Below are 211,366 nucleotides of genomic sequence, written 5' to 3' on the forward strand. Positions count from 1 at the left end.
GGAGAATATGGCAAATTGATTTTGACGAGTTTTAGGCTTGTGGCTATGGTGGCAATTGGTTGGTATCTCAACCATCAGGCACAAAAAACACCTGACAATGGCCTCCTGTGGGCCATTGGAGCCATTTTGGCTGGAGCTATCGGCAATTTGATTGATAGTATTTTTTATGGTGTTTTGTTAATAGGTAACGCGGCAGAAAGTGCCTCAACACCCTGGTTCCATGGCCAGGTAATTGATATGTTTTATTTTAATTTTCTGGATGGTATTTGGCCAGAATGGGTTCCCGTGGTAGGTGGAAATTACCACTTAACTCCCATCTTTAATTTTGCCGATGCATGCATTTTTTGTGGAGTTGCGGCAATCTTAATATTTCAGAAGAGATTCTTAGATATGAAACCTTTAGACGACGAATTTGTAAAACATTTGACAGAAGAAGAGACACCTAACAATATTGATAACAACCCTAAATCAGAAGAAATATGAATTTTACAACTCAAAATACCTTGAAATACCTTAAAATAGGCGTGGCTTTGTCTATTCTTACGGCTTTGTTTATGTCTTACCAAATACCTCAAAGTTTTTATAAAACCTTCAAGTTAATCTTTTTGATATTATCATTGTTAGGCATGTTCTTGATTATGAACTACAAAACTGAAAGGCCGAAGAGGATTTGGAATATAGTTTTGAGTTTATTTGTCTTGACTTTAGTTATTTTAACTTTCTTGGAAAAGTCTTAATTTGGACAGTGGGTAAATAGAAAAAGCCTGATAATTTCGAAATTATCAGGCTTTTTCTATTGTAAAATTTACTACTCTTTTACTTTCCTTGGGATTACTAATTTTTCTCCTCTTTCTGCAAAGTTCTTTGTTTTTCCGTTGGCTGCCATTAAAGCTTCAACCGTTACGTCATATTTTTTGGCTACGACTTTTAATATATCTCCTGGACCCACAATGTGGTATCCTTGAATAGGCACAATCAATTTGGTAACGCCAACTTTTATTCCGTTTGCTTCAATACCTGGGTTTAGCTTTTTCAAAGTATTGGCCGAAACATTGAATTTATTGGCAATTCCGTAAAAAGTCTCGCCATCTTTTACTGTATGAGATAACTTTTCTCCAGTGATGTTTACAGGTTTAGTTTCAACTTTCTTTTCTGTAACCGCTTCTTTAGTCTCAGTTTTTGGCTGTTCTTCTGGGAGAGAGGCTGACTCAAGGACCATTGTGGTATCAGTATCTACAACCACAGAGTCTTGCATTTTTTCCACAACTACTGGTTCTTGGTTTAGGTCGGCCACTTTTGAAGCGTCATCTGACATCAAGTGCCATCCTGCGTATAGCAATAAACAAATTATTCCTACAAGTACTAGCAACACAGCCATTGGCAGTCCGCTATTTGGGGTTTCTGGTTTGGGGTTTCTGTCTTCAAATTCCATTATTTTGCACTATTTAATTCAACATTCATTTGATTTACCTTCTCTTTTAATTCCTCTTTATAATCGTGTAGCTTTTTTCTTAAATCGGTATCAGCGGTACTCATAATTTGAATGGCTAGCAAACCGGCATTCATTGAGGCATTCAGAGCTACCGTGGCTACGGGTACACCGTTGGGCATTTGAAGTATGGACAATACAGAATCCCAACCATCTATGGAGTTACTTGATTTTACAGGCACTCCAATTACTGGTAAAATGGTGCACGATGCTACCATTCCAGGTAAATGTGCGGCTCCACCAGCCCCAGCTATAATGGCTTTTAATCCTCTTCCTTCAGCCTCTGAGGCATAAGCAACCATTTTTTCGGGCGTTCTGTGGGCAGATACAATTTCTATTTCATATTTTACCTGAAACTTCTCTAAAATATCAACTGCTCCTTGCATCACTTTAAGGTCTGAAATGCTACCCATTATTATACCTACCATATATCTACTTTTTTGAAATAACCCTCAAGTTTTGCTGTACAAAAATGACCTTTTCTTTTAGTTTTTCAAAGTCATCTGCCAAAATACTCACATGACCCATCTTTCTGAAAGGCTTTGTTTTTTTCTTTCCATAAAAAAACGGAAAGACGTTTTCTTGCTTCAATATTTCTTCTAAACCCACAATTTCAGCTTGACCTTCATGGTTTTCCGCCCCAAGAATATTTACCATTGCTGCCATGGAAATGTCCTTGGTATCTCCAAGCGGCAGATTAAGAATTGCTCTCCAATGCTGATCATACTGAGAAACAAGGTTGGCCTTCTGCGTGTGATGGCCACTGTTGTGTGGCCGAGGAGCAACTTCGTTTACCAATATTTCGCCGTCTTTGGTTAAGAACATTTCCACTGCCAATAAACCCACCAAACCATAAGCTTCAATGGTTTTAATTGCTATATTATTCGCTTTTTCTGTAATTTCGTTAGATATAGCGGCAGGAGAGAATAAATACTCTACCAAGTTTGCCACAGGATGAAAAACCATCTCAACAACTGGAAAAGTCTTGATTTCGCCGTCTGAATTTCTTGAAACTATTACGGCCAATTCTTTTTCAAAATCAACAAATTTTTCAAGAATGCCCTCTGTATCAAAGCCTTTATCTATTTCTTGTTCGGATTTAATCGTCTGCACACCTCTACCATCATAACCACCCACTCCAATTTTATTTACAGCCGGTAAGAAATCGATGTTTGATCTAATTTCTGACAATCCATTTACCAAAATAAATTCAGAAGTTGGAATTTTATTATCCTTGAAAAACTGTTTTTGCGAACATTTATTCTTGATATTTTCGACTATGTGTGGTTGTGGAAAAACCTTTTTGCCTTCTGCTTCAAGCTTTTTTAAAGCTTCAATATTGACATTTTCTATTTCGATGGTAATTAAATCCAAGTCCTTACCAAATTCGTAGACCGTGTCATAATCTGCAATATCTCCATGAAAAAATCTAGTAGAGATAGATTTACAAGGACAATCGCTGTCGTTATCTAGTACGCTAATATCAAGATCAAGGTCCAATGCTGTCTGAATGAGCATTTTACCTAGTTGTCCGCCACCAAGAATCCCTATCTTTTGGGAATTATTAAAACTCATTTTATCTCGAAATCTTTAGCCTTAAGTCCTTTATTTACCTTTATCGACTGTAGTTCATTGCTTATTTCTCCCATTTGCGTCGTTTGTTTTTTTACACCAGGGAAGAGAATTTCACTGCCTTTGAAAGCCTTGTAGTTTTCGATAATAACAGTGGTTTCAAAAGAGCCCCTTGGAGATTCCATTTTTACCCAAGACTTGTCTTTAAATCCAGTTTTTGAGTTATAGTAATCTTTCCAAGTTTTTCCCTCATAATCTTTGAATTCTACTACATAAAAGTCACCATCTTTAGACAATAAATTTGCTGAGAATCCTTGATTTTTATAATCTAATTCAAAAAACGGGTTTGATTTTTGAGCTTCTGCTTTTGCTGCATTGCCCGTTTTGGGCTCTTGTGGGGCATTATTCCCAAAACTACTCTTTCTGGCTAATTTCTCACCATCATAAACGGTAGACATCAGTTCCATGCCATTTGAAAAAATACTCATGTTGTATTTCAAAGGAAACTGATACTTAATTTCAGTTTCGGCAACTCCTCTTGGCGATTCTGAGGTGTAATTCATCACCAAATCGGTAATAGATGCAGCATTTGCCTTTATTTTGGTAACTTCAAGGTATTTATCAATAACTTGGTCTGCCGATGTGAAATCTTGTGCATTTGCACTGATAAAACAAAAACTGAGGATTGCGAAAACAATAGCTTTCATAATTGAGTTTGATTTTGTTTAAACATTGTTTATGGCTTCAAAGTTACTTCAAATAATGTAATATATGAAACAAGAAATAGCTATATTTTGGTTTAGAAGAGATTTGAGGTTGGATGATAATGCAGGTTTGTACAGAGCCCTGAAATCTGGTCTAAAAGTTCTACCAATTTTCATTTTTGATAAAAACATACTTGATAAGTTAGAAGAAAAAAAAGACAGAAGGGTAGATTTTATACATCAAGCTGTATTTGCTATAAAGGAACAATTAAATTTATTTGGTTCGGATTTATGTATCAGGTACGGTCAGCCAGAAGGAATTTGGCAAAGTTTGTTCACTGAGTTCTCGATAAAAAAAGTTTTTTGTAATCATGATTACGAAAAATACGCTACTGATAGAGACCTATCCATAAGCAATTTATGTAAGGAAAACCAAGCCGAATTTTATAGTTTTAAAGACCAATGTGTTTTCGAAAAATCTGAAATACTTTCTGCTACAGGAACACCTTACACCGTTTTTACACCCTACATGCGTAAATGGAAGGATAAAATGAATGGTTTTTACAAGAAGAGCTACCCAAATGAAAATTATTTTGACAAATTTTTAAAGATTGAAAAATCCAATTGTCCAAGCTTGACCGATATCGGATTTGAAAAAACTGAAATTGTTTTCAATAAACCCACGCTTTCAAAATCAATTCTTATCGGATACAAAGAAAAGCGAGATTTTCCTGCTATAAATGCTACGAGCAGGTTGAGTATTCATTTAAGATTTGGAACCATCAGCGTTCGAAAATGCGTGCAGTATGCAGAAATGTTTAGCGAAACATGGCTCAATGAACTTATCTGGAGAGATTTTTATATGAATATTTTGGCCAATTTTCCACAAATCAACGCACGATTGGCTTTTAAAAAAGCTTATGATAAAATTCCTTGGAGAAATAACGAAGCAGAGTTTAAAGCTTGGTGCGAAGGAAAAACGGGTTATTGGTTGGTAGATGCTGGCATGCGAGAACTAAACAACACAGGTTTCATGCACAACAGAGTCAGGATGGTAGTGGCTAGTTTTCTTTGTAAGCATTTGTTGATTGATTGGCGGTGGGGAGAGGCGTATTTTGCCCAAAAATTAAATGATTTCGATTTTTCGGCTAATAATGGGGGATGGCAATGGGCTTCTAGCAGTGGATGTGATGCGGCTCCTTATTTTAGAATTTTTAATCCTGAGTCACAAACACTTAAATTCGATAAAGAGATGGCCTATATCAAAAAATGGGTTCCAGAATATCTAAGTTCAAGCTATCCTAGACCCATTGTAGATCATAAAATGGCCAGAGAAAGAGCTTTAAAAGTTTATAAAGAGGCTTTGAATGAAGCTGAATAAGTCTGATATTGCACAAAAATCATGAAATGCAGTCTTTTTTAGAATTAGCGGCTAAAACTATTTTTGAAGGTCACAACAAAAATGACCTACAAAATCTTCAGGTTATTTTACCGAGTAGGAGGGCTGTTTTTTTCTTTAAAAAGGCACTTTCAGATTTGTCTGATTCTCCTTTTTTTGCTCCAAAAATTGAATCCATAGATGATTTTATTCTTAGAACAGCCGATTTTACAACGTTGGACAATGTTGATTTATATTTTGAGATATATGCTATTCTGTCAGAATTAGATCCAAGCCAGAGTTTTGAGAAATTCATGTCTTGGGTTCCTACTTTATTGAAGGATTTTGAAAATATTGATTTTTCTTTGGTAGAAAACCCTCATTTATTGTTCAAATATATGAGCGAAGCCGATGCTCTGAGTAGGTGGGAACTCGACAACGATTATGTTTTTACTGCCACAGCTCAAAGCTACTTTAGTTTTTTTGATCGAATATCCCAAGTATATGAAAAACTAAACCAAAAGCTACTCCTTGAGAAAAAGTGCTACAGAGGTATGGTTTACAGGAAAGTCGCCGAGAATCCCGATTGGCTTCTTTCAAATGAGATCAAGAAATACTACTTCGTGGGATTAAATGCTCTAAGTAAATCAGAGGAAAAAATCATTGAAAGTCTCGAAAAGGCAAAAAAGTCTGAGTGTATTTGGGATACCGATGATTTCTATATGAATTCTCAAAATAAAGCGGGGAAAAAGTTAAGAGTTTATAAAAAATCTGGAAAGTTTGGTAAGTGGAATTTTCAAAATAGCCACTTAAAAGACTCAGAGAAAAACATACGAATTTTTGAGCTTAACAACGACAGTTTACAGTCCAAATTGGTCTCCAACCTTGCAAAAGAAGCTCATAATCAAAGGCATGTGATAGTTGTATTGGATGAAAATCAGTTTTTGCCACTCTTACTTAACGTGCCGTCTCTACAGCTTCCATTTAATATTTCTATCGGTTTACCCATTTCAAGTAGCCATTTTTCGGAAGTTTTGAGGCTTTTGATAGGCTGCTATCAAAACCATGAACACAACGATGAGCTAAAAATTCACAATTCGGTTTTAAGTAAAATTTTCGATAATCAGATTTTTAAGAGCTTAATAGTTAATGAAATATCTCTTAGTAGATTTGAAATACTACAAACAAAAATCAGAGGTAGCAAAAAACTATTTTATGACTATTACTGGTTTGTAAATCAAGGTTTGACGGTCGGCTTGTTGCAAAATTTCTTTAGAAAAGGTTCTGCTTTGGATTGCATTGAGTCATTAGAATTTATTCTAGGAAAGTTTTTTGAAATCCAAGATGCCGATTTTAGAGATTTAGAGTATGTTTTTGCCAATGTACTCAAGAACAAATTAAATCTAATCAAAGAGAAATTAAGGTCAGGGGTAGCTTTAAATCTAAAATCTTTTAGTGCTTTGATAGAAGATTTGCTGAAAAATGAACGCATACCTTTTGAAGGCGACTCTGACACACCATTGCAAATTATGAGTATGCTCGAAACCCGATGTCTTGATTTTGAGTGTGTTACGATAATGACTTTCAATGAGGGAAATTTGCCGTCTACCAAGAAAACAAATTCTTTTTTCCCTTTTGATGCCTGTAAAATTTTTGGATTACCGCTTTATTCCGATCAAGATGCCATCATGGCATATCATTTTTTTAGATTAATGCAAAGAGCCCAAACACTCAATTTCATATATCTAAACGGTGCCTCGGAGGCTTTGGGAAACAAAGAAAAAAGTAGATTTATCCGACAAGTTGAAGAGGAACTTCGTATTTACAATCCAAATATAAAAGTAAGCTACCCTTCAATAAATTTTAACCAGACAGATGACCTTAAATCAGGTTCTGAGATAATTGTGGAGAAGGAAAGTTTAACTCAAATTACTGATTTTTTGATGAACAAGGGTCTAAGTGCGAGCTCCATCAACGATTATTTATCTTGCAGTCTGAGGTTTTATTGGAAATACATTCTTAAAATCAAAAACGAGGATGAACTCAAAAGTCAGATTGGAACAGATGTTTTTGGGACAATTGTGCATAAGGTTTTAGAAAACCTGGATAAACCTTATTTTGAGTCGAAGAATCCAGTCAATAAAGAAGTACTACGAAATCAAAAAGATGAAGTTGAAAGTCAACTTTCATTAATTATAAAAGAGGAGCAGAAAGCTTTTGACTTTGATTCAGGAATGAATCTGATTCTTATTTCTGTAGTCAAGAAAATTATTGAGAGATATTTTGATAAAAGAGAATCTGAGTTTGGAGGAAATTTTACAATATTGGGTATTGAAAAGGAATTGACTTCTATTCAGGCAATCAACAATGTAGAATTAAAGTTGAAAGGCGTTATTGACAAAATAGAATTACATCCGTTTGGGCTTCGAATTATTGACTATAAAACTGGAAAAGTTGAGTTGAAGGATTTGTATTTGGACAAAGATGTTGATTTGGCAGAAACTTTATTGAATCCAGAAAAAAGTAAACTGAGACAATTGATCATTTATTACTTTTTGATTTTCAGCAACAAGACTGGTTTGGAGAAAGATTTTGGGTTGAAAATAATTCTGGAAGATTTGCAGTTGATGATTTATTCCTTTAGAAATCTAGGGGCCGACATATCTTTTAACAAAAACATATTTACCCACGATGAAATTATAGAAGCAGTAAATCTATTACTGACTAAAATACTTTCTGAGTTGCTATCAATGGAAACTTCCTTTATTCAAACTTCAGAAAAGAATCATTGTAAATATTGTGATTTTATAAATGTGTGTCAAAGAAATTAAGCTAGCGGATTTATTCTATGGGCTTCTCAATATCTAAATTCTTTTAAAAATCGGGTATTCATAATTTACAACAAATATTTTTCAAAAAAATATTTGTTCAGAAATAGTTGACAATTAAATACTTCTAATCTTTTTGATTTTAATTTCAGAAAAAATCTAAAATACGATTTGACAAGTTGGAAAAAACTACTATCTTTGCATCCGATTTAAGAACGACCAGTCAATTAGAGAGATGGCAGAGCGGTCGAATGCGGCGGTCTTGAAAACCGTTGACTGTCAAAGGTCCGGGGGTTCGAATCCCTCTCTCTCTGCAAAAACCCAGCCTTTGGCTGGGTTTTTTTATGAGCTTTTTCTTAATAAATAGGTAAAATATTGATTATTAGAGTGTTGAAATGTTTATTAAATGTAAATATCTAACAATCAGCAATTGTACTACTTTGGGATATAATCGTCCCGTTTTTGTACTTTTCTAGGCAGTATTGACAAATATTTTGACCAGCTATTTATTTTGAAAAAAATAATGTGTATAACTATTTGTAAATCAATAATTTGCGGATTTGGGCCTGCTTTTGAGAGAAGATAAATACTCTTTTGGAAAACTATTAGACTTTTTTTGTTTCAATTTTGTGTAAATTGTAACAAATAGCCCCACAATTAGGGAGAATAATAAAAGAATCATTGTTTTAGGTTTAATGGTTATATGCATAATTATCTAATTTTTAGGTATTTAAGAAATTAACTAATACTTTTTTGCCATTTATTTTTAAACACAAGCCATTTTAGGAACTATGTCTCTTGTTTTAGTGCCAACACCCATCGGTAATTTGAAGGATATCACACTCAGAGCATTAGATGAGCTGAAAAATGCTGATATAATTCTTGCTGAAGATACCCGTACATCTGGCGTTTTGCTCAAACATTTTGAAATATCTAAGCCACTTCAGAGTTATCATATTTTTAACGAACACAAGACCGTTCAGAAAATAATTGATATTATGAAATCTGGTAAAAGAATAGCTTTGATATCAGATGCTGGAACACCGGGCATTTCTGATCCAGGCTTTTTGCTGGTGAGGGCATGCGTTCAGAATGAGATTGAGGTTATTTGTTTGCCTGGTGCTACAGCCTTAATCCCGGCTTTGGTCGTATCAGGATTTCCTACTGATAGTTTTGCTTTTGAAGGATTTTTACCTGTAAAAAAAGGAAGGCAGACCAAGTTGACTGAACTCAAAGATGAAAAAAGGACAATGGTGTTTTATGAATCTCCACACAGGCTGGTTAAAACACTCGAAAACTTTATAGCGTATTTTGGTGGAGAACGAACAGCCTCTGTGAGTAGAGAAATTTCTAAACTGCATGAGGAAACCGTCAGAGGTACTTTATCAGAAATTCTTGCTATTTTTGCAACTCGAACCGTAAAGGGCGAGATAGTAATGATCGTTGAAGGTAATAATTCAAAAAAAACTAAACATGAAAGTTGAAAACAAAACCGTTTTAATAACAGGTGCTTCGAGAGGTATTGGTAAGTCTATCGCTGAAGAATTTGCAAAAAATGGAGCCAATGTGGCTTTTACGTATTTGTCGTCTGTAGAGAAAGGTCAAGCCCTTGAGGTAGAATTGAGTCAATATGGAACAAAAATTAAAGGATATCGATCAGATGCCTCAGATTATACCTCAGCGGAGCAATTAGTGACCGACGTAGTAGCTGATTTTGGCAATTTAGATATTTTGATAAACAATGCTGGCGTAACCCGCGACACTTTGCTAATGCGTATGTCAGAAGATCAATGGGATGATGTTTTAAGGATAAATTTGAAATCTGTTTTTAATCTTACCAAAGCGGCCACCAAACCAATGATGAGAGCCAAAGCAGGATCAATCATAAATATCACTTCAGTAGTTGGCCTAATGGGTAACGCCGGTCAGGCAAATTATTCGGCTTCTAAGGCTGGTATTTTAGGCTTTACTAAATCTGTTGCAAAAGAATTAGGCTCGCGTAATATCAGAAGCAATGCCGTGGCTCCGGGTTTTATTGAAACAGAAATGACAGGTGAGTTGAATGAAGAGCAATTGAAAGAATGGACGAAGTCTATTCCGCTTAAAAGAGCTGGCCAAGGAAAAGATATTGCAAATGCATGCCTTTTCTTGGGGTCTGACGCTTCGTCATATATTACTGGACAAGTTTTGGTTGTTGATGGTGGTATGTTAATGTAATTTTGACTCAAAATCCTCGAATAATAGAAAAGAGCTAAATAATGAAACCCGAAATAGTATCACAAACTCCATTATGGTATGTTTTTTTATGCCTTGGTTTGGGTTTGTTATTCGCTCTTTTTACTTACTACAGGATAAAAGGTTTTAACAAGAATCAAAAACTGATTTTAGCTGCCTTAAGAGGAATTTTGACCTTTTTGGTAGCTTATCTTTTGTTAAATCCACTCATCAAAACCATATCTAATAATGTGATTAAGCCGAAAGTTGTCCTTGTTTTGGATAATTCAAGGTCTATGACAAATGGAGGCAAAAAAGCTATTGATGAGGTGTTTGAAGGAATTTTGGCTTTAAAAGAAAGTCTCATCGAAAAAGGCTTCGATTTAGAGTTGAAGTCGCTGGGAGAAGATAAAATAGATGACATTAAGTCAACAAAGTTCAATGTTAAAAAGTCAAATCTTTCAAGCGTTCTATTTGATTTAAAGAACAATTACGAAGGCCAGAATTTAAGTGATGTAATAATTGTATCTGATGGAATTATTAATGACGGCGTTTCTCCTACATTTCAAAAGTATCCGTACAATATTCATACTGTCGGTTTTGGCGACACCACCCTCAAAAAAGACCTTTTGATTTCAGGTATTGCAGCAAATAAACTGGCTTATTTGGGCAACAAGTTCACGGTAAATGTTGATATATCGGCCTATCTATTGCCTGGAAAACTCACCTCGGTTTCTATCAAAGACGGCACAGGAAAGGTTCTTTCTCAAAAACAGATTAGTATTTCTAAAAAGGAAGATTTTCAGAGTCTGTCCTTTGAACTTTCAGCCGACAGGGTAGGTAAACAAAGATATATTGCTGATGTAAAGGTTGTTGAAGGTGAATATTCAGTCAAAAATAACGTTAAAGAGTTTATAGTAGACGTTGTGAATGGAAAAGAAAAGATACTTTTCTTGGCATTTGCTCCTCATCCTGACATAAAAGCTTTTAAAAACATCATTGAGAAAAATGATCTTTTTGAGCTGCAGGTTCAAATTATACAGTCTACCGAGCCAAGTCAAATTGGCAAAGATCCCTTTGATATTTTGATTTTGCATCAAGTACCCGATGCTTATGGTTCTTCTACAGGAATAGTTAGTACGCTTTTATCCAAGAAAAAACCGACATTTTTTGTGGTGGGGAGTAAAACCAATATTCAGGCATTCAACGGTATGCAGAATGTGGTTGGGATAAATTCTCAGATAAACAGATTGGACAAAACAACAGGGCAAATTAATAACCTGTTTCAAAGATTCAATATTTCATCTAACACTGAAAATTTGTTAGAAAAACTGCCACCAGTTTCTGTTCCATTTGGCGAATACAAGCCATTTCCAGGCACAGAAGTTCTTCTTTTTCAGAAGATTGGAAACATCAATACCGGAAGACCATTACTTGCAATGAATTTGAGTGGCGAAGTAAACAATGCAGTGTTTTTGGGAGAAGGAATATGGCAATGGAGATTAGAGGAGTTTTCTTTGAATGAACGTCAGACAGAGATAGACGAACTGATAATCAAAACATTACAGTTGTTATCTATTAAAGAAGATAAAAGCAAGTTGCGGGTTTATCCTACTTTAGAAATTTTTAATATTGATCAAAAGATTGGTTTTGAAGCTGAGGCTTACAACAATATATTTGAAAGGATATATGATCAGAGTGTCTCAATGAAAATAAGGACCGAAAATGGTCAAGATAAGACTTATAACTTTAAAATAACCAAAGAATCTTCGAGGTTTGAACTCTCCAATTTACCAGCGGGTCTCTATACTTTTACTGCAGAGGCAGTTATTCTAGGAAAAAAAGAAGCCACCACGGGTCAGTTTTTAGTAACCCAATCTGACTTAGAATTGGAAAACCTTGTTGCCGACCATAATGTTCTGAGGACCTTATCCAATGAAAACAATGGCGATTTTGTCAATTACAAAAATATCATTGAACTTCGCAAAAGCTTAGAAAATAAAGGATTGGTCAATAAAGTTGTCAGCAATGAAGAACTTAAGGATTTTATAAACCTCCGTTGGATTCTGGCTTTATTGATAGCTTTTGCTGCCATCGAATGGGCACTTAGAAAATACTTTGGAGGTTATTGATTCTGCTCATGACAGAATCAATTCTTTGCTAGACTTCTCAGTAAACCTGCGTTTTACCAGCTCTCTGTCCATTTTACCCATTTTTTCAAGTTGCATATAGATGTGGTTTATCATTTGAAGTAGATTATCTATATCAGATAAAGTAATATATCTAGAAAGAGTAATTCTAATTCCTGTTTTGTTTTTAGGTACACTTGGAAATGTGCAAGGTGAAACAAAAAATCCACTATCTAAAAGTGCTTTAGCAGTGAATGCCGTATTTTCTGTGCTTCCAGATCCTATAAAGAAAATGGGTGTTGCATGATTTCCACTTAACGGAAGATTCAATTGGTTTGCCTTTTTCCAGAAGTATTCAATTTTTCGCTTTAAATCCAGCTGTAAATCAGCAAATTCGGGTCTCATATGTATTTCTGCAGACTTTATAGCAGCGGCAGCAGCGGCAGGATGGGGCGGGCCAGAGAAAATCATCGTCTTTCCAAGATTTTTTACCAGTTCTTTTGAAGCTTTGTCTGGGTATACCATCAGTCCTCCGCCAGTCCCAAATCCCTTCGACATTGACATTCCAATAAAAAGTTTTTCATGGAAAGGTATTTCATTTAGTACATAGCCAATCCCTTTTTTTCCAGTCCAACTAGTTCCATGGGCGTCATCTGCATATACATAAAACTGCTCATATTTATTCATCAAAAACTCGAGTTCCTTCATAGGTGCCCCGTCTCCCATCATGGAATAAATTCCATCAATCATATACCAAACGTTGTCGTATTTGGCACTGAGTATTTTTATTCTTTCTTCTAATAAATCCAGTCTGCTGTGTCTGAGTATTTCTATATGATCTCCATTGTTTCTCATCATGTTTACTGCAGTTTGCATACTGCTATGAACATAATTGTCTAGAATGATAGCATCATTTCTTCCAACAAGTATCGGTAAATTAGATATATGAGCAAATGTTGTTGAGGTTGTTACATTTACTGGTTTTTCAAACATTTCCTCTAATTTTTCTTCCATTTGCTCGAATAGCTCTAGCCCAACAAAAGTCCTAGATGAAGAAAAGTACATCCCATATTTGTCAATCGCATTTTTTGCAGCTTCTTTTATTTCTTCGTTTTGGTCAAGTCCCATATAGCTGCAGTTGCCAAAAAAAACAGTTTCTTTGCCACTCAACATTAAACTTCTGCCATCATAATCATCGTTTTTGGCAACTGCTCTTACTATCCCTAAACTTCTTCCGTATTCAAATGTGGAATTTATCAGTTCAAGTTCTTTGGTCATTTTTTTCATTAAATAATAGTTATTTTTAATATTATTAAGACAATGACTATACCAAAAAACTAATTTTTTAGTCAAATTGACGTAAGTCAATAAGAATACTTCTTTATTTCTTTCTTTGTATAATATTGATTTTTTTTACGAACTATAATTTTGTAGAAATGAAAAAAATGTTTGTAGGCTAAATTTTATGGTGTTTTAAAACGTTTTGTATTTTTGCATTAAATAATAAGATTCAATTGAATAAAGTATTAAGTATTTTTCTGCTTCTGTGTTTTAAAAGTGTATTTTCTCAAACCAACCTTCCACAGCCGACCATTCCTGAGAAACCAGTGGTTTTTGAGAAAAAGCCATCCATCATAAGTATTCCTATTGACATTTCGATAGAAGATTTGCAGAGTAAAATCAATTCAGGAATGCCGAATCTGATTTACGAAGACAATAGTTTTGAGGATAATCAAAATGATGAACTTAAAGCCAAGGTGTGGCGAAAAGGGAATTTGATATTTACGAGTGTGGTCAATGATGTACTAACCTACGAAGTGCCTTTGAAAGTTTGGGCACAAAAAAGAATTTCGGTTTTAGGTGTATCTCAGGCTCCAGCTACTGAGTTTGAACTCAAGCTCAAATTCTCCTCAAAATTTGGAATTACATCAGACTACAGTATTCAAACCATCACCAATGGTCTTGGTTATGAATGGATTACGAAGCCAGTTTTGAAGTATTCTTATGTAGAAATACCGATTGGGCCAGTAATTGGCAAACTCATCAGTAATAATTTGGCCACTTTTGCAAAGCAAATAGACCAAACGATTAAAGATAATTACTCGTTGAAACCTTATGTGATAGAAGCGTGGAATACTGCTCAAAAACCTTTTTTGGCATCCGAAGAATACAATACTTGGGTTAAATTAGAGCCTTTGGATGTCTATTTTACGCCTTTAAAAGCAGTGGGCAAAAGCTTGAAATCTACCTTTGGTCTAAAAATATTTGTGGAAACTTTAGTTGGAACGCCAATCTACACGCCCAAGCAAATTCTTACGATTCCCAATCTTAAGTCCGTATCATCTATTTCGGATGTATTTGAAGTTCAACTTTTCAACGTGATTTCCTTTGAAGAAGCCACCAAAATAAGTAGGAATATGTTTTTGGGACAAGTGTACGACTTCAAAAATGGCAAATACAAAATAGAAGTTACAGATCTGGAAATAAAACCTGATGGAGAATATCTTTCGTTGGTCACCACCACCAAAGGAAGCTTCAAGGGGCAAATATTCTTGAAAGGTATACCTGTTTATGACCCATTGAAGAAATTGGTGGTTTTGACTAAAACTGAATTAGACATAAAGACCAAAAATGTTTTGCACAAAGCAGGTGCCTGGCTTTTGGAAGGTACTCTAGAAAAGAAAATTGAAAGTGAGTTTGGTCTACCAGTAACTGACATTATCGAATTTGGCAAACAATCAGTTTTACAAACCATAAACTCGGAGATTTCGAAAGGCATAAAAATGAAGGGAGAAATATTTTCCGTAGTTCCTGATCAAGTCAAAGTTGCTGAAAATGGAATTCTTGCAACTGTCATTGCAAAAGCAAAGGTAGAATTAGTTGTAAAAGGAATGTAAAAGCCCTAAATTGCAGTCGAAATAAGCTGACCTATCGCCAGATTATTTATAATTTGGAGGAAAGTCCGAACAACACAGAGCATCATGCTACTTAACGGGTAGGGGAGAATTCGTTCTCTACAGATAGTGCCACAGAAAATTACCGCCATATTTCGGTGTGGTAAGGGTGAAAAGGCGGTGTAAGAGACCACCGGTAGACTTGTAAAACGATACGCATAGGTAAACCTCATGAGTTGAAAGACCAAATAAACCGACGTTAAAGGGTAGCTCGCTCAAGTCGGAGGGTAGGTTGATAGAGGTTTTGAGTAATCAATTCCCTAGATAAATGATAGGATAGAACAGAATTCGGCTTATTAGCTTATTTCATTTTGTATTTTAAAAAATAATAACTAATTTTGCACTCCAAATTTAAAATAGGGACGGGTTCCCATTAATAAAATAACAAGCAAATGGCAGTTAAAATTAGATTAGCAAGAAGAGGTCGTAACAAAATGCCTATTTACGACATCGTTGTTGCAGATGCTCGTGCACCACGTGATGGTAGATTTATCGAGAAATTGGGTCAATACAACCCACATGCTACACCAGCAATCGTTACATTGAAAAATGACAGAGCATTGTACTGGTTACAAGTAGGAGCTCAACCAACAGATACTACAAGAAAAATCTTGAGTGTTAATGGTGTGATGTTCAAAAAACACCTTCAGATTGGTGTTGACAAAGGTGCGATCACGCAAGAGCAAGCAGACGCTAAGTTTGAGACTTGGTCTAAAGCGAAAGAAGAAATTAGATCGCAAAAAATTGCGAAATTGAACTCTTCAAAAGAGGCTACTAGGTCAGCAGCATTTGATGCAGAACGTAAGAAAAAAGAAGACAAAGTGGCTGCAATTGCAAAAGCAGAGGCGGACTTAATCGCTGCTTCGGCTCCAGTAGTGGAAGAAGAAGTGGTTGAAGCTGTAGCTGAAGAAACAGCAGTTGAAGAAGTTGTAGTTGAGACTCCTGCAGTTGAAGAAGCTCCAGCAGCAGAAGTTGCTCCTGAGGCAGCGGCAGAAGAAACTCCAGCAGCAGAATAATTGCCTTAAAAGCATTCAATAATAATCCTCGCTCAAACGGCGGGGATTTTTTTTAGTTAAAATATGCAGAAATCAGAGTGTTTTTCTTTAGGTAAAATTACCAAACCTCACGGATTGAAGGGAGAGGTTACGATATGGCTAGACGTGGACGTTCCAGAAAATTATATTGGACTGGATGCCCTTTTTTTAGAAATAAAAGGGCAGTTGGTGCCGTTTATTATTGAGGAATTGCAGGTTAGAGGCAAAAAATCTATTGTCAAGTTTGAAGATATCAATACCATTGAGGCTACTGAAATGATCATTGATGCAGAGGCTTATTTACCTGTAAAAAAATTACCAAAACTCAAGGGTAAGCAGTTTTACTATCACGAGGTCATTGGGTACAAAATATTTGATAATACTACCCAGAAAGATTTAGGAGAACTCAAGGCTATATACGAAAGCACCGGACAGGATCTTTTTGCAGTAGATATCAATGAGTCTGAGGTTTTGATTCCTATTGTCGATGATTTTTTAGACTTGGTAGATCATGCCACTAAACAAATAAATGTATCACTTCCTGATGGCTTATTAGATATTTATTTAAATCAATAAGATTTATGAAAATCGATATTATATCTTGTCAGCCAGGTTTAATTGATGGCTTTTTTTCTCAATCAATAGTAAAAAACGCAATCCAGAACAATTTTGTAGAAATAAACACACACGACCTCAGGCCATTTGGTAATGGCAATTATCGACAAATAGATGATTATCAGTATGGAGGCGGAGCTGGGATGGTTTTAATGATAGAACCACTTGCAAAACTCATAAGACAACTTCAAGAAAAAACAACATACGATCAAGTAATTTATCTAACTCCCGACGGAAAAACGCTAAATCAAAAGTCAGTCAATAAGCTATCTTTATCAAAGAATTTATTGATGATTTGTGGGCATTATAAGGGAATAGATGAAAGAGTTAGAGAGCTTTTTGTAACTCAAGAAATCTCCATTGGTGATTATGTACTTTCTGGTGGAGAAATTGCTGCAGCAGTGCTTACGGATGCTATTGTTAGGTTGATTCCTGGAGTTATAAACGACGAAACATCCGCACTAACAGATTCATTTCAAGATGATTTACTCGCACCACCCGTTTATACCCGCCCAGCAGACTTTGAAGGCACGAAAGTACCTGAGATTTTGATGTCAGGTAACGAGAAGTTAATCAACGATTGGCGACTCGAAAAATCTATCGAAAGAACCACCCAAAGGAGGCCCGATTTATTGACAAAATGATTGCATATTTTGAGAGAAATTTGTATTTTTGAAAGAAATTAAAAGAATCTTAATTACTAAATATTTTTAGAATCCTTCACCCCAATTTATGGCAGAAGAAAGCGAAAATCAAGAGTCAGGTGCCGGAATCCACGGTACAATTATCCCAATCAATATAGAGGATGAAATGAGGGGAGCATACATTGATTATTCAATGTCAGTAATTGTTTCCCGTGCATTGCCAGACGTAAGAGATGGTTTCAAGCCCGTGCACAGAAGAGTCCTTTACGGAATGTCAGAGTTAGGCGTTTTTCACAATAGACCTTATAAAAAATCAGCCCGTATTGTAGGAGAAGTTTTGGGTAAATATCACCCGCATGGCGACTCGTCCGTTTATGATACCATGGTAAGAATGGCCCAGCCGTGGTCTTTGAGGTATCCATTGGTCGATGGCCAAGGAAACTTCGGTTCTGTGGATGGTGACTCACCAGCAGCCATGCGTTACACAGAAGCACGTTTGCGTAGAATAGCAGAAGAAATGCTGGCCGATATCAACAAAGAAACGGTTGATTTCCAACCCAACTTTGATGATTCACTTACTGAACCATCGGTACTTCCAGCTAGAATTCCAAATTTGTTGCTCAACGGTACATCAGGTATTGCTGTAGGTATGGCCACAAACATGGCTCCACATTGCCTCAACGAAGTGGTCGATGGTATAACGGCCTACATAGAGAATCCAGAAATTGAGATTGAAGAATTGATGCACCATATCAAAGCCCCTGATTTCCCAACTGGCGGTATTATCTATGGTTATAGTGGTGTAAAATCAGCCTTCGAAACAGGAAGAGGAAGAATCGTTATCAGGTCTGTTGCTAACTTTGAAGTTTCCAAAACAGGAAAAGAGCAAATCGTTGTGACAGAAATCCCATATATGGTCAATAAGGCCAATATGATAGAGAAAACTGCTCAACTTATCAACGAGAAAAAAATAGAAGGGATCTCAGACCTTAGAGATGAGTCGGATAGAGAGGGTTTAAGAATAGTTTATGACCTCAAGCGTGACGCTGTACCAAATGTAGTGCTCAACAACCTCTACAAATATACCCAGCTTCAGTCTTCATTTAGTATTAACAACGTGGCCTTGGTTAAAGGCAGGCCTGTTACATTAAATCTCAAAGATTTAATAAAATACTATGTGGAACACCGAATGGAAGTGATAACGCGTAAAACGCAGTTTGAACTTAAAGAGGCAGAGAAAAGAGCCCACATTTTAGAAGGTTTATTGATTGCACTGGATCATTTAGACCAGGTAATTGCCTTAATCAGAGGTTCAAAAGACCCAGACGAAGCAAGAGCAGGATTGATGTCAAACTTCAGTTTGTCTGAAATTCAAGCCAGAGCAATTCTCGACATGAGATTGCAAAGATTGACAGGACTTGAGCGTGACAAAATCACTGAAGAGTACAAGCAAATCAAAGAATTAATAGACGAATTGAACTCAATCTTGGCTTCTGAAGAGAAGAAAAAAGAAATCATTAAGACTGACCTTCAAGACCTTAAGGCCAAGTTTGGCGATCCTCGTAGATCAAAGATTGAAATGGTAGGAGGGGAGTTTAATATCGAAGATATGATTCCTGACGATGAAATGTTGGTGACAGTTTCGAGTCAAGGATATATCAAAAGAACCAATCTCGCTGAATATAAAACACAAGGTAGGGGTGGTACCGGTTCTAGAGGTGTAAAAACCAAAGACGAAGATTATACTGAGCATTTGTTTATGGCCACAAACCACAATTATTTACTATTTTTCACAGAAAAAGGTAAGTTGTTCTGGCTGAGGGTATTTGAAACTCCTGAAGGAAACAAAACTTCGAAAGGAAGAGCTATTCAGAACCTCATAAACATTGAGTCGGACGATAAAATCAAGGCAGTTTTAAATGTTAAAACATTGACTGACGAGGATTATATCAAAAACAACTATATCGTGATGTGTACCCAAAAAGGCACTGTCAAGAAAACATTGCTGGAATTGTACTCACGTCCACGTCAAAATGGTATCATAGCTATCAACATCAACGACGGTGACACATTGATAGACGTTGCTTTGACAAACGGAAGTGATTACATCATAATAGCCGCAAGCCAAGGTAAGGCAGTTCGTTTCCATGAAGCAGGTATCAGACCAATGGGACGAGGTGCCACAGGCGTAAGAGGTATTTCTCTTGCTGAAAATGATTATGCCATAGGTATGATATGTGTAGGTAGAGAAGATGCCCAGCTTCTAGTCGTTTCAGAGAATGGTTTTGGAAAACGTTCAGATATAGAAGATTACCGAATCACCTCAAGAGGAGCAAAGGGTGTTAAAACTCTTAATATCACAGATAAAGTGGGTAACTTGGTAGCCATCAAAGAGGTGACAGATGAAGATGACTTGATGATAATTACCAATAGAGGAATTGCAATTAGAATTCACGTTTCAGATCTCCGGATTATGGGCAGAAATACGCAAGGTGTAAAACTTATCAAACTAAGTGATAAAGACGGTATTGCCTCTGTAACCAGAATTGTAAGAGAAGAAGATGAAGAAGAGATTGTAGAAGGTGAGGCGACTGTGGTAGAAGAGGGCACAGAAACAATTATTACAGACACTGTTGCTCCTGAAAACAATGCCGACGAATCATCCGAAGAAGAATCTTCAGAGGAGACTGAAAATTAATGAATTGTTAAATTAAAGAATAAAATAAACTTAGTTGTATTTATAAGTCTAATGATAAACAAAACTCGATATCAAAAAATGAAAAAACTTATTTTAGCCTCAATTGTAGGGTTTGCTTCCCTCAATGCTTCTGCTCAGGCAGATCCTATGAAAGAACTTATGTGTAAAGGGTATACAGATGCCATAGATAAGGGTATAAAGAATACGCAAAACCCGAAGCAGAGTGGGAAAAGTGCTACTTGGGTAAAGCTGGGTGATGCTTATCTAGACCTTGGATTGAGCTGTGGCACTGACTCTTCAGCAACTCAAAAAGCCTATGATACTTACCTGAAAGCTTTAGAAGTAGAGAAAGCTGCAGGTGGCAAAAAAGCTAAAGAGATTGAAGAAATTTTAAAGTCAAAAAGACTTGGTGATGGATTCTTGCAACAAGGTGCTGCATATTACAATTCTAAAAACATGGTAATGGCAGGCAAATTCTTTGGACAAAGTTCAAAAATTAATGACAAAGATTCTACTTCAGCTTTGTATGCTGGTATTGTTGATCAATCATTGGGCAACAACGCAGCAGCAATTCAAAGCTTCAAGACCTATTTTGCCAATGGAGGAAAAGATCCTGCTGTATTTTATAGCTTGGCTCAAATCTATAAAATAGAGAAGAAGTTTCCTGAGGCGGTAGAAATACTGAAGAAAGGAGCGGAGATACATCCAAATGATAAAGATTTGAAAAATGAAATTATCAACACTTACATATCTTCCAATAACATCGAAGGAGCCATTAATGATTTGGAGAAAATGGTTGCCGCCGATGGAGGAAAGAATAGTATGAATATGTCCAACTTGGCTTTATTGTATGATAGTAAATCTCAAGAGATAAATAATGATATACAAAAGATAAAAGACAAACTTTCAAAAGGAAGTACAGACGACTTAGAAAAGAAACTTTTGTCAGAGAAAGACAAACTTTCTATTTACGAAGGGGAAATTGTAACCCTTACAGCTAAAATGAAGAAAGAGCCAAAAACTGCTGCTGCTACCAAGAAAAGAATTGCGGAAGTAACTAGTCAAAAAGTAGCAATTGAGGAGGGTATAGCCAAAATTAATGGCGAAATTGAAAGCAAAAAAGCAAGTATGTCGGGTAATTCTGACGCGGCAAAACTTCCAGCTCTTGAGGCTAAGTTTAAAGAACTGAAAGAAAAAGCTCTTTCATATTATAAGAGAACTTTGGAAATTGATCCAAATAATTATGATGCAAACTTCAATTTAGCGGTTTTGTATTTCAACGAAGCTGTAGAAACCAAAAGAGCCGTAGATGCTATGGATATGAAAACTTTTCAAGCCGAAGGTAAAGCGATAGAAACAAAAGCTTGTGAGCAATTCAATACCTCAAAGCCATATTTTGACAAATGTAAATCTCTGAAATCAGATGATGAGGCAGTTTCGGAGAATTTAAAAAATCTAGAAAGAATATTGGAGCAGTGTAAAAAGTAAAAATAAAGCCACTCTAGAAGGGTGGCTTTATTTTTAGAATATCTATTTAACATAATATAAATTATACAACAAATATAAATACACATTTCATAGTCTCATATACCGATTTCAAGAAAATATGAAAATAGTGAAATAATTTGAGACAGCTTCTTCAGTCAGATTTGACAATCAGAAAAAAGTAAAAGGAATTTTATTGCACAAGAAAATAGTTAAGACTATACACTTTAAAGCATATCGCTTTAGCTTCTAAAATTTTTTGCGACGAATGCACAAATACTTTTTCGAATGATTTTTTTTATTTCGTGGCAATTCTCAATTAATGGACTTCAAGTCCGTAAGGTTAATTTTTAGCATTGTGAAAAAAATTAGGATGGATCGAAAGTGCTGAAAGTATTGTCAGAATAAAACACGACTATTTTTTGAATACTTTTATTGCCATTTTTAAAGGCTTGAGAATTCAATATTTCTGCGTCATTGTCAGGGGATTTATTTTCATTCGATTCTCGTGAAGAATAAAAACCACTAAAAAGTGCGTTAAAGTCTTTATTTTTAACAATTTGAGCCACAATATCCATGTCTAAATCTTCGTCATCAGAAATCCAATTAAAGCCCAATTCAGGAAACTTAGAGACAATCTTCTGGATTATCTCCAAACTAGCCTTATTTCTGCCAGAAAGTATGTGACTTATGATTGGCCGATTCACGCCGATGTAATCAGCAAACCTTGTTGAGGTCAATCCTAGGCCAATTATTAATGCCTCTATTTTATCTCTTAAGCTCATATTTACAAAAGTAAACTAAAAAATATATTACAATTCTAAACCATTTTTACAAATGTAAATCATTAAGTTTACATTTGCAAATAATCAACAATTAACATTTGTAATTTATAACTTATTTATTATTAGTTAGATATAAATATTCTAAGAGTAAGGTTTTTGAATAAAAGGGAGCCAAAAAAATATTTAGGAAAAAGTTTGGATTCTAATTAAGAAAGAATTTACATTTGTATAGACTTATATGCTTTCACTCATAAAAACGTGCTACATAATCTACTCAATGATTAACAAAAAAGGGCTATCAATCCAATGATGCCCTTTTTTTGTGCCTAAAATAGAGTTCTTATAGCTTATACAGTAACATTATTTTCTCTCAAAGCCTCATTAAGCGAAGTTTTAAGGTCTGTACTTTCCTTTCTTTTGCCGATAATTAAAGCACAAGGTACGCCGTAATCGCCCGCAGGGAACGATTTAGTGATGGTTCCTGGTATAACAACAGAGTTTTCAGGAACAAATCCAATGTATTGAACTGGCTCTGGACCAGTTACATCTATTATTTTTGAACTGCCTGTAATGGTTACACCCGCACCAAGCACAGCTCTTTTAGATATATGAGCTCCTTCAACCACAATACACCTAGAACCGATAAATGCACCATCTTCAATAATTACAGGCGAGGCTTGAGCAGGTTCTAATACACCTCCTATACCCACACCGCCACTTAAATGCACATCTTTGCCAATTTGAGCACAGCTGCCTACAGTAGCCCAAGTATCCACCATAGTGCCGCTATCCACATAAGCACCGATGTTCACATAGCTCGGCATCAAGATTACTCCAGGTGCTATATATGATCCATAACGTGCAACGGCTGGCGGAACTACACGCACACCCAATGCTTTGTAATTATTTTTTAATTGCATTTTATCGTGAAATTCAAAAATACCAACTTCTTGAACTTCCATCTGTCTCAAAGGAAAATACAAAATAATTGCCTTCTTAACCCATTCGTTAGTAACCCACTTGTCTTCACTATTTTTATTAGCAACTCTTAGTTCCCCATCATTTACTAATTTTACTACTTCGTTTATTGCATTTACTACAGCAGCATCCTTTAATTGCTCGCGATTTTCCCAAGCCGCCAAAATGATCTTTTCCAATTCTTTCATTTGTAAAAATTATAGAAATTAATTATTGATTAATACTCAGCCAAAAATGACATAAAACACTGATTTAGTTTCGTTAATGCCTTGAAAAATAGCAAAATGCTGCATTTTAGAAATTATAGATTACTAAGCCAAATTTTATTCTGTTTTAGACTATTAGAATACAAATATAAAAAAAGAGCATTAGTAAATATCATTAGTATTTAAGTAATTTTGACACTATTTTTATTAGCAATATCTCCCCTGCTTAGTAATTGTACTTATCTAGATTTTAATTGTAAAATTTTGTACTACATTGAAGTCTTTCTTTAAAATATTAGGTCTTAAATTGTTATTGGTATATATTATTTATAATTTTGCATATCTTTTTTTTACAAAAAAATTATAACGAATGAAGAACGTCAAAGTAGCAATTAATGGTTTTGGTCGCATTGGTAAACTAGTTTATCGTCAGATATACAACATGGAAGGCATCGATGTGGTAGCCATTAACGATTTAACTAGCCCTAAAACATTGGCTCATTTACTAAAATACGATACAGCCCAAGGTCGTTTCGACGAGAAAGTTGAAGCAACTGACAGTGCAATTATCGTAAACGGTGAGACAATTAATATTTATGCACAAAGAGATCCTTCGTTGATTCCTTGGGGTGAGCATGATGTAGATGTAGTATTAGAATGTACAGGTTTCTTTACAAGCGTAGAGTCTGCTTCGGCACACTTAAAGGCTGGTGCTAAGAAAGTTGTGATTTCTGCTCCAGCAACAGGCGACTTGAAAACGATTGTTTTCAATGTAAACCATGATGTTTTGGACGGTTCGGAGACCATAATTAGTGGTGCATCTTGTACAACTAACTGCTTGGCACCTATGGCACAAGTTTTAGAGAAAGAATATGGTATTATAAATGGTTTGATGACTACGGTTCACGCCTACACCAACGACCAAAATACACAAGATTCTCCTCACGCCAAAGGAGATTTGAGAAGAGGTAGAGCTGCTGCACATAACATAGTACCTAACAGTACTGGGGCGGCAAAAGCAATCGGTTTGGTATTACCTAGCTTGAAAGGTAAATTGGACGGATCTGCTCAGAGAGTTCCTACACTTACAGGTTCATTGACAGAATTGACTGCCATAGTAGGAAAAAATACTACAGTTGCCGAAATTAATGCTGCTATGAAAGCTGCTGCCAACGAAAGTTTTGGATACACTGAAGATGAAATAGTAAGTAGCGACATCATCGGAATCAGCTATGGTTCATTGTTTGATGCTACTCAAACTAAAGTTTCAGCTGTTGGTGATACACAATTGGTAAGAGTTGTTAGCTGGTATGACAACGAAATGTCTTACGTTTCACAGTTGGTTCGTACAGTTAAATACTTTGCAGGATTGATTAAATAATCACTTTTTCGAAGAAAAATATAGTTCATAAAAAAAGCCTCTTTACGAGGCTTTTTTTATGAGTTTTGCTTTTAGATAATGGATTGTAGCTCCTTTTTCGTTAAATAATTTTTCGTAATGTGTGACAATATCAAAGTGACCTTCTCTCAAATCGGAGTTGTATAAATCGTCAGTATAATCCAGCAGTTCAAATTCTGGATCTGCCTTGATGACTTCTAAAGAATAATCAAAAAGAAACTCGCTATCGGTCTTTAAATGGAAAATTCCTTCGTTTTTTAAGTAGATTTTATATATATCTAAAAACTTTTGATTAGTAAGCCTTCTTTTTTCTTCCTTGTCTCTTGGCTGCGGATCTGGGTGAACTAGCCAGATTTCATCTATCTCTTCAGGTTCAAAAAACTCGTCTAAGTATTGAATGCCGGTTCTAAGAAAAGCCACATTGGACAAATTCAAATCCATTGCCTTTTTACTTCCTCTGGCTATTCTATCTCCTTTTATATCAACTCCAATAAAATTGACATCTGGAAATTGTTTGCTTAAACCCACGGTATATTCTCCTTTTCCACAGGCCAATTCAACGGTAATGGGATTCGAATTTTTAAAAAAAACTTCATTCCATTTACCTTTTATGGAAGTATAAAGTTCTTTACCTCTTTCTATTACATTATCTGCAATGATATTATGCTCAAATCGATGTTGTTTCTTCCTTGACAAATCTATAAATTATTTAATTCTGCTACTAAATAGGTACTTCCGCCCACAAATATAATATCTTTTGGCTCAGCGATTGTTTTTACGTGTTCTAAAGCTTCATTGACATCAGAATAAATATTTGACATCAACCCATATTTTGAAGCTTCAGATTGCAATTCTAAAGGTTTTAAGGCTCTAAAAGAATCAAATGTCGTAAAATGATATTCTGCATCTTTTGGAAATAAGCTCAAAACTTTTTCAAGATCCTTGTCTTTTACAAATCCCAAAATAAAATGAATTTTAGTTTTTCTGAAAGCCATTAACTTTCCAATCGTAATCTTCAAAGCATGATCATTGTGCCCTGTATCACAGATTGTCAAAGGATTTTCATCTAAAATCTGCCATCTGCCTTTCAATTGTGTATTTATTACGACATTTTCTAATCCAGCAGAAATATTAGCAAAAGAAATACCTAATCCTAATTTAGTTAGTAATTTAATTGCTTGTATTACTCCCAGAATGTTCTGCTTTTGGTACTCTCCTACTAAGCCCGAGGTAACTTTGTACTTTTCTTGATTTTCGGTATCCAAAATCTCTAATTCCAATGAAAGTAAAGTACTTTTTTCGGACGTTATTTGAAGCTTTTCTTCTGCTAAGTATAGCGGAGCATTCTTTGAAAGTGCCTCATTCTGGAATACCGAAAAGGTTTCTGAGTGGTATTCTGAAATAACCACCGGTATTTGTTGCTTTATAATACCAGCTTTTTCAAATGCTATTTTAGACAAAGTATCTCCTAAAATATCCATGTGGTCATATCCTATATTAGTAATTAGAGAGAGTAAAACATTACTAATTATGTTAGTAGAGTCGTATCGCCCTCCTAGCCCAACCTCAACGACTGCTATATCTACTTTTTCAATACTAAAAAGTTTGAATGCTATTGCTACTGAGAGTTCAAAAAATGAAGGATTAATTTTTTGAATTAATTCTGAGTGATTCTCAACGAAATCAACTATGAAGCTTTCGTCGGCCATTTTGCCGTTTATTCTGAATCTCTCTCTGTAGTCTTTAAGGTGTGGTGAAGTGTACAATCCAACCTTGTATCCGCTTTCTATTAATATAGAGGCCAAAAAATGAGAACTGCTACCCTTTCCATTTGTCCCAGCTATGTGGATACTTTTGAAATCGTTTTGTGGATTTCCTAAAGCTTCTAGTAGGCTTATTATATTGGTGAGTTTAGGCTTTAAAGCTTTTTTTCCAATTTTTTGAAATACCGGCAGTTGCGAATATAAATAATCTATAGTTTCAGAATACGTCATGGTATGTTATGCCCCTCTCGTAATATTGATGGTAATAGTACCATTAGAGTTTCCGTTTGGATTGCCCTCAGGAATGAGGTTTGCTTTAAGTTTTCTTTTTATCTGATCTTTGTAATAGTTTGTAATAGAGGGGCTTAAAGAACTTTCCAATACAGAAATTGCAATCACTTCACCAGTTTCGTCAATTACTACTTTAAATCGGATTCTACCTGTTTCACTAGAATTGTCTTTTGGAATATTCAGAGGACCTTTGTTTTTCCATCCAGAAATACTCACTGAAGCTCCGCTACTTCCGCCACCTTTTCCTGGGTTACCGTATAAACTTTTACCATCTAAAGTGCCCCTAGGATCACCTTTATCACCTACTTCTCCAGGTTTTCCGTCTCCATTGTTATTACCACCAACGCCTGATTTTGTGCCCGTAGTTCCGTTTGAGCCACTTGTTCCTGTGGTTGGTTTCTTGAATAGTGAACCATTGTCAACAGTTCTTTGTGGTTGAGGTGGCGTAGGATTTGCCACAGGTTTTGTAGTAGTTTTTGTCGAATTATCCAATGATGGTTTAGCACTTGGCTTCGCAGTTTCGGAAGGTTTCTTCACCGTTACTTTTGAATCTTCTTCTGCCGTTAGGATTTTCGAAGGTGCAGAAACTGCTTTTACGGGCGGCGTAACAGGTTTGGGTTCGACAGCTTTGATAGGTTTTGACTTACTGACTACCTTATTCTCCTCAGGTTTAACATCATAATTATTTTTAGAAGGATTTGCCTTGTTGGTTGTTTGAATGTCTCCAGAGCCAACCAAATCCACACCATAGTTGAGATCAACTCCCATAGCAATAGGTTCAGCAACCGGCTCGTAGGCTATTTTGATTAAATAAAGTGAAAGTAAAATAAACGAATAAAGTACCACACTAATACCAGCAGCTTTGGCTTGGTATTTATCTTTGTCAATATCTTGTAATGTTTCCACAATCAAATCGATTTAATTATTTTCATAAACGGCTTTTTCTCCCGTTAATTGTTCTATTTTTTGAACAAAATCGTTGGCTTGTTCCTCAGAGTTGGCCGTAACAAACAGTTTATATCTATCTCCAGATTTTCTTACCCTAGCCGGGATTCCGTTTTCAGCCAAATAGGCGGCTAGCTTATCTACATTTTCTTTCACCTTAAAAATACCGATTCCAACAATATGACTGTTACTCGAACTGTCTCTTGAACTTTGATTTTTGATAGTGTCTTTACGCTCATTCTTAGTGTCAGAGTTTCGCTTTTCAACGTCTTCTACTTGTAAATTGGAACCATTGAGTACTTCATTCTGTAAATCTGCTAAAGAATCAATTTCTTCAACCATATTCTTTTTCTCCGACTTATTCTTAAGTGGTTTTATAAATATTGTATAAGCCAAAGTGGTGGTTATTAGAAAAACAGGAACTAAATATAGTAAAATTTTAAAGTAGCTTTTGGTTCTTTTGGGATTTGAGGCTATTTCAGGCTCTTCATTGTCATTTTCTAAAACCTCTATAGGCTTTGCAGAAATCGGTTTTAGAGCTTTAACAAAAACCTCTTCTGGCTTATTAGAAACTACCTTCTGGCTTTGGTTACTTTTTTCTGGGTAAAATACGAGTTCGTGATTTTCATTTTTGAAAAACAGACCTAAGTTTTCGATTTCATATTTTTGCTGTAAAACAATACTAGACCTAAACTTATTCAAGAATTCGTTGTAGTCAGTTTTTAGAAGCTCTTTGGGAAGGTTAACTTTCAAAGAGATTAAACTAAGGAGCTTATTGTCTAAATCTCGGTCAATGAGGTGATTGAATTCTATTTTCTTTTCGGGAAGAACAATTTCACCATTTTTATCGAAATAAGGTTTAGAATATTCAGTCAAAAAAGCACCAATGCCAGGCAAAACAACAAAGTCTTGTTCTAGCACGATATTTACTATTTCTTGCTGAATATTAAACATTATTAGGAATTGTTATAAAGCTACGTTTATGCCAGCAACAAAGTTAAGCCCCAATTGCGGATAATTGTAATATCTCTGATAATTTTGACCTACAATATTATTCAATTTTACGAAAGCTGAAAACTGTTTGCTGAATAAATAGGTAAATTCCGCATTAACATCAATAATATCTTTTAGTTTCACTGGTTGACCAAGCTCAATGTCTTTAGCATAAATGCCTGATATATAGTATAAATCGATGGATGACACTATCTTGTTTGTCAAGGTAAAGGTATTGCCCCAACGGCTCGTAAAGGCTGGTCTGTGATAAGGTTTAGTAAACTTTACGGTTTCATAATAATTGTAATCCAACTTCAGATTTGATTTCCAATTTTCAAAATTAGAATAACCAATCTCTGCAGACACATTTACGAAATCAGTAATAGCGTCTTCGTACTCGGCTTGAAATTTCGTAACATTCACAGGTTGGCCACTTGGTGAATCGGTGAGGCCATCATATTTATTGAAAAAATAGAGGTTTTCATATTTTCCATAAGATATTTTGGTATTAAAGCTTATGCCACTATAAAGTTCACCTCTACTACCAATATAGAAATCTTGATTTTTGTAAGTATTTTTCAAAACTGCTTGCTCCACCAAGAAAGGGTTTTCATTCAAAAATGAGTGCAATGTATTTCGGATAATATCACCGTCAAAACCTATGAAAAAGTAAGTCAAAGATGGCGTTTTGTATGAAATTGACGCTGTTGGATAACCTTTGGTTACATTTATTTTTTCTATTTGCTCAAACTCATTTACAGCTTTGAATCCAATTTTGGCTGAGATTCTCCCAAAGTCAAACCTGAATGCAGGTTCTACACGGTAGAGGTTTCTTTTTCTTACCGGATTGACCTCATAACTATCTGATCGTTGTGTTAAATAAGCTTCTGCGGCCAATAAAGCAGTGATTTTGTCTTCTTTTAATGGAAAATAGGCTTTAAATTGTGTCCCCCAGTCAATTTCCGAAGCTTTGTAATAATCTGAAAGAGATTTTATTCCTGTTGTCAACGAATAGTCAACTTTGGGTTTTGGGTTTGTATTTTCAAAGGTCGCCGAAAAATTATAAAGGTTGATTCTTTGCTTTATATCTGGCTGGGTATAGTCTCTGTGAACCAGTGTATCGTATCCATAGAAATAATAGCCTCGATTTTCGTAGCCCATTTCCATTTTTAGCTCATAATTATTCTGATGATATTTTCCGTCCAATCCAATTTTACTATTGGATGTACCAGAATTCTCTGCCGCAATTGGACCTCTTTTAGTGGAGTTATGAAATCCAGAAATACCGTAAACAAATTTCTTATTTTGGTCAGAGTTGATATAAGTTTCTCCAAAGATTCTTCCGAAGTTTCCTAAGCCAACTTTAAAGTAATTTTTGTAGCCTACCACATCTTCATTATTGTTTTTCTTTGTCACAGGACTTACCACATTTGGAACAAACTTAGTTTCTTCCACAGCCGTTGGTTTTCTGTCAAAAAACGCATATGTCATTTTTTTCTCCTTCTTATCAGTAGTGACAGGAGGAATTTTATCAATTATTCGGTTGGCTTTCGGCAAAACCACTTCTCTATCTTTGGTTATATTTATTTCCTCATTAACTACTGTTTTTTGAGCAAGGAGAGTACCGCTGAGCAAAGAGAAAAATATTACCGAACTTAAATTCTTTACTTTCATTATTTAATGGCTTTTAATTTTTGTTTAGCTGTCTCTATGGTCTCTTTATTTTCAGAATTCTCAATTATTGAATTCAAAGTAGCTTTGGCCATAAAACTGTCATCTTTGGCCAAATAGTTGTCGGCAATCAGCAAGAAGGCTCTTTCGTACCAATATACAAAGTCGGAGAAATCGTTGGCCAGTTCTTGAAGAGACTTTATTGAAGCGTCATATTGTTTTTGTTTGTTAAGCATATCACCCAAAAAATACTTGGCTTCGGCACCTGAAACATCTTTTGCCAAAGCTATCACTGCCTCAAATTCTGTTTTAGCCTGTGCGTTCTCTTTCTTTTGCATGTGGGCCTTAGCTTTGAATAGCATCGCTCTGTTTTTGGCTCCCAGTACCGTATTTCCACCCTCTTGAATGACTTTAGTACTAAATTCAATTACTTTATCGTAATTTCCTTTGAAATAATACGACTTTATCAAACCTTCTTGTGCCAACACAACCTCTCTTTGGTTTGAAGTAGAGCCAGCTACTTGGAGGTAGTTTTGTATGGCATCGTCGTAGTTTTGATTGTCATAATTGATAGAACCAGATCTCATAGCCGACTTTGTCAGAAATTCAACTTGATTGCTTACAATGATCTCGTTGTAATATTTAAGAGCTTCTTTTTTATTTCCCAATAAATAATAAGATTCGGCTAAAAGATAATTTGCTTCACTTGCTGAGGTACTTGTTGGATAGGCTTTCAAGTAACTTTGAAAAGATTGAATCGCCTTATCGTATTTTTCGGCATAGAATAAATCTTTGGCGGAGTCAAATTGTAGGTTTTGTACTGAATTTCCTCCTGGATTGCTCGTTTTAAACTGCTCAGCTATTTCAAAAAACTCCTCACTCCTATTGGTGGCGTTGAGTGACTCCCTGATTCCTAAAAGTGCTTCTTCGGCAAATTCCGTTTTACCAAATTTGTTGATAATCACTTTGTAATCAGAAATTGCTTTGTCATGATTTTGAATATTTGAAAAAGAAAGTGCCCTTTTTAGCAAAACTTGCGGGACTAATACACTGTTTGGCTTCTTTCTTAATAAATCTGTAAAAATAGATACTGCAGAAGCGTAATTGCTCTTGTCCATTTCTAAGACCGCATTTTGAAACAATGCATCGTCTATCAATCTTGACGAACTATATGTTTTTGTGAATTTCTCAAAAACCTCTTTTGATTCACTATCTCTTCCTAAAAACTTCAAAGTAAGGCCTTTTTGATACATGGCATAATCCTTATCTGTTTTATTGATTTGCAAAGCTGTATCATAGCTTTTCAGAGCCTGAGCATAATCTTTGTTAGCTAAGAAACAGTCTCCGAGTCTAACCAATGCATCTTCGTAGTTTTGGCTTAATTCAACTTCGTTTTTAGCTTTTGTTCTGAACTCTTCAAAATAACCTTGTGCTTTCTTGTAGTTTTTCTGGTTGTAAAACAAATATCCGAGACTGTATAAGCTTTTGAGCCTTAATATATTATCGGAAGAATTGATCAGTTCACGATATAATTCTTCAGTACCGGGCTTTTCAAGTTGATAATTTGACTCTGCTTTCCAAAATTTTGCCTGTAAAGCGAGTTTATTGTTAATCGGTTTTGTCAGCGATTTATTAAAATATCCAATAGCACTTTCAAACTTCTCTACATTAAAGTCCAGAACACCTTGATTATAAGTAAGTTTTTGATAAGCCTCGTCTATTTTGGGCGTTCTCCTTGTCAAACCTTCAATGTATGTAATGGCAGATACATAATTGCTGGTTTCAAACAATATCTCGCTTAAAAGCTCATTGGTTTCGTCTATGTACTTTCCTGTTGGATAGGTTTTAATATAGGTTTGTAGATCTGCTGTTGCTTGTTGATTATTTCCTTTTTCTACTAGAACCTTTATATGGTTATAACTGGCCTCTTCTTGAATACTTTTATCGAAATTATTTTTTCTCGCAGCATCAAAAGCTGCCATGGCTGAATTCAAATCACCGCCTCTCAATGAGGCTATTCCTAAATAATATGCAGATTGTTGTCCTAATTCGGTATTTGCAGCAGCAAGACTTTTAAACAAAAGAGCAGCTTTTTCGTAATTTTCTACTTTATAAAGGCTGTAGGCATGTCTGAAAGTAACTTGATCTGATATTGTGCCTCTTCTAAAACCTTTGAATTTTTCATAATATGCCGCAGCTTTTTCAAAGTTATTTTCAAAGAAATGTACTTCTGCTGTCAACAGGCACAACTCATCTATTTTTCTTCCATTCGGATTGGCAATGATTGGTTCTGCATAAGCCAATAATTCATCGTATTTCTTTTGACGATACAAAATTTGAGCAATCCAATTGGGTACTTCAGTTTTGTAAGGATTTACGTTTTCAACTCTTTTTAAATCAATTATTGCTAAATCATAATTCTCATTTTGAAAGTTGATTACTGCAGAATAGTAAGCCGCATTTAATGCATTTGGAGCTACTGTACCTTTTACATAATCAAATTGCTTCAGTGCATTTTTAAAGTCTTTTAATTGATAATGAGCCAAAGCTAGCTGATAGCGAATTTCATAAGTATCCAGATTATCTTGGCGATTGTCAAGTGCTTTTTCGAAATATTTTATAGCACCAGCATAATCACCTTTGTTAAAAAAGCTTTTGGCCAAATCATTGAAAATAAGCTTAGCTTTCGGATGTTCGTGATTTTTTACGACAAATCTCTCCACTTCTATGTCCGCATCTTTGGCTTGAGAATACAACGATGACAAAGCGGAATAATATTCTGCATTGGCGATATTGAATTTATTGGGATTGAGAGATTTTTCTGAGAGCGATACATAAGTATGTAATTCCTTTCTTGCTGCTGCGTATGCTTTTTTCTCAAACAACTCTATACCATTGTTGTAATGAGCCTCTAGCTGCGTGTAGCTTAAGGTATTTTGAGCCGAAATTTGTTGAGCAATTAATCCGAAGAATATTATCAGGAATTTGATTTTCATAAGGGATTTTTCTAGTAAAATTTGTCAAATTTAGGAAATTGTTGGCTTTTTTTCTTAAAAAGCTATTCCTAAATGTCTCAAAAACATTTTTTTGGAACAAAACGTCTAAAAAAATTAAAAATTGTAGATTTGTATAAAATCAAAACTTTTCATCAATGAAATCCAAGAATCTCGCTTTTTTGCTCCTTTTATCCCTTTTTGGAGCTAGAAACACAGTTGCCGCTAATAAAAATGAACCTTTAAAAAATTACAGCATGACTTATGAACTGTCGATGCCCCAACCTAATACCCATTATTTTGAAGTTAAAATAGCTTTGGATTTGTCTGAAAAAAACAAATCTGCGGATTTTGTCGATTTTAAAATGGCCGCTTGGACTCCGGGATCGTATCTAATTAGAGAATATGCCAAAAACGTAGAAGGATTTGAGGCCAATTCATCAAAAAAGAATCTTAAATATCAAAAGACCTCCAAAAATACTTGGCGGGTGTTTTTGGGAGATTCAAAAAAAGTTGAAGTCAAATATAGAGTTTATGCCAACGAATTGAGCGTAAGGAATGCCCATTTGGACGCTTCGCATGGTTATGCCAATGGTGCGGCGGTATTTATGTTTGTGCCAGAATTGATGAATGAAAAGTCCATTTTGGAAGTGGTGCCACATAAATCATTTTCCAAAGTTTCGGTTGCTTTACCTGAAATTTCAAAAAACATTTTCGAAGTTCAGGACTTTGATACTTTGGTAGATAGCCCAATTGAGATTGGAAATCAGGATATTATTGAGTTTGAGAGTATGGGTGTAAAGCATACAATTGCCAATTATTCTTTACAGCCGCTCAACTACGATAAAAAACAAGTGGCCGCTGACTATAAAAAAGTCGTGGAAGCCGCTGCAACAGTGATTGGAGGGCCACATCCTTGTAAAAATTACTTGTTTATTATACATCATTTGCCAGGAATTGGGGGCGGATTAGAACATTTGAATTCTACTACCTGCCAAACCAGTCCCGAAGCTTACGAAAACCGAGATAAATATATTGGTTTTTTAGGATTGATTGCTCATGAGTATTTTCACCTTTGGAATGTAAAAAGACTTCGCCCGGTGGCATTAGGGCCATTTGATTATGAAAGCGAGAATTACACAAACATGCTCTGGGTGTCTGAAGGTTTTACTTCCTACTATCAGCACGATATTTTAAGAAGGGCGGGTTTGATAGATGAAAACAAAATGTTGAGCCAAGTTGCTTATGGTATCAACGCCATTGAGAGTACTTATGGAAATAAAGTACAATCGGTGGCTGAAGCGTCGTGGGATGCTTGGATAAAATATTACAGACCTAACGAAAATTCGAATAATTCAACAGTGTCCTACTACACAAAAGGTGGTGTTATTGCCAATGTTTTGAACATGCTCATTATAGGAGAAACCCATGCTGAAAAATCATTAGATGATGTTTTGAGGCTTCTTTACAAAGATAATTACCTGGCTAAAAATGTGGGTTTTACAGATGCTGAGTTTAAAAAGGCATGTGAAACTGTTTCAGGCAAAGATTTGACTAAGTTTTTTGAAAACTGCATTTATGGAACACAAACCATAGATTATGCGAAGTTTTTTGAAAATGTGGATATTGACGCTACTTTCACGCAAACGCAAAAAGATAAACCTTGGCTGGGTTTGACAATGAGAAATAATACAGTGACAAGAATAGAGCGAGAATCAGGAGCCTATACAAATGGAATTTATGTGAATGATGAAATAGTTCGTGTAGATCAAAAAGCTTTTAGTACTTTGGATGATGCTCTCAGAAATAAGAAAGTTGGCGAGAATATAATGATTGAAGTATTGAGAAGTGGAAATATTTTCGAATACGAAATACCTTTGATTGAAAATCCAAATAAGGGAATTAGGCTTGTTCACAAGAAAACACCAGAAGAACAAGCCAAAAAGAATTACAAAAAATGGCTTCACCTGTAAAGAAAAATGGCCAGAATCAATTTCTGGCCATTTTTTATAAACTCAATAGGTCGTTCATTCCGTAAACACCTTCTTTGTCTTTGAGCCACTCGGCTGCTACAACTGCCCCCAGAGCAAAGCCCAATCGGGTGTAAGCCACGTGTTTTATTTCTATTTCGTCTATTTCAGAAATGTACTTTACAGTGTGCGTACCAGGCACTTTCCCTTCTCTTGATGACCAAATGGCCAGTTCTTCTTTTGCCGCGATTTGATTATTAACCCAAGATTTTTTCGTGGCATTATTGTTCATAATTCCTTCAGCTAGAGTAATTGCTGTTCCACTTGGGGCATCAAGTTTTTCTGTATGATGAATTTCACTGGTAAATATTTCATATTGCTCGTGCGGAGCCATAAGCTTGGCTAAGAGTTCGTTTATTTTAAAGAATAAGTTTACACCTATGCTGTAGTTGCTAGCATAGAAAAACGCAGCCTTTTTTTCAACACAAAGTTGCTCTATTTCTTTTCTGGATTCTAACCAACCAGTTGTGCCACAAACGGCTTTAAGGCCTTTAGACATACAAAATTCCAAATTGGCATAGGCTGAATGTGGTGAACTAAATTCTATGACCACATCAACACTGTCTTTATCAATAAGCTGTTTTTCTGCAGAATTGTTAAGATCAATTTTAAAAACTACTTCATGGCCTCTTTCCAAAGCCACTTTTTCGATAGCCTTTCCCATTTTACCATACCCCAAAAGTGCAATTCTCATTATTATTTAAAATTAAAGGCCATTTTAAAGCCCAATGTTTGATTATTTTCTAAAATACTTGGCGAGATTTTCATGGAAATATCCCTAGAAACATCAAAAGTTTTTAAATGTGCCGATACGTTCGCTTCGATGGCGAAAAGTAGCCATCCAAGGCCTAAACCAACAAAACTCAACTGTTTGTATCGTCTGTATTGGTTGGCAGCGGTTGTGATTAATGTGATAGAATAGGGCCCTGCACCATCAATTTCTCTTTCACTCAATCCTGCGGCCTTCATTTCTACCACATATCCTTTGTATTTTTGGTAAAGCTGATTATTTCTCACAATAAAATAGCCTCCAACTCCTGCTGCTCCATATATTAGTGGCAATTTAAGATAATTTTTATTGGTCATTTGTCCCCAACCAGGCAAAATCATAGACCTAACAAAAGCTATTTTAGGGACATCTTTGGCTGTCAATGAGTCTATTCCAAAGGTCTTTCGAAAGGTATATTTACTATTTTTTCTAAAACTTCTTAATTTCGCACCTCTGGTTGTATCAAATGGCACTACTTTCTTGTTCAAACTGTCAATTTTGGCTTTCGGAATTAGTGTTTTACCAGAAAGGCTGTCATTTTGGGCAAAAGAGTAGTTAGTTCTCAAAAAGAAAACCGTGAGGGTTAAAGCAAGAAATTGTATAGTTTGCTTTATCAAAATCAGGTTTATTTTTTTAGTTTAGCTATTATATCCTCTAGTTCTTCTTTTGACCCAAAAGGAATTTTAATTTCCCCTTTAGATTTAGAATCCGCCACCACAGCTACTTTTTTGCTAAAAAGTTGAGATAGTTTTATTTGTAAATCCTCCAAAACAATCTTTGAAGGTTTATTGGAAGGCTCAGTACTGGGCTTTTTAACTTTTAGACCCGAATTAATTTCTCTCACTAAATCCTCAACCTTTCTTACCGAGAACTCTTTACTTAGAATTTCCTGATAGGTATTTAAAAGCAAATCTTCATTCTCAATTCCCAAAAGTGCTCTTGCATGGCCCATGCTAAGTTTTTTTTCAGCTAGACCAGTTTGTATAATCTTCGGAAGATTCAACAATCGTAAGTAATTATTAACAGTAGTTCTATCTTTACCTACTCTCGAACCGAGTTCATCCTGCTTTATATTACACTCTTTCAACAATCTTGAATAAGCCAGTGCAACCTCCATAGGATTAAGATTTTCCCGTTGAATGTTCTCAATTAATCCCATTTCGAGCATTTGCTGATCTGTAGCTTCTCTTATATAAGCAGGTATTTTGGTAAGCCCGGCTAATCTTGAAGCCTGAAGTCTCCTTTCTCCAGAGATTAATTGATATGCACTACCGATTCTACGAACAGTAATAGGCTGGATTATACCTTGTACTTGAATAGATTCCTTAAGTTCAATCAGTGCATCTGAATCAAAATGTGTTCTAGGTTGGTAAGGGTTTGTTTCGATGCTATCTACGCTTATTTCATAAGTTTCAATACTTTGAGCATCATTTTCCTCCATTTGTTTTTCGGGTAATAAAGCACCTAAACCTCGCCCCAAGCCCATTCTTTTCTTATTTATCATTTTGTATTTCGTTGGCTAGTTTTAGATAATCCGCAAAACCCACATTTGGAACATATTTGTTGAGATTTTCAATCGTTAAACGTTCTAATCCTAGGTAATAGTTTCTTGAAATGATTGTATCGTACATCAAATCCGAAAAATTCTCTTTTATGAATTTTATGAACTTAGGCATGATTTGATTGTGTTCGTCGTACTTTGTTAGCAATATTCCTCCAATTTTTAGTCCTTCAATACCCAATATTTTTTCAATGGTTATGTTTAGATGGTCTAGCCCATAAAACTCACATTCGATAGGTATAATTACCGAGTTAAGAATTTTTAAGATTTCGGTATTACTGTCAGATTCAAAAGATGGAAAATCGAAAATTATATAATCATATTCTTCATCATATTCTTCAATATGACTTAAAAGTGACGCTATGTCTTGACCTACTTTTAAATATTTCCAAGCGGATTGACCTATTTTGACCTGTTGAAGTTGCCCTTGGTCTGACACTTTGAGGTTTAATCCTAAAAGCTTCGAAAAATTGTTTCTCGAATCCAAATCTATTACCAGCACATTGGTACTCAAAGTAGCGAAACTTTCAGCCAAAAAACCTGCCGTAGTGGTTTTACCGCAGTTTTTTTCAATATTATAAATCCCTATTTTATCCGCCATTCTTGAAAATAATCACAAAGTTGGTTCAAATCTTTTCAAACAACAAATCTCGACTCGATGTTTTACTAAAAAAAAGAGGTTCAAACTTGAACCTCTTAATTTTATTATCCTAAATATGCTTTTAGAGCTTTACTTCTAGAGGTTTGTCTGAGCCTTCGGATGGCCTTCTCTTTTATCTGTCTCACTCTTTCTCTTGTCAAGTTAAATTTCTCACCTATCTCTTCAAGCGTCATTGCTTGCTCGCCATTTAAACCAAAATAGAACATGATAACCTCTGCTTCTCTTTGTGTAAGCGTAGAAAGTGCTCTCAAAACTTCTCTTCTCAATGAGTCGTTCATTAGCTCTTGGTCTGGTCTGATTTCGGTATCATTTTCCAATACGTCCAAAAGGCTGTTTTCTTCACCTTGAACAAACGGAGCATCCACAGATACGTGTCTACCTGAGATTTTCATGGTATCCACAACCTCATTTGCCGATATTTCAAGAACCTCAGCCAATTCCTCAGGTGATGGCTCTCTTTCAAACTTCTGCTCCAATTCTGAGAAAGTCTTCGAGATTTTGTTCAACGAACCTACCCTGTTAAGGGGCAATCTTACGATTCTAGATTGTTCTGCCAAAGCTTGCAAAATACTTTGACGAATCCACCAAACTGCATAAGATATAAATTTAAAACCTCTCGTCTCGTCAAATCTTTGAGCAGCTTTGATAAGACCTAAGTTTCCTTCGTTTATAAGGTCACCTAGTGAAAGACCCTGATTCTGATATTGTTTTGCTACCGAAACAACAAATCTTAAGTTGGCTTTTGTCAATCTTTCCAAAGACAATTGGTCTCCATCTCTGATTTTCTGAGCCAAAATAACTTCTTCATCGGGAGTTAAAAGATCCACTTTACCGATTTCCTGAAGGTATTTATCAAGAGATTGACTCTCTCTGTTGGTGATTTGTTTACTTATTTTGAGCTGTCTCATTTTATGAAATCAAGTTATTTTTTAATGAAAGTCTAAGTTTTAGACATTATTTCCGGACTAATCTAACAACAAACAAAAGTTTATTATTGTTCAGTCTGTGGTTTTTCTTCTCTTGGAGGCCTTGGCAATAATATTTTTCTAGACAATCTGTATTTTCCAGTTTTCTTATCCACTTCAGTTAATTTAACTTGAAGCTGATCTCCTTCTTTTAATACACCGTCCATACTTGGCAAACGCTCCCAGCTTATTTCTGAAATGTGAAGAAGGCCTTCTTTTCCTGGTAAAAACTCACAGAAAGCACCAAATGGCTGAATAGATTTCACTACTGATTCATAAACTTCTCCTACTTCTGGCATTTTCACGATGCCTTCGATTCTCTTACGAGCTGCATTCATGCTTTCGCCGTTGGTAGCAAAAATAGAGATATAACCTTTGTTGTCTTTTTCTTCTATGTTTACTGTTGCTCCAGACTCTCTTTGGATTTCCTGAACAACTTTACCGCCTGGTCCTATAACCGCACCAATCAATTCTCTCTCGATAATAATGGTATGGGCTCTTGGAGCATGTGGTTTCAAGTCCTCATTTGGTTTAGCAATAACCTCTGTCATTTTACCCAATATATGCAAACGACCAGCTTTGGCTTGGTTAAGTGCTTTTTCGATGATATCGAAAGATAAACCACCAATTTTAATGTCCATTTGGCATGCTACGATACCTTTTGTAGTACCAGTAACCTTAAAGTCCATGTCTCCCAAATGATCTTCGTCTCCTAATATATCAGACAAAACAGCCCATTTACCGCTTTCTTGGTCAGTAATCAATCCCATTGCAATACCTGAAACGGGAGCTTTGATAGGCACACCGGCATCCATCAAAGATAAACAACCAGCACATACTGTAGCCATTGACGAAGAACCATTAGATTCTAAAATATCACTGATGATTCTTATCGTGTAAGGGTTTTGATCATCTGGCGGCAAAACTTTTTTCAAAGATCTCTGAGCCAAGTTTCCATGACCTATCTCTCTTCTACCCACACCTCTGTTTGGTCTTACTTCACCTGTTGAAAATCCAGGGAAATTGTAATGCAAATAGAATCTTGAATATCCTTTTACCATTGCTTGATCAACTATTTGCTCGTCAAGTTTGGTACCCAAGGTTGTGGTTGACAATGATTGCGTTTCGCCTCTAGTAAACAAAGCCGAACCGTGTGCAGAAGGTAAATAATCCACTTCACAAACGATTGGTCTGATTTCATCAAGTTTACGTCCATCCAAACGTTTACCTTCGTCCAAAACCATTTTTCTTGAAGCATCATAAGTGATGTCGCCAAAATATACTTTGTGTAACGAATTACTTCTTTCTTCTTCTGGAAGGCTTTCTTTGAATTCTTTCAAAATACTGGCAAAGCCTTCGCTCCTGTTGCTTTTACCGCCACCAATAGTACATACTGCATAAACTTTGTCAAAAAGTTCATCGTACATTTTCTTTTTGAGTTCTTCGTCGTGTGTCTCGTGACAATATACACGTTTTGTGGTATTTCCAACTTTCGCCTCAAGCTCTTTTTGGGCAGTAACTTGTAGTTTTATGGCATCGTGAGCAACTTTCATCGCTTCTACCATTTCGGTTTCAGAAATTTCATTTCCTTCACCTTCTACCATCAATATACTGTCTATTGTTCCTGCAACTATAAGGTCTAAATCCGCCTTTTCAATTTCAGAAACTGGTGGATTGACTCTATACTCGCCGTTTATTTTACATACTCTAACTTCAGATATGGGTCCGTTAAAAGGAATATCTGAAACCATAATGGCAGCAGAAGCTGCCAAAGCTGCTAATGCATCTGGCTGAATACTTGCGTCTGATGAGTGTAAAGTCACCATTACTTGTACTTCAGCATGAAAATCTTCAGGGAAGATAGGTCTAAGGGCACGGTCAATTAATCTTGAGATTAAAACCTCGTTGTCAGACAATTTACCTTCTCTTCTTTGAAAGCTACCAGGAATTTTACCTGCCGAAGCAAATTTTTCTTGGTAATCAACTGATAATGGTAGGAAATCGGTACCTTCTTTGTGTTCTTTGTTGGCACAGACAGTAGCCAACATCACTAAATTACCGCTTTTTAAGACTACAGAACCGTCAGCTTGACGAGCTAACTTTCCAGTTTCTAGGGTAATGGTTTGTCCATCCGGCATTTGGATGGTTTGAGAAAAAACGTTGAACATTTAGTTAATTTTTGTGTTGTATTTCCGCTTTTGATACAACTATTTAATCCTTTATTCCGCGGGGATGATAATTCTAGTTTTAAAGAAAAAAAGGGGAATCTCGTGAAAGATTCCCTCATTTTTATTTACGTATGCCTAATTCAGCAATAATTGCTCTGTAGCGACCGATTTCTATCTTTTGAAGATAATCCAACAATCTACGACGCTTACCAACTAATTTTAATAGTCCTGCACGAGTTGAATAGTCATGTTTGTGAACTTTCAAGTGCTCGGTAAGGTGAGCTATTCTAAATGTAAATAATGCTATCTGTGATTCAGCAGAACCAGTGTCAGATGCTTTTCTGATGAGACCTTTCGATTCGAAAATCTCTTCTTTCTTTTCCGGAGTTAAATACATTGATTTTAACCTAGATTAAATGATAAATAAATAAAAACAGCTGCAAAGATAACACTTAATTAGAAATATTTAAGTATCAAACAATTAAAATATTTCAGGAAACAATGGTGTCTTTTCTTTTGGTGATTTTTTGAATCAAAGACGATATTTTGTTGAAAAGTGCATTATAAGTGTCATTTTCAAATAGTCTGGCATCGTTTGACGCTTTACGCATTAGAAATATGCCAATAACGAGCAGTATGAAATTGGGGATCCATACGCCTACAATCACGGGGATGAGACCTTCTTTGGCGTATTTGTCGCCTAGCTGCATCAATACATAATAAAATATAAAGAAACTGATAGACACCAAAACGGGCATTCCGAAGCCACCTTTTTTGATAATAGAACCCAGCGATGAACCTACTAAAAAGAAAACCAAGCATGAAAAAGCCATGGTAAGTTTGTGCCAACGCTCCACATCTGATCTCCAGACATCTTTCTGTTTACTTGTGAGAATATTTAGGTCAGTTTCTACTTGTGACTTTAGATTTTGAATATGCGAAAGTGCATATTCTTCGGTTTCTTTTGACCGATATCCAGTTTTAAGTTCAACAAGTTTTTTCTCAATCCATGGCCCTGGTTTTATTTCTGCAATTTTTGAAGTGTCCTTGTCCAATATTTTTTTGAAAAGGAAAGAATTTTGGGCTTTTAATTGTTCAGTTTGGTCGTCTATGCTTTTGCTTATTTCTATTCTTGTAGAATCTATTTTTTTTGTGAGCTCACCAATATTTTTCATGTACTCATGGTACTTAAACTGGTCTTCGTTGGTGCGTTTAATACCGAAACTTTCTAAGGAAAATACAATTTTATTCTTCCTAAAGTTGTTTTTTGTAAATTGTGTTTCGTCATAATTATTAAAGCTATTTTGGTGCTCTATGTAGTTTCTGCCATTGAAAAGCTCAAAAATTAAATAATTGTCGTTGTACATAGTGTACATTTTGCCTGAGTCTGCAATGGTTATGTTTTTGTTTCCGTTGTTGCTTGTGTGATCATAAACAATTACATTTCTCATGGTTCTGCCATCTGGGAGCTTTTTCTGCACTTTTATTCTATACCCTGGTATTTCTTTGTAAAAAACACCTTCCTGTATATTCAAGGTCATTTTGGTGGTTTTTACATCCCATAATAGTGAATAGCCTTTTAAGTTTGCCCAAGGATTTACATAATTATTATAAAAAAATGAGCCAATCGCTACCAAAAAGGATAATATGAAAGTTGGTAGAATGAGTCTTGAGAGAGGAATGCCGGCAGATTTCATAGCAGTGAGTTCTGTATGTTCACCCAGATTTCCGAAGCACATTAAAGTAGCTAAAAGTGTGGCCAATGGCAAAGCAGTTGGAACTGTAATGAGAGAAAAGTACATAAAAAGCTTTCCAAAAACCGATAAACCGAGATCTTTACCAATAAAATCGGTAAAGTACATCATCAAGAATCTCATTAGAAAAATAAACACTACCACAGCCGTAGTAAGTATAAATGGTCCAATGTACGCCCTAACAAATAGCTTGTCGATTTTTTTCATAGAAGCAGATTTCGATGCAAAAATCGTCATCTTTTGCTCCAAAACAAAATAATTAAGTTTTATTAAGACTTATCCTCCTACTATCTCTTTGAGTTCTGCAATAAGCCCTTTCCAAACAGTTTCGAGATCATTATGGTCATCATTGTCCGAGCAATCTGTTACTTTCAGAAATATAGAATTGTCTATTTCGCTAGTAACTAACTTAAACTCTAGGAAGTTTCCCTCATCCGACCCTATGAAATCAAAACGAGTGGATTTGTTGAGCCTTGTAGAGGTAAGTTCGGCTATATGTACCTCTGTATCCCATGTAAAATGAAATAAATGATTGCTGTCCATAGTGACTTTGTCAGCAAACCATTGCTGCAAACCACCTGCGGTACTGATATAATTGTATAAAACCTTTGGAGAAGTTTTAAATGGGAACTCTTGGGTAAATTTGAATTTCGACATAGGAGTAACTTTTTGTTCCGATTTAAATGATTTGCTTTATTAATGCAAGAAAAAATAAGAAATAATTAATTTTTTGAATAAGTTTTGAAAAAGGTTTTGGAAGTAATATAAAGTTTTATACTTTTGCACCTCGATTCAACGGCGGGGTAGCTCAGATGGTTAGAGCGTCGGATTCATAACCCGGAGGTCAGGGGTTCGATTCCCCTTCCCGCTACTTTTTCTTCTCAGAAAAAGATTTCTCAAATCATAGTTTTATTTTAGAGATGAGGCAATATCACATTGAAATTGCTCCCTTGTCCTAGTTCACTTTTGAGTATTATTCTTCCCCCATGTATATCTACTATGCGTTTACAAATAGACAAACCAATGCCGTGACCTTTGTAGTTTGATGCGTTTTTGGTTCTAAAAAACGGTTCGAATATTTTTTCGTGGTCGTCTTTCGATATTCCTATGCCTGTGTCTGCCACGTTGATGATGCAATTGCTCTTGTTGAACCTAATATTGATCACCGCCATGTTATTTTCAGAGTATTTACAAGCATTATCTATGAGATTATTAAAAAGTGTTCTTAGCAGTGATTTGTTGCCGTTTATAGTAACAGACTCATCATCATCGGGTATTTCCTCGAAGTCGATAGAAATACGATAGTTTTGATGTTGATGCTGGAGTTCGTCTTGAACTTCGAACAAAATCTCGTCGATTCTTATCGGAACCATTTGTAATGACTTATCACCTTTTTCGGATTTTGCCAATTGCAAAAGTCCGTTTATGAGTTGAATAAGTCTTTGATTATCAATATTTAAAGATTTAAGAATTTCTTTATATTGCTCAGGTGTTCTGTCTTTTTCTAATGCGACTTGAATTTCTGACTTTATAGCTGCAAGTGGTGTTCGAAGTTCATGAGATGCGTTACTTACAAAGCTTTTCTGAAGTTCAAATGATTTTTCAATTCTAGAAAGCATCTCGTTAAAGTTTCTAGCAAGTTGGGCTATTTCATCCTTATTATTGCCTGTGCTTAGTTTTTTTGTGAGGTCACGAGCTGTAATTTTAGATACTTCTTGGTTTATTCTAGAAATAGGCTTAAGTGATTGACCAGCAAATACAAAGCCAAAAATAATTGTGAGGAAAATAGAAGAAACTAAGCCAATAGTCATGGCCTCTTTTATCCTTTCGAGTTTTTGTTCTCCGTATGTATCTTCAGCTTGGGCGAGGATCAAATAGTCTTTTTTTAGCTCCTCGTCGGTATACATTAGCCCAACTACTTTCTTGTTTTGGTAGTTTGCTTCATGGTATTTAAACTTTCTGATTTTCTCTAAAATTTCAGGGCTGTAAGGGAACTTGTTGACAGAGTCAATATTACTGTAGGTTACAAGATTTTCGTCGTTGAATACTAAAACTTCTGCCGCATAGAGGCTCGACAACGTATTTCTATCAACAATTTTCAGAAAGCGTTTGTCGAGATTTTTTTTGTTTATGAGAAGTTTTGCAGTTGTTTGTGCCCTGTCTTTAAGGTAATTATTGAATTCATCTTTGGTATAACCTTCTAGCAAATAATAAAGTGAGACCGAAAAAACCACTAAGATGAGAGCTACTATCAGTGTAAATTGAAAAGCTATTTTTGTCCTTATTTTCATTTCTCAATCTCTTCTTTCAAAATATATCCCATTCCGGTTTTTGTATGTATGAGTTTGGGTGTAAAGTCTTTATCAATTTTTTTTCTAAGAAAATTGATATATACCTCGATGACATTAAGACTCTGTTGGTTGTTTTGTTCCCAAAGATTTTCGGCAATATCGGTTTTTGAGACTACTTTTCCTTTGTTTTTGATTAAATATTCTAATAAAGAAAATTCTTTGGGAGTAAGTTCTATATTTTGGCCATCTCTCATCACAATTTTCGACTCAGAATCTAATTCTAAATTGGCAATTTTTAATGTATCTTGTTGGTCGCTTTCAGAGTTGTGATTTCTTTTAATGAAGACGTTGATCCTGGCCAAAAGCTCTCTAAAATCAAAAGGTTTTACTAGATAATCGTCCGCACCTTTTTCAAAACCTTCTATTTTGTCTTCGGTTTCTCCTAAAGCTGTTAGCATTATAATTGGAATTGACGGCTTTTTTTTACGAACCTCTGAACAAACTTCGTATCCATTTAACCCTGGAAGATTCAAATCCAATAGAATTAGGTCGAAATCATTATGAAGGGCTAATTTTAAGCCAATTTTTCCGTCAAAAGCTATTTCTGTCTCAAAGCCCTTTTCTTGAAGCCCCTTGCTGATGTTCTGAGCAATTCTTAGGTCGTCTTCTACTATTAATATTTTTTTTGACCCACTCATTTTTTTAAACTTTTAACTTTTGGAATATCCAACTAAAACCCACCACCAGCAAAACGCCAATAGGATTTAGCCATAAAAATGCTACAAGTTCGTATTTCCAAATCAAAATTACTAATATTTGACCCAAAATAGCCGCCCAAAATATAGGTTTGGCTTTTATTGACTTTAGATAAAAGGCCACGAGGAAAATTCCCAATATGATACCGTAAAACCATGAACCCAAGATATTTACGAGTTCAATCATACTGTTACCAAGTTTTTGGGCAAAAGATGCCACCACAATACAAAAGATACCCCAAAAAATAGTAAGGGCTTTAGAATATTTTAACTCCAATTGTTCTCCTTGGGGCTTGTATTTGGTTTTGTAAATAACATCTACTAGGCTTGTTGCGGCCAATGAGTGATACGCCGAAGCCACTGAGCCCATAGAGGCAGAAAATATAATAGCCACGAGAAGTCCAATAAATCCATGCGGCAAGAAATCCATGATAAATCTCAGAAAGATATAATTCACGTCGTTCGGGTCACCAGACGGATTGTTTTTCTTAACGATTTCTGAAACTTCCGATTTTAGTCTTTTTTGTTCTTCTATAATCTCGTTAAGATGGGAGCTGCTGGTGTTAACAATAACATCATTGTCAGATTTAAGGGCGTCTTTCAGATCTCTCACAACTTGCTTTTTATCAGCAATTAAGGCAGTATTTTTTAGTTCTAATTTTTTATACTGTGCTGCATACTGGCTGTTTTCTATTTTAGCTACTTCTACCTTATTATAAAACACTGGGGAGTCATTGAATAGATAAAATACAAACACCAAAACACCAATTAAAAGAATACCGAATTGCATTGGGATTTTAATGAATCCGTTCATTATCAAACCCATACGACTTTCTTTGATTGATTTTCCAGTGAGATATCTTCCTACCTGTGATTGATCTGTTCCGAAATAAGATAATTGTAGAAAAAAACCACCAATCAAGCCAGACCAAAGATTATACCTTTCGGTAGGGTTAAATTTCAAATCTATGACATTCATTCTACCAGTTTTGCCTGCAATTTGTATAGCATCGAAGGTACTCACATCTGCAGGCAAGAGTTTCACCACGCAATAGCCAGCAAAAAACAATGCAAAAGTTACAAAAAACATTTGTTGTAAATGTGTGTATGAGATGGCTTTAGTACCTCCTATAACGGTGTAAATCAGCACAATACCACCCATAATGATATTGGTAACGGTAATGTCCCAGCCAAATATTGTAGACAAAATTATAGAAGGGGCATAAATAGAAATACCTGTAGCTAGTCCCCTACTGACCAGAAACAAAATAGCTGTGAAAATTCTGACTCTGGCATCGAAGCGGTTTTCGAGGTACTCATAGGCCGTGTAAACTTTTAACCGATGAAAAATAGGCACAAACGTAATACTGAGTACAATCATGGCCAGTGGTAGCCCAAAATAAAACTGTACGAAACGCATCCCATCGGTAAAGCCTTGGCCAGGAGCTGACAAAAACGTAATGGCACTCGCCTGTGTAGCCATCAAGGAAAAACCAACATGATACCATGGTAAAGATTGATTTCCAAGAAGATAACCATCAATGTTGCTGTCTTTTCTGTTTTTGTATATTCCGTAAAATATAATAGAAGATAGCGTAAGTACAAGAAATAGCCAATCGATGTTGGTCATGAAAAATAATGGGTTAGTAATAAATATAAGATTATTTGTATCAGCAAAAAGCCTGTTAGAATCCAATACACGGTTTTCCAAGATTTAAAAAATGGCGGTTTCTCTGTCATTCTGTAATTTAATTTAAAACTGCCAATAGTTCTTTTGCCTTTAGTACCAAGTCAGAACTTGGATAACTTCTCATAAAATCATTTAGAGAAATCACATATTGGTCTTTATTACCGATTTTTTTCAGAACCATAATTCTTAACATGGCCATTTTGTCTTCTATTTGACTACCCACGTATTCGTTTAGACCTTGATCTATGAGTGTAATGGCTTCGTTGAAATTATTACTTTCGTAAATTGCAAAAGTTTTGGCATAAAAGGACTGAGCTTCTGTTTCTTTGTCTTTACTCAGTTTAATTGAGCCTTTTTTCAGTTGTCTTGAAAATGAAGATGCGGGGTAATCCTTTAGCAATCTAGCTGAAAAAGCGTTGTTTTGAGCATCCTTTTCCATTATTGACAAGTAATAAAGGGCTTCAGGTTCGTAAACAGACCTTGGAAAGTTTGTTATAAGATTATTGAAAGTGGTCTTTGCTTTTTCTTCATCGATGAATTTCAACTTATAGATTTTACCAATTTGAAATAAGGCCTCTTCTTGTTTTCTTTTCGAAGCCATTTTCTGAATGTTACTGCCAGGTATTTTTTTTAGAAGTTCTTTTTTTTCTTCTTCAATTTCTTTTTTGGCAAGAAGCTCTTTCATTTCAGTCTCAGAGTTGGCCATGGTTTTTACACCAGCTTTTGCGGTGTCGAGGGTCTGTTTCTCAATTTTTATGCTAAACGAACCCATCGTTTTTTCAGACCGTCTCCAGTTATCTTCCAGTGGCCTATTGCCCCAGCTTCTTACGAAATCGTTTTTAGCCTTAATCGACTCAACTTGATCATATAGCAACCATCTTTTAAAATCTTTGGGCAAGTTGCTCGTAGTGGAAGTTTTGAGAACAGAATTTGTGAGCGTATTTTCTTCTGCTTTTTTCTTGGCTTCTTTTCTTTCAATTACCATTTGCTCAAGCTTGTAGTCGAGTTCTTTGGGATTCATTGCGGCCAACATTTGTAGACTATCTTCTAGGTCATAAGCTTTCTTGTATTTGATAAAATCGTTCAAAAACATTGCTTTTTGTCCTATCTGAGAATTACTTTGCTCGTTTTTCGGCAAGGTAATCAACGTGCTATCATAATAAACCCCAGCCATTTCGTAGTCCAGCATTTTTTCGAAATACATATCGCCGAGTGCTTTGTAGGCTGATGCTTTTTCCAAAGGATTATCTACTGATTCAGCTATAGCCTTATTGAAGTTCAAAATAGCAGCTTCGAAATTATTCTTTTTGGCCTCAGTTTCCCCCATTTTAAAGAATATCTTGCTTCTCAAATCTTGATTTTTTCTATCTTCCAGCATCTTCTCAAACGTAATGTTTGTATTCTTGGCCAAAGACTGACTCGTAATAAGCCCCAAATTGGCATGAAATTCTAAATCGTAATTGGGTTTGTTTTTGAGTACTTGATTATAGTTTTTTCTTGAAAGGGCAAGTTGGTTCAGCTCTGCGTATAACTGAGCAGCAATAAAATGCAAACGTGCCTTTTCATTGCCCTTTTTCATTGTTTTTAAGGCTTCGTCTAAGAAAACAACTGCAAGTGCGGGCTCATTTTGAAGCTGGTGATAATAGGCTTTAGTGGCAAGAAATTGCGATTTGTTTTTACCACTCAGTTTTTGGTTTTTCAACAAGTCAGAAACCTGATTTGCACTCACCAAGTCCTCATTTTCAATATAAGACCTCATCAACCATATCAAAGCTTCGGTTTTGGCAGAAGCAGATTTGGAGGCGGTATTTACATATTTGAAGGTTTCGAGGGCATTAAAAATCTCTTGTTTTTCTAATCTTGCTTTTCCAAGTAATAAATAAGCCTCATCTAGGTGTCTACTATTTGAATGTCTTTCAGCTATTATGGATGATTTTTTTATGGCATCTGTCAAATAAAGTTTTGCAGAATCGAGCCTTGTAGAGTCTATTTTTCTAAATATCGGAAGCGTTTCTTCGTAAGTTTCTTTGTTGTTTGCCAAAATGATTTCATTTGCAATTTTGTAGTCTTCGCGGGCAATAAGGAGTGCGTTATATTTTGCGTTTGTATTATGCCATGTTTTGCTGAGCGGTCCATTTTTATATTGGCTGCAGGATAAAGAGAAGATTACAAAAAAAAACAATAAATATATTTTTCTCACTGTTTAAATAGGTTCTGTTGAAAGTCTTAACGAACATTTTTACTAATAATTATCCAATTTAATGCCAAAATAAGCACCGATTACGATTTTTGAGCATTTTAAGTTTTATAAAAACATTTCTGCCGACTTTTGTAATTGTTGAATGGCCGTATTGTAACCCAAATCAAACATTTCTTTGGCATTTTTTAGGCTTAAGCCATTAAAGTGTACGATGTTTTTAGGTTCAATCAAAATATCAAATTTGTGGTTTTTCCTCGCACTTTGTTCACCTATCGACATCAAAAGCGATTTCATGATGATATCTTTTGCCGAACTTACTGGCATTTTCCTTTCTATGGGCATTACATTAACCCCAATCTTTAAATCTACCTCGTCTTCTATGGGCTCAATAGGCATATTGTTTAGAACACCTCCATCAATGTATGATTTACCTTCTATTATAACTGGTGAAAATATGCCTGGAATTGCACATGATGCCGTAACCACTTTTGCCAAGTTATTACCTGACCTAAAGTAAACAATCTCCCCTCTCCGTATCTCTGTAGTGGCTATAACCAAAGGAATCTTAAGTGATTCAAAGCTGTTTTCTGGCAAATATTCTTTTACTAACTTTTCGACTTTTTCGAGCGAAAATATTCCCATTTTATTGAAAGCCAGCTTGATATTGCCAGAAATGCCCTTTTTTAAGATAATTTCTGATATTTCATCGGCGGTATACCCATAAGCATAAAATGCTCCTATCAGGCTGCCTACACTTGCTCCAGAAATTATATCAGGTCTAATTTTTAGCTCATCAAGGGCTTTTAAAACACCCAAATGTCCAAATCCTCTTGATCCACCTCCAGATAATACTAAGCCTATTTTCATGTTGTTAGATTTTATTTATTTCAAATAAACTCATAAAGCTTCCCAAGGTTTTTGGCTTTATACCCTCGATCGGTGATTTCAATTTCAGCCACTTCGTTTACAACATCATGATCGAAGAATAAAAGAATGTTTTCTTTAACAATCCTATCAAGAAGCAATGACTTTTCTTCCATGGTTTGCAATGGTCTTACATCGTAGGACATGCAATAAGGCACATGAATATGGGCAAAAGATGGAATGGTGTCCGCCGCAAAAATAATTTTCTGATGGTTGTAGTTTATGATTGGCATAATCATTTTCTCCGTATGGCCATCTGCATAAATGAATTCAAATTTGTCGCCCAATGGATTTTGAGAATGATCAACAAAATTTAGTTGCCCACTTTCTAAGATGGTTTGGAGGTTTTCAGTTAAAAAAGTAGCTTTTTCTCTTTGGTTGGGTTGCATCGCCGATTCCCAATGAAGGCTATGCGTCCAATATTTCGCGTTTGGAAATGTTAGTCTAAATGCATCTTTGGTAGAATTCCAACAAACAGCACCGCCGCAATGATCAAAATGTAAATGGGAAAGTAAAACATCCGTTACTTCACTTTCATGGTATCCGGCATCTCGAATAGATTTAATTAATTCTCCATCACCATGTCTAAAATAGAAATTCTGCCATTTTTGGGCTTGTTTGTCGCCCATTCCTGTGTCAATCAGCACCAATCGGTTGTTATCCTCAACCAATAGACACCTCATTTTCCAACTGCAAAGGTTGTTGTCATCAGCAGGAACCATCTTTTGCCAAATTGTTTTTGGAACAACACCAAACATTGCCCCACCATCCAACTTGAAATTGCCAGCATCGATTACAGAAATCTTCATTTTAAGAGTAAAATTTCCTAAAATTAAGATTTTAAAACTAAACTCGCTACATTTTCTACATGGAAAGTATGCGGAAACATATCAACTGGGTTGATTTTTTCGACCTCATATTTTGCTGACAAAATTTCAATATCTCGGGCTTGAGTCGCTGGGTTACAACTGACGTATACTATTCTTTTCGGTGATATTTTAAGTAGAAGCTCACTAACAGGGCGATCCATTCCGGCTCTTGGCGGATCTACAATTACTATATCAGGCATGCCTTTTTGTGCTATAAAGTCGTCGGTGAATATTTTTGCCATATCTCCAGCAAAAAAACTGGTGTTATGAATACCGTTGATTTCAGAGTTTATTTTGGCGTCGTCCACAGCAGCATCTATGTATTCAATTCCGACTACTTTCTTTGCCTTTTTTGCAACAAAATTGGCGATTGTTCCTGTGCCGGTGTACAAATCATACACTAGGTCGTTTTCTGAAATTTGTGCAAAATCACGCACAATTTTATAAAGATTGTAAGCTTGGTCAGAATTCGTTTGATAGAATGATTTTACCCCAATTCTAAACTTGAGACCTTCCATCTCTTCGGTAATATAGGGCAGTCCATAATAATTGACAGGTTCCAGATCAAAATAAGAATCGTTGCGTTTTTGGTTAATAAAATAATTCAGTGAAGTTGTTTGTGGGAATTTCTCAATGAATTTGTCTAAAACCGTTTCTATTTTATCTTTAGAATCATTTGCAACTTGGAGCACCACCATCACTTCTCCTGTAGATGTTGTACGTATCATCACATTTCTGAAAAAACCTTTGTGCACTACATGGTCATAAAAAGGTAAGCCACTTTGGTGAGCATAATCACTGAAGAAATCTCTAATGGCATTAGATGGGTCGCCCTGAAGAAAGCATTTTTTGATAGGCAAAACCTTCTCAAATCTCTTGGGAATATGAAAACCCAAGGCATCTTTAGATATTTCTTCTCCCGAAGCCACCTCATCGTTCGTGAGCCATCTAGAATTAGAAAATGTATATTCGAGTTTGTTTCTATAAAACGTTGTATGAGCAGAGCCTAAAATAGGCGTAAACTCAGGAAGTTTTACTTTTCCTATTCTTGTTAATTGATCGTAAACCTGTTTCTGTTTTTGTTCTATTTGTTTTTCGTATGGAATATGTTGCCATTTGCACCCACCACAAACGCCAAAATGTTCACAAAAAGGCTCAATTCTATCTGCGGAGTATTTATTTATAGCCAGTATTCTACCTTCGGAGAAATTTTTCTTGGTTTTTGATACAAGTAATTTTACTTCATCTCCTGGGCAAACATTGCTACCTTCAACAAAAATAACTTCACCGTCGTCTTTTACAATGCATTTTCCTTCAGCCGCAAAATCCAAGATTTGGATATTTTCAATGACTCTTTTCTTACTTTTTTTCATTTGGTGTTTTTTAAGGCTTTTTTTAGATTAAAACGGAATTCTCAAAAAGACTAAAAATAATAAAATCTCGATTCAAACCATTTCTATTTATCAAATAATTAATTTTGCCTTTGAAAAAACAAGGAAGATTTGATGAACGAGAAAATGAGTTTTGGACAAATAAAAAAAGCGATGAATTTTTCATCGCTTTGTGATCCCGCTGGGATTCGAACCCAGGACCCATACATTAAAAGTGTATTGCTCTACCAGCTGAGCTACGGAATCGAAAATGATTCTAAAAATATTTCTGAAAACTTAAGTGATCCCGCTGGGATTCGAACCCAGGACCCATACATTAAAAGTGTATTGCTCTACCAGCTGAGCTACGGAATCAAGACCTTGTCTCAAATGAGGATGCAAAATTATGAAATTAACCCAACAATGCCAAGACTCTTTTTAAAATTATTATTACTATTCTTTCTGTTTTTCTTTCAATTCGCTGATTCTAAGGCACAAAATGATGTAGCCAAAAAAGCAGATTCTTTATTTAATGCAAAAAAATATTCGGAAGCTGCAAATATTTATGAGCTCATTTTTAGAGATAATCAAGTAAATAAGCCAAATATCACTCTGAAGCTAGCCTACATTTACGAAAGTTTGGGAGATTTTCCGAAAGCTATCTTTTATTTGAACAACTATTATAATCTCAATCCAGATGATGAGGTATTTGAAAAAATGAATAAGATGGCATTAGAGAATAAGTTTACTGGTTTTGAGAGAAGTGATTTAAACTTTATTTTGGTTTTGTATCAACAGTTCTATATTTATATCCTTTATTCGGTTATTTTAATAGGTATATTTATTTTAGTAATACTCTTTAGAAAGAAAATATACAATAAGAAAATACTTCGGAGACATCTTCTACTCGTAGGGCTTTTTATAATCTTTCTTTTAGTTTTTATAAATGTGCCCAATTCGTATCAATCAGCTATTGTCAATAAAAAAACTTTCTTTAGAGAATTTCCTTCTTCTGGTTCATCAATAATTGGCACAATAGATAAAGGAAACAAAATCAATATTTTTGGAGAAGAAGATATTTGGCTTAAAGTCTTGTGGAACAGAAAGATAGTTTATATCCACAAAAACGATACTTGGATATTAAACGGGTAAGCATTTAAAAAGTTTAATTTTTTGGGTTTCTAGTTTTTTAATTAGTTATAAATACATAATTTTGCTTCTGCATTGGCGAGGTGGTGGAATTGGTAGACACGCTACTTTGAGGTGGTAGTGAGCGAAAGCTTGTGAGAGTTCGAATCTCTTCTTCGTCACAATAATACATTGATTAGCAGGCAATTACAGTTGCCTGCTTTTTTTTACCTTCTAAATTTTTTCTTGCGATACGATTGCGGATTGGCAACTACAAAACACTTTAATGGACTGCCTGGAAGTCTGTGATAAATAGGAATAAAAGCCCCTGCGTAAACCGAAACACCCCTAGGGTTGAAGGTATTAATCCAGCCAGTGATGTTGTCTGACCCCAAAAAGAATCCATAATATCTAACAGCCACTCCAATATTGAGGTTTTTGTAATTATTTTCTAAACCAATAGGCAATGCTATTTCTAAGTCTTTTTTCTCATATCTAGGAATAATAGCAACACCTGAATAATTAAGAATTCCTCTCCTACTTGAACTCAGAAGGGATTGTCTCCAATTTAAGTTAACATAAATATTTTCTTTAAGAAGATAATCAAATGTGAAGATGCTCGTGGCGGGCATTAAAATAATAAACGAATTGTTGTTTGCACTTGCATTTCCAAATATAGAGTTTGTGGTGGCTATTACTTGCTCAAAACCGTTAAACTTTTGGTATGTTTGCGGAAGAATGATGTCATTTGAGCTAAACAAAGCATTTGTTTCTACATTGCTATTGAATTTAATAAATCCTACATCAATGAGAGAAAATCCTATTTTATAAAGATACTTGTTCTTTGAAGGATTTGTAAATTGCTTCCTATTGTTACTTCTTGTATATGCTTGAAAATCAGGTCTATATTCATAAATAATCCCTATATCACCTCCGAAACCCTTTCCAATTCCTGTAAGTTCAGTCATTTGACTTGTGAAATTTGAACTTTGAAGCGAACTAAAAGTTGAAGCATCAGTAAGTGTAGCTTGTACATTTTTTATATCAATATCTTGCCTTGTGTTATCGTTTAGATTTCGCATTATTGTGAAATCAAAGTTTTTAGAGCCGATATGATTATAATTGTTTGAAGCAAAATATTTCCCAGAGGCTCCGATTTTTAAGAACATGGATTCTTCCTCAATTAAGACTTTCCCGATTGTACCATAAAATTCGTTTATAAAACTAGAATTGAGGTAGCCGTGTTCATTTTGATAAGTGTTTCCAATCAGATCTTCTGACTTTGTTCCTTTAATTATGGTTTTACCAATTTCATCTGAAGCTTTAGTTAAAGAATTCATGAATCGGTATCTGACTCCAATACCTATACCCAATCCTATTTTTTTGATATCAAGACCAATAGCTGGGCCTTTGGCTTCTCCATTTGCAAATATTGACAGGTCCTTTCCTGTTGAAGAGACTTTCAAATAACTAGGTTTCCAAATAACTTTTGAACCATCTGCATTCCTGTATTTGTTTGGTGTAGTTTGTGTGGAAAAGCTTAATAAAGAAAAAGGAGCATTCCATCTCACATAATTATTTTGGAAATCTATACCCACAGTAGCCAAATTGATAAATACATTCTGCCTTGTATCTACTACATTTGAAGGGTTTGTGGCTAAGCTATTGGTCCCCGAATAGTTGCTTCCTGTTATCCCCAAAAAATTTTGAGAAAAAACGCTATTGCTTAACAAAACGAAAACGTAAATTTTGTACTTTGAGGGCATGAATACTAATAAGACGATTTTTGTTGCAAAAATATCACTATTTGTATAGTTTATTACCATATTTTACCAAAGAAAAAAATGAACAGTAATTTTAGCAACTACCAAACGAATCAATTTTATGATGAGTTGATTGGCTCAAATAACCTTCCGCATAAAGGGATAGAAATGGTATATGACTATTTCAATGATTTGAGTATAGATGAGCTGAAGTCAAGACAAAAGAATCTTGAGACAGCCATGATAAACATGGGTATAACTTTTAACGTGTACTCAGAAGAAGGCGGAACAGAGAGGATTATTCCCATAGACATTATACCCAGAATAATCAAAGCCAAAGAATGGAGTAGGCTCGAAAAAGGACTAAAACAAAGAATTTTTGCTCTGAACGAATTCTTGAAAGATATTTATTCTGATCAAAAAATATTAAAAGACAAAGTAATTCCTTCAGATGTAATTTTCAGCAGCAAAGGCTTTATCAAGGAATGCATGGATATAAAGCCGCTGAAAGACATCTTCATACATATAACAGGCACAGACTTGATTCGAAATCATAAGGGTGAATTTGTGATATTAGAAGATAATTTGAGGTGTCCGTCGGGCGTATCATATATGCTGCAAGGCCGTGAATTGTCTAAACAAGGGCTTTCAAAACTGATTTCCAAGGCTAAAGTAAGGTCAATAAGTGAATATACTGAGAAACTTTTTGAGGTAATGAAATATGTTTCTGGTAAATCAGACCCTACAATTGCTGTTCTAACACCAGGCATTTACAATTCGGCTTATTACGAACATTCATATTTGGCACAGCAAATGGGTGTAGAATTGGTGGATTATAGAGATTTAGTGGTAGAAAATGATGTGCTAAAAATGAGAACCACAAAAGGCCTGAAGACCGTAGATATGCTCTACCGAAGGCTTGATGATGTCTTTATAGATCCAAAAGCATTTAATCCTACATCTTTAATTGGTATTCCGAATTTATTTAAGGCTTATAAAAAAGGAAACTTGGGCTTGGCGAATGCATTGGGAACAGGTGTGGCAGATGATAAAGTGGTATATGCCTATGTTCCAAAAATAATTAAATACTATCTGAACGAGGAGCCAATATTGTCAAATGTAGAAACATTTCTTTGCGAAGACCCCAAAAGCATGAAGTATGTATTGGAAAACATAGACCAATTGGTGGTAAAAGAAGCCAACGAAGCGGGAGGTTATGGTATGCTCATCGGGCCTAAATCGACAAGAGAAGAACAAGATATGTTTAGAGAAAGGATAAAATCTAATCCAAGAAACTATATAGCTCAGCCTACGATCTCATTATCTACTGCTCCTTGTTTGGTAGATGAAACCATTGAAGGCCGTCATGTGGATCTCCGCCCTTATATCCTTTTTGGAGAGGAGATTTATGTAACACCGGGTGGTTTAACGCGTGTGGCTTTGAAAAAAGGATCGCTTGTTGTGAATTCATCGCAAGGTGGCGGAAGCAAAGACACTTGGGTGTTGAAGGAATAGAAAACTTTTTTATTGATAGGCTTTTTTTGTAATTTTGTCAAAAAATAATTGAAATGTTGAAATCAGAGATAAAAACGGGTCTTATAATAGGTACATTGATAATTTTAGCCGCTCTTTCTAGGTTGGTCGATCATCCTATGAATTTTACGCCGATGACAGCTATTTTGTTGTTTAGTACTGCATATATTACCAACAAATGGTTAAAGCTGATTTTTCCTTTTGCGACCATATTGTTTACAGACATGGTTTTAGAGGCTGTAACGGGTTATGGCTTTCATTCAGGTTCTTCTTTGGTGTATCTGGGCTATGCTCTCATTTTTGGGATAGGCTATTTGTTACTTCAAAAGGTTAATTTGGGTAGAACCATCACTGCGGTTGTATTATCTTCAACAGTTTTTTATTTATTGACCAATTTTGCATTTTTCTATCCTGAAAGTGTAGTTCCAAATCCAGCAATTGGAGCTTATCCGCATAATTTTTCTGGAGTTATTGCTTCCTATCAAGCTGGTTTGCCATTTTTTAGAAATATGCTTGTTGGAGATTTGACATTTACTTCAATCGTGTTTGGAAGTTATTATCTGATCAGAAACTTTGGTCTTAAAACTATCAATAACTGATTTTAAAATATTTTATAACGAGGGTATTTATTTCGATAAATACCCTTTTTTATTTGCGAAATACTATGTTTTTAGAAAATATAACCTTCTCGATCTCAAAAAACAGAAGCGAGGACTTCGAAAGATGGATAAAGCCTGAATTGCAAGATATTGAAATTTGGGTAGAAGACATTCATACCTATAAACTTTTGACTGAAATAGACCCTCAAAGCTGCAATTATTCCGTTCAGTTTTCTTTTGTTTCAAAAGAGCAACACGAGGTTTTTAAACAATTGCATTTTGATACTTTATTGGCAAAGATTCAGAATAATTTTGAGGGGGAAGTCTTGTATTTCAATACATTGCTGCAAAAGTTTTAATCAAAAATTGGCCAATCTACTTTAAACAAGAAAGCCCGAGGAGTGGCCAAATAGTACGGGGATGTATAAAAACCCTGGTACCGCAATCCTTGGTTGGCATGGCCTAGTTTGAAGGCCAACCGAACTTTATTTACCTGAAAAGACATGTAAGGGTCTATGGTAGCAACTCCCCAAACCTGAAAATCGTCTTGCAAGTAAAATTGATTTAAGAGCGGAGAATAAGCGTCAGCTGTATATTTAGACTTAAAAAAGACATCAGATCCCACAAAAATCTTCAATACTTTAGCATAAGTGAAGTTGAACTCAATGTTTGTGAAATTTATCAAAGTGGGCAATTTATAAATGTCTTTTGCATTTTGAATATTTAAAATAAACTGATTACTCGCTTTAAATTTTGGCCTGTTGATGCCCACATTCAAGATGAGATTCGTAATATTTATAATGGTATCGGTTTGTATTGGTTTCAGTTTTTGATTTAAATATACATAGTTGCCGAGTAAGGTATTGGCCAACTCAGGTTTAAAGCTCAAGGATTTGTACTTCAAACCATATCCAGCTTTTAGGTGTGTTGTAGATAATCCCTTAAATGAATTATTCCAGCCTATTACTCCGTTGTCAAAATTATCATAAAACAAGCCTACTGGAATAACAGATTGATAAAATGTACCTTCTAAACCTTTGAATGACAATTTCGAATTCAGTAAAAAGTTTTTTAGGCTGGCAGAAAACTCTGCATCAGCATTAAGGAAATTTGAGGAGTCTTTGAAATAATATCCTAACGAACCACCAAGGAATGTTTCGCTTTTTAGGTTGGTTTTAAACTTTTCAGAAAACTTATTGTCTAATCTATAAAAACGTTGTCTGGCATGGAGTAAATAATTGAATCCTTTATAACGCCCTTTGAATCCTACTTTATTTGACAGTACATTAAAGGAAAAATTCTGAATGAGCGAATCATTTTCTAAAACAGTAGGTTCAATGTTATAACTAAGTTGGGTAGAATTGGTCGAAAATTGTGGATCTACAAAGATGTGTTTTTGATGTTCGTAATCTAACACATGAAAAACTTGAAAACCGTTTTTCAATACAAATTGTTGATAGGTATGCAGGTTGTTCCATCTTTCGGTGTTGTAAACACCATTTGTAAATTGAGAATCGTAAAATCTTCTGTAATTACTCTTCAAATCTTTGATATCTATCGACAGATTCTCTTTTATTAGTATACCTCCTTGTTCTTTCTGATTGTGATTTAAATGATAAAATGTGCCTAAAAACGTGTATTTCTTGTTTTTTGAACTGTAGTTTGTCGAAATATCATAATTCCAGTGGTCTATTAATTTTTCCTCTGCATTGGTTGCGTCTATTTGTTTTGAAGAATTATATTTTGAAACATTCAATGTAAAGTTCAGCCTCGGGCTTATGTTTTGGCTATGCGTGAAATCTAGTCTAATGTGCCCATTAGAGCCTTGCATGTAAAACAAATTGGTATAAGGCGATCTCGTATTATAGTACCTGAAATTAGCCACATTAGGAGTGTACAAACTAAAAGCATTTAGCCCAAGTTTGGTGGATGGGTCAGAAAGTTCCTCAAAAAGTATCGATTTGGATGCTGTACCAATATTTCCTAAGTCTTGGTATAGCCAATTTCGTTCAACCAAAATGTCAGATTTATAGAAATTTTCGAGTGTTGTATCAGGATTGTATTCGGTATTGAAGTTTTTCAAAATGTTCTTTTCCAATCTGAATTTCACACTTTTTGGGCCATAAACCTGTTTCGTAGAATCGTCGAGGATTTGTGCAAAGGTCAGATTGATGAAAAAAGAAAAGAAGACCGCAAATGTGAAAAACCGCATATTGTATTAGAAACAGATTCAAAATACAAATAACGTCATTTTATAATTAATAGATAAATCCAAGTCGTTCAAAAATCTCTTTTTTAAGCTCTATTTCGTTAAAAATTCTTACTTTCTGAGTAGAAATGTAGAAAAATGGCAAGATTTCAGGATTTAGCAAAGGTTTAATTTTAACAAAATCTTTTTCTGTACAAACAAAATTAGAGTTGGGAAAAAGTCTCAAAATATCTGCAATTTCTTCTTTTGAAAAGTCGTGATGGTCTTTGTATTCAAAATGCTTTTCTATTTCAAAATTCTGTTCAAGACCGGTTTTAAATCCTTTATTATTGGCAAGTCCAGATATTAATACAACTTTAGAATTATTTGATAAAAGAGCGTTTTCGGTGTTTGAGGGTGCTAAAGATTGAAAGACAGCAAAATAAATTGGCGTATCATTTTTTGCATATTTTCTAATATTGTCAGCCAATAAACCTCTCTCAGTTTCTGAAATGTACTCTGGGCATTTCGTCACGATGATTATATCTGCTCTTTTTGCCCCACTTTTTGATTCCCTCAGGAGGCCAGTAGGCAAAAGAAAATCATCGAAAAATGGCCTTGAATAATCACATAAAAGAATATTTACTTTGGTTTTTAAGTATCTATGCTGAAAAACATCATCAAATAAAATAATATCCAAATTAGGTTGGATGGACAATGCTTTTTTTAAACCTTCTACCCTATCTTCTGAAACAAAAAAACTTTTGTCTTGATTTTTTGTAAATAACATAAATGGTTCATCACCAACCTCTTTAGGGGTAGATTTTGAGCCTATTTGCAAAAAACCTTTGGTTTTTCTACCATATCCTCTGCTGATAATTCCTATTTTATAATTTGGAAAAACTGAAATCAAATAATCAATAATCGGTGTTTTTCCAGTGCCACCAACTATGAGATTGCCCACTCCAATGGTCGCAATATTAGGCTCAAAAGTCGGTAAAACCTTAAGTTCAAACAAAAGATTCCTTAAACTTGTAATACCTTTGTAGATAAGCGAAAAAGGGAACAATAAATACTTTAAAAACTGTATCATAAATGGCTTTGAAGGCTCAATATTACAAACATACATTAAATTTTAGATTTGAAGCCGGTACTTCTCGTGGAGTTTTGAAAAAAAAAGATTCGTATTTTTTGAAACTTTTTTATGAATCACAACCAGAAATTTTCGGATTAGGCGAAGCTGGACCTTTGGAAGGTTTAAGTTTGGATTTTGGCACTTTGGCAGAGAATAAATTACAAGAAATTGTAAATGCCATAAATTCAGGAAATTATGGTTCAATAGAAGATTTAAAATCTAATCTAAATGTCTATTCAAGTGTATTGTTTGCATTAGAGACAGCCTTATTAGACATAGAAGATGGAGGAAAACGTCAGATTTTTAATAATTCATTTTTTAATGATTCTGACAAAATAAAAATCAATGGGCTGGTTTGGATGGGCAACAAGGATTTTATGAAATCTCAGATTATTGAAAAACTGGAATCTGGCCATGATACAATAAAACTAAAAATTGGTGCTATTGATTTTGATGAAGAAATTGAACTACTGAAATTCATAAGAAAACAATTTTCTTCTGAAGAAATTTGTTTGAGAGTTGATGCCAACGGGGCTTTCTCTTGTCAAGACGCTTTGGACAAACTGAAGATTCTATCAGAATTTGACATTCACAGTATCGAACAACCCATAAAAGTAGATCAATGGGACGAAATGGCAGATTTATGCCAAAAAACGCCCGTTCCTATAGCTTTAGATGAAGAATTAATTCCAAATTCAGCAAATAAAGAGAAATTATTAAAGCATATTCAGCCGCAATTTATCATTCTAAAACCAAGTTTAATGGGCGGTCTTGTAGGTTCTCGGGATTGGATAAGCAATGCTGAAAGCTTGGGAATCAAATGGTGGATGACTTCGGCCCTTGAATCGAACGTTGGTCTTAATGCAATTTGCCAGTTTGCCAAGGAATTTGATAACCCTTTGCCACAAGGTTTGGGAACAGGCAAGTTGTACGATAATAATTTCCAATCACCGCTCACAATAACCTCTGGCAAGATATTTTACAAAAAGAATCAAGAATGGGATCTAAGTTTCTTTAAATCCAATTAGTCCCTTTTACAAGTAGATTTTGCGTTTCAGCCTCTTTCGTGCCGGCTTTCACGTCAAAATTATAATCCCAGTCTGCATGAGGAGGTAGACTCATTAGTATTGATTCTGTGCGGCCGTTGGTTTCTAATCCAAATTTGGTTCCTCTGTCCCAAACCAAGTTAAACTCGGCGTAACGACCCCTTCTAATGAGTTGCCATTTTTTTTCTTCGGAGGTATAAGCTTTGGAGTAATTTGCGTGCATCAAATCGGTATAAATCGGTGCAAAAGACTCTCCAATAGATTTGGTAAACGAAAAAAGTTCGTTTTTACTATGGATAGTGTTTGTTTGAGGAATTAATACATCAGGTTTTAAATAATCATAAAAAATGCCCCCAATACCTCTGGTTTCTTTTCTGTGTTGAATAAAAAAATAATCATCTGCCCAATTCTTGAAATTCGGATAGAATTTTTCATCATGTTTGTCACAGGCAGCCTTTAATTTTTCATGAAAACCTTTGGCTTGTTTTAAGTCAATATAATGAGGAGTAAGGTCAATACCACCACCAAACCAAGATTGGCCATCTGAAAGCTCAAAATACCTCACATTCATGTGGATGATAGGCACAAAAGGATTTTCAGGATGCATCACAATAGAAACGCCCGTAGCAAAGAAATTAAGATTTTCTTTTATTTTCAACATCGTTTTTAAAGATGATGAAAGCTCCCCCTCGACGGCAGAAAAATTAACACCGCCCTTTTCAATAATTCTTCCTTTATTTAACACCCTAGTTCTACCGCCACCACCGGTTTGATGCTGCCAATTGTCTTCCTTGAAGCGGCCTTTATCATCCGTGATTTCAATACTTTTACAAATATTGTCTTGTAGGTTTTTAAGGTATTCGGTTATTTCGTCTCTCATAAATTTATTGTTGGGGAAGTAAAAATATATCATTCCGTCTATATTCCTATGGGTTTTCATTAAATTTGCGACTCAATTTTTATATTTATATGGATTTCAATCAGTTAATACGACCACATATTTTAAAACTTCAACCTTACGCCTCTGCCAGAGACGAATATTCGGGTAAAGAGGGTACTTTTTTGGATGCAAATGAAAATCCATTTTCTTCTGTAAGTGGTGAGAATTTCAACCGATACCCAGATCCTTATCAGTGGGAATTGAAGCATAAATTGTCGCTTTTGAAAGGGGTTTCTCCAGAGTCTATTTTTCTCGGAAATGGCTCTGATGAACCGATAGATTTATTGATAAAGGCAGTTTGCGAACCTTTGCAAAATAACATTGTGATAATGCCCCCAACTTATGGCATGTACAAGGTTTGTGCAGATATTCAGCAAGTGCAGGTTCAGCAGGCTCCGCTTTCCGAAGATTTTGATATCGATTTAGACAATGTTTTTGATTCGGTAAATGCCGCAACTAAAATGATTTGGGTATGTTCTCCCAACAATCCAAGTGGTAATTTGCTAAACAGAGATTCTATTTTTCAGATTTTAAAGGCATTTCCAGAAAAATTGGTTGTGGTAGATGAGGCCTATGTTGATTTTGCAGATAGTATTTCGTTCATATCTGAACTTGGAAATTTTGAAAATCTTATTGTTTTACAAACATTTTCAAAAGCTTGGGGAATGGCTGGTCTAAGATTAGGTGTTGCCTATTGCAATCCATTCATTATCAAAATATTGAATAAAATAAAGTATCCGTATAATTTGAATATTCTTAGCCAGCAAAAACTTTCAGAGGCTTTAGATAAAGTGAAGGAAAAGAATGAATTTGTTAAAGAAATAAATGGACTGAAAGAGAAATTGGCTGATGATTTGAAACAAATTCCTTCAGTAATTAAGATATTTCCTTCAGATTCAAATATGCTTTTGGTGAAGTTTACTGAAGCCAAAAAACTCTTTAATTTTTTATTAGACCATAAAGTGATTGTAAGAGATAGATCTAATGTGGTTTTATGTGAAGATTGCTTGCGATTGTCAATTGGAACAGAAGCCGAAAATGAAATTTTATTGAAGGCAATCAAAAGGTTTGTCTAGAAGCTGCAAACGGCATAAAAAAATAAAACCTTGGAGGATTTCCCTTCAAGGTTTTTTTGTGGAGAAGATGGGGCTCGAACCCACGACCTCTTGACTGCCAGTCAAGCACTCTAGCCAACTGAGCTACATCCCCGTTTCAGTCACAAATATATATGCTAGTATGCAAACTACAAAACTTTTACCAGCCAGGAACCATAAAATTAAATCCTGTTATTACAAGTTGCTTTTGCCCATTGTATATCGGAACTGCCAAGTAAGGCTCTACTATCAAATAGCCTAATACATTGACTCTTAGGCTTAAGCCTGTTGTAAATATAGGTGAAGTCTTGAAAGTAATCGTATTGTTTCCAAAGGATTCATAAGGATAAGATTGTCCAATCTTTTTTTGTTTTGACCAAACAAGACCAGCATCAAAAAAAATGTTTAGGTCAGACGGAATATAGTCAAAAGGTATTAATGCCAATTTTTTAGGCCCCGTAAAAGGAATTCTCACCTCAAAGTTGGCTACAGCCATTTGTTCGCCTTGAAGATTTTCTTGGGTAATGTAGCCCTGTTGTTTTGTTAGAGCTCTTCCGTAAAAACCGTGCATATACCATGGATATCCGAGATACAAAGGGTTAATTTGATTCAGAAAATCAATATTTTTGGTATTTAACCTTCCTTCATACAAAAACCTTGTTGCTAAAGTAAATGGCTTTATGTAGTTATACTTTCTAAAATCTGCCAATACGGAATTGTAGCTGGTTGTTCCAAAATATTTGGCTAATTCTAACCTGTATCTATAGCCATTAAGCGGGGCCACAGTTCCAAATGTGGTATTATCACCTACTAAAGCCGTATAAATTTGAGCCAAAGTAAAATTATTGTAGCCAAATTCTTTAGCATCGAGTTTAACTGGTTTTCCACTTTGATAGGCGTTAAAATCATAAATGTTTCCATCAGAGCCTACACCAATTTCTCCATATTGAGGATATTCTCTCAAATTAAATGAATACCAATTGCTAGAAACACCAAACTCCAAACGGGTACTTTTACTAAATGGTTTTAAAACAAAACCTGAAATTTGATCTATAAATATTCTAGCAATTCTTTGATTAACGTCTGCTGTATAGTAGTTTAAACCATTAGCGGTTCCCAAAGTATCTTTGATTTTAAAATTGGTGTCGCCATAAAAACTATAAGGGATATGTGAAGCAGAAATGCCAAATTGAATGGGTCTTTTTTGATTCATGTAAAACAACTGCCCACCAAAATCTTGAATTTCCCCATTCAAAGCTACCGTTCCCATCAGTTGATTATTATTGAGCATATCGCCGAATAATGCGGTTATTCCCCCTCCCATTCCAGTTCCAAATCTACTCGTACTGACTCCTAAGCCCGAATTTGCCAGATAGTCTAGCTTGAAATTGGGCTTATATTTTTTTTCTTCAAACTTTAAATTGTCAAGGTTTTTTGGGAAAGCTCTATTTTGTAAGTTATTATTGACAATATCAGCTCCAATCAATATTTTACCTGGAACCAAATAACTGGCATCTGTATTGTGTTTTAAATCAACTTCTTGATTGAGAAAGTGAGTTTCGTTGGCAATTATTATGTTGTAATCTCCTTTGTTGAAATAATTGTAAGCAATTTCTCCACTTTTTGACGCAACGGAAATCGCGGGTGAATACATCGTAATTCCGCTGATTCCAGTATAATAATTGGTTAATTTAATCAGTGAATTATTGGTCAGATTAATTTTGTACAAATCCTTAAAACCGTCTGGAGAGCTAATGAAATACAGACTATTACCATCTGCTGAAATCTGAGGATTCATGTTGTCTGTATTCTCAAACAATGCTAAAGTGCTGATTTTCTTTGAATTAAGATCTAAATTAGAAATCCTAAAGTTCTCTTTCTCCAATTTTTGACTATTCCCACCCCTATCACTCACAAAATAGACTTTTGAGCCATCCGCCGACCAAATAGGCTGAATGTCGGAATAATCATCTTGAGTAAGATTGAGAGTTTCTTTTGTTCGGAAATTAAAACTGTAAATATCGGAAATCCCTTCTTTTAGACCTGAAAACAAGATTTGAGTACCATCAGGCGACCAAGCAGGATTTGAAAATGCATCTACTGAAGTGGGCTGATATTCTCTTTTTTCACCATTTATAATATCAATCACCAAAAGTTTGTTCTTCCCTTTCGATTGAATTACAATGGCAAATTTTCTACTATCGGGCGACCAAGTTCCTGAAGTTTCAATAAAACTATAAGAGTCCACATGAGCCCCAAAAGATGTACTTTCTATCTTTCTAATGGTTTTTCCATTTGAGGCATCTGCAATAAAAATATCCAGAGAAATTACATTTTTCGATGAAATGTACGCCAAGTATTTTCCATCTGGACTGATGGCGGGAGAAATATTCATGTCTTCGCCTTTTTTGGAAGCTCCCAATACTTTTCCCCTTATTTCAGTTTCCTTTCCTTCTTTTTGGCGATTATAATATAGTAGAATGTCATTCCTGAATTTTGTGGAGAAAGTCTCTGAATCCATTTTAAATGACCTAATAAAAGCCTTTTCCAAGCCATAAATAGCTGTTTCTTTGAACAATGGGCGAATAATATCGTCACCATAATTTGCCGTAACATAAGCCCAGAAAACTTGTCCCCAGCGGTAGGGAAAATACTTATATTGCTTGCTGACTAAATCCTTAATTCTAGGAATATCGTCATTCAAGACTGCGTCACGCATCCACATACTTGTGTGAGGGTCTTTTCGGCCAATAGACATATACTCAGCAAGACCTTCCACCATAAATAAAGGAAGATTTTGAATATTGGCCAATGTAGTAGAATCGCTGCCATAGGTCATGGTTTGATATTGAAAAGCATGAACCAATTCGTGTCCCAATACATGATCTGTTTGGCGTTTGGTAAACATGAGCGGCATAACTACCCGAGTTCTTAGTCCTTCTGTAACTCCTCCGGTTCCCTCACCTATGTCTCCTCCGATGGTGGTCGTTTCCTGAAAATCAGGGTGGGTGTTATAAAGAATTATTGGATTTGGTTTTATAAAAGCAAGCTTAAATACTTCTTGGTGAAGTTTATACCAATATTCGCTGCTTCTGACAAATTCTTTGGCTTTTTCGGTGTCATCCAAATAATTGTAGAGCTGAAAGTGTGTGCTTTGTAAAACTTTAAAATTATTACTTTTATTTCGAGGCTTATTTTGCCCAAAATACTGAGATTGGCCAGATATTTCTAAACAATATAAAAAAATGATACCTAAAGTGAGATATTTAAGCATACGCCAAACAAGATTTACTTTTATAACGCAGAAATTAAATCTGTGGTCTAGTGACCTTCACAAATTTAGACTTCCAATATTTAGAAAGCAAATTGTCTTCTCTGACCCCGCTAGATGTAGAAGCGTGTAAGAAAAATATTTCTTCGCGATTTTCAATGCGAGTTATGATACCTGTGTGGTTAATTCTTTCGCTATTTACCTTGAAATAGACCAAATCTCCAATTTTAATTTCATCTTTGGGAATCTCCTCAAAATGATCAGCTTGTTTGTAAGAAACGCGTGGAATGTCTTCTCCAAGTTCTTTAAATGCGACAAAGATCAATCCTGAGCAGTCCATACCTTCTTTTGTAGTGCCGCCAAATTTGTAGGGTGTACCCAAATAATCTTGGCATTTGTTTACCAATATCTTGTTGATGTGGTTGCTAGAATATGTATTTCTTTTTTTACACGAAATAAAAAATAAGCACATTACTAAAACACAAAGCAGGTTTTTCATTTGATTAACCGTTCAATTTGCTGAATTAAGGCTCTGCCTTCGTCACTTGAAGGCTCTTCTACTTTATCAGAAATAATTGTGCCAGTTTTATCAATTAATATATAATTTGGTAATAATTCAGTATTGTACTCTTTCCTAAGCTCAGGATTATCAATTCCGTTTAAGTGTTTTCCCAGTGGTTTCTTCTCAATTAATAATTTTTTAAAGTCTCCATAGTTATCCATATTTATGAAAACAAATACAAGATTATTTTGCTCTTTGAAGAAATTCTCAACAATACTCAGATTTTTGAAATCTTCTAGACATGGACCACACCAGCTTGCATAAAAGCCCAAAAGGACATTTTTTCCACGGAAATCTTTCAGAGAAATCAAGTTACCTTTTTCGTCTGGTAAAATAAAAGATTTTGCCTCTCTACCATTTTGGAGATTCTGCAGTTTACTCAGTTTTTCTATTAAAACAGCCGTGTAAACTTTGTTTTTAGAGAATTCTCTGAAAGAGGCCACCAAAAGTTTTGTTTCTTCGCTCGCTCCAAAATTGTCCAAATAGTTAAGAATTTTTATTGCCAATATTCTCTCTATCAATTGCTTATCTACCAAATCTTTCTCAGTAAAATAGCTTTTGACAGATTCATATTCTAACATTATCGACTGACTATATTTTTGACCAATTTTATTGTGGTTTTCAATAAGAGCCTCTACAAAATGCCCATATTCATAGGATTTGTTTTGGGTTTTGGCTTGAAAGGTTTTTAAATCAAATCGAGCGAACTCGGCTTCATTAAAAATTTTGTGAAAATTCAAAAAACTGAGTTCATGAAAACTGTATTTTCCGTAGATATCAGCCCTTTGTAAAGAATAAAAGTCTTCTGAAATTCTTGACTTGTAGGTATTTAACAAATTGATTTGCTCATCATATAGGTATTTTGTCAAGTCAAAAAAGCCTTTTCTCGATATTTTCTTCAGCTTTTCCAGTTCATAATCCCAATCTTTCTCCTCTTCAAATTTCTTTTTCTGTTCAATTAAATAGGCCCATTTGTCGGAGCCAATGCCTTCAAACTTCAAAGTATTCTCAAAATCCTGAAAATCAGCGGTCAAAATGATGTTATCGTTGGGTTCTATTTTCCAAAGAAAATAACCAACATCCCCGATGTTGATGTCACAATAGGCAATTTCGTCGAGAGCGATTTCGGCATAAAAACTGCCTTTTTTGTCGACTTTCAGTTCTAATTCAAGCGGATTTTCTACCCAGTTTCTATAAACCGTGAAAGATATGGTCGGTTCGGTGTAATTTTTGATATTTCCCGAAAACTTAAAGAAGGTTTGACCAATCAAAGGGCCAACCGCAAAGAATAGGGCTGAAAAAAGAAAAAATGGCAAGGTTTTTTTCATCTTAAGATTTTAAGTTCTGGTAAACTTCCAGCATTATTCCGTCTTTCAGGCCCAAATCAGGCACAAACATTTTTGTTGATTTGGCCCATTTCATGGCTGAAAAATAAATTTCACTTGCATATTCGATTACATCAGCCCGGTCTGGATTCATTTTAAGCTTATTTATTTTTTCTTCCATAGTAAACTGGCTTAAATACTTTTGAGCTTCTTCCAATCTTTGAATATCAGCAAGGCCGTTTTCGTCCTTTTCCAAGAACTCAAACAGTTTAGAAATATTGCCTCCAGTTCCTATAGAAATTATCTCGGGGCGATTGTGGACATGCTCTTGAATCCAATTGTGCATCTTTTTCCAAACATCTTTGGTCACTTTTCCCTCCATTAATCTTACCGAACCAATTTTAAATGACTGAGAGGTTTCTTTTACCTTTCCGTTGTAAAGATTAAGCTCGGTACTGCCACCGCCCACGTCTATATGAAGATAAGTTTTGTTGTCCTCGAGTTCATGTACGATGACATTATTAATCATTTCAGCTTCTTTTTCTCCTGAAATAAGGTTTATCGTCATTCCCAACTCTAACTTTACCCTTTCGCAGATATTTAGCCCATTTTCGGCTTCTCTAAGTGCCGACGTTGCACATATCAAATAGGCATCTACCTCGTGCAGTTCCATCAAAAGCTTGTAGACTGTCAAGAGTTTTTTAATTCGGGCTTCACTTTCGTAGTGTATTTTTCCTGATGAAAAAACATCATGACCTAACCTCAAAGCAAACCTCACATATTCTATTTTCTTGAATGAAATCCTACCTTCATCATTCAAAACAGATGAAATTTGCATTCTGGCTGCATTAGAACCAATATCAATGGCTGCTATCTTCATTTAAAACTTTTTTATTTCAATTGCAAAAATATGTATATTTTTGGACAACATTACCTTAAAGAAAATTTTGAAGAGACTCGCAAAGATTATTTCTACCGTTGGCAATCCGCTTTCAATTGCTTTATTTTTTGGTTTATACCTCTATTTCTTTGAAAAAAATAACCAAAGTCAAAGAAACCTTCCATTGATATTTGTGCTTTCTGTGGTGGTTCCAATGGCAATTTATATCGGCTACAATGTTAGAAGAAAGCGTTTTGCCGATTATGATGTTTCAGATCGAACCAAAAGAGACGGTGTTTACAAAGTCTTGATTAGTGTTTTTCTAATCTTGAACTTGGTATTTTACATTTTCAATTTTGATTTGAAAGGCAAACTTTTAGTAACCGCTTTTTTGTTACATTCGCTTAGTAGCTTTTTGATCAACAAAAGAATCAAAGTTTCTATGCATACGAGTTATAATTTTTTGTTTTCTCTTATATTTTTTCCAATTAATCCACAAATAAGTTTGTTTCTTTTTGGATTTGGATTTGTCAATGCATGGTCCAGACTGGCTTTGTCGAGGCATAAAACTATTGAGGTTATTTTGGGGTTCTTAACTGGAGTTAGTATCGGGGGACTTTATTTATACGTTTTTAAGCTTTATATATGATCAATTTTAATATTGAGTTAGATGGATTTAAGTTATCTGATATTAGAAAAAGGAAATCTTGGTTGAAAGAGCTTGTAAAAGATCAAGGCTTTAAATTGGGCGAACTGAATTACATTTTTTTGGATGATGAAGGTCTCCATAAAATAAATTTGGAGTATCTCAATCATGACACTTACACCGATATTATAACTTTTGACAATTCAGAAGATGAAAACCACATAGAAGGTGATATTTTCGTAAGTGTCGAAAGAATTACTGAAAATGCGAAGAAATTTGAAGTGGATTTTGAAACCGAACTAACTAGGGTTATGGCTCATGGAGTATTACACCTATGTGGTTTTTTAGACAAAAAGCCCAAAGATGTAAAACTCATGAGAGAAATGGAGGAAAAATATATCAAAAAATACTACGAACTTTAATAGTTTTGGCAAATCACCAATATAGAATTTTATTATGGTTTATTTTGGGTTTTGCAATGACCTTGAATTCCTGTTTCAAAAAATACATTGTTACAGAAAAAGAGATCAAAAAGCATTACGACACCTTGAGTTTTAAGCCCAATTATAAAATTCAAAAAAGCTCAGATTATAAGCTTTTTACAGCCACATTTGGCCAAGATACGCTACAACCTATCATTTTTATTCATGGTGCTCCTGGTCGTTGGGAAGGATTTAGAAAACAGCTAGATGACACTTCTTATCATTCTAAATACCACTTGTTGGCCTCAGATAGGCCTGGATATGGTTTTTCCTACTACAAGAAAAAGCATAAGAAAGTGTCTATAGAAAAGCAGGCCGAATTGTTGGAGAAGACTTTGGAGCTTAATAAATCTAATAAAAAGCCTATAATTGTCAGTCGAAGCTATGGAGCTCCAATAGGAGCTTTTATGGTTGCCAAAAATCCTGAAAAATACGCCAAACTCATCATGATGGCTCCGGCTATAGACCCAGAATCTGAGAAGTTCTTTAAGTTTTCAAAATATGGCAAATGGCCAGTTTTGAGATGGTTTATTCCAAATAGATTTGTGACTGCAACTGATGAAAAATATGATCATATCAAAGAGTTGAGAGGTATTGAGTCCATTTGGGCTAATATACCAATTCCTACAATTGTTATGTATGGTGGAAAGGATTGGGTGGTTTCTCCTGAAAATTTTGAATATGCCAAACGCAAATTAGGTGAGAATTCTAGTAGAAAGTACATTTTTATTCCTGAGGCTGGTCACAGAATCAGCAGGTCTCATTCAGAGCTTCTGAAGAACGAGATTGTAAATTGAATACTGCTTTGCTTTTTACAAGTAAATGAAAATCAATAAAATATATATAGTATTTATTTCTTTTTGTTAAATTTGGTAAAACGATTGGTAAATGAAAACTTTCTTGGTATTTCTGATTTTTTCATGGAGCAGCTCTTTCAGCCAAGAAATGAAGGAGATAGTTAAAAGTATCTATTTTGGTGGTGGAAGTTACATGATAGACAGAAATCAAGCTCAGCAGTTGTCAGATTTGGTAAAAAGTATTAAAAATCTCGAATATTATGAGATAAATATCATGAGCCATACCGATCCCATTGGAGGAAGAGAGTTTAACGAATATCTCAGCCGTATGCGTAGTCAATCCGCCATAGATTTGCTTAAAGGTTTTGACATACCACAAGAAAAAATCAGATTCAAAGATTTCGCATTTGATGCTCCTTCTTATGACAACAGTACATGGGAAGGTCGAGCCAGAAATCGAAGAGTAGATATTCAGTTTAAGCCAATAGTTTTTTAGTCAAATCTTAATATGATTAGGTCCCGACGATTGAAATAAGTTTTTTTTGATTCAGTTTTTAACAAATTTTTTCGTCGATATTTTTCCAGAATTATTCAAAACAACTTCATACAACCCTCCACTAAGTTGATTGATAGGTATTTGCAAGAAAGAATCATTATTTGAAAGGCTAGTTTCCCAAACCGTTTGTCCTTGGTTATTTACCAACAACAGCCGATCCTTTTCTGTTTTCTTTTCTAAATTCCTGAAGTTTATTTTAAGGAAATCTTTTGCAGGATTAGGGTAAACGGACATTTCTAGTTGATTTTCTTCTATTTCAGTTTGATTAGAATAGTTAAGCCTTGCCCCTGGATTATTTATTCCTAAAGAAATGATTTCGATGGCAGAAATTAATGGATTATCTAGCTGGCGTTGAAGCTGTAAGTTTAAATTGGCATCAGATACATAAACATTGTAGGTTTTTTTCAGAGCATTTTTAGCACCAGCTTCCGCCAAAATGTTGAAATTTGTAGCTACGGTATTGCCTTCAATATTAATATTAAATACTCTATTGGCCGAACTTACAGTTTCAATGAAATACAAATTTACTTTATACCAGCTTGGGTCATAGAAAACTGGAAAACTCCAACGCATATCGTCTCCAGACTGGCTATCGCGTCTGAAATTTTGAAAAATTTGATTTGGTAAACCTGTCTGATTCGTTATTAAGACACTTGTGCCAGTTACACTTGCGGCTGCAACTACATTTGAGAAGGTTGATGGATTGGTAGAGGTGTCCTCCATAAAATCGCCGTTTGCAGTACTCACAGTTTCACCGCCAGCATTAATTCTAAATAGACTTTGTTGGTTAGTTGGAACGGAGGCATAAAGAATAATTTGAATGGTCTTGGAACTCACGCCTCCTGAAGTGTCAGAAGCTACAAAAGTTACTTCAAATGTTTGATTTTGAGGCTGTGGAATTGCTAAAAAAGTGGCTGTACCGTTTCCATTGTCTATTAAATTGGCAAATGAGGGTAGATTCAATACACTAAATGTTGGAATATCCCCATCGGGATCTGTAGCTGAAATATCAAAACTAAGTGTACTCCCCGCTGACAATATTTTATTGGAAAGAGCGTCTAAGACAGGAGGATTTACGAGAGATTCATAAGCTCCGATATCATATCGACCACCATTTGGCCGAAGATTACCCTCTAAATCCTTTGAAATATTTAAGGACGAAATGTCGTAGCCAGCATTTATAGCAGGAGAATTGATAGTAGAATGAAAATCGGAAGAACTCTTAAAAAAAGCACCTCCTGTGGTAGATATTTTTAAGTTATTTTTTTCATCTCCTTGTGCACTTGTACCATAAGCTATGTAGTTTCCACTGGTAAAAGGTTCAACCAAAATATTATTATAAATGCTTTTGGTACTTGTATTTCCATATAGTTTTATATTTTCTTGCCCCGACTTTATGAAAGTATTATTTGCAATCAAAAAGTTTATATTTGTTGTTGTACGGTCGTCACCAAATAAGCTATTTTTACCTGAATTAACCACCAAATTATTATAAATAGATACATTATCAGTAGGTTGAGTAATTATTATGCCATTTCCTGAGCCATTAGTAATTTTATTTCCATAGCATTTGCCGCCGCTTGCTCCAGCTTGTATGCCATTATTTTGATAAACTTCAAAAGGCGAAATTCCATAGGAATTTACTACGTTGTTATAAACCTCAGCTTGGGGTGAACAAGAATATTGTATCCCATCCGCACCAGTATTTTCTATGATGTTGTCATATATTTTTAATTCTTCTATCAAATGCGGAAATACAGTCATGTTTTGACCATCACAAGAGATCGTTTTTCCATTAAAAAAACTGCTACCTACATACATGCCTTCGCCTCCCGTATTATGAATGTAGTTGTGATGAATAAAAACCTTTCTCATGGTAAAATTGGTCCGCCAAGTATTTGAATCGCAGTTAGGATCGGTTTTAATGAGCATACCAGCAAAGCCCGTATTTTGTATTTCTAAATGATCAATTTCACAATTACTGCTTAATCCCGCCACCGAAAGTCCACTGGCATTTTGGCCAGTGGAGGAGATGAAAATGCCATATTGAAAGTCAGGGCTGCCAGTACCTGTGATTTTAAAGTATTTTGAGCTTAAAAAATCTAATGCACCATAATATTGATTATGCGAAATGGTCACTTTTCCACCGCAATTTTTAAATATAATTGGTTGATTCTCCGTGCCAACAAAATTTATGAATCTGAGAAGCGAATAGTCACCAGCTTGAATACAAATAACCTCACCGGGTTGAACATTCATTGCTACACCATTATAAATCCCACTTGTGGTAATGGTTCTACTACAATTGCAAGTTTGGGCGTTTACAAAATAGTTTGATAAGAAATAAACGCACATAGTAAAAGTAATTATTCTTTTCATAAGTTATCTGTGCTCTAAGAGCCAATAATTTTTGTAATGAAATAAATTTTACTTTTGGGGATCTGGAAATTCCAAATTTTGGAAAAAAAATCAAAATATTTCTCTTTCGAGTTTCAATATTAGTAGTATTACTCGGTCTTTCAAGGCCTTTTTGCTGAAATCTTACTTAGAAAGCTATTAAAATTATTATATGGTATAGTTTTTGTCGAGAACGTCTTTCTTTTTTTAATGCAGGTTAGAAATAGTAGTAAGTTTAATTCTGGTAATCAGAAATAAGGGGAAATAGCTGCATTTTTAAAGGAGAATCAAATACGCAGCGAAATTCGAAGAATTTGATAAAGGTTTATCGAATATATTATACGTTTTATTTCTCCATGTGCAAAGACTTATCATACATTTTTCGGTATGGCTTTAATGATAGAAGCATAAATATTAGAGCCAAACCGATTCCGATGAGCATTACGATCAATATCGAGTAGCGAATCATACTTGTATCATTAAAGTATTTGTCTGTCAATAGGGCTACCGATAGTGGACCAAATACCAGACCTATCATATTGACCATAAACAGATAAAGTGCCGATGTCATGGCTCGCATTCTGTTTGGTGTTATACCCGAAATAGCCGCAGTACCTGCTCCAAGTGGGGAGGCAGAGAAGAAGGCCACTGGAATAATGGCCAAAGCTGCCAAGGTTCCGTTTGGCATAATCGGAAATATCCAACTTGTTACTAAAAGTCCTGCAATAAGATAAACACAAGCTCTCAAACGTCCGTCTGTATACCCTTTTTTTGTTAAACTATCGGCCAATTTACCACCAAACCACAATCCAGAGGTACAAAAAATAACGACAATTAAACCATAAATTGCCCCAGCTTTTGAGGCTGACCAACCATAAGTTCTTACGAAAAACGAAGGAATCCAAGCCGCATTGGCGTAATTTACCAAGGTAAGAAAACCAAGGCCAAGATTTATGTTGATATAGGTTTTGGCATTTTTTAAAATAAACGTCCACGTCTGAGCCAGGCTTGCTTTTTCTATCTCCTCCCCTTTTCGTATTGGTTCTTTTATTCTTGAAATCAAAAACACTATCAAAAGCCCTGGTAGTCCTACAAAAAAGAAAACTACTTGCCAAGGAAAAAGTTCTCCAACAATAGGAATATGCCATAGTTCCTGCACTTTTACCATGTTTACCACAAATCCGCCAATCAAAAATGCCAAACCCGAACCTATAAAAATTCCCATATTGTAAACGCTGTTGGCCATCGCCAATTTGCTTTTTGGAAAAAGATCAGCAATCATAGAATATGCTGCTGGCGAGAGGGCTGCTTCGCCCACTCCCACGCCCATTCTAGCCAAAAATAGTTGTGTGAAATTACCCACCATACCACAAACTGTCGTCATAAGCGACCAAAGGCCAATTCCCCAAGCCACAATATGTTTTCTACTTTTTAGATCAGCTAATCTCGCAATGGGTATGCCCAATAGCGTATAAAATATCCCAAACGACAAGCCCATTAAAAGACTGATTTGTGTATCAGAAATTTGTAAATCTCGCTTGATAGGCTCTACTAAAAGGGAAAGAATTTGTCTATCAATAAATGAGGACACATACGCCAAGGTCAATATGCCCACCACATACCAAGACTTTCGAACGTCAGTTTCGGGTTCCATTTTTATTTAAGATTAATAGGTTTTGTTTAGCCAAACTACCAATTCATTCCAACTTTCCACTGGTATTTTAGCATGCGTGGTGTTTTTCATCACTAAAAATTCTTTTTTGTTGCCTGGCACAAGGTCATAGAATTCTTTTACCTTATCTATAGTAAACAATTCATCTTCATCACCAATGCCCACCAATACAGGAATATTCAAGGTCTTTGGCAATCGTAATTCTTTGACATTCAGCATGGTTAAGAAGCGAAGAGTGTATCTCATGTTAAATAAGGAATCTTTAGTTACAGTCATTCCTTTTCTATAATACTCCACTGCTTGGTAGTCTGGACGGAAAACAGAACTTGCCAAAGCCTTAGATTTTTCTAACAAGGTTGGAGGTGTGGATACGCCTTTTCGGCCTTCATAAGCACCCGAGAGTAAAATAAGTCCTGCAATTTCATTTGGAACGGCATTGGCGACACAGATAGCTGACGCAACTCCTAAGCTATGACCCAAAACAACAACTTTGGAGTATCCGAGAGTTTTGATATATCTAACGGATTCCGCCATATCTTCAATCCATCTATCTTTTCCTGGGCTGTCGCCTCTGTTTCCTCCCGAAAGACCATGACCTCGATAATCCAAGCCAAATGTGGTATAACCACCTGCTGAAATAGGCCTACCGCCCATGTCATAAGCTCCACTGTGGGCGGTTATTCCATGCAAAATCAATACGGCCACGTCTTTTTTTATTTCAACCGAAGAGTCGGGATTCCATCTTCTTAAAAATAGTGTTTCACCATCTGAAGTAGTTATTAGATGATGGCTGTCTCTATAATTTGACCGCATAAGTGCGGCTCGCTCTTGCGAAATTCCAATGTGGTTGGTTTTTGACTTGGAAGGAAGGTAGGCAAGTAGTAGTCCAAAAATCAGGATAGCGGCAAAAAAAATAATAAAAATAACTAGTATTTTTTTTAAAATCTTGTTCATTTGTAGGGTCAGGTTGAATATAGAAAAAATCGAAATGCTTGGTAACTGAAGGTTAACCCTTCAAAAACACTGGCAAATCTCACAAAAAATCCTTCTAAAGATAAAGCATTTTATTTCATAATTGACAAAAGAGTAGAGAAAGTGTGAATAATCAGCCTTTTACATAGGCTAGCTTTTCAGCTACTTTTCCGTCGCGTACTTTAAAAACGTCCACTCCCCTCAAATGCCAAGGTTTTCCATCTTTAGTTTTGCGGTAAATCCACCTCACCACACAGCGGTCGCCACTTGCAAATGTATCTTCAGCCTCAAAAAAAGCATCTGGGTTAGACGTAAAGAACTTTTTCCAATACGCCCCTACCGCTTCAGCCCCCACCAATCTGGTTCCATCGGGTTGCGGATTTGTATTTTCAAAGATGCAATCGGATGTCATGGCATCCATCACGGCATCAACATCGTGGCGGTTAAAAGCCACATTGAACCTTTCCACCGCAGCAAGTGTAAGACTCTCCTCACTATTTTTTGTTTCTTTATTCATGTTGTTTTCTTTTTTACTAAAACCAGTTTTACAAGATGGCAAAAAGAAGGTTACCAAAATTAGAACTACCCAAATTCGATTCATCGGATATATTGTTTAAAAGTGCAACAATCATCTGTTTTATACTGAAATGTTTAATAAACTCCCACGAATATTTTTACGATAATGATTTTAAAGTAAAAACGATAATCTTTGAAGTTCTCCCTGTGTAGACTTAAAATTGAATATTTTTATATCCTTAAATTCAGGATATTCGGAGATAGAGCTAAACAAAACTAGTAAATATTAGGAATAAAGCAAGAGTTTTTTAAGATTTATTTTTTGTAACTAATTGTTTTCGTGTCGGTTATAAACAAAAGCGGACAGGGAACTCTAGTTCTCTGTCCGCTTTTTCAACACTTTATATTCATTTAGATAATTTCAGGAATCTCAATCAATTCCAATTCCTCACTTCCAAGTTGAATATCCTCTTTGATTTCCCACAAATATTTGAAAACGGTAACTGCTTGGTCAATTCTCTTAATTTTTTCTTCAGTACGAAAGTCTGGATTATTAGAAATCTTATCTTTCATCTCAGCAGCTGCTGATAAAAAAGCGGCTTGCTCGGCTTCTGATTTATACATAAAATCTACGTTGGAAGTTTTGTAAGTATAAACTACCTCTTTGAAGACCTCCCATGGGTTTTCTGAAATTGATGTGTTTGAAGCTTTTTCTCCTTCAGCTGCGAAAGAACCCAAACTGATAAAACTTAAACCTAAAGCGATAACGAATGATGTTGCTAACTTTTTCATGATGTAATTGTTTTTAATTGATTATTTGCTTCTTTGACCATAGGAATATCCAAAGGTTTAGTACTTGATAATCAACATTCTACCAATCATATCATTTAATCTACCAATGGCTGGATATTTTCTATGGATATGGTGTACGAGAATTCTTGGGTTTTAAAAAGAATCTCCTCAAACTTTTGAAATAAATGGTTGTGATTGGAAAAGGTTCATGAAACTCTTATCATGGTTGTCTTTTTGTGTAATTCTTCAGGGTTAAGATGTTTGTTTGGATTTAAATTCTCTTTATCTAGCTTCGAGATTGTCTTGCGGAACAACTCGAAGAGCGGATCAATTAAGGATTTAATAAATTGCTAATAAATATAATTATATACTACAATTAAATTCAGTTCTTTGGAAATCTATAATTACAATCGATTAATGATTTTATTTCACTCTTTGGGATAACCGTATTGGTATTATCACTGTTATTATGAATAATTATTATTGAAGGAGAATTATAAATTATATATTTTCCATAACCTGTTACAATTTCTTCTTTCTCCAATTTTATAATATATTGTTCTTTTTTTGATTGTTCTATTTTTAAAATATTAGAAAATACTAAAACCAAAAACAATAACAAAATCCATGTGAAATATCTAAATATTGTATTTGAGATATTAAAAATCATAGAAGAATCTATAAAAGAAAGAAAAAATATAACAAGGATTATAAGTACCAAAGTATCGAATTCTCTAATAAAAACTTTAAAAAGATAAACATCAACACTTTGGTAGATTCCTGAAACTATTATATAAAATAGATATATTATAGCTAAAAAAATTTGAACTTTCGTTGCTCTATTTCTTTGTATTTTTTGAGTATTAAAAAAAAAATAGAAAGTAATAAATGCTATCAATGTCAAAAAACCAATATCTAAAAAACTTCTAAAAAAATAGATCAAAGCCTCTTGAAGATTGATGTAAGGTAGAATTGATATTTTGTAAAAACCATAGGAACTTTCAAAGCTTGCCAAAGAGAAAACAAAAAATAAACTCAAAAAAATTGCCCAGTTCTCTCTAATCCATATTAAATCCTTCATAATGAGATGTATATTTTCAGAAATATACATCGCCTATTTCAAATATCAAATTTTTCTTCCAAGACAACCCATTCAAAAATCAATACAATGCTTCCAATGCATTAACTTTCTCCAATTCTTCCTAATTTACGGGGTTGGAGTTTTCTAATATGCATCCTTCCCCAATAAAGCGAGGAAGTAATTAAGTAAAAGAATTTGTTAATAGAGGTGAAATTTGAGCAAATACAACGCTAATCTATTGTAGGATATGACTGTACTTTTGATTTTTGATGAGAATTTACCTTTGAAAACATCGTTTTTGTCCAGTCGACCGAGCCTTTGAGTTAAAAACTGCAAAGCTATTTTCGTAGCATACATTATTCTTTCACTTTATTCTAAGCGTATTTTTAGGAATTTCTAAATACCCTCCTGCACTGATAACCTTTGGTAAATGATTATTTAAGTACAAGAATAAAGTAGTATCATTTTGTGCAAATATTATATTCGATTCATTCATATATTGCACATAGTGCAAAAGTGACTCTTTGATTTCATTAATCCCATAATCATTTATGAATTTTTTAATTTCAAGTTTGATGTTTGAATAATAAAATATGTCGGATATTTTTAATTCTTTTTCTGGTAAATATTGAAAATTTAAATTGTAATAGTAAAGATTTGGATATGGTCCTCCTAAATAATGATAAACTTCGATAATCATACTTAAATACTGACGATTAATACCAACTATTTGATAACTAATTTCAAAACCTATATGTCTTTTCTGCTTATCTTTTACCATTTGTAAATAAACCTCTGAAATATCATTTCTAATTTCATTGATAATTTTTAAAGCAGAGCTTTGGATCTTATCATTAATACTTCTTTTATCAAAGAACAAACTTTCTGTAAATAATGGTAGAGTACACTTATACTCAAATTTTATCGGAAGATTTATATTAATATCTAATGAATAATTCTCAACGATGTAGTCTGATGCTTTAAGATTTACTTGTTTTAAATTAAAAATGAAACTTCCTCCTTCATGTCCACAATTTGGGATTGTTCCAAATGAGGGTGTTTGAATTCCTTTATCGTCAAATTTTAAAATTACTAGGTTTGAGATTTCAAAAAATGGAAGAGATAGCTTTTGGTTGTCTTCTAACTCTTTAATTAAAATATCAGCAAATGGGCTTCTACCGTCTTTAGGTCCATCGCTTACCTTTTCAATGCTTCCAGAAGTAAGGGCTAATCTTGACCTTTTTTTATTAAAAGCAATGAATCCACCACCTCGAGTTTTTTCTTTCATTAGATCCCCAGAAAAACAAGAGTCCGAAATTACAGCAATATGGAAAGCCTTAGATGATCTTATAAAATTTATTACTTCATTTGTACCAAGCCATGTTGACGAATCTGAATGATCAGCATCAGATGGTAACCAATAAGATGTTTGTATAAATTCATCAAATTCTCCGTGTCCTGCGAAAACTAAAACTATATTATCTTCAGGGATGGCGTTAATAAAAATGTCTTTTAATTTATTGAAAAGGTTTTTTCTTGTTGTTTGTTCTTCTCCTGAGATTAGTAAAGTATCATCAAATTGGTATCTACTTTTCAAAAGTGACATCAATGTATTAACGTCATTAAAGCAATTATTTAGATTTTCAATATTGACATCATTATATTTATCAATTGCTATACAAACTAAAGTATTCAAAGTTTTGTGTATTTTAAAATTTTTCCAACGCTCGCAAGCAAGATGATTTTGGAGCGAGTGTTGAGTTAATTAGTTGATTATCAAACTTTTACTTGCTTGCTTACGTTTGAGACAAAGGACTGTGAATGCCAACGCTAATCAAATGTCCCCAACCAAATGAGCGACCCAAAGATATAAAAAAAGTAGCCACTATGGAATAGTATAAACCTCAAAGTTTTCGAGAAAAATGCTTTAAGATTATTTTCTTTATCAAACGTTCCAAAAAACTTGAAGGAAAGTAACCTTTGAACGATGAAGTAATTTGAGAACTAACATTTGAAACTTCGTTAGCTTTCTGTCGTAAGTGTTTATGAAATTGAAAATAGACTAAATAAAATTTTTGTACTTAGCTCCACTGCACTCGAAACATACCCCATTTTGAACATGATTATATTCTGGAAAATAACCTGCTCCAAAACATCTTGAGCAAGGGGTTAAAGTTCCGATTATTTTACCATTTATATCTAAATGAGGAATTTTTTCATTTTTGTGTAGGTCTTCATGACAATCCCAGCATAGTGTTGTCAATGCTTCATTTGGATACTCCCAAGGCTGTTTACCAGTTTGATAATATTTATGATGTATATGAAGGTTTTTACAAACTAACCATTTTATTTCTATTTCGTCACATGCTTTTACAAACTCTACTTCATACTTATTTTGTGCGATTCTAAATTCATCGTTTATGACCGAAAAAGGCATTTTATTCCTTAATAGCTCAATATCCTCAGAGTTTTGAAATTTTGGAACATCTAAAAAAGCTATTAAATTTTGGTATTTATTTTCTGGACTGAAGGAGAATAATGCCAAAGTTCTATGATTCTTGTTGGTTGAAATTAATTGAATGAAATCTTTGAAATTAAGTTCATTTGAAAAATGCCGTAAATCTTGTTTCAACAAATATGAGTATCCTGTAATAATAATTTTTTCTTTGTAAAATGACAATCCAATAGATGATAAATAAAATTGATTTAGGTGTTTTTGATTTTTACAATTTTGACATACCATTTTATCTCTTGCTAAAATCTCTTGTCTTTTGAAAGACCATTCTTTGCTTTGCAATAATTCAGAATAGGTCATAGCTATATTTTGTTAGTTATAAAATAGTTCCAACATTTAAAATACGCATCAAGGAGTCGATAAATATTCTAGATAATGAATACTCTATGTGCTAATTTTGTCTTTAATTTTTTTTCAGAAAGCCAAAAATACCAATTTTTTTTTAATATTTAAATCACAAAAAAGGGCGACTTGAAAAGTCGCCCCACACACAAAATATCTATAAAAAATCTTACGCCAACACCTTAGTAATCAATTCAGCAGCGTCTTTAAGCAATACGGCTGAGTACACTTTTAGGCCTGAGTCGTTTATTATTTTGGCTCCTTCTTCAGCGTTGGTACCTTGTAGTCTTACGATAATCGGCACCGGAATATCTCCGATAGACTTGTAGGCTTCTACAATACCTGCAGCCACCCTATCGCAACGTACAATTCCTCCGAAAATGTTCACGAAGATTGCTTTAACGTTAGGGTCTTTCAATATCAATCTGAAACCAGCTTCTACTGTTACGGCATTTGCACCACCACCTACGTCTAAGAAGTTAGCCGGATCACCACCTTTAAGTTTGATGATATCCATAGTCGCCATGGCCAAACCAGCTCCGTTCACCATACAACCCACGTTTCCGTCTAGTTTTACATAGTTCAAGTCGCTTTCAGAAGCTTCTACTTCCATAGGATCTTCCTCGGCTTTGTCTCTCAAGGCTGCCAAGTCTTTGTGACGAAACAGGGCGTTGTCGTCCAAACTTACTTTGGCATCTACGGCCAATATTTTATCGTCAGAAGTTTTCAAAACTGGGTTAATCTCAAACATAGCCGAGTCAGTTTCTTCGTAAGCTTTGTAAAGGCTCATCAAGAAAGCAACCATTTCTTTGTTGGCATTGCCTGTCATACCTAGTTTATAGGCCACCTTACGAGCCTGAAAGCCCTGTAAACCTACTCTTGGGTCTATCCACTCTTTGATGATTTTCTCTGGTGTGTGCTCAGCCACTTCTTCAATGTCCATTCCACCTTCGGTAGAGGCCATGATTACGTTACAAGCTCTGCCTCTATCCAAAAGAATAGAAACGTACAATTCTTTAGGCTCAGAATCACCAGGATAATATACGTCTTCGGCAACCAAAATTTTGTTTACCACCTTTCCTTCAGCACCTGTCTGAATGGTCACGAGTGTATTTCCAAGCAAATTCGTAGCGATGGTTTGCACGTCATCAGCAGATTTGGCCAATTGCACACCTCTTTGCTCAGTTCCAACAATTTTCCCTTTTCCTCTACCACCTGCATGTATCTGAGATTTTACAACCGCAAACTTCGAATTTGTTCTTTCGGCTATTTGCTGATAAGCAGCTATGGCCTCTTCTGGCGTAGAAGCAACAATTCCTTGTTGAACTCTTACACCATATTTCGATAAAATTTCTTTACCTTGGTACTCGTGAATATTCATAATTTATTAAATAAAAATTGAACTTTTCTAATTTTTTGCCAAATTAGCAAATTATTATACTTTTTAAAAATTTATTTCGAAAAAATACACAAAGAATTACAGAAAAATATATGTTGGAAGGATCAAACATTTACAAAAAATACGGCTCAATTGAGGTTTTAAAGGATATTTCATTGCAAATACAGCCTTCGGAGATAGTTTCCATAGTCGGAGCATCAGGAGCTGGTAAGAGCACGCTTTTGCATATATTAGGTACGCTAGACAAGGCCGATCTGGGAAAAATATATTTGGATAAAATAGAGTTGAGCCAATTGGATAACAAGGCTTTGGCCAAAGTAAGAAACGAGAAAATTGGCTTTATTTTCCAGTTTCACAATCTTATGGCAGAGCTTACGGCTAAAGAAAATATCTGTTTGCCAGCTTGGGTAGGGAAAAAAAGCAAAGAAGAAACCGAAAAGCGGGCCGAAATTTTATTGGATGCCTTGAAAATTTCGCACCGAGCCGATCATTTACCATCCGAACTGTCGGGTGGCGAACAACAGCGTGTGGCGGTTGCTAGAGCTTTGATAAACTCGCCAAAATTTGTATTTGCCGACGAGCCCAGTGGAAACCTAGACACCAAAAACGCTGAAGAGCTTCATGCATTATTTTTTGAGTTAAGAAACAATTTCGGATGTTCTTTTGTCATAGTAACTCATAATCCATCCCTTGCCGAACGCTCAGACCGCACTATTGAACTGAAAGATGGGAGGATTTTGTGAGAAGTAAAAATTAAATCTAATGGTTCTTATAAATCACAAAAATGTCCGTTTGCAAAATTTGATAGCACTGTGATTTCTAGTTAGGGGGATTTTTAATCAAATTTTTCATGAGGACTCATTTTTTGTGAGTGTTTTTTTGCTTACTTTTTTTCAAAAAAAAGTAAGTCCCCGCTGGAAAGGCGACGAAAGTGAATTAAATTTCAGTATTTAAGAAATTAGTATATTCATTTACTTAGTATTTTGCGACGTATCATAGTGATTAATGAATTCAGATTGCTATTCTCTTCGCTAATCACTAATTATTAATTCAAATTTTATGATTGGATCAAAAAAACAACTCTTATTCATCATTCTCTGCGGCATCTTCATCACCAATGCCCTAGTTGCAGAGATAATCGGAGCTAAAATCTTCTCATTGGAAGGAGTTTTTGGACTAAAACCTGCTCAAATTGACTTTTTGGGCTACAAATTAGACTTTAACCTCACAGCGGGAGTTCTGAACTGGCCAATCGTATTCATTATTTCGGATATCATCAATGAATATTTTGGAGTGAAAGGCGTAAAAATCATCTCTTATTTAACAGCGGCCTTGATTGCTTATGCTTTTCTGATACTTTATGGAGCAACCAACCTGCCTCCAGCTCAGTTTTGGCTAGATATCAACAGTGTAGATGCTCAGGGCAAATCCTTGAATATAAACAACGCCTACAGTTTGATTTTACGTCAAGGTATGGGAATAATGCTGGGTAGTATCATTGCTTTTTTGTTTGGACAAATATTAGATGCTTTGATATTCAGAAAGTTAAGACAGATGACCACCAATAAGTTTCTATGGATTAGAGCCACGGGATCCACATTGGTTTCGCAGTTGATAGATAGTTTTGTGGTGTTATTTATTGCGTTTTTCTTGTTTGGAAATTGGCCTTTTAGCCAAATAATAGCTGTGGCGTCCGTAAATTATATCTACAAATTCATTGTAGCCGTTTTAATGACACCTATTATTTACCTAATTCATTATGCCATAGACAAATATCTAGGTAAAAATGAATCCGATGATATGATAGAAAAAGCTACTTATCAGTAATTTTTTGAGCGGTCGGACAAGTAGAGCAAGCACCTGAACTGCAAGAACTACATGCCCCCGCTTCTCCTTTGGCTTGTTTCATAAATAAGCTCACAATGTATTTGATAGCAATACCAAATACAACAATGATGAAGATGTTTTCGAGTAACTGTATCATTTTGTTGTTATTTAAAAATCAATTTCGTGGCTTCGGCTCCGCTCAGCCACCTAGGTCTGAGCGGAGCTCAAAAGTTTTGAGTGGAACTCACTTAGAGATATAGCTAAGCGGAGCATAAGCCAAGCGGTAGCTGAGCGGAGTCGAAGCTAGTTCATCGCCAACTTGATATGCTCCAAATGATGTTCTGAATGCCACTTGTACAAGGCAATAACATTTCTCAAAATATAAGTTCTTTGATATCCATTGTGATAAAAAGTTTTCTCAAAATCCTCTTGCTTTAGATCTCTAAACAAGAAAACTAACCTCTCGTGTAATCCTTCTATAATTTTCAGCGAACTTTCAATTGGCAATTTAGAATCTGGCAAATTTGCCCAATCACCCTCGCTATAGCCTTTTATAGTCGGATTTTCTTCCGTTAATGCACATTTTACACGTATATACATGTTAGAATGCGAATCTGCAAGGTGATGAACCACTTGTCTAACTGTCCAGCCTTCAGGTCTGTAGGGTGTATCTAAAATAGCATCTGGCAACCCTGTGACTAAATCTCTCAAGATTTTGGGGAAATCTTCCAAATAGTTTATTGCACCGCTTAGCGATTCGTAAGGGTAATCTTTTGTGTTATCAAATTTGCCGATGGGGTATTTTAGATTTTCCATATTATTTTATTTTTTGAATTAGAATTTTTACCACAGAGTCACACTGAGTTTTTTATATTTTTTAGACAGATTTTTTGTGTTTCGCGGAGTTTTCGCTTTGCCCAATTCTTAGCGTTTTTCCGTCTTAGCGGTGAACTCCTGTTATTCCCAAAAACGCTTTATTTCTGCTAAAAGTTCTGTTTGGACGGCACTTCCTGCTATGATATCTCCTCCAAAAAGATAATTATCACCTCCAGAGAAATCAGTGACCTTCCCTCCTGCTTCGGTGACTAAAAGCACACCCGCTGCCATGTCCCATGAGTTGAGATTGTATTCGAAAAAGCCGTCGTACATACCCGCTGCCACATAAGCCAAGTCTAAGGCCGCAGAACCAAATCTACGTAAGCCGTGTGTTTTTTGCATCAATGATTCGAGAATTTGGATGTATTTTTCCATTTCTTCGAATTTATAATATGGAAAGCCCGTAGCAAACAAACTTTGTCCAAATGTTTGATTATCAGATACTTTTATTGCAGAATCGTTTCTAAAAGCACCACCGCCTTTCGTTGCCCAAAACATATCTTGGGTACAAATGTTATAGACCACACCAATTAGAACATCCTTTCCTTCAGCCAGTGCCAAACTTACCGAATAATGAGGTAAACCATGCACGAAATTAGCTGTTCCATCCAAAGGGTCTATAATCCAATTTAATCCATTTTGATCTCCTGTGGCCACTGTTCCCTCTTCTGTGATGAAACTAATATCGGGATTAATAGCTTTTAGTCTGTTAACTATCAGATTTTCAGCTTCTTTGTCCACATAAGACACTACATTGTTTATGTCTTTGTATTCAATAGAATTGGTTTTAAACTTCAGAGCTTCACCAGCAATAAATCCTCCAGCCTCTTTGGCTACTTCTTTAACTTGTTCAACTATTGGTTTTAAATCCATGGTTATTTTTTAGAATGAAAGCTACCCTGATTAATGCTGCGAGAATAATTGGTATTACTGCTAATGGAATTCCTTGGGGTTTAAAATTCCAAACCAGCAACAATCCAATGTTTAATAACGCGTAAATCCAGAGCAGAGGTTTTGTAATAGAAGGTTTTTTTACAAAAAATATGAAGGGGAATAAAATTGGGAAAGCCCAAATCACATTCATGTTTTTTTCTGTTACTCCATGATCGGTCAAAAACCAAAGTCCTAGAAAAAACCAGCCAGCTATTCCCAAAATTGAAAAGAATATTTTATCAAAAAATAGTTTTTTATTTCCTGATTTTATTTGCCCAAAAGTATAGATGGCCACTAGTCCAAACAGCATTGAGAAAACAACAAAAGGCGAAAATATGGAAGAAGAAACACTTGGTGGCTCTACCAAAGTATGTTGTATTTTACCCAAAACAAAAGGTTCTTTTAATCCACCATGAACGATTGTAGCAGAATCAAAACCCACTGAAAGATTATCGGGAAGAAACATTGCCCCAGATTCTTTCGTTTTTTCGTCAGATGGTAAGCCTATAGCGAGACTCATGCCAAAATTCATCCAAGGCTTCTTTTTGCTTGCATATTTGTCTATCCATTGGCGATAAGTGGAGTCGGCATGCAGGGTTGGCGAAAACTGAAGGGAATCTTTACAAACTTGTTGGAGAATATCCCGGATTCTACTGGCACAGTTATAGTAGAAAAAACGGTATTTGTATTCTCTATTTTCAGGCAAATAATTGTTTGTCAAAAACTGATGAAGGTCTTCTTTTTGTTTGTTAGAAAGATTCAGGATTTGCTCAGAAGCTGAACGATTTTCTTTGTATTTGTAATGGTCTATAAATGGCTGGAAATCGTATTTTGCCATTTTGTAAGGTAGTGTGCCTCTCAGGAATTTTACCACAAAGCCTGGCTGGTCAAAACTGAACGAGCCGTAATCGTAGCATTCGTTTATTCCATTTACGGGGTCCATGAGGTGCAAAACTGTGTGTCCCCAAATTTGGTATATGGCATCATCAGACGAGCCACTGGAAACAGTAACCAAACCGAATTTTGCTTCCTTCGAAAGTTGCTGAGCTATACTTTCAAAAGCTGCAAATAATAAAATTAATAAGAGTAGTTTTTTCATAAAACAAAAATAGCACGAGAATTCTTTCTCGTGCTATTGAATTATATTATTTCAAAATTATTGTTCAATCGTTTCTTCTTTAGGTTTTTTGCTAAATTTCAACAATTCATTGTTTTCCTCATGATCCACCAATATCACATCACCCTCACTCATGGTGCCTTTCAATATTTCTTCGGCCAAAGGGTCTTCCACATATTTCTGAATTGCTCTGTTCAATGGCCTTGCCCCATACTGTTGGTCATAACCTTTTTCAGCTAAGAAATCTTTGGCTTTATCGGTTAATTCCATTGAATAACCAATGCTAGTAATTCTTGAGAATAATTTCTTGAGAGAAATATCAATGATTTTATGGATATCTTCTCTAGCTAGAGAATTAAACACAATAACATCATCCAATCTGTTCAAGAATTCCGGAGAGAATGTCTTTTTTAAAGCATTCTGGATGGTAGATTTTATCATATCATCCTGATTTTCAACTCTTGACTTAGTCGCAAAACCAATTCCCGAGCCAAAATCTTTCAAATCTCTAACTCCAATATTGGAAGTCATGATGATGATTGTATTTCTAAAATCAACTCTTCTTCCCAAGCTATCCGTAAGAATACCATCATCCAATACTTGTAACAAAATATTGAAAATATCTGGGTGAGCTTTCTCGATTTCATCCAAAAGAACAACCGAATAAGGCTTTCTACGTACTTTCTCCGTTAACTGGCCACCTTCTTCATAACCTACATATCCTGGAGGAGCCCCAACCAAACGCGAGATACTGAATTTCTCCATGTACTCACTCATGTCTATGCGTATCAATGCATCTTCTTTGTCAAAAAGATATTCTGTCAACGTTTTGGCCAATTCTGTTTTACCAACACCTGTAGGTCCTAAGAAAATGAACGTTCCAATTGGCTTTTTAGGATCTTTCAATCCTACCCTAGTTCTTTGTATGGCTTTGGTAAGTTTTTCAACAGCAGCGTCTTGACCAACAATTCGTCCACGAAGCGAGTCACCCATTTTCAGGATTTTATCGCCTTCGTTCATGTTGACTTTTTTCACTGGGATACCTGTCATCATTGCTATAACCTCGCCTACGTGGTCCTCAGTTACGATATGACGCAAGGTTTTAGATTCTTCTTCCCAAGCTTGCTTGGCATTTTCGAGTTGTTCCAAAAGCTTTTTCTCACGGTCTCTCAGCTGAGCTGCTTCTTCATAGCGTTGGCTTTTGACAACTCTGTTTTTTTCTAATTTAATTTCTTCTACAGCTTCTTCTAAATCTACTACCTCTTGCGGCACATTTATGTTTTTGATGTGAACTCTCGCTCCTACTTCATCTATAACATCTATGGCTTTGTCAGGTAAAAATCTATCCGTAATGTATCTTTCTGAATATTTCACTGCCGAAACAATGGCTTCATCAGAATACGTAACATTGTGGTGGTCTTCGTATTTGCTCTTGATATTGTTGAGAATCTCGATGGTTTCGTCGATAGATGTTGCATCCACCATCACCATTTGGAATCTTCTGGCCAAAGCACCGTCTTTTTCGATGTATTGGCGATATTCATCTAAAGTAGTAGCACCAACGCATTGTATATCTCCTCTTGCCAAAGCAGGTTTGAACATATTTGAGGCGTCTAAAGAGCCGCTCGCTCCGCCTGCACCCACAATGGTGTGAATCTCATCAATGAAAAGAACGATTTGCGGATTTTTCTCAATTTCTAGCATTACCGCCTTCATTCTTTCCTCAAACTGGCCACGGTATTTTGTTCCAGCAACCAAAGAAGCCAAATCAAGCGTAACCACTCTTTTACCGAAAAGAACACGAGAAACTTTCTTTTGAACAATTCTAAGTGCTAAACCTTCGGCAATGGCTGTTTTACCCACACCCGGCTCACCAATTAGTATCGGATTATTTTTCTTTCTTCTCGAAAGAATTTGAGCAACTCTTTCTATTTCTTTTTCACGACCAACTATCGGATCTAATTTGCCGATTTCAGCCATCTTGGTCAAATCTCTACCAAAATTGTCCAATATTGGCGTCCTAGATTTTTCTCCTGTTTTGGGGTCGGCTTTCTGGCTTCCATACGATCCGCCGCCACCACCAAATGATTTGTCGTCATCGTCGGTATCTGGTCTTTCCATGGTAGGTTCTTGACCAGTCAGTTGATATTCCAACATTTCTTTGATCAACTTATAGTTGATTCTGTAGCGATTCAATATTTGGCAGCCCAAATTGTCGTCGTCTCTCAGCACAGCTAACAACAAATGTTCAGTTCCGATTACATCAGACTTGAAAATTTTTGCTTCTAAATGGGTGATTTTAAGTACTTTCTCTGATTGTCTAGTCAGGGGAATGTTAGAAAGGTTTTTGATGGTATTGGTTGCTGTTCCTCTTGTAGAGTTCTCGATAGAGGTTCTTAACTCTTCTGGATTTAAACCAGCCTTCTGAATTAGTTCTAAGCCAAGTCCTTCACCTTCACGAATCATTCCTAAGATAAGATGCTCAGTTCCGATATAATCGTGCCCCAATCTCAATGCCTCTTCACGGGCAAGAGATATAACTTCTTTTACTCTTTGTGAAAACTTGGGTTCCATTTAATCTCCTTTTTTATCGAATTAACATTATTTTTTAAAACATTGTTCAAATGACCAATTTCTTTGAACTTTTAAGAATTTGCACGCTCTCGGGTCCTTTCGAAAAAAGAAGGTCTATGACACTTAAATTTGGCTCAAACTTATTGCCAAAATTCTGAAAATATTCTTTTGACATATAAAAATCTGGAAAATCCACTCTACTCTTAGCATTAAAGCTAATAAATTCGTTTTTATTCTCAAAATACGAAAATTCGGCTTGACAAATTGTCTTGTTTATTTTTAATATTTCAAGACATATTGTCAGTGATTTGTGGTTTAGGTCTATCAAGTAGTTGTAATGTTTATTAAATAGGGGCTGAAATAAATATTCATAGTATTCGAAATAGGGACTTTTTTTGTAAGAATTTTCAATAGTCTTGAAGATTGGCTTTTGCCAATTTGTTCGATTATCTATTTTTATTTCTTTTATGATTTCGTTGTTTGGAGCCTTTTGGATAGGTACTGTCAACGTCTCTACCTGATGTGGCCCTAAAATATTTGCCCGAGTTCGGTACGATTGCTTCCTGTATTGCTCCCCAACATTGATTTTTATTTCAGATTCTTCTAAAATTGCGGTCATATAAGCCAAACATGGCAAAAAATTTGATGAGAATATCATCGTAGGATAATTTTTAAGTTTTTTAGAAGTTTAAAGAACAAAGATAATAAGGCATTTTGATGGTAAGAGGTTTTGTTTTTATAGTTTTCTGTTTATTTACTTCAGTAAATATATCAAAGGCTTTTGTGCCTGAAAATATAAAGTTGAAGGTAGTGGTCATTAATAGTTTCGATGGAAATCAGTTGCAGTCTAATTTTTCGGTAAAAGTCACACAAGAACCTAGTGGACAAGAGATAAAACTTACCAACAATAAGAAAGAGACATTTTATGATATTCCAAGAGGTAAAGTACTGAAGATTTCAGTGACAGCCGTTGGTTTCTATAATGAGGTAAAGTCTTTCGAAACGGAAAATTTGAATGATGGTGATATTTTAGAAATTCAACTAAACCCTAAGCCTTCAGGAAAATTGCAATTAACCACCATAGATGCTGAGTCTAAAGATCCAGTCGCCTCTGATATAGAAATTGTTTTTTTTTCAAGAACAAATAAAGAAAAAATAAATGAACAGAATCCGCAGATTCTATATTATTATGAAATAAAAGGAAAATATAAAATCACAACAAATGCAAAAGGATACTTAAAGGATTTCAGAGAAATTGAGCTTGATATTTCGGCTGAGCAGAAGACCGAATCGGTAGTAATTGAATTGGTCAAAAACCGCATGAAACAAGAGATTAATCTATTTGATGTATCAACAAACTTAAAAATATCTTCTGGTACGGCCGCAGTTGTACATTTGGAAACAGGACAGAAAATATTTGATGGTAAAATAGAAAACGGGAAAATACTGTTTGACGGGAATAGAAACGATAATTATACTCTGATTACCAACGCTAATGGATTTATTGAGTTTAAGTCGCCATTTGTATTAGATGGCAAACCACAAAAGTATGGCTTAACCCCTAGCTCTTCACTACAAATAGATATATTTGATGAAGAAACAAACGAAAGACTTGCCGCCGAGCTAGAAATAACCAGTCCTTCTGGTAAAAAATATAAAGTAACTACAACGAGCAAACAGTCCTATGCTTACATACCAAACGAGTCCGGAGTTTATACCATAGAACCTAAGGCAAATGGCTATATTAATCGTTCTGGTAGTTTTAATGTAAAATCTTTGGCTGCCGGAAATACTTTTTTTTCCATGAGGCTAAAAAAGGGAACCAATGAATATGTAATAAGTGTGTTTGATTTCGAAACTAAGAATCCTATTAATAATGCAATTACTAAGGTATTTAGTGAACAGTCGAGGGAAATTTCAGGGAAAGTGACGAAGCACCAAAAAACATTAAACCTAGATTCCGAGAAGAAACATTTTTTTGAGGTATCGGCAAATGGATATAATGACTACACTGCTAATGTTGAGTTGGATAAATCAATTGAAGTTTTTTTAAAAAAGAAAGTTGCTGATAAATTAGAGACATTTGAAATAAAAGTAGTTGATGAGCAAACTAAACTTTCTATTAAAGACGCGAGACTAAGAGTCTTTGAAAACGACAGTAAAGCCGTTGCCTTAAGTTTTGATCCAATTAGGTCTGTTTTTATATCTAACAAGATTAACCCCAAACTAAGTTATAGTTATGAAGTTTCTGCGAAGGGTTATAACAACCTTAAACAACAGTTAAATCTGAACGAAAGCAATGTTCAATTGGTTATGACAGCTTTTGAGATTAGCAATTTTTATTTTTCATCGATTGACGCTTTTACAAAAGAAAAAATTGATGCCAATTTTAAAGTCAAAGTAGATCAAGTTGAAATTAAACAAGACCAAGATGGAGGCAGAAAAAAAGTAAGCCTCTCTGCAACAAACAATTATCTTCTTGAAGTAAATAAAGAGAATTACAAAAGTATCAGTAAAGTTTTGGATAAGAGAGAAGCAATTAATTCAGAGTTTACTATTTCACTCTTTAGAGATTCTTATGATATCCTTTTTAAATTGACAAATAAAATAGATGCTGATAAAATTGCTGCAGTGAAAGCGTTCATAAAGAACAGAAATGACAATAAGTCCAAAGAATTAATTTTTGATATTGATAAAAATGGATTCATAGGGAATATTTCAGAAGAAGGAAATTATTATATCGAAATTCGAATGCCAGATTTTGAAGATTATTCAACAGCCTTTATGTTAAAACAAGCTAGTCCAGAAAGATTAGAGTATTTATTAACGCTAAAGCCAAAAAATAAGGCTGTTTTAAAAGTTGATAAACCAACGCTCGACCTGCCGAGAGAAGAAAAAATACCATCAATTCAAGTTTTAACACCTTCTGTTGCCAAATTAGATATCAAAAAAGGAGTCAAATATCCTCTAGAGGGTGTAAATTTTGAAAAAAGTAAGACTATACTGGTTAAAGGGGCAGAGACCAAACTCGACGGAGTGGCTGAATATTTAAAACAAAACCCCAAAGCCCAAATTGAGATTGCAGGGCATACCGATAACGAAGGCTCTGATCAAAGATTAAATCAACGTTTATCGGAGTTTCGTGCTAAAGTCATTGCCAATTATTTGTTTAACAAAGGCATTTCTCCAGATAGAATTATTACCATTGGAAAAGGATCTTCAGAACCACTTGTACCCAACGATTCAGACGAAAATAAATCTAAAAATAGACGTATTGAAATTATGATTTTGGAAGACTAAGATTTGGCTGCTGCCCTTCTTAGTCTGTCGTTTATAGCTATTCCAAGGCCTTTTTCAGGAACCAACTCGATAAATACCTTTTGAATATCCATCTTATCAAATTGTCTTAGAGCATCAAAAAGTCGAAATGCAGCCTCGTTTAGGTCTGATTTTTCAGATAAAATTATCTGATTTCCAAATCCATCTATTCGGGAATTAAACCTCAAAAAGCCAGTAGATTTTATTTCAATTAAATCTATTTTTGTGGTTGATTCCAATATCTCGATTCTCTTTTTGGGAGAATAATGCTTGCTTAGCATTCCAGGTGCTTGCGGATTTGAGCTCGAATGGTCTTTTATAAGAATTTCGCCTAGAAAAACTTTACGAATCTCGTCCAAATCAAGGCCACCTTTGCGGTAAATAATCAAGTTTTCGTTCTCACAACCCACAATGGTAGATTCCAACCCAACATTGCAAGGGCCTCCGTCAAGAATATAAGGAATTCTTTCACCCAATTGTTCATAAACATGGCTTGCTGTAGTGGGTGAGACATACCCAAACGGATTAGCACTCGGAGCAGCCAAAGGGAAATCGAGTTTATTTAAAAGTTCAAGTGTCAATGGGTGTTTTGGAATTCTTATTGCTACTTTTTCGAGTCCAGAAGTAGTTATTTCGGGAATAATTTCGCTTTTTTTAACTAAAAAGGTAATTGGTCCAGGACAAAATTTATGGGCAAGTTCTAATAATTGGGCAGGAAAATCAACCGTGTATTTTTGAAAATCTTCAATATTTCCAACATGAATGATTAATGGATCAAAGCTTGGGCGATTTTTGGCAGCATATATTTTGCTCACCGCCAAAGGGTCTAAAGCATTTGCAGCTAAACCATAGACCGTTTCGGTTGGAATAGCCACCAAATCTCCATTTTCAAGTATATTTTTGGCTTTTATTAAATCAATTCCTATTTCTGCGGTCATAATTTTTTTTCAAAATAAAGAATATCTTCTTCAGGATTTATATTGTAAGGATTAGTCTGCTCAAAACCAAGTTTTTGATACAAAGCGACCGCAGATTCCAAGCGACCCAAGGTATCTAATTTCATAATTTTAAACTTTAGGTCTTTGGCTTTATGTAAAAGACTTTCTGTTAGCGTTTTTCCAATTCCATATCCTTGATAATCAGGCAAAACAAACAACCTTTTCATTTCGCAAACTTCCTCTTCTAACTGCTTTAAAGCAACTATTCCAACTACTTTTTCACCTTCTTTTGCCAAAAGAATAGTTCCACTGGGTTCTGAATATTTGCCTGGCAGATTCTCAATTTCTTTCTGAAAACCCTGAAAACATAGCGAAATACCCAAATGAGCCTGATATTTTATAAAAAGTTCTTTCACAATCTCCATTTCGTTCATTTCAGCCTCAGAAATCTCAATTTTTCGATTAAAATATCCTTCAGGATAATTCACCTCTTCTAAAGTTAAGCCTTCTGCTTTTGCTGCAATGCCAGCTTTTGTTCTATCTTTTTCTAAAATTATCTTTTCAAAATCTTCAACCGCAATTTTCCCTGTGCCCACATTCAACAAGGTGCCAACAATGGCTCTTACCATGCCCCTCAAGAACCTATTGGCTCTTATATGAAACTCCAGCGTACCGCCGTTTTGAATCCAAAATGCTTCCTCAATTACACATTCAAAGGTGTTTACGTTGGTTTTTACCTTACTAAAACTCTTAAAATCAATATGGTTTAACAAAATTTCAGAGGCTTTGTTGAGTTTTACTAAATCAAGCTCTTTAAAATAAACCGTTGCCAAATCCTTCTTAAAAGGGTCTTTGCTATTGATTATTCTATAAATATATTTTCTATTGAGAGCGTCAAATCGTGTATGGTCATTCGGGAACATCGAAAATATCCGTATTACCGCAATTTCGCTTTTCAAAAAACCATTCAATCTATTTTTGAGAGCATCTAATTCCCTCAGCTTTTTCGAAGTTTTGAAGTGGGCATATTGTTGCCGAGCATGTACGCCGGTATCTGTGCGGCTACTGCCCATAATCGAAATTTTCTCTCCCAAAATCTTACTTAAAGCAAATTCTAGCTCTCCCTGAATGCTCAAATCATTCGGTTGTATTTGCCAACCATGAAAATTTGTTCCGAGGTATGATACCTCTATAAAGTATTTCATGTCGCAAAATTATGGATTTTTTCAGCAACTTATTTGATAAATGATTTTTTTAGGCCTTAAAAAATGCTTTAGTTTGTGGAATAAACGAAATAGTAAAACCCTAAATATATTATGAAATTGACCGTAAGGATTCAGTTGAGTGTAATGATGTTCCTAATGTTTTTTACCTGGGGCTCTTGGTATGGCCAGATGGGTAAATATATGTTTACCACATTAAATGCAAACGGTGATCAGATTGGAAACGCATACGCTACCTTTTCTATAGCTTCCATAATTGCACCATTTTTTATCGGAATGATTGCCGACAGATATTTTTCTGCACAAAAGGTAATGGGTGTTTTGAATCTTTTGGGTGCAGCAATTCTCTATTTTTTGATTCAAAATCAATCTGCCGACAACTTCTTTTGGTATATTTTGGCTTATACACTCACTTTTGCCCCAAATCTTGCTTTGTCGAGTTCTATTGCTATGAACCAAATGAAAGATCCTGGAAAGGAATTTCCGGTGATCAGGGTTTTGGGTACGATTGCTTGGATTGTCGTGACTAACATTATAGGTTTTTATGAGGTGGGCGACAAGGTTATGATATTCCAAATCGCCATGTTTACGTCTTTGGCTTGGGCTATTTTTGCATTTACTTTGCCCAAGACTCCACCGAAAGCAACAGGAAATGCCACTATTGGTCAAATATTAGGTACAGATGCATTCGTGCTATTTAAGGATCGTTCTTTCTTGATTTTCTTTATTTCTTCTGTTTTGGTATGTATTCCTTTGGCGTTTTATTATGCTCACGGAAACTTATCGCTTACCGAATCCAACATGACCAACGTAGAGAATAAAATGTCACTCGGTCAGGTTTCAGAAGTTGGGTTTATGTTACTTATTCCTTTTGCATTGCAAAAATTTGGTATAAAAAAGATGCTAATTGTGGGTCTAATTGCCTGGATAACGCGTTTTGTGTGCTTTGGCTACGGCGACGGAATTTCGTCTGAGTGGGTTTTGTACATTGCTATATTGCTTCATGGCGTATGTTATGACTTCTTTTTTGTGACAGGACAAATTTACACCGATAACAAATCAGGAGAAAAAATCAAGAATTCTGCCCAAGGCCTAATCACATTTGCTACCTATGGTGTTGGCATGGGCATCGGGTCGTTTTTATCAGGTAAAGTGCTTACCAAATACACCACAGTGGTTGATGGAGTTACAAAACACGATTGGTCTGGAGTTTGGATGGTTCCTGCTTATATAGCAGGCGGGGTTTTGATTTTATTTATTTTGTTTTTCAAGGATAATACCAGAAATTCAGCCAAATAAATTGTATAATTCTAAGTTTGATATTATTCAAAACGATACTAAATTTGTAAAAAAATAAAAAATAAAATGGACTATAGGATAGAAAAAGATACGATGGGCGAAGTTCAGGTACCCTCACATGTTTATTGGGGTGCTCAAACACAACGTTCGATTGAAAATTTTCAGATTGCTCAGGACATCAACAAGATGCCGAAAGAGATCATCAAGGCATTTGCATATCTTAAACATGGGGCTGCTTTGGCAAACTTTGAGGCCGGAGTTTTGGATGAAGAAAAAGCAAAGCTTATTGGCGTAGTTTGTGACGAAATATTAGAAGGAAAGTTAGACGATCAGTTTCCATTGGTGGTTTGGCAAACTGGTTCTGGCACACAGTCAAACATGAATTGTAATGAAGTTATTGCTTACAGAGCTCATGTCTTAAAAGGTGGCGAATTGAACGATAAAACGAAGTTTTTACATCCAAATGACGATGTAAACAAGTCACAATCATCAAATGACACCTTCCCTACCGCTATGCACATTGCAGCATACAAGATGCTCATTGAGAAAACAATACCAGGTATTGAAAAACTTAGAGACACGCTTTCGGCTAAGTCAAAAGAGTTTATGAACGTAGTGAAAATAGGACGTACGCATTTTATGGACGCTACTCCGCTTACACTTGGACAAGAGTTTTCTGGTTATGTTTCACAGTTAAACCACGGTTTGAAGGCTATTAATAATACTTTGGATCATCTTGGTGAGCTTGCACTTGGCGGAACTGCTGTAGGTACAGGAATTAACACCCCTGATGGATATTCCGAGAATGTGGCGGGTCAAATAGCTAAGTTAACAGGTCTTCCTTTCAGAACGGCCGAAAATAAATTTGAGGCTCTAGCGGCTCATGATGCCATAGTAGAAGCCCACGGGGCTTTGAAAACTGTGGCGGTTAGTCTGATGAAAATTGGAAATGATGTAAGAATGCTTTCATCCGGTCCAAGGTCAGGTATAGGCGAAATTTACATTCCTGACAATGAGCCAGGGTCGTCAATAATGCCGGGCAAAGTGAATCCTACACAATGCGAGGCTATGACTATGGCGGCAGCTCAAATTCTTGGCAACGACGTAGCCATCAATATTGGAGGTTCAAATGGCCATTTTGAGTTGAATGTGTTCAAGCCGATGATGATTTTTAATTTCCTGCATTCTGCTAGACTTATTGCGGATGTTTGTGTGTCTTTTAATGATAAATGTGCCATAGGTATTCAGCCTTTGCACGAAAACATAAAGAAACATGTAAACAACTCTTTGATGTTGGTGACGGCATTGAATACCAAAATAGGTTATTACAAAGCTGCTGAAATAGCTCAAACGGCTCACAAAAACGGTAGCACCCTAAAAGAAACGGCAATAGCTTTGGGATATTTAACGGCTGATGAGTTTGACGAATGGGTAAAGCCTGAAGAAATGGTCGGAAAAATTTCCTAGTATTTTGTTGGAAATATCCATCTGTATATTATTTTTGACAAAAAAATATCACTAATGAAAAAATTAGTTCTTTTTATTTTGTTGCTTTCTGCTACTTTTTCGTTGTCAAGTTTCGGAATAGTGAGTAATCCAAGAATATCGGCTCATCAGACTAAAGCTGGTAAAACCATTGCTATTAGTTCAAAATCCGAAGTAAAGTCTGAGCTTACAACGATTAATCCTTTAGTTCCTAGAGAAAACAACGACCAAGAGGTTTCTAAAGAGCAATCTTATAAAAGTTTCCTGAAAACTATATTCGGTTTCATAATTAGTGCCTTGACCGAAATTGTAATGACTTTGATTTCTAAATAATCAATTTTGATAAATTTTTTGTTCGAAAAAACGTTGTCTTTCAAAAGGCAGCGTTTTTTTATGAGATATATTTTATTGGCATTAATATTTTTTTCTTGTTCAAAAAAGAAAGATGAAATTTCTGATCTAAATTTTGAAAAGGATTCTGCATTTGTTATTAATGGTGGCGACAACAGTATTTCTATCATTGATACCAAAAGCTTTGACCAAAAAGGGCGATATTATTTCAAAAATGCCGGAAATTCTTTCGCCCATCACATTTATATTTCAAAAGATTTTTCAAGACTTTCGGTGGCTTTCCCCGAATATGACTTTTCAAATGGGCATGTTGGTTTACATGGTGCTTTGGTAAAAGGTAATGTTGGAGTTTTGAATTTATTAGACAAATCAGAAAAAGTTTTTCCGATTTCTTTTACTAATCACAATGTAGTTTTCTCAAACAATCAGTCAGAAATTTGGACGAGTTTAGTATCGCACTCAGGAAAAATCCAGGTCTTTGATGCCAATACTTATGCTTCCATCAAGGAAATTGTGGTTGGGCCTGATCCTACTGAGGTTATTTTTGCTAAAAATGGTGATTTAGCACTTGTTGCATGCGGAGAAACTTCATTTTTGACTGTAATTGACACAAAAAAGAAAGCGATTATTAAAGAAATAAAAGTAGATCCATTTCCTACGAATGTTTGGCCAGGATGGGACGAATCTACTGTTTTTGTTGAAAACGCCAATGCTAAGACTCTAAATATTGTGAATCTTAACGATTTTAAAGTAATAGATTTTATTGATTTTGACTTCATTCCTGGATTCTCCAAGTTTAATACTTCCACTAACGAACTTTGGATTTGTGCACCCAAATCGGATAAGGTTTATATTTATCAGCAATTACAGACCGAGTGGATAAAAAAAGGTGAAATTCTCACAGACGTTGAACCGCATCAATTGACTTTCCTGAAAGATGGTAAAACTGCCATTGTTGTTAATCAGAAAGGAAATTCGGTGCAGGTGGTAGATGTCGTTTCTAAAAAAATAATTAAAAAAATAGATGTTGGTCTTAAACCAAATGGCATAGCCATTTGGGAGTAATTATAAAAAATGAAAGAAATTCTAGATTTATTACTGGCGTACGATTGTGCTTTTGATTCTGAAATTTTAATTAAAAATAGATTCGTGGACTTTGTGCGAAATCACGAAGATTGTTTCGAGCGGCACTTAGAAATTGGCCACATTACAGCTTCAGCATTTATTTTTGATCCTCAAAATAGGAAAACACTCCTTCTACATCATAAAAAACTCAATAAATGGCTTCAACCCGGTGGCCATTGCGATGGCGACAGAGATACCCTTTCGGTTGCGATTAAGGAAGTTTTTGAAGAAACTGGACTTTTGATAGAGAACATTGGTCAAAAAGCGTTTGATTTGGATATTCACACGATTCCTGAAAACAAAGGAGTACCTGAGCATGAACATTTTGATGTCAGATACTTATTAATTGCCGATTCAACGATTCCTTTGGTTCAAAACCATGAAACTAATGGTTTGAAATGGGTTGATGTGTCAGATATGGAAAACTACACTACTGAAGAGTCTTTGATAAGAATGAAAATCAAGCTAGCGTTAATTTAGAATGCTAAAAATCAAATCTTTGTAAATATCTCCCTCAGAGATAGAGCCTGACCCTACACCTTTTGATTTTTGATCGGCGATACTCAAAGAATGAATGACTTTCATTAACTGCCCTATTGGATATAGCGAGGCTGCTTTTTTATAATCTTTTAAGAAATATGCGTTCACTCCCATGTTTTTGGCCAAATCGGCATCTGACTGATTTTTAAGGCCGTGAAGTAAAAGTACCTTGGAGAAAAAATTATAAAGAATAATGATGTTGGGCGTAATTGGATGGTCTTTAGTGTTGTCCCCAAAGTATTTCACTATTTGAAAACTCTTTTTTACATTTTTCTCTGTCAAGGCTTTTTGCAACTCAAAAACATTGTAATCTTTAGAGATTCCTACGTATTTTTCAATAGTTGTTGCGTCTATTGCTTCATCGGGCTTGAGGTTTACCTTTAGTTTGTCTATCTCATTGTGTATGGCTTGTAGGTTATTTCCTATGTGTTCAGAAAGTAACTGTACCGCCTTTGGACTTATTTTAAGATTCAAAGATGCACAATGTGAAATTATGAAATCGGGAATTTCATAATCATACATTTTCTTGAAGTTCAGATTTTGACCATGTTTTGCAAAAGATTTAACCCATGTTTTGCGTTCATCCTGTGCTTTGCCAAAACTTAAAACCAGTATAGTTGAGCTCAGCGGATTATTTGCATAGTTTTCAATCAATGTTTGATTATCCTTATTGCTCAAATCAGCAATCATGTGAGCCTCCTTTACCAGCACCAACTGTCTCTCGGCCATCATTGGAAACTTTCTGGCGTAGTTTATAATATCGCCAGTGCTTATATCCTTCCCATAGAGTACATATTCGTTGAAACCTTTTTCGAAATCTGGAATGGCTATTTCTAATACTTTTTGGACAAACTGATCCACATAAAAAGACTCTGTGCCGTGTAGTAAATACACGGGTTTAAGCGATTTTCCGTCCAATTTGTTTATTATTTGCTGATAATTATTAGACATCTAGTTTTTGTTCTTTCAAAAAATTATCACAATGTTTTTTAAGATCTTCGAAAAAATCCAGGAATTTCTCATTTATGAAATAGTAGTTTTCCTCAAATTCTTTTAGAGATAAACGCAAATCTACCTCTGGTTTGTTTATGCGTTTGTTGAGATTCAAAAATGCCCTTTCAAGCCCCCAATTTTCTTTGTAATTCTTGAGCCAGTCGTGTTCTATCATGGAGTTTATCATTCCCTGAAGATGTTCTGGTTGAATATTCAAGTAGTTTTTGAGCGATTTGTACACCCTCGGTCTGAAACTATCAAATGGCTCTTCGGTGAAAATCTCCCAATTTTTTACTAAAAAATGGTCAAACAAAACATCAATTATTATGGGCGAGTATTTGCCAAAGTTTGGATAAAAGAGCTCCTTACATTCTTTTACGACAGGATGCGAATCCGTCATGGTGTCTATTTGGCGATGCATCAGAAGCCCAAGTTTGACATCTTTGGGCAATTTACTGTTTGTTTCGTTCTCTATAGGACCAGTTACGAAATCTTCCAAAAGATTTCCCAAAATGATTCCGTCATTCTGACCTGCCAAAAAAAGGTGAGCTAAATAATTCATGACACCTCATATTTAACAACCTCTACGCCAAATTTTCTCAGAAAATCCACTCCTTCGTCGCTAGGAATACCTTTGTATTGTGCATACGAATTCAGATAAAATACTTTTTTTATTTTCATAGAATAAATGACTCTGGCACAAGCAATACAAGGCGATAATGTCACATAAAGCGTTGAACCCTCTACTTTTGCACCGTTTTTTGATGCGTATAGTATGGCGTTTTGCTCAGCGTGTAATGCCAAAGAACAACTGCCTTTTGAGTCTCTGGGACAGCCAACTTCGCCAAAATCCTCATCGCAGTTGTGTGTGCCTGATGGTGGTCCATTGTAACCAATAGACGTTATTCTGGTTTCATTTACTAAAACCGCACCTACCTGAGCTTTAATGCAATGAGATCTTTTGGCTAAATTAATCGCCAAATCCATGAAAATGTCATCAAATTTAGGCTTTTCAGATTTTTTTAATTCCATAGAATGATTTTGTAGGTCTTTAACATTTGTTAGTGTTTCAAAATTAAACAAAAACAAATCTTAAAGGAAATGAAATTTGTATGAACCTATGGTTTATTGCGAAATCAATCTTTTATACACTATTTCCTCGCCCGCTTTTACCCTAAGATTAAAAATACCTTTTCCAAGCTCCATTTTTGTAACTTGAATAAGTCTGCTTGGAGAATCCTCAAAATTTCCTTTTATTATTTGTCTGCCTGAAGCGTCAAATATTTCAAAATTGAAATTTGAAAAGGCATTTAGAAGAATCTGAAATTGTAAATAATCTGTTGTAGATGGGTTTTCTAGAACTTTTACGATTAATTTTTCAGTTTGAGGTAGGTTAAATTCTGAGTTCGTAACCAGTCGCTTACGTCTTTTACTTATTTCTAAAACTGCACGTACCCGGGCTTTCTGATCTGCTGTGAAAATATTCATGCAGCTATCAGCTGTGTAGTCCATGTAGTTTTCTATCATGTTTAATGTTCGAGGTCCTCGGCAGTTCGAGTATTTTGGAGTACACTTTATGGTTAAGTTACCGCTTTCGGTGGGTGGAGTGTCACCGCAAAAATCATCCCCACAGTACTCGTCGCCCCATATATGTATCAAACCTAACCAGTGACCGACTTCATGGGTTAGGGTTCTGCCGTAGGTGTATACTCCCGAGGTTGTAGTGCCGGTTCGCCGCCCAAACGCCCGGTGGTCTATCATTATACCATCTATCTTTTCATCGGCATCTTCTAATTCAAGTCCATCATACTCGCCAGTTGGAAATTCGGCGTAACCCAAAAAATCGTCTTTCAGTGTAGTTACCCAAATGTTTAGATATCTGTTAGAATCCCAATAAGACAGGCTTGACAGAAGGGTATTTTCGTCAAAAACGTCGAAATTAGCTTTCGGAGAATAGACTCTATTGACTCCAAGACTTGTTTTGCCGTCGGGGTCTTTGTCGGCCAAGTAAAATTCAATATTCATATCGGTTCCCACCGGAGAATTGTTGAAACCTGGTGTAGAGACTTTTCTTCTGTAGTCTTCGTTTAATACTTTAATTTGCGAAAATACTTGTTCATCAGAAATATTTCCGTTGTTTTCGCCCCCAATTTTACCAGCTGCATTGTTGTGGATGATGTGAACCACAACCGGAATTCTGATAAGGTTATTTGCAAAAGCATCTTCTTTGTCGTATTTGCTGTAAAAATCCTGAAGTTTTAAATTCAAAGCCTCGTGTCTTCGTCTTAATCTTTCGTCAGCAACATCACCCACAGCACACTTTTTTTGAGCGTTTAAGTGTAAAATAGTCGTTAACAGAACGAAAAGACTAAGAATCTGCTTTTTCATAGGCTTCTAATATTTTTACAACCAATGGATGTCTTACAACGTCTTTTCCGTCTAATTCTATAAATTCTATTCCATTTATTTTTTGAAGCTTTTTCTCGGCATCTTCCAAACCCGACTTTTGGTTCTTTGGCAAATCTATCTGAGTTTTGTCTCCAGTTACAATTATCTTGGAGGCAGGGCCCATACGCGTCAAAAACATTTTGAGTTGCATAGGCGTTGTGTTTTGGGCTTCATCCAATAGTATAAAGGCATTGTCAAGTGTTCGACCCCTCATATAGGCCAAAGGAGCAATTTCTATGGTGTTCTTTTCAAGGAATGCTTTCAGTTTTTCTCCTGAAACCATATCTTCTAATGCGTCATAAATGGGTCTTAGATACGGATCTATCTTTTCTTTGAGGTCACCTGGCAAGAAACCAAGATTCTCTCCTGCTTCAACAGCCGGGCGAGTAATTATAATTTTCTTGACTTTTTTATCCTTTAAAGCCCTTACTGCCAAAGCTACGGCTGTGTAAGTTTTACCCGTCCCAGCTGGTCCAATTGCAAAGACTATATCTGATTTTTCTGATGCTTCAACGAGTCTTTTTTGGTTTAATGTTTTAGCTTTAACAATTAAACCTCTGTTTCCATGTACTATTATATCTTTTTGGTTGAGTATTTCGTCTATGTGCTGGGTTTCTCCTTCTAAATAATTTTTAATATTTTCGAGTGAAAGATGGCCTGTCTTCTCAAAATGGGCTAAAAGTTTCTCAAACAAACTATTTAGTTGGTTTACGTCTTTTTCTGGACCTTTTAAGAAAATCTCATCTCCACGGGAGATAATTTTGCTCTGAGGGTATGTTTTGGCTATTTCTTTAATGTTTTCGTTCTGAAATCCGAAGAATTCATTCAATGACGACGATTCTAGTTTGAGTGTTTTTTCAGTCAATTGTTAACCTATTTTTAATTTTCATCAAATTTGGAAAAATTATTAACAATTTCATCGATTTTTCCACAAAAAATTATTGTTACTTAATTAAAATACTGATAAATAATCCTTTCTAAAATCATTCATTTTGGTCGAGTTTATTATCATTTTTTTTTAGTGTAATATTGTATTCCGTTAACCCAATTGAAAAAAACAGGCTTTGAGTGAATTTATAAATACATCGATTGTCAGTGAGAATTTATCTTTGCAAAGAGGTAAAGTGGCTCCCCAAACCCCCGAAATGGAAGAAGCGGTTTTGGGAGCTATTCTCATCGATAAAGATGCCTTTGGGCTTGTTTATGAGCTACTTAACATAGAAAGTTTTTATTCTGAAGCTCACCAACTTATTTTTTCCACTATTACGGAGCTTTTTAAAAGCTCTGAACCCATCGATTCCTTAAATGTAATAAGAAATCTCAGAAAAAATGGCCTCATTCAGAAAGCTGGGGGAGCCAAATACATTGCCACACTAAGTAGTAAAATCAACTCCGCCGCCAATATTGAGTACCACGCTATGGCCATTTCTCAGTCTGCCATCAAAAGAGAAATGATAAGAGTTGCAGGAGAGATTTTAGAAGATGGTTTTTCTGAGAATTTTGATGTTTTTGATCTTTTGAACAAAACAGAACAATCATTCTTTGGAATTTCTGAAAAAAATATCAGGAAAAATTACTTGGACGCCAACACCATCATGCGTAATACAATTGATGAGTTAGAGCACAAAAAACAGACAAATGTTGATGGTTTAACGGGTATAGCGAGTGGTTTTAATGACCTGGATAATCTTACAGGCGGCTGGCAAAAAACGGAGTTAACGATTATTGCCGCAAGACCTGGTATGGGTAAAACTGCATTTGTGGTTTCTTCAATGAGAAATGCTGCTGTGGATCATGATATCCCAATCGCCATATTTTCTTTAGAAATGTCAGCTACGCAACTTATGCTCAGGATGATATCAGCTGAGGCAGAGATTGACAGTGAAAAACTGAGAAAAGGTACTTTGCAAGGGCATGAATGGGAACAACTGCATCACCGAATAGAAAAACTTTCAAAGGCAAATATATTTATTGATGATACTCCTGCCCTCTCTATTCTTGAATTGAGGGCAAAATGTCGGAGATTAAAAGCTCAGCACAATATTCAAATGGTTATTATTGACTATTTGCAATTGATGACTGGTGACGACGGATCTGGTGTTTCTAGCAGCCGTGAGCAAGAAATTGCAGCTATTTCGAGGTCATTGAAAAACCTTGCTAAAGAACTTGAAGTACCTGTTTTGGCACTTTCTCAGTTGAGTAGAGCCGTTGAAACCAGAGGAGGAGATAAACGCCCACAATTATCAGATTTGAGAGAATCCGGATCAATTGAGCAAGATGCCGACATGGTAATGTTTTTGTATCGACCTGAATATTATAAAATTACCGAAGACGAACAAGGAAACTCTACCGAAGGAATCGGTGAGTTGATTATTGCCAAGAATCGAGCGGGAACTATCGAGAATATTAGGCTTCAGTTCATTGGTAAATTTACTAAGTTCGCCAATATTGGAGAATATTCTGGTGCTTCATCTATTCCAAATTCTTTTAGTCAGCATTCGGGCATTAGCCAATTCGAATCTCAAGCTGTTGATCCTGGATTTCAAACCTTTAAAAGCAAAATGAATTTGGATCAGGAAGCTCCCAAACCAAATCCAGATGAAGAATATCCGTTTTAGCCTTTAAACTCGGAAGTTTTTAAGAATCCAACCACCTCCTATCACATCATCGCCCTCATAAAATACTGCAGCTTGCCCTGGGGCTATTGCGGCCACTGATTCTTGGAAATGAGCTTCTATTTTATCAGACTCAATTTGCTTAATGAATGCTGATTGGCCTTTATCCTTATATCTAATTTTCGTGATGGTTTCTAAGCCTCCTTCAGGTAGAGCAGCATATTTCTGAAGGTTGAGTTTACCCACAGTCATGGCATTTTTCAAAAGATATTCTTCTGTGCCAAGGACCACTTCATTGGTTTCTTTCCTAATCTCAGTAACAAAAACTGGATAACCCATCGCTATCTTTAAACCTTTTCTCTGTCCAATTGTATAAAATGGATAACCTTCGTGTTTTCCAACTATTTCACCAGTTTCAAGAACAAAATTACCTCCATTTACTCTTTCTTCCAAGCCATCAACGCGTCTTTTTAAGAATCCACGATAGTCATTATCCGGTACAAAGCAGATTTCATAAGACTCGGATTTGTTTACCAAATCATAGAATCCTTTTTGCTTGGCCATGGTCCTTATTTCATCTTTTGTATATCCTCCTAGGGGCAATATTGTGCGAGAGAGACTTTCTTGTGAAACTCCCCAGAGCACATAACTTTGGTCTTTTGTACTATCCACACCTTTCGAAATCACATAGCGACCACCTTCTTCTCTGATTTTGGCGTAATGTCCAGTGGCTATAAATTCACAGTCAAGATTGTCCGCTCTTCTCAATAAAGCATCCCATTTGATATGCGTATTGCATAAAACGCATGGGTTGGGAGTTCTTCCTTCGAGATACTCACCAGTGAAATGATCTATAACAAAATCGCCGAATTCAGACCGAATGTCTAATATATAATGAGGGAATCCCAAATCTACTGCAATAGCTCTTGCGTCGTTGATGGAATCAAGGCTACAACAGCCCGTTTCTTTTTTTGTACCACCTGAGGATGCATAATCCCAGGTTTTCATGGTCATGCCAATAACTTCGTAACCTTGCTCATGTAACAGCACCGCTGCTAATGAACTGTCTATACCGCCACTCATGGCTACTAAAACTCGTCCTTTCTTACTCATAATCTCACTGCGAGGATTCAAAGTCCTCCGTTTTGTTTAAAAATTAAAATACAAAAATAGGTAACATTAAACCCATTTGATTGGTTCTTGCGTAATTTTGCAAAAAAAACATTTTGAAGATGCCCAAAACTATTTTGGTAAAGAACATAACAAGTTTGTCAGAAGCTAGGTATTGCTCAGGTATGATGGTAGATTTTATTTCTTTTGATTTAAGTCCTGAAAGTGCTGATTTTGTTGATTTGAAAGAATTTGAAGAAATAAAAAACTGGTTAAGTGGTGTAAAGATTTTGGGTTCTTATAATACAGATGATATTTTCAAAATTATTGAAGCACTTAACCTTTACAAGCTAGATGGTTTTATTTTTGAAGAAAACCAAAAAAGTATGCTGGAAGATATTGATTCCGCTACAAAATTTTTGGAAATCGATAATGTTGAGAATTTTGAATCAAATTTGAATGCGGATTTTATTATTCTAAAGGATATCAAGCAAAAAGAAAGTATACAAGAATGGTCAAAGGAATACAATGTTTTGTTGGGCTATGAATTTGAAAACATAAATAGCCATCACGAAGAAATAGCAGGTTATGCATTCAAAGGTAGCAAAGAATTGCGTCCAGGTATCAATAATTACGATAGCCTAATGGAGGCTCTTGAAAAGCTAGAAGACCTCAACTAATTTTTCAAATAGCATATTTTCGGTTTATCAAGCATTTATACCACTTATGTAGTTTGCAATACATAGTACCGATGTACACGCTAAGTTTGTTTCATAATTAATGAAAAAGCTATAATGTATGTACAGAATTAAAAACCAAAACAGTATTTTAGGTGGAGTTTGCCAGGGATTGGCAAGTTACTTGAAAACAGACCTTACATTGGTACGAATTGTATTTGTTGTCTTGTTTTTTACACCTTTTCCGATCGTTATTTCGTACCTGATAATGTGGGCAGTTTTGCCCAAACACCAATTTGAGATGGTGACGAATAGTGAAAATTATGATAGTAGTACAATTTTAAAACCAATAGCAGACATGAGCAATCAATCAAGAAACGGAAATATGGTAGGAGGTTTAATCCTTATCATTTTGGGTGCAGTTTTTTCTTTCAAAACATTCTTTGACATAAACCTTTTTTCATATTTGAAAAATATGTGGCCATTAATTCTAATTGGCTTGGGTGTATGGATCATAGTTAAAGACAAAGATGATAATAACGGAGATGTAAATAATACCAACCCAACCGGTACCGGTTATTAATCCTAAATATCTATGAAAAATAACGGTAATATTTTTTTAGGAGCCATTTTGGTAGCCTTTGGAGTTTTAATGCTCGGCGTCGTAAATGATTGGTTTCAGTTTGAAGTTTCTATGCGAGAGTTGGCTAAATATTGGCCAGTGCTAATAATATTGGGTGGTATTGCGGTATTTTTCACTCCAAAAAGAACTGTTTTTAATCCTACTACTGCTCTTTTAGTAGCATTTGCGATTCCTTTAGCTATTTATAATGCGTCTACTTCAGCAATTGATAAAGTGAGGTCAGAAATCAACGATGATTTTGATTTCGATGTAGAAATGGATGACAATGATAACGATTTTAGTTTTGATGAGGATAGTTCTTCAAGTTCAAAAACTTCACAAAATTTTAGTGTTCCTTTTGATAAGTCTATTCAAGAAGTTAATTTGGAAATTGGAGGAGGAGCTGCGGAATTCTTTTTGGGTGAGGCTTCTGGTAACGATTTGTTTTCAGCAGAAACTAAACTTTATGAAAACAAATTTAATCTTGAAGACGAGAAAAAGGGCACAACGCATGAAATTTCTTTTAAGATGAGTTCTAAAAATGGCTCTGACAATATTAGAATTGGCAAAGGAATGAACAACGATGTCAATCTGAAACTAAACAAAACGCCTATTTGGAATTTAGATTTAGGAGTTGGAGCAGGTGAGCTTAAATTCGATTTGTCTGATTATAAAATAAAGGACATCAAAATGGAAACTGGAGCTGCTGATATAAGCCTGAAGCTCGGAGATAAACTAAAAGAATCAAAAGTAAGAGTAGAAAGTGGTGTTGCTAAGGTAAAAATTATGGTTCCAAAAGGTGTTGCATGCCAAATCAAGATGGACGGAGCTTTAAATGCCAAGGACTTTGACGGATTTTCAAAATCAAGTTCAGGAACGTGGAAAACTGATAATTTTGAAACGGCCACTAATAAAATATACTTAGAAATCAAAAGTGGTCTTTCTGCTGTTTCTGTAGATAGATATTAAAAAAATAAAGATTTGTATGGAAGATTGAGTTACCACAAGTAGCTCAATCTTTGTATTTTAAGGCCTCTACTGGACTAATTTTCTTTATAATAAGTGACGGTAAATAGGTTACCAGTAACACCACCACAAAAACGGAAAGATTGACGATCAATACAATCCACCAATTCCAATCGATGGGTACATAATTCATGTAATAATTCGTAGCATCCAATTTAACAAGCTTATATTGTGATTGTAAATAGGCTATTCCAATTCCCAGAAAATTTCCCCAAATCAACCCCCAAAGAATTATTTTCGAGCCGTTTATCAAAAAAATATTCCTTATTTGACTATTCTGTGTTCCTACGGCCTTTAAAAGGCCTATCATAGGAGTTCTTTCCATGATCATTATCAACAGCACAGATATCATGTTGAAAGCTGCCACTATGGTAATGAGTGCAATGACCATAATAATGTTCCTGTCCAACAATTTGAACCAATCGAAAAACTGTGGCAAAATCTCAGGAACTTTCAAAACTTCATATTCTTGAGGAAAAATCTTCAACAATTTTTTCTTTGCCTCATCAATTGTAGCAATATCTTTTATGAAAATCTCATAATGACCAAATTCTCCTTTTTCCCAATTGTTGATTTTCTGAATCAATTTTAAATTAGTTAATACATAAACCTGATCCAATTCCTCTACATTAGAATCATAAATCCCAACAATTTTGAGCTTTCTTGCTCTTGGTGGATTTTGAATAAAGTAGACCAATAAGTCATCATTGAGTTTTAGTTGTAACTCCTTGGCTATTTTTTTACTTATAAGAATTTCATTCTCTGCTAAAAATGACAACTTCCTGCCTTCTATTATATTTTGGTCAAACTCAGTCCAATCGTATTTAGAATCTATACCTTTGAGTACTACACCAGATATTTCTTCTTCAGATTTTAGAATTACAGACTTTAGAGCGACTTTATTTACAGACTTTACTTCTGGCAATTTTATGGATTTATTAAAAAATTCCAAATTATTTGCCATCGTCGCTTCTTCAAACGAGCGATTAAGTGTAATTTTGTTAACTTGAATGTGGGAGGTTTGGCTAAATAGCTTCTTTTTGATGGTATTTTTGAAACCCACAAGAATAAAAAAGGAAAGTATAAGTACTGAAACCGCAATAGCAATACTTGCAATTCCAACTTTAATTATAATAGAAGAAAAGGTTTGATTTTTGGTATGTTGGATTTTTTTAGCCAAATAAAATGCAATATTCATCTAATGCTCTTTTTCGGTTTAAATAAATAAGAGTATGGTTACAAAAGTAATGTTAGAATTTGAGAACTAAGTTAAATAACCAAAGGAGTTTGAATAATTAATAAGTAATTCATGACAGAACAAGAAATTTTGATAATAGATTTTGGGTCGCAATATACCCAGTTAATAGCCCGAAGAGTTAGAGAATTGAATGTATATTGTGAAATTCACCCTTTTCATAATTTACCAGAAATTACCAATAATATTAAAGGAATAATTCTGTCAGGAAGCCCTTGTTCGGTAAGAGATGAAGACTCACCATCTATATCTATAGAGAATTGGAGAGGCAAGTTGCCCATTTTGGGTGTTTGTTATGGTGCACAGTTGATGGCTAATAACTTCGGCGGGAGCGTAGAGGCTTCCAATACACGTGAGTATGGTAGGGCATTTGTTGACGAGTTTGACTCACAAAATGAATTATTCACTGGGGTTTCGAAAAATTCGCAGGTTTGGATGTCGCATGGCGACACCATCACAAAACTTCCATTGGGTGCTAAGTTGATAGCATCAACCTCAGCTGTAAAAAATGCAGGTTTTGTATTTGATAACGAAAAAACATTTGGCATTCAGTTTCACCCAGAGGTTACCCATTCTGCAGATGGCGTGAAAATACTAGAAAATTTTGTAGTAAAAATATGTGGATGCGACCAAAGTTATACACCAAATTCGTTCGTTGAAACTTCTGTGGCTGAATTAAAAGAGCAACTGGGAGATGATAAAGTAGTATTGGGACTTTCTGGTGGTGTTGATTCCTCAGTAGCTGCTATGTTGATACACAAAGCTATAGGTAAAAATCTTTATTGCATTTTCGTGGACAATGGCTTGTTGAGGAAAAATGAATATCAGCAAGTATTGGAGTCTTACAAAGGATTAGGTTTGAACGTAATAGGTGTAGATGCTTCACAAAGATTCTATGCTGCCTTAAAAGGTCTGACAGATCCAGAGGCAAAAAGAAAGGCTATTGGCAAAACTTTTATTGAGGTTTTTGACGATGAGGCACATAAAATTTCAGATGTAAAATGGCTGGGACAAGGAACTATTTATCCTGATATTATAGAGTCGGTTTCAGTAAAAGGCCCCTCAGTTACCATAAAATCACATCATAATGTAGGAGGTTTACCAGACTATATGAAACTTAAGATTGTTGAGCCTCTTAAAACACTTTTCAAAGATGGTGTAAGGCTTGTAGGTAAGTCTATGGATATGCCACAGCATATTTTGGGTAGACACCCATTTCCTGGACCTGGCCTTGGTATAAGAATTTTAGGAGAAGTTACTGCCGAAAAGGTTGAAATTCTTCAAAATGTTGATGATGTATTCATTTCCGGTTTAAAAGAAAAAGAATTGTATGATAGCATTTGGCAAGCAGGGGCTATGCTTTTGCCTGTACAAAGTGTGGGGGTGATGGGTGATGAACGAACCTATGAGAGTGTTGTTGCTTTAAGAGCAGTAACTAGTGTGGATGGTATGACAGCGGACTGGGCTCATTTACCTTATGAATTTTTAGGTGAGGTATCTAATAGTATTATAAATAAAGTAAGAGGTGTAAATAGGGTAGTTTATGATATTAGCTCAAAACCTCCTGCAACCATTGAATGGGAATAAAAAAAAGCCAGACTTAAAAGGTCTGGCTTTTTTTATCAATTTGGATTAATACTCCTCTCAAATTTCAGTGAAGGCTTCCTGAGCGACTTTAAACTCTTTTCTGCTTCTTTATTAGATATTTTCTGTTTGTAGAATTTTAACCTTCTAACTTCCAATTGTCTAGCTACTAAAAGATAGGCTACAAACAATACCAATAAAGATATTGAAAGCTGCGTATTTGTAAAAAAAGTTCTTAAAACATATGTAAAAGTAGTCAATGAGATAGTAGCAAAATACAGAATAAACGAAGTAGCAATATGTGATAAACCGTTATCAACCATTAAATGATGAAGATGAAGTCTATCTGCTTTAAAAGGCGACTTCCCCTTTAATATTCGTAAACCAAAAACCCGCAAAGTATCAAAAATTGGAACAGATAATAGTACAATTGCAATAACAGGAGCATTCCTATAAACAGAGTTAGGATTGGTATTGAATACATTGTGCTGAACAAATTTGATTGAAAGCACTGCAACTACAAACCCAACGATTAAAGAACCAGTATCTCCCATGAATATTTTGTTAGTAGGAGAAAAGTTGTATCTGAGAAATCCTAATAATGAAGCGGCCATTGAAAAACCCAAACAAGCTAAAGACCATTCATTGTTAAGTGCAAACCAAAGAGCAAACCCAGCACTTGCTATCATCGCTATTCCACCAGAAAGACCGTCTACCCCATCTATTAAGTTGAATGAATTAATAAGAGCAACAATCAAAAAAATCGTAAAAAGGGCACTAACTATGTAGGGAAGTTCATAGACTCCGAATATTCCAAAAAAACTAGTAATTCTTAAATCACTTCCAACAACCACCAAAATGGCAACCAATACTTGAGATCCAAGCTTTTTCAATGCGTCCAAAGCAAAAAGATCATCTTTGATTCCAAGAAAAAACAAAATAACCAAGCCTGCGAAAACTTTATGCAACAAAAAACCTTCATCATTGAAATTCCAAAGCATATACCCAATCAAGGTACTTGCAAATATAGCCACTCCTCCAAAAGTGGGTGTGGGAGTTTCATGAGAACTTCTCTTAATAGGGTCCACCATTAGTCCCTTTAGGTTACAAATGTTTATTATTACTGGTATTGACCTCCAAGTAATAGCAAATGATAACACCATCGAAATGACCAGTTGGTAGGTTTTTTCGATAAACAGATTTTCGAATATAAAATTCATTTTTTATAAAATTTCTTCATCAGAACAAATCAAATATAGTCACAAAAGCAATTTCCTTACAAAAAAATAGATGAATATTGCTCTATTTTCTTATTTAAAGGAAAGATTAGTCTAAAATTTTACGCTCTCTAACAAAAATCGCAGGATTTCCATGGAAAACTGAGTAAGCGGATAAGTTTTTGGTAGCAACCGATCCCACTGTCAAAACAGCATGATTTTCCAATGTTACTCCAGGACAAACCACCGTCTTTGCTCCCACCCATGCACCTTTTTCAATAGTGATTTTTCCTGGTTTCAGGTCGAAAGTTTGTTTTGAATAATCATGGTTTCCTGTGAGCAATAATGCTCCTTGAGAAATACATACATTTTCACAAATCACAACATCGACAAAATTATCAATCCAAACATTTTCACCAATCCAAACATTGTCTTTAATTGTCAAGAACCATGGATATTTAATGTTTACGCTTGGTTTAATTGTAACATTATGACCGATATTGGCTCCAAAAAGTCTCAAAATTAGAATTTTAATTTTTAATGGAAATGGTAATGTGCTGTTGATAAATATGTTACTAATAACATGCCAAAAAAATCTTTTGAGAAAACTTCCTGGTTTGTACCAAGAATTATCAAATTTGCTTAAGTCAACTTCCTTCATTTATTTATTCTTGAAATTAGTTCGTTGCTTTTTCTTCTTCCCTCTTCCAATCTGGGTGCTAAAAACTTCTTGGTGGCATCAAAATGTTGTTCATAAGCCTTTTTGTCACCTAATTCAAGGATGTTTGTCCATTCATGAACTGCCGTGTGAAAAGCCAAATCATCGATTATGTTGGTCTTATCTTTTAAAGCAGTTTCAATGGTTTCTTCTAACAAATCATCATTCAAAAATAAATACTCGGCCAATCCCACTCTTAACTTAAACGGTGGTGTCTGGCACACAAGGTTCTTGTAAGGATTTATACCTAATTCGGCCCAGGTGCAAACCATGCTTAATAAACTTAAATGAGAATTTGCTTTGTGATTTTCGCCAGGATTGAGGGTATATTCCTGCATAATTTCGTCATTAAGCATCATCTTGGAATCATGCAGCCCAAAAACAGTTTCCTTGGCTTTCAATATTTTATTTCTAAATTTTTGTTTGTTTTCGGATATCATCATACCGAAAAGCTCATTTTCAGTAGTCGCAAACTTTCTCACATCTTTAATGGCATAAGGATTGTGAAATGCTAAACCCGAATAAACATGTGATTTGTATGAAAAGATTCTCAAAGTGAGCAGAATCTTCATATTGTCGATACCGTTAATAGTATTTTTATCTTCCCAAGGAAAAGATTTTCTGTGCATAAATGCTGTACCTATGCTCTCAAATCCAACATGCGTAATAACTTGAATATCAGCCATCATTTTGTCATGGGCATGAAAGTCATCTAGAACTTCGACTTTTGCTCCTGTTTGAGAAAAGAGTTCTTGTGATAACGCAAACGCTTCATTTGAGGCTCTGTGCTGAAAAATGGCAATTGTCTGTCCTTTGGGATTGATGGCTGGCCCAAACAATGCATGAGAGCCCACAATTTGCGTATCTTTTGGTAAATATTTTTCAAAAGCGGCAATTTCAGGAGCTTTTACGGAGGTTTGACCTGTTACTATTGCACCGTATTTTGTGGATGGACCAGCAAATTTTACTACCTCTGCAATGTTTTCTGCCTCTACACAATACATAATAAAATCACAGATTCTAGAAACCGAAACTGCGTCGTGAAGAACTTTTATATTGGTATCAGAAAGTTCTTTTACCAAGTCGTCATATTTATTGGGTAGGTCACAGCCGTATACTTCCATGGAAAGGGAATCCCAAGTTTTGGCAAAAAGCTTGCCCATATCACCCAAACCAATAATCCCGATTTTCATTAAAACAGCGAATTTTTACAAATTTAGGATAAAAGTACGGTTATAAAAAAGGGTTTGGCGTAAAACACCAAACCCTCAACATGAAAGAGAAACTTAATTATTACTTTATTCCATACTTCGAATTATACTTTTCCGCCAATCTTTTTTGCTTATCGTCAAGCGAAACTTCAGCCCCTCTTATAAATGCCTGGGTCACTTTGGCAGTTCTCATGTCCAAAATATCACCTTCAGAAATAATAAAAGTAGCATGTTTACCAATTTCAAGTGTTCCTACTTCTTTGTCAATTCCGAGTATTTTGGCATTGTTTAAAGTGATCATAGACAAGGCTTGAGCTTTGGTTAGGCCATGACCTACTGCATTTCCCGCAACAAAAGGCAAATTCCTTGTTCTCCAATAAGAATCATTGTAATGCATACCAACTAATATGCCTTTGCTGAACAATTTGAAAGGAAGTTTATATGCTTCCCATACGTCAGCATCAGTTTTGGCGGGTAATCTATGGGTACTAGGAATGATGATTGGTACATTGTTTTCCTTCAGAGCATTTATGGCTGTTTCAGAATAAACTGCACCTACTATTACTGGTAACTTTATTTGATTTGCTAAACAAAACGAGATGGCATCAAGTGCCTCTTTGTCATTTCCGATTTGAATGTATAACCTATCGTTTCCTTTCAATACGCCATTCATTGCTGAAAGTTTCAGATTGTCATATAAATTATTTTCTGAGGCCATTAACTTGGCTTGAGCAAAAAACTTATTCAGTTCGTCAATGGTTGTTTGATAATTTTCATTTTTCTTGGACTCTCTTGTGCCAGTAGCAAAATCAAACGAATTGGTCATTTTCGACGGCCAATTTAACCAAACGCCATCATCTGCTTTCAAAAGAGCGTCTTCCCAGTTCCATCCATCTAGATACATTACAGAGGATCTACCTGAAATCAAGCCACCTTCAGGTGTTGCTTGTGTGATTAAAACACCGTTACTTCTTACTGTTGGAATTACCTCAGAATCCGTATTGTAAGCTATCAAAGCTCTCACATTAGAGTTTAACTGCCCCACTTCCTGAAAATCAGAAGTGGTTCTTACGGCTTCTATTTCGGTTAAACCAAGAGAATTCACCGGAGAGATGATGCCAGGATAAATGTGTTTCCCTCCAACATTCACTTTCTTGGCAGACGCATAACTTGCTGAAAGGTCTCCCTCAGCCACTGCCGTTATCTTACCATTTTCGATAACCAACGAACCGTTGTTTATTTCTTTGCCATTTCCAACATAGATTTTGGCATTACTAAAAACTGTAACGCCCGCCACAGATTTGCCAGCGGCTGGGTTTTGAGCCATTACGCACTGACTAATCAAAATGAAATGTATTGCTATGATTATTTTTTTCATCATTCTTAGTTTTGATTGTTCATTTTTTCTAAATATTCATCCAAATTTTCAACCGATACTCCATCATATTCTAAAATGGCATCGCAATGTATGTCTGATGGTCTTGTTCTGGTTGTAGGTCTAACTGTTGGAGTTCCTTTGCTCTTCTCGAGTAAAAGTTTCTGAATAATTCTGTTTTTCTCAGTTTCTACACTTTTGAATTTAGACGATTCATTTTCAAGATCGAAATAGATAGTACCGTCGATAATGGTCTTCTCTGGCTTGGCATATACCGAAAGTGGGTTGTCAGTCCAGAGAACCAAATCCGCATCTTTACCTTTTTTGATCGAACCAAGTCTGTCGTCTAAGTGAAGCATTTTGGCTGGATTGAGTGTAACTGTTTTCCAAGCTTGTTCTTCTGTTAAACCACCATACAAGATGGTTTTAGCAGCTTCTTGGTTCAGTCTTCTTGCCATTTCAGCATCATCAGAGTTTATGGCCGTGTTTACACCAACCTTTGTCATAATGGCAGCATTGTAAGGAATTGCTTCTTTCACTTCCATTTTATATGCCCACCAGTCTGAGAAAGTCGAGGCATTGATATTTCTTGCCTTCATTTTGTCGGCAACTTTGTATCCTTCCAAAATGTGTGTCAAAGTATTCACTTTAAAACCTAAAGAGTCAGCCAATTTCATTAACATGTTGATTTCTGACTGTACATAAGAGTGACAAGTGATGTTTCTTTTGCCATCGAGGATTTCAACCAAAGCATCTAATTCTAGGTCTCTTCTTGGTGCAATAAGACCAGTTTTTACCTTCTGATTGTTATAGTTTGTCCATTCTTTCTTGTAGGCAATGGCTCGTGTAAATGCGTCATTAAAAACTTGTTCCACACCCATTCTTGTACTAGGGTAGCGATTGGGAGCCTGAGGAGCATTTCCTCTTTTAACGTTTTCTCCCAAAGCAAACTTGATGAATTTAGGAGAGTTCGGAATAATTAGATTTTCAGCCGTTTCACCCCATTTAAGTTTAATGATGGCTGATTGTCCACCAATACAGTCAGCAGAACCATGCAAAAGTTGAGATGTCGTAACACCTCCAGCTAACTGTCGGTAAATATTTATATCCTCAGAGTTAACTACGTCTTCTTGTCTTACTTCTGATGAAACCGTTTCTACTTCGTTGATTGAGAATAGAGCTATATGACTGTGTTCATCGATAATTCCGTTAGTAAGGTGCTTTCCTGTTCCATCTACCACTTTGGCTCCTGGTGCAGATAGGTTTTTACCAACAGTTTCTATTTTACCATTTTTTACCAAAACATCACCTGTGATGTTTCCGTCGCTTTCGTTGGTCCAGATAGTTGCATTTTTAATCAATAAATCTTGCTTTGCAGGAATTGAAGGATTACCGAATGCTACAAAAGGATAAACCAAGTCTCCTACTTTAGGCAATTCCGCTTTTTTTGTAGTATCCGTTTTAGCTTTTTCAGCGGTTGCTTCCTCTAACGTTGCTGACCATATAAAAGTTTGTCCATTAGGATCTTTACCTTCTCCGGATATCTTTTTATCAGCTATAAAGCCAGAAAGTCTGTAAGAACCAGCTTCTTTTTTCTTGTAACTTATGGTTAGGAAATTTCTATCTCTTACTGTGGTAGCTTTAATTTTGGTAGTATCATTTTCGAAAAACTCAAGTGCTGGTTTATCGTTTTCACCGGTTATTTCCAATTTGGTAAAACCTGGAATGTTGACTTTGTATTTGCCATTTATTGCCGAAAGGCTTAAATCTGTGATAACAAACTTTTGACCTTGTACCCAGTTTTCTAATAATTTGGCTTTTGCATCAAAAATATCCTCGTTAGAAATCAAGAAATTGGCAATAAGACCAGTTTTTATCGATCCAACTAAGTTATCAATTTTGAAGGCTTTAGCAGGTTGATTGGTGAGTGCATCTAATGCAGCACCTTTGTCTAAACCATGTGCAACAGCCTTTTGCAAATTTCCAAAAAAATGTGATTTGTCTACAAGATCAGAGGATGTAATAGAGAAGCTGATTTGATTCGAAGCCAATTTCCCTAAATTGGTAGGTGCCAATTCCCAATGCTTAAGATCAGTTAATGAAACAGATTCAGCATCAAGAGGATCTTCAACATCCAAAGCTTTAGGGAAATTAATAGGTGCAATGATATGCGTATTGAGTTTTTTAATTTCATCAATTCTTTGATAATCGTCTCCACCAGATTTTAGAATATATTTCTGACCGAACTCTTTACCAATTTTATCGGCTCTAAGGGCGTCCAGAATGCTTTTTCCATGAAAAACAGCTGGTAAAGTCATGCTGCCTGACAAAGCTTCTAAAGATAGGTTTCTTTCCGAACTACTTCCGCCGTTTTTAAGCCAAGTGGCATCGTAATATGCCTGACGTAGTAAAGCAACAGAACCCATAAGTGAAACGGGGTAGGTCTGTGTGCTCGAACCTTTTTCAAAAGAAAAATGGGCTGAAACGTCAGATTTTAGCAATACTTCGTTTTCTTTTCCATTGGCCAATGAAACCAAAGCAGAGTTTCCACGAGCTATGCCGTCTTTTGAATGAGAAACAACAGCTCCAAAACCAATTTTTCTTAAATCTTCTGCTCCTTTTGGATTTGCTTTGAAAATTTCGGCTGCCTTTGTTTCTGGTTTAATCGCCTGATTCCAGTAGTAAGCACCATCTTTTTGTGAATTGAATTGCGTTTCATAGAAATTTCCACCTCTAGTTCTTTTGATTTCGGGCATTCCGTAGTCTGAATAAACGTCTACGAAGCCAGGATAAATGTGTTTTCCAGCTAAATCATAAACCTGAGCGGATTTTGGAAATTCGAAATCTTTACCAACTTTCTCTATCCTATCACCTTTGATAAGTAGCCAACCGTTAGAAATGGTGGTTTTGCCGTCAACATGTATAGTGGCATTTTTAAACAAACTGTATTCTGGGCGTTTGTCTCTCACCCCGTTTTCATGGAAAGTTGGCTGTGCATATGCTGCCAATCCCAGACCAAATAGATTTAATAAAAAGAGAAATAGTCTTTTCATAAAGATTAGTTTAAATGATGATTAATAATTGTTAAAGATAATATAATCGCAGTTTTGTTTTTTGAAATTGGTGTTTTTTTGCTGGTTTTATAGACTAAAGTGTGAATTTTGTTGATTTAGTGGAAATAGTTTTTTTCGTTGAAAATTGAATAAAATATAAATGTCCCATTGGAAGATTCCAATGAGACATTTATTCTTAAGTATAAGTATTAGCTTAAATTACTTCACTCTCAAAGTGCCTTGCATAAGTGTATAATGACCTGGGAAAGTACAAACAAAAGTATAATTTCCAGCTTTAGATGGTGCCACAAAATAGATTGTTTCCGACGATTCTGGTTCTAATATACCTGTATGGTAAATCACCTCTTCCAAATTCGGGATATAGTTTTGTTGTGCTCCTTCTAAGCCAAGTTCTAGTGCGGCTTTTCCAACTTTATCTACTGTATTTGGCTTTACAATCAATAAGTTATGGAGCATATCGTCGTTGTTTTCAAAGACCAATTTGATTTTTGAACCTGCTTTTACTCGAACATTACTGATGTCGAACTTTAACCCGGGTTTCGTGCCAATGGTGATGGTTTGGTCAACAGTGTTGTTCCAACTTTCAGGCATTTTGCTTATTCTTTTGGCTGATACAGGCAAAGAGGCCACTTTCATATCCTCCATGTTGTGATTTTCATGGGTCATAGCTTTTTCTTTTACTCCAAAAAACGACAAATCAATCTTGACATCGGCCGAATTTATCTGATTCAAAGTGTAATAGCCTACATTGTGCAACAAGGGTTTATTTTGACTATTCAATATGCCTTCCATTTTCACTTCATGTATGTAGCCAAGGCGTAAAGTGTCCAATACAATTCTTACACTCATGTTGTCATCCGCTAATTTGATACCTTTGATTTTGAGTTTTAAATTATTGATAACAGGACTACCATAGAAATGATGATATTTATAATTGAAACTGCTAAAGCTATAATTATCAGCATCAAGTGCAGTCTTTTTGTCAACTTCTTGGGTAAATTCTATCTTGAAACCATCTGGCATTGATTTGATAGTTTTCATTTCGAAAGGCATATTCCCTGTCCAAACCATGCGTTGTAAACCAAACTTTTCTTTACCTGTTGAGGCCCAACCTCGGCTGGTCATACCTACAAACATAGACCCATCAAGGCCCCATTTCATTCGTAAAATACCCGAGCTAAAGCCTTCTCTAAATGGAAAACAAGCTCCTTGATAAACACCATTCACTTTTTCGAGGTACATTCTCATAATTTTGCTATGGCCTTGATCACCTACAAACATTTGACCTTCAAAAGGCCCAAAGTTTTTCGGAGAGTCCAATTCTAGAATATCAGAAGTAGAAATACCCATTAAAGTATGCGGAAACCAAACAGCAGGTGGTTTTATACCCGGTACCCTTTTGGCCACATCGTACAAAGGCTCTCCAGTATCAGGTATATCTTTAAATGTCAGCTTTACAGGAGAATCTTTCTCCCCTGACCAAATTAAGCCAGCCGCATTTCCTGCAAAATCTCCTTTTTCTAAGTGCGTTACCCTTCCTGAACCCACCCAGTCTCCTTGGTTTTCGGTGTAAAAAATATCTCCGGCCTTATTGATATTAAAACCTGATGGTGAACGAAGTCCCGTAGCCCAAGGTGTCATTTTACCATCTGGGCTGATTTTTAACATCCAACCACGCCATTTTGAAAGACTCGCTCCTCTTCCAATCCAATCCAGATTAAGTGTGAAAAGCATGTCTTTATTGGGTAGCAATATCGGACCGTATGAATATTGGTGATAATTGCCCGAAAGTGGCCATTTGTAGAAAGTCTTATAAGAATCTATTATTTCATCCCCATTTTTGTCTTCCAAAGTGGTAACTTCTCCCCTTTGTGTAGCGAAAAACTTATTATCGATAAAATTTAGACCCAAAACTTCATGCATTCCTTCAGCTATTTTTTTATAAATAGGTGGAGTGTTATCAATCATGTACGGGTTTTTGATTAGAAAAATCTCACCTCTTCTTGTTGAAGTTGCAATATTTCCGTCATTCAGTATTGTGAGCCCTCCTACTTCCATTTCAACGCCTTCTGGAGTTGGCAGGGTAATAATTTTATAGAAATCGTCTTCCGTTTGTGGTTTCTGTTGTGCCTCAATATTTTGGCACAAAAACAAAAATGAAATACCTGTTAATATTATATGTTTCATGATTTACCAAGTTAAAGTATAAGCAATTTTTCCTGTCAAATTAGTCCTCAAATAGTATTTTCCACTATTTTCTTTGATATAAAACTTCGCTTTTTCGTTAATTTCAACATAAAAGTTGTCAACTTTGTACAGTTGGTCGCTAAGCTTAGTTATTTCGTTGCCAATGGCCAATGTATATCCAAATTTGGCCGTTTCGCTGCTCGTTACCTCGCATAGGAGTCCATCATTGCTAGGCGAAAACTTTTGTGTGAAGCTAGCGTTTTTCCAATTGTAAGTATAAGTTGGAACACCGTTTTCATCCAAATCATAACCTACATTCACGAATTCTGTGTAAATATCTGGCTTGGTTTGAGCTTCGTTGTTGAGTTCAAAAAATGGAATTTCATCGTTTAGAACCGTAATCAATCCAGACGGATAAAATAATTGGGGTTCACCTCTTTCATGCCACATTTGCGTAACATCGGCAAATTTTCCTTTCCATACTTGTAACAAAGAGCCATTGTCTAGATCAAACGAGTAATGTATTTTTTCTGGCGTACCCACTGAAATCACTTTTGTGAGTTTAGTTTCTTTGAAATTTAGAAATGACCTGATGGTTTTTGCCTTATTTTCTACATTCTCAATAAATATTCCTCCATCCAATTGGCGTGTAGGTAGCATTTTTGGGTCGTTTAAGCCATAAGGTCTAAAATCGGCCCCAGAAACTTCAACACCGAAAACGGGTCTCCAATAAATAGGATGGTAAATATATTCAAAACTGTGTTTCCCAGCCTTTATTTCTTTTAAACCCGAGATAGGGTTTCTGTACAAATATTCGCCTGAACCTACTACTTGTTCACCATCTATCAAAAGTTTAGCAGTTCCTTGATGTTCGAGGGTAAATCCGTATAAAGCATCTTTTTCTACATTCATATCTCCCTTATAATGAAGGATATATTTATTGAAATTATTCGGAATGTCAGAAGTCAAAGAAGAACTTTTGCCACTTACTTTTTCTTGTTTTTTTGATTCAAAAGAGCGGTCAGAGTTGTAGGTTTCTTCTAACGTATAAGATAAGTTACTGATTGAAATAGGTTGCTTTTTCTCAAATCCTATGTATTCAAAATCTTTGAAAGCCAATAGACCAGTCTGATTAGTGAATGATAGACTTCCATTTGTACTTTTTAGATTGGGCAAAAGTACATTTGAATGAATTAGCAAATCGTTCAAAATTACCTTTTCAATCACTGGAATGCTGTTCAATCCAGTTAGAGACAGCACCAATTCCACTTTCTGCCACAGACCTTCCTTTCTTTTAGCTTCTGCCAAAGGTTTAATGATTGTTTCGTTGTTTTTTAAAATGGCTCCAAATGTGGCATTTGAATTCATATCAAAAATTAAACTCAAATTATCGCCAAGATTCAGTTTTGCATTGCCTGATTTTGACTGCAGAATGTAAAATTTCAGTTTTAAATCCTGTAAGTTTATCCCCGAGGCAATACTGCTGTTTGGAGTTTTGGAGTATATAATCGACTTTCCATCAATTATTTGGGTTTTCTTTTCATTGATTGGATTCAATGTAATCTTACTTGCACTTTGCCAAGGACTAGAAATACTCCAAGTGGCCGTATTGAGCGGGAAATCTTTCTGTGCAAACACCAAAAATGTTTGCAACAATAAGAGTTTTAGAAATACTATTTTCTTCATTTAAAGTTAATTATTTAGAATTAACCACAAATTTATTAATAAATGTTAATATTACACTTAAAGAATTTCTTTAGAAATATTTAAATATAACTATTTTTGCAAAAAAAAGATAAATGAAACCTACACTATTGATTTTAGCGGCTGGAATGGGAAGCCGTTACGGAGGCATAAAGCAGATTGACCCTTTTGGCCCAAACGGAGAAACTATAATTGATTATTCACTTTATGATGCTATACGTTCAGGATTTGGCAAAGTCGTATTTATTATTCGTGAAGAGCTTAAGGAAGATTTTATCAGGCTTTTTGGCCCGAAACTAGAGGGTAAAATAGAATACGACTTTGCGATTCAGGGTTTTCAAAGTTATGTGCCGGCTGATTTGTCAGGTGTAAAACGTGAAAAGCCTTGGGGAACTGGGCATGCGGTTTTGTGTGCTTGGGATCAAACAGAAACACCTTTTGCTGTAATAAATGCAGATGATTTCTATGGCTTTGAAGCTTTCAAGACTATGGCAGATTTTTTAAGTAGCAATACTGACGATGCTATGCATGCCATGATTGGCTATCAGATAAAAAATACACTCTCTGAAAATGGTACGGTTTCAAGAGGAGTTTGCGTGACTACACCAGAAGGTCTTTTGATAAATGTGACCGAAAGGACTAAAATAATTAAGCAAGAAAATGGTGAAATTGCATTTCTTGACGAGGGAGATCCAGTAGTTTTGGGAGAAAATACACCAGTTTCTATGAATTTCTGGGGTTTTATGCCGAGTGTTTTTCCTGAAATAAAAGATTTGTTTGAGACTTATGCAAGAGAAAATTTTGATGCTCCAAAGGCAGAATTTTATATTCCCAAAGTGATGAGTTATTTGATTGACTCTAAAAAAGGCAATTGCAAAGTATTTGAAAGTGCTTCTGATTGGTTTGGAGTAACTTATCCAGAAGATAAAGAAATGGTTATCAGTCAATTGGGCAGACTAATTGGCGAAGGAAAATATCCCAACAAATTGTGGTAAGCCGAGATTAATTCTCGGCTTTTTTTATCTTTTCGATTATATTTATTTGTTCTAATATCTGCTCTGGCTTTATAATGGGTTCAGCATTTTTTGTAATTACTGCGGCCAAATTATCAAACAAAAGTCCCCAATTTCCTCCTTTGGTTTCCACTTTTCCTGTTATTTCTACGCCATTGATGTTGGTTTTGATAGAACCATCCATGTTTTTTTGTTCAAATCCAAATCCTAGTTGATTGGGCCAAAGGCCAGCTACCAGGTGATCTTCTTGAATATCCAAACCATACTTTGTGTAAGTACCCAATGTACCGTTTACAACATATTTAGGGCCTTGATCTTTAACCATTAGACTCGATTTCAACGTTACCCTGAGCTTTCCATAATCCAAAATTATGTCAAAGGCGTCGTCAATTTCAGAGCCTGCTCTTTGGGTAAACACTTCGCCAAAAACTTTTTTTGGTTTGCCAAAAAGGTAAATAGATTGGTCAATTAAATGAGAGCCCAAATCATAAAGTATTCCGTTTGCAGGAGCTACAACCTCCTTCCATTTTTTTGCATTCAAAATAGGCTTATATCTGTCAAAATGAGCCTCATACGAAATTATTTCACCCAACACTCCTGATTCTATAACGCTTTTAACGGTCATAAAATCAGAATCAAATCTTCGGTTTTGGAATACACAAATTTTTAGTTTTAAGACCTCGGCTAATCTAAAAAGTTCTTCAGCCTCATGAAGATGAGCGGTAATGGGTTTCTCTATCAGAATATTTTTACCTGCTTCCAAACATTTTTTGGCGTATTCAAAGTGCGTATTGCTCGGCGAACAAATTGAAATTAACTGAATAGTTTCGTCTTCTAACAAAGTTTCATAAGAGTCCGCTCTTTGTGTCTCAGGAAATAAGTGTTTCGGTATTTCTTGAGAAGTTACAATACTTTTTAGGTTGAAATTTGGATTGGTTTGGAAAAAAGGAGCTTGCAGGTATTTACCAGAAAGTCCGAAACCAATGAGGCCTACATTTATCATATTTTTATTTAAAAGATTGAATACCAGTTATTTCGTTGCCTAAAATCAAGAGGTGAATGTCATGCGTACCTTCATAAGTAACTACAGACTCCAAGTTCATCATGTGTCGCATCACGGAGAATTCTCCAGTAATACCGTTTCCACCCAATATTTGCCTTGCTTCTCTGCCTATTTCTAAGGCCATTTGCACATTATTTCGTTTAGCCAATGAGATTTGAGCGGTCGTTGCCTTTCCCTGCGTTTTGTTTTGACCCAGTTTCCAAACCAACAATTGTGCTTTGGTAATTTCAGTCAACATTTCAGCCAATTTCTTTTGAATCAACTGAAATGATGCTATCGGTTTTCCAAATTGAATTCTTTCTGCCGCATATTTTCTCGCAGTTTCATAGCAGTCCATGGCAGCACCTAATGCCCCCCATGCAATGCCAAATCTTGCGTTATCCAAACAAGCCAAAGGAGCTTTTAATCCATCTGCTTCAGGCAAAATATTCGATTTGGGAACTCTTACATCGTTAAAAACCAATTCGCCAGTCGCACTCGCTCTCAAAGACCACTTATTATGGATTTCAGGTGCTGAAAAACCCGGCATACCTTTTTCTACAATCAAACCTTTAATTCTGCCCGCTTCATTTTTTGCCCAAACTACGGCAATATCGGCAAAAGGAGCATTTGAAATCCACATTTTGGAGCCATTCAAAATGACATCTTCGCCATCTTCTTTAAAATTGGTCACCATTCCACTCGGATTTGAACCATGGTCGGGTTCAGTCAGCCCAAAGCAACCCAAAAACTCTCCTGAAGCGAGTTTTGGTAAGAATTTCATTTTTTGTTCCTCAGAGCCAAATTTGAAAATTGGAAACATGACCAAAGAACCTTGTACTGATGCAGTCGATCGAATTCCCGAATCACAACGTTCCAATTCCTGCATCATGAGTCCATATGAAGTATAATCTGTTCCCATACCACCATATTTCTCGGGAATAGTTGGGCCAAAAACACCCATTTCGCCCATTTTTTTTACCAAATAATAAGGAAACTTAGCACTTTGGGCGGCATCCTCAATTATGGGCGAAATATCTTTTTTTACAAAATCTCGGACAGATGAGCGGATCATTTTTTGTTCATCTGTCAACAAATCATCTACACCATAAAAATCAGGCGACTCGAATTCGTCTTTTTTATGAGAAATTTTAAAATTGTAATCCATTTTTTAGAAGTCCACAAGGACTTGGTTTGTTAATATATCTTGAAGTGTTTCTCTTTTTCTGACCAAATGTGCCTTGTTTTCATAAATCAAAACTTCGGCTGGCCTAAAACGTGCGTTGTAATTAGAGGCCATGGTGAATCCATAAGCTCCTGCATTTTTTATGGCTAATATGTCTCCCTCTGCTGCCTCTGGTAGCTCTCTTCCTTTTGCAATATCGTCAGTTTCACAGATATATCCCACCACGTCGTACATTTTTTTTGGAGATTCTGTATGTTGAGAAACGTTGACAATATCATGAAAAGCGTCGTACATCATAGGCCTAATGAGGTGATTTAGACCCGTATTCAGCCCCAAAAGTGTTTTTGTTGGATTTTCTTTTACGACATTAACTTGTGCAAACAAATACCCGCTTTCGCTTACCAAATATTTACCTGGCTCAAACCACAACTCCAAATTTCTTCCATATTTTTGACAAAACTCCTTGAAAGAAGCACTTATTTTTTCTCCCAAATCTTTCATGTCTGTCTCTATGTCTCCTTTTTTGTAGGCGACTTTAAATCCACCTCCAAAATCTAGATATTTTAGGTTTGGAAAATCCATGGCAAACTCGAAAATTACTTTGGCCACATTTACAAAAGTTTTTCCATCTTTTATGTCTGAACCGGTGTGTTGGTGTATACCGACAATGTTCAGGTCATATTTTTGAATCAAATCTAGAATAGCGGGCTTTTGTTCAATTGCAATTCCAAATTTGGATTCCTTATGGCCAGTGCTAATTTTTAAATTTCCACCTCCTTCAATATTCGGTCTGATTCTTATCAAAACTGGAACCGAATTTCCATATTTTTGACCAAATTTTTCTAAAGAAGAAAGATTATCGATATTGATAAGCACATTTTCGGCCACACATTCTTCTATTTCGTCAAAAGAAACACCGCTAGAGGTATAAGTGATTTGATTTGGCGAAAATCCAGCTTTCAAGGCTATGGCCATTTCTTGTGGAGACACTACATCTATATCTACGCCCAATTTGTTCATCAATTTCAGAACAGAAATATTGGTATTGGCTTTACAAGCGTATTTTATTTTCATTTTTACACCACTAAAGGCGTCTTTCAAGGCATTTACTTTTTCTTCTATTTTAGCTCCATCATATACATAAAGTGGCGTGCCGTAATTCTGACAAAGTTCTAACACATCTTGATTTTGAATAAAATACCTATCTTCTCTAACAGTCATCAATAATTTTTTTCTGCAAAAATAAGTTTTAAAACCTAAATAGAATAAGTATAATCTAACATATTTCGATACGATATGATATTTATTGAATTCTTAATTTTAGGATATTGAAGATTAGAAAAGGAATGTATAAATTGCAGTTGTATTAAAATCAACAAATGAAAAAACAAACTACAATTCTCCTACTCGTATTCATTGGATTTATTTCCAGTATTCAAGCACAAATTAAATCTGGGCCGATGTTGGGATATTCCGAAATGAGGGAGGTTTTGCTATGGGTTCAGACTGAAAAGGCTGATTTCGTAAAGTTTTCTTATTGGGACAAAGAGGCTCCTACTATAAAGTATTTTACTGACGAGATTCAAACCAACAAAGACAATGCTTATGTGGCAAAATTAATTGCAGACCAAGTTTTACCAGGAAAAAAATATGGATATGAAGTTTGGATAAACAAAAAGCCTGTTAAGTCTGTAAATGTGCAAGAATTTCAAACACAAACACTTTGGCAATATCGATTTGATCCTCCAGCTTTCAAATTTGCACTCGGGAGTTGCACTTACACCAATGAAGAGCGTTTTGATAGACCGGGCGTTCCTTATGGAAAAAGCACCCCAATTTTTGCCAAAATTTATGACCAAAAGCCGAATTTTATGGTTTGGGGCGGTGATAACATCTATTTGAGAGAGGTAGATTGGAATACCAAAACGGGTGTGCATCATCGTTATTCAGAGTTCAAAAAAGTTAAGGAACTTCAACCTCTTTGGGCAAATGTTCACCATTACGCCATCTGGGATGACCATGATTTTGGGCCTAATGATGCCGATAGAAGCTTTTTTGGGAAAAATACCACATTGGGAGCTTTCAAGAATTTCTGGGGAAATCCGAATTATATCTTTGAAAATGAAGGAATCACAGGTTCTTTTTTATGGGAAGATTGTCAGTTTTTCTTGATGGATGATCGGTATTTTAGAGCTCCAAACGATTTGGCAGATTCTACTAAAGACTATTTTGGCGAAAAACAATTAAATTGGTTAATCGACGCTTTGAGTGCTTCGGCAGCTCCATTTAAATTTGTCATAACTGGCGGACAAGTTGTAAATGAAGCTGCAGTTTCTGAAAATATGGCCACATACCCTGTCGAAAGAAAGAAACTTTTTGATAAACTGATTGAAAACAAAATTTCAGGAGTGATTTTCGTTTCTGGAGATAGACACCACACTAACCTTCAAAAATTGGAGAGAAACGGCACTTATCCTTTGTATGACTTGACAATTTCTCCGCTAACTTCGAGTGCGGGCAAGCCAGCAGATATTGAACTTAAAGGTAATACCATTATCAAAGGAACAGAGTTGTACAATTCGCAAGCTTTCAGTATCATGGAAGTTTCCGGAAAAAGAACTGATAGAGTATTGAAAATCAATGTTTTCGATGCAAATGGAGATAAAAAATGGGATTACGTTATCAACGCCAAAGACTTAAGGGCTAAATAATATATTTATGGACAAGCAGATTTTTGTAGATTCGGAAATTTCAACTTTACAACGTTTAATAATTCATAGCCCAGACAGTGGTTTGGGAAAAGTAGTGCCTTCCAAAGCCCAAGATTGGTTGTTTGAAGACATTATTCATCTCGATACCATGCGTAGAAAGGAGTATGATTATTATGTAAAGCTTCTTTTGTTTTTTCTAGATCCTGAAAAAATAGTCAATCAAGACTTATCCGATCCAAAGCGTGAGTTTTTCAAACCGAACTCAAAGGGTTATTTTAATTCAGAAAAAGTAATTGATTTTGAAAAACTTTTGGCTGATGTTTTAAATATTGAAGAGGTAAAAGTGCAGTTGGTGGCGGCAGTAAGTGCCATAGAAGAATGTTCATATCTCGAAATGAAGCGTTTTTTGACTTTTGGCAGTGTAGAGTTGTCAAAAGTTTTGATTACGGGCATTACGGATTCTGGAGAAATGTTCTTCCCTCCCATCCCGAATTTGATTTTCACAAGAGATATTGGAATTGTTATCAATGACCATATTTTGTTGAATAAACCTGCAAGAAGGGCGAGGTCTAGAGAATCTTTATTGGCCAAATATATTTTCTTTAATCATCCTTTATTTACGGCATTAACTGGCAAAATAATAGAAATAGAAGAGGACGAAGAGCATTTCCTTTTGCCAGAAGACCAAGGAAAGCGAATTGACACCCTTGAAGGAGGAGATGTGATGATGGTAGCTCCCAATCATTTGTTGATAGGCATAAGTGAACGAACAACTGTAGAAGCAGCCAGACAGGTGATTGATAAGCTTTTTGCCAAAAATATTGTCAAAAAAATATCGCTGATAAAAATTCCAGCCAAGCGGGATTATATGCACATTGATACCATTTTTACCCAAATCAAACGAAACGTTTGGGTTTTATTGGGTTCCCTAGCTCGAACCAAAGAAACAGCTGAAAATGAGAAAGTTTGGGACGAATTGGGCCAAAGAGTAACACATGAGGACATTGTGATCAAGCAGTTTTATAAAGAGGGAGAAAAGGTACTGAGCAGAGATTTTGATAATTTAGAAGAGCTTCTGAAATACATTTCAGAAATTGATTTGAAATGCACGGAACCCGTAAATTTTATATATTCAGGCAACAATGTTTTTCCATTTGGAGCTAGAGAACAATGGACAGATTCATGCAATCTATTGGTGCTAAAAGAAGGCGTAGCTGTGGGCTATGACCGAAACGATAAAACGAGTGAGGCTTTTAGAGAGTACGGTTTCAAAACCATTCATGCTGTGGAACTTGTAGAGCAACTTGAGCAAGGCAAAGTAAAAGTTGAAGATATTAAAGACACCATCATTTTACTTCCTTCTTCTGAACTTTCAAGGGCAAGAGGCGGGTCGCATTGTATGAGTATGCCGCTTCAAAGAATTGCTTATCAACCTAAAAATTAAAATCATGCAAGAACAAATCACCTCCAATGTATTAATGATTAGGCCAGTTAATTTTAATTTTAATGAGCAAACGGCCGAATCTAACAAGTTCCAAAATAAAGGAACTGACGAAAATATTAATTTTTCGGCACAAGTGGCGTTCGACCAATTTGTGGAACAACTGGAACTCAGAGGTATAAATGTAATGGTGATTGAAGATACTCCAGAGCCATTTACGCCTGATAGTATTTTCCCGAACAATTGGATTTCGATGCACCACTCTGGAAAGGTTGTACTTTATCCAATGGAAGCTCCAAACCGCAGAGCCGAAAGAAGACGAGATATTCTTGACAAAATAAAGCAGAAATATGACCTGAATGTGGTTCTAGATTTCACTCATTTTGAGGAAGAAAATAAGTTTTTGGAAGGTACAGGCAGCTTAGTTTTAGACAGAATGCATCGTGTTGCTTTTGCGTGTATTTCCTCAAGAACAAACCCTGAGGTTTTGGCAGCTTGGAAAAAACAAATGAACTATGATTTGGTGGCTTTCAACGCTTTTGACCAAAACCAACATCCTATTTATCATACCAATGTGGTGATGTGTATGGGCGATACTTTTTGTGTAATTTGTCTAGAATCCATTTCTGATTTGGATGAAAGGTTAATGATAAAGCAAAAATTGGAAAGTTTGGGTAAAGAAGTTATTGAAATAAGTCTTGGCCAAATGAATGAATTTGCAGGAAACATGCTTCTAGTTAAAAACAAATTGGGAAAGAAATTCTTAGTAATGTCAGACCGAGCTTATAGGTCATTATCGAAACATAAAGTGGAACTCTTAGAGGATTATGCGGAGATTATTCACCCAGATTTGGGCGTAATAGAGACTTACGGCGGTGGCTCTGCACGTTGTATGATTGCAGAAATTCATTTACCAGAAATTTAAAAAATACAATTGGTGATAAATGCAAAAAGCCCTTTCAAATAATATAGAAAGGGCTTTTTTATAAAGATTATTATCTTATTGAAACTTAAAATTGTACGACAAAGAAACGATGGGAGCTCCAAAAACGGTTAATTTGTTCGCTTTTACAATTGTTCCTTGATTTTTTAAGAAAACAGAATATGCATTCTTTCTTCCATATAGGTTATACAACGTAAAGGTCCAGTTTCCTTTCCAACGCTTTGCCTCATCCATACTCGGATTGTAGATATTCCAAGAAAAATCCAAACGATGGTAATCAGGAATTCTTGCGTTGTTTCTCAAAGAATAGAATGGGTAGGTTCTTTCCTGATACAAAATAAAACCTTGTGGCATAGTAAAAGGGCGTCCGGTGCTGTAAGTAAAATTAAATGAAAAATCGTGGTGTTTACCCTGATTGATGACCATGGTTGCATTAGCCGAATGAGGCCTATCATAGTTTGCAGTATACCAGTTTCCTTGGTTGATTTGGAGTGATGGGCCAAAACCTTCGTCTACTTTATTGAAACTTCTGGAGTAGGTATAATTTAGCCATCCGGTCAGTTCTCCTTTTTTCTTCGAAATCATGAATTCTAAACCATAGGACTTGTTTTTGCCTTGCAGTAATTGACTTTCGGGATATTCTTGCAAAAGGAAATCGGCACCTGGTTTATAGTCAACAATATTGTTTGTTTGTCTCCAGTAAGCTTCTATTGAATACTCGTAAATATTGTCTGTAAGTTCCTGGAAATACCCAAGAGTGTAAAGACTACTGATTTGTGGTTTTATATACAAATCTGACGTTTTCCATCTTGAAGTCGGTAGTGGTGTCGTTGTATTGGTTATCACCTGCAAATATTGACGCATTAAATTATATCCAAATTTCAAGGATTTTTGCTTGTCTAACTGATATCGCATGCCCACCCGAGGCTCAAAACCACCAAAAGCCTGCTGAACCACACCCTTGTTAATAAAAACGGTATCTAAAAGAGCGATTTCTTCTCTTGGAAACCCCTCTTGGTAGGTTCTATATGAACCGGGTCCCATATTAAAAAACTGTGAATATCTTACTCCAGCGGTCATAACAAATCTCTTGCTGAATTCTATCTCATCCTCAATATAAGCACCTAATTCATAAGCGTTTTCTTGCTGAGTAATAACCCTTCTAATGTTCTGGTTGCTACCTGGATCCAATTCTCCAGGGTTAATGTTATACTTTATTCCATCCAAACCTACTTCCAATTTGTGTTTACCTTTGAAATAATTCAGGTTGGTTTTTACTTGTCTATAACTTATGCCTGATCTTATTTTTACTTTATTATCAGAATTCAATTCCGGCAAAATGGTAGTTGGAGCATAATCAGAGCTTATAAATTTGGTTTGGAAATTCAAATTGCTGTTTATCGCATAAAACCAATTAAGTGTATTATTAATGGTCTGGTATTCGTATTGTGTATTGGTAGAATTTATCTCGTTGATAGATCCCAATATTTCTGTTTGAAAAAAGTCTTTGCTAAAGTAAGTAGTGAGTGTAAAAGTATTTTTGGTGTTTGGTCTAAAAAATATTTTTGAAGAACCATCGCCAAATTTTGCTTTAATATTATCAAGTTTTTTTGAGGCTAATGGAAGTAAAAAATCGTTGAATGCTCCTCTTCCTGAAATAGAAATTCCCAATTTATCTTTGATGATTGGCACATCTAATTTTATTCGATTGGATACCAAACTAATTCCACCAGACATTTTGAATTTGTCAAGGCTTGGATTAGCTAATGTAACATCTAAAACTGCCGCTGCTCTACCTCCAAATCTGGTCGGTACGTTACCTTTGTATAAATCAAAGCTCGAAACTGCTTCTGAAGGAAAAGCAGAAAATAATCCAAACATGTGTGTAGGGTTGAAGATTGGAGCATCATCTAACAAAATAAGATTTTGATCTGTTGCTCCTCCCCTTATGTTTACACCATTGGCTGCTTCACCTACACTTGTTACGCCAGGTAACATCTGCAATCCACGTAAAATGTCGATTTCCCCCAAAGCCGATGGTATTTTAGTTAAAGTTTTTATGCTTAAGGAGTTAACACCCAGTATTGGCCTTTTTATATTGGTTTCTTGGTTTTTACTACTCACAATCACCTCTTCTAAATCATTCGAAACAAGCAAAAGTTTGATATTAAGTGTAATGTCTTTATTGCTTGAGAGGGTAATTCTCCAAGGTTTGTATCCAACAAACTTTACCGTTATTACACTTTCTTTTTTGGTAGCTACCAAGCTAAACTTTCCATTTTTGTCTGTTATTGCATTATTATCACCATAATTGAGGTTAACATTTGCACCAACAAGCGGTTCATTTGTGAGGGAGTCTAACACCTGACCCGAAACGGTGAAAAAACCTTGTGCAGCAGTTTCTTTTACTGCAAATATTAAGGTAAAGACGAACAACAACGTAAATATTTTTTTCATATAATTTTATAAAGGCCAGCCTTCAGGTTTTAATGGGGTTCTAGTGTTGGTAAGTACGCAAGGAGCAAAAGGTGGCCTTGAGCTATCGTCCCCAGAAGGTTCAAAATTCTCATTTCTTCCAAGCATATTGTACGGTTGTGAGCCCTTTGCCTCCAATCTATCCACCCAGATTTTTTGAACTTTAGAGTTTCCAACCATAAAATAGCCCCCAACAGTTTCTTTAATATTATTTGTATTTCTTATATTTCCGATTAATGCAGCTGGTGGCGAATCTACCAAGGTCCCATTATTTTGAGACTGATTGGTAAGTATTTTTAGATATTGAAATGCCGACGGAGAAACCGTTTGTTGTTTGATCTCAATCAAAAATCCATTGTCCTGATAATATGGAATACTTGCAACCAGCCTATTTTTTATCTCATTGCCTTTAGAAAATGCATCGCTCATGACGTTGAGATCTTGCGAGTAAAGTATCTCCCAACAATTCCCCTCGCATTTGTAGTCATATTCAACTCCTGCCTCAGCTAAAGCCCTGATGGGATTACATTTTCCTAACGGAGCTGGAGATGTTATAAAAATTCCACCAGTACATGTTTTACAAACAATTTGTTTTTCATAAGCCCTCCAGCTCCACAAAAAATTGTCACCAGACTGAGCTGGGTCTTTTGTATCTATGTAGATTAAATGGCCAGGAATTGAGTTTTCTCCAAGCTTGATACCTTTTGGGTCAAATTTTACAGTGTAGCCAGTAATATCCGGAGTCGTTCGCATCAATTCCTCTGACGATTCATAGCTTTTTCCATCAGCTAATTTAATTTTAAGTTGATATTTACTACCTACCATTGCTCTAAAGCCCAATGGTAGGTAGTAATAACCATCATTTCTTGAAAAACAATTGATTTGCTCTTTTTTGTCTTTAATTATACTCACTTCGGCTCCTACTTCAGCCGCATAGCTTATACTTCCCGAAGAAGATGGAATAAATCTTTTTATGGCAATGAATTGGTCGTTACTGGCGTCGTCAATGGAGCCATCAACAATCAAAAAAGACTCCGTGGTGGAAACCGTAAGTTCAAAAGGCTCTACACAAGCTATAAAAATAGCAATCGGAAGAATAAAAAGTATTTTGGACTTATTTTTTTTCAATTCTCTAAAGATTTAGTCAATCCAACCGTTTGGCTTTATTTTCGTGCGGGTCTTGTCCTCTACACATGGGGCAAAAGGTGGCCTAGAGGTGTCATTTCCTGCAGGTTCTGGACTTGCTTGTCTGCCTTTAAAAAGCCCATAAGCTGCCGCACCTGGGAAATCACCAATTCTCGGAATTATAAACGTTTTTGTGGTTTTAGAACTAACCATAAATATCCCACCTATTGTTTCGGTCTTATCCGACATGTTGATAATATTTCCAACTAAACCCGCAGGAGGAGTATCTGCTAGTGTTCCGTTTCTCTCTGTCTGATTGACCATTATGTTGAAGTAATCAAAGGCAGACTTAGAAATCGAATATTGTTGAATCTCAATCAGTGCATTTTTAAACTGAAAGAAAGGTATTTTAGCTACTAATCGACCTTTAATCTTCTGACCGTTTGCATAATTATCTGTCATGATGTTCACCTCATCATTATAGAATATTTCCCAGCACTCAGACCTACACAAATAGTCATATACAACACCTCTACGTTTCAGATTGGCGTCATCCACACATCTTCCTAATGGAGCGGGCGTAGTAAAATATCTGCCGCCGTCACATGTTGCACAATAGTTTTGCTTTTCAAAAAGTCGCCATTGCCACATATAGTTTTGACCCTTAATTTCTGAGTCCTTGGTGTCGATGTAAACTTCATGGCCATCAAGTTCGTTCGACAAATATTTAATGCCTTTGGGTTTATAAGTAGCATAAACTGTTTCTATGGGTTCGTTCTTAGAAGCCATTTCTACAGACGATAGATATGTTGCCCCTCCAATGTTAAATTTCAGTTGATAAGAAACACCAACCTTAGCTCTAAATCCCTGTGGCAGCACATACTTGCCATTTGAAGTATAGGTGCAATTTAAAAAAACGGTGCCGTTTTCAATAATTTCTACTTTGGCATTATCAATATCAACATAAATGATATTATTGGGTTCGGGGATGTTTTTCTTGAGAATTACATACTGTAGTGAGTCATAGTCGTTAATGTCGGCTTCTACAAATAAAATCTCTTTTTGACTTCCAAAGTTTAAATCGTAGGGCTCCACACAAGCAAAAACCACCAATCCTATCGCCGCTAATAATAATTTAATCCTATGTTTCATCAAAATGTTTAAAGTTCTCAAATCTACTGAATTTGAGGCATATTTAAGAAGTTAATTTCAAAAAGAAGAGCTATTTGCATATAAAAGATGGTATTGTGTAGATAAATGGCATAGATTATTTTAAGGTAAAATTCTGTTTGATTACACCAGGCTTAAAAAAAACGATACCTAAATAAAAAAGATCTATACAAACGGTGGCTTCAGGGTGGGCTTTGATGTGCTCCCAGGCTTCTTTCATTTCTTCAGACCAATAAATATCATCGAAAACGAAACAGGCATTTTCATTTTTGCGGGCAAGACAAGTTTCGAAATACGCAAGCGTTGGTGCTTTTTGGTGATTAGCATCGAAAAAAACAAAATCTATTAAAGGATGATTCTTTACTGTTTCTATTAACGTAAGATCAATATTCCCACAAATAGAACTGATATTACTAATTTCAAGATTATTAAAAGTATTCTTAGCTATTTTAAGGGTTTCGGGACATCCCTCGAATGTGTGAATTTTAGCATTGTGATTTGCCTTTGCTATGTAAGAGGTTGTTATTCCAAAAGACGTTCCGAGGTCAAGTATATTTTTATAATTGTAAAATTTGACCAAACGAAATATAAATTGACCCCAACTTTTGGGTTTTAATGAAGTTCTAGCAACAGTAGCTATGGTTTCCTGAAAATCTTTCTTTTTTCCAGCTCCGAAATCTCTTCGTTTTATGGTTTGCTTATTTGCGAGAAGAAGTTCCCTTTGATGTTCAATTGCCGCAAAGTCAGAGCAGTTTTCTCTGTCTTTTAAAACTCTGTTGTAAAATTCAAAAACAAATGGGGAATGAATGCCGTGGGCATTTCCTGCCCGAAAATAGTACTTTAGGAAATCCAAATACATCAAATTAATTGAGCTTGTAGGGTACCATCATTATAAATTCTGGTATTACGATGAGGAAAGTTTTTCCATCTAAGACACGTTCCATAGTGTAGAACCCGTACATTTTGCCGGTATCTGATTTGAAATTGCAACCAGAAACGTATTCATGATAGCTCCCCGGTTCGATAATTGGTTGAAATCCAACTACTCCATCGCCAATAACTTCGTCAGAAACACCAATTGAATCCCAAATATACCAGTGTCTTTTGAGCAATTTCATGGTTGAGTCGGAGTGATTCTCGATTCGAATTCTATATGAAAAAGCAAAATGATTTCTTTCAGGGTCTGAATAAAACGGTTGGAACTCTGCAACCACACTCACTTTTATACCTTTCGTGACAGCTATTTCCATATCAATTAGATTTTTAGTCTCTAAACGAAACTTTTATATTTTACTTTGTAAATAAAACAATAATTTTGAATTGAATCAAAAGAAATCGATAAAATTCTCTTAAATGAATATAAAAATAGAAGAATCGTGGAAAGAGCACTTGTACGAAGAGTTTGAGAAAGTTTATTTTAAAGACCTTATAAATTTTGTAAGAACCGAGTACACTTCAACTATATGTTATCCACCCGGTAAGTTAATTTTTAATGCTTTTGACAAATGTCCTTTTGAAAACACAAAGGTGGTAGTTTTAGGCCAAGATCCTTACCATGGTATAAATCAAGCAAACGGGCTTTGTTTTTCGGTAAGTGATGGAGTGCCTCTTCCACCTTCATTGATCAATATTTTCAAAGAAATTAAGAAAGACCTGAATATAGATATTCCACCGTCGGGTAATCTCGAAAGATGGGCAGAACAAGGAGTGCTACTTTTAAATGCCACCTTGACAGTCCGCGATAGTCAGGCCGGCTCGCACCAAAAACAAGGCTGGGAAACGTTCACTGACGCTGTAATAACGAAACTTAATCAAGAGCGAGAAAACTTGGTTTTCTTGCTGTGGGGAGCATTTGCACAAAATAAAGGGAAGTTTATTGACACCTCAAAACATTTGGTCTTAAAGTCAAAACATCCTTCGCCACTTTCTGCAAATCAAGGTGGTTGGTTTGACCAACATCATTTTTCTAAAACCAATGAGTTTCTGAAAAGTAAAGGATTAGAGGAGATAAACTGGTAATTCCTTTCTATTTCAGGACTAGATTCAGATTTTCGATTATTATGCTTTAGCTTTGTACCATGCAAAAATACGAAATAGTAGCCACTACTTTGATGGGACTCGAAAACCTCCTGATAGAAGAACTGAGAGGCTTTGGTGCTGAGAATATTGAAAAATTAAGGCGTGCAATACGTTTTGTGGGCGATGATGAGTTGCTTTATAAAGCCAATATGTCGTCCAGAATAGCCGTTCGGTTTCTTGTTCCTATCGATGACTTTGTGGCTGAAAACGAAACCGAGCTATATAACAATGCAAAGTCATTTCCTTGGGAGAAAGTACTGCATTTAAATCAGACTTTTTCTATTGATGCCACCATTAGTGGTAATCATTTTAGCAATTCGCATTATGTGGCTTTGAAAGTCAAAGATGCCATAGCAGATAGATTTAGAGAAAAAAAAGGCAAAAGACCTGACGTGGGTAAAGATAACCCAGATATCGTAATTAATATACATGTAACTGGTAGTGAAGTAGTTATATCTTTAGATTCCACAGGAGTAAGTTTGGATAGACGTGGCTACAGAATAAAATCAAACGAAGCTCCTATAAACGAGATATTGGCAGCTGGAATAATTTTAATCAGTGGCTGGCATGCAGATTTGCCGTTTTATGACCCTATGGCTGGCTCAGGTACTTTTAGCATCGAAGCCGCACTTATTGGCACTAAAACACCCCCAAATCTCAACAGATCTTTTTGTTTACAAAACTGGCGAGATTTTGATTCTGCACTTTTTAACAAAGTAAAATCAGAGTTGAAATCACAGATTATTGATCCAGATCTAAAGATTTTCGCAAGAGATATTATTCCAAAAAATCTGGAAGTCATTGCTGAAAATGCAGAATTGGCAGGTATGGACGAATATATAAACTTGAAAAAAGCGGACTTTTTTGAAACTGAACCAACCACCGAAAACGGGATAGTTTTCCTTAATCCTCCTTATGGCGAAAGAATGAAAATAGACGATGTTTTTGACTTTTACAGTAAAATTGGCGATACGCTCAAACAAAAATATGCTGGCTTTGAAGCTTGGATGATAAGTTCAGACAAAGAAGCGATAAAGAAAGTTGGACTTAGAGGTGAGCAAAAAATAGACTTGCTTAATGGTGGTTTGGATGCTCGTTTACTAAAATATGAGTTGTATAAGGGCAAAAAATAAGGCTACTTCGATTAAAAGTAGCCTTAAAACATATTTTGGAATTTCTAGTCTTACTTTATCAAGCTAAACAATCTGCTCCATCTGATTTTGTTTAACAAACTTCCGTTTGCATCGATGGACATCCAGATGAACACTGCTTTACCCACTATGTGGTCAGCAGGAACAAATCCCCAAAATCTTGAATCATCTGACTCGTAACGGTTGTCTCCCATCATGAAGTAATAATCCTGATTGAAAGTATATTCGTTTACTTGTTTACCATCTATAAATATCTTCCCGTTTTTGTATTCAGCGTTTTTGTTTAAGTCAAAAACAGTAATTACTGACTTGTACATTGCTATGTTTTTGTCTGTCAACTGAATTTTCATCCCTTTCTTTGGAACCGTGAATGGCTCAAAATTGTCTCTGTTGTTTGAAAACAAAGTCGTTTGATGCGGAAATGCATTATAATTTTGATCCGTAGTGTCACCCTTAGCAATTATGTCAGGAAAAATATTCGTCACAAAATCATATTTCTTCAATTCTGCTAAAGCCGATTCTGTGGAATTGATAGAATAATAGATTTTCCCATTTTCTGAACGCTCGCCTTTGTTTTCGATACCCAGTTTCTCAAACAATTTCTCATTTACATTGGTATTCGTTTCGATGCTGTAATACTTTTGAGTATTGGCAGCATTATCAAATTTCTTGTTGTTTACATAAACCTCCGAATTTCTGATATCTACCACGTCTCCGCCAATACCTATACATCTTTTGATATAATTGGTTCTCAAATCCACTGGATATTTGTCAAAACCACCGTAAGGATCAGGTCTTTCAGGACAACCTGGATAGTTAAACACAACCACATCACCGTTTTTCACAGAAGTGAAGCCCGGAAGTCTAAAATTAGGTATTTGAATAGCGTCTGAATAAGAAGGTATTTCTGTGAACCAAATTTTCTGGTGCGTAAGCGGAACTTGAAGAATGGTTTTTGGAGTTCTAGCTCCATAATGTACTTTTGAAACAAAAAGGAAATCGTTTATCAATAAACTTTTTTCCATTGAGCCTGTCGGAATGGTGTAGGCTTCTAAAAACAATCCTCTAATAAGTGTAGCGGCTACAACTGCAAAAAGCACTGAGTCCCACCACTCACGCATTGCCGATTTTTGTTTTTTTGGTTTCTTATTTTCTTGTTCTGCCATGAAATAATTTCAGATTAATTTTTACAAAAATAAATAAAATACGCCAAAAGCTCTAAAATAATTGCTTGATTGGCAAAATATAAGGATTAATCCACCGAATCGATGATGGCGTCAAAATCGTTTTCCATGTCTTTAAAACGCTCCACCACCTTTTTTAGAAAACTATCGCCCATCATTTCTTCAATATCCTCTTCTCCTGAAACATCTAACTCAGAAACTTTGTAAATTTGCTCAAACATTCCAGCTTCAAACTTTATAATATATTTGTTGTTGAATTGATAAAGCTCTGCTTTGCAGAAATCATTCTCTATATTTTTTACAAACCTCATGAAAAAGTTATTAATTATTGTTTTGTTGGCTCCTCTTTTTTGGGCGTGCAAAGGTAACAAAGAATCTGCTGAATTTTTTAAACGTGGAAATTTTCATTTTAAAAAAAATGAACTCGAAAAAGCCGAACATTTTTTTTCTGAGGCCATAAAAAAGAATTCTGACTTTGCTGATGCTTACAACAACAGAGGTGTTGTGTATCTGAAAGTTGGAAGAACCGACGAAGCCTTAAAAGATTTTGAAAAGGCCGTTTCACTTGATGAATCCTTTGTGGATGCAAAACTTAATTTGGGTCGGATTTATAGCGAAATGGGAAAGACAACCGAAGCTGAGAATCTTTTTAAAGCCATAGAAAAGAAGCTAGAAAAATCCAGTGAGTTTTATAATTCTTATGGACAAAATTTTGTTAGACAGAATCATTTTCCAGAGGGAGAGCAGATGTTGGCAAAATCATTGGCCTTAAACCCCAAAAATATTGAGGCCCTGGCGAACATTTCCTATTTGAAAACCGTGACTAATCAACCAGCAGAAGCACGAAAATATCTAACAAAAGCACAAGCGTTGGATAAAGAAAACCCGGTAGTTTTCAATAATTTGGCGGTTCTTGATGGGAAAGAACGAAATTTTGATTCGGCGATTAAAAACCTTTTGCTTGCTGAAAACAAAGAAGTTAACAATATTATTTATGTTAACAATTTGGCTTTATTCTATTTTGAAAGTGATAAGTATTTTCTTGGAAAAGAAAAACTGGAGAAGGCCATTAAAATTGATGATGAAAATCCATACGTCATTAGAAATCAAGGAATTCAGGCATTTATGGACAAGGATTTTGTAAAAGCAATGGGACTTTTCTCAAAAGTTGAGGCCTCCAATCCTGAAGTTGATTATATCTATTATTATGTCGGAAAAACGTTTTTGGCTATGGGTAAGAGTAAAGAAGCTTGTGAAAATTTTAAAATTGGAGCAAAACTCAATGAAAGTTGGAGCAAGAAATTCGCAGACAATTGCCGTTAAGAATTTTTTTTCAGGAAATCAATATTTCGCATCAAACCTTCAAATTTGGTGCGTTTGATTGCAGAATTTTTGAAGGTTTTTGAGAATACTTCTTGGGTGATTTCTTCCCAATTTTTAAGGCTTTTTAAGTCTTCATTCGGTAGAAATTCAACAGTCTTGTGTGGTTTGGCGAACGAATTCCAAGGACATACATCCTGGCAGATGTCACAACCAAACGCCCATTTTTCCATTTTATCCTTAAATTCCGTAGGAATATTTTCTTTTAATTCAATGGTCAAATAACTAATGCATTTACTTCCATCAACCACGTAGGGATCACTTATGGCATCTGTAGGGCAAGCATCTATACAAGCCGTACAAGTGCCGCAATAATCTTTTATCGGGCCGTCATAATTGAGTTCTAGGTCACAAATAATTTCTCCAATAAAGAAAAAACTCCCAATTTTTCGATTAATCAAATTGCTGTGTTTTCCTATCCAACCAAGACCACCTTTTTTAGCCCAAACTTTGTCCATAACAGGAGCAGAATCAACAAAAACTCTAGCGTTTATATCACCTATTTCGGTTTGCATTTCTGCAAAAAGTTTAGAAAGTTTATCCTTCATAACAAAATGATAATCAGTGCCGTAAGCATATTTTGAGATTTTGTAATCTTGCTCAGTAAGTTCTTCTTCAGGATAATAATTGAGAATGAAAGTTATAACAGATTTTGCACCATCTACTAGTAATCGTGGATCAAGCCTTTTGTCGAAATAGTTGGCCATATAAGCCATTTTACCATTGTAATTTTTATGGAGCCAAGTTTCTAGTAGTTTGGCTTCGCTTTCTAGGAATTCTGCTTTAGAAATACCACAAAAATCAAAGCCCAGCTCTGCAGCTTTAGATTTTATGAAGGCCGTATTTTTGTCTTTTTGCAAGAAAATCAATTTTTGTTCAAATGTACTTTGCTTTATTTTCTGTGCAAAGGTTTTTTATTGTCTTGTTTGAAAACTATTTTTGTAAAAATCAATACATTTAACGTGTATGACTTATTTTACCCGTGCTTTTATAATAGTTTCCATTTTTGGTATATCGTGCCAGCGGCCGCCTGATTTACCCCCATTTGTAATTACTGCCACTGTACTCGAAAACAGTACATCAGCTCGATTGGATTGGCCTTTGGTAGAAGATTCTAGGATTGGGCCAGTGAGATATGATCTTTATTTGGAGAATACCTTGATAGCAAGCAATTTGAATGCAATTTCATATACCTTAAATAATCTAAATTACAACACTGCCTACAGTGGAACATTAGTTGGAAAAACCCTTACTGGCGATACCGAATCCGCAGAATTTTCATTTACAACTGGAAAAGAATACATCGCCATACCAGACGCTGGTCTCGAACAAGCTTTAATTGCTGGAGGATTTGACACAGAAGGACTTACCAATGGTAAAATGATCAAAGTGGATGCTTTATTGGTTAAAAATTTGAAGGCTAATAATAGAAATATTTCTAATCTTGAAGGCCTACAGCATTTCGTAAATTTGGAAGTTGCAGATTTATCTACTAATCAAATAAGTCAAATAAATTTGGGCCAAAATCTAAAAATATCTGAGATAAATTTAGGGAGCAATCAGCTGTCAAATCTTAATCTGTCACCCAATATTAATTTGAGGTATTTATACGTTTTCAAAAATAACCTTTCTCAACTCAATATTACCCAGAATGCACAATTGGAGGTATTAGTTGCAGATTATAACAATTTGTCAAGTATTGATATTAGTAGGAATACAGTTCTAAACAGTCTAGGACTCAGCCATAACACCATTAATCAAATTAATCTTTCTTCCAATCCAAGGCTTGCAGATTTAGATTTGAGTTATAACCCCATATCTGGTTTTAGCCTTTCAGCTTCATCTTTGTTGCTTAATTTAGCGTGTCAATCATGTAGTTTGACTGGAATTGGAGTAGGGAATTTGACTAATCTAGTATATTTGGATGTTTCGAAAAATTTAATTTCAAGCATTAGTTTAACCAATAATATCGCTTTGAAAACTTTAAATGTTTCAAATAACAATTTGAATACGCTAAATTTGAAAAATAATCCGAATTTATCCATCCTCAATACTGAAAATAACAATAATCTTTCTCAAATTTGTGTTTTGAATGTGCCTTTGGCCTTAAGCTATGAAGATTGGGTAAAGGATGTCTCTACCATTTATAGTTCTAATTGTAATTAATTAAATATGACATACGCTACAACAGAAATAACCAGTGCAGAGATATTATCTGACAATCCAGTACATCAAAGGTTATATTTTCCTTATGAATTGGCCGCAAAAATTATAAGTGGGAAAGTACTGGAATTGGGCTGTGGTTGGGGCCGTGGTGTGGAGAAATTAATTAGCAATTGTGATCATTTTACGGGTTTAGATAAAAACGAACCACTTATAAAAGCTCTTCAAGAAAAGCATCCAAAACACTATTTTAATACCGCAAATCTTCCTTTACTGACTGAATTTGAGGATAACACCTTCGATTTCATCGTTACTTTTCAAGTAATTGAACACATTCAAGACGACCACAAATTTCTCCAAGAAGCACATAGGGTATTAAAGCCAGGCGGGAAAATATTGCTAACTACCGTTAACAAAGAGTATTCTCTTAGCCGAAATCCGTGGCATATCAGAGAATATAAAACGAATGAATTAAAATCTCTGATGTTGAAATATTTCAAAACGCTGGATGCTAAAGGTGTGGGCGGCAATGATAAAGTTTGGGAATATTACGCTCAAAATAAGGCCTCTGTAAATAAAATTATGCGTTGGGATATCTTTAATCTCCAACACAATTTACCAGCTTGGATTCTTAGAATTCCTTATGAAATACTAAACAGATTCAATAGGAATAAACTTTTGCAACAATCTGAAGGCTTAGCAGCGGAGATTAACTGGGACGATCATTATTTGAGCGATGAGCCAGAGAAATGCATAGACTATTTCTTTGTGGCCACTAAATAATGCATCTCTACATTCATATTCCTTTTTGTAAACAGGCTTGTTATTATTGTGACTTTCATTTCAGCACCAATCTTTCTTTGAAGGACAAAATGGTGGATGCCATTTGTAAGGAAATTGAACTTCAGAAAGATTATCTCCTAAACAAGAAACTTCAGACCATTTATTTTGGCGGTGGTACTCCTTCCCTACTTTCTGGTGGCGATTTCGAAAAGATTTTTAAAGCCATTTCAAATTTCTATGATGTATCTTCCCTTGAAGAAACTACCATAGAAACCAATCCTGACGATATTAATTTAGAGAAAATCAATGAATGGAAATCATTCGGAATCGATAGAGTAAGTTTGGGAATTCAGACTTTTGATAATGATTTATTGAAGTTTATGAATCGGGCACACGATTCAAATCAAAGCTTTTTTGCGTTAGATTTACTTTTAAACAATAGTCTCGAAAATATCACTATAGATTTGATTTATGCTAAAAATGCGAAGGATTTTGATATTGAAAAGCAGAATTGCATTCTTAGAAATGACTTAAAAATAATTGAGAAATACAATCTAAACCATATTTCGGCCTATAACTTGACCATTGAAGATTCTACAGTTTTTGGAAAATGGGTAAAGCAAAAAAAGCTAGAACCCATCAGTGAAGATTATGCGGCAGAACAATATGACATTCTCGTTAATAATTTAACTAGCCAAGGTTTCGAACAATACGAGGTTTCTAATTTTGCAAAAAACGGGAAGTATGCTCTTCACAATTCGTCTTATTGGAAAAATGAAGAATATTTAGGAATTGGGCCGTCTGCTCATTCATATAACTTGATTTCTCGCCAAGCAAATGTTTCTAATAACTCTAAATATATTGCTGCCTTAGAATCGGGAAAAGTGCCTTTTTCGATAGAGAATCTTAGTATTTCAGACAAAGTAAATGATTATTTATTGTGTGGTTTAAGGACAATTTGGGGAATTGATACAAAAAAAATATCCCAAATTGTCGGGGAAATTCCTCCAACTTTTTGGGATACTTTAGATATTTTGAAAAATCAAAATCTTGTATTTCAATCTGGAAATTCTATCAAAATCACAGCACAAGGAAGAATTTTTTCCGATAAAATCGCCTCTGATTTATTTTTTGATTGATTACTCAGCTATACAAACATCTTCGTAAACTGCTGCCAAATGGCCACCAATCATTTGTGCTGAACGACCCTCAATGTGGTGTCTCTCAACAAAATGAACCAATTCTCCGTCTTTAAACAATGCAATCGATGGCGATGATGGAGGCAATGGGATGTATTCACGCATACGTTGAGTTGCTTCAGTGTCCACACCAGCAAAAACTGTTACCAACTGGTTAGGTTTTACTTCTGACATTTCAAGCGAAAGCTTCGCACCTGGGCGACAAGTACCTGCTGCACAGCCACATACTGAATTTATAACTACTAGAGCAGTGCCTTTTTGATTGGCCATAAATTGGTCAACTTCTTCGGCTGTCTGCAAAGACTGAAAACCTACCGAAGTAAGGTCTGCTTTCATTGGTTCTACTAAATGGGGAGGATACATTGTTTCTTAATTTTATTCCCCGACCCCTTCGGGGGAGTTTTAAAAATCAACAGCATTTTTGGAGGGGTAAACTCAAAAAAGCTTTTTTATAAAAATCCTAATTCTAATTTTGCAACATCACTCATCATTTCTGTTCCATAAGGTGGATCAAAAGTCAATTCGATGCTTACGTCATTTACTCCTTCAACTTCCCTTATTTTTTGCTCAATCTCCGATGGAATAGCCTCTGCTGAAGGACACGACGGAGAAGTGAGTGTCATTAAAACAAACACGTTATTAACAGGGAAAATTTTGATATCGTAAATAAGTCCAAGTTCAAAAACATCCACAGGAATTTCAGGATCATAAACCTGCTTTATGGCTTCTATCACTTTGGCTTTCAATTCTTCTTCTTGCGTATCCATTTCAATTAGGTTTTAAATACTTCTAAAAAACACAACGAATTTTAATAAAGTTCTTTATTTTTCTAAACTTTGATAAGCCAAAGCATAGGTTTTCATTTGCTTAACCATCGACGCCAATCCATTTGATCGGGTTTGAGCTAAATGACTTGTAAGGCCAATTTTTTCGATGAAATACAAATCTGCATTCAATATTTCTCTAGGGGTATGATTTGTAAGCACTTTTAAGAGCATACTTACCAAGCCTTTAACAATAATAGCCTGGCTATCGCCTTCAAAAATCACAAGTCCATTTTCGTATTTGGCATTTAGCCAAACCACTGACTGACAACCTTTTATTATATTATCTTCGGTCTTAAATTCTTCAGCTAGAGGAGAAAGCTTTTTGCCCAAATCAATGATGTACTCATATTTGCCTTCCCAATCATCCTCGAAAAGCTCAAATTCTTCAATTATTTCGTCTTGTAGTTCGTTGATGCTCATTTTACGACAAAAGTTTTTTTACTTTCAAGATTCCTGCAACCAATGCATCTATTTCTTCGAAAGTGTTATATACTGAAAATGAAGCTCTTGCTGTACCTGGTATTCCAAATCGTTGCATCAAAGGCTGGGTACAATGGTGCCCAGTTCTAACAGCAATTCCCTGTTGATCAAGTATAATTCCTATATCTTGTGGATGAATTCCTTCCAAAACAAACGATATTACGCTCACTTTTTCTTTGGCTTTTCCTATAACTGTAAGTCCTTCAATTGCTTCTAATTTCTCGGTGGCATAATTTAGAAGCTCATTTTCATAAGCTGCAATGTTTGTTTTACCAATGTTTTGAATGTAATCCAAAGCAAATTTAAATGCCACAACATCGGCTATGTTCGGTGTTCCAGCTTCAAATTTATAGGGTAAATCGGCGTAAGTAGTCTTTTCAAAAGTCACTTCTTTGATCATTTCACCACCACCTCTGTACGGAGGCATAGCTTCCAAAAGCTCTTTTTTGCCATAAAGAACACCCATTCCGGTTGGTCCAAATAATTTGTGTGCCGAAAGTGCATAAAAATCGACATCCAATTCTTGAACATCAATGTCAATATGACTACTCGCTTGTGCTCCGTCAATCAAAACCTTTGCTCCAACAGCATGGGCTTTTTCGATAATACTTTTTATGGGATTGATAGTCCCTAGAGCATTGGATACATGAACGACAGATACCAATTTCGTTTTCTCAGAAAGCAACTTCTCGAACTCATCCATAAGGATTTCTCCTTCATCGTTTATCGGAATTACCTTCAAAACGCATCCTTTTTCTTGACAAAGCATTTGCCACGGAACAATATTAGAGTGGTGTTCAAGGGTAGAAATGATGATTTCATCTCCAGCATTTATGAATTTTCTGCCGAAGGTACCTGCCACTAAATTAATGCTGTCAGTAGTGCCGTAAGTAAATATTATTTCCTCGGTTGAATTGGCATTCAAGAAAGTTTTGACTGCTTTCCGAGTTGCCTCAAATGCTGCTGTTGCCTTTTCTGCCAAATGGTGAATTCCTCTATGAATATTGGCATTATAGCCTCTGTAATAGTCATTTAGAGCGTCTAAAACCTGAGTAGGCTTTTGCGTTGTGGCTGCATTGTCGAAATAAACCAGTTTTTTGCCGTTGATAGATTGCTCTAAAATCGGGAAATCTTGCCTTATCTTATTGATATCAAGTTTCAAAATTCTTTTTGTTGTAAATAAATTCTGTAAAAGAATTTATTTGAGTTTGTTTTCAATCATCGTATCCAACATTTCTCTTAGTTCCTCTATTTTGATTTGAGAAACCACTTCTTCTGCAAACGCTACCAACTGTAATCTAATGGCTTCTGGCTTAGGAATACCTCTAGATTGCATATAGAAAATAGCATCGTCGTTAAGTTTTCCTGTGGTTGTTCCGTGTGAGCATTTCACATCGTCTGCCCAAATTTCCAACTGCGGCTTGCTGTTCATCGATGCTGTATCTGAGGTAATTACATTTCTGCAATTTTGATATGCATTCGTTTTCTGAGCATCTTCTCTTACAAATATTTTGCCATTGAATACCCCATTTGAACTATCCATTAAAACGCCTTTGTAAAGCTCGTTGCTTTCACAATTTGGCATTTTGTGGTCCACAAGTGTATGGTTATCAACGTGTTGCTTGCCATTTGGAATATATAAACCATACATGTGGTTGTCTATATATTGTCCGTTTAGTACCAAATTTAAGTTATTCCTAACAAACCCACCATTAAGGGTTACAGTGGCAGAATAGAAATAACTTTTATCTTCTTGGTTGACCTGTGTAGTGCCTACATGATAACTCTGGTCGTTTTCATCCTGAATTTTGTAATAATGAGCAATAGCATCTTTATCCACAAAAATCTCTGTAACCAGATTTGAAAAAGCTGTTTTTTCTCCTTCGGTTTGGAAAATCTCTACAATTTTTGCTTCAGAATGTTTACCTACAACAATCAGATTATGAATATTTAAGGCGATATTTTCTGAAGTTACGTCCGAAATATATCGAATAACAATTGGACTCTCTAAAACATAATTTTCGTCTATGACAATCACGCTTCCAGAGTTTGAAAGGGCATTATTTAAGGCAGAAAGACCTTCTTTGTCAACCTCTACATATTTTCCATAATGTTTTTCAATAACTTCAGGAATTTGGTCTAAGGCGTTTTCAAGTGTTAGAACTTTTATCTTTGCGGATTCTTCAATATTTGAAAGCTCTTGGCTGAAAATTCCGTTTACAAAACAAATAGAGATTCCTTTCAAACTTGAAAAAGGAAGCGAATCAAAAGTAGTTTTGGAAATACTAGACGCTGAATTAAAACTAAATTGAAGCTTATCAAGGTTTTTGAGATTTGAATATTTCCAATCTTCATTTTTTACGGTTGGAATTCCCAAAGCTTTGAATTGCTCAAAAGCACCTTTTCTGATTAAATTAAAATCAGATCCACTTTTTCCGTTGAGGTTTTTTTGAATATTTTCAAATTCAGCCTCAAATTGGCCTTGAATATTCTGAAATGACATTTTGTTTTCTTTTAATGAATTAATTATCAAACCATTGATGCTTCTAACGCATCGGCTTCAGATTTAATCCAATCATAGCCTTTTTCTTCGAGTTCAAGAGCCAAATCTTTGGTTCCTGATTTTACGATTCTTCCTTTATACAATACATGAACAAAGTCAGGTACTATATAATCTAACAATCTTTGGTAGTGAGTTACCACGATGAAAGATCTGTCTGCAGACCTCAATTGATTTACTCCGTCAGCAACTATCTTTAAGGCATCTATATCAAGGCCAGAATCAGTTTCGTCCAAAATTCCCAAACTTGGCTCTAACATGGCCATTTGGAATATTTCGTTGCGTTTTTTCTCACCTCCTGAAAAACCTTCGTTCAATGATCTTCTAAGAAGTTGATCATCAATTTTAACGCTTTTTGCCTTTTCTTTCATCAATTTCAGGAATTGAGCAGCATCAAGTGGCTCTTTTTCGTGATATTTTCTGATTTGGTTTATGGCAGTTTTTAAGAAATTTATGGTGGTTACACCTGGTATCTCCACTGGATATTGGAAGGCCAAGAAAATACCTTCTGCCGCTCTCTCTTCAGGAGCTAAGTCAAGCAAATCCTTGCCATTAAACTCAACTGTTCCACCAGTGACTTCATAGTCTTCTCTTCCTGCCAAAACAGAGGCCAAAGTACTCTTACCAGAGCCATTTGGACCCATTATCGCGTGAATCTCACCTGGTTTTATTTCCAAATTTATTCCTCTAAGTATCTCTTTACTTTCTACTCTTGCTTGTAAATTACTGATTTTCAGCATAAATGAATATGTCCCTTTAATTATGTTACAAAGATAAATTATTAAATTCTAATAATAATCATTACTTATAATAACTATAAATAAGATTTCCTTGTTCCAATAATTAGGATTTTTATTTAAATTTAAACTAAATAATATATTCATTCGTATTTAAAAGAAAGATATAAACATGAAAAAAATAGTAATTGCATTTTTAGCTGCGTTTACGTTCACCATGAGTTGTGCCCAAAAAACAAAGGTAAACTGCAACATAGTAAAGGTAAAAAAGACCGAAAAAGAATGGAAAGCTCAGTTGACACCGTTACAATATAATGTAACTCGTCAATCAGGCACTGAGAGATCTTTTACAGGTATCTATTGGGATAATCATGCCAAAGGAGTTTACAAATGCATTGGTTGTGGATTGGATTTATTCACTTCTGAAACTAAGTTTGAATCTGGTACTGGTTGGCCGAGTTTTTGGAAACCAGTAGATCCATGTAGTGTAGAAGTGGGTACTGATGCCAGCCTTGGGATGGTACGCGATGAAGTAAAATGTAAAAGATGCGACGCACATTTGGGACACGTTTTTGATGATGGTCCAAAACCAACGGGCTTGAGGTATTGTATGAATTCAGCAAGTTTGAAATTTGTGGCTGTTAATTAGTTTTATGAAACCGCAAAGACACTAGATTGCAAAGTTTGTTCTTTGCGTTTTTGTGCCTTTGCGGTAATATCGTCAAAGTCTTGGTGTGGCAGGTTTATTAGGCATATCAAAATTGTTAGCACCTTTTACTTTTACTTTTCTTCTGTAAACCTTGTCTTGAACTGAGGCATAAATTATATCGAAATTAGGACCGCCAAAACAGAGATTAGATACTTGACCTTTTGTTTTTGGCAATGGTAAAATTGCGTTGACTCTTCCCATTTGATCCATAATTTGAATTCCACTCAAAGATGTCACGTATATCCTACCGTCTCTATCGCATTTAATTCCATCACTCCAGGCGTTTTCATCGGTATCTCTTACGTGTAACCATCCAAATTTCTGTTTGTTTGACAATGTGCCATCTGGCAATATTGAATAAACCCAAACCCAATGCGAGGCAGATTCTGTTACATATAGTTGCGTCTGGTCCGGAGAAAAACAAAGGCCGTTGGCAAATTTTAGTCCTTCGTCCAATACAACTTTCTCTCCATTTGGCCTCAACAAAAATAATTTGCTTGGTTTTTCTCTACCGTCAGGTTGAGTAATGTAAATATTCCCATTTTTGGCAATGGATATATCATTTCCCGGAGTTTCTTCTGTGAGAGCCTTAATGAACTTTCCATCTGCATCATATTGATGAATTTGTTTCGTTGGCGGCTGCGACCAACCTCCCGTGATGGTCAGCATCTGCCCGTCCGGTCCAAAAGTGGTGCCACTTGCTTTTCTTGCATCCTCTACGTAGATTTCTGGTTTGCCAGCAGCGTTTATTTTGTAGGTTTTAGAATTAGGTATGTCCTGAAAAAATACCTCTCCTTTCGCATTTACGGCTGTACCTTCGGTAAACCCGTAGTTTTCACCAACCAATTCCCAATCTTCATTTTCTATCAGAATGTCTTTTAAGAATTGATTTTTAGACTGCCCTGCTTCTATTTTCTTGGGATAATCTCTCCACAGCCAACGCATTGCATCAGCAAAAACAGCGGTTCCATGCTGTCCATTGTGACCTCCTTCGCCCCATACGTGTTTCACATCATAACCCGAAAATGCCAATGCTCTTTCCATGGTTTCGTTGGCTTTCCACCAGTCACCTGCATATATATTGAGGTCGTTTGAGCCATCTTGAAGAAATATTCTCAAAGGCTTTGGTTCGTATTTTCTTACCAAAATATCATATCTGTCAGCTCCTCTTAAGCCTACGTAAGTTCCAATGGCACTAAAAACTCTCGAAAATTCTTGAGGTTTTTCCCAAGCTGCCGTAAAAGCACAAACAGCACCACTGCTTGAGCCGCCAATCGCTCTGTCGTTTCCGTTTTTGGAAAGTACGATTGCTCTGCCATTGCTACTTTTTTGTTTTTCAACCTCTGGCAAAATTTCTTCTAAAAGAAAACGGGCATAATTATCTCCCAAACCATCATATTCGAAACTCCTGTTAAATCTATTTAATGCCAAATCTGCATTTTGGGCTTTTACTTGGCCAGGAGTTACAAAAACTCCGATGGTTATCGGCATTTCTTTTTGATGTATTAGATTATCAAATACAATCGGAGCTTTCCATTGAATTCCATCCTGATTCACATATATACAAGCTGGCTTTTTACCATCGTATTGTGCTGGTATATAAATACTTACTTCTCGGGTAGTACCCGGAAAAACCTTTGAATTTTCAAAAGTAAATTTAATAATTTCACCTTTCGGGACTCCCACCTTCTCTACTGATGCAGGATCAGTTGGATATGTTTCTGGTATATTTTGCCCAATGGCTTTACCTACAAGAAGTAATAGGAGAAATGTGATATTTCTTTTCATTTTTTAAGTTTAAAGGTTGAATAATTTGGAAATCAGTCTCTTTGAATGATTTCTTTGACTGCAATTTATCAATTTCGGAATCAATTATCTATTTCGATGGTAATTTTCTTGATTGTATGCTTTAGATTTGATAATCGATTAAACCAGAAAAGAGATTTTGGAAAACAGAAAAATTAAAGTGGGTGTGGTTCAGGCCACACCAGCTTTGTTCAACATAGAGAAAACAATAGAAATTGTAATTTCGTGGATAGAAAAAGGAGCAAAAGAAGGCTGTGAATTGTTACTATTCCCAGAGTCGTTTATCCCCTGTTATCCCCGTGGACTAACTTTTGACGCGGTTATTGGCAGGCGTTCTAATAAAAGCCGTGATCAATGGCTCAAATATTGGAACAGTAGTCTGGATTTGAATCCTGAAAGTACATCTGCGAAACATGTTTCTAGATTAAGCGAAGCCATCAAAAACGCCAATATTTTTGTTGCTTTGGGAGTAACCGAGAAAGAATCGTTAGGTGGTTCATTGCATTGTTCACTGTTGTATTTTGGTAAGGATGGAAATTTGCTCGGGAAACACAGAAAACTAAAACCAACTGGCTTAGAAAGGTATATTTGGGCTGAAAGTGATGGTTCAACACTTACAACCCTCGATACTGAAATAGGTAAAATAGGTGGACTTATTTGTTGGGAAAACTATATGCCTTTGGCCAGAATGGCCATGTATAACAAAGGCGTGGAGATTTACCTCGCTCCCACTGCTGACAGTCGAGAATCTTGGCAATCTACCATGCAGCACATTGCTTTGGAGGGTAGATGCTTTGTTTTGGCGGCCAATCAATTTGTTAGAAAATCTGATTATCCAACTGATTTTATAGAAGATTTGGCAAATGAGCCGGAAATAATGTGTGCGGGCGGAAGTGTAATCTTGTCACCTATGGGCGAAGTTTTGGCTGGTCCATTATGGAACCAAGAAGGATTACTAACCGTAGAATTGGACTTTTCGGTGTTGGCAAAAAGTAAATTGGATTTTGATGTAATTGGACATTATGCCAGAAATGATGTTTTTAATTTTGGTGTAAATAAGCAACCAGAAACCTTGAGAGTATAGTCATTAGGATATACCAAGAATCTATTTTTTATCAAAATAATTCAGGTTTTCTCTTTCATCAAAAATATGCTTGCTATTTTTGTTCTGAACAAATTCTTTTAAATGGAAAATAATATAAAATTTCTTTACGAATATCTCAATAACGCCTCTCCTACTGGTTTTGAGTCTACTGGTCAGCAGATTTGGCTAGATTATATGAAACCTTTCATCGATGAAAATATCGTGGATGTTTACGGAACAGCCGTTGGATTAGTTAATCCTGGTAAGGAATACAAAGTGGTTATCGAAGCCCATTCGGATGAGATTTCGTGGTTTGTAAACTACATAACTGACTCTGGCTATATTTACGTAAGACGTAATGGTGGATCAGATCATCAGATTGCTCCTTCGATGCGGGTAAATTTACATACACGCAAGAATGGTATTGTGAAAGGTATTTTCGGTTGGCCAGCTATACATGTGCGTGATTCTGCCAAGGAAGAAACTCCTAGCTTAAAAAATATATTCATTGATGTGGGTGCTTCCACCAAAGCTGAGGTAGAAGCCATGGGAATTCATGTGGGTACGGTGGCCACTTTTGAAGATGGTCTTATGGAATTGAACGAGAAATTCTACGTAGGCAGGGCTTTGGACAATAGAATTGGTGGTTATATAATAGCCGAAGTGGCCAGAAAACTGAAAGAAAACAAGGTAGAATTACCTTACACGCTTTATGTGGTGAATGCAGTTCAGGAAGAAATAGGTTTACGAGGCTCAGAAATGATTTCGAGAAGATTAAAGCCTGATGTGGCAGTGGTTATAGATGTAACGCACGACACGCAATCGCCGATGTATGACAAGAAAAAAGATGGTGATATAGCTTGCGGTAAAGGTCCAACACTTTCTTATGGCCCTGCTGTTCAGAATAATCTATTAAATATGATTATTGATTTGGCTGAAGAAAAGAAAATTCCTTTCCAAAGAGCTGCCGTAAGCCGTTCGACGGGTACGGATACCGATTCTTTCGCTTATTCGGCTGAAGGTGTGGCCTCGGCATTGATATCTTTACCGCAGAAATATATGCATACTACTGTAGAAATGGTACATAAAGAGGATGTGCAGGCCTGTATCGATTTGTATTATGAATTTTTATTAAACTTAAAAGCCGGTACAGATTTTAGGTATATTAAGTGATTTTTTTGCCACGAATACACGAATATTATTGGTGTATTCGTGGCATTTTTCTTACTCACAACCCACAACCTTGTAAATCTTCCCATCAGTTTTGGTATAAACATAGATTTCTCCATTCGCTCCTTGACCAAACCTTAAGTCGGTTTTGTTGTTTTTACAGATATTTCTAAAGTTGTCTATTTTTCCATCAAATTCTAAAGCAAACTCTTGAATATTAGTCATTTGCCCAAGATTAAGATCTTTGTTTTCAACAAATAATACCTTTCCGTTGACTATATCTCCGAAAATATACTTTCCTCTTAAGGCAGGAATCTCGTTTGCTGTGTAAACATATCCAGCAGAAATGGCATAGCCTTCGTCGTGGTCATATTGTGCTGACGGCCAGGTGTAAGATTTTGTATTCCCTTTTAAATCAAACACTTGCTTCATATTCGCCTCAGGCTTTATAATAAAAGTACCTTCACGGTAAGGCCAACCGTAATCCAAGCCTTTTTGGCCAATATTTAGCTCTTCTACATTTGTATGGCCAATATCAGAGATAATCATTTTACCATCTGGTGACCAATAGATTCTGTTTGGATTTCTAAAACCCCTACAAAAAACTTCACCTGCCATTTCCTTATTATTAGCGTTTGGATTGGAGGCTGGAATGCCGTAATTGCCATTTTTTGAATTGTTCCCCGCTGGGTCTATTCTCAAAACTGAGCTCCAGGGCGTAGAAAAAGAATTGCAGATGAAAGGAAAACCATTTTCAGAGGCTCCACCGTCACCAATTCCAATGTAGAGCAAGCCATAATCTTCATCACCGGCTTTAGAGTTTGGATTAAACGCGATTTCTTGCATACCATGTATTTGCGAAACCATATCGATTCTGAACAGTTCTCGCCTTGTTCCTTCAAAAGTTTCAGCTTCGGGATTGTTAGTTTTCCACTCTGTCAATACCCATTGAAGTGTTACTTTGATGCTGTCGGCATATCTAAAATCTGCTTTTCTCGACTTTGCCTTTTCTGAATGTGCCGTATAAAAAAGGCCATTTTTTAGAAATTCTGGATGAAAAGCATAAGAACCCAAACCAGTGGCCAATCCTGGAACATGAATGTATTCGGGTACCATTTTCTTGAAGTCAAGGTAAGGGTTGAGTTCTTTTTCGTTAAAATGATAAACTATTCCCCTCAAATCAGAGAGAAAAACTTTCTTTGGGTCATCGTTCAGCACGACCATTGTGTTAATTCTTGCCAAAGGAATTTTATCACTGGTAGCAGGTGCGGTGTACAGATATTTGAGTTTTAAAGTTAATTCAGACTTTTTAATAGGTTCAGGAATTGGATTTTTTAGCCCATCTGGCGAAAGTGCTTTTCGTGGGTCCGGTTTAGCCTGTTTACTGTTTATAAATGCCAGCAGATTCTCTACTTCTGCTTTTTTGAGATGAGCAAAAGCTGGCATGGCAATGGTTCTCTTATCGAAATTGGGCTCAGTATCCATTGCTTTTTGAGGATTTTTCAGGTAACTAATCAACCAGTTTTTATCTCTCTTTTTCAATGTCTGAGACAATTCCGGTCCAATACCATTTTGAGTAAAATTATGACAAGCAGCACATTGAATCTCGAACAATTCTTTACCGCTCTGAATGCTCTCAGCCGCCAAATTGTAAGGGTTTTGTGAAAAAGAATTGTGGCCAAAAGTAAAAAATATAAGAACAAAAGCAGTTTTCAGAAATTTCTTTGACATTTCGATTTGAAAGGTTGAATATTTTCGAAAAATACATTTTTTTTCTGAGAACACATTTCTTTTCTCTATTTTAAAGTAGCTTGAAAATGGAACACAGATGATACTGATATTGAAATACCACAGATTTGCACAGATTTTTATACTGAACTCTTTTAACTATTTTCTTAAACTTATCAATTAATTATTACCACAGTGCGATTGCACTTAACATTTTTATTTTTAAGTCATTGATAATTTCTTTGCTTTTTATGAAAATTGAACCATTTGACGTAGTTTTGCATTCTGTTCTTACAATGGGGGCGACCGGTTTTGACGGCATGATGCCATTGCGAGTATAAGCATGTATGGAGTTGGTGGAAGGTCTCCATTCAAAAAATCTACCGAACAATAACTGGCAATACATCGTATGCCATGGCTGCTTAATTTCGGAGTAAATTAGCATTCGCCATCGTTCCTCTTTTGCTAACCTCTGTTGCGGGAGATAAAGGAGCGTCGAAAATAGAGAGGCGTTTTAAAGCGGACTTCTGACTTTAAAATAGTAAACGAGAAGATAAGGATTGGGTTAGGTAGGTCGGACGGCTTCCCAATTTCGAAAAGTAAGACCGAATAAACATGTAGAAGGCTCGACAGTAGCCGTGTTCGGACCAGGGTTCGAATCCCTGCGTCTCCACTTTTTAAAACCGTAACTATTTAACTAATAAGTAGTTGCGTTTTTTCATTTCAATTTTAGTCCACATTTAGCCCATGACGCAGATAAGATTTTACCGTTCAGGTTCTTTATCAAAACTAGGCTGTTGGCCAAGAGCTTTTGCATCTGGGGTTCCGGTTAAATAATAAACCACATATTGATATATTCTACCTTGACTTATGGCGTAATCACCCCAAGTGAAAGACTGAATCGGTTATTCATTGGTGTCTTACTTTATAAATGAGAATCATACTACAAAACTGTCGAAAGCAGGGGTTTGTATTAACACATGAGTATTTTGTCCGTAATCACCATTTAGGCTAAAAATAAAAATAACCCTGCAATCTATTTAATATCAATGGTTTAAGAAACAAGTCTAGTTAAGCCTCTGTTTTAAGATACGATAAAAACTATCTCAAAAACCCATCTTTAATATTTGTATTTCAGTCTCATAAATCAAAATATCATTTACTCTTGCACATATTGAATTTATGAGATATAATTTTTGCTACTATTGATTTTAGGTCAAATGGTGAAGTTAACCCAACTTAGGAAAAATAACCATTGCTCTTGCGATTTGGCAAGATTTTTTAGTAATTAATCCATTTTTATCAGTCCTTTATTGATTGCAATAGAAACCGCCCCTCCTACTGATTCAACTTTGAGTTTACTATAAATATTTGAAATATGAGTATTGACAGTTGCATACGAAATAAAACAAGCCTCAGCTATCATTTTATAGCTGTATCCCATTGCTAAATATTTTAATACTTCAAGTTCTCTTTTGGTAAGTTCAAAATCTGACTTACTAAAAATTTTGTCTTGTATTTTTATTAGCGATAGTACTTTTTTTGCAATTACGGGACTCATCGGGGCCCCACCTTCCATTACTTCACGCATTCCATCTAACAGTTTATTTGGTGCAGTCTGTTTGAGTATATAACCGTCGGCTCCTGCACAAATGGCACTAAATACTTTATCGTTGTCTTCAAATATCGTTTGCATTATGATTTTTAGGGTAGGGTATTTTGTTCTTATTAGCTTTACGCCTTCAATTCCATTTACAAAAGGCATATCAATATCCATCAATACTAAATCAGGCTGGCTAAGAGCAATCCTATCCAATACATGTCGGCAATCTTCAAACTCACCCACACATTCCATGTCATCTATCATTGAGATAAATATGCGTAAGCTATCTCGGCGACTTTTATTATCATCAAAGACTACTATTCGGTATTTCATGCAACAAAATTAAGGCAATTAACCCATTTCAAAAATCATTGATTATAATGATTTTTATACTTATACATCATATATTTATGCTAAACTGAACGGTCGTACCTTCATTTGGGCTTGAAATAATGCGAATATAGCCGTCAGATTCCTTTGCCCGTGAATGCATATTTGTAATACCATTACCACCCATTTTGGGCTCAAAATTGTTTTCATTTAACATACCATTTCCATTATCAGTCACTACAAGCAACAGTTTTTTGTCGGTATTGGACAACTTTATACTTAAATGGGTGCAATTTGAATGTTTTAACGAATTGTTTACAGCTTCTTTAAAAATAAGATATATATTTTTACGCTGTAACATGGTGATATTTATTTTGACATTATCTAAATTGTTTTCGAGATTGAGTTTAATATCTGTCGCCTCGGTTACTGAGGAAGCATAGGCTCGCATTCTATTGATAAGATTGTCAAAAGAGTCATTAGCTGGGTTTAAACTCCAAACAATATCATTCATAGTCGCCATCATATTGATGGTGCTATCAGATATTTTGTCGATAATTTCTGATTGATATTTCGGCAGATTCTTCAAGGACTTTGATAATGCCGAGCTATAAATGCTTACACTACTGAGTGTAGAGCCTATTTCGTCATGTAAATCTTGGGCAATACGATTACGGAGTTTTTCCAGTTCAACCGCTTTTGAAACCCTATTTTGAAAAAACAGATAAAGTAAGGCTATAAAACTCATAAAAATAATAGCGTAGAACCACCATGTTTGCCACCATGCCGGTTCTATTACTAACTCCATTTGTGCTGGTTTGCTCCATACGCCATCGCCGTTATGTCCAGATACTATAAAAATATATGAGCCTGGTTCAATATTGGTGAAGATAGCTTCGTTTTTCTTGCCATTTTCTACCCAATCATTATATAAACCTACCAACTTATACCTGTAATAATTGGAAGCTGGGTTTTTAAGGTCTAACAAAGCATAATTGAAACTTACCATACTTTGATTGTGATGTAAAGTAATTTTTTTGGTGTATTCTATTGCTTTGCTTATGATTTGTTCTTTTTGGGTATCTTGATTATCAATATCTATTTCCTTGTTCAAGATTTTAAGCCCATTGATGATAATTTTTGCAGGAGGTGATAAAGTGTAAAAATCTTCTGGATTGAAATGGATATTAAATCCAACTCCGCCAAGATATATTTCACCTGTATTTGATTTACTAAATTGATAGCGATTGAATTCATTTCCTTCCAAACCATGAGATTTATCAAAGTTTCTGCACATCAATGTATTTGGATTAAAAAGGCAAAGTCCATTGTTGGTACTCAGCCATAAATTTTTATGTTTGTCACTTTGTATAGAATATATCACATTGTTTGGCAAGCCATTTTTAATAGTATAAATTGTAATGATGCCTGTTGTTTTATCAAGACGGTTAAGCCCACCGCCCTCTGTACCTATCCAAATATATTTTTGTGGTTGATTTGGGTCAAGGCATACACTTAGTAATTTATTCAACGATAGAGATTTGTTTTTTTCTCCACCTTCGCTATATACTTTCCATTGACCCGTTTCGGGTGAAAGTGCAAATAAGCCCATGGTGGTTGCCAACCAAATTGTTCCGTCTTGGTCTTCGACCCAATCACTAACTGTTCTTTGTTCTGAGGGCGATTTTTGAAGAATTGGAAGGATAAATTCTTTAGTCGTTTTACCACCCTGCTCAAATAAATATATTTTAGCAGTATCTACTCTGCTATGTTCTGCTGCCCAAATTCGATTTTTTTTATCTGAAAAAATCGGCTGAAAATCTCTAAATCCGTTATCAGAAACAGTTGATTTTTTTTCTTTCATTATGCTGTAAGCTCCAGAAATTGCATTCATTTTAAAAATTACTGTGTTTTTATTCAATATATTGCTCATTGCATACCAATAATTGCCATTGCCATCTGCTGCAAAATGTTCTTTATATTCAGAATTTCTAAAGCCTTTTTCAAATAAGCCTGTTCGTTCAATCTTATTAGCCCAATCTGCAATTAGAATGGGGTCGTATACTGCATTGAGTCCTTTTTTTGAAATGCGAAAGGGCCACGCATAGTAAAAATTTTTGGTGGGATAAGATTTTACTTTTTTGAAATAAATATAGGTTGGTGATATTTTAAACAAACCCCAGCCATTAGACCCCAGCCAAATGTTCCCTTGGTTATCTACTTTTGCTTTAAGCATGATTGCACCGTCATTCAAACCAATTGACTTTGGCACAACTAATTCAAATGAAGCAGTTTTTGGGTTAATTCTAAAGTAATATTTATTTTTAAAACTCGACCAAATATTCCCCTCACGGTCGGCAAATACCAAGTTTGAAAAAGAATAAGGAGCTGGCAAGACAAGCCATGGCAAAAATTTATTTGTAGTATTATCAAATTGTAAAATGCGATTTTCCAATACTAAACATATTTGTTTGGTATGAGGGTTTTCCCATAACCTTTCTGTTGTTAAGAAATCATTTTGTAGCGGTATATCTATCAATATTTGCTCTAAACCTTTGGCTGAATAGCGAAAAATGTTTTTCCCGCTTTTTATCCAAATCAAGCCATTGGATTGACAAATTATTCTTTTATAAAAAAAATTGCCTTTAAAAGCACTATTAAGACCCGGGTACAAATCTTCAATTTCTCTTAAGTGAATGCCTTTTTTTGATGTATTTAATTCTATTATTTTTAAATTTTCGCCAATCCATATAATTATACGACCATTGCCAACACTTTGTATCGAAGTAATATTATGTAAACCTGAGCCTTTCTCATTTAATTCATTAAGGCCAATATGGGTAAAAGTTTCTGTGGTAGGGTCAAAACAATCTAAACCGCTGTTATAAGTGCCTGCCCAAATTCGATTCTTTTCATCTACATATAAGGCTGATACAAAATTATCTGCTATAGATTTAGGGTCTTTTGGCGTATGCCTGTACACTTTAAAATTATTCCCATCAAAACGGTTCAAGCCTTCTTTGGTTGCCACATAAAGATAGCCCAATTGGTCAACTACCATATCATTTATCATGCCTTGAGATAGCCCTTCGGTTGCCGACAAATGTTGCATCGCTATTTCCCTTATTTCATTTGAACTTTGGTGCAAATCACTTTTCTCGGCTTTTAGATTTGCTGCACCTATCAAAATCACAAAAGAGGTAATCAAAATCTTTGAAAGAAGCTGAATAAATGGTTTCATAAAGTGCTATTAGATTTTGTACTCCCCAAAACTCATGAAAATCATTGTCTTTTTCACCAATATTAAACAAAAATCATTGAAATCAATGATTTTTTACGCCAACATTTATCAAAAATCATTAGAACCAACGATTGACGAGGGGGATAGCATAACGATAATTTTGCAATGAAAAAATAGTTGGGATAGCTTAAAAAAAATAGTTTTAAATTAAACGAGATGGTTTACAAAAAACAAATTGGCATAAAAATCTTAATAACACTTTTGCTATGAAATCTAACGAACTCATTCACCTCGGCAGCAGAAAAAACATTCCACCAGATAGAATTCTGATGCTAAAATCCGACACCAATTATACCATCATCTATCTGGATGACGGCAGCCGCATATTGTCTTCAACCACATTGGGGATTATAGAAAAACGACTAGAAGGATTTGATTTTTTTCGAACCCATCGCTCTACCATTATCAACCTTCGGTTTGTCAGTAATTATGAAAGAATAAAGCAGACCAGTGAGCTTTTACGGATTTTCCTGAAAAACAAAGAAGAAGTACCCCTTTCCCGTAGAAAAACTATCGCTTTTCTGAAAATTATGGAGTAAAATTTTAGGTATTTTCTAAATCAAACGCTAAACTCAAAATTCGATATTTCAATGAAAACAATATCTACAAAAAACACCCTAAGCATCATTGCCATTTTATGCTTTGTGCTCTACTCCGAAATGAGTCATGCTCAATGGACAGCAAATATCCATAGTAATGTTTGGAATCTCGACTTTGGCACAGTGAAAGTAACCAGCTCAGTTGGTAGTGTGGCTGGCAATAATAATTATGCGGGTAAATTATATTATGGTGCAGACATTAATGCTGATATTAATATAGCAGCCACTAATGGTTGGATAGCACAAACTATTAATACTACCAGTGCAGGAAATCGCTTCAAAGCCACCGCAGGGCAGCCTGTAACTATTTCTCTCGAATTTGATTTTCGCAGTGATACTTATAATTCGTTTGTATTAGATAGACCTGCTGCTTACAGCGGCGGCGGTTCTTACACAAATCCATTACCGGGCGGAATCGGGAAAAATGAGCAAGCTAATACTTACGATGCCAACATTGGCATTCCATTTATTGAAAGAATAGATGGTCCGCCATTAAATGGTGATTTATACAGATATCAAGGTACTTATACTTTTTCGGGAGCTCGGTCAGAGGCGTGGTTGGTATTTCAATTCATAACTTTTAGAGGTGAAGTTCAGGAACGAGTAACGATGGTATTGCCGTTCATTGTAGATGGTGTAAAAGTCCCAACCGTTCCCTTGCTTACAAATACTTCTGGGCAGCCACGCATCATTACTCAACCTTCGCTACCAGTTATGGTACTTCATGCCCCACCAGGCGACCAAAGTTATAGCAGATTCACCATCAATAAAAACTCTTGTCAATCGGTAGAAAATAGTATTACAACAGATTTAGCCACTACGGGTTTTGGTTCAGTAAAATTCGGTACCAAAGGCACAGTAGGCTTTATAGTGGAGGTTGAGGTGGAAGCAACCATTGAGTTTTCGGCATCTTCAACACAGGGAAGTTCTAATGTAATAAGGAAAAATAAGGAAACCTGTATATCCTCCACAACTGGCTTTGGAACAACACCGGGTTCGCGTGAAGACATATTTGTGTGTGAAGGGCTTGATTTTTATTATGGTGTTTATGATATGTTGGTAATTAACCCTACCAATTATAGCACTTCTGTAAAAAAGGGGCTTGTTATGACACCCGTTGATGGCTCACAACGACTCAATTTTCTTACTCGTAGTGGTATTTTAAATGAAATTGAAGCTTTTAGGTTAGATACGCTTAATACCGCACTTAGCCTAAAACAACGAATAATTGCGAAGAATCAATTAAACGTTTGGAAGCAGCTCATAGCCCTCAATGATGCCAATATTGCCAATGCAACCGTGCCAACAACTCCTAATTTTGGCTTATTATCTTTATCTGGTGGAGCTACTTTTGATAATTCAACAAGTGTCAGTACCAGTGTAACCAATTCCATTGTAGTGGATAATTACATTGATGGGAACTTTGGCGTACAAGGGGTTTTAAATGTTGGAGGCTCGGGTATTTCGGCTGGTGTAAATTTTCGCTCCAGCAAAAGTTATGGAGCAACCAGTAGTGTTACCAGTAGCAATACCCAAACCATGAGTATGCACTTAGAAGATGACGATATTGGAGATTTATTAAAAATCAATATTTACCAAGACCCCATGTTTGGTACACCTGTTTTTAAACTCCAAAACGATAGCAGAACAAGCTGCCCCTTCGAAGGTGGCTACCAAAGAGACCAACCGTCTTTACAGATTGTAGGTTCGACTCAAAATACCATTACGATTCCGGATATCACACTTGGCTCACCTGCTCAATTTCAAATAAAAGTGTGTAATAATAACGTTACCGAACAACGAACCTATAATATGGGATTTGTTTCGCAATCAAATTCAAGTGATTTATTGATTACAGCCGCAGGAAGTACAGGCTCACAATTTGGTTCGTTTACTGTTCCTGCTAATACTTGTAGAGTTGAAAATTACGATGTAAATATTTCTCGAAGATATCCAACGAGTGATGTGAATTTTGAAAATCTCGAATTTCAATTATTTCCAACTTGCCAACCAAGCATAAAATCAAGTGTTTTTGCCAATGTCAGTTTTGCAGCACCACCTCTTCCAACAGGAGTCGCAACAAACAAAACCGAATTATGTACTGGTACACCTGTTATTTTAACTGCAAATTGTGCGGTTACAACAACGCCAACTTGGTACACGCAAGCAGTAGGTGGTTTTCCAGTAGCAGTTGGTTCGAGTGTTACAGTAAATCCAAGTGTTAATACAACTTATTATGTAGGCTGCGAAACAGTCAATTATGTGCGAGATAGGGTTGCTACAAAGTTAGTTTTGGTAGGTAATCCTTCAACGGTTTTGAATTTGACTTCAAACTTTACAAATAGTACTTTTCAAATTGCTACCACAACCCTCACAGCGAGCAATAAAATATTCTCGCCTGCAAGTGTTACCTACAAGGCTGGAAATTCACTGACTTTCAGTCCAGGCTTTGAAGCGAAAGCCGGTACAAATTTTACTGCAAAAATTGGCGGATGTTTGAATTGATTCGAAAAAATCACAATTCTCCTTAATTCGTCAAGATTTAAGGAGAATTGTCTTATTATATTAAATAATTTTATCTGATTTGCAACATAGCAAAAGTATCTATTTCTTGATTAAAACATTGATTTTGAAGTTTTTAATGTAAAATGGCAAATTTGGAAAAAGTTTTGGTTGAGAAACTAAATCAACTTATTTAGGATAATTTAGATAAGCCAAATTTTTCAACTGACAGTATTTGTCATGAATTGGGCATTAGTAGAACCAAATTTTATCGCGTTATAAAAAATTCTACACTTGTGCTTTTGAATGATTACACTGGCGAAAAACTAAGAATAATTGATAGAGCTGATTATAAAGCTGGTATCTATAATGTTGAAATTGAAGTCTCTACTCTTGTTAAGGGTCACTATTATTTACAATTGACCACGGATGAAAAGAAAACCTATCAGAAAATATCAATTAAATAAACAGAAAGAAATTTTATCAAATAGATTATTCATCAAAGGTGCATTTGTGGCTTTATCCTAACATGAATTACTAATTTTGTAAATTCCAAATTCCCTTAAATGGGGTAAATTAAAAGAAAGTAGATAAACCGTTGCAGGTCAGTTATAAATTTTGAAATAGACTGTATATTTGAATATCCCTGCGTCTCCACTTCAGTAACACGCTTTTTATAAGCGTGTTATTTTATTTTAAAATCACAATATAATACTATTTTGAAACTTCTTTTGATTTTCAACATTCACTCGTATGGTGGTTTTCTTACGTTCTTTTCTTGACGCTAAATGAAACTTCAACTTAAGGGTCTTTGAATAATTAAAATAGCATATTTACAGGATTAAATCAAAAATATTGTTTTTTTGGCACATTATGTGATATACAATAAAAGTAACTAAAATTATCAAAAGATATTTCTTTTGATTTTTACCTAATAAAATGAATATTTTAAAACTTATTTTCCTAGTATTTTTACCCACATTAGTCTTATCTAAGGGATCTTATCCTACAACTATAGAAACCAAAAGTGAGCTAATTATTGCAGACAGGTTCTTGATGAATATTTGCTTAAATTCAAATCATAGTTATGAACTATTGATTCCTGTGGTTGATCCCGATGAAATCGAAGTAGGAAAATGGACATTATTACCAGGGAGCATTTTGGTTATAAAGAAAACTAATAATACCTATTGGTTAATGCAAACCGATGAAAATAGGAGTTATTATTTAATTAGGGGTTTAAATTTCCTATTTAACTCAGATGTTCAAATTTCAAAGGCAATCAACAAAAACAAACTATCAAACGAAATAACAGGACAAAATGGCTTATTACCTTCAAAAAGTGGGAATTTGCCTTCAAAATGGGAATCAGCATGGTGGGTATCAAATGGCTTTTCGAGAAACTCCAAAGGAGAATTTACTAAAACGATTGAGAATCAAAACCCAATTTCTACAGTGCCCCCAGTTGATGCAGACAGTACAAAAATATCACCTATACCTCCAGTTATAAATCCTCCAATAGATTCTACATTAACTGTAATAGTGCCGCCCAAAGAAGAAATTATTACTAATTCAGCTAAAATTAAAATACCAGTAGGTGCCATAATGTGGGACGGATGGTATAGAGATTATTGGAATGATGAAAACCCTCCTTATGATTTATTGATAAATCATGTATCAAAATCAAGGCTTGTAGCAACAGAATGGATGGATAAATTTCGAGTTGTTCCTTTTTATGGCCAATATCATGAGCCCGAAGCAATTAAAATACGATATAACGTAAAGTGGAGTCCTGAATTAGGACGGAATACTTTTGACGAAATGGAGAGAAGCGTTCAAGTCAGGTATGATAAAACACAGGCAGACACTGATAGAGAAATTCAATATTATGCCGAATCAGGATTTGATTTCTTCTGTTTTAATTATTACAACAGCGACAGCCCACTGAGTGAAGCTAGATTACAATTTGTAAGTTCACAAAACAAACGTGGAATTAGGATGACATTCATGTTGGCTTCCAACAGAAGCAATGATGAGATAAATTATATTACTGATTTAATGCTGAAAGACTTTTGGTTTAAAATCGATAATAAGCCAGTTCTATATTTCAACAATAGAGATATGCAAGATTTGGACAAATATAAAAGTGCCTATTCTGCGAAAGGCGGTGGAGAAATCTATGTCGTTTATTACAGCATGGGAGGATACCCTGGAGAATTTGCTCAATATCAACAATTTAAAGCAAATGCTGGTAGCTCTTATTCACTGTTTATTGGGCAAGCCACAGCAGATATGTTGATAAAAGCCGAAGTTGAATCAAGAAACACTTGGATGGGACAATACAAAAACTCAAATATAAATCTTATTCCTGTTCTATCGACTGGTTTCGAAAACCTCCATAATAGAAGCTCGCTGGACGCCATTCAAGGTGCATATGTAGAAAGAGCCACGTTGCCACAGATAGAAGAAAAATTGGAATTAATGAAGATTTTCATAAAAGATCATCCTGAAAAAGTTCCAGCCATGCTTTGGTATGCTGGCAATGAGATATTGGAAAGCGGCAACCCAATTGTTCCGACAAAAAGACGCGATGGCTCTATTGACACTAGCATGCTTGATACTATCAAAAAACATCTAGAATAAAAAAACGCCATTCTCGAATAAAAAATGAAGCCATTTAGCGTAAAAAGCTAAATGGCTTTTGTTTTTCAAGTGGTTTATTTTTTTTACATTAAAGGCTTTTAATCAGAAAAATTTTATTTTTTTGAGAGATAGAAGAGCTTAATACAGATAGGTGGCTATAATTTTACATTGTTTTTCAAAACACAAAAAATCTGATTAATAATGACAGAAAGACGAAAAATAAAAGAGGAAGAAATCAATCTCATTGTTTTTTTACTAAACAAGGTTGGACTAACTGCAGATGAGTATCCCATCAATGAGTATGTTGACGAGTATGAAGGCTACGTAATGGGTAGCATTGGACTGGGGAATCCAGATGTTTCGCCATATGCCGGTGACCTAATTCAAGCCAAATATATTGATTCTGACAGCAAAGAGGTGGCCATAACCCTAACAATGGATGAAAACGGCCAATTGTTGGATTTGGATTTTTGGAAGGTAGATTTTTCGAAACTTTTAGTCTATCCCAAACCCGACGATTTGTTTTTTGCAGAAGAATGAAATGCTAAAAAAACAAAAAAAGTATCAGTAGTGATTTTATTTTCAGAAGACATTTTTGCCTCAAATCAAATAGAAAATCGTACTACTAATACTTTCCTTTTAAGCTCTCAAGCTTTATTTAACCACCTTCATCATACCATTCATCAATCTCCAGTGACCTGGAAATGTACAAACGTAAGGATAATTCCCAACTGTTTCTGGTGCTTTAAATGTTAATTTAAAACTTTGGTCTGGTGTAATCAATGGTGTTGAAAATAGAACTTCTGACAATGCTGGTACATAATTTTTCTCTGCTCCTTTTTCGTCCATCATCATTTTGTCTGCCGCAATTCCCACTTTTTCCATAGTTTTCGGTTTCACTATCACCAAGTTATGTTGCATAGCGTCAGGATTTTCAAAGGTAAGTTCTACCGTTTGACCTGGCTTTACAGTAAATTCGGTTACATCATACTTCATAGCCTCTCTTATGGCTTTAATCCTTACAATCTTAACTTCACCGTTTGGTTTGGTATCCTCTAATACTTTCCAGGCCGTTAAAAGTCTGGTTAGTCGTGTATCAGGTGTTTTGTTGAGATTTGTCAAGAAAACTTTATCTGCAGGTTTTACCTTTACATCTTTCAATCTGTAATTCCAACCCTCAGAAATGGCCTTCAAAACTGAACTTTTACCTTGTAAGTCTAAACTTTGAGAACGTTTCAGTAAAGCCACCAAAGAATCCACTGGAGCCACTGAAGCATAAGAACGAACTGACCTCTCCAAAGCAAATGAATTCATGTTTGCAGGTGCAGCAAAAGTTATTTTTTTGTTAGAATTGTTATTTCTTTCATTGCCCTCGGTTATTTCATTGTTTTTGTCCATTGCTACTCTGAGGTTATAATCTCCCACAATGTCAGCAAAGAATGAAATATTACCTACCCACGGGCCATTGATATTCTTGGTTATAGAAACGGTTTCGCCCGCTTTTATTCCTTCTTTATAATTTCTGCTCAATTGGTCCACTTTTATGCCCATTCCTTCAAAAGTCAAATCCAATTGTACAAATTTATCGGCAGGCAAATCTTGAGTTCCTTGATTTTTAACATCTACCACAACAGTAATTCTCTCTCTCGCAGATGGATTGGCTGGGTCAATTTTTATTTCAGATATGACTAAATCTACTCCCTCAACCTTGGTTTCTGCTTTGGCTTCCTGCATCATTTTGCTGTGATCATGAGCCATTGGAGCAACAGCTGCCGCTGGCTTTGCCATTTTTGCCGCTTTGAGCTGATTTCCAAGCTGTTTTTTCATAAGTTTTCCAGCGTTTGCGGACAAGACTGTAGCAAAAGCATCAGGTAGCCATCTATCTTCCACTTCTGTGGACTTGGCCATTCTTTCAAAAAATGCCTTTTCAGCTAATGAATTCATAGGAGATTTTGAAAGCAATAACAAGGTATTTAAGACCACCAAAGGCTCTTTATCATTCAAAAGGTCATTTTTAAGGACAGTTTCAATAGATTTTGCAGAGAAATCCATCACCTTCAAACCATTTTTACGGACATCCGAAGAAGAGTGTTTTAAAGCAATTTCTATCACATTCTCATCTATCGCATTTAAACCTTTCAGCGTCCAAAGTGCATGAATTGCTGGAGCATTTATACCAATTTCGTCCACCGATTGGTCTTTTAAAATATCAACCAAAGCGGGCACAACATCTTTTTGTCCTCTTTCTACCAATAGTCTCTGAGCTTGCATTCTCCAAAACATATTGTCGTTTTTCAAAGCAGACAAAAGCTCAGCACTATTGTTTTTCGATAACGTCAATGGCTTATATGCTGGAGCTTCTTTTGCCGAAACTCGGTAGATTCTACCATGGGTAAAATCCCTCAAATCAGTGTCATAAGCATTTCCTGCACCATTTTTAAAGTCTCTTGGAACAGGGTTATGTTGAATGATATAGCTGTACCAATCTGCCACCCAAACAGCTCCATCAGGACCCGTTTCAGCAAAAACTGGAGAAAACCACTCATCCGCACCTGCCATAAGGTTGAAACTTTCTTTGTCGAAATAGTCCGTGCCTTTTTTTATCAGATTATTTTGGTGAAGAACGTGTCCAGTTGGTTCTGCTACAAATGCTATTTTGTTCCAATATTTTTTCGGGAAAGACCTAGCTGTATAAAAATTATGCCCAGCCGCAGCCGTAAAACCTCCAAAAGCATCCACTTGTCTTACTTTCGGCGTGATAGGTTTCATGTCGCGGTGTGTGTCTGTGCTTCTGCTGCCATTGTCTACATTATTTTTTGAGTTGAAATAACTGTGCGGAATGGCCATGTACCAGCCATGAGAATTGTTGGCGGTTGAACCAAAAACATCGTTGGTTTCATTAAAACTCATGCCCCAAGTATTATTTGAGGTAGTGGTCATCCACTCCATTTTGCTTCCATCAGGCAAGAATCTGAAAAATGCCTGACCAAATTTAAGGGAATCACTTTTTGCCAATTTCCCATTAAATCCAGAATAACCCACACATCCCCAAATCCAGTTATCGAATCCATAATGAAGATTTGAAGGCCCCGCATGCGTGTCGAAAGTACCGAAACCTGTGAATAAGACTTTTTTTACATCAGCTTTATCATCCCCATCTGTATCCTGCAAGAATATCATATCTGGGGCTTGAGAAACTATCAATCCGCCATTTGCGAAAATCATCCCAGTAGGAATACTCAATCCGTCGGCCCATTTTGTAAATTTATCAGCCTTTCCGTCTTTGTCGGTATCTTCACATAATAAAATGTAGTCTGAACCGCCTTCTGGTTTACGTTCGTTGGGGTAATCTTTGGTAATCAACACAAACAATCTGCCTTTTTCGTCCCACGAAAGTGCAATTGGGTGCATCACGTTCGGTTCAGCAGCAAACATTTCCAGTTTAAATTCCACAGGAATCTGAATATGTTTCATAGATTCTTCTGGCGAAAGTGGAAATTGCTGCAATTGAACACCTGGACGTTGCTCATAGTTAGGCAGTTTTGCCTCACGATACTTGAAAGGTTCAGGATTTCTAGCATTAAAAGCGGCCAAAGCTTCATCATTTACCGACCATAAAATGGCTTTGTAAAGCATTTCTTGAAAACCTTCGTTTAACCAAGTGCGTTCGTCATGACCGTATGCAGTATAAAATACCTTTCCTTTTCCGTGGGTTCTTGTCCAAGTATAAGGCTCTGTTTTGGTATCCGGCTTGTCTTTAAACTGATCGGCTTTGATTTCTCTTGTGGCCAAAATGTTATTGTCAGCCTCCAATTTTGTATGCAAATACGTCTCGTCAAAAGCTTTAAAAGGCTTCAAACCTTGCATAATTGGGTGATTGGGCTGAACAGTTTGGGTAGTAATAGAATCCATGGTATGTCTCCAAAACTGGCCACCAACCAATTTTATGAATTCAGATGAGTTCCTAAAACAATATGAAGCACAGTGAATAGGCAAAAAACCTTTACCCGATGCCACAAAGTCAAGCAATGCTTTTTCTTGAGATGGGCTGATTTCATCCCAATTTGCAAAAAGCATAACAGCGTCATAATTATTAAGTGTTTTGGTGTTTAGGTCTGCCAAATCATCCGTGTAGGTAACGTTGATGCCTTTTGGCCCCAATGCTGCCATCAAAGATGGAACACGCTCTATTGGTCTGTGGTGGCCATTATCACCTAAAAATAGGATTTCAAGCCTTCGTGCTTTTTGAGCGAAGGAAGAAACAAACGAAATGGTTAACAGAAAAATGAGTATTTTTCTCATTAGTTTTATATTTATATGTTGAAAAAATCTGGTACTCTTATAATTTCTCCTCCTTGCATGGCTGATTCATGGGCCAATATACCCACGGAAGTCCAGTTGGCTGATTGAGCAGCATTCGGAAATGGATCTCGGTCTTCAACCAATGCGGTTAAAAACTCATGGGCTAAATGTGGATGTGAGCCACCATGACCGCCTCCCTGAGCAAAACTCAAATGGGTATTTTCATCAGAATCATAAACACCTTTTCCAGTAAACGATTGGATTTCTTTTGGCAAAAGATGTGCATAATCTGGCGTTTCTACTTTTTCAGGAATCTCTGGCTCTGGCTTTTTGGCCGTATGAATCACATTAGGTTCGCCTTCTATCAATGCCCATTCGAACGATTTTTTAGAACCATACACCTCAAAACTCTCGCGATATTGACGGGCCACATCAAACAGAGAACGATAAACATAAGCACTCAAGTCACTGTTTTTGAACTTAATATGAGCCGATTCCACAGCAAAAGGGGAGTTATGAATTTTTACCAAATCTTCAGAAATTGTGCCTGAGCCAAAACAGGAAACATATTCGGCTTCAAGTTTTAATAAACCCGCTACAGGCCCAACACAGTGCGTAGCATAATGCATAGGCGGCAATCCAGGCCAATAGTCAGGCCAACCTTCCATATCTTGTTGGTGCGAAGCCTTCAGGAATTGCACTTTGCCTAATTCTCCTTTTTCATACAATTCTTTGACAAATAAAAACTCACGTGCATACACGACAGTTTCCATCATCATATATTTTTTGCCTGTTTCTTGTGTGGCTTTTACTATTTTCATACAATCTTCCACGCTTGTAGCCATAGGCACGGTACATGCCACATGCTTGCCAGCGTAAAGAGCTTTCAATGATTGTTCGGCATGATTTGGAATTGGTGAATTGATATGAACTGCATCAATTTCAGGGTCTCTAAGTAGTTCATCGTAATCAGAATACCGTTTTTCGATACCGAAAGTATCTCCGATTTTATTCAGACTCTCTACGTTTCTCTGACAGATAGCATACATGTTAGCGTTTGGGTGACGCTGGTAAATGGGAATAAATTCTGCTCCAAATCCTAGGCCGACAATGGCGATGTTTATTTTTTTACTCATTATATTATTGTTTTTAGATATTCGTAACTGTCTTTCATTAGCTGCTCCTCACTTTCAAACATCTTCCTCCAAATGTTGGCAGCCGATAGTTTTTCACTGAAAGCTTCTATACTCAGCATACCTTCATAATTTATACCTTTTAGTGCTTCCAAAACTTCTGGAATCTCTACCCGCCCTTGGCCTAAAGTTCCTCTGTCATTTTCAGAAAGCTGTACATGAACCAACTTTTCTCCTATTTTTTTGATGGCTTCCGACATGCTTTTTTCTTCAATATTTGCATGAAAAGTATCAAACATGATTTTGCAAGCTGGGTGATTTACATAATTGACCAAATCCAAAAGCTCGTCAGAACAAGACACCAAATAACTTTCAAAGCGGTTTAAATATTCTAAACCTAAAGTGATACCCAAGCTATCAGCATATTCGGCCAAATCCCACAGTCCTTCTTTTGCCCAAAGCTTTTCTTGTGAGGTTGCTTTTGAACCCGTAAACACTCCTAAAGCTGAATGAAATGGACCCGTGAGTAGGTCTGAACCCAAAATCATGGCACAGTCTAATGCTAACTTATTTCTTTCCAAGGTACTTTTTCTTTCTGCAGGATCTGAACTGATGAAACTTTCACCCGGGCCATTGATAGTAACTGCTATTCTCGCCAATCCCAATTCATCCAATTTCTTTCTCCAAGTGTACCAATGCTCAGGATTTGTATTGAAAATGGGAATTTCCACTCCGTCGTATCCAATTTGCTTTATTTGCTCCAATACTGGGAACAAACGCTCATCTATTTCAGTACCCCAAAGGAGCAAATTCATTCCGATTTTGTTCTTCATAAGTGTATAGTATATTTAAGTACAATATTATAGAAGAAAATTGCAATTTTGTTGCTTGATATTTGCCAGAACTACCAGTATTTTGACTATTTTTGTTTTAATTATACTTTTACAGAACAAAAAACTGTATCTACCATGCCAGTTGTCCTAGAAAAAAATATTGGGAGTCAACAAGAATCGGTGACTATTTTAAATTTAAAAGAGAATTTCTTTGACCCAAATTGGCATTTTCACCCTCATTATCAACTGTTTACTGTTTTGGAAGGCACTGGAACTAGATTCATAGGCGATAGTATACAGTATTTTGAGCCAGGAGACACGGTTTTCTTAGGTCCAAACCTCCCCCATCTTTGGCGAAGTGATAAAATATATTTTGAAAATAATTCAGAATTGAAAACTCACGGAATTGTGCTTTATTTCACAGAAGACTTTTTGGGCAACACTTTTTTTGAAAAATCAGAAATGTCTGTTTTGAAATCATTTTTGGAAAAATCATGCCGTGGTTTGGCTTGGTCAGGAAAAACGCAACGACATATTGTTGAAAAGCTAATAGAACTGGCTAATATTAAAGGCTTTAAGCGTATTTTGACTTTACTCGAATTGTTACATCTACTCTCCCAATCAAAGGATTATCAGTTTATTACGAATGAAAGCTATACCAATCTTCATAAACTTTCAGAAACCGAACGTATGCAAAAAGTATACGAATATGTGAGTAAAAACTTTAAAGAAAGCATAAAATTGGGTGATATTGCCGAAGAAGTGAATATGAGCGAGGCTGCGTTTTGTAGATATTTTAAGAAACGAACCAATAGGTCATTTGTAGATTTTGTAAATGAAATCAGAATAGGAAATGCATGTAAATTACTAAGTCAAAATACCATGAATGTTTCTGAAATTTGTTTTGAAAGCGGATTTAATACCATTTCAAACTTCAATTTTCATTTTAAGAAAATTGCAGGAAAAACACCCACGCAATATGCTCGGGCATTAAAATTTAGCTTTTAGTCTCCTTTTTAATCTCTTTTATATACAGTTGCTCCACTTTTGTTCTGGCCCAAGGTGTTTTCCGGAGAAATGTCAGGCTTGATTTTATGCTTGCATCGAATTTGAAGCTATTTACTTTTACTTCGGTATACATGGCTTCCCAGCCTAGGTTTTCTACCAAATAAATCAATATTTTTTCGAGTGTGATACCGTGTAATGGATCCATTTTAAACAAATTTTAATAGTTTTTGATAGGCTAAAGCCACTCCTATAGCAATGCCGAAGCTCAACAAGGTGCCAATCAAAATATATTCCGTCAGTCTCACTTCATGACTTTTGGTGAGATCACCAATTCTAAAAACGGACTTAGCCGCCAATAAGAAACCCACTCCTTCCCAATGATTCAGAACTATAAATACAAAGATCAAAATCCGCTCCATCATTCCAATGTATTTCCCTGCTGTATTCGTAATTTCGTTCTCCTGTTTCCATTTCGAAATTAGTATTTTAATAACAACCGAAGCCACATAACTAATTGTTAAAAATGCAGTTAATAGTAAAATAATCTTTGCACTAAAAATCAATGAGAAGTCTACATGGACTTTAAAATAGATTTTTGCAACCAAAAAGATGATCAAAAAATGCAGCAGTTGATCCAATAAAAACAATCTCCTAGTTTCCATTTTGTTTTTCCATAAAAGCTTTCCTAAGTCAATCAAATAGTGAGATATCGGAATTAAAATTAAGGCTAGCCAATATTTAAAATCAAATTGTAAAACCACCAATAAAAGCAAAAAATGAATTCCAATGTGATAATACAGGTATTTAGATTTATATGTATTTTGACTTTTATCTTCAATCCATTTGTCGGGTTGAAGCATAAAATCTCCCAAAAGATGTGCGAGTGTTATTTTTAATACCCAAGCTATCATAATTCACTGATTTTGAGTTTATAATAATCCAAAAGTTTCTGAATTTCGTCGTAACCTCCCCTTTTTAATCCCTCACTTATGGTGCCTTGTGCGGTTTTATTGAGCAAATTAGCCAAGTCTTTTTGATTTACACTTGGATTTTCCATTTTTATTTTGATCAATTTTGCAGCGGTTTCTGTCCATCTGTCTATGGTTAGCGAAGCCAATTCTATCATCAAATTCAGCGTTATATTCAGGTCTTTGTCGGGGGTTTTGATGGCAAGTGTTTGCTTTTTCAATTCTTCGAAGCATTCGCCCGAGTTCAAAAATGCCGTTCCGTTTGATTCTGTAATTTTGGCGGCTTGATATGTGATTTCTCCCAGGCCAATTCCTATTCTTACATCGAGGTTTTTCCATTGTTTTATTTCTGCTTTAATCAGAAATGCAGCCATTAATGCGTCTTCAGGCTTGGTATTTAGCTGAAAACTATCACCTCTGAATATCTCCCAATTCTTTGGCTCCTTTCCGTACTTTTTGAGCACTTTTTTCAAGGCTGGCATCCATTCGCTGGGCTCTACCTGCCTTGAGTTTATCAAGTCTCCTGTTATTATTGCTTCCATTATATTTGAAAAACATTCAAATATAATACCAGAAAGCTTATTTTCAAAAAATATCGGCTAATTAGCAGATATTTTTAATTATCGGTCAATTCACCGATATTTTTGAATATCGGCTTTTAAGGCGATATTTATAATTATCGGCTATAGAGCCGATAATATTCAAAAACATAGAATTATTGACCGGTATGACATGTTTTTGTATCAAAAAAATCTTAAAATAGACATTCGCTATTCTTAATCTTATCTTTGTACCAAAAAACATCCTGAATGGATTATTTCAAAGATTTAGCGGATTTACTGAAAATAGAGAAACTTGAAGATCAAGCACAATACAAAAAACTCACAGAATCTGCATCTATAGGCGAAAGACGTTCCAACGGCCTCACATGGTATCCTGTGGCCATCAGAGGGCAGGAGCTGGGTCGTGGTGATTATCTGACAGTAGAATTTGAACGCACAACACACCAGGATTTGCCTCATCAGTTTAGATTCGGCATGCCCGCAGTTTTGTTTTCTAACCATGACGCAAAGACCGACAGACTCGAAGGAACTATTACTTATCAAGGCGGAAATAGGCTAAAATTAAATCTCAGGACTGATGAGCTACCAGACTGGAGCCGAGATGGCAAACTGGGCCTTGATGTACTTTTTGACAATAACAGTTACGAAGAAATGTTTTCTTCCTTAAAAAAAGCAGAAAGTGATGAATCCGAAATTTCAAAGGTTTTGACAGGAGAAAAAGCCCCAACTTTTCACCTTCAAGAAAATAAATATCAGAACACCCAACTGAATACTTTTCAGAACGAAGCCGTCAATAATGTACTCGATGCCAATCATTTGGCTATAATCCATGGCCCTCCAGGAACAGGTAAAACTACTACTATCGTACAAGCCATAAAGGCATTGGCAGAAAAGAAAAATGAGAAAATTCTGGTAGTTGCTCCCAGCAATACTGCAGTGGATTTATTGACCGAAAAATTAACGGCAGCAGGTTTAAATGTAATCCGCCTCGGAAATCCAGCGAGAGTTTCGGAAGAGCTTCAAGCACAGACTGTAGAAGGTAAAATAAAAAACCATCCCTCGTTTAAAGATATAAAGACTTGGAAAAAGCAAGCCAATGAGTACAAAAACATGGCCCATAAATACAAGCGAAATTTCGGAAAAGCAGAAAGAGACCAACGTAAAGCACTGTTTGATGAGGCACACAAGCTGATGAAAGAAGTGGAGAAAATAGAAGAGTATATAATTGAAGATTTGTCGAATAAGGCTCAGGTAGTTACGGCTACGCTGGTGGGCTCCAATCATTATTCTATGAAAAACATCAACTACGACACCGTAGTGATAGATGAAGCTGGCCAAGGAATAGAACCCGCCTGCTGGATTCCTGTTTTAAAGGGCAAGAAATTGATTCTGGCTGGTGACCACTGTCAGCTTCCTCCTACCATTAAGTCGCATGAAGCATCAGCGAAGGGGCTTTCTAATACACTCCTTGAAAAATTAACTGTAAAATTTCCTGAAGCAGTGACACTTCTGCAAACACAATATCGTATGAATGAACAAATAATGGCTCATTCATCAAAAACATTCTATGGCAATCTCTTAAAAGCACACGAAAGTGTTGCCAATCATCAATTGAGTGCAGCACATCCGCCAGTTCAGTTTATAGACACTGCAGGCTGTGGCTTTGAAGAAAAGTTAGAAGGCACAAGTTCCACCAATCCAGAAGAAGCCGCTTTTCTTGTCAAAAGACTAGAAGAACTTGTGAATGATTTCTCCGAAAAGTCGATGCCGAGCATAGCCGTTATCAGTCCATACAAACAACAGATTCAATTATTGAAAGAATTTATCACAGCATCCAGTATCCTCCAGCCATGGCTTAGCTACATAACCGTGAACACCATCGACAGCTTCCAAGGCCAAGAACGAGATGCCGTGTTTATATCCATGACAAGGTCAAACTCACACGGAGAAATAGGCTTTGTAGCCGATACACGGCGTATGAATGTAGCCATGACCCGTGCCAGAAAATTGCTCGTGGTGGTTGGAGACAGTGCCACTATAGGAAACTTCCCCTATTATTCCGACTTCATAGCTTATACCGAAAAAATAGAAGCCTATAAAAGTGCTTGGGAATTTATCAATTAAGTAGGTATCGCTCAATAAAATTAATGCTAAAAAATTGGTATAATTATTGAATCTATCATAAAAATTGTAATTATTGCATTTTAAATATAATTTAAACGCTCAAACCATCTTAAGTAAATTAAATGTCGACAACAACTCCTATACCTGTAAGTATTTTGATTCCTGCCAGAAATGAAGCAAAAGGCATTCACCGAATGCTCAATTCCTTAGATACGTTGGATTATCCGAGAGAATATTTACAGATACTATTAGCAAACGACAATTCGACTGATGAAACACTTAAAATAATGTATGATTTTGCTGCTGGAAAAAATTGGATAACAGTAGTAGATATCCCAGAACGAAAACCAGAAGAAGAGCTAAAAGGCAAAACGAGAGTGTTGGCAATGCTGGCTCATGAAACTACGGGTAAATATTTGTTTTTCACAGATGCTGATGTTGCCTTGCCAAGTCAATGGATAAAAGGGATGCTTTCAGAACTTCAAAATAACCTCCCCAACAGAGCCGAGAACATGAAAGGGATTGGGGTAATGGTGGGCGTTACTGGCATGAAAAAAGACTCTTTTGCATCTATCATGCAAGCTTTGGAGTGGTTTTGTGTGGTTACTGTCAATAAATTATTTTCCGACCGAAATACTCCTACCACTGGCATGGGCAACAACATGGCTGTACTAAAGGAAGCCTACTTTGCGGCTGGGGGGTACGAAAAAATCGGATTTAGTATAGTAGAGGATTATACTTTGTACAAAAAAATAATCGCCGAAGGTTACGATTTCAGGCAGGTCTTTATCCCTGAAGTTGTGGCCTACACAGTACCTCCTGAGGATTATTTTGAGCAGCGAGACCGATGGATTCAGGGTGCGATAGAATCTAATTCTGGGCCACTGTATTTGGGTATTATGCAGGCGATTTCACTTCCTTTATATGCCATAATAGCTTTTTTTTCGTGGAAGGTGTCACTCGCAGTATTTCTAATTACTTTTTGTTTTTACAGTTTTTTGGTACTGCGGTTTGAGTCAAAACTCAAGTTATCAGGTTATACAAAATATTTACCGCTTTTTGCCTTGTATTTGCCCACATCATGGCTGTTGCAATTTTTACACTACCTGTTTGCAAAAAAAATAGTTTGGAAAGGCAGAGATTATTGAAAAATCAAATCTGAAATTATATTTGATGTAAATATTTTCTGTTTTTTTACCTCAAAAAACGAATTCTAATCAGATTTTTATCATTTTTGCAAATATTTCTAAAAACGAATGAGGGTATTAGAATCAATCATCGACAATCTTGACACTGTATTCCGCGGCGACGCATGGCATGGCCCTTCTGTCATGGAGATTATAAATAGCCTTCCGCTCGAAAAGGTTTCAGAAGTACATAATTTTTCAAGCCAGACCATCGCCCAACACATTTATCATTTGGCTGCTTGGAGGAAATTCACAATCGAAAAACTCAATGATAACATCCACTACAGCCTAGAAACTGAAGAGGACAATTGGGGAACAGTCGAAATGACCAAACCCGACAACTTCAATGAATTGATAGAGTATTTAAAAAAACAGCATTTTGCTCTAATTAATGAGTTGGAGAAATATGACGATGATATTTTAGAAAAAAACGTACCCGGAGAATACTATAATTTTTATAAATTACTAAATGGATTAATTCAGCACGACACCTATCATTTGGGTATGATATGGGTGTTGTGGCAGTGAAAACCTTGTTGATATGGCGAATAACACAAACATTAACATCGAAAACTTAAAAAATCTTTTTAATACCGCATTTCATGGTGGAGCATGGCATGGCCCATCGGTTTTGGAGCTCGCCAAAGGCCTTACGGTAAAAGAAGCCTCATTTTCAGCGGGGAATGTACACAACATAGCCGAGCTATTGTATCATATTACCAGTTGGAGGCTGTTTGCTGTAAAAAAAATGCAAGGAGACGAAAATTATAATATTTCTGACGAAAAGGCAAACTGGGGAAATATCGGCAAAATTGATCAGTTTGAGTTAGAGACACTCATGATGGAATTGACATTAAGCCATGATGAACTAATAAAAGAACTAGAAACCAAAGAAGATTCTTTTTTACAAGAAATTGTTCCTGGGGCTGAATATAACTTTAATACGCTTCTTAACGGAATTATTCACCACGATTTGTACCATTCTGGGCAAATTGCCATTATTAAGAAATTGGCCAGCAAAGGAGGAAAAGCAGTTGACGACGATTATACTGAAAGTAGCAGATATTTTGAGGACGATTTAGAGGACGATTTCATATAAAGAAAAGAATAACTCATAAAAAAGCCTTCTAAAGTTTCTACACTTTGGAAGGCTTTTTAATTTCTACAAATATCAATAATCAATCAGCCCTAGTAAACTTGGACGTTTTACCAATTAAGGATATTCCAATATATCCTCTTACATCCAGTTGAGTTGGGCTTACCAACTTCATATTACTCGAATACGTTTTTCCACTTTTGGGGTCGTAAATCGTCCCATCTTTCCATGCTTTTTCACCATCTTTTTCAAAATTCTTTAAAAATACCAAACCCAATAAGGGAATACTCTTTAGTTTGTCATTTGGGTTAAATTCGTCCGTGCGGGGTTTTCCGTTTTTATTAGGGTCTTTTAACCAGATAATTTTCCCGAATAACTTACCATTGGTTTCATAAAACTGAAGCTTCGCACTTTTTTCTTCATTATACCAGGTGCCTTTGGTGATGTCTTGTGCTGACAATTTTAAAGCGAGTGCTAAAACGAGAACGAACACTGAAAATACTTTTTTCATTTGGTTATTGATTTGTTTAGTTCAAAAATAAAGGTTGATATTAAAATTCCTATTGTGCTACCCAAAAAAACATCCATCGGAAAGTGAACTCCGAGATATATACGACTGTAACTAACGATTATTGCCCAGCCCAAAATGAAATATGTCCCGAAATGCTTCTTCCCAAATATTTTAAAAATGCTATAAAACAATGCAAAACTATTGGCTGCATGAGAGCTAACAAATCCATATTTTCCGCCGCAATTCCCAACCAGTGTCATTTCGTTTGAGAAATCATGACATGGCCTGAGTCTTTGAAAATAGGGCTTCATGACTCCTGAAGTAACAAAATCGCTCAAGCTGACAGACAGCACTATTAACGCAATAAACCTGATTCCACCTTTTAGCCCGAAGTTTCTGAACAAATAAAAAACTATAACTGCATATAAAGGTATCCAGACTTTTGATTTTGAAAAAAACAACATCGCTGCATCCAACCAAGGGGTGTGGAAGCCATTGAGGAACAAGAATAACTGTTTGTCAAAATCTAAAATGGTCTCAATCAATTTTACGCAAATTTTAGGAGTTTCCTAACTTCATTCATGGTGTTGGAAGCCACTTCTTTGGCTTTTTCTTCACCATTCTTGAGTTTCATTTCCAATTCTTTAGGATTTTCCATGTAAAAATCAAAAATCTCTCTTTGGGTTTTATATTTACTCAGAATCAATTCCAAGAACTCCTTCTTTGCATGTCCATAACCATAGCCACCAGCCAAATATTTTTCTCTCATAGACGCTATCTGAGTTTCGTCTGCCAGAAGAGCGTATAGTTTAAAAATTAGACAAGTATCAGGATTTTTCGGTTCTTCCAAAGGAGTTGCGTCTGTTACTATTCTTTTTATTTGCTTGTCCAGTTCTTTTTCAGGCAAAAATATATCAATGTAGTTATTATAAGATTTACTCATTTTTTGGCCATCGACACCAGGTATTGTCATAACCGATTCATTAATCAATGGCTCAGGCAAGACAAAAGCCTCTCCAAATACTCTATTGAACGTAGCCGCTATATCTTTAGACATTTCCAAATGTTGCTTTTGGTCTTTACCTACCGGCACAAAATTGGCTTGATAAAGCACAATATCAGCTGCTTGAAGCACAGGATAAGTAAAAAGGCCTGCATTGACATCAGAAAGTTTATCAGACTTTTCTTTAAACGAATGTGCATTAGCGAGCATGGGATATGGCGTAAGACAGCTCAGATACCACAAAAGCTCGGTATGAAACCCAGCTAGACGAGATTGTCTGTAAAAAAAGTTTTTTTCAGCGTCAAAACCACAAGCCAGCCAAGCTGAAGCCACCGCAGCTGTGTTGGACTGCAACAAAGCCGTGTCTTTTACGGTTGTTAAAGAGTGCAGGTCGGCTATGAATAGGAAAGATTCGTTTTCGGGCTTTTGCGACAAGGCTACTGCTGGCTCTATGGCTCCCAAAATATTGCCCAAATGTGGTCTTCCGCTTGCTTGTATTCCAGTTAAAATTCTAGACATTTTTTATTTTTCGCTTTTTTAATCTTACTTTTTCACAAAATTAGACATTTATTATATGATAAGAGAAGCTACTTTTGAATTTTTGAGAAATTTAGAAGAAAACAACAACCGCGAGTGGTTCAATGAAAATCGGGCTTTTTACGAGCAAGCCAAAACCAATTTTATCGACTTTAGTGATACAATTCTCACAAAGCTCAAGGAGATTGAGCCAGATTTTGCCCAAACTCAAGTCAAAGACTGTATTTTCAGAATAAACAGGGACATCAGATTCTCTAAAAACAAGGCTCCTTATAAAAACAATTTGTCGGCGGGATTTGGCGTGGGTGGCCGAAACTCCGGCAAAATCGACTACTACTTCCAGTTGCAAGACAACGAAACCATATTGGGTGCAGGTATGTGGCAGCCCTCTCCTGCTAATCTCGCCAAGTTTCGTCAGGAGTTGGACTATAATCCAGAACTACTTAAAGGTATTATCGAAACCCCTAAGTTTAAAAGTACGTTTCCAATTGTACACGGTGAAAAACTTAAAAGACCGCCCAAAAATTATTCTGAAGACCATCCAGAAATAGAATTGCTAAAATGCAAAGAATTGTTTTTTCTAAGAAAATACACTAATACCGAAATACTTAAAGCGGACTTTGCAGATGCACTGTTTGAACACATGAAAATTATCAGGCCTTATATTCAATACTTAAATGATTTGTTTTACTTAGAAAATAACTGATTCAAAATTAAATATGGTTATTCAGCATAATTGCCAAATAAACTGTAAAAATGTCTTATTTTAATTTAAGCAAGCCAGTGCATTTGATTTTCACGCAAAAATCGCCAAAAAACAAATTTATTCACTCAAATGATCGATTTTTAATTGCACTATTTTAATTTTTTTATATATTTTTCAAATTATACTCGTTTTTTTAACCTGTTTTTTCATTTTTCGCCAAAATTATATTTCGATATATTTGGAAATAGCCAAATCAATCGTTTAAATTTGTATCAACAAAACGACATAATTATGAGAAATTCTATTGAGAAAGAAGGTTACAATTTTTTGTTTGGCATTTTAATATTCTTTGGGGTAGTACTTGCCGTTGTTTCTATTTTGTTGTTCATTGATTTGAAGGGCTTCGCCCCAAAAACTTTGAGTGTTTCATCATCACTTTTATTTTTGCTAACAGGTGTCTCGTTATGGCTTCGTACGGAATATTTGAAACTTTATAATGTTAACCAGTATCAGACCAGAAGATTCCCAATGTGGTTTTCGGCAGGTGCGTTTATTTTGGTGGGCATATTTATTTTAGTATAACCTATTTTTACCTACATATTGGACTTCAAAGAGGCTTTGGCCTCTTTTTTTGTTTTAAATCAAAACCTCTTACCAGCTATTTAGGTTATAATAGTAAAATCATTATACATCTAAAATGAAACATTTTCTTACAATTCTACTTTTGTTTACAACTCTTACCATGTTTGCTCAAAAAAATGGTAGTGTAACAGGTAAGGTAGTAGATAAAAACACACAAGAAATACTTCCGTTTGTGAGTTTGCAAATAGTTGGAACTCAAAAAGGTGGCACTACAGACGAGAATGGAAGTTTTCGTATAAGCGACATACCTGTAGGTACTTACAATATTTTGTTTAGCTATGTTGGGTATCAAAATTTTACACTTTATAATGTTGTAATCAATACCGGAAACGAAAGTACTTTCCAAGTAGAATTAGAAGCCCAAAAGAACGATCTGAAAGCCTTGGAAGTAACCGCAAAAAAAGAAACCGCATTTACAGGGACATTAGAATCTCCGCTTAGTATTCAAAAACTCACTACAGAAGAGATAAGGGCCAATCCAGGCGGGAACTTCGACATCAGCAAGGTTATTCAGATTCTTCCAGGCGTTGGTGGTGGAGTTGGTGGTGGTTCATTCAGAAATGACATCATTATTCGTGGTGGTGGCTCAAACGAGAATGTTTTCTATCTCGATGGTATTGAAGTGCCAGTAATCAATCATTTTCAGACACAAGGAAGTAGCGGTGGGCCTCAGGGAATGCTAAACGTGAGTTTTATTGAAGACGTAAAACTGAGTTCATCGGCATTTGATGCTAGATATGATAATGCACTAAGTTCTGTTTTTCAGTTTAAACAAAAAAATGGCAATCCTAACGAGGTACAGGGAAATATAAGACTTAGTGCTACCGAATTGGCTACTACTTTTGAAGGTCCATTATCGAAAAATACTACTTTTCTAGCTTCTGCCCGTAGGTCTTATCTTCAGTTGCTTTTCAAAGCTATAGATTTGCCCATAAGACCTAATTATTGGGATTTTCAGACGAAAATCAGCCACCAAATTAATAAAAAGACTTCCTTGACTTTTGTCGGTTTAGGTGCAATAGATGAGTTCAGCTTTGCTATTTCTGATGAATATTCGGCAGAGAAAGCTCAAACAATCAATTCTGCACCCAACATAAATCAATGGAACTACACTGTAGGGGCCTCACTTAAGAGACTGATAAATAATGGTTATTGGAATTTGGCCCTAAGTAGAAATATGTTCAATAATGATATTGTAAAATTTGAGGATAATGAGAATCCAGAAACTTCTCCGAAAACTTTGGATTTGAATTCTAGAGAAGCGGAAAACAAATTGCGTTTTGATGTGAATCAAACTTTAAATGGCTGGAAATTAGCCTATGGTCTTTCAACTCAGCTCGTAAAATACAGCAATCAAACCTTTAATGTTATCAGAAAGCAAATCTTGGATGCAGATGGAAAAGTTGTCCAACCTGAGCTAAGCATCAATTTTGAAAGTCCGATAGATCCATTTATGAAATACGGGGCGTTTGTACAGGTTGGTAAAAGATTTGAAAAATTGGGCGTTAGCGGCGGAATTAGAACAGATGGAAACAGTTTCACCGACAATGGAATGAATTTTTTAAAAACCCTATCACCAAGAATTTCTTTGAGCTATTTTCTGAATTCCCAATGGTCAATCAATGCTTCGGCGGGAAGATATTTCAAGCTACCACCATATACTATCTTGGGTTTTGCAAATACTTCGGGTACTTTATTAAATCAAGATGCTGATTATCAAATCAGTAACCATTTGGTTTCTGGAGTAGAATTTATTCCAAATGAAAGTTTGAGATTTACATTGGAAGGTTTCTATAAATTTTACCAAAACATGCCTGTTTCTAAAAATTCAGGTATTTCTTTAGCCAATTTGGGTGCCGATTTTAATGTTCTAGGCAATGAGGAAGTCCTTTTTAGTGGAGAAGGTAAAACTTATGGAATTGAGTTTTTCGCCCAAAAGAAACTCACAAAAAGGTTTTTCGGGGTTTATTCTTACACATTTTATAGAAGTCTCTTCAGTGGTTTGGATGGTAAATTGATATCAAGTTCTTGGGACAATAGACATCTGATGAGTTTTGCGGTTGGTTATAAATTTCGAGGAAACTGGGAAGCGGGCTTAAAGTTTCGTTTACAAGGTGGAGCTCCTTACTCACCTATTAATGAAAATGCTTCGAGACTTAATTATATCACACAAGGGGTAACCGTTTATGATTACTCAAGACTGAATACACTTAGATTGGGTTCGTTTAATAGCAGCGACATTAGAATTGATAAGAAAATTAACTTCAAAAAAACAGCTTTAGACTTGTACGTAGATGTAACTAACTGGTATTTAGCCAAATCACCAACTGTTCCTGAATTTACGCTAAAAAGAAACGAGACCAATACAGGTTTTGCTACAACCGATGGTGGTCAAATCAAACAAGATGCTTCGAATGGCATTCCAGTGATTTTAAACGAGCCATCGGCTTTGATAACACCTACGATAGGATTTATTTGGGAGTTTTAATAAAGAACTTGGCTTGAAATGAAAAAGCACTTGGAGGCATTCTTCAAGTGCTTTTTTAGTAAAAAAATATGACTGAAACTCTTAATTCGAGCCTTCAATGGCTTGAGTAAAATCTTCAATTAAATCTTCGATATCTTCCAGACCAACAGAAACTCTCATGCTTCCTTCAAATATACCCAATTTGGCTTTATCCTGCTTCGATACTTTGGCGTGAGTCGTAGTGTCCGGGTTTGTGATGGTTGTCCTGCTATCACCAAGATTAGAAGTTAGCGAAACAATTTTTAGTAATTTTGTAAATTTAACTACACGTTCAAATCCTCCTTCAAGTTCAAAAGTTACTAATGCACCTCCAGCAGTCATTTGTTTTTTGGCCAACTCATATTGTGGATGTGAAGGCAAAAATGGATAATTGACTTTTTTAACACCTTTTACTCCCTCCAAAGCCTTGGCCAATTTCAGTGCGTTTTCGCAATGTCTGTCCAATCTTAAACCTAAGGTTTCTAAACCCTTAGTGAGCACCCAAGCGTTAAATGGTGCCAAAGATGGGCCTGTTTGTCGGCAGAAAAATCTTACTTTCTCTATCAATGCCTTTGTGCCAACTATAATGCCGCCCAAAACTCTTCCTTGTCCATCAAAAAACTTGGTGGCAGAATGTACTATAAGGTTCGCACCATAATCTGAAGGTGTCTGGAGCATAGGAGTAGCAAAACAATTATCTACAAAATATATCAAATTATGCTTTTTTACCAATTCCCCTATCATTTCCATATCTACCAATTCCAAACCTGGATTAGATGGTGTTTCCAAATAAATCATTTTTGTATTGGGCTGAATGGCATTTTCCCAATCCTCTTTCGGTGCAGAGGCATCAATGTAGGTATGGGTTATTCCCCAATTTGGCAATATTTGCGTAATAATCTGATGTGCAGATCCAAACAATGCTTTTGAAGATACAATATGATCTCCTGACACCAAAGTAGCTGCAAATCCCGCAAAAACAGCGGCCATACCTGTAGCAGTGGCGATTCCCTCATCTGCATCTTCCAACATACACACCTTATCCACAAATTCTTGAACAGTAGGATTAGAAAAACGCGAATAAATATTACCCTCAAGTGTATTGTCAAACAAATCTTTGCCCATTTGTGCATCTTCAAAACAAAAGCTACTAGTCAAGTATAGAGGTGTTGAGTGCTCTCTAAACTGTGTTTTTTCTGTTTGAATACGAATCAATTTGGTCTGCTTTTTCATTAAAAATTATCGTTTTTATAATTATTTATCCAGTTTTTCTGAAATCCTCCCATCTTCTCGAAGAAAGGAATAAAGTATTTTTTCATATCAGCTGCAAAATCACCACTCGGATAAAATGGCTCTCCAATTATCACCTCTTTTTTTTCTAAATCAAAACCCACTCTGATTATAGGAATTTTAGCTCCGAAAGCAATATAATAAAAGCCTGTTTTGATTTTATCTACGTTTTTTCGCGTTCCCTCGGGTGCAATTCCTATCAATATTTTATCAAATGAATTAATAACTGCCACTTGACTATCTACCATATTCATTTTTTCAGACCTAAAAACCGGAGTTCCTCCTAAAGCTTTAAAAATAAACCCAAAAGGAGGCTTAAAAAGTTCTGCTTTGCCAAGGTATTTAATATCTAATCGCATTTCTGCCCTTGAGCTAATACCAATTAAAAAATCCTTCCAACTGTTATGTGGAGCCACAGCAAGTATTGCTTTTTTGATTTGAGTGTCAACTTTCCCAATCACTTTCCAACCCAAAAGCCTAAAAAATGTTCGAAGTAATAAGTTCATTTTCAGTTAATTGGATTAGGTGAAAAACAAATAATGAAAATTAGTATGGCCAACCAACCCAGAATCTTCCGAGTAATCCCAAGAGGCTTGTTATCAACAGTTTCGGGATGATATACCCCTAAAACACGACCTATTAGAAAACCAAATGCCAAGAATCCTGAATAACCAGAGATTTGAGGTGCATATTTTGAGAACGCCAATTGAATAAAAATGACTGCAAGTGCGAGTATCAGACCATTCAATTTTTTATCAAATATCCTCGAAAAGCACAGATAATTAAAATACACAAAAAATAAGAATTGCAATAGAATGGTTCCTTGCTCTTCGGAGTAGGCCATCGTAAAATCTGTCAGTTTAAACATTCCAAGGCCTGAATAGGAAACCAATAACACCAAAAAAATAGGTGAAATAATGTCAAAGGCTTTTTTACCAATAAGTGCAAAAAGAATATGTCCGCCGTCTAATTGCCCTATTGGTAGCAGATTAAGTGCGGTAAATAGTAGTCCTAAAAAACCAGCTAAAATCAGCGGATAATGGGTAAGTTCAAATTTGTGTGGTAGCAAAGATGGGTTTGCCAGATTACTTTCTAAAAAATTATATATCAGACTTTTGCCTAAAGTTATTATCTCTCCATTGGTCTGATAAGTATCCAAGAATGCTCTATAATTACCTTGAAAGTTTTTGTATTCAGGATGAATCGTATAAATGTATTCGTCGGCTGGTAAATAGTAAAATCCACAAGCTAGAACAACTACGGCTACTACGAAACCAGCTAAAGGACCAGCTATTCCAATATCGAAATAATCGTTCCTTGAGTTTATTTTTTCTTTGATTTTTATGAACGCTCCAAATGTTCCGATAGAGGTTAAAACCACGAACCAACCTGGAATATAGTAGGGTAAAGTAACGTCAATTTTACGAATTTTGGCCATGAAATAATGTCCGAACTCATGGGTAGTAAGAAAACCTAAAAACGGAATAGAAAACCAAAGCCCTTGTTTAAATTCCGCCCAACCCATTATTTCGCTTTGAAAAAAGAAGGATCTACCATAAATCCACTCGGCCCCAGCGAGTGTGGTGGTAATGAGTGTAACCACAAAAAGAATGATATTGATATAAGGGCTTTTTAGCATTACTAAAGTATATGTTCTAAGATTTCAGTAAAACATTCAGGTGGATTAATTTTTATACATTGAATACCCAAGTCCGACGCGGCATCTGTATTGTCCTGATTATCGTCCAAAAATAAAATTTCTTGAGGTTTCAAGCCAATTTTATTGATAACAGCATCATAAATCTTATATTCGGGTTTCCACAAACCCATTTTGTATGACAAAAAAGTTTCGTTAAAAATTGTTTCGAAGTTCGTGATACCAAACTTGGTTCTGAAATATTGCCGACACTGCTCTATATGAATATTGTTGGTATTGCTGAGTAGATATATCGGATATTTCATTTTCAGAGATTCTAAAAAATCCAATCTCTTTTTAGGAACATCCAGCAGCAGAGCATTCCAAGCTTGGTCAATCTCCTGATCATTAAGTGGATAACTCAATATCTGTCGAATAACATCTCTGAATTCGTCGTCTGAATAAAACCCAGTTTCATATTTTTTGAAAACTTCGGCATCGGCAAAAAGTTGTTTAATTCTTGTCGGAGACTTAAAAGTCAGCTCCGAAAAAGCCAGAACTGTCTTCTCAACATCAATATTGATGATTACATTTCCAAAATCAAATACAACGGCTTTTATAGTAGATTTTGAACCCATATTATTCCACTACTACGCCCATTGAGCAAAATTTATCAATTCTTTCTGAAATTCTTTCTTGCGGAGTAAGTTTCTCAAGCTCAGTTATTTCCGATATAATGGTTTTCTTCAACGTTTCTGACATTTCGTCCCACTTAAGATGTGCTCCTCCCTGCGGTTCAGCTATTATTCCGTCTATCAAGCCATTTTGTTTCATATCCACCGCAGTAAGCTTAAGAGCCTCGGCCGCTTGCTCTTTAAACTCCCAAGTTCTCCAAAGAATAGTCGAGCAGTTTTCAGGCGAAATTACTGAGTACCAAGAGTTTTCGAGCATCAATACCTTGTCTCCAATAGCAATTCCCAATGCTCCTCCAGATGCTCCTTCACCTATTATTATACAAATAACCGGCACTCTCAAGGTCATCATTTCCTTAAGGTTTCTTGCAATGGCCTCCCCTTGGCCTCTTTCCTCGGCTTCAAGACCTGGAAAAGCCCCCGGAGTGTCTATCAAAGTAACTATTGGCAAACCAAATTTCTCAGCCAATTTCATCAATCTCAGTGCCTTTCTGTATCCTTCAGGATTTGGCATACCGAAATTACGGTGCTGCCTTTCCTTTGTTTTTCTTCCTTTTTGTTGACCAATAATCATCACGCTTAAGCCGTCTATATTGGCTATTCCACCAACCACAGCCGGATCGTCCCTGACTGTTCGGTCTCCATGCAACTCATGAAATTCGGTGCAAATTCTTTCTATGTAGTCTAAGGTATAAGGCCTGTCAGGGTGTCTTGAAAGCTGAACCCTCTGCCAACGTGTAAGGTTCTGAAACGTTTCAGCTCTCAAAGAATCAATGGCGGATGAGAGGTTTCTCACAGCATCACTTACATCTACATTGTTATCTTCCGCCAATTTTTTCATGTCTTCTAATTTGGCTTCAAGCTCGGCTATAGGTTTTTCAAATTCTAGTAAAGTTCTCATTTAAGTCTCTTTATAATTCAAATGATTGGTTTTGATTAGGCATTTCTACGTTTTCGTAACCTTTTGTTTCTAATATTTCCTTAAAATTAATCATGGCATCCATATCACCATGAACCAGAAAAAGCTTTTTTAATTTTGTTTTATCTTGGTTTTCTGCAAAGCTAATCAAATCGTTCAAATCTCCATGCCCACTAAACACATCTATTTTTTTTATGGCGGCATTTACTGCAAATTTCTTGTTTCTAATCTGCAAATCTTTCAAATCTCCTGACAGTAATCTCCCTCCCACCGAATCTTCGGTGGCATAGCCTACCATCAAAATAGTGGCATAAGGATTTTCGATGTTTTTCTCTACATGATACTCCACTCTTCCACCTTTTATCATGCCCGAAGACGAAATGATGATGCAAGATTCTGTATGCGTTGATGCAGCTTTACTTTCAATATCGGTTTCGAGATAATGAAGATTTTCGAAGTCAAATATTGAATCTGTTTCTTCGTAAAAATCTCTCGCATCCTTATTAAGTTGCTTTCTGAACTTTTCGTAAACCTTGGTGCTTACTCTAGCTAATGGGCTATCAGTAAATACCTTAATAGGCTTGATGTCGTAGTTTTGGTAAAGTCTATTGAGTGTGTAAAGCAAACATTGCGTACGGCCAACGCTAAAAGACGGAACAATCAAACGACCAGTAATATCTACACATGCTTCTTGAATAATATCTTTCAAAACTTGCTCAGGTTCGCCTGCATCTGAGTGGTTTCTGTTGCCGTAGGTTGATTCCATCACCAAATAATCTACTTCAGGAATTGTAACGGGATCTACTAAAAGCGGGAAGTTTTTTCGACCAATATCTCCTGAAAACCCAATTTTTTTGAAAACTCCATTTTCTAAAACCTCAATGACAATGTGGGCTGCACCGAGTAAATGTCCTGCTGGATAGAAGGTTACATAACCGTCGTCTTTAAACTTAAATCTGTTGCCAAAAGCTATGGGCACAAAGTTCTGAACGGCCTCATCGACTTGTTTTCTCAAATAAAGTCCCTGCGTTTCTATGCTTTTCCACTTTTTAGATTTCTTGTGGCTTTTTTCTATATTTTTTACGATTCTCGAGTTCAAATTTGCGGCATCGTGTAGCAACAACTCCGACAATTCCATGGTTGGGCTGGTACAAAGTACTTGTCCTTCAAAACCCGACTGGTAAAGATTTGGAATTTGACCAGAGTGATCAATATGGGCATGCGTCAGAAATACAATATTTAACAAGGAAGCATCAAAAGGAAAATTTCCATACTGAAAAACCTCTCTGTGATTCTGAGAGCCATCCAAAGTAGAACCACAATCAATAAGAATACGATAATCGTCCTCTAATTCTAAGAGAAACATACTACCTGTCACTTTTCTGGCTGCACCATAAAATGTAAGCCTCATTGATTACTGTTTTTTTAGAAAATTTATGTAAAAGGACTGCAAAGATAGTATATTGGAGTACTATTAAAGAAAATTTTAGAGATTCATGAAAATATTTTGCATAATAATCTTACAAATAAGCACTTATTCAAGTCAATTAAATACCATTATTTCGCAATATTTAGGAAATTCCTCAGCCGAAAATACAAATGTTTCTATAAGTATAAGAAAAATATCTGATGAAAAGGAGATATTTAGCTATCAGCCTAAAATGGCTTTGCCGCCAGCATCTACTTTAAAATTACTCACTACCGGAACGGCCCTTGATACTTTAGGGGAAGATTTCAGGTTTAAGACAATCGTAAAAACAAGAGGTCAAATAAATAATGGCATTCTCGATGGAAATATCATTATTGTGCCAAATGGAGACCCAAGTTTTGGCTCAAAAAGATTGGGTTTAAATTCGATTAATGAAATAGTGGAAACTTTGAAGTTAACAAAAATTAAGCAGATAAATGGAAGGATACTAATTGAAGAAAATAGAAAATACCAAATTCCAAATGATTGGCTGTTAGGAGATTTAGGAAATTACTATGGTGCATTCCCGAAAGATTTCAATTACAATGAAAACTTTTATACCGTTTATTTCAATGGAGGAGATAAAGTCGGTGATTCGGTCAGCATTAAAAAAGTTTCGCCAAGCTCAGTGACATGGAAAATAAAAAACGATGTTAGAACAGCTGAAAAAGGCACTGGTGACCAAGTCAATATACTCAACTTAGCTCCTTATAACGAGATAGTTATGAGCGGAACTGTGCCTTTGAAAAGCTCAAACTTCGAAGTTAAAGGTTCCATTCCAAATATAAATAATGTTTTTGTGGATTTGCTCATAGCAGAATGTTCAAAAAATGAGATTGAAGTTTCAAATGAAGTTCAGACTCTTGACAATCCTACAGACACATTGATTATTTTACACTCACCTAAACTATCAACAATAGCTGAACATTGCAATTTTAGAAGCATTAACTTTTTTGCCGATGGCCTGTCTAACTTTTTAGTTAGCAATCTCTCTGATTCGGCCCAAGACTACAATATTTTTTTGAAGAACTATTGGTCAAAAAAAGGTTTGAATCTAAATAATTTCAGCTTTTTGGATGGAAGCGGTTTATCTCCTATGAATACTTTTTCTCCTCAAACCATGACTTCTTTTTTGTCTAAAATGGCTTTAAGCAAAAGCTTTGACTCTTTTTTAGCCAGTATACCCAAAGTAGGAAAGTCGGGAACCGTGGCCACTTTAGATCCATCAGGAATAACAAGGGGAAGAATTTATGCTAAAAGTGGATCAATTTCTGGGACGAGGAACTATGCTGGATATTTTTTTAGTGAAAAAAATGATATTTATTCTTTTTGTATTTATTTGAATGGACTTAATGATGCCGTTCAATTACTTTCTCGTCAATTTTTGCAAAATTTATTGTTTAAAATGATTGATTTAAATCAATAATATTTTTATTTGCCAGTGTTTTATACGTGTTCCCAAAAAATATAAATTTAACGAAAATACTTCCTCAATGCATAATTGAGTAGTATTCTATGTGCTTTTTTAAAATTACGATTCACTCTCTCATATTTTTCACCAAAAAAAAGAAAAAAAATGGGAGTATCCATCTTTGACAAAATTTCTAAGGATTCCGGTCCATTAGGTGCCATTTCACATTTTGGTCACCATTATTTTAGCTATCCAATTCTTGAGGGAGAAATAGGCCCTTACATGACTTTTAACGGAAATAAAATTCTGAATTGGTCATTGAACAATTATCTTGGTTTGTCTAATCACCCAGCAGTAAGAAAAGCCGACTCAGACGCAATTGATCAGTTTGGACTTAGTTATCCGATGGGTTCAAGAATGATGAGTGCTAACTCACACTTTCATGAAAAATTCGAAAAAGACTTGGCAGAATTTTCTGGCTATGAAGATGCTTTTCTAATGAACTTTGGATACCAGGGCATCATGTCAGTAATAGAATCAGTGGTTGACCACCGAGATGTTATAGTGTTCGATGGAGATTGTCATGCTTGTTTGATTGATGGCATCAGACTACACAAAGCCAAAGGGGGGGCATATTATAGATACAATCACAATGATATGGCTAGCCTTGAATTAAATCTTAAAAGAGCAACAAAGCTTTCTTCTCAAAACGGTGGTGGTATTTTAGTAATAACCGAGGGCGTTTTTGGGATGACAGGTCAGATTGGCAAAATTGATGAAATAGTTAAGCTCAAGGAGAAATTTGATTTCAAACTATTGGTTGATGATGCTCATGGATTCGGCGTTCTAGGTGCTAATGGCAGAGGTACACCCGAGCATTTTGATTGTCAAAACGAAGTAGATTTGTATTTTGCCACTTTCACAAAAGCAATGTCTGCAATGGGAGCGTTTGTGGGAGCAAGTGCCGAGGTCGTCAAATATCTTCGTTATAATGTTAGATCACAGATTTATGCCAAGGCTTTGCCGATGGGGTATGTCTTAGGTGGCATAAAAAGACTAGAGGTGATCAGAGAAAATCCTCAATTTCGCGAAAAATTGTGGCAAATTGCTATGAGACTTCAAAATGGTTTGAAAGGAGAAGGCTTTAATTTAGAAACTACAAATAGCCATGTAACACCGGTTTATTTCAACAAAGATTTTACACAAAATGAAGTCGGCAACATGGTTATCGACTTGAGAGAAAATCTCAAGATATTTTGCTCTGTTGTTATTTATCCAGTTGTAAATAAAGGGGTTGTAATGTTAAGACTAATCCCAACTTCGATGCATTCTTTTGAAGACGTTGACTATACAATAGAGGCTTTCAAAAAAATCAGATCAAAACTTCAAAATGGTGAATACAATTTTGCAATACCTTTGAGAAGTGAAATATATTCAAACTAAAATATTTTATGCCAATTATTGAGTTAAAAAACGCTTCCTGCAATTATATATTGGAAGGTGAGGGTCAGGACACCATTGTATTTGCTCACGGTCTACTGTGGAGTCATTGGCTTTTTCATAACCAGATTTCTTTTTTGAAATCAAACTACCGAATACTAGCTTTTGATTTCAGAGGGCAGGGAAAATCTACTTCCAAAAACGGGAAATACGACATGGAGAGCCTTTACGAAGACACTGTCGAGATTATTGAAACTTTAATAGGCCAACCTGTCATTTTCGCTGGATTGTCTATGGGAGGATACGTTGGAATTGCATTGGGAGCTAAAAGGCCTGATTTAGTAAAAAAGCTTATTCTTATGGAAACAACAACAGACGCAGAGACGGTAGATAGCATTTCTAAATATAAAATGCTAAACAACTTAGTAAAAACCGTTGGTTACTGGCCTGTAGAAAAATCAATTATGTCTATTATGTTTGGCAAAAAATTCCTTGATGATAAGTCCAGGGTTAATCAATATGATGCTTTTTTAAAAAAACTTAAAGAAAACAACCGTTCCTTAATAGTGAAAGCCACTGAAGGTGTAATTTCAAGAAAATCAACAGAATATCATTTGACCGAAATTAGATGCAAGACATTGATAATTGTTGGTAGTCAAGATGTTCCATGTCCAGTGGAAAAATCGCAATATTTAGCAGATAATATAAAAAACTCTCAGCTTGTTATAATCGAAGGAGCTGGACATACTGGCACACTAGAAGAGCCTGAGAAATATAACCTTGCAATAAAGAATTTTATTGAAAATGATTGATACTTTTGGGTTGTTTTAGAAAAAAAATGATTCAAAATAAAGTAAAAACGTTCTTTCAATATATTTCGTATTCCAGCTTAAATGTGGTTGCGGCTACGATTGTTTGTTTTGTAGCTTTCTATAAGCTCCCAAACAATCAGCCTTTTAATGACTTTTTATCCCTTGCCCAGCTTGGTCTGACCTGCTGGGCAATTTATATTTTAGACAGACTACGCGACAACATCTCAACGTCAGAGATAATAACAGATAGGCATAAATTTCATTTTGACCATCAATTTATACTTCAAATTCTATTGATTTCATCGGTGGCAATAACCGCGATAATAGCTCTATTTCAACCCTTTATACTCAATGTTTATGGAATAATACTTTTGGTCGTAGTAGGTTTTTATGTGTACTTTATTTCGCCAAAGTATCCATTTTTGAAAGAACTTTTCATGCCAATTATCTACACTTCAGCGGTTGGAGGAGTTCCTTTTGTATTAAATTCAAGTATAAGTTTTAGCTCTTGGATTTTGGCACTAATGTTTTTTGGAATAGTAATTCAAAACGCATTTTCATTCTCTTATTTTGAATCAGAAGAAGACCAAAATTCAGAAAATATTTGCAGAAAAATTGGGCAAAAAAATACTCGAAGAGTAATTAATTACGTGACGAGTCTAAATATTTTTTTGGTTATTTTCTTTTTTGGAAACCAACTTCTTTACACAAACTTGCTAGCATTTATCTTTGCAGCCATTTCTATTCTTACTTCACTAGTTGTTGCAAATTCGTCCAAATTCAGAAATAATTATCGCTGGATAATTGATTCCTTACTTTTTCTTCCCTTGATTGTCTTTTAATTTTTGCATGCCTCTTCTATAAAGTGCAAATAAAATACCTCCTATGCCAAGCATCAACAAAAAATAAGTATCCGAAAAAGGCACGTCTTTGTAGATAAACTGATCTACCCAAATGACCAAAAAGCCAATACTTCCAAAAAATATCAAAACATCTACCAGTTTCATATCAGTCAATTAATTTTCCAATGATTTTCATTTTTTCAAAAACGGTTTCTGTGTGCGGTGCATCTTTAAGTTCAGCAGTCAAATCTTGACCTGCCCAATGTTCATAATGCTTACCATTTTTCCAAAGTCTCGAATTTGAAACATCATACACAAACCCATTGTACGCCACCCAAATTTCTGGTTTGTCAGTACCGTTTCTGAGCGACAAAGCCCTTTTTTTTATTTCTTTTAATTCCAAAAGCTGAAAATTTAATTTCAAAAGTAATACAATTGTCCTTTTAGCGTAGTTTCTTCAAGAAAAATGTGGCATTTTTTTTGCCTTATACAACGAATCAAGATATATTTACGTTTTATAAAGAAAACAATTTTAAAATGAACAAAAGGTTACTATTTTCAACTATAATCGCTTTTGGCGTTTTTGCTGTTTCTTCTTGCAAAACTAAAGTTGCCCCTGTTTCTGAAAGGATTGCGAAAATTTGGACGGCAAGTTCTGTAAAAGAAAATGGTACTGAGGTATATAAAACTGGCGGTACAACTAACACTAAGCCCGGGTATAGTACTTATAAACTAGACCTTTCTACACCTCCAAGTGTTACTATTAGAGAAATTGATGGCGGAACATACACAGGTACGTATTCAGTAACAGCCACCACATTGTCTATCAAAGGACTTACACCACAGCCAACCGGAACTGGTGGAAATTTAGATTTTACAATTACCTCACTATCTGATGACGGCATAAACTTGGTACTTACAGGTACCACCCCATATCCAAAAACTGGAAATACCACCAATACGTATACATTAATAACAAGTAATTAATTTCAGCTAAATATAGTCATTGAAGGTGTTTCGAAAGGGACACCTTTTTTTTGTATATAGCTTCTAAAAGCTTAATTTTGTTGAATGGAAAAAGAAACAATAGAAAGTCTGGGAGAATTTGGACTTATAGATAGAATAAAAAGCAAAGCGGTTATTTTCAATTCCAACACCTCTATGGGGATTGGTGATGATGCCGCTGTAATAGATAACGGCAAAACCTTTACACTTATCAGTACTGATTTATTGCTTGAAGGAGTTCATTTTGATTTAACCTACACACCACTTAAACATCTTGGTTATAAGGCTGTTGCAATAAATGTTTCGGATATTGCAGCCATGAATGGCACTCCAAAACAAATAACGGTATCTATTGCCATCAGCAATCGTTTTGATTTAGAGGCCATAGATGAGTTTTATGAGGGTGTAAATGCTGCCTGTGAGGCATATCATATAGATCTTGTGGGTGGAGATACTGCCTCAAGTCGCTCAGGATTAGTTATTTCTGTTACTGCAGTTGGAGAGGTAGACAAAGATAAAATTGTTTATCGGTCAGGTGCTGGCGAAAACGATATTGTATGCGTGACGGGTGATTTAGGAGCTGCTTATATGGGTTTACAAGTATTGGAGCGTGAAAAGCAAGAATTTCTTGGAAATCCTCAAATGCAACCAAAAATAGATGATAAAACTTATATTGTTGGTAGGCAACTGAAACCCGAAGGTAGAACAGATATTGTGCATGATTTAAACGAAATCGGTGTGGTTCCTACCTCCATGATCGATATCTCAGATGGTTTAGCTTCAGAAATCCTTCACCTTTCAAAACATTCTGAAGTTGGATTTACCGTATTTTTTGAAAACATTCCAATCGAAAACATCACCTTGGAAACCTGCACAGAATTTAATTTGAATCCCATAGCCAGTATCATAAGCGGTGGAGAAGATTATGAACTGTTAATGACTTTCAAGCAAGCTGACTTTGAAAAGATAAAATCGATTCCTGAAATTACGCCAATCGGATTTGTGACAAAAGAGAAAGAAAATTGGTTGGTTCTAAATTCTGGTGAAAAAACAAAAATAGTAGCCCAAGGATGGAAATAAAAAACTTCATCACATTGTTGAAGTTTGATATTTGATATAAATTCTCCAAATTATGATGAATATAATCTTAAAAGACTACTTTTTGTAAAAAGAATAAATCCGAAACAATTATATTTATCAGGAAAAAACTTTTACAAATTCTAAATTTTAGATTTTGTAGATTTACTTATCTATTTAATATTCAACTCTAGATGAAAAAACTATCAATTTTATTGGCTATTTCGCTATGTTCTTTTCTTTCTGACCAAAGAGAACCTCTTACTGCCGAAGAATATGCCAAACTCACAGAATCTCAAAAAAGGACTGTTGAACACGCCCTAGACGGCATAGATTTAAAAGACTCTGAATTAGAAATTAGTCTTTTTGCATCTGAACCCATGATGACGAATCCCACAAACATGGACATTGACGCCAAAGGTAGAGTTTGGATTTGTGAAGCTTATAACTACAGAAATGCCCTCAATCCTAGAAATCCATATAACCCCAAAGGCGACAGGATTTTGATTATGGAAGACACTGATATGGATGGCAAAGCCGACAAATCTAAAGTATTTTACCAAGGTGAAGACATCAATGCAGCCCTAGGAATAGCGGTTTTGGGAAATAAAGTCTATGTTTCCTGCAGTCCCAATGTTTTTGTTTTTACAGATGAAAACGGTGACGATATACCTGATAAAAAGGAAATTCTTTTTTCTGGAATTGGTGGACTACAACACGACCATGGTATGCATGCGTTTGTTTTTGGACCTGATGGTAAGCTTTACTTCAATTTTGGAAATTCAGGAAATACTTTAATTTCTAAAAATGGCAAATCGTATTTGGATGATAAAAACAAAGTGATCACTGGTGATGGAAAACCATACCGAGAAGGCATGGTCTTTAGAGCAAACGAAGACGGAACAGATTTGGAGCCATTGGCTTGGAATTTTAGAAACAATTATGAGCTTGCCTTAGACAGCTATGGAAAAATGTGGCAATCAGATAACGATGACGATGGAAATAGGAGTACGCGTATAAACTATGTGATGGATTATGGTAACTACGGCTTCAAAGACGAAATGACAGGTGCCGACTGGAGAGTGCGTAGAACCAATATTGAAGATTCTGTTTATCGCAAGCACTGGCATTTGAATGATCCTGGAGTAGTACCTAATTTGTTGCAGACTTATGCTGGATCACCAACCGGAATTATTTTTTATGAAGGTTCTCTCCTACCTGCCAAATATCGAAACCAAATAATACATTGTGATGCTGGGCCAAATATTGTGAGAGCCTATCCAACAGTTAAAAATGGAGCGGGTTTCTCGGCATCGGTCTTGGATATTTTGGATGGTTCAAAAAGAGATAAATGGTTTCGACCTTCAGACATCACAGTGGCTCCAGATGGTTCCATATTCGTGTCAGATTGGTACGACCCAGGTGTTGGAGGTCATGCAATGGGAGATTCACTGAGAGGCAGAATATATCGAATAGCACCAAAAGGAGTCAATTACAAAGTACCTGTGTATGATTATGCCAACGCTGCTGGAGCCACTCAAGCTCTTCAAAATCCAAATCAATCTGTTAAGTATTTAGCTTATCAGTCATTGAAAAATATGGGATCTAAGGCTGAAAATTCACTTAAAGAACTGGTGAATGGTGCAAATCCGGCTATGGCTGCAAGAGCTTATTGGCTTTTGGCTGACCAAAATAGCCTTTGGATTAACCACGCTGCCGAAAGTCAGAATGAAGACTTGAGAGTCTTGGCTGTCAGAATGGCTAGAAAGTATTTCAAAAATCCTTATGAGTTCTTAAAAGAAATGGCTGGCGATGCCTCTTTACAAGTTAAAAGAGAAGTAGCGGTGGCTTTAAGACATAAAAATTACTCGGATATTTGGGTAAAATTAGCTTCTGAATATAAAGGAAATGACCGCTGGTACTTAGAGGCTCTTGGAATTGCGGCCAACGAAGATTGGGACAAATCCTTGGAATTGCTTCAAGCTAAAGAAGGAAATGAGTGGTTGAGCAAACCGCACGTAAAAGAGCTTGTTTGGAGAAGCCGAGGGACCAAAACCATGGATTATTTGGCGGCGATTATACAAAATGAAACTTCTGAAGTAAATAAATGGAAATATTACAGAGCTTTCGACTTTCAGAAAGGAATAAACAAAAACGACGTCCTTTTCAAACTCATAAAGACAGTCAAAAATGATGCGGAAAAAGTGACCATTTTTAAACTGCTAGATCAAAATAGTATTCAAAACAATGCCAATTTTAAGGTTGAATTTCCAAAGCTTTTGGCCGGTATAAAAAATGATTTAGACTTTCTCGATTTGGTATCAAAATTCAATGTAAAATCACAATTTACCAGATTACACAATTTAACTTTGAATTCTGCTGATCGCCAAGTTTCTTCAGAAGCTGGCAATACAAGTGTAAAAATGCATGGTTCAAAAGGCCTTTTGTTAGAACTGAATAATCCGAAAAATGTAAAGAAAGCCATAGACAAGTATGGAAATGTTGACAATACCTTGATAGCCAACGAACTCGTTAAAATATATACCAATAAAAAGTATTCTGACGAAATAAGAACTTTGGCTCTTAATGAAATGGGCGGTTGGGAGTCAGAAGCTATTCTTTGGGAGCAATTTAAAGCAAAGAAAATCCCTGGAGAATATGTGGACATGGCCTTGAACATTCTAAAGCGAACCTGGCATGGAGATATCAGAAACGAAGTCAATAAAATAATAGCAACTGTTGGTGGTGAAACCATCAACATTGATAAGGTATTGAATGGAAAAGGAGACCAAACAGCTGGAAAAGAAGTATTTGCGGCCTATTGTGCTTCTTGCCATTTAGCCAAGGACTCAGGAATTGATTTTGGGCCGTCTTTGTCTCAAATCGGAAATAAATTAAGCAAACAAGGACTTCTCAATGCCATTGTCAATCCAAGCGAAGGAATTGGATTTGGTTATGAAACACAAGAAATCATCATGAAAAATGGCGACGTTTTGCAAGCAATAATCACATCAAAAACCGAAATTGATTTAATGGTAAAATATCCGGGTACATCAAATGTCACAATTTTAAAACTGAAGGATGTCTCAAAAATTGAACAAAAAAATGAGTCTTTGATGCCTAAGTTTGCTTTAAACGAATCAGAATTAAAAAATCTAATTTCTTACCTGGAAATACTAAAATGAAATATCAAATTACTATCGAATACTGCCCAAAATGTAACTGGATGATGCGTGCTGCATGGATTGCTCAAGAGCTTTTGGTTACTTTTGAAGAAGAAATAGAGCTGATGAGCTTGAAGCCTAGCCCTTCATCGGGTAGTTTTATAATTTGGATTGGCGATAAGGCTGTTTATGACAGAAAAACCTTTGGGGGATTTGCCGAACCCAAAGTTATCAAACAATTAATCAGAGATTTCATAGCTCCCGATAAAAAACTGGGGCATTCTGACCACAAATAAATAACCTTGGGTCAATTATTTGCCCAAGACAAAACTCTAGAAATTGAAAAACTATGTTTTCAATTTCTTTTTCTTAGCGGCAGGAAACAACACATTATTTAATATTAGACGATAACCAGCAGAATTTGGATGCAAATTCAAATCTGTTGGTTCTTCATTGACCATGTGTTGATAGTCCTCAGGATCATGACCTCCATAATATGTCCAAAAACCTTTTCCAGCGGTTCCGTGTATATATCTTGCTTCGTTAGAAAGCCTATTTTCGGCCAAAACCAAAACCTCTGATTTTACAAATTGCTTCTTAAATGCAGTAGTTTGACCCATAAAACCTTTTATAAGATTCTGGTGATTCTGCGTTAACATGGTCGGTACAGGGTCATACTTTGCAGAAAACTCAAACAAAGTAAAATAATCATTCGACTCATTTACTCCTCGCTCTGTCGGCTGATTGTCGATATCAGAAAACTCCACTTCATAAGGATCTGACTCTAAACTAAAATTCTTAAAAGCAAAAGTTCTATCAAAATTAAGTTTTGAATTTGCTTGAGGATCAGAACCATCGCCGTCATATACCGATTCTACAATATCAATACCCTGAGCCGCAAGTGCAACTTCATAAGTATCGGTGGCATTGCACATGGCAAACATATATCCCCCACCTAAAACAAACTCGCTTACTTTTTTTGCAACGGCTCCTTTCAATTCTGAAGCCTTTGAAAATCCAAATTTCTGAGCAATACTTTCAACCTCACGCTTTTGTTCTTGATACCAAGACGCACTTTTCATTCTGATAAACTTACCATATTGTCCAGTAAAATCTTCATGATGAAGATGCAACCAATCGTACTCAGGCAGTTTGCCACTCATTACTTCATCGTCATATACTTTATCAAAACTTATCTCGGCATAAGTTAAGGCCAAAGTGACTGCGTCATCCCAAGGCTGAGCACTTTTGGGGGTATAAACAGCAATTTTTGGTGCTTTTTGCAGCTTTACAGCATCCATGTTCACATCGGGATTTTTTACCAATCGTATTATATTAGCTGCATCTGCTTCAGAAATCACATCATAACTGATCCCTCTCACCACACATTCATTGATAAATGTTTGACTAACAGGAAACATGAAACTACCTCCTCTATAGTTCAACAGCCAATCTATTTCCGTTTCATAGTTTTTTAATACCCAAAACGCCAAACCATAGGCTTTTAAATGATTTTTCTGAGAATCATCCATAGGAATAAAGACCTGATTTGCAAAAATCCGACTGCTGAAAGTCAAAAAAATGATAAACGGCAAAATGGCTTTCTTCATTGGCTTGCTTAATTATTTACGAATATGGTAATTTGCATTAAAAACAAAAATACCTTACAATTATTGTTTTAGTATGTTTCAAATAAGGTTTTATTCAAAAATAATTCCAAAAGTTTTACCAAAAGAAAATGAATTTAAGAGAGAATATATCTGAAGGACTGAGGTCAATAAAGTCTAATTTGTTGAGAACTGTTTTGACGGCAGCCATAATTACATTTGGCATAATGTCTTTAGTAGGAATATTGACTGCCATAGAAGGCATGCAAGGCTCTGTAAACAAGAGCTTTGAGGGTTTAGGAGTAAATACATTTGACATAAAAGTCGAACAAAATAATGGGAGACGAAGAAGAGGTATAGTTAAAAAACAACCTAAGCCGATTTATTTCAGACAAGCTCTCGACTACAAAGAGAACTTCTCAAAAAAAACCAGAGCTGTCGTAAGTATTTATACAGTGGCTTCTCAAGGCGAAACCGTGAAGTATGAGACCGAAAAATCCAATCCGAATATTCTTGTTATCGGTGCTGATGAAAATTACCTTAATCTAAAGGGTTATAAAATACAATCAGGAAGAAACATTACCGAAAACGATAGATTCTATTCAAACAAAATGGTTTTGATAGGATTTGAAGTAGCTCAGAAGTTTTTTCCAGAAACGAGCCCAATTGGAAAAAACATAACTTTAATGGGTGAAAAATTTAATATTGGAGGTGTATTGGAAAAAAAAGGAAGTATTACTGGCGGTGATGACGACAGAGTAACCATCATTCCCTTGGAAGTTGCAAGGAACTTTGATCAAAACGGCAAATTTTCTTATGAAATAACCACCTCTGTACCTGATGCCATAGATTTAGATTATACTTTGGCAGAAGCCACCTCAGTAATGAGAATTGTGAGAGGTGACAAAGTATATGATGAAGACTCTTTCAAAATAGAACGTTCAGATGCTCTTTTGAACGACTTAAACGAAGTTACAGGATATTTACGAATTGGAGGATTTGGAATTTCTATCATAACACTCCTGGGAGCCTCTATAGCCCTCATGAACATCATGATGGTGTCGGTAACTGAAAGAACCCGTGAGATAGGCATCAGAAAAGCTCTTGGGGCTTCTCCCAAGAAGATTCGTCTTCAGTTTTTGATAGAAGCCATTGTGATATGTATCATAGGTGGGCTAGCTGGTGTGTTTTTAGGCATTGCCGCTGGCAACATTGTTTCATATTTTATGACTGGAGGCGGCAGCTTTGTTGTTCCATGGAACTGGATAACGCTCGGCCTCGTAGTTTGTATAGTTGTAGGTTTATTATCAGGATATTACCCTGCTTACAAAGCCTCCAAATTAGACCCAATTGAGTCTCTAAGGTATGAATAAAGCGATTTGAGAAGCATTCTTTGAAATATTTTTCACATTTTTTTTGAAAAATATTTGCGAAAAACTTGTACTCTTAAGAATCATACTCTACTTTTGCACTCCCAACACGAAGACACGCCCGGATGGCGGAATTGGTAGACGCGTTGGTCTCAAACACCAATGAGGTTACACTCGTGCCGGTTCGACTCCGGCTCCGGGTACAGAAGGCTCCTAAAGCAATTTAGGGGTCTTTTTTTTGTTTTCTCGACTTTCTGGTTTGTGCGTATTGAATTTCAACTAAGGAATTAGCCTTGTGCAAATAACTTTTTAAAAGAGATATTGAAGAAACGATCTTGTTAGAATTATATATCAAAAAAGATATTTAGGGATAATTTAGGATCAATCCAAAAAGTTGGGGGGAGGTTAAGCATATATTTTCTGTAATCTAAATAGGAAAAAACTTATGTCTCTTACTCCTCTGAATTGGCTTCTTAGTGCTTTTACTTTTGCGTTAAAAGACTCTGCTGAAGCATTTGTACTTCTATTGTCGAAATAATTTAGGATATATTCATAATTGTTCTGAATAGTTCTAGCGATGGTATTGAAGGTTTTCACCTCAAACTTTTCTACTGAATTATACCATAAGGCCAGTTTTTTAAAAGCTACTAATCTATTCTTTGACTGGTGGAAAATATTGGATAGTTCCATGCTGAGGTCGTATGCCTGCTTTAAGTCAGGATATAGTCTAAATAAAACCTCAGACCTATGTACTTGAGAAGCAGACCATTTACTTTCTCTTTGATGCAAAAGAAATCTACTTCTGATTAATAGTTGTTTTAAGGTATCACCGTTTTCTAAAACTTCTGGAACGTACCTCTTCTTCAGTTCTTTAGCATATTCTATTTCTTTATTTTCTTGATCTATTGCCGCCCAACGATGTTTGATTCTGATTTCTTGTACTGCATCACTGGCTAGCTTTTGGACATGAAACCTATCTGAAACCAGCTTAGCCTTAGGAAAGCTACGTTTAGCAATTCGCTCCATGGTTGGAGCAAGGTCCAATGTTATTTCCTTCACCTTTTTCCTCTTTGACTCTGGAATTTTGTGTAGAACCTCAATGACTGTATCACTGACAGTACCTTTGACCATCGCAATTAAAGCTCCTTTTTTGCCTTTTGCAGCCTTGTTGGTCAATATGGTATATAAATCACCATTTGAAAGACAGGTCTCATCCAGAGATAGATTTTCGCCAATATTTTCGGGATAAAGTATCCATTGTTGGGCATGTTCAAGCTGTTTCCAAGATGTATATCCACTCAGGTGGGCTGCATATTGTTCTTGCAAGCGTTTGCCGTCTAATTGAAACAATTCACCTATAACTTTGCAGCTAATTGGCGTATTATCCAAGAGCTCCTTTTAAAAAAGCCGCAAATTCCGATGTCATTCGCGTTCCTGAGGCTACTAAATTCCAGTTTCTATAGACTATTTTTCCACTATCATGATTGAGCCATTTACGTCGCTTGATTTTTAGAAAACAAGCCTTGCCACGAAGTGGGAAATCCCTAACTGTTTCTTCCTCA

The 211,366-nt window shown here is 35.7% G+C and carries 180 protein-coding genes, 7 tRNA genes, 2 other RNA genes and 1 pseudogene (1 of these 190 only partly in view); 78 read left to right on the forward strand and 112 right to left on the reverse strand.

The features are described 5' to 3' along the window. Positions 1-483, forward strand: partial view of a lipoprotein signal peptidase gene (locus EGI26_RS17355; RefSeq protein WP_255080336.1) — the 3' portion only. The gene continues 183 nt to the left of window position 1, outside the view; the window shows 483 of its 666 coding nt (coding positions 184-666); the start codon falls outside the window, past its left edge; it ends in the stop codon at positions 481-483. Further along, positions 480-737 (forward strand): hypothetical protein, encoded by a 258-nt coding sequence (locus tag EGI26_RS17360; RefSeq protein WP_255080337.1) that lies wholly within the window; start codon positions 480-482, stop codon positions 735-737. The genes EGI26_RS17355 and EGI26_RS17360 overlap by 4 nt, the downstream gene beginning before the upstream one ends. Positions 738-808: 71 nt before the next feature. Here EGI26_RS17360 and EGI26_RS17365 read toward each other — a convergent pair whose 3' ends face one another. Genes EGI26_RS17365 through EGI26_RS17380 form a run of 4 tightly spaced genes read right to left on the reverse strand, consistent with a single transcriptional unit; the run spans position 809 to position 3,768 of the window. Beyond that, complete coding sequence (locus EGI26_RS17365; protein ID WP_255080338.1) at positions 809-1,432, reverse strand: LysM domain-containing protein; 624 nt, start codon at positions 1,430-1,432, stop codon at positions 809-811. Next, positions 1,432-1,917 (reverse strand): 5-(carboxyamino)imidazole ribonucleotide mutase, encoded by a 486-nt coding sequence (gene purE, locus EGI26_RS17370; protein WP_255080339.1) that lies wholly within the window; start codon positions 1,915-1,917, stop codon positions 1,432-1,434. The genes EGI26_RS17365 and purE overlap by 1 nt, the downstream gene beginning before the upstream one ends. A 4-nt stretch (positions 1,918-1,921) precedes the next feature. Continuing rightward, a complete protein-coding gene (locus EGI26_RS17375; RefSeq protein ID WP_255080340.1) occupies positions 1,922-3,064 on the reverse strand; it encodes a 5-(carboxyamino)imidazole ribonucleotide synthase in 1,143 nt (380 codons plus the stop codon). Then, on the reverse strand, positions 3,061-3,768 hold the full coding sequence (locus EGI26_RS17380) for a hypothetical protein (protein WP_255080341.1): 708 nt from the start codon (positions 3,766-3,768) through the stop codon (positions 3,061-3,063). Before EGI26_RS17380 ends, EGI26_RS17375 begins: the two co-directional genes overlap by 4 nt. A 64-nt stretch (positions 3,769-3,832) precedes the next feature. Between EGI26_RS17380 and EGI26_RS17385 the strand changes: the two genes are divergently transcribed. From EGI26_RS17385 to EGI26_RS17410, 6 genes are all read left to right on the forward strand, one after another. After that, on the forward strand, positions 3,833-5,146 hold the full coding sequence (locus EGI26_RS17385; RefSeq protein ID WP_255080342.1) for a deoxyribodipyrimidine photo-lyase: 1,314 nt from the start codon (positions 3,833-3,835) through the stop codon (positions 5,144-5,146). Positions 5,147-5,172: 26 nt separating this feature from the next. Further along, complete coding sequence (locus tag EGI26_RS17390) at positions 5,173-7,974, forward strand: PD-(D/E)XK nuclease family protein (RefSeq protein WP_255080343.1); 2,802 nt, start codon at positions 5,173-5,175, stop codon at positions 7,972-7,974. 226 nt (positions 7,975-8,200) lie between these two features. Beyond that, positions 8,201-8,285, forward strand: a tRNA-Ser gene (locus tag EGI26_RS17395). Between the two features lie 477 nt (positions 8,286-8,762). Further along, on the forward strand, positions 8,763-9,455 hold the full coding sequence (rsmI, locus tag EGI26_RS17400; protein ID WP_255080344.1) for a 16S rRNA (cytidine(1402)-2'-O)-methyltransferase: 693 nt from the start codon (positions 8,763-8,765) through the stop codon (positions 9,453-9,455). Next, entirely contained in the window at positions 9,445-10,188 is a 744-nt protein-coding gene (gene fabG, locus EGI26_RS17405) for a 3-oxoacyl-[acyl-carrier-protein] reductase (RefSeq protein WP_255080345.1), read from the forward strand. Before rsmI ends, fabG begins: the two co-directional genes overlap by 11 nt. A gap of 41 nt (positions 10,189-10,229) precedes the next feature. Then, positions 10,230-12,317 carry a vWA domain-containing protein gene (locus tag EGI26_RS17410; protein WP_255080346.1) on the forward strand — a complete coding sequence of 696 codons (2,088 nt, stop codon included), beginning with the start codon at positions 10,230-10,232 and terminating at the stop codon, positions 12,315-12,317. A gap of 6 nt (positions 12,318-12,323) precedes the next feature. Here the strand turns inward: EGI26_RS17410 and EGI26_RS17415 are convergent, their stop codons facing one another. Next, entirely contained in the window at positions 12,324-13,592 is a 1,269-nt protein-coding gene (locus EGI26_RS17415; RefSeq protein WP_255080348.1) for an aminotransferase class I/II-fold pyridoxal phosphate-dependent enzyme, read from the reverse strand. 236 nt (positions 13,593-13,828) lie between these two features. On the opposite strand from EGI26_RS17415, the gene EGI26_RS17420 reads away from it, so the two are divergent. The 7 genes from EGI26_RS17420 to EGI26_RS17450 all read left to right on the forward strand — a co-directional run bounded on the left by EGI26_RS17420 (position 13,829) and on the right by EGI26_RS17450 (position 21,747). Continuing rightward, positions 13,829-15,211 (forward strand): DUF4403 family protein, encoded by a 1,383-nt coding sequence (locus tag EGI26_RS17420; protein ID WP_255080349.1) that lies wholly within the window; start codon positions 13,829-13,831, stop codon positions 15,209-15,211. A gap of 18 nt (positions 15,212-15,229) precedes the next feature. Further along, positions 15,230-15,580: RNase P RNA component class A (rnpB, locus tag EGI26_RS17425), an RNA gene on the forward strand. A gap of 80 nt (positions 15,581-15,660) precedes the next feature. Continuing rightward, the gene (locus EGI26_RS17430; RefSeq protein ID WP_255080350.1) at positions 15,661-16,284 is read left to right on the forward strand and encodes a 30S ribosomal protein S16; all 624 of its coding nucleotides are present in this window, start codon (positions 15,661-15,663) and stop codon (positions 16,282-16,284) included. A 63-nt stretch (positions 16,285-16,347) separates the two neighbouring features. Further along, a complete protein-coding gene (gene rimM, locus EGI26_RS17435) occupies positions 16,348-16,878 on the forward strand; it encodes a ribosome maturation factor RimM (RefSeq protein WP_255080351.1) in 531 nt (176 codons plus the stop codon). Between the two features lie 5 nt (positions 16,879-16,883). Continuing rightward, on the forward strand, positions 16,884-17,561 hold the full coding sequence (gene trmD, locus EGI26_RS17440) for a tRNA (guanosine(37)-N1)-methyltransferase TrmD (RefSeq protein ID WP_255080352.1): 678 nt from the start codon (positions 16,884-16,886) through the stop codon (positions 17,559-17,561). 88 nt (positions 17,562-17,649) lie between these two features. Then, positions 17,650-20,259, forward strand: a complete 2,610-nt coding sequence (gyrA, locus tag EGI26_RS17445; RefSeq protein ID WP_255080353.1) for a DNA gyrase subunit A — start codon at positions 17,650-17,652, stop codon at positions 20,257-20,259. Between the two features lie 78 nt (positions 20,260-20,337). After that, positions 20,338-21,747: a tetratricopeptide repeat protein gene (locus EGI26_RS17450; RefSeq protein ID WP_255080354.1), complete on the forward strand. Its 1,410-nt coding sequence runs from the start codon at positions 20,338-20,340 to the stop codon at positions 21,745-21,747. 365 nt (positions 21,748-22,112) lie between these two features. Here EGI26_RS17450 and EGI26_RS17455 read toward each other — a convergent pair whose 3' ends face one another. Both EGI26_RS17455 and EGI26_RS17460 read right to left on the reverse strand, forming a co-directional pair. After that, positions 22,113-22,529 (reverse strand): helix-turn-helix transcriptional regulator, encoded by a 417-nt coding sequence (locus tag EGI26_RS17455; RefSeq protein WP_255080355.1) that lies wholly within the window; start codon positions 22,527-22,529, stop codon positions 22,113-22,115. A 347-nt stretch (positions 22,530-22,876) separates the two neighbouring features. Continuing rightward, positions 22,877-23,695, reverse strand: coding sequence for a 2,3,4,5-tetrahydropyridine-2,6-dicarboxylate N-succinyltransferase (locus EGI26_RS17460; RefSeq protein ID WP_255080356.1), 819 nt, complete (start codon positions 23,693-23,695; stop codon positions 22,877-22,879). A 388-nt stretch (positions 23,696-24,083) separates the two neighbouring features. On the opposite strand from EGI26_RS17460, the gene gap reads away from it, so the two are divergent. Beyond that, positions 24,084-25,094: a type I glyceraldehyde-3-phosphate dehydrogenase gene (gene gap, locus EGI26_RS17465; RefSeq protein WP_255080357.1), complete on the forward strand. Its 1,011-nt coding sequence runs from the start codon at positions 24,084-24,086 to the stop codon at positions 25,092-25,094. A gap of 42 nt (positions 25,095-25,136) precedes the next feature. On the opposite strand, the gene trmB is transcribed toward gap, so the two are convergent. Genes trmB through EGI26_RS17495 form a run of 6 tightly spaced genes read right to left on the reverse strand, consistent with a single transcriptional unit; the run spans position 25,137 to position 33,771 of the window. Beyond that, entirely contained in the window at positions 25,137-25,808 is a 672-nt protein-coding gene (trmB, locus tag EGI26_RS17470; protein WP_255080358.1) for a tRNA (guanosine(46)-N7)-methyltransferase TrmB, read from the reverse strand. Between the two features lie 2 nt (positions 25,809-25,810). Next, positions 25,811-27,106 carry a folylpolyglutamate synthase/dihydrofolate synthase family protein gene (locus tag EGI26_RS17475; RefSeq protein ID WP_255080359.1) on the reverse strand — a complete coding sequence of 432 codons (1,296 nt, stop codon included), beginning with the start codon at positions 27,104-27,106 and terminating at the stop codon, positions 25,811-25,813. 6 nt (positions 27,107-27,112) lie between these two features. Continuing rightward, a complete protein-coding gene (locus EGI26_RS17480; RefSeq protein ID WP_255080360.1) occupies positions 27,113-28,072 on the reverse strand; it encodes a hypothetical protein in 960 nt (319 codons plus the stop codon). A 12-nt stretch (positions 28,073-28,084) separates the two neighbouring features. Next, positions 28,085-29,065: an SPOR domain-containing protein gene (locus EGI26_RS17485; protein WP_255080361.1), complete on the reverse strand. Its 981-nt coding sequence runs from the start codon at positions 29,063-29,065 to the stop codon at positions 28,085-28,087. Positions 29,066-29,077: 12 nt separating this feature from the next. Next, positions 29,078-30,778: a hypothetical protein gene (locus EGI26_RS17490; protein WP_255080362.1), complete on the reverse strand. Its 1,701-nt coding sequence runs from the start codon at positions 30,776-30,778 to the stop codon at positions 29,078-29,080. Further along, positions 30,778-33,771 (reverse strand): tetratricopeptide repeat protein, encoded by a 2,994-nt coding sequence (locus EGI26_RS17495; RefSeq protein WP_255080364.1) that lies wholly within the window; start codon positions 33,769-33,771, stop codon positions 30,778-30,780. Before EGI26_RS17495 ends, EGI26_RS17490 begins: the two co-directional genes overlap by 1 nt. Before the next feature lie 155 nt (positions 33,772-33,926). On the opposite strand from EGI26_RS17495, the gene EGI26_RS17500 reads away from it, so the two are divergent. Then, positions 33,927-35,741, forward strand: a complete 1,815-nt coding sequence (locus tag EGI26_RS17500) for a M61 family metallopeptidase (protein WP_255080365.1) — start codon at positions 33,927-33,929, stop codon at positions 35,739-35,741. 34 nt (positions 35,742-35,775) lie between these two features. Here the strand turns inward: EGI26_RS17500 and dapB are convergent, their stop codons facing one another. The 9 genes from dapB to EGI26_RS17545 form a co-directional block, all read right to left on the reverse strand. After that, positions 35,776-36,492: a 4-hydroxy-tetrahydrodipicolinate reductase gene (gene dapB, locus EGI26_RS17505; protein ID WP_255080366.1), complete on the reverse strand. Its 717-nt coding sequence runs from the start codon at positions 36,490-36,492 to the stop codon at positions 35,776-35,778. A gap of 2 nt (positions 36,493-36,494) precedes the next feature. Beyond that, entirely contained in the window at positions 36,495-37,184 is a 690-nt protein-coding gene (locus EGI26_RS17510) for a DUF5683 domain-containing protein (RefSeq protein WP_255080367.1), read from the reverse strand. Between the two features lie 8 nt (positions 37,185-37,192). Continuing rightward, complete coding sequence (locus EGI26_RS17515; RefSeq protein ID WP_255080368.1) at positions 37,193-38,071, reverse strand: ParB/RepB/Spo0J family partition protein; 879 nt, start codon at positions 38,069-38,071, stop codon at positions 37,193-37,195. Beyond that, positions 38,061-38,729 (reverse strand): ParA family protein, encoded by a 669-nt coding sequence (locus tag EGI26_RS17520; RefSeq protein WP_255080369.1) that lies wholly within the window; start codon positions 38,727-38,729, stop codon positions 38,061-38,063. The genes EGI26_RS17515 and EGI26_RS17520 overlap by 11 nt, the downstream gene beginning before the upstream one ends. Before the next feature lie 104 nt (positions 38,730-38,833). After that, positions 38,834-39,697 (reverse strand): RNA polymerase sigma factor RpoD/SigA, encoded by an 864-nt coding sequence (locus EGI26_RS17525; RefSeq protein WP_255037687.1) that lies wholly within the window; start codon positions 39,695-39,697, stop codon positions 38,834-38,836. 83 nt (positions 39,698-39,780) lie between these two features. Next, on the reverse strand, positions 39,781-41,922 hold the full coding sequence (gene pnp / locus EGI26_RS17530; protein ID WP_255080370.1) for a polyribonucleotide nucleotidyltransferase: 2,142 nt from the start codon (positions 41,920-41,922) through the stop codon (positions 39,781-39,783). A 121-nt stretch (positions 41,923-42,043) separates the two neighbouring features. After that, positions 42,044-42,319, reverse strand: a complete 276-nt coding sequence (rpsO, locus tag EGI26_RS17535) for a 30S ribosomal protein S15 (RefSeq protein ID WP_255049719.1) — start codon at positions 42,317-42,319, stop codon at positions 42,044-42,046. A 94-nt stretch (positions 42,320-42,413) separates the two neighbouring features. Next, the gene (locus tag EGI26_RS17540) at positions 42,414-43,883 is read right to left on the reverse strand and encodes an LptF/LptG family permease (RefSeq protein ID WP_255080371.1); all 1,470 of its coding nucleotides are present in this window, start codon (positions 43,881-43,883) and stop codon (positions 42,414-42,416) included. A gap of 69 nt (positions 43,884-43,952) precedes the next feature. Further along, on the reverse strand, positions 43,953-44,333 hold the full coding sequence (locus EGI26_RS17545; RefSeq protein WP_255080372.1) for an START-like domain-containing protein: 381 nt from the start codon (positions 44,331-44,333) through the stop codon (positions 43,953-43,955). 140 nt (positions 44,334-44,473) lie between these two features. Between EGI26_RS17545 and EGI26_RS17550 the strand changes: the two genes are divergently transcribed. Then, positions 44,474-44,547: transfer RNA gene (locus EGI26_RS17550), tRNA-Met, on the forward strand. Between the two features lie 43 nt (positions 44,548-44,590). On the opposite strand, the gene EGI26_RS17555 is transcribed toward EGI26_RS17550, so the two are convergent. From EGI26_RS17555 to EGI26_RS17595, 9 genes are all read right to left on the reverse strand, one after another. Then, positions 44,591-45,967, reverse strand: coding sequence for a HAMP domain-containing sensor histidine kinase (locus tag EGI26_RS17555; protein WP_255080373.1), 1,377 nt, complete (start codon positions 45,965-45,967; stop codon positions 44,591-44,593). Further along, the gene (locus EGI26_RS17560) at positions 45,964-46,665 is read right to left on the reverse strand and encodes a response regulator transcription factor (protein WP_255080374.1); all 702 of its coding nucleotides are present in this window, start codon (positions 46,663-46,665) and stop codon (positions 45,964-45,966) included. The genes EGI26_RS17555 and EGI26_RS17560 overlap by 4 nt, the downstream gene beginning before the upstream one ends. Before the next feature lie 4 nt (positions 46,666-46,669). Further along, positions 46,670-48,352, reverse strand: a complete 1,683-nt coding sequence (locus tag EGI26_RS17565) for a sodium:solute symporter (RefSeq protein ID WP_255080376.1) — start codon at positions 48,350-48,352, stop codon at positions 46,670-46,672. Positions 48,353-48,470: 118 nt separating this feature from the next. Beyond that, positions 48,471-50,612, reverse strand: coding sequence for a tetratricopeptide repeat protein (locus EGI26_RS21255; protein WP_255080377.1), 2,142 nt, complete (start codon positions 50,610-50,612; stop codon positions 48,471-48,473). A 105-nt stretch (positions 50,613-50,717) separates the two neighbouring features. After that, on the reverse strand, positions 50,718-51,479 hold the full coding sequence (locus tag EGI26_RS17575) for a patatin-like phospholipase family protein (RefSeq protein WP_255080378.1): 762 nt from the start codon (positions 51,477-51,479) through the stop codon (positions 50,718-50,720). Positions 51,480-51,499: 20 nt separating this feature from the next. Further along, positions 51,500-52,345, reverse strand: coding sequence for an MBL fold metallo-hydrolase (locus tag EGI26_RS17580; protein ID WP_255080379.1), 846 nt, complete (start codon positions 52,343-52,345; stop codon positions 51,500-51,502). A gap of 23 nt (positions 52,346-52,368) precedes the next feature. Further along, positions 52,369-53,778, reverse strand: a complete 1,410-nt coding sequence (gene rlmD, locus EGI26_RS17585) for a 23S rRNA (uracil(1939)-C(5))-methyltransferase RlmD (protein ID WP_255080380.1) — start codon at positions 53,776-53,778, stop codon at positions 52,369-52,371. Positions 53,779-53,969: 191 nt separating this feature from the next. After that, positions 53,970-54,042 (reverse strand) — tRNA-Lys (locus tag EGI26_RS17590). A 35-nt stretch (positions 54,043-54,077) separates the two neighbouring features. Beyond that, positions 54,078-54,150, reverse strand: a tRNA-Lys gene (locus EGI26_RS17595). A 48-nt stretch (positions 54,151-54,198) separates the two neighbouring features. On the opposite strand from EGI26_RS17595, the gene EGI26_RS17600 reads away from it, so the two are divergent. Then, complete coding sequence (locus tag EGI26_RS17600) at positions 54,199-54,927, forward strand: SH3 domain-containing protein (protein ID WP_255080381.1); 729 nt, start codon at positions 54,199-54,201, stop codon at positions 54,925-54,927. A 74-nt stretch (positions 54,928-55,001) separates the two neighbouring features. Then, positions 55,002-55,085 (forward strand) — tRNA-Leu (locus tag EGI26_RS17605). Positions 55,086-55,130: 45 nt separating this feature from the next. Here EGI26_RS17605 and EGI26_RS17610 read toward each other — a convergent pair. Continuing rightward, the gene (locus EGI26_RS17610; protein ID WP_255080382.1) at positions 55,131-56,729 is read right to left on the reverse strand and encodes a DUF5723 family protein; all 1,599 of its coding nucleotides are present in this window, start codon (positions 56,727-56,729) and stop codon (positions 55,131-55,133) included. 18 nt (positions 56,730-56,747) lie between these two features. Here EGI26_RS17610 and EGI26_RS17615 point away from each other — a divergent pair, with 18 nt between their 5' ends. The 3 genes from EGI26_RS17615 to EGI26_RS17625 all read left to right on the forward strand — a co-directional run bounded on the left by EGI26_RS17615 (position 56,748) and on the right by EGI26_RS17625 (position 59,157). Next, complete coding sequence (locus EGI26_RS17615; protein WP_255080383.1) at positions 56,748-58,181, forward strand: circularly permuted type 2 ATP-grasp protein; 1,434 nt, start codon at positions 56,748-56,750, stop codon at positions 58,179-58,181. Between the two features lie 53 nt (positions 58,182-58,234). Then, positions 58,235-58,798: a DUF6580 family putative transport protein gene (locus tag EGI26_RS17620; RefSeq protein ID WP_255080384.1), complete on the forward strand. Its 564-nt coding sequence runs from the start codon at positions 58,235-58,237 to the stop codon at positions 58,796-58,798. Positions 58,799-58,863: 65 nt separating this feature from the next. Continuing rightward, complete coding sequence (locus EGI26_RS17625; protein ID WP_255080385.1) at positions 58,864-59,157, forward strand: DUF4286 family protein; 294 nt, start codon at positions 58,864-58,866, stop codon at positions 59,155-59,157. Here EGI26_RS17625 and EGI26_RS17630 read toward each other — a convergent pair. Both EGI26_RS17630 and lpxK read right to left on the reverse strand, forming a co-directional pair. Further along, on the reverse strand, positions 59,154-61,010 hold the full coding sequence (locus EGI26_RS17630; RefSeq protein ID WP_255080387.1) for a putative porin: 1,857 nt from the start codon (positions 61,008-61,010) through the stop codon (positions 59,154-59,156). The two genes, EGI26_RS17625 and EGI26_RS17630, sit on opposite strands and share 4 nt — an antisense overlap. A gap of 46 nt (positions 61,011-61,056) precedes the next feature. Next, positions 61,057-62,079 (reverse strand): tetraacyldisaccharide 4'-kinase, encoded by a 1,023-nt coding sequence (gene lpxK, locus EGI26_RS17635; protein ID WP_255080388.1) that lies wholly within the window; start codon positions 62,077-62,079, stop codon positions 61,057-61,059. Positions 62,080-62,081: 2 nt separating this feature from the next. Between lpxK and EGI26_RS17640 the strand changes: the two genes are divergently transcribed. After that, positions 62,082-63,149: an o-succinylbenzoate synthase gene (locus tag EGI26_RS17640; RefSeq protein WP_255080389.1), complete on the forward strand. Its 1,068-nt coding sequence runs from the start codon at positions 62,082-62,084 to the stop codon at positions 63,147-63,149. Here EGI26_RS17640 and hemF read toward each other — a convergent pair. Next, complete coding sequence (gene hemF, locus EGI26_RS17645) at positions 63,136-64,047, reverse strand: oxygen-dependent coproporphyrinogen oxidase (protein ID WP_255080390.1); 912 nt, start codon at positions 64,045-64,047, stop codon at positions 63,136-63,138. The genes EGI26_RS17640 and hemF overlap by 14 nt on opposite strands. An 89-nt stretch (positions 64,048-64,136) precedes the next feature. On the opposite strand from hemF, the gene hisC reads away from it, so the two are divergent. Beyond that, complete coding sequence (hisC, locus tag EGI26_RS17650; RefSeq protein ID WP_255080391.1) at positions 64,137-65,183, forward strand: histidinol-phosphate transaminase; 1,047 nt, start codon at positions 64,137-64,139, stop codon at positions 65,181-65,183. 59 nt (positions 65,184-65,242) lie between these two features. Here hisC and EGI26_RS17655 read toward each other — a convergent pair. The 5 genes from EGI26_RS17655 to EGI26_RS17675 all read right to left on the reverse strand — a co-directional run bounded on the left by EGI26_RS17655 (position 65,243) and on the right by EGI26_RS17675 (position 71,239). Further along, positions 65,243-65,316 (reverse strand) — tRNA-Ala (locus tag EGI26_RS17655). Between the two features lie 45 nt (positions 65,317-65,361). After that, a complete protein-coding gene (locus EGI26_RS17660; RefSeq protein ID WP_255080392.1) occupies positions 65,362-68,475 on the reverse strand; it encodes a tolB protein precursor in 3,114 nt (1,037 codons plus the stop codon). Between the two features lie 34 nt (positions 68,476-68,509). After that, entirely contained in the window at positions 68,510-68,971 is a 462-nt protein-coding gene (locus tag EGI26_RS17665) for a C40 family peptidase (protein ID WP_255080393.1), read from the reverse strand. Further along, positions 68,968-70,362 carry a TlpA disulfide reductase family protein gene (locus EGI26_RS17670; protein WP_255080394.1) on the reverse strand — a complete coding sequence of 465 codons (1,395 nt, stop codon included), beginning with the start codon at positions 70,360-70,362 and terminating at the stop codon, positions 68,968-68,970. Before EGI26_RS17670 ends, EGI26_RS17665 begins: the two co-directional genes overlap by 4 nt. Position 70,363: 1 nt before the next feature. Next, the gene (locus tag EGI26_RS17675) at positions 70,364-71,239 is read right to left on the reverse strand and encodes a Ppx/GppA phosphatase family protein (RefSeq protein ID WP_255080395.1); all 876 of its coding nucleotides are present in this window, start codon (positions 71,237-71,239) and stop codon (positions 70,364-70,366) included. 67 nt (positions 71,240-71,306) lie between these two features. On the opposite strand from EGI26_RS17675, the gene EGI26_RS17680 reads away from it, so the two are divergent. The 4 genes from EGI26_RS17680 (at position 71,307) to EGI26_RS17695 (ending at position 73,660) form a co-directional block, all read left to right on the forward strand. Next, a complete protein-coding gene (locus EGI26_RS17680) occupies positions 71,307-71,888 on the forward strand; it encodes a hypothetical protein (protein ID WP_255080396.1) in 582 nt (193 codons plus the stop codon). Continuing rightward, positions 71,885-72,307, forward strand: coding sequence for an rRNA maturation RNase YbeY (gene ybeY, locus EGI26_RS17685; RefSeq protein ID WP_255080397.1), 423 nt, complete (start codon positions 71,885-71,887; stop codon positions 72,305-72,307). The genes EGI26_RS17680 and ybeY overlap by 4 nt, the downstream gene beginning before the upstream one ends. A 56-nt stretch (positions 72,308-72,363) precedes the next feature. Then, positions 72,364-73,164, forward strand: coding sequence for an alpha/beta fold hydrolase (locus EGI26_RS17690; RefSeq protein WP_255080398.1), 801 nt, complete (start codon positions 72,364-72,366; stop codon positions 73,162-73,164). Between the two features lie 91 nt (positions 73,165-73,255). Continuing rightward, positions 73,256-73,660: an OmpA family protein gene (locus EGI26_RS17695; protein WP_255080399.1), complete on the forward strand. Its 405-nt coding sequence runs from the start codon at positions 73,256-73,258 to the stop codon at positions 73,658-73,660. A 51-nt stretch (positions 73,661-73,711) separates the two neighbouring features. Here EGI26_RS17695 and EGI26_RS17700 read toward each other — a convergent pair whose 3' ends face one another. From EGI26_RS17700 to sucC, 9 genes are all read right to left on the reverse strand, one after another. Next, entirely contained in the window at positions 73,712-76,099 is a 2,388-nt protein-coding gene (locus EGI26_RS17700) for a malectin domain-containing carbohydrate-binding protein (protein ID WP_255080400.1), read from the reverse strand. A 364-nt stretch (positions 76,100-76,463) separates the two neighbouring features. Then, a complete protein-coding gene (locus tag EGI26_RS17705) occupies positions 76,464-77,771 on the reverse strand; it encodes an MFS transporter (protein ID WP_255080401.1) in 1,308 nt (435 codons plus the stop codon). Between the two features lie 12 nt (positions 77,772-77,783). Next, entirely contained in the window at positions 77,784-78,743 is a 960-nt protein-coding gene (locus EGI26_RS17710; protein ID WP_255080402.1) for an alpha/beta hydrolase, read from the reverse strand. Between the two features lie 151 nt (positions 78,744-78,894). Next, complete coding sequence (locus tag EGI26_RS17715; RefSeq protein WP_255080403.1) at positions 78,895-79,362, reverse strand: nuclear transport factor 2 family protein; 468 nt, start codon at positions 79,360-79,362, stop codon at positions 78,895-78,897. Between the two features lie 326 nt (positions 79,363-79,688). Then, complete coding sequence (locus EGI26_RS17720) at positions 79,689-80,069, reverse strand: hypothetical protein (protein ID WP_255080404.1); 381 nt, start codon at positions 80,067-80,069, stop codon at positions 79,689-79,691. Positions 80,070-80,451: 382 nt separating this feature from the next. Further along, positions 80,452-81,150: a hypothetical protein gene (locus tag EGI26_RS17725; protein ID WP_255080405.1), complete on the reverse strand. Its 699-nt coding sequence runs from the start codon at positions 81,148-81,150 to the stop codon at positions 80,452-80,454. A gap of 364 nt (positions 81,151-81,514) precedes the next feature. Next, on the reverse strand, positions 81,515-82,846 hold the full coding sequence (locus EGI26_RS17730) for a caspase family protein (RefSeq protein WP_255080406.1): 1,332 nt from the start codon (positions 82,844-82,846) through the stop codon (positions 81,515-81,517). A gap of 366 nt (positions 82,847-83,212) precedes the next feature. Then, positions 83,213-83,965 (reverse strand): hypothetical protein, encoded by a 753-nt coding sequence (locus tag EGI26_RS17735; RefSeq protein ID WP_255080407.1) that lies wholly within the window; start codon positions 83,963-83,965, stop codon positions 83,213-83,215. Positions 83,966-84,176: 211 nt separating this feature from the next. Next, positions 84,177-85,388 (reverse strand): ADP-forming succinate--CoA ligase subunit beta, encoded by a 1,212-nt coding sequence (gene sucC, locus EGI26_RS17740; protein ID WP_255080408.1) that lies wholly within the window; start codon positions 85,386-85,388, stop codon positions 84,177-84,179. A 110-nt stretch (positions 85,389-85,498) separates the two neighbouring features. On the opposite strand from sucC, the gene EGI26_RS17745 reads away from it, so the two are divergent. Beyond that, on the forward strand, positions 85,499-86,149 hold the full coding sequence (locus EGI26_RS17745) for an ABC transporter ATP-binding protein (RefSeq protein ID WP_255080409.1): 651 nt from the start codon (positions 85,499-85,501) through the stop codon (positions 86,147-86,149). Positions 86,150-86,465: 316 nt separating this feature from the next. After that, positions 86,466-87,233 (forward strand): queuosine precursor transporter, encoded by a 768-nt coding sequence (locus EGI26_RS17750; protein WP_255080410.1) that lies wholly within the window; start codon positions 86,466-86,468, stop codon positions 87,231-87,233. On the opposite strand, the gene EGI26_RS17755 is transcribed toward EGI26_RS17750, so the two are convergent. From EGI26_RS17755 to EGI26_RS17780, 6 genes are all read right to left on the reverse strand, one after another. After that, entirely contained in the window at positions 87,220-87,390 is a 171-nt protein-coding gene (locus EGI26_RS17755; RefSeq protein WP_255080411.1) for a hypothetical protein, read from the reverse strand. The genes EGI26_RS17750 and EGI26_RS17755 overlap by 14 nt on opposite strands. Before the next feature lie 146 nt (positions 87,391-87,536). Beyond that, positions 87,537-88,049 carry a YfiT family bacillithiol transferase gene (locus tag EGI26_RS17760; RefSeq protein WP_255080412.1) on the reverse strand — a complete coding sequence of 171 codons (513 nt, stop codon included), beginning with the start codon at positions 88,047-88,049 and terminating at the stop codon, positions 87,537-87,539. 141 nt (positions 88,050-88,190) lie between these two features. Continuing rightward, complete coding sequence (locus EGI26_RS17765) at positions 88,191-88,982, reverse strand: inositol monophosphatase family protein (protein WP_255080413.1); 792 nt, start codon at positions 88,980-88,982, stop codon at positions 88,191-88,193. Next, positions 88,960-90,141, reverse strand: coding sequence for a DUF4105 domain-containing protein (locus tag EGI26_RS17770; protein WP_255080414.1), 1,182 nt, complete (start codon positions 90,139-90,141; stop codon positions 88,960-88,962). The genes EGI26_RS17765 and EGI26_RS17770 overlap by 23 nt, the downstream gene beginning before the upstream one ends. Before the next feature lie 57 nt (positions 90,142-90,198). Then, entirely contained in the window at positions 90,199-92,733 is a 2,535-nt protein-coding gene (locus tag EGI26_RS17775) for an ATP-dependent Clp protease ATP-binding subunit (RefSeq protein WP_255080415.1), read from the reverse strand. A 46-nt stretch (positions 92,734-92,779) separates the two neighbouring features. Beyond that, complete coding sequence (locus tag EGI26_RS17780) at positions 92,780-93,391, reverse strand: WbqC family protein (RefSeq protein WP_255080416.1); 612 nt, start codon at positions 93,389-93,391, stop codon at positions 92,780-92,782. A gap of 59 nt (positions 93,392-93,450) precedes the next feature. On the opposite strand from EGI26_RS17780, the gene EGI26_RS17785 reads away from it, so the two are divergent. Continuing rightward, positions 93,451-96,033: an OmpA family protein gene (locus EGI26_RS17785; RefSeq protein WP_255080417.1), complete on the forward strand. Its 2,583-nt coding sequence runs from the start codon at positions 93,451-93,453 to the stop codon at positions 96,031-96,033. Here the strand turns inward: EGI26_RS17785 and EGI26_RS17790 are convergent. Together EGI26_RS17790 and truA are read right to left on the reverse strand one after the other, a co-directional pair. Further along, positions 96,030-96,989 carry an L-threonylcarbamoyladenylate synthase gene (locus EGI26_RS17790; protein ID WP_255080418.1) on the reverse strand — a complete coding sequence of 320 codons (960 nt, stop codon included), beginning with the start codon at positions 96,987-96,989 and terminating at the stop codon, positions 96,030-96,032. The genes EGI26_RS17785 and EGI26_RS17790 overlap by 4 nt on opposite strands. Continuing rightward, on the reverse strand, positions 96,986-98,194 hold the full coding sequence (truA, locus tag EGI26_RS21260) for a tRNA pseudouridine(38-40) synthase TruA (protein ID WP_310587968.1): 1,209 nt from the start codon (positions 98,192-98,194) through the stop codon (positions 96,986-96,988). The genes EGI26_RS17790 and truA overlap by 4 nt, the downstream gene beginning before the upstream one ends. 111 nt (positions 98,195-98,305) lie before the next feature. Here truA and EGI26_RS17805 point away from each other — a divergent pair, with 111 nt between their 5' ends. From EGI26_RS17805 to EGI26_RS17825, 5 genes are all read left to right on the forward strand, one after another. Then, positions 98,306-99,511, forward strand: coding sequence for a nucleoside permease (locus EGI26_RS17805; RefSeq protein ID WP_255080419.1), 1,206 nt, complete (start codon positions 98,306-98,308; stop codon positions 99,509-99,511). Between the two features lie 66 nt (positions 99,512-99,577). Next, positions 99,578-100,978, forward strand: coding sequence for a class II fumarate hydratase (gene fumC, locus EGI26_RS17810; RefSeq protein WP_255080420.1), 1,401 nt, complete (start codon positions 99,578-99,580; stop codon positions 100,976-100,978). A gap of 54 nt (positions 100,979-101,032) precedes the next feature. Further along, entirely contained in the window at positions 101,033-101,329 is a 297-nt protein-coding gene (locus EGI26_RS17815) for a hypothetical protein (protein WP_255080421.1), read from the forward strand. Between the two features lie 60 nt (positions 101,330-101,389). Continuing rightward, positions 101,390-102,412, forward strand: coding sequence for a YncE family protein (locus tag EGI26_RS17820; RefSeq protein WP_255080422.1), 1,023 nt, complete (start codon positions 101,390-101,392; stop codon positions 102,410-102,412). Between the two features lie 9 nt (positions 102,413-102,421). Beyond that, entirely contained in the window at positions 102,422-102,952 is a 531-nt protein-coding gene (locus EGI26_RS17825) for an NUDIX hydrolase (protein WP_255080423.1), read from the forward strand. On the opposite strand, the gene holA is transcribed toward EGI26_RS17825, so the two are convergent. From holA to EGI26_RS17850, 5 genes are all read right to left on the reverse strand, one after another. Beyond that, complete coding sequence (gene holA / locus EGI26_RS17830; protein WP_255080424.1) at positions 102,944-103,963, reverse strand: DNA polymerase III subunit delta; 1,020 nt, start codon at positions 103,961-103,963, stop codon at positions 102,944-102,946. The two genes, EGI26_RS17825 and holA, sit on opposite strands and share 9 nt — an antisense overlap. Then, positions 103,956-104,567 (reverse strand): ACP phosphodiesterase, encoded by a 612-nt coding sequence (locus EGI26_RS17835; RefSeq protein ID WP_255080425.1) that lies wholly within the window; start codon positions 104,565-104,567, stop codon positions 103,956-103,958. Before EGI26_RS17835 ends, holA begins: the two co-directional genes overlap by 8 nt. Further along, the gene (locus EGI26_RS17840) at positions 104,564-105,037 is read right to left on the reverse strand and encodes a dCMP deaminase family protein (RefSeq protein ID WP_255080426.1); all 474 of its coding nucleotides are present in this window, start codon (positions 105,035-105,037) and stop codon (positions 104,564-104,566) included. The genes EGI26_RS17835 and EGI26_RS17840 overlap by 4 nt, the downstream gene beginning before the upstream one ends. 93 nt (positions 105,038-105,130) lie before the next feature. Next, positions 105,131-106,393 (reverse strand): M43 family zinc metalloprotease, encoded by a 1,263-nt coding sequence (locus EGI26_RS17845; protein ID WP_255080427.1) that lies wholly within the window; start codon positions 106,391-106,393, stop codon positions 105,131-105,133. Next, a complete protein-coding gene (locus tag EGI26_RS17850) occupies positions 106,374-107,318 on the reverse strand; it encodes a PhoH family protein (RefSeq protein WP_255080428.1) in 945 nt (314 codons plus the stop codon). Before EGI26_RS17850 ends, EGI26_RS17845 begins: the two co-directional genes overlap by 20 nt. A gap of 199 nt (positions 107,319-107,517) precedes the next feature. On the opposite strand from EGI26_RS17850, the gene dnaB reads away from it, so the two are divergent. Beyond that, on the forward strand, positions 107,518-109,071 hold the full coding sequence (gene dnaB, locus EGI26_RS17855; RefSeq protein ID WP_255080429.1) for a replicative DNA helicase: 1,554 nt from the start codon (positions 107,518-107,520) through the stop codon (positions 109,069-109,071). 3 nt (positions 109,072-109,074) lie between these two features. Here dnaB and mnmA read toward each other — a convergent pair whose 3' ends face one another. Then, positions 109,075-110,181 (reverse strand): tRNA 2-thiouridine(34) synthase MnmA, encoded by a 1,107-nt coding sequence (gene mnmA / locus EGI26_RS17860; protein ID WP_255080430.1) that lies wholly within the window; start codon positions 110,179-110,181, stop codon positions 109,075-109,077. 119 nt (positions 110,182-110,300) lie between these two features. On the opposite strand from mnmA, the gene EGI26_RS17865 reads away from it, so the two are divergent. The 3 genes from EGI26_RS17865 to EGI26_RS17875 all read left to right on the forward strand — a co-directional run bounded on the left by EGI26_RS17865 (position 110,301) and on the right by EGI26_RS17875 (position 112,446). Then, the gene (locus EGI26_RS17865; RefSeq protein ID WP_255080431.1) at positions 110,301-110,858 is read left to right on the forward strand and encodes a hypothetical protein; all 558 of its coding nucleotides are present in this window, start codon (positions 110,301-110,303) and stop codon (positions 110,856-110,858) included. Positions 110,859-110,976: 118 nt separating this feature from the next. After that, on the forward strand, positions 110,977-111,438 hold the full coding sequence (locus EGI26_RS17870) for a PspC domain-containing protein (RefSeq protein ID WP_255080432.1): 462 nt from the start codon (positions 110,977-110,979) through the stop codon (positions 111,436-111,438). 12 nt (positions 111,439-111,450) lie between these two features. Continuing rightward, positions 111,451-112,446: a LiaI-LiaF-like domain-containing protein gene (locus EGI26_RS17875; RefSeq protein WP_255080433.1), complete on the forward strand. Its 996-nt coding sequence runs from the start codon at positions 111,451-111,453 to the stop codon at positions 112,444-112,446. 43 nt (positions 112,447-112,489) lie between these two features. On the opposite strand, the gene EGI26_RS17880 is transcribed toward EGI26_RS17875, so the two are convergent. Then, positions 112,490-113,701, reverse strand: coding sequence for an ABC transporter permease (locus tag EGI26_RS17880; RefSeq protein WP_255080434.1), 1,212 nt, complete (start codon positions 113,699-113,701; stop codon positions 112,490-112,492). 111 nt (positions 113,702-113,812) lie between these two features. Here EGI26_RS17880 and guaA point away from each other — a divergent pair, with 111 nt between their 5' ends. Continuing rightward, a complete protein-coding gene (gene guaA / locus EGI26_RS17885) occupies positions 113,813-115,345 on the forward strand; it encodes a glutamine-hydrolyzing GMP synthase (protein WP_255080435.1) in 1,533 nt (510 codons plus the stop codon). 35 nt (positions 115,346-115,380) lie between these two features. Here the strand turns inward: guaA and EGI26_RS17890 are convergent, their stop codons facing one another. The 7 genes from EGI26_RS17890 to EGI26_RS17920 all read right to left on the reverse strand — a co-directional run bounded on the left by EGI26_RS17890 (position 115,381) and on the right by EGI26_RS17920 (position 126,810). Then, on the reverse strand, positions 115,381-116,562 hold the full coding sequence (locus EGI26_RS17890) for a glycosyltransferase family 4 protein (protein WP_255080436.1): 1,182 nt from the start codon (positions 116,560-116,562) through the stop codon (positions 115,381-115,383). Between the two features lie 106 nt (positions 116,563-116,668). Then, positions 116,669-117,220, reverse strand: a complete 552-nt coding sequence (locus tag EGI26_RS17895; RefSeq protein ID WP_255080437.1) for a WcaF family extracellular polysaccharide biosynthesis acetyltransferase — start codon at positions 117,218-117,220, stop codon at positions 116,669-116,671. Further along, positions 117,217-118,470 (reverse strand): prephenate dehydrogenase, encoded by a 1,254-nt coding sequence (locus EGI26_RS17900; protein WP_255080438.1) that lies wholly within the window; start codon positions 118,468-118,470, stop codon positions 117,217-117,219. Before EGI26_RS17900 ends, EGI26_RS17895 begins: the two co-directional genes overlap by 4 nt. 100 nt (positions 118,471-118,570) lie before the next feature. Next, complete coding sequence (locus EGI26_RS17905) at positions 118,571-119,869, reverse strand: amidohydrolase family protein (protein ID WP_255080439.1); 1,299 nt, start codon at positions 119,867-119,869, stop codon at positions 118,571-118,573. 2 nt (positions 119,870-119,871) lie between these two features. Next, positions 119,872-122,916 (reverse strand): amidohydrolase family protein, encoded by a 3,045-nt coding sequence (locus EGI26_RS17910; protein ID WP_255080440.1) that lies wholly within the window; start codon positions 122,914-122,916, stop codon positions 119,872-119,874. 219 nt (positions 122,917-123,135) lie between these two features. After that, entirely contained in the window at positions 123,136-125,124 is a 1,989-nt protein-coding gene (locus EGI26_RS17915; RefSeq protein WP_255080441.1) for a plastocyanin/azurin family copper-binding protein, read from the reverse strand. A gap of 3 nt (positions 125,125-125,127) precedes the next feature. Beyond that, on the reverse strand, positions 125,128-126,810 hold the full coding sequence (locus EGI26_RS17920; RefSeq protein ID WP_255080442.1) for a hypothetical protein: 1,683 nt from the start codon (positions 126,808-126,810) through the stop codon (positions 125,128-125,130). A 113-nt stretch (positions 126,811-126,923) separates the two neighbouring features. On the opposite strand from EGI26_RS17920, the gene EGI26_RS17925 reads away from it, so the two are divergent. Further along, positions 126,924-127,823, forward strand: a complete 900-nt coding sequence (locus EGI26_RS17925; RefSeq protein ID WP_255080443.1) for a sugar phosphate nucleotidyltransferase — start codon at positions 126,924-126,926, stop codon at positions 127,821-127,823. Between the two features lie 7 nt (positions 127,824-127,830). Here EGI26_RS17925 and EGI26_RS17930 read toward each other — a convergent pair whose 3' ends face one another. Genes EGI26_RS17930 through lysA form a run of 3 tightly spaced genes read right to left on the reverse strand, consistent with a single transcriptional unit; the run spans position 127,831 to position 131,290 of the window. Then, on the reverse strand, positions 127,831-128,844 hold the full coding sequence (locus EGI26_RS17930) for a Gfo/Idh/MocA family oxidoreductase (RefSeq protein ID WP_255080444.1): 1,014 nt from the start codon (positions 128,842-128,844) through the stop codon (positions 127,831-127,833). Between the two features lie 4 nt (positions 128,845-128,848). Continuing rightward, positions 128,849-130,051: an acyl-CoA dehydrogenase family protein gene (locus tag EGI26_RS17935; RefSeq protein ID WP_255080445.1), complete on the reverse strand. Its 1,203-nt coding sequence runs from the start codon at positions 130,049-130,051 to the stop codon at positions 128,849-128,851. 3 nt (positions 130,052-130,054) lie between these two features. Further along, positions 130,055-131,290 carry a diaminopimelate decarboxylase gene (gene lysA / locus EGI26_RS17940; protein ID WP_255080446.1) on the reverse strand — a complete coding sequence of 412 codons (1,236 nt, stop codon included), beginning with the start codon at positions 131,288-131,290 and terminating at the stop codon, positions 130,055-130,057. A 158-nt stretch (positions 131,291-131,448) separates the two neighbouring features. On the opposite strand from lysA, the gene EGI26_RS17945 reads away from it, so the two are divergent. From EGI26_RS17945 to ctlX, 3 genes are read left to right on the forward strand one after another with little or no spacing between them, the layout of a single operon-like run. Continuing rightward, complete coding sequence (locus EGI26_RS17945) at positions 131,449-132,780, forward strand: alkaline phosphatase (RefSeq protein ID WP_255080447.1); 1,332 nt, start codon at positions 131,449-131,451, stop codon at positions 132,778-132,780. Positions 132,781-132,787: 7 nt separating this feature from the next. Next, positions 132,788-134,224, forward strand: coding sequence for an arginine deiminase family protein (locus tag EGI26_RS17950; RefSeq protein WP_255080448.1), 1,437 nt, complete (start codon positions 132,788-132,790; stop codon positions 134,222-134,224). A gap of 4 nt (positions 134,225-134,228) precedes the next feature. Further along, a complete protein-coding gene (gene ctlX, locus EGI26_RS17955) occupies positions 134,229-135,146 on the forward strand; it encodes a citrulline utilization hydrolase CtlX (RefSeq protein WP_255080449.1) in 918 nt (305 codons plus the stop codon). 75 nt (positions 135,147-135,221) lie between these two features. Here the strand turns inward: ctlX and EGI26_RS17960 are convergent, their stop codons facing one another. The 5 genes from EGI26_RS17960 to apaG form a co-directional block, all read right to left on the reverse strand. Continuing rightward, a complete protein-coding gene (locus EGI26_RS17960; RefSeq protein WP_255080450.1) occupies positions 135,222-137,621 on the reverse strand; it encodes a TonB-dependent receptor domain-containing protein in 2,400 nt (799 codons plus the stop codon). Between the two features lie 6 nt (positions 137,622-137,627). Then, positions 137,628-138,767, reverse strand: coding sequence for a DUF4249 domain-containing protein (locus EGI26_RS17965; RefSeq protein WP_255080451.1), 1,140 nt, complete (start codon positions 138,765-138,767; stop codon positions 137,628-137,630). Positions 138,768-138,779: 12 nt separating this feature from the next. Further along, positions 138,780-139,916 carry a DUF4249 domain-containing protein gene (locus EGI26_RS17970; RefSeq protein ID WP_255080452.1) on the reverse strand — a complete coding sequence of 379 codons (1,137 nt, stop codon included), beginning with the start codon at positions 139,914-139,916 and terminating at the stop codon, positions 138,780-138,782. A 115-nt stretch (positions 139,917-140,031) separates the two neighbouring features. Then, on the reverse strand, positions 140,032-140,793 hold the full coding sequence (locus tag EGI26_RS17975; RefSeq protein ID WP_255080453.1) for an O-methyltransferase: 762 nt from the start codon (positions 140,791-140,793) through the stop codon (positions 140,032-140,034). Between the two features lie 4 nt (positions 140,794-140,797). Beyond that, the gene (apaG, locus tag EGI26_RS17980) at positions 140,798-141,184 is read right to left on the reverse strand and encodes a Co2+/Mg2+ efflux protein ApaG (RefSeq protein WP_255080454.1); all 387 of its coding nucleotides are present in this window, start codon (positions 141,182-141,184) and stop codon (positions 140,798-140,800) included. Between the two features lie 103 nt (positions 141,185-141,287). Here apaG and ung point away from each other — a divergent pair, with 103 nt between their 5' ends. Together ung and EGI26_RS17990 are read left to right on the forward strand one after the other, a co-directional pair. Then, entirely contained in the window at positions 141,288-141,953 is a 666-nt protein-coding gene (gene ung / locus EGI26_RS17985; RefSeq protein WP_255080455.1) for a uracil-DNA glycosylase, read from the forward strand. Between the two features lie 59 nt (positions 141,954-142,012). Then, on the forward strand, positions 142,013-143,146 hold the full coding sequence (locus EGI26_RS17990; protein WP_255080457.1) for a class I SAM-dependent RNA methyltransferase: 1,134 nt from the start codon (positions 142,013-142,015) through the stop codon (positions 143,144-143,146). Positions 143,147-143,196: 50 nt separating this feature from the next. Here the strand turns inward: EGI26_RS17990 and lepB are convergent, their stop codons facing one another. Next, positions 143,197-144,330 carry a signal peptidase I gene (gene lepB, locus EGI26_RS17995; protein ID WP_255080458.1) on the reverse strand — a complete coding sequence of 378 codons (1,134 nt, stop codon included), beginning with the start codon at positions 144,328-144,330 and terminating at the stop codon, positions 143,197-143,199. 86 nt (positions 144,331-144,416) lie between these two features. Beyond that, positions 144,417-144,659 carry a hypothetical protein gene (locus tag EGI26_RS18000; protein WP_255080459.1) on the reverse strand — a complete coding sequence of 81 codons (243 nt, stop codon included), beginning with the start codon at positions 144,657-144,659 and terminating at the stop codon, positions 144,417-144,419. Between EGI26_RS18000 and EGI26_RS18005 the strand changes: the two genes are divergently transcribed. Beyond that, on the forward strand, positions 144,658-145,671 hold the full coding sequence (locus EGI26_RS18005) for a tetratricopeptide repeat protein (RefSeq protein WP_255080460.1): 1,014 nt from the start codon (positions 144,658-144,660) through the stop codon (positions 145,669-145,671). The genes EGI26_RS18000 and EGI26_RS18005 overlap by 2 nt on opposite strands. On the opposite strand, the gene queG is transcribed toward EGI26_RS18005, so the two are convergent. Next, positions 145,668-146,588: a tRNA epoxyqueuosine(34) reductase QueG gene (gene queG, locus EGI26_RS18010; RefSeq protein ID WP_255080461.1), complete on the reverse strand. Its 921-nt coding sequence runs from the start codon at positions 146,586-146,588 to the stop codon at positions 145,668-145,670. The two genes, EGI26_RS18005 and queG, sit on opposite strands and share 4 nt — an antisense overlap. A gap of 106 nt (positions 146,589-146,694) precedes the next feature. Here queG and EGI26_RS18015 point away from each other — a divergent pair, with 106 nt between their 5' ends. From EGI26_RS18015 to hemW, 3 genes are read left to right on the forward strand one after another with little or no spacing between them, the layout of a single operon-like run. Then, positions 146,695-147,894: a leucine-rich repeat domain-containing protein gene (locus tag EGI26_RS18015; protein ID WP_255080462.1), complete on the forward strand. Its 1,200-nt coding sequence runs from the start codon at positions 146,695-146,697 to the stop codon at positions 147,892-147,894. Positions 147,895-147,900: 6 nt separating this feature from the next. Continuing rightward, positions 147,901-148,674: a class I SAM-dependent methyltransferase gene (locus EGI26_RS18020; RefSeq protein ID WP_255080463.1), complete on the forward strand. Its 774-nt coding sequence runs from the start codon at positions 147,901-147,903 to the stop codon at positions 148,672-148,674. Further along, complete coding sequence (gene hemW, locus EGI26_RS18025; RefSeq protein WP_255080464.1) at positions 148,674-149,813, forward strand: radical SAM family heme chaperone HemW; 1,140 nt, start codon at positions 148,674-148,676, stop codon at positions 149,811-149,813. The genes EGI26_RS18020 and hemW overlap by 1 nt, the downstream gene beginning before the upstream one ends. On the opposite strand, the gene EGI26_RS18030 is transcribed toward hemW, so the two are convergent. From EGI26_RS18030 to sufC, 6 genes are all read right to left on the reverse strand, one after another. Further along, complete coding sequence (locus EGI26_RS18030) at positions 149,814-150,236, reverse strand: BrxA/BrxB family bacilliredoxin (RefSeq protein WP_255080465.1); 423 nt, start codon at positions 150,234-150,236, stop codon at positions 149,814-149,816. Between the two features lie 86 nt (positions 150,237-150,322). Continuing rightward, entirely contained in the window at positions 150,323-150,640 is a 318-nt protein-coding gene (locus EGI26_RS18035; protein ID WP_255047046.1) for an iron-sulfur cluster assembly protein, read from the reverse strand. A gap of 54 nt (positions 150,641-150,694) precedes the next feature. Further along, positions 150,695-151,120 carry a SufE family protein gene (locus tag EGI26_RS18040; protein ID WP_255080466.1) on the reverse strand — a complete coding sequence of 142 codons (426 nt, stop codon included), beginning with the start codon at positions 151,118-151,120 and terminating at the stop codon, positions 150,695-150,697. A 1-nt stretch (position 151,121) separates the two neighbouring features. Continuing rightward, positions 151,122-152,342: a cysteine desulfurase gene (locus EGI26_RS18045; protein WP_255080467.1), complete on the reverse strand. Its 1,221-nt coding sequence runs from the start codon at positions 152,340-152,342 to the stop codon at positions 151,122-151,124. Positions 152,343-152,378: 36 nt separating this feature from the next. Continuing rightward, the gene (sufD, locus tag EGI26_RS18050; RefSeq protein ID WP_255080468.1) at positions 152,379-153,683 is read right to left on the reverse strand and encodes a Fe-S cluster assembly protein SufD; all 1,305 of its coding nucleotides are present in this window, start codon (positions 153,681-153,683) and stop codon (positions 152,379-152,381) included. Between the two features lie 26 nt (positions 153,684-153,709). Beyond that, positions 153,710-154,480, reverse strand: a complete 771-nt coding sequence (gene sufC, locus EGI26_RS18055; RefSeq protein WP_255080469.1) for a Fe-S cluster assembly ATPase SufC — start codon at positions 154,478-154,480, stop codon at positions 153,710-153,712. Between the two features lie 169 nt (positions 154,481-154,649). On the opposite strand from sufC, the gene msrB reads away from it, so the two are divergent. Beyond that, the gene (gene msrB / locus EGI26_RS18060; RefSeq protein ID WP_255080470.1) at positions 154,650-155,126 is read left to right on the forward strand and encodes a peptide-methionine (R)-S-oxide reductase MsrB; all 477 of its coding nucleotides are present in this window, start codon (positions 154,650-154,652) and stop codon (positions 155,124-155,126) included. Between the two features lie 72 nt (positions 155,127-155,198). On the opposite strand, the gene EGI26_RS18065 is transcribed toward msrB, so the two are convergent. Beyond that, positions 155,199-156,974 carry an SMP-30/gluconolactonase/LRE family protein gene (locus EGI26_RS18065; protein WP_255080471.1) on the reverse strand — a complete coding sequence of 592 codons (1,776 nt, stop codon included), beginning with the start codon at positions 156,972-156,974 and terminating at the stop codon, positions 155,199-155,201. Positions 156,975-157,131: 157 nt separating this feature from the next. Here EGI26_RS18065 and EGI26_RS18070 point away from each other — a divergent pair, with 157 nt between their 5' ends. After that, the gene (locus tag EGI26_RS18070) at positions 157,132-158,076 is read left to right on the forward strand and encodes a carbon-nitrogen hydrolase family protein (RefSeq protein ID WP_255080472.1); all 945 of its coding nucleotides are present in this window, start codon (positions 157,132-157,134) and stop codon (positions 158,074-158,076) included. Positions 158,077-158,178: 102 nt separating this feature from the next. Beyond that, positions 158,179-159,249 carry a M42 family metallopeptidase gene (locus tag EGI26_RS18075; protein WP_255080473.1) on the forward strand — a complete coding sequence of 357 codons (1,071 nt, stop codon included), beginning with the start codon at positions 158,179-158,181 and terminating at the stop codon, positions 159,247-159,249. 51 nt (positions 159,250-159,300) lie between these two features. Here EGI26_RS18075 and EGI26_RS18080 read toward each other — a convergent pair whose 3' ends face one another. Continuing rightward, entirely contained in the window at positions 159,301-160,977 is a 1,677-nt protein-coding gene (locus EGI26_RS18080; protein ID WP_255080474.1) for a PQQ-dependent sugar dehydrogenase, read from the reverse strand. Between the two features lie 295 nt (positions 160,978-161,272). On the opposite strand from EGI26_RS18080, the gene ssrA reads away from it, so the two are divergent. Continuing rightward, positions 161,273-161,650, forward strand: a transfer-messenger RNA (tmRNA) gene (gene ssrA / locus EGI26_RS18085). Positions 161,651-162,262: 612 nt separating this feature from the next. Here ssrA and EGI26_RS18090 read toward each other — a convergent pair. Continuing rightward, entirely contained in the window at positions 162,263-162,910 is a 648-nt protein-coding gene (locus EGI26_RS18090) for a response regulator transcription factor (protein ID WP_255080475.1), read from the reverse strand. A gap of 67 nt (positions 162,911-162,977) precedes the next feature. Further along, complete coding sequence (locus EGI26_RS18095; RefSeq protein ID WP_255080476.1) at positions 162,978-166,148, reverse strand: two-component regulator propeller domain-containing protein; 3,171 nt, start codon at positions 166,146-166,148, stop codon at positions 162,978-162,980. 266 nt (positions 166,149-166,414) lie between these two features. On the opposite strand from EGI26_RS18095, the gene EGI26_RS18100 reads away from it, so the two are divergent. The 4 genes from EGI26_RS18100 to EGI26_RS18115 all read left to right on the forward strand — a co-directional run bounded on the left by EGI26_RS18100 (position 166,415) and on the right by EGI26_RS18115 (position 172,492). Next, positions 166,415-166,747 (forward strand): LytTR family DNA-binding domain-containing protein, encoded by a 333-nt coding sequence (locus EGI26_RS18100; protein WP_255080477.1) that lies wholly within the window; start codon positions 166,415-166,417, stop codon positions 166,745-166,747. 51 nt (positions 166,748-166,798) lie between these two features. Then, positions 166,799-169,312 carry a 3-coathanger stack domain-containing protein gene (locus EGI26_RS18105; protein WP_255080478.1) on the forward strand — a complete coding sequence of 838 codons (2,514 nt, stop codon included), beginning with the start codon at positions 166,799-166,801 and terminating at the stop codon, positions 169,310-169,312. 936 nt (positions 169,313-170,248) lie between these two features. Beyond that, positions 170,249-171,952: a hypothetical protein gene (locus EGI26_RS18110; protein WP_255080479.1), complete on the forward strand. Its 1,704-nt coding sequence runs from the start codon at positions 170,249-170,251 to the stop codon at positions 171,950-171,952. Positions 171,953-172,153: 201 nt separating this feature from the next. Further along, positions 172,154-172,492, forward strand: coding sequence for a DUF6984 family protein (locus EGI26_RS18115; protein WP_255080480.1), 339 nt, complete (start codon positions 172,154-172,156; stop codon positions 172,490-172,492). A 114-nt stretch (positions 172,493-172,606) separates the two neighbouring features. On the opposite strand, the gene EGI26_RS18120 is transcribed toward EGI26_RS18115, so the two are convergent. Genes EGI26_RS18120 through EGI26_RS18130 form a run of 3 tightly spaced genes read right to left on the reverse strand, consistent with a single transcriptional unit; the run spans position 172,607 to position 178,220 of the window. After that, complete coding sequence (locus tag EGI26_RS18120; protein WP_255080481.1) at positions 172,607-176,254, reverse strand: PVC-type heme-binding CxxCH protein; 3,648 nt, start codon at positions 176,252-176,254, stop codon at positions 172,607-172,609. A gap of 11 nt (positions 176,255-176,265) precedes the next feature. Further along, positions 176,266-177,390, reverse strand: coding sequence for a Gfo/Idh/MocA family protein (locus EGI26_RS18125; protein ID WP_255080482.1), 1,125 nt, complete (start codon positions 177,388-177,390; stop codon positions 176,266-176,268). Further along, entirely contained in the window at positions 177,390-178,220 is an 831-nt protein-coding gene (locus EGI26_RS18130; RefSeq protein WP_255080483.1) for a sugar phosphate isomerase/epimerase, read from the reverse strand. Before EGI26_RS18130 ends, EGI26_RS18125 begins: the two co-directional genes overlap by 1 nt. 135 nt (positions 178,221-178,355) lie before the next feature. Here EGI26_RS18130 and EGI26_RS18135 point away from each other — a divergent pair, with 135 nt between their 5' ends. After that, entirely contained in the window at positions 178,356-179,228 is an 873-nt protein-coding gene (locus tag EGI26_RS18135) for an AraC family transcriptional regulator (RefSeq protein ID WP_255080484.1), read from the forward strand. On the opposite strand, the gene EGI26_RS18140 is transcribed toward EGI26_RS18135, so the two are convergent. The 3 genes from EGI26_RS18140 to EGI26_RS18150 are packed head-to-tail and all read right to left on the reverse strand — an operon-like array spanning position 179,218 to position 180,738. After that, positions 179,218-179,433, reverse strand: a complete 216-nt coding sequence (locus EGI26_RS18140; protein WP_255080485.1) for a VF530 family DNA-binding protein — start codon at positions 179,431-179,433, stop codon at positions 179,218-179,220. The two genes, EGI26_RS18135 and EGI26_RS18140, sit on opposite strands and share 11 nt — an antisense overlap. A 1-nt stretch (position 179,434) precedes the next feature. Further along, the gene (locus tag EGI26_RS18145) at positions 179,435-180,139 is read right to left on the reverse strand and encodes a DUF3307 domain-containing protein (RefSeq protein ID WP_255080486.1); all 705 of its coding nucleotides are present in this window, start codon (positions 180,137-180,139) and stop codon (positions 179,435-179,437) included. Beyond that, the gene (locus EGI26_RS18150; RefSeq protein ID WP_255080487.1) at positions 180,136-180,738 is read right to left on the reverse strand and encodes a SatD family protein; all 603 of its coding nucleotides are present in this window, start codon (positions 180,736-180,738) and stop codon (positions 180,136-180,138) included. The genes EGI26_RS18145 and EGI26_RS18150 overlap by 4 nt, the downstream gene beginning before the upstream one ends. A 267-nt stretch (positions 180,739-181,005) precedes the next feature. On the opposite strand from EGI26_RS18150, the gene EGI26_RS18155 reads away from it, so the two are divergent. From EGI26_RS18155 to EGI26_RS18170, 4 genes are all read left to right on the forward strand, one after another. Further along, positions 181,006-182,883 (forward strand): AAA domain-containing protein, encoded by a 1,878-nt coding sequence (locus tag EGI26_RS18155; protein WP_255080488.1) that lies wholly within the window; start codon positions 181,006-181,008, stop codon positions 182,881-182,883. A gap of 122 nt (positions 182,884-183,005) precedes the next feature. Then, positions 183,006-184,031 (forward strand): glycosyltransferase, encoded by a 1,026-nt coding sequence (locus tag EGI26_RS18160; RefSeq protein WP_255080489.1) that lies wholly within the window; start codon positions 183,006-183,008, stop codon positions 184,029-184,031. A 108-nt stretch (positions 184,032-184,139) separates the two neighbouring features. Further along, positions 184,140-184,598, forward strand: a complete 459-nt coding sequence (locus tag EGI26_RS18165) for a DinB family protein (RefSeq protein WP_255080490.1) — start codon at positions 184,140-184,142, stop codon at positions 184,596-184,598. Positions 184,599-184,611: 13 nt separating this feature from the next. Next, complete coding sequence (locus tag EGI26_RS18170; RefSeq protein WP_255080491.1) at positions 184,612-185,169, forward strand: DinB family protein; 558 nt, start codon at positions 184,612-184,614, stop codon at positions 185,167-185,169. A gap of 79 nt (positions 185,170-185,248) precedes the next feature. Here EGI26_RS18170 and EGI26_RS18175 read toward each other — a convergent pair whose 3' ends face one another. The 3 genes from EGI26_RS18175 to trpS are packed head-to-tail and all read right to left on the reverse strand — an operon-like array spanning position 185,249 to position 187,199. Beyond that, a complete protein-coding gene (locus tag EGI26_RS18175; RefSeq protein ID WP_255080492.1) occupies positions 185,249-185,677 on the reverse strand; it encodes a DUF2147 domain-containing protein in 429 nt (142 codons plus the stop codon). After that, positions 185,674-186,222, reverse strand: a complete 549-nt coding sequence (locus EGI26_RS18180) for a phosphatase PAP2 family protein (RefSeq protein WP_255080493.1) — start codon at positions 186,220-186,222, stop codon at positions 185,674-185,676. The genes EGI26_RS18175 and EGI26_RS18180 overlap by 4 nt, the downstream gene beginning before the upstream one ends. A gap of 2 nt (positions 186,223-186,224) precedes the next feature. Next, entirely contained in the window at positions 186,225-187,199 is a 975-nt protein-coding gene (gene trpS, locus EGI26_RS18185; protein WP_255080494.1) for a tryptophan--tRNA ligase, read from the reverse strand. A gap of 55 nt (positions 187,200-187,254) precedes the next feature. Here trpS and EGI26_RS18190 point away from each other — a divergent pair, with 55 nt between their 5' ends. The 3 genes from EGI26_RS18190 (at position 187,255) to EGI26_RS18200 (ending at position 191,053) form a co-directional block, all read left to right on the forward strand. Next, positions 187,255-187,923, forward strand: a complete 669-nt coding sequence (locus tag EGI26_RS18190; RefSeq protein WP_255080495.1) for a DUF2461 domain-containing protein — start codon at positions 187,255-187,257, stop codon at positions 187,921-187,923. Positions 187,924-188,214: 291 nt separating this feature from the next. Beyond that, the gene (locus EGI26_RS18195) at positions 188,215-188,505 is read left to right on the forward strand and encodes a hypothetical protein (protein WP_255080496.1); all 291 of its coding nucleotides are present in this window, start codon (positions 188,215-188,217) and stop codon (positions 188,503-188,505) included. A gap of 115 nt (positions 188,506-188,620) precedes the next feature. Continuing rightward, positions 188,621-191,053 (forward strand): TonB-dependent receptor, encoded by a 2,433-nt coding sequence (locus tag EGI26_RS18200; protein WP_255080497.1) that lies wholly within the window; start codon positions 188,621-188,623, stop codon positions 191,051-191,053. Positions 191,054-191,134: 81 nt separating this feature from the next. Here the strand turns inward: EGI26_RS18200 and EGI26_RS18205 are convergent, their stop codons facing one another. From EGI26_RS18205 to EGI26_RS18230, 6 genes are read right to left on the reverse strand one after another with little or no spacing between them, the layout of a single operon-like run. Next, positions 191,135-192,304 carry a PLP-dependent aspartate aminotransferase family protein gene (locus EGI26_RS18205; protein WP_255080498.1) on the reverse strand — a complete coding sequence of 390 codons (1,170 nt, stop codon included), beginning with the start codon at positions 192,302-192,304 and terminating at the stop codon, positions 191,135-191,137. Continuing rightward, on the reverse strand, positions 192,304-192,867 hold the full coding sequence (locus tag EGI26_RS18210) for a 1-acyl-sn-glycerol-3-phosphate acyltransferase (protein ID WP_255080499.1): 564 nt from the start codon (positions 192,865-192,867) through the stop codon (positions 192,304-192,306). The genes EGI26_RS18205 and EGI26_RS18210 overlap by 1 nt, the downstream gene beginning before the upstream one ends. A 2-nt stretch (positions 192,868-192,869) precedes the next feature. After that, a complete protein-coding gene (locus EGI26_RS18215) occupies positions 192,870-194,000 on the reverse strand; it encodes a site-2 protease family protein (RefSeq protein ID WP_255080500.1) in 1,131 nt (376 codons plus the stop codon). A gap of 2 nt (positions 194,001-194,002) precedes the next feature. Next, positions 194,003-194,635 carry an HAD family phosphatase gene (locus EGI26_RS18220; protein WP_255080501.1) on the reverse strand — a complete coding sequence of 211 codons (633 nt, stop codon included), beginning with the start codon at positions 194,633-194,635 and terminating at the stop codon, positions 194,003-194,005. Position 194,636: 1 nt separating this feature from the next. Continuing rightward, positions 194,637-195,590, reverse strand: coding sequence for an acetyl-CoA carboxylase carboxyltransferase subunit alpha (locus EGI26_RS18225; protein ID WP_255080502.1), 954 nt, complete (start codon positions 195,588-195,590; stop codon positions 194,637-194,639). A gap of 10 nt (positions 195,591-195,600) precedes the next feature. Then, complete coding sequence (locus EGI26_RS18230; RefSeq protein WP_255080503.1) at positions 195,601-197,019, reverse strand: MBL fold metallo-hydrolase RNA specificity domain-containing protein; 1,419 nt, start codon at positions 197,017-197,019, stop codon at positions 195,601-195,603. A gap of 85 nt (positions 197,020-197,104) precedes the next feature. Between EGI26_RS18230 and dacB the strand changes: the two genes are divergently transcribed. The 4 genes from dacB (at position 197,105) to EGI26_RS18250 (ending at position 201,581) form a co-directional block, all read left to right on the forward strand. Then, entirely contained in the window at positions 197,105-198,502 is a 1,398-nt protein-coding gene (gene dacB, locus EGI26_RS18235) for a D-alanyl-D-alanine carboxypeptidase/D-alanyl-D-alanine-endopeptidase (RefSeq protein ID WP_255080504.1), read from the forward strand. Positions 198,503-198,652: 150 nt separating this feature from the next. Beyond that, positions 198,653-199,930 (forward strand): pyridoxal phosphate-dependent aminotransferase family protein, encoded by a 1,278-nt coding sequence (locus EGI26_RS18240; RefSeq protein ID WP_255080505.1) that lies wholly within the window; start codon positions 198,653-198,655, stop codon positions 199,928-199,930. A gap of 8 nt (positions 199,931-199,938) precedes the next feature. After that, on the forward strand, positions 199,939-200,739 hold the full coding sequence (locus EGI26_RS18245) for an alpha/beta fold hydrolase (RefSeq protein WP_255080506.1): 801 nt from the start codon (positions 199,939-199,941) through the stop codon (positions 200,737-200,739). 26 nt (positions 200,740-200,765) lie between these two features. Then, on the forward strand, positions 200,766-201,581 hold the full coding sequence (locus EGI26_RS18250; protein ID WP_255080507.1) for a hypothetical protein: 816 nt from the start codon (positions 200,766-200,768) through the stop codon (positions 201,579-201,581). Here EGI26_RS18250 and EGI26_RS18255 read toward each other — a convergent pair. Then, complete coding sequence (locus EGI26_RS18255) at positions 201,552-201,746, reverse strand: hypothetical protein (protein WP_255080508.1); 195 nt, start codon at positions 201,744-201,746, stop codon at positions 201,552-201,554. The genes EGI26_RS18250 and EGI26_RS18255 overlap by 30 nt on opposite strands. A gap of 1 nt (position 201,747) precedes the next feature. Then, the gene (locus EGI26_RS18260; protein ID WP_255080509.1) at positions 201,748-202,005 is read right to left on the reverse strand and encodes a cytochrome b5 domain-containing protein; all 258 of its coding nucleotides are present in this window, start codon (positions 202,003-202,005) and stop codon (positions 201,748-201,750) included. Between the two features lie 113 nt (positions 202,006-202,118). On the opposite strand from EGI26_RS18260, the gene EGI26_RS18265 reads away from it, so the two are divergent. The 4 genes from EGI26_RS18265 (at position 202,119) to EGI26_RS18280 (ending at position 207,123) form a co-directional block, all read left to right on the forward strand. Then, positions 202,119-202,568: a hypothetical protein gene (locus EGI26_RS18265; protein ID WP_255080510.1), complete on the forward strand. Its 450-nt coding sequence runs from the start codon at positions 202,119-202,121 to the stop codon at positions 202,566-202,568. An 84-nt stretch (positions 202,569-202,652) separates the two neighbouring features. Then, complete coding sequence (gene thiL, locus EGI26_RS18270; protein WP_255080511.1) at positions 202,653-203,666, forward strand: thiamine-phosphate kinase; 1,014 nt, start codon at positions 202,653-202,655, stop codon at positions 203,664-203,666. 191 nt (positions 203,667-203,857) lie between these two features. Next, positions 203,858-206,848: a PVC-type heme-binding CxxCH protein gene (locus EGI26_RS18275; protein WP_255080512.1), complete on the forward strand. Its 2,991-nt coding sequence runs from the start codon at positions 203,858-203,860 to the stop codon at positions 206,846-206,848. Then, positions 206,845-207,123: a SelT/SelW/SelH family protein gene (locus EGI26_RS18280; protein ID WP_255080513.1), complete on the forward strand. Its 279-nt coding sequence runs from the start codon at positions 206,845-206,847 to the stop codon at positions 207,121-207,123. The genes EGI26_RS18275 and EGI26_RS18280 overlap by 4 nt, the downstream gene beginning before the upstream one ends. 51 nt (positions 207,124-207,174) lie before the next feature. On the opposite strand, the gene EGI26_RS18285 is transcribed toward EGI26_RS18280, so the two are convergent. Then, positions 207,175-208,437 (reverse strand): asparagine synthetase B, encoded by a 1,263-nt coding sequence (locus EGI26_RS18285; protein WP_255080514.1) that lies wholly within the window; start codon positions 208,435-208,437, stop codon positions 207,175-207,177. A 128-nt stretch (positions 208,438-208,565) separates the two neighbouring features. On the opposite strand from EGI26_RS18285, the gene EGI26_RS18290 reads away from it, so the two are divergent. Both EGI26_RS18290 and EGI26_RS18295 read left to right on the forward strand, forming a co-directional pair. After that, positions 208,566-209,807 carry an ABC transporter permease gene (locus EGI26_RS18290; RefSeq protein WP_255080515.1) on the forward strand — a complete coding sequence of 414 codons (1,242 nt, stop codon included), beginning with the start codon at positions 208,566-208,568 and terminating at the stop codon, positions 209,805-209,807. A gap of 116 nt (positions 209,808-209,923) precedes the next feature. Next, a tRNA-Leu gene (locus EGI26_RS18295) sits at positions 209,924-210,007 on the forward strand. Between the two features lie 202 nt (positions 210,008-210,209). On the opposite strand, the gene EGI26_RS18300 is transcribed toward EGI26_RS18295, so the two are convergent. Both EGI26_RS18300 and EGI26_RS18305 read right to left on the reverse strand, forming a co-directional pair. Then, complete coding sequence (locus EGI26_RS18300; RefSeq protein WP_255077348.1) at positions 210,210-211,130, reverse strand: transposase; 921 nt, start codon at positions 211,128-211,130, stop codon at positions 210,210-210,212. Between the two features lie 55 nt (positions 211,131-211,185). Further along, positions 211,186-211,366, reverse strand: a pseudogene (locus EGI26_RS18305) (transposase); the annotation flags it as partial.

It is taken from the genome of Lacihabitans sp. CCS-44 (assembly GCF_024343735.1).
Classification (GTDB): Bacteria; Bacteroidota; Bacteroidia; order Cytophagales; family Spirosomataceae; genus Leadbetterella.

Excerpts from the sequence above, each read along its gene's own strand:
- EGI26_RS17360 (WP_255080337.1), top strand. The coding sequence starts at position 480 with ATGAATTTTACAACTCAAAATACCTTGAAATACCTTAAAATAGGCGTG.
- EGI26_RS17365 (WP_255080338.1), bottom strand. The coding sequence starts at position 1,432 with ATGGAATTTGAAGACAGAAACCCCAAACCAGAAACCCCAAATAGCGGA.
- purE (WP_255080339.1), bottom strand. The coding sequence starts at position 1,917 with ATGGTAGGTATAATAATGGGTAGCATTTCAGACCTTAAAGTGATGCAA.
- EGI26_RS17375 (WP_255080340.1), bottom strand. The coding sequence starts at position 3,064 with ATGAGTTTTAATAATTCCCAAAAGATAGGGATTCTTGGTGGCGGACAA.
- EGI26_RS17380 (WP_255080341.1), bottom strand. The coding sequence starts at position 3,768 with ATGAAAGCTATTGTTTTCGCAATCCTCAGTTTTTGTTTTATCAGTGCA.
- EGI26_RS17385 (WP_255080342.1), top strand. The coding sequence starts at position 3,833 with ATGAAACAAGAAATAGCTATATTTTGGTTTAGAAGAGATTTGAGGTTG.
- EGI26_RS17390 (WP_255080343.1), top strand. The coding sequence starts at position 5,173 with ATGCAGTCTTTTTTAGAATTAGCGGCTAAAACTATTTTTGAAGGTCAC.
- rsmI (WP_255080344.1), top strand. The coding sequence starts at position 8,763 with ATGTCTCTTGTTTTAGTGCCAACACCCATCGGTAATTTGAAGGATATC.
- fabG (WP_255080345.1), top strand. The coding sequence starts at position 9,445 with ATGAAAGTTGAAAACAAAACCGTTTTAATAACAGGTGCTTCGAGAGGT.
- EGI26_RS17410 (WP_255080346.1), top strand. The coding sequence starts at position 10,230 with ATGAAACCCGAAATAGTATCACAAACTCCATTATGGTATGTTTTTTTA.
- EGI26_RS17415 (WP_255080348.1), bottom strand. The coding sequence starts at position 13,592 with ATGACCAAAGAACTTGAACTGATAAATTCCACATTTGAATACGGAAGA.
- EGI26_RS17430 (WP_255080350.1), top strand. The coding sequence starts at position 15,661 with ATGGCAGTTAAAATTAGATTAGCAAGAAGAGGTCGTAACAAAATGCCT.
- rimM (WP_255080351.1), top strand. The coding sequence starts at position 16,348 with ATGCAGAAATCAGAGTGTTTTTCTTTAGGTAAAATTACCAAACCTCAC.
- trmD (WP_255080352.1), top strand. The coding sequence starts at position 16,884 with ATGAAAATCGATATTATATCTTGTCAGCCAGGTTTAATTGATGGCTTT.
- gyrA (WP_255080353.1), top strand. The coding sequence starts at position 17,650 with ATGGCAGAAGAAAGCGAAAATCAAGAGTCAGGTGCCGGAATCCACGGT.
- EGI26_RS17450 (WP_255080354.1), top strand. The coding sequence starts at position 20,338 with ATGAAAAAACTTATTTTAGCCTCAATTGTAGGGTTTGCTTCCCTCAAT.
- EGI26_RS17455 (WP_255080355.1), bottom strand. The coding sequence starts at position 22,529 with ATGAGCTTAAGAGATAAAATAGAGGCATTAATAATTGGCCTAGGATTG.
- EGI26_RS17460 (WP_255080356.1), bottom strand. The coding sequence starts at position 23,695 with ATGAAAGAATTGGAAAAGATCATTTTGGCGGCTTGGGAAAATCGCGAG.
- gap (WP_255080357.1), top strand. The coding sequence starts at position 24,084 with ATGAAGAACGTCAAAGTAGCAATTAATGGTTTTGGTCGCATTGGTAAA.
- EGI26_RS17475 (WP_255080359.1), bottom strand. The coding sequence starts at position 27,106 with ATGACGTATTCTGAAACTATAGATTATTTATATTCGCAACTGCCGGTA.
- EGI26_RS17485 (WP_255080361.1), bottom strand. The coding sequence starts at position 29,065 with ATGTTTAATATTCAGCAAGAAATAGTAAATATCGTGCTAGAACAAGAC.
- EGI26_RS17490 (WP_255080362.1), bottom strand. The coding sequence starts at position 30,778 with ATGAAAGTAAAGAATTTAAGTTCGGTAATATTTTTCTCTTTGCTCAGC.
- EGI26_RS17495 (WP_255080364.1), bottom strand. The coding sequence starts at position 33,771 with ATGAAAATCAAATTCCTGATAATATTCTTCGGATTAATTGCTCAACAA.
- EGI26_RS17500 (WP_255080365.1), top strand. The coding sequence starts at position 33,927 with ATGAAATCCAAGAATCTCGCTTTTTTGCTCCTTTTATCCCTTTTTGGA.
- dapB (WP_255080366.1), bottom strand. The coding sequence starts at position 36,492 with ATGAGAATTGCACTTTTGGGGTATGGTAAAATGGGAAAGGCTATCGAA.
- EGI26_RS17515 (WP_255080368.1), bottom strand. The coding sequence starts at position 38,071 with ATGATAAATAAGAAAAGAATGGGCTTGGGGCGAGGTTTAGGTGCTTTA.
- EGI26_RS17520 (WP_255080369.1), bottom strand. The coding sequence starts at position 38,729 with ATGGCGGATAAAATAGGGATTTATAATATTGAAAAAAACTGCGGTAAA.
- EGI26_RS17525 (WP_255037687.1), bottom strand. The coding sequence starts at position 39,697 with ATGAGACAGCTCAAAATAAGTAAACAAATCACCAACAGAGAGAGTCAA.
- pnp (WP_255080370.1), bottom strand. The coding sequence starts at position 41,922 with ATGTTCAACGTTTTTTCTCAAACCATCCAAATGCCGGATGGACAAACC.
- rpsO (WP_255049719.1), bottom strand. The coding sequence starts at position 42,319 with ATGTATTTAACTCCGGAAAAGAAAGAAGAGATTTTCGAATCGAAAGGT.
- EGI26_RS17540 (WP_255080371.1), bottom strand. The coding sequence starts at position 43,883 with ATGAAAAAAATCGACAAGCTATTTGTTAGGGCGTACATTGGACCATTT.
- EGI26_RS17545 (WP_255080372.1), bottom strand. The coding sequence starts at position 44,333 with ATGTCGAAATTCAAATTTACCCAAGAGTTCCCATTTAAAACTTCTCCA.
- EGI26_RS17555 (WP_255080373.1), bottom strand. The coding sequence starts at position 45,967 with ATGAAAATAAGGACAAAAATAGCTTTTCAATTTACACTGATAGTAGCT.
- EGI26_RS17560 (WP_255080374.1), bottom strand. The coding sequence starts at position 46,665 with ATGAGTGGGTCAAAAAAAATATTAATAGTAGAAGACGACCTAAGAATT.
- EGI26_RS17565 (WP_255080376.1), bottom strand. The coding sequence starts at position 48,352 with ATGACCAACATCGATTGGCTATTTCTTGTACTTACGCTATCTTCTATT.
- EGI26_RS17575 (WP_255080378.1), bottom strand. The coding sequence starts at position 51,479 with ATGAAAATAGGCTTAGTATTATCTGGAGGTGGATCAAGAGGATTTGGA.
- EGI26_RS17580 (WP_255080379.1), bottom strand. The coding sequence starts at position 52,345 with ATGAAGATTTCTGTAATCGATGCTGGCAATTTCAAGTTGGATGGTGGG.
- rlmD (WP_255080380.1), bottom strand. The coding sequence starts at position 53,778 with ATGAAAAAAAGTAAGAAAAGAGTCATTGAAAATATCCAAATCTTGGAT.
- EGI26_RS17600 (WP_255080381.1), top strand. The coding sequence starts at position 54,199 with ATGCCAAGACTCTTTTTAAAATTATTATTACTATTCTTTCTGTTTTTC.
- EGI26_RS17610 (WP_255080382.1), bottom strand. The coding sequence starts at position 56,729 with ATGGTAATAAACTATACAAATAGTGATATTTTTGCAACAAAAATCGTC.
- EGI26_RS17615 (WP_255080383.1), top strand. The coding sequence starts at position 56,748 with ATGAACAGTAATTTTAGCAACTACCAAACGAATCAATTTTATGATGAG.
- EGI26_RS17620 (WP_255080384.1), top strand. The coding sequence starts at position 58,235 with ATGTTGAAATCAGAGATAAAAACGGGTCTTATAATAGGTACATTGATA.
- EGI26_RS17625 (WP_255080385.1), top strand. The coding sequence starts at position 58,864 with ATGTTTTTAGAAAATATAACCTTCTCGATCTCAAAAAACAGAAGCGAG.
- EGI26_RS17630 (WP_255080387.1), bottom strand. The coding sequence starts at position 61,010 with ATGCGGTTTTTCACATTTGCGGTCTTCTTTTCTTTTTTCATCAATCTG.
- lpxK (WP_255080388.1), bottom strand. The coding sequence starts at position 62,079 with ATGATACAGTTTTTAAAGTATTTATTGTTCCCTTTTTCGCTTATCTAC.
- EGI26_RS17640 (WP_255080389.1), top strand. The coding sequence starts at position 62,082 with ATGGCTTTGAAGGCTCAATATTACAAACATACATTAAATTTTAGATTT.
- hemF (WP_255080390.1), bottom strand. The coding sequence starts at position 64,047 with ATGAGAGACGAAATAACCGAATACCTTAAAAACCTACAAGACAATATT.
- hisC (WP_255080391.1), top strand. The coding sequence starts at position 64,137 with ATGGATTTCAATCAGTTAATACGACCACATATTTTAAAACTTCAACCT.
- EGI26_RS17660 (WP_255080392.1), bottom strand. The coding sequence starts at position 68,475 with ATGCTTAAATATCTCACTTTAGGTATCATTTTTTTATATTGTTTAGAA.
- EGI26_RS17665 (WP_255080393.1), bottom strand. The coding sequence starts at position 68,971 with ATGAAAAACCTGCTTTGTGTTTTAGTAATGTGCTTATTTTTTATTTCG.
- EGI26_RS17670 (WP_255080394.1), bottom strand. The coding sequence starts at position 70,362 with ATGAAAAAAACCTTGCCATTTTTTCTTTTTTCAGCCCTATTCTTTGCG.
- EGI26_RS17675 (WP_255080395.1), bottom strand. The coding sequence starts at position 71,239 with ATGAAGATAGCAGCCATTGATATTGGTTCTAATGCAGCCAGAATGCAA.
- ybeY (WP_255080397.1), top strand. The coding sequence starts at position 71,885 with ATGATCAATTTTAATATTGAGTTAGATGGATTTAAGTTATCTGATATT.
- EGI26_RS17690 (WP_255080398.1), top strand. The coding sequence starts at position 72,364 with ATGACCTTGAATTCCTGTTTCAAAAAATACATTGTTACAGAAAAAGAG.
- EGI26_RS17695 (WP_255080399.1), top strand. The coding sequence starts at position 73,256 with ATGAAAACTTTCTTGGTATTTCTGATTTTTTCATGGAGCAGCTCTTTC.
- EGI26_RS17700 (WP_255080400.1), bottom strand. The coding sequence starts at position 76,099 with ATGAAAAGAATAATTACTTTTACTATGTGCGTTTATTTCTTATCAAAC.
- EGI26_RS17705 (WP_255080401.1), bottom strand. The coding sequence starts at position 77,771 with ATGGAACCCGAAACTGACGTTCGAAAGTCTTGGTATGTGGTGGGCATA.
- EGI26_RS17710 (WP_255080402.1), bottom strand. The coding sequence starts at position 78,743 with ATGAACAAGATTTTAAAAAAAATACTAGTTATTTTTATTATTTTTTTT.
- EGI26_RS17715 (WP_255080403.1), bottom strand. The coding sequence starts at position 79,362 with ATGAATCGAATTTGGGTAGTTCTAATTTTGGTAACCTTCTTTTTGCCA.
- EGI26_RS17720 (WP_255080404.1), bottom strand. The coding sequence starts at position 80,069 with ATGAAAAAGTTAGCAACATCATTCGTTATCGCTTTAGGTTTAAGTTTT.
- EGI26_RS17725 (WP_255080405.1), bottom strand. The coding sequence starts at position 81,150 with ATGAAGGATTTAATATGGATTAGAGAGAACTGGGCAATTTTTTTGAGT.
- EGI26_RS17735 (WP_255080407.1), bottom strand. The coding sequence starts at position 83,965 with ATGACCTATTCTGAATTATTGCAAAGCAAAGAATGGTCTTTCAAAAGA.
- sucC (WP_255080408.1), bottom strand. The coding sequence starts at position 85,388 with ATGAATATTCACGAGTACCAAGGTAAAGAAATTTTATCGAAATATGGT.
- EGI26_RS17745 (WP_255080409.1), top strand. The coding sequence starts at position 85,499 with ATGTTGGAAGGATCAAACATTTACAAAAAATACGGCTCAATTGAGGTT.
- EGI26_RS17750 (WP_255080410.1), top strand. The coding sequence starts at position 86,466 with ATGATTGGATCAAAAAAACAACTCTTATTCATCATTCTCTGCGGCATC.
- EGI26_RS17755 (WP_255080411.1), bottom strand. The coding sequence starts at position 87,390 with ATGATACAGTTACTCGAAAACATCTTCATCATTGTTGTATTTGGTATT.
- EGI26_RS17760 (WP_255080412.1), bottom strand. The coding sequence starts at position 88,049 with ATGGAAAATCTAAAATACCCCATCGGCAAATTTGATAACACAAAAGAT.
- EGI26_RS17765 (WP_255080413.1), bottom strand. The coding sequence starts at position 88,982 with ATGGATTTAAAACCAATAGTTGAACAAGTTAAAGAAGTAGCCAAAGAG.
- EGI26_RS17770 (WP_255080414.1), bottom strand. The coding sequence starts at position 90,141 with ATGAAAAAACTACTCTTATTAATTTTATTATTTGCAGCTTTTGAAAGT.
- EGI26_RS17775 (WP_255080415.1), bottom strand. The coding sequence starts at position 92,733 with ATGGAACCCAAGTTTTCACAAAGAGTAAAAGAAGTTATATCTCTTGCC.
- EGI26_RS17780 (WP_255080416.1), bottom strand. The coding sequence starts at position 93,391 with ATGATATTCTCATCAAATTTTTTGCCATGTTTGGCTTATATGACCGCA.
- EGI26_RS17785 (WP_255080417.1), top strand. The coding sequence starts at position 93,451 with ATGGTAAGAGGTTTTGTTTTTATAGTTTTCTGTTTATTTACTTCAGTA.
- EGI26_RS17790 (WP_255080418.1), bottom strand. The coding sequence starts at position 96,989 with ATGACCGCAGAAATAGGAATTGATTTAATAAAAGCCAAAAATATACTT.
- truA (WP_310587968.1), bottom strand. The coding sequence starts at position 98,194 with ATGAAATACTTTATAGAGGTATCATACCTCGGAACAAATTTTCATGGT.
- EGI26_RS17805 (WP_255080419.1), top strand. The coding sequence starts at position 98,306 with ATGAAATTGACCGTAAGGATTCAGTTGAGTGTAATGATGTTCCTAATG.
- fumC (WP_255080420.1), top strand. The coding sequence starts at position 99,578 with ATGGACTATAGGATAGAAAAAGATACGATGGGCGAAGTTCAGGTACCC.
- EGI26_RS17815 (WP_255080421.1), top strand. The coding sequence starts at position 101,033 with ATGAAAAAATTAGTTCTTTTTATTTTGTTGCTTTCTGCTACTTTTTCG.
- EGI26_RS17820 (WP_255080422.1), top strand. The coding sequence starts at position 101,390 with ATGAGATATATTTTATTGGCATTAATATTTTTTTCTTGTTCAAAAAAG.
- EGI26_RS17825 (WP_255080423.1), top strand. The coding sequence starts at position 102,422 with ATGAAAGAAATTCTAGATTTATTACTGGCGTACGATTGTGCTTTTGAT.
- holA (WP_255080424.1), bottom strand. The coding sequence starts at position 103,963 with ATGTCTAATAATTATCAGCAAATAATAAACAAATTGGACGGAAAATCG.
- EGI26_RS17835 (WP_255080425.1), bottom strand. The coding sequence starts at position 104,567 with ATGAATTATTTAGCTCACCTTTTTTTGGCAGGTCAGAATGACGGAATC.
- EGI26_RS17840 (WP_255080426.1), bottom strand. The coding sequence starts at position 105,037 with ATGGAATTAAAAAAATCTGAAAAGCCTAAATTTGATGACATTTTCATG.
- EGI26_RS17845 (WP_255080427.1), bottom strand. The coding sequence starts at position 106,393 with ATGAAAAAGCAGATTCTTAGTCTTTTCGTTCTGTTAACGACTATTTTA.
- mnmA (WP_255080430.1), bottom strand. The coding sequence starts at position 110,181 with ATGAGTAAGAAAGGACGAGTTTTAGTAGCCATGAGTGGCGGTATAGAC.
- EGI26_RS17865 (WP_255080431.1), top strand. The coding sequence starts at position 110,301 with ATGCCCAAAACTATTTTGGTAAAGAACATAACAAGTTTGTCAGAAGCT.
- EGI26_RS17870 (WP_255080432.1), top strand. The coding sequence starts at position 110,977 with ATGTACAGAATTAAAAACCAAAACAGTATTTTAGGTGGAGTTTGCCAG.
- EGI26_RS17875 (WP_255080433.1), top strand. The coding sequence starts at position 111,451 with ATGAAAAATAACGGTAATATTTTTTTAGGAGCCATTTTGGTAGCCTTT.
- EGI26_RS17880 (WP_255080434.1), bottom strand. The coding sequence starts at position 113,701 with ATGAATATTGCATTTTATTTGGCTAAAAAAATCCAACATACCAAAAAT.
- guaA (WP_255080435.1), top strand. The coding sequence starts at position 113,813 with ATGACAGAACAAGAAATTTTGATAATAGATTTTGGGTCGCAATATACC.
- EGI26_RS17890 (WP_255080436.1), bottom strand. The coding sequence starts at position 116,562 with ATGAATTTTATATTCGAAAATCTGTTTATCGAAAAAACCTACCAACTG.
- EGI26_RS17895 (WP_255080437.1), bottom strand. The coding sequence starts at position 117,220 with ATGAAGGAAGTTGACTTAAGCAAATTTGATAATTCTTGGTACAAACCA.
- EGI26_RS17900 (WP_255080438.1), bottom strand. The coding sequence starts at position 118,470 with ATGAAAATCGGGATTATTGGTTTGGGTGATATGGGCAAGCTTTTTGCC.
- EGI26_RS17905 (WP_255080439.1), bottom strand. The coding sequence starts at position 119,869 with ATGATGAAAAAAATAATCATAGCAATACATTTCATTTTGATTAGTCAG.
- EGI26_RS17910 (WP_255080440.1), bottom strand. The coding sequence starts at position 122,916 with ATGAAAAGACTATTTCTCTTTTTATTAAATCTATTTGGTCTGGGATTG.
- EGI26_RS17915 (WP_255080441.1), bottom strand. The coding sequence starts at position 125,124 with ATGAAACATATAATATTAACAGGTATTTCATTTTTGTTTTTGTGCCAA.
- EGI26_RS17920 (WP_255080442.1), bottom strand. The coding sequence starts at position 126,810 with ATGAAGAAAATAGTATTTCTAAAACTCTTATTGTTGCAAACATTTTTG.
- EGI26_RS17925 (WP_255080443.1), top strand. The coding sequence starts at position 126,924 with ATGAAACCTACACTATTGATTTTAGCGGCTGGAATGGGAAGCCGTTAC.
- EGI26_RS17930 (WP_255080444.1), bottom strand. The coding sequence starts at position 128,844 with ATGATAAATGTAGGCCTCATTGGTTTCGGACTTTCTGGTAAATACCTG.
- EGI26_RS17935 (WP_255080445.1), bottom strand. The coding sequence starts at position 130,051 with ATGGATTACAATTTTAAAATTTCTCATAAAAAAGACGAATTCGAGTCG.
- lysA (WP_255080446.1), bottom strand. The coding sequence starts at position 131,290 with ATGACTGTTAGAGAAGATAGGTATTTTATTCAAAATCAAGATGTGTTA.
- EGI26_RS17945 (WP_255080447.1), top strand. The coding sequence starts at position 131,449 with ATGAAAAAACAAACTACAATTCTCCTACTCGTATTCATTGGATTTATT.
- EGI26_RS17950 (WP_255080448.1), top strand. The coding sequence starts at position 132,788 with ATGGACAAGCAGATTTTTGTAGATTCGGAAATTTCAACTTTACAACGT.
- ctlX (WP_255080449.1), top strand. The coding sequence starts at position 134,229 with ATGCAAGAACAAATCACCTCCAATGTATTAATGATTAGGCCAGTTAAT.
- EGI26_RS17960 (WP_255080450.1), bottom strand. The coding sequence starts at position 137,621 with ATGAAAAAAATATTTACGTTGTTGTTCGTCTTTACCTTAATATTTGCA.
- EGI26_RS17970 (WP_255080452.1), bottom strand. The coding sequence starts at position 139,916 with ATGAAACATAGGATTAAATTATTATTAGCGGCGATAGGATTGGTGGTT.
- EGI26_RS17975 (WP_255080453.1), bottom strand. The coding sequence starts at position 140,793 with ATGTATTTGGATTTCCTAAAGTACTATTTTCGGGCAGGAAATGCCCAC.
- apaG (WP_255080454.1), bottom strand. The coding sequence starts at position 141,184 with ATGGAAATAGCTGTCACGAAAGGTATAAAAGTGAGTGTGGTTGCAGAG.
- ung (WP_255080455.1), top strand. The coding sequence starts at position 141,288 with ATGAATATAAAAATAGAAGAATCGTGGAAAGAGCACTTGTACGAAGAG.
- EGI26_RS17990 (WP_255080457.1), top strand. The coding sequence starts at position 142,013 with ATGCAAAAATACGAAATAGTAGCCACTACTTTGATGGGACTCGAAAAC.
- lepB (WP_255080458.1), bottom strand. The coding sequence starts at position 144,330 with ATGGCAGAACAAGAAAATAAGAAACCAAAAAAACAAAAATCGGCAATG.
- EGI26_RS18005 (WP_255080460.1), top strand. The coding sequence starts at position 144,658 with ATGAAAAAGTTATTAATTATTGTTTTGTTGGCTCCTCTTTTTTGGGCG.
- EGI26_RS18000 (WP_255080459.1), bottom strand. The coding sequence starts at position 144,659 with ATGAGGTTTGTAAAAAATATAGAGAATGATTTCTGCAAAGCAGAGCTT.
- EGI26_RS18015 (WP_255080462.1), top strand. The coding sequence starts at position 146,695 with ATGACTTATTTTACCCGTGCTTTTATAATAGTTTCCATTTTTGGTATA.
- EGI26_RS18020 (WP_255080463.1), top strand. The coding sequence starts at position 147,901 with ATGACATACGCTACAACAGAAATAACCAGTGCAGAGATATTATCTGAC.
- hemW (WP_255080464.1), top strand. The coding sequence starts at position 148,674 with ATGCATCTCTACATTCATATTCCTTTTTGTAAACAGGCTTGTTATTAT.
- EGI26_RS18030 (WP_255080465.1), bottom strand. The coding sequence starts at position 150,236 with ATGTATCCTCCCCATTTAGTAGAACCAATGAAAGCAGACCTTACTTCG.
- EGI26_RS18035 (WP_255047046.1), bottom strand. The coding sequence starts at position 150,640 with ATGGATACGCAAGAAGAAGAATTGAAAGCCAAAGTGATAGAAGCCATA.
- EGI26_RS18040 (WP_255080466.1), bottom strand. The coding sequence starts at position 151,120 with ATGAGCATCAACGAACTACAAGACGAAATAATTGAAGAATTTGAGCTT.
- sufD (WP_255080468.1), bottom strand. The coding sequence starts at position 153,683 with ATGTCATTTCAGAATATTCAAGGCCAATTTGAGGCTGAATTTGAAAAT.
- sufC (WP_255080469.1), bottom strand. The coding sequence starts at position 154,480 with ATGCTGAAAATCAGTAATTTACAAGCAAGAGTAGAAAGTAAAGAGATA.
- msrB (WP_255080470.1), top strand. The coding sequence starts at position 154,650 with ATGAAAAAAATAGTAATTGCATTTTTAGCTGCGTTTACGTTCACCATG.
- EGI26_RS18065 (WP_255080471.1), bottom strand. The coding sequence starts at position 156,974 with ATGAAAAGAAATATCACATTTCTCCTATTACTTCTTGTAGGTAAAGCC.
- EGI26_RS18075 (WP_255080473.1), top strand. The coding sequence starts at position 158,179 with ATGGAAAATAATATAAAATTTCTTTACGAATATCTCAATAACGCCTCT.
- EGI26_RS18080 (WP_255080474.1), bottom strand. The coding sequence starts at position 160,977 with ATGTCAAAGAAATTTCTGAAAACTGCTTTTGTTCTTATATTTTTTACT.
- EGI26_RS18090 (WP_255080475.1), bottom strand. The coding sequence starts at position 162,910 with ATGAAATACCGAATAGTAGTCTTTGATGATAATAAAAGTCGCCGAGAT.
- EGI26_RS18095 (WP_255080476.1), bottom strand. The coding sequence starts at position 166,148 with ATGAAACCATTTATTCAGCTTCTTTCAAAGATTTTGATTACCTCTTTT.
- EGI26_RS18100 (WP_255080477.1), top strand. The coding sequence starts at position 166,415 with ATGAAATCTAACGAACTCATTCACCTCGGCAGCAGAAAAAACATTCCA.
- EGI26_RS18105 (WP_255080478.1), top strand. The coding sequence starts at position 166,799 with ATGAAAACAATATCTACAAAAAACACCCTAAGCATCATTGCCATTTTA.
- EGI26_RS18110 (WP_255080479.1), top strand. The coding sequence starts at position 170,249 with ATGAATATTTTAAAACTTATTTTCCTAGTATTTTTACCCACATTAGTC.
- EGI26_RS18115 (WP_255080480.1), top strand. The coding sequence starts at position 172,154 with ATGACAGAAAGACGAAAAATAAAAGAGGAAGAAATCAATCTCATTGTT.
- EGI26_RS18120 (WP_255080481.1), bottom strand. The coding sequence starts at position 176,254 with ATGAGAAAAATACTCATTTTTCTGTTAACCATTTCGTTTGTTTCTTCC.
- EGI26_RS18125 (WP_255080482.1), bottom strand. The coding sequence starts at position 177,390 with ATGAGTAAAAAAATAAACATCGCCATTGTCGGCCTAGGATTTGGAGCA.
- EGI26_RS18130 (WP_255080483.1), bottom strand. The coding sequence starts at position 178,220 with ATGAAGAACAAAATCGGAATGAATTTGCTCCTTTGGGGTACTGAAATA.
- EGI26_RS18135 (WP_255080484.1), top strand. The coding sequence starts at position 178,356 with ATGCCAGTTGTCCTAGAAAAAAATATTGGGAGTCAACAAGAATCGGTG.
- EGI26_RS18140 (WP_255080485.1), bottom strand. The coding sequence starts at position 179,433 with ATGGATCCATTACACGGTATCACACTCGAAAAAATATTGATTTATTTG.
- EGI26_RS18145 (WP_255080486.1), bottom strand. The coding sequence starts at position 180,139 with ATGATAGCTTGGGTATTAAAAATAACACTCGCACATCTTTTGGGAGAT.
- EGI26_RS18150 (WP_255080487.1), bottom strand. The coding sequence starts at position 180,738 with ATGGAAGCAATAATAACAGGAGACTTGATAAACTCAAGGCAGGTAGAG.
- EGI26_RS18155 (WP_255080488.1), top strand. The coding sequence starts at position 181,006 with ATGGATTATTTCAAAGATTTAGCGGATTTACTGAAAATAGAGAAACTT.
- EGI26_RS18160 (WP_255080489.1), top strand. The coding sequence starts at position 183,006 with ATGTCGACAACAACTCCTATACCTGTAAGTATTTTGATTCCTGCCAGA.
- EGI26_RS18165 (WP_255080490.1), top strand. The coding sequence starts at position 184,140 with ATGAGGGTATTAGAATCAATCATCGACAATCTTGACACTGTATTCCGC.
- EGI26_RS18170 (WP_255080491.1), top strand. The coding sequence starts at position 184,612 with ATGGCGAATAACACAAACATTAACATCGAAAACTTAAAAAATCTTTTT.
- EGI26_RS18175 (WP_255080492.1), bottom strand. The coding sequence starts at position 185,677 with ATGAAAAAAGTATTTTCAGTGTTCGTTCTCGTTTTAGCACTCGCTTTA.
- trpS (WP_255080494.1), bottom strand. The coding sequence starts at position 187,199 with ATGTCTAGAATTTTAACTGGAATACAAGCAAGCGGAAGACCACATTTG.
- EGI26_RS18190 (WP_255080495.1), top strand. The coding sequence starts at position 187,255 with ATGATAAGAGAAGCTACTTTTGAATTTTTGAGAAATTTAGAAGAAAAC.
- EGI26_RS18195 (WP_255080496.1), top strand. The coding sequence starts at position 188,215 with ATGAGAAATTCTATTGAGAAAGAAGGTTACAATTTTTTGTTTGGCATT.
- EGI26_RS18200 (WP_255080497.1), top strand. The coding sequence starts at position 188,621 with ATGAAACATTTTCTTACAATTCTACTTTTGTTTACAACTCTTACCATG.
- EGI26_RS18205 (WP_255080498.1), bottom strand. The coding sequence starts at position 192,304 with ATGAAAAAGCAGACCAAATTGATTCGTATTCAAACAGAAAAAACACAG.
- EGI26_RS18210 (WP_255080499.1), bottom strand. The coding sequence starts at position 192,867 with ATGAACTTATTACTTCGAACATTTTTTAGGCTTTTGGGTTGGAAAGTG.
- EGI26_RS18215 (WP_255080500.1), bottom strand. The coding sequence starts at position 194,000 with ATGCTAAAAAGCCCTTATATCAATATCATTCTTTTTGTGGTTACACTC.
- EGI26_RS18220 (WP_255080501.1), bottom strand. The coding sequence starts at position 194,635 with ATGGGTTCAAAATCTACTATAAAAGCCGTTGTATTTGATTTTGGAAAT.
- EGI26_RS18225 (WP_255080502.1), bottom strand. The coding sequence starts at position 195,590 with ATGAGAACTTTACTAGAATTTGAAAAACCTATAGCCGAGCTTGAAGCC.
- EGI26_RS18230 (WP_255080503.1), bottom strand. The coding sequence starts at position 197,019 with ATGAGGCTTACATTTTATGGTGCAGCCAGAAAAGTGACAGGTAGTATG.
- dacB (WP_255080504.1), top strand. The coding sequence starts at position 197,105 with ATGAAAATATTTTGCATAATAATCTTACAAATAAGCACTTATTCAAGT.
- EGI26_RS18240 (WP_255080505.1), top strand. The coding sequence starts at position 198,653 with ATGGGAGTATCCATCTTTGACAAAATTTCTAAGGATTCCGGTCCATTA.
- EGI26_RS18245 (WP_255080506.1), top strand. The coding sequence starts at position 199,939 with ATGCCAATTATTGAGTTAAAAAACGCTTCCTGCAATTATATATTGGAA.
- EGI26_RS18250 (WP_255080507.1), top strand. The coding sequence starts at position 200,766 with ATGATTCAAAATAAAGTAAAAACGTTCTTTCAATATATTTCGTATTCC.
- EGI26_RS18255 (WP_255080508.1), bottom strand. The coding sequence starts at position 201,746 with ATGAAACTGGTAGATGTTTTGATATTTTTTGGAAGTATTGGCTTTTTG.
- EGI26_RS18265 (WP_255080510.1), top strand. The coding sequence starts at position 202,119 with ATGAACAAAAGGTTACTATTTTCAACTATAATCGCTTTTGGCGTTTTT.
- thiL (WP_255080511.1), top strand. The coding sequence starts at position 202,653 with ATGGAAAAAGAAACAATAGAAAGTCTGGGAGAATTTGGACTTATAGAT.
- EGI26_RS18275 (WP_255080512.1), top strand. The coding sequence starts at position 203,858 with ATGAAAAAACTATCAATTTTATTGGCTATTTCGCTATGTTCTTTTCTT.
- EGI26_RS18280 (WP_255080513.1), top strand. The coding sequence starts at position 206,845 with ATGAAATATCAAATTACTATCGAATACTGCCCAAAATGTAACTGGATG.
- EGI26_RS18285 (WP_255080514.1), bottom strand. The coding sequence starts at position 208,437 with ATGAAGAAAGCCATTTTGCCGTTTATCATTTTTTTGACTTTCAGCAGT.
- EGI26_RS18290 (WP_255080515.1), top strand. The coding sequence starts at position 208,566 with ATGAATTTAAGAGAGAATATATCTGAAGGACTGAGGTCAATAAAGTCT.